We start from the raw sequence: 228,181 nt of genomic DNA on the forward strand, positions 1-228,181 counted from the left end.
GGCCGCGATGGTGGCGCTTTCCATGTCGAGCGCGACGGCGCGGCTCTGGCTGAAGCGGCGCTGGGGCATGTTGTCGGGCAGCAGCTCCCAGTTGCGGTTGTCGGTGCTGGCGACCGTGCCCGTGCGCATGATGCGCTTGAGCTGGTCTTCGGGCACCTTGGCCACATCGGCCACGGCCTGCTGGAGCGCGAGCTGGATTTCGGCCAGCGCAGGAATCGGCACCCACAGCGGCAATTCTTCGTCGAGCACATGGTCTTCGCGCACGTAGGCGTGGGCGAGCACGTAGTCGCCCAGCTGCTGGCTGTTGCGCAGTCCGGCGCAGTGGCCGAGCATCATCCAGGCATGCGGGCGCAGCACGGCGATATGGTCGGTGATGGTCTTGGCGTTGGCGGGACCGACGCCGATGTTGACCATGGTGATGCCGCTGCCGTCTGCGCGCACCAAGTGATACGCCGGCATCTGCGGCAGGCGCGGCGGGGCGACGCCGAGTTCGTCTCCGGGCTTGGTGGCCAGGCCTTTGCGGCGCTTGACGACGTTGCCGGGCTCGATGAAGGCGATGTATTCGCTGTCTTCTTTGGCCATCTCGGCCTGGCCCAGACGCACGAATTCGTCGATGTAGAACTGGTAGTTGGTGAACAGCACGAAGTTCTGGAACCACTCGGGCTGGGTGCCGGTGTAGTGGCGCAGGCGGTGCAGCGAGTAGTCCACGCGCGGTGCGGTGAACAGCGACAGCGGCTGCGCCTCGCCCGGCTTGGCCTCCCAGGTGCCGTTGGCGATGCCGTCATCCATCGAGGACAGGTCGGGCAGGTCGAACACGTCGCGCATCAGCGTGCGGCGCTCCTGCGTGAGCGAGCCTTCGATGTGGTCGTTTTCGGCGAACGAGAAATGGATGGGAATCGGCTGGGTGCTCAGACCCACTTCGAGCTCGACGCCATGGCTTTCGCGCAGCAGGCGGAACTGCTCCAGGTAGTAGTTGGCGAACAGGTCGGGGCGGGTCAACGTGGTTTCATATCGACCCGGACCTTCGACGAAACCGTAGGCGAACGGCGAGGGCTTGCGCGACACCGTCGTGGTCTGCATGCGCACGAAGGGGTAGTAAGCGCGTACGTGCTCCGCCGGAGTTTCCCCTGCCACAAAGCGCTGCATCGCATCGCGCAGGAGGTTGATCTGCTGTTGGTAAATGCGTTGTACCTGCGCCAGCGCGTCGGCCGGGTCGGTATGCAGCGTCGGTTCTGTGAACATGGGAATGGATGACATGGGCCTATTGTCCACGCCTTGGTGACATTTGCATGGATACGTGCATTTCTGCCTGCACTTCATCGGCAAAGGGTCGGGCGCGCATGGGGATAATGGCGGCCATGCCCAACGACCCTCTTGAACGCGCTTCGTCGCCAGCGCCGTCGCATGCGTCAGTTCCCGCGTGGATGACGCCTTCCACCCTGCTGCGTGCGTCCGTGGCCGTGGCCGTGCTCACCATCGTGCTGAAGACGCTGGCCTGGTGGGTGACGGGTTCGGTGGGCATGTTGTCCGACGCGCTGGAGTCCTTCGTCAATCTCGCGGGCGCGGTGTTTGCGCTCGCAATGGTGACGATCGCGCGCCGGCCCGCGGATGAAGACCATCCTTACGGGCATCACAAGGCGGAGTTCTTCTCCTCGGGCTTCGAGGGCATTCTCATCATCGGCGCGGCCATCGCGATTCTCTGGGCGGGCGTGTCGCGGCTGCTGCAGCCGCAGCCCATCGAGCAGGTGGGCTGGGGATCCGTGCTGCTGGTGGCCAGCAGCGTGTGCAACGGCGTGCTCGCGTGGTACATGCTGCGCGCGGCGCGGGTGCACCACTCCAAGGCGCTCGAGGGAGATGCGCGGCATTTGTTCACCGACGTGTGGACCTCGGCGGGCGTGCTGGTCGGTTTGATTGCGGCGGCCCTCACAGGCTGGCACTGGATCGATCCGGTGGTCGCGATTCTGGTGGCGCTCAACATTCTGCGCGAGGGCGGCTCCATGCTGTGGGAGTCTTCGCAGGGCCTGATGGACGAGGCTTTGCCGCCCGATCAGTTGCATGGCGTGGAGCAGGTACTCGCACGTTACGGAGAGCAAAGCGGCGGAGAGGCACGTTTCGACAGTCTGATATCCCGCCGAGCAGGAAGCCGTAACTTCGTGGACGTGCACATGCATGTGCCCGCCGAATGGACGCTTGGCCGCGCCGCGCAGCTGCGCACTGATGTGGAAGCGGCGCTGATGCAGGCCGTTCCGAACCTGCGCGCGACCATCGAAATCCTGCCGCTGGGGCAGGCCACCGTCTTTGAGACGGTGGCGTCGCGGGGCGAGTGAATTCCTGGGGATTCGTGTTGAATTGAAATGACAAGGACAGTGAAGTGATCACGGTATTGCAACGTGTGCGCGAGGCGCGTGTGGAAGTGGCTGGTGACGTCGTCGGCCAGATCGGACAGGGGCTGCTGGTGCTGTTGTGCGCCGAGCAGGGCGACACGGACAAGCTGGCGGACAAGCTGCTGGCAAAGATCCTGAAGCTGCGGATCTTCAGCGATGACGCCGGCAAGATGAACCGCAGCGTTCAGGACGTGGGGGGCGGTTTGCTGGTGGTGAGTCAGTTCACTCTGGCGGCCGATACCAAGGGAGGCAATCGTCCCAGTTTCACCGCCGCTGCCGCGCCGGACGAGGGGCGGCGTTTGTATGAGTATTTCGTCTCGCAGGCCCGGGCCGTGCACCCCATGGTTCAAACCGGGCAGTTTGCGGCGGACATGCAAGTGCATCTGGTCAACGATGGTCCCGTCACCATTCCCATGACCATGCGCGAGGTTTGATTTTTAGGATTTTTGCAGCGAACCTGATCCGTTGGCATGGATGAGCTGCTGCTTGAAGGCCATTCCTTGCGGTCAAAAAAATGGCCCGGCAAACCATGCCGGGCCCAATTCCCCTAGAGTCACCCTGTCAAATCAATTCGGGCTCTTCGTTCTTCTTTTCAAATCCTGATTCCCACTTTTATTGGCCTTGCCACACGTTGTACGACACGCCTTCGTACTGGAGTGCGGCGTAGGTGGCGATCACGAAGTCGCGTTCGCCGACGCTGGCGGAGTAGAAGTAGCGGCCAGTCTGCACGTTGCGGAAGCGGAAGACCTGCACGGTGTCGTTGGTGGATTCGGCCTTGGCGTACCAGGCCACGCCGTCGTAGCCGAAGGTGGCGCTGTCGGCTTGCATGGCGGCGCGTTCGCCATCGTTGATGGTGTAGACGTGCGAGTCGGTCTGGCGGTTGTAGAAGCGGTGCACTGCAACCATGCCTTCACCAGCCTGTGCGTAGGCCTGGAACACCACGTTTTCATATTGGTAGGCGCGGTAGTTGTTGATCACCAGATCGCGTTCGGCGACGTTGCTGGTGTAGAAGTGCGCGCCGGTCTGTGTGTTGTAGAAGCGGTAGACGGCGGTGCGGGCACCACCGGTCTGGGTGCCGGTCACTTCGGGGTAGAGCCATTGCTTGATGGCGGGGAAGATCTTGTCGAAGCGGGCGTAGTTGTTCACGCCGCCGGTGGCGGTGCAGGATGCGGTGCCGTTGGAGAGCACGCCGGTCAGCACGCCGTTCACGAACAGGCCGGAGCCACTGCTGCCGCCTTCGGTCATGCCCTTGGTCCATTGAACGCGGTAGAAGCTCTCGGTCATGGCGCTGGTGCCCATGCAGGTGTAGTAGCCCTTGCCGGGGGTGCAGGCCGAGGTGCCGATCACGTTGCCGAAGCTGATCTTCTGCATGTCGCCGCCGGGGTGGTGGATGCCGACGATGGCGGTGCCGTTGTTGAGCGCGGTGGTGTCCCAGCCGGCGAACACGGCGCCTGCGGGTGGGGTGTCGTTGAGCACCAGCAGAGTGGCGTCGGGGGTGCTCGATGTGTAGAGCAGCTTGGCGCCGTTCTTCAGCGTCTTGCTGGCCGAGGACAGCAGGCGGCTGTTGCAGCTGGGGGTGCGGTAGAACCAGAAGGTCTGCAGAGTCGAGGCTTCGGTCTGCGAGGCGATGCAGTGGTTGGCGGTCAGGAAGTAGGGCGTGCCGCTGCCGGTGCGGTCATTGAGCAGGGTGCCGGTGCAGAGGTAACCGCCTTCGGCTGTCACGTAGTGCATGCGGGCGACGGCGTCGCGCTGGCGGGAATATTCGTCAAAGCAGGTGGAGTCGAGCGTGCAGGCACCGGCGTTGTTGAGCTTGGTGCTGACGGCGGTTCCGTCGTCCACCAAGTTGAAGATGTTTTCATAGATGTGCAGCACGCTGGGCACCGACACCTGAACCTGGCTGGGAGCGAAGCCTGCGGGCAGTTCGATCTCGATCACGAGCTGGTCGCCGTCGACGGCGGGGGTCCACCAGGTGTTGGCTGCGGCCGAGGTGTCACCGGAGGCGGCGTTGTTCTGCAGCAGTTGCTGGATGCGCTGACCGGCGATTTCGAAGGCTTCGTCGCGGAACTCGGGCTCGTAGACGCGGACCAGTGCGTTGCCGGGCAGGGCGTCGATCTGCAGACCGGCACGCATGCCGAAGGCATCGTTGGAGACGAAGTTCATGGCGGCGATCAGGCCGCCGCGTGGCGAGGGCTTCCAGTTCAGCAGCGCGCTGACGGCCTGCACCGATGCCGAGGCTTCGCTGGTGCGGGTGGCGCCGATCTTGATGAGGTCGTCACGGCTCGAGGCGGGTGCCGCCTTGGGGGTCACCCATGCGCCCAGCTCCACCATCGTCGCGGCCACCGGTGCCACGGCCGAGCGCTTGAGGTTCACGAATTCCTCTGCCACCTCTGCGGGCTGCACACGGGCCGACATGCGGACTCCCTCGCCGTTCGCAGCGGCGGAACCGGCCATCACGAAGAGCATCGCTGCGACTGCGGCGGTCTTGGCGGCTTGGATCGATTGGTTGAGCAAGGGGGTCATTGGGGGTCTCCGGGGAAGCGGAAATATCTAATGACTTAAATGTACCAATAGCTACAAACAATTTAATAAATGAAACATCAATATTGACCTTGGTTTGCAAATGTATTGATTCAATAGTTTTTGTTAATATCGATGAGGGCGGCTCGACGCCAGCGCAATGGCAGCGCTTTTCTTTGCTGATGAGGTTGTGCTTACTAAATCAACAAGAAAGCGTGTGCTTGCAAACAATCGCTTTGAAGGCCGGTTCAGCCGCGATGGCAGGGCGACAATCTGTTGCGTGCAGGGTGCAATGTGTCGGCGCAGCGGGGTCGAGAGCGCCCGCGATCCGCGGTTTCACGCGCCGCAAAAGACAACAGCCCGGCGATGGCCGGGCTGTTGGTGGGGAGGGACGAGGCGGGGCGAGGACTCGCGCCTACTGCGAAGTCCACACGTGGTAGACGGGGCCTTCGTATTGGAAGTCCTTGTACTCCGAGATCACGAAGTCGCGCTCCGCCGCGTTGACCGTGTAGAAGTGCGCCCCGGTCCGCGTGTTGTAGAAGCGGAAGATCGGCGTGGAGCCGTTGCCCTCGGCCTTCTGTGCATACCAGACGGGGCCTTCGAGGCGGAAGGCGGGATAGGTCTGGACCACGAAATCACGCTCGTCGGCGTTGATGGTGTAGAAGTGCGCGCCGGTCTGCGAGTTGTAGAAGCGGTAGACCGCGTCCTTGCTGGGGCTTGCCTGACCATAGGCGTAGAAGGCCACGTTCTCGTACTGGTACTCGGGGTAGGTCTGGATCACGAAGTCCCGTTCGCCCGCGCTGATCGTGTAGAAATGCGCGCCCGACTTGATGTTGTAGAAGCGGTAGACGGCCGAGCGGGTGGACGCCGTGCTGCCCGTGCCTGCACCGGTGCCGGCGCCGCTCCCGGTTTCGGATCCTGTCTCGGGCGCTGCGGCCAGCCACTTCTTGAGCGCGGGGTAGACCACGTCGAAGCGCGCGTAGTTGGTATAGGCCTGATTAGCGAAGCACGAGCCCGTGCCGCTCGAGAGAATGCCCGTCAGCGCGCCGTTGAAGAACAGGCCGGAGCCGCTGCTGCCGCCCTCGGTCGTGCCGGTGCTCCATTTCACGCGGTAGTAGGTGCCGGACATCGAGGTCGCGCTGCTGCTCACGCAGCTCACATTGCCCGTGCCGGTGGGCGTGCAGGTCGTGGCGCCGTCGATTGCGCCCGAGCTGAGCTTGAGCAGATCGCCTCTCGGATGGTGCAGGCCGATGACGGCGGCGCTGCGGCTCATCGACGCGGCGTCCCAGCCCGCGAAGACGGCACCGGCGGGCGGCGTGTCGTTCAGGCGCAGCAGCGTGACGTCGGGCGACTCCGCGCTGTAGAGCAGCGTGGCGCCGTTCTTCAGAATCCGCGACGCGGGCGAGAGCGTGCTGGCGTTGCAGGTCGGCGAGCGGTAGAACCAGTAGGTCTGCAGGGTCGAGGCGACGGTCTGCGTCTCGATGCAGTGGTGGGCCGTCAGAAAGTAGGGCGTGGCGCTGCTGGTCGCGTCGTTGACCAGCGTGCCGGTGCAGGCGTAGGCGCCATCGGACTCGACGAAGACCATGCGGGCGACGGCGTTGCGCTGGCTGACGAGGTCGCTGGAACAGGTGGCGTCCTGCTCGCAGAACGAGGCCTCGCCGATCTTGGCGATGCCTTGCTCGGCGGCGGCGTCGTGGTCGTCATCGTTGGCCACCGGGCGCGACAGCGCTTCAAAGAAGTGCAGCACGGATGGCACGGACAGCTGCACCGACGAGGTCAGCGTGCCGGGCGGCAGCTCGATCTCCAGCGTCAGTTCGTCGGCGTCGGAGCCGGGCGTCCACCAGGTGCGGGCGGCGTCCGAGGTATCACCGGCGAGGCGGTTGTTCTCAAGAACCTGCAGCACGCGTTGACCGGCGATCTCGAAGGCGTCGTCGCGCGCGTTCTGCGAATACACGCGCAGCAGCGCGCTGCCGGGCAGCTTGTCGATCAGCACGCCAAGCCGCATGCCGAGCGCACCGGAAGACTCAAAGCTCAGCGCGGCGATCTGGCCGCCACGCGCGGAGGTCTGCCATTGCAGCACGGCGCGCGTCTGCTCGGCATGGGTCGTCGCGGCACTGGCGCGCGGCGCGCCGATCTGGGTGACGCCCTCGCGCTTGACGCTGGCGGACTTGAGACCCGCCCATTCACCGAGCTGAATGACGGACGGCGCGACAGGCTGCGCCGATGCGCGCTTCAAACGCACGAACTCTTCGGGCGTGGTGTCGGGCTGCACCAGCGCATCCACGCGCAACAGGTTCGGCGCGACCTTCTGGGCCTGGGCGAAACCTGTGCTCAGGGTCGCCACGACGGCTCCAAAAGCCACGGCCCGGCCCACGGCACGGACGCCGTGCAGGAATTCGGTACGCATTGTCGTCTCCTCGCTTGTATTTTTTCAGTGGCCGCCGCTCCTCATTCGTCCGGCGGCCACGCCCTCGCACAGATCTTCGATCAGTGGCTCACCGGATCAGGGGTTGAGCCACTGCTTGAGCTTGGCCTTGTAGGGCACGTCGAAGCGGCCGTAGTAGTCCGCTCCGTTGCGGACCTCGCACGACGCGGTGCCGCCGTAGAGCGAGCCCGTCACATAGCGCGACGATCCAATGGCGTAGAACAGGGCGGAGCCGCTGCTGCCGCCTTCGGTCGTGCCCTGCTGCCAGTTCACCGCGTAGAAGCCGTTGTTGCTGTCCGAGGAGTCGATGCAGGTGTCGTTGCTGCACTGGCCGAGGCCCTTGACCGTGCCGACGCTCATCTTCTGCAGATCACCGCTGGGATGGTGGACACCTGCAATTCCATTGCCGGTGGTGAGCGCGGAGCCGTAATACGAGCCCGCGTAGACGACGCCCGAGGGCGGAGCCTCGTTGAGCTGCAGGAACGAGGTGTCGGTGCTTGCGGTGGCGTAGAGCAGGGACGCGCCCTTGTTCAGGCGGCGCGTGTTGGTGGACACGGTGCCCGAGTTGCAGGCCGACGCGGTGTAGAACCAGTCCGTGATCAGCGAGGAGGCTTCCGCCTGGGTCGAAATGCAGTGGTTGGCCGTGAGGAAGTACGGCGTGCCGCTCGACTTGGCGTCATTGATGAGCGTGCCGGTGCAGTAGTACGAGCCGGCACCGCTCACATAGATCATGCGCGCGACCGAGCGACCCTGCTGGAGGTAGTCGGACTGGCACATCACGTCGATGTTGCAGCTCTCTGACGTGGCCTTTTCCAGAACGTTCTTCTCCATCTCTGCGGCGCTGAAGGCGAAGTGCGAGAGGGTGGGCACGGCGATCTGCACCTGCGAAGCGTCGGCTGCGGCGGCGATCTCGACTTCGAGAATCGTTCTCGCGCCGCCGAATTCGGGGCTCCAGTAGGTGCGCGCGACCTGGTCGTCGGCACCGCTGTTCCTGAGCTGTTCGGTCTGGGTCTGCAGTTCGGCGGCGGTGACTTCGACCGCCTCGCCACCCGCGGCGTCGTAGAAGCGCAGCACGGCCTTGGCGGGCAGCTGCTGCACCAGAACGCCCAGACGCACGCCTTGCGCGGTCGGGGAGTCGAACGCGATGGCGGCCACGCTCGCGCCGCTGTCGGTGGGCTTCCATGCGAGCAGCGCGCTGGTTGCGGCTACGCTCGCAGTCGCGGAGACCTCACGCTGCACGCCGATCTGGATGGGCGTGCCGGGCTTGGCGTCCACTGCGGCGGTCAGCGTGCTCGATTTGAGCGTGGATGAGGGTGCCGACAGAGCCACGTTCGCAATCGCCTGCGACGTCGCAGCGCCGCGCACGGTGGCGCTTGATTTGGCGGAGGCCTGCACGCTCTTGGTGGCGGTGTCGTAGGGCTCGATGCGTTCCGCAAGGTTGGGCTGCGCGGGTGTCGTTGTGCCGGTGCCCGACCCGGTATCGGTGCCCGTGCCGGACCCGCTGCCGCTGTCCGTGTTGCTGCTGCCACTGCCGCCGCCGCAACCGGCGATGACCAGCGCCACGCTGCCGGCCAGCCACCATGCTTTGGAATGTTTACTCATCACCTGCTCCTATTGAATCGCCCGATTATTCGCTGGGCACTCAATCGATTTATGCCAAGCCAAGCCCATTTGCGGATCAGGTGTGTAAAGTTGCCAGTCGCCTACATTTGCAAACAAAACCGCCGACTCCTACTCCCGGACATCGGACAAAGCAACAGGTCTCGCGAATGAACTTGTCAATCAAGTTGAACAGAACTCAGCATTTATCTCAAATGCAGTTCTGAATCAGGTACAGGCTCACCATCGATCACAGCAAATATGAGTGAATCATATGGCAGAAAATCGCAAATATATGCGGTACATCACGGTGCAATGGTCATCTGATGCCGCTGCGCGACGACACAAGTCAAGACACAAAGGTGTCTCGATTTGTGTCGTCGACGAGGGTCACTTGGCGAGTGACTTGAGCGCCATCTTGATGCCGTCGCTCACGCCCACGTCCGCAGGCAGGGCCTTGAGGGCCGCGGCCGCCTCCTTGTCGTTGTAGCCAAGGGCCAGCAAGGCCTGGAGGATGTCGGCCTGCGCGTCGTTCACCGCATGGGCCTTGAGGCCGATGTCCGCGCCGAGCTTGCCCTTGAGCTCGAGCAGCAGGCGCTCTGCGGTCTTCTTGCCGATGCCGGGCACCTTCACGAGGCGGCCGGCTTCCTGCAGCGTAACGGCCTGCGCCAGATCTCCCACGCCCAGGCCCGAGAGGATCGACAGCGCGGTGCGCGGGCCGACGCCCGAAATCTTGATGAGCTCGCGGAAAGTCTGGCGTTCCTCGACCGATCCGAAGCCGTAGAGCAGCTGCGCATCCTCGCGCACGATGAACTGTGTGAGCAGCGCCACGCGCTCGCCGACGGCGGGCAGGTTGTAGAAGGTACTCATGGGAACTTGCACCTCATAGCCCACTCCGTTGCAGTCCACCAGGACCTCGGGAGGGTTCTTTTCAAGCAGGGTGCCGGTCAATTTGCCTATCATTGCAATCCTCAGCCGCACTTTGCGGCGCAATCAACCAAATTATCCGCGTGATTCAACGCCACACTTTCACCCCACACAACAATACCCGCCTCACCAACCTCTGTGGACCGGCCGATGCGCACCTGCGCACCATCGAAGACGCATTGCAGGTCAAGATCGCTCATCGCCACGAGCAGTTCAAGGTGGACGGCACCAAGGCCAAGGCGACGCAGGCCATGGAGCTGCTGCAGGCGCTCTATGAACTGGCGGACCGCCCCATCAAGGAAGAACAGCTGCAGCTCATGCTCGCGGGCGACAGCGACATGCTGGCCGAGGGCGAGGCGCAGAGCCAGATCCAGCTCACCACGCGCCGCGCCGACCTGCGCGCGCGCACGCCGACGCAGATCACCTATCTCGAGAACATCGCCAGTCACGACATCACCTTCGGCATCGGCCCCGCCGGTACCGGCAAGACCTATCTGGCCGTGGCCTGCGCCGTGGACGCGCTTGAGCGCAGCAACGTGCAGCGCATCGTGCTCACGCGCCCGGCCGTCGAGGCGGGCGAGCGCCTCGGTTTCCTCCCGGGCGATCTCACGCAGAAGGTCGATCCCTATCTGCGGCCGCTGTACGACGCGCTCTACGAACTGATGGGCTTCGACAAGGTGCAGAAGGCCTTCGAGCGCAACCAGCTCGAGATCGCGCCGCTCGCCTTCATGCGCGGACGCACGCTGAACAACGCGTTCGTGATCCTCGACGAGGCGCAGAACACCACGCCCGAGCAGATGAAGATGTTCCTCACCCGCATCGGCTTCGGCGCCAAGGCCGTGGTGACCGGCGACGTGAGCCAGATCGACCTGCCCAAGGGCGCGCCGAGCGGCCTGATCGACGCCGAGCGCGTGCTCAAGCGCGTCAAGGGCATTGCGGTCTCGCGCTTCACTTCGGCCGACGTGGTGCGTCACCCGCTGGTGGCGCGCATCGTCGATGCCTACGACGCGCAGGGCAAGACCCGCAGCGGCTCGCGTGCCTGAGACGGCAGGAAAGACGGACATCACCATGGCACTCAACCAACTCTCCCTGTCCCTGCAGTTCGCCAAATTCGATGATGTGGCCGAGCACCGCGCCGTGCTCTCCCGCAGCAAGGTCACGCGCTGGATCCGTCACGCGCTGGCGGTCGACGCGGAAATCACCGTGCGCATCGTCGGCACCGAAGAAGGCCAGAGCCTCAACCGCGAATTCCGCAAGAAGGACTACGCGACCAACGTGCTCACGTTCGACTACCAGCAGGAGCCAAGCGTGATGGCCGACCTCGTGCTGTGCGCGCCCGTCGTCGAGCGCGAGGCGAAAGGGCAGAACAAGTCGCTCGAAGAGCACTACGCCCACCTGCTGGTGCACGGCACGCTGCACGCCCAGGGCTGGGACCACGAGACCAGCACCGAAGACGCCGAGGAAATGGAAGCCTACGAAACCGACATCATGGCGGAACTGGGCTTCGAGGATCCGTACGCGAAATGAGCGAGGGAGCGGCTGACGGCGTGATGGCCATACAGCCGTACAGCTTGGCCGCTGTTAAGCAGTATTGCGTTCAGGTGGCGTAACGGGCGGCCCGAGTCGGCCTAACATGCATCCCATGGACGATGCCGCGAGTCTCCTGTCCAAAGAGACCCGCGGCATGGCCATGTAGAGTCACGACAACGAGAGACACAACGCATGGATTTCTTCGCGCAATGGGGCCTGCTCCTCGCTGCGGCCTTCGTGGCCGGGGCGCTCAATTCCGTCGCCGGCGGCGGCAGCTTTCTGACCCTGCCCGCGCTGGTCTTCACCGGCGTGCCTCCGGTCATCGCCAACGCCACCGGCACCGTCGCGCTGTTCCCCGGCTATGTCGCGGGCGCCTGGGGCTTTCGCGAAGACATGCAGCCGCCGCCCGGCCTGTCGATGCGCACGGTGGTCATCACCTCGCTGATCGGCGGCATGGCAGGCGCCGCGCTGCTGCTGGTCACCCCGGACGCCGTGTTCCGCAAGGTCGTGCCCTGGCTGCTGCTCGCGGCCACCGCCATGTTCGCCTTCGGCCCCCAACTGCGCGCCTGGGCCGCCAAGGAGGCCCATCCCGGACAGACCGCATCGCCCATCAAGGGCATTCTCGGCATGCTGGCGGTCGCGGTCTACGGCGGCTATTTCAACGGCGGCCTCGGCATCCTGCTGCTCGCGCTGTTCGGCCTGCTCGGCCAGACGAATCTGCACGCGATGAACGGCATGAAGAATCTGGTCTCGGCACTGCTGACCGCCATCGCGGTCGCCATCTACGCCGTCGGCGGACTGGTGCAATGGAAGCAGGCGCTGATCATGATGATCGCAGCCACTTTGGGTGGCTACATTGGTGCCCGTCTGGCGCGCAAGGTGCCTGCGACCTGGTTGCGATGGGGCATCGTAGCCACAGGCCTGATCATGGCCATCCTGTTCTTCATGCGGGGCTGACCTGATTTCTTCGCGGTGGATTGGATCGTGACGCCGCCTTTGGCGGCGATGGGTCCATCATTTTGGGGCGACGATATGTGCCATCCCGCGTCGTTGCGCTTCCTTGTCGTGCGCTTGCACTGATCTGCGGAAGCGACGCCTAGCGCTATGGCCCATCTCGTCGTTGTGGTGCTTGCACGATCGCTCGCTGGGCTTCGTAGGCCCACTCCGGCTTGCCGGGCGGCCATGGAGAGGCTGCGATGAACTTGGAAAATTTCACGCGCGAAGCGCCGGCAGATGCGGCAGTGAGCGCATTCTTTGAATCACCCCCACAACGGCAAGATCGCCCTTGAGACGCGACGCGCTGCCGCAGACAGTATGCCCATACGGCAAGGCTGCGCAACAAAGTATCAAGGGCGATATTGCCGCCTTGAAACGATCAACGAACCAATCTCAAAGTGATTCAGCCTGAACGCAGGAGCGAACGGTTTCGACCAGGGCGGAGAGAAGCACCCGATCATCGGATTTGCGCCAGGCCATGATCGCGGGGGTGAGCATCTTCACGCCGCGCAGCGGAAGAAACCGCACCCCATGGATTCCCGCCTTCGCCATGCAGGCGGGCACCAGCGCCACTCCGCATCCTGTCGACACCAGCGCGACGACGGTGAGCCACTGCCTTGCGGCGTGGCTGGTGCGGGGGTGGATTCCGGCCTGATGCATGCAGGCCATCACGTTGTCGTAGTTGGCGGGCGAGACATCGCGGGAGAACATCACGAAATCCTCGCGTGCGATCTGGGTGAGTTCGATGTCGGCATTCGCCGCGAGCGGGTGGCTTGCGGGCAGGCAGGCCACCAGCACTTCGGATTCGAGCGGCAGCATGACCAGCTCGTCGGGCGGAAAGCCGATGTTGAGAAAACCCACGTCGATGTCGCCCGAGGCGAGCGCGCGCAGCTGCTCGCCGGTGGACATCTCGTGCATGCACAGCTCGACGTTGGGCCGCGCGGTCTCGAAGGCCTTGCAGTACTGGGGCACGTTGCGGTAGACCATCGATCCGGTGATGCCAACATCCAGACGACCTTCGGTGCCCTGGGCCACGCTGCGCACCACGTCGGCCGCGCGCTGCAGTTGCGCGAGCACCTTGCGGGCTTCCAGCAGAAACGCCTCGCCCGCAGGCGTGAGCCGCACGTGCTTGGCGTCGCGTTCGACCAGCAGCACGCCGAGGTCTTCCTCCAGCGTCTTGAGCGCCGTGGACAGCGGGGGCTGGGTGATGAACAGACGCTGCGCCGCGCGACCGAAATGGCGTTCTTCGGCGAGCACGACAAAGTAGCGGAGCAGATGGGTTTTCATGAACGCGATATCTTGCATCCATCCACCGGCTTTGGACACGGGCATCCAACTGGCGTTTTCCCGGACGTTCATGTGAGCGCGCTGGCCGGCGGAGTCAGTACGACTTGGGAAGACCCAGTACCTTTTCCGCGATGAAGTTCATGATCATCTGCGGGCTTACCGGCGCGAGGCGCGGAATCCATGATTCGCGCATGTAGCGCTCGACGTGGTATTCCTTGGCGTAACCCATGCCGCCGAGCGTGAAGATCGCCGTCTCGCAAGCCTTGCCGCAGGCCTCGGCGCCGAGGTATTTGGCGGCGTTGGCCTCGGCTCCGCAGGGCAGGTGGCGGTCGTAGAGAAAGGCGGCCTTCTGCACCATGAGATGCGCGGATTCGAGCTGCATCCACGACAGCGCGAGCGGATGCTGTATGCCCTGATTCTTGCCGATGGGGCGGTCGAAGACGATGCGCTCGTTGGCATAGCGCGTGGCGCGGGCGAGGGCGGCGCGGCCCAGTCCCACGGCCTCCGCCGCGATCAGTATGCGCTCGGGGTTGAGTCCGTGCAGGATGTACGAAAAGCCCTTGTGTTCCTCGCCCACGCGGTCTTCGACGGGAATGCGCAGGCCGTCGATGAAGACCTGGTTGGAGTCCACGCACTTGCGCCCGAGCTTGTCGATCTCGCGGATCTCCATGGTGCTGCGGTCGACGTCGGTGTAGAACAGGCTCAGGCCGTCCGTGCCCTGGCATTCTTCGATGGGCTTGGTGCGCGCGAGCAGCAGGATCTTGTTGGCGACCTGCGCGGTCGAGATCCACACCTTCTGGCCGTGCACGATGTAGTGGTCGCCTTGACGCTCGGCGCGGGTCTTGAGCTTGAGCGTGTTGAGCCCGGTGTTGGGCTCGGTCACGCCGAAGCAGGCCTTGTCCTTGCCTGCGATGAGCGGTGGCAGCCAGCGCTTTTTCTGCTCCTCGGTGCCGAACACCACGACTGGATGCAGGCCGAAGATGTTCATGTGCACCGCCGATGCGCCCGACAGGCCCGCGCCGGTTTCGGCAATGGTGTGCATCATCAGCGCGGCTTCGCTGATGCCGAGGCCCGCACCGCCGTATTCCTCGGGCATGGCGATGCCGAGCCAGCCGGCATCGGCCAGCGCCCTGTGAAAGTCGTCGGGAAAGCCGCCATCGCGGTCCTTCTTGAGCCAGTAGTCGTCGTCGAAGGGGTGGCACACGCGCGCGATCGCGTCGCGGATCTGCTCTTGCTGTTCGTTCAGGAGAAAGTCCATGGTCGGGGTTCGCTTTCGCTTTAGGGTTCAGGCGGGGCGGCGCACGCGCTCGGGGTTTTCGGCGTAGGGCGGGCTGTAGATCACGAGCAGCCGCACCGGCGTGTCGCTCGTCACGCGGAAGATGTGCATGCGGTCTTCGGGGAAGAAGCAGGTGTCGCCGGGCTGCATCTGAAAGCGCTCGCCCTCGATCTCGACCTCGGCCGTGCCCTCCAGCAGATAACAGGCCTGCTCCATGCCTGGGTGGGCATGCGGCAGCGCGCCGCCGCCTTTCTCGAGCGTGCCGAGCACGACCTCCATGTGTTTCGCGCCCACGTTGGCCGCGCTGACCAGCCGGCGGTTCACCGTGCCATGGTGGTTGGCGGGGCTGTAGCCCTCGACGTCCTGCTCGCGGATCAGGTATTTGCTTGTCGTGTTTGTCATGGTGCCGGTCATGCGCGTCACTCCTTCTCGATGCCGGCCTGCTTGATCAGCTTGCCCCAGTAGGCGAGCTGATCGTTCACGTAGCCGGCGAATTCCTCGGGCGTCTTCGTGGGCCAGACTTCGAAGCCCACGCCCGCGAGCTGCTCGCGCACGGCCTTGTCGGCCAGAATCACCTGCAGCTCGGCGTTGATGCGGTCCACGACCTCCTTGGGCGTGTGCGCTGGCGCGAAGATGCCGTTCCACGAGGTGAGGTCAAAGCCCGCGATCGTCTTGCCGATGGGCGGCAGATTCGGCAGCAGGCTCGAGCCTTTGGCGGCGGTCACGCCGAGCGCGCGCACGCGATCGCTTTTGATCATGCTCCAGCTCGATCCGAGATCCGCGACGTAGACTTGGATCTGGTCGCCCATCAGGTCGGTCAACGCCTGGGGGCTCGACTTGTACGGCACCTTGGTGATCTGCAGCCTGGAGATGAATTTGATGGTCTCCAAGGCCACTTCGGAGGTGCTGTTGGGCGTGCCGTAGGAGAGCTTGTCGGGATGGGCCTTGGCGTAGTCGAGCAGTTCCTGCACGCTCTTGACCGGCAGTTTGGGACTGACCACCAGCGCGAACGGCAGCTCGCCCACGCGGGCGATCGGCGTGAAGTCCTTGATGGGGTCGTACTTGAGGCTTTTGAACAGCCACGGGTTCGCCGAGTGCGAGGTGTTCGTGGTCATGAAGAGCGTGTAGCCATCGGGCTTGGCCTTGGCCGCGAACTGCGCGCCGATCTGCGCGCTGGCACCGGCACGGTTGTCCACGATGACCGATTGCTTGAGCCGCTCGCCGAGCTTCTGGGCGACGACGCGCGCGACCGCATCGGTGCCGCTGCCGGCCGCGAACGGCACGACCAGCGTGATCGTGCCGGCGCCGGGGTAGGGCACCTGTGCCGACGCGAGGCCCGTGACGGCCAGGGCGCCCGCGAGCGTGGACGCCTTGAGAAGCCTGAGGAAAGCGGAACGCTGCATGAACATGCTGGATGTCTCCTTGAATCCAACGCCGTGTCGTGTCTGCCATTCATTCGGCTTCCGGCGTTGGGCTCATGGTGCGCAGTTCAAGTATTCGCGTCCAATTCCTTTTGGCGAGTCAATGATTCGTTTTGGAGATGCTTGGCGAACCCAGCGCGCTCAGCGCAGCAGGCTCAGGCCGGGCGGAAGGCTGTCGCCGAAGCTGCGCTTGCGGTCCTCGGCATCCATCTCCTGCACCGACCGCACGAGCTCCATCCAGCGCTCGGGCGCGCCGGACGTTCTGAGCTTGTCGAGCACGGCGGCGCGCTGGGCATCGCTCATGTCGCGCGCCCGGTCGCCGGTCATGCGGGCGATCTGCACGGCCGCGAACATCGCGGTTTCGTTTCTTCGCCAGTCCTGCGCGAGCGTGGCGTCGAGAAATTCGGAGGCAGGTCCCGGCGGCATGGTCAGATGCGCGTTGGCCGCCACCGGCTGGCGCGCGGCGATGCGGCCGATCGCCCACCAGGTCTGCGGTGTCTCGTCCGCGCGCTTGAGGCGCGAGAGCATCCACTGGCCCATCTCCTGGCGGTACTGCCAGGGCACGGCCTCCATCGCGGCGAAAAGGCGCAGCATGTCCTCATAGCTGCCGTGCGTGGACTTGCCCGCGCTGCGCTGCGTGGTCTGCTGCACTGCCTTCTGCATCTGGCCCGCGACGTCCTCGAGCACCTGCATCTGCTGCGCTTCGTTCAGACCTGCGGCCACGCGCCGCCAGAACACCCACCACTCGGTCCAGTTGGCCGACTCCTTGCCGTAGGCGATGCCCTGATCGTAGAGCTGCCAGATCTGCGCGATGCGCCAGTCGTCGAGCTCCGCGCCCACGCCGGGGCGCAGGCACCAACCGGCGAGATTGAGCCATACGCGCTCGTGCTCGGCGGAGCGGCGACGGCGTCTGGTGCGCGCGAGCAGCGCGTCGAACAACGCGCGCAACGCGGCCACGCACCACGACTCGCGCGGGCCGAGCACCTTCTCGATGGCCTGCCGCAGTTGGCGCACTTCCTTGGCCGTGACCTCCTTGGCCTGCGTGCCGAAGATGCGGTCGATCTGTTCGATGGCGGCGCTGAGCAGCGAGCCTGATTTCGTCGCGGAGTTCTCGTCGTCCAGTGCATCGTCGCCCGTCTGCGCGCGCAGATCGAAGGGCAGCAGCCATGGCTCCGCGCCTTCGTCGGCATTGTCGGCCGAAATGCAGCGCACCTCGAGCGTGCCCACTTCGGTCATGCAGGCCTGCAGTTGCACCTCGACCGACGTGCGTTTGGCTGCGGTATCGGAAGCGTGCAGCACGGTGGCGAGAGGCGGCAGTCTCAACCAGCCTTCGCCGTGCAGCGTGATCAGTTGCCCGGCCTGAAAGGGTTGATCGCTGAGGCTGTTGGACACGAGTTCAAAACGCACCGCCTGCCCCAGCTTGAGCGCGAAGCGCCGCCCGGTCAGCGTGATGCGTGTGCCTTCCTGCGTGCCGCGCGGCAGCAGGCACAGGCCCTGTGCGGCGGCGCCGGGTTGGCCGCGCAGCACCAGCCAGTAGCTGCGCGCCGCGCCGCCGCCGATGCGAGGCAGAGCGGCGACAGGTTGTTGGTGGTGGGCGCGGGCCGCCTGCGCCTCGTCGAGCGTCAGTCCGTACGCCGCCGCACCGCGCGCCACGGCCCAGTCGGGATGCGGGTTGTGCAGCACGCGCACGGCGCTGCCGCGCCATTGCTGGAGCTGTGCGGTGAGCCGTTCGACCAGCGCATGGGCATGGAAAACGCCGCCGTTGAGCAGCACGGTGTCGGGCAGTTCGCCTGCCGCGTGCTGCGAGAGAAACTGCGCCAGATGCCGCGAGATGGCCGCATCGGCGGGATAGGGCAGGCCGAAGCCGCGCAGCGCTCCCTGGCGTTTGGCGGGCGCATCGCCGATGGCCGCCAGCGGCAGAAAGCCTTCGACGATCCACGAGCGTACGTCCTCGCGCGTCAGCACGGCCGAGCGCGTCTGCGCCATCAGGCGCGAGCCGCTGCCGAGCAGGGTGACAGTGACCGTCGCGGGCGCTTGCTCGGCCAGCAGCTGGATCTTCGCGATGCGGCAGCGCTGCACGAGCTGCGCAAAGCGCGTGGCGGGCAGGCGCTGTTCGCCGGGAGCGAAAAACTGCGGCTCGAGGCGGTGCGCGAGCGCCAGATCCATGTTGTCGCCGCCGAGCATGAGATGCTCGCCGACGGCGATGCGGTTGAGCGCGGGCTGCGCGTCGGCATCGGGGGATGGCTCCACGCGGATCAGCGTGAGGTCGGTGGTGCCGCCGCCCACGTCGACGACGAGCACCAGTCTGCTGTCCTTGAGCTGCGCCTTGAGCTGCTCGCCCTGCAGCACCAGCCAGTCGTGAAACGCGGCCTTGGGTTCTTCGAGCAGACGCACCTGCGGCAGACCGGCGAGCCTTGCGGCCTCCAGCGTCAGGGCGCGCGCGCCTTCGTCAAACGATGCGGGCACCGTGAGCACGACGATCTGCCGCGCGAGCGGCGCGTCGGGGTGCGCGGCATCCCACGCGGCCTTCACATGGGCGAGATAGCTGGCGGATGCGGTGACGGGCGAAATCTTGTGCACGTCCTCCGCAGCGCCCCAGGGCAGGATCGCCGCGCTGCGGTCCACGCCCGTGTGCGAGAGCCAGCTCTTGGCGCTGGCCACAAGGCGCGACGGCACGGCCGCGCCCAGATCGCGCGCCCAGCGGCCGACGACGGCGGGAGTGGCGGCACTCGCGTCCATGGTGGGCCAGGGCTTCTGCCATGCGGCCTCGCCGAGTTCACCGACGGCCCCGTGATAGCGCACCGAGGGCAGCAGCGGCTGCGCGGAAATCTCGTCCGGCGCGGTGCGCTGCGGGATCTGCAGCAGTTCGATGCCGACGCCGGCATCCGTCAACGAAACCGAGGCGGCCACCGTGTTGCTGGTGCCGAGGTCGATGCCGACGACATGGGTCGCTGCAGGTACGGTGGTCATTGCAAGATCAGAGCAAGGCTTGAATGTCTCTGAGAAGCGCGGGACGCGATTCGACGATCACGAGCGGCACGGCGATCCAGTTCTCCGCGTGGTCCTTCGCGGGCAGCAGGCGCATGTACATGCACACGGGCAGCGCGAACTTGGCCAGCAGCGTCATCTGCAGCGGCAGCAGCGCGTTGAAGCCCGAGGCGAAATAGTCCGGGGTGGTGATCAGGTCGATGTAGCGGCCATGTTCGAGACCGCGCAGCTGAAAGTGGCTCGACTGCGCGGTCACCACGTCCTGACCGTCGCGCTGCGATTTGCTGCGCACCTGAAACGTCGAGAGATGCCCCTGCACCCAGCCGAATTCCGACATCGAACGCTCGGCGTATTCGCTCACGTTCACCGCCGGTTGCTCGGTCAGATCGGGCCAGATCTCCATCAGCATCCGCGACGAGGACACGTCAAACGAGCGCATCTCTCGCGCGCTGACCTCGGCGGAAAACGGAAGCGTGTTCGCGCCGGATTTCTTGCCTTGCGGGCGGGTGATGGTGGTCGGCGCGGGCTCGCCCGTTGCGAGTTCGTAGCGGTCGGCGACAAAGTCCTTGTCCAGATAGACGAGGCTGTCGAGCAAAGATTGGTGCAGGGTGGACATGGTGCGTTCGTCTACAGGATCGGGTCCTGGGTCATTGCTGCTCGTCGGCGGTGCTTTCGGCGGTCGTTTCGGCGCGCACGTCGAACTCTACCTTCCAGCGCTCGCTGCCGCCCACGGGAACGGCGTTGAGCTCAAGCGTGCCGATGTCGGTCACGCGCGCATGCAGCGTCACGGGCACGACGTCGCCCGCGCTGCGGCCTTCGGCGGGCAGCAGGGCTTCGATTTCCTGCAGCTCGACCAGTTCATCGGGGCCCCAGAAATCGAGCATCGTGCCCACGGCATCGCTGCGGCGCACGGACGAGCCGAAGAAGCGCAGGCGCACCGGCTCGCCGACCACGAGGCCGAACTCTTCGCCGTCGAGCGCCACTTCCGAGCCTTCTTCCAGGCCGAACGGCGCGAGGCACAGCGCAGAAATGGGCGGCTCCATGCCGGGAATCGCGGGCATGTTGGACTCGATGCCGACGTAGTACGACTGCGCCGTGCCGCCGCGGATGCGCACGCCACGGCCCTGGCGCACATGGCCGTAGTAGGCCGCGCCGCGCGCGACCGCGAGATCGAGGTTCGCGCCGTCGAGCACGCGCAGCGCGGGTGCGCCCTCAGCCGTCAGCCAGCCGTTGATGACATCGATGATGCGCTGCTCGATCTGGGTGGACTTGAGTACGCCGCCGTTGAACAGGACCGCCGACGGATGCAGGAATGCGGCGCCCTGCGGCTGCGTGCCCTGCAGGCCGTCGATCTGCTCGGTGGCTCCTGCCTGGCGCGCGAGGAAGGCCGCGAGGTGGCGGGTGACGGCCGCGTCCTGCGCATAGGGCAGGCCGAGCTGCGTGAGCGCGGAGCGGGCGCGCGTCTGCGGCTTGTCGCTTGCGGCCACCTTGGGAAAGAAGCCTTCGACCAGCATGGCCAGCACTTCGGCGCGCGTGAGTTCGGTGCGGATGCTGCCGCCGATCAGCTTGCTGCCGCGGCTGGGCACGACGACCGCAACGCTCTGCAGATTCTCATCGGCGAGCAGCTGCTCCTTGGCCGCGCGGCAGCCGTGCGAGAGAGAGCGCGTCTGCCACGCGTCGAGCTGTTTGCCCTCGGCGGCGAGCTTGCGCGCAAGGCCGTAGGCCAGCGCCAGATCCATGTTGTCGCCGCCGAGCAGAATGTGCTCGCCCACGGCCACGCGCTGCAGTTCGAGATTGCCCTCGCGCTCCAGCACGGCGATCAGCGAGAGGTCGGTCGTGCCGCCACCCACGTCGACGACGAGGATGATGTCGCCGTTCTTCACCTGCTTGCGCCACTGGCCGCCGCTTTGCTGGATCCAGCTGTAGAGCGCGGCCTGCGGCTCTTCGAGCAGCGTGAGGTTCTGAAAACCCGCGTTGCGGCAGGCTTCGGCGGTCAGCTCGCGCGCGGCAGGATCGAACGACGCGGGAATGGTGACGGTGATGTCCTGCTCGTCAAACGGCGCTTCCGGATGCGCGTTGTTCCACGCCCAGCGCAGATGCTTGAGATAGCGCGTCGAGGCTTCGAGCGGCGACACACGCGCGACTTCCGGCGGCGCATCGGAGGGCAGGATCGCCGCGCGGCGATCCACGCCCGGATGGCACAGCCAGCTCTTGGCGCTGCTCACCAGACGGATGGGCGTGTTCGCACCGCGCGTGCGCGCCAGCTCGCCGACGATGAAGCTCTGCTCGCCCGCGCCCGGCAGCGCCATGTCGGCGGCGGTCAGCTCGGTCTCGTGCGGCAGATAGAGGAAGGACGGCAGCAGCGGCTTGCCCTCCACGCTCGCGGGCGCGGTGAGCTGCGGCACGCTCAGCACTTGCTGATCGACCTTGTCGCCATCACTGGCGGTCTTGTCCACATACGACAGCGCGCAGTGCGTGGTGCCCAGATCGATGCCGATGCAGAACAGGGCATTGGGATTGGAGTGGGAGGAAGAAGACGAGTCCATAAAAATTCTTTGCAATCAAACGAGGCGCAATCAGGCGCACATTCTTCGTTGTAGCGCGGCGTCGCCCATCAAAAGGCCGCGGAGCAGGCCATACCAGCAGACGCCGAGCAAGAGCCGCCTCGCGGCGAAGGCGTCGTCCCCCAGGGGGAAGGCGCGAAGCGACTCAGGGGGAGTCACAGCTCCACTTCGGCCTGGGCCACGATCTCGGCGGCCTTCTCATCGGTCAGCTGCGGCAGCTGCATCCGGGTCACCTTCCAGCCACGGTGCGTGAGCGTGCCGGTGAACGGCGCCTGACCCACGACGTTGCCGGTGAGCCGGATCGCCGTGGTGTCGAAGCCGGGCGCGACGGTGATGCGGCTGCCTTCGGCTTCATCGCGCACGGGGGCGAGCGTGAAGTGCTCCTTGAGCACCTTGCGGCAGCCCTCATGCACCACGCGCGCGGCCGCGCCGATCTCGGCGTCGGTGTAGTGCTTCACCTCTTCCTGGATGAAGTCCACGAAGCGCGCCTCGCGCTGCATCAGGCCCAGCACCTGCAGGGCCGCCGTGTCGGTCGGCACGCGGATCTGCACCGTGCGCTCGATGATCTTCTCGACGGGGACTTCCACGCGGGTCGCGACGATCTTCTCGACCGGCACTTCGATGCGCACTTCCCGAGGTTCGGGCGTGGGCACGTCGGCAGCGAGCGCTTCGCCGCCGCGCAGACGGGTGATGTCGCCCGCCAGGCGCGCATTGCCCAGAATGGCAAAGAAACTGCCGATGGCAATCGCGACGCGACTGAAAAACGAGGGGGGATTCTGTTGGGTCATATCGTGGGTCCCGAAGTGCGATTCGGGTGCAACCCCGGCCAACTCGTGTGCTGGCGCCGGAGAGGGGACAAAAGGGGCTCGCTCAGTCGCTCAGCGGAAATCGTCGGGATGAAATCAGTCCCCAGGACCCGCCGCTGGCACGTGCACGCGCATGCGCGAGGGGCTCCATGTTACCGAAAGCAGGCAACCCCAGCGTCACTGCGGGGCTTGGAGGCGTCGCGGTGCGTTTCAATCCCGCTTCGGCGCGCCCAGCGGAAAGAAATGCCGGAACGGCCGGGCTTCGTCCACCGCCCGTGCAAAGGACGGGCGTGCGAGCAGCCGGGCGTGGTAGGCCTTGAGGGTGGGGCAGTCGTCGGGAATCGCCACCGTCCAGTCCGCATAGAACAGCGACGGAGCGGCCGCGCAGTCGGCCATGCTGAAGTCGCAGCCTGCCGCCCAGACGCGTCCGGCCAGCCTTTCATCCAGCCAGCGGTAGGCGATGGCGAGCTTGTCCTCGGCCTGCGCCATGCCGTCGCGGCGCCTGGCCTCATCCCCCGAGAGCGCGCCGAACACGGCGGCCTGCATCGGGGCCATCACATGCAGGTCGAAGAAGCGATCCATGAAGCGCACCTCGAGCGCCGCGCCGGCGTCGGTGGGAATCAGGCGCACGGGGCCGGGGTGGCGCAGTTGCAGATGCTCGATGACGATGCTGCTCTCGGCCACGGTGAGGCCGTCGTCCACCAGCACCGGAAACTTGCGCAGCGGCCAGCGCGCGGACCAGTCTGCGACGTGATCGGGATGTTCGGGGCCGATGCAGCGGAACTCGAACGGCGTCCGGTTTTCGTAGAGCGCGATCAGCGCCTTCTGGGTGTAGGAGGAGAAGGGATGACCGTAGAGGGCGAGGGGCATGGCGTGACTCCCTGTGCAGATCATCGATCCGCAGGGTGCAGGTCGATGATGGAATGTACCCAGAATGCCGACGATGCAGCATTGAAAATATCTCAAACCCGAGCGGCCGGAATCGGGCCGGGCAAAAAGCAAAAATGGCCCGCTGCACAAGGCAACGGGCCATTTCTCATCGAGTGCCGGCGATCGGCTTCAAACGTGATCGCGCATCGCCCTCACTCCGCCGTGATCTTGGCGAATTTCACCAGCTCGGCGTACTTGCCCATGTCGCTGCGGATGATCTGGGCGAGGTCTTCATCGCCCTTGGCGGCGGGGGCACCGGCGGCGTCGAGGCGCGCGCGGATGGCGGGATCCGCAAGGCCCGCCTTGAGGGCCGCCTTCAGCTTGCTCACGACCTCGGGTGGCAGACCCTTGGGGCCCGCGAAGGCGAACCAGCCGTTGAGCGCATAGCCCTTGAGCGACGGGCTTTCGCTGAGCGCGGGGATGTCCTTCATGGATGCCACGCGGGTGGCCGTGGTCACGCCGAGAGCCGTCATGCGGCCTTCCTTGATGAACGGGGCCGCGAGCGATTGGGAGATGACGCCGAAGTCCAGCGTGCCGCCCGCCAGGTCGCTGACCATCGCGGCCGAGCCCTTGTAGGGGATGTGCGCGAGATCGACGCCCGCGATCTTCTTGATCAGCTCGCCGGAGAAGTGCGGCGTGGAGCCGACGCCGGGGCTGCCGTAGCTGTACTTGCCGGGATTGGCCTTGGCCAGAGCGACGAACTCCTCGGCGGTCTTGACCTTCATGCTCGAGCCGGCCACCCAGATGTTGGGGGCGATGGCGGCGAGGCCGATGGGCGTCAGGTCCACGGAAGGATCGTATTTCTGCGCCGCGTTGACGAACTTGGTGCCCGCCATTTCATTGCTCGAACCGGCCATCAGCGTGTAGCCATCGGGCTTGGAACTGACCACGCGCTGCGCGCCGACCACGCCCGCTGCGCCGGGAATGTTCTCGACGACCACCGTCGCGTTGAGGTGGGTGGTCAGCATCTCGGCGATGATGCGGCCGACCATGTCGACCGAGCCACCGGGCGCGAACGGAACGATCAGGCGGATCGGCTTGTTGGGGTAGTTGGCCTGCGCGATGGCGGGGCCTGCCAGCGTCAGAGCGGACATCGCGGCGGCCGTGGCCACCAGCGCGCGTCGTGAAATCAGTGGTTGAGTCATGTGGGTCCTGTGGTGATCGGGGTTGAAGGCGGGGAAGTGGGTCGGGCCAGCGCTGCGTCAGGCGATGCGCGCCAGCGCCGCGCCCAGCGTCTGCGCCGTGCCGGCTTGGGCCAGCAGCGCGATCTTTCCGCTCTTGTGCGCGGTCACCTGCATTTCCATCTTCATCGCCTCCATCACCGCGATCACGTCGCCTTCGTTCACGGTGTCGCCGTCCTGCACCTTCCAGGCGTGCAGATTGCCCGCGATGGGGGATTCGACGGTGTTCGGATCGGCCGCCGGGGCGGGGGCGGCCTGGCTGGCGGAGCCGGGCGCGGCGGCAAGACCTTGCAGCAGCGCGGCGGGCAGGCCGAGGGTGACGCGCCTGCCGTCGATCTCGATGGCGGTGCGGGTGAGCGTGGTGTCGGCCAGCGGCTCGGCGCGCACGGCGGCGGCCAAGGGCTCGGTGAACTCGGTCTCGATCCAGCGGGTGTGGACCTTGAAACCGTCTGCGCCCTCAAAATCGGCCTGATTCACCACGGCGCGGTGGAACGGCAATACCGAGGCCACGCCGTCGATCTGGAATTCCTTCAACGCGCGGCGGGCACGCACGAGGGCCTGTTCACGGGTGGCACCGGTGACGATGAGCTTGGCCATCATCGAATCGAACGAGCCCGAGATGACCGAGCCGGTCTGCACGCCAGAGTCGACGCGCACGCCGGGGCCGCCCGGGGCGTCGAAGCGGGTGATCTTGCCGGGCGTGGGGAGGAAGCCACGGCCGACGTCTTCCGCGTTGATGCGGAATTCGAACGAGTGGCCGGTGGGCCGGGGCGTTGCGGTGATCGACAGCGGCAGGCCGTCGGCCACGCGCAGCTGCTCGACGACGAGGTCGACGCCCGTGGTCTGCTCGGTCACCGGGTGCTCGACCTGCAGGCGGGTGTTGACTTCGAGGAAGGAGATCGCGCCGCTCTGGCTCAGCAGATATTCCACCGTGCCCGCGCTCACATAGCCGGCCTTGGCGCAGATGGCGCGTGCGGACTCGTGGATGCGCTCGCGCTGCTCGTCGCTGATGAAGGGCGCGGGAGCCTCTTCGACCAGCTTCTGGTTGCGGCGCTGCAGCGAGCAGTCGCGCGTGCCGAGCACGACCACGTTGCCGTGGGTGTCGGCGATCACCTGGGCCTCGATGTGGCGCGGCTTGTCGAGGAACTGCTCGACGAAGCACTCGCCACGACCAAAGGCGGTGATGGCCTCGCGGGTGGCCGACGCGAACAGCTCTTCGACCTCGTCCATGCGCCACGCGATCTTCATGCCGCGACCCCCGCCGCCGAATGCGGCCTTGATGATGATGGGCAGACCGTGCTGCTCGGCAAAGGCCAGCACCTCGCTGGCGTCCTTCACCGGATCCTTGGTGCCCGCGACGAGCGGCGCTCCCACATCGAGCGCCACCTTGCGCGCGCTGACCTTGTCGCCGAGCAGGGCGATGGTCTCGGGTCGGGGGCCGATCCAGATCAGGCCCGCATTGAGGACGGCGCTGGCAAAGGCTTCGCTTTCCGACAGAAAGCCGTAGCCGGGGTGCACCGCGTCGGCGCCGCTTTTCTTCGCGATGTCGATGATCTTGGCGATGTTGAGATAGCTGTCCGCAGGACGCTCGCCGCTCAGGCCATAGGCCTCGTCGGCCATGCGCACATGCTGCGCGTCGATGTCGGAGTCGGCATAGATGGCGACGGATTTCACACCGTAGTCTGCGCAGGCGCGAGCCACTCGGACGGCGATCTCACCACGGTTGGCAATCAGTACTTTTTTCATGGCGATGTTCTCTTCAGGCGTTGGGGACGGATGCAGCGGGCGTCAGCTCGCTGAACCGGCGAATGGGGTTGAAGCGCAGCCACGCACCCACGGGGATCTGGCCCGCGCGGTCGAGGTGGTGCGGGGCGACGCAGGCGATCACGGGGTAGCCGCCGGTCAGGGGATGGTCCGCAAGGAACAGCACGGGCTGGCCGTTGGCGGGCACCTGCAGCGCGCCGAGCGGCGTGCCCTCGCTGGGCAGCTCGGCCGTGATGGTGCGCGTGAGCGGCACCTCGCCCGCGATGCGCAGGCCCACGCGGTTGGACTGCGGCGTGACCTGCCAGCGCTGGGCGCACAGCAGCTCGACGGCCTCTGGCATGAACCAGTCGGTGCGCGGGCCGAACTCGATGTCGAGCACCACGTCGTTCTCGAGCGTGGGCAGATCATCGGGCGGCATTGCGGTGTCGCCGACGATCTGGCCTGCAGCGCGGTGAACGCCCAGCACATCGCCTGCCTTGAGCGGCGCGGGGCCCACGTTGGCGAGGGTGTCGGTGGCGCAGCTGTCGAGGATCGGCGTCACGTCGAAGCCGCCGCGCACCGCCACGTAGCAGCGCGCGCCCGCCGCAGGCTGGCCGATGGCCAGCGTGTCGCCATCGGCCATCGGGATGGGCGCGTAGCGCGCGGCATTCCAGCGTTGGCCGTCGGCGGTAGTGATCGTGATGGGAGCGTCGGCGCCCGTCACCGCGACCACGTTGTCGCCACGGCTCCTGAGCTGCAGGCCGCCGCCCACGGTCTCGAGCGCAGCGACATGGCTGGCGTTGCCGACGAGGCGGTTCGCCGTCTTGAGCGCAACCTGGTCCATCGCGCCAGAGGCCGACACGCCCTGGCCCGCCTGGCCATGGCGCCCCGTGTCCTGGAACACGGTGAGCAGGCCGGTCGCGCGCACCAGCAGTGCATGGGCGCTGGCGGACGATGCGGGCTTTTCAGCGGCCTTGGGCGCCGTGGTTTCCGCAGCGGCGGGCAGCTTGGCCGCGTCCACGAATCGCACGCGGTAGCCGGGCTGCAGCAAGGCGGGCAGGGGGCGCGAGAGGTCCCACATCGGCGTTTCGGTCACGCCGAGCAACTGCCAGCCGCCGGGGCTGGCCTGCGGGTAGACCGCGCTGAAGGTGCCCGCAAGCGCCACGGAACCCGCTGGCACCTTGGTGCGCGGCGAGCTGCGGCGGGGCACGTTGAAGATCGGGTCGCCGCCGCTCAGGTAGCCGAAGCCCGGCGCGAAGCCGGTGAAGGCGACGGTGTATTCGCTGCCGGTGTGGCGGGCAATGACTTCCTCTTGGCTGATGCCGAGGATCTGCGCCACATCGGCCAGGTCCTCGCCGTTGTAGTACACGGGGATTTCCACGAGCACGTCGCTGCGTTCGGCGCGCGCGTCGAGCTTGCGCGAGGCGATCTCGGTCACCACCTGCGCGGCCGTTGTGGCCGAGGCGCGAAAGTACACAAGAATCGTCCTGGCGGCCGGAACCAGCTCCTGCACGCCGTGCACCGGCGTGCGCTGCAGCGAGGCCAGCAGCGCCAGCGTGTCGTCCAGATCGGCGAGTTCCACCATCAACGCGTTGCGGTTGACAGGCAGAAATCGCATGGTGTTTTTTTCGACGGTCATCGTGCGCTTTCCTGAGTCTTCATTGCACGAACGAGGCGATCGCGATGCCGTCGCGCGTGAAGCGCTCGCGCAGATTGAGCGCGATGGAGACGGCGCCGGGGCTGTCGCCGTGCACGCAGATCGAGTCGGCTTCGATGCGCACGGTGCTGCCGTCGATGGCGGTCACCGCGCCGTCGCGAACGAGCTTGACCATGCGCTCGGTGATCTCGCTTTCATCGTGCAGCACGGCACCCGGCAGGGTGCGCGAGACCAGCTCGCCGCCCGGCGTGTAGGCGCGGTCGGCAAAGGCTTCGGCGACCACGGTGAGGCCCGCTTCGCGCGCCCACTGGATCAGCGGCGCGCCTGCGAGCGCAACCAGCACGAGCGACTTGTCGATCTCGAGCAGCGCCTTGATCACATCGCCCGCCTGACGCTTGTCCTGGGCGATCTTGTTGTAGAGCGCGCCGTGGGGCTTCACATATTTGACGCTCGTGCCCGCGGCCTGCGCGAGGCCCTGCAGCGCGCCGATCTGGTAGATCACGCTGGCGATGAGGTCGGCGCTGCCGATGTCCATGTTGCGGCGGCCGAAGCCCACCAGATCGGGGTATGCCACATGCGCGCCGACGGTGACGTTGCGCTCCTTGGCGGCCTTGAGCGTCTTGAGGATGCCCGCCGGATCGCCCGCGTGAAAACCGCAGGCCACGTTGGCGCTGCTCACGATGTCGAGCATTGCGGCGTCGTCGCCCATGCTCCATGCGCCAAAGCTCTCGCCGAGGTCGCTGTTGAGGTCCATTTTCATCATGATGCTTCTCTTGTTGGTGTGGCCGGTTCAGGAGATCTGGCCTGCGGTGACGCGCAGGTCCTGCTCCACCGTCATGGCGGCGTGCAGTGCTGCGCGGATGCCCTTGACCTGCGAGGCCAGATCCATGCCGGCATTGCTCGGGTTCTTGTCCTTCATGTCGGGCAGCGGCGGCACGTGAATGAAGCCACCGCGCGCGCCGGGGGCTGCTGCGCTATGCGCGAGGCTGTGCATCACCGCATAGAAGATGTGGTTGCAGACAAAGGTTCCGGCGGTGTTGGAGACCGACGCGGCTACGCCCGTGTCGAGCATGGCGCGCGTCATGGCCTTGATCGGCAAGGTGGAGAAGTAGGCCGAGGGGCCGCCTTGCACCACTTGCGTGTCCACGGGTTGATTGCCCGCGTTGTCCGCGATGCGCGCATCATCCAGATTGATGGCCACGCGCTCCGGTGTGATGTCGCTGCGGTTGCCCGCAAAACCCAGCGCCACGACCAGCACGGGCCGGTAGCGCGCGATGGCCTGATCCAGCGCCTCGATCGAATCGCCGAACACGCAGGGCAGCTCGACGCCGTGCACCGTGGCTCCGGCGATGACCTCGCCATCGAGCGCGCGGGCGATCTCCCATGCGGGGTTGATCGGATCGTTCTCGAAGGGCTCGAAGCCGGTCAGCAGGATCGTGGGGGCGGAGTTTCGAATGGACATGCGGGAATCCTTCTCGTGGGCTGTGGACGTTGGGCTGGCGGTGATCAACGGAACATCAGGAAATACAGGATGAACACATTGGCGACCAGAAGCAAGAGCGCCGTGGGAATCTGCGCCTTGATCACCGCGTTCTTGTCGATCTCCAGCAGCGCGGCGGGCACGAGGTTGAAGTTCGCGGCCATCGGCGTCATCAGCGTGCCGCAGTAGCCCGAAAGCATGCCCACGGCGGCCATCACGGCCGGGTCGCCACCGAAGTGGTGGACCAGCACCGGCACGCCCACGCCGCCGGTCATCACCGGGAAGGCAGCGAAGCCGTTGCCCATGATGACGGTGAACAGCGCCATGCCGATCACGTAGACCGCGACGGCGATGAACTTGATGTCCATGTTGATGTAGGTGGTCGTCACATAGGCCACGGCCTTGCCCACGCCCGCGTCCGAGAACACGAGGCCGAGCATGCCCAGCATCTGCGGCAGCACCAGTGCCCAGCCGAGCGCGTCGGTGAGGCGCCAGGATTCACGCATGCCCTGCACGGGCGACTCGCGCGTGAGCCAGCAGGCGAGGATCAGCGCGATCACGCAGCCCACGCCCAGGCTCACCAGCGTGGTGTTCTTGGGGTCGAGCAGCGGTGTGCCGCCGATGACCAGGTGCTTGGCCGACAGCGTGCCGATCATGGTGATCAGCGGAATCGCGAGGGCCGGCACGAAGAGCTTGTTGCCAAGGCGCTTGGCGCTTTCCAGATATTGCGCGTCGGTGCGGGGCTGGTGCTTGCCACCGGCCACGCCGCCAAAGCCCGCGATCACGGCCATGATCACGGCCATGAGACCGATCCACATGGGCGGGATCACGTCGCCCGCAAGGAACACGACCGCATAGATCGCCCAGAAAGCGGCACTGGAGAAGCGGCGTGGATTGGTCGCGTCGCGAACCGTGAGCAGCGCCGTGACGGCCAGGATGAAGCCGATCAGGTAGTAGAGGTGTTGAATCGTCAGCGTCATGTTCGTGCTCACTTGCTGTTGTTGTTATTGCCGTTGGACGATGCGGCGGACTCGGCGGCGATTTCCTTGGCCAGCGACGCGTCGAGACGGTGCAGGCGGATCGCGTGGATCACGAAGGCGGTGACGGCGGTCGGGATGCCCCAGAGCGCGACGTGGATCGGCTCGACCTCGATGCCGGCTTCCTTGAGGAAGGTGGTCATCAGCACGATGGCGCCGAACGCCACGAAGATGTCTTCACCGAAGAACAGGCCCACGTTGTCGGTGGCGGCCGAGAACGCGCGCAGCTTGTCGCGCACCTTCTGCGAGAGCTTGCCGTAGCGGTTCTCGGTGGCGCCTTCGGCCATCGGCGCGAGCAGCGGGCGCACCATCTGCGGATGCCCGCCGAGGCTGGTCAGGCCGACGGCTGCGGTCAGCTGGCGCGCGGCCAGATAGACGATGAAAAGACGCCCGGCGGTGGCCGACTTGATGTTGCTGATCCAGCGCTGCGCATGCTGGCGCAGGCCGTGGCGCTCGAGCAGGCCGATGATGGCCAGCGGCAGCAGGATGATCAGCGGCAGATTGCGCGTCTTCACGAAACCGGTGCCGATGGTGGTCAGCACTTTTTCGATGGGAAAGCCTGCGGCGAGCGCAGTTCCGATGGCGGTGACGATCACCACCAGCATCGGATTGAAGCGCAGCACGAAGCCCGCAATGATGATGGCCACGCCTATCAGCGGCCAGAGGTTGACGTCGGTTGGCATGTTGTGTTTCCTTCTAGTGACGGCGACGGGAGAGGTGGGCGGACGCGACCTGAAACCACGGAGGGGCAACCGGTTGCGGCTTCTTGTCGGGCGTTTTTTCTCTTGCGCTGCAAGAGATCGCACAGGATCAACAGGCACTGTTGGAGAGTCTGTTTTACAAATGCGAATTAATTGTCAGACAATGCTGTATTTTCATAAGACAATGCAGTGGTCGGCATAGGTGAAACCCCTAGTATTTGTAACTGCGGGCGGTTTCCCTCGGAGTTGTGCGGTGGCCGCCGCATTCGATCGCCATCGCGCCATGCGGGCAGCGGCGTGGATACACTGGAGCATCCGCTACAAAAACAGATGCACCAGACCATGTCCCGCACCTCCGACGCACAGAACCTCACCGACCGCATCGCGGAGCTGTTGCGGGAGAAGCTCATCCTGGGCGAATGGGCACCGGGGCAGCGCCTCTCGGAGGCGGCGATCTGTGAAAGCCTGGACATCTCGCGCAGCACCGTGCGCGAGGCGTTCCGCCTGCTGACCAAGGAAGGCCTGCTGTCGCACGAGCCGAACAAGGGCGTCTCGGTCGTGGTGCCGAGCATCGCGTCGATCATCGACATCTACCGCGTGCGCCGCATGATCGAATGCCAGGCGCTTGCCCAGGGCTACCCCATGCATCCCGCGCGCGAACGCATGCGCGAGGCGGTGCAGAAGGCGCAGACCTGCCGCGTCGAAGAAGACTGGCTTGGCGTGGGCACGGCCAACATGGCGTTTCACAAGGCGGTGGTCGAGCTGGCCGACAGCGAGCGCCTGAACGTGATGTTCTCCCACCTGCTTGCCGAACTGCGCGTGGCCTTCGGCCTGATGCAGGACCCGCACTTTCTGCACGCGCCGTATGTGGACATGAACCAGCAGATCCTCGCGCTGTTCGAATCCGGCAAACCCGCCGAGGCGGCGACGTCGCTCAACGACTACCTGGTGCACTCCGAGCGGCTGATCCTCGCGGCCTACGCACGCCGTTTGGCGGAAAAGGGCATCAAGGGATAATGTGAGCCACGGCCCCGCGAACTTTGCGGCGAGGCCGTTCTTCCCCACGCCCGCATGACCATCCACACCGACGATTTCGCTCCCGTACCCCCACATCAGCAGCGCGTGGTTTCCGCCGCGCCCGCATCTCCGCAGGAAGATGCTCTGGAGCGCGCACTGCGCCCCAAGCTGCTCGATGAATACGTCGGCCAGTCAAAGGCCCGCGAGCAGCTCGAAATTTTCATCGGCGCGGCACGCAAGCGCTCAGAAGCGCTGGACCACGTGCTGCTGTTTGGACCCCCGGGCCTCGGCAAGACCACGCTCAGCCACATCATCGCCGCCGAGTTGGGCGTGAACCTGCGCCAGACCTCGGGCCCGGTGCTCGAAAAGCCCAAGGATCTGGCCGCGCTGCTGACCAATCTGGAGCGCAACGACGTGCTCTTCATCGACGAAATCCACCGCCTGTCGCCGGTCGTCGAGGAAATTCTGTACCCCGCGCTGGAGGACTACCAGATCGACATCATGATCGGCGAAGGCCCGGCGGCCCGCTCGATCAAGCTCGATCTGCAGCCCTTCACGCTGGTCGGCGCGACCACCCGCGCCGGCATGCTGACCAACCCGCTGCGCGACCGCTTCGGCATCGTCGCGCGGCTCGAGTTCTACACCCCCGAAGAACTCGCCAAGATCGTCAAGCGCAGTGCCGGCCTGCTCGGCGCGCCCATCGATGACGAAGGCGGGTTTGAAATCGCCCGCCGCTCACGCGGCACCCCCCGCATCGCCAACCGTCTGTTGCGCCGCGTGCGCGACTACGCCGATGTGAAGGGCGACGGCCGCATCACCCTGGACATCGCGCAGCGCGCGCTGACCATGCTCGATGTCGATCCGCAGGGCTTCGACGTCATGGACCGCAAACTGCTTGAAGCAGTGATCCATCGCTTTGATGGCGGGCCGGTGGGGCTGGACAACATCGCGGCGAGCATCGGCGAGGAGAGCGGGACGATCGAGGATGTGATCGAGCCTTATTTGATTCAGCAGGGGTATCTGCAGAGGACGCCTCGCGGGCGGGTGGCGACGCTCGCGGCGTTTCGGCATCTGGGGGTTGCGCCGCCCAGCGGCGCCGGTGGATTGTTTTGAGGCTGGTTGCCTCGGGGGCTCGTTTTTCTTTTGCTGCTTTGCTGTGTTGCTGAGGGCAGAGGCCGGGAGTTCCGCCCGGCGGCGGAGTCACTTTTTGCTTGCGCGCAAAAAGTAACCCAAAACGCGCTTTTCAATACCCGCGGCAGAACTCGCTTTGCGCTTCGCGCGCCGCTCGGGCAACCGCCGCGAGTCAGAGTTTTCATAAGAGGTGTGTTCGGCACATCGCTTCGCTCGTGCCGTGCATCTCGCGACTTCGCGAGATGCTGGTGCGTCCGCGCTGCGCGATTTTTTGACTTGCTCGCTGGATCAACCGCGCTCAAAAGAGCAGTGGGCATTTGCGCCCAACCCAACTCTGCAAGCCCTCCGGCACGAGCGAAGCGAAGTGCCGCAACACCTCTTCCAAACTGATTTCCGGCGGTTGCCCGAGCGGAGTGACGAAGGAACGCAGCGAGTTCCGCCGGAGGTATTGAAAGCGCGTTTTTGATTACTTTTTGCGCGCAAGCAAAAAGTGATTGCCCCGCCGGGGGCAGTCCCGGCCTCCGCCCTCAACCCTCACCCAAACACAAAAAAAGAATCACCCCCACCCCAACGAACAAATCAAAGACGGCGATAATCCCAGACGTGAAGCACGCCAGACCGCCGCTGGTGCAATCTCCGAAAGGAGGCACTGGAGGAACGTCCGGACTGCACAGGACAGCGTAGCAGCTAACGGCTGCCCACCGTGAGGTAAGGATCAGAGCAACAGAGACGAGCCGATTGAGTTCGGGTGAAACGGGCAATCTCTACGCGCAGCAATACCAAGTAGGCCAGCGTTGATGTGGTTCCGCAGAGCTGGCGGGTAGGTAGCATCGAGCCGTGGTGGCGACACCCGGCCCAGATTAATGGCGGTCACTCCGTGGGAAACCACGGTGCACAGAATCCGGCTTATCGGCGGGCTTCACACTTTTCTGTTTTCTTTTTCTCTTTTCTTCTTCCAGACAAGGTTCGCCGCGTTCATTCAAGGCGTTGCCGCGCAATGTGGCGAGATGCCTGCCTTGAGCTCTCTGGCGCGCGCCACTGTTTCCGGGTGCGTGCTGAGCAGCGAGAACATGCCTTCTTCCTTGGCGATGTCGGCCTCGCTGCGGGCTTGGGGCTTGCTTGCCGGTTGCTCTGGGGCGGATGCGATGGAAGCGGACGAGGCTGGAGCTTCGGCTGATTTCGCCTCGTCCTTCTTGTCGTCCTTTTTCTTGCCGTCGTCCTCATCGTCTTCATCGCTATTGCCACGCCGCGCCGCCATCGCGAGCAGCAGGTCGCCCATGGGGGCGGTGGAGATGTTCGAGCTCTTGAGCACCGCGATGGCGAAGCAGTCGGCCTCGCGCTCATGACTGCGCTGGTAGGCGAGGCCGGTGAGCATGGTGCTGCCCATGGAGATCACGGACGACACGTCGCCGAGCGCAAGGCCGAGGCCGGTCTGCAGCACGCCCTGCTCAACCACCATGCGCGTGGTGTGGCGGTGCGCGACGTGGCCGATTTCGTGGGCGAGCACGCCGATGATGGCGTCGTCGCCGATCTTCTCGCGCTGGGCGGTCTCCACCAGCCCGTCGGTGACGACGATGGAGCCGCCGGGCAGCGCGAAGGCGTTGGCGCCCATGCCGCGGCGGAACTGCAGCGTGTACTTGGGCTCGTAGCCGTGGTAGCGCTTGAGCGATGCGGGCGTCCTGGCAATCAGCGATTCGAACTCGCTGCGCAGCTGCTCCTGCCGCTCCTTGGGCAGCTTGCTGGGCTTGAGCATGCGCTCATCCATCTGCGTCATGGCTTCGGTCGAGAGCATGGTTTCCCAGCTGAGCGGCACGAAGCGCGTGAGCTGGGTCGCGGCCCAGGGCGTGCCGTATTTGTAGAACAGCACCATGCCGGCTGCCGCCACGGCGAACACGCCAAGAAAGATCGGCCAGCGCGTCTGCATGCGCTGGGCGAGGCCGGGTTTGAAGTCGACGCTGGCGAGCGCTGCGTGCCAGCGTGCGGTGTCCTGAATCTCGAGGCTGCCACCGTCGTTGAGGTCGATGATCAGCGCTTCCTGATGGCGCTTGGCGCTCCAGGCCTCGGGCCAGTTCACGTCGCGGTGGGCATAGCGGCGCGGCGCGTCGCCGGGTGATTGCAGCAGGTGCAGCAGCAGATCAGGTCCCTTGGACGTGGCCTCAAGGCCGACGAGCACGGGGCGCGCCTGGCTGCTCTGGCCGTCGAACCAGCGCGCGCGGATCAGGGCAGGGCTGTTGGCGGACATCACCCGATCAGGTCCAGCCCGGCCGCGTCGGCCAGTGCGTCGCCGAAGCCTTCCTTCTGGCCTTTTTCGAGGCGTCCGGCGAGCTGCTCGACGCTGCCCTTCACGTAGAGCGTGACCGATTCGAATTTCATCTTGTATTCGGCCACGCGCGCGAACGGGCGGTAGAAGCCGATGGTGAGAATGGTCAGCAGCATGTTCTTCAGGCGCAGCAGCACGAACTTGCGGGTGGACAGCGTGCACTTGAAGCGCGCGATCTGGCTGATGCCGGTGTTGTTCCAGACGAGATGGAACATGCGCGATTCGCGATAGGCGCGCGCCGGGCCGCTGGCCAGAATCATCAGCAGAAGGCTCATGACGGCGCCCAGCGCGATGGCGATATAGATCCATGCGCCGGGGTGCATGTAGCCAACGCTTTTCAAGGACATCGCGAGTCCGCCCGCGACGGCTGCGCTCAGCATGGCGACGACCACGATGGACAGCACGAACACCAGCACCGTTCCTGCCCAGATCTTCACGAAGTCCATGTAGACCGGCTTCCAGCGGCTGATTTCGTTGCCGATGCGGGTGCGCAGCACCAGCAGGCTGCGGTAGTTGTATTCGATGCGGATGATGCACAGCACCGAGAGGAACATGCCGAGCAGGACGATGCCGAACGCGGACCAGCCGGCACCAGCTTCGAGCTTGGGGCGGGGCTTGGGGGCATCGCCTTCGAAGCCGGTGACATAGTCGCCGACCAGCGCGGCGATGCCGTAGAACACGCCGATCCACACCAGCGCGAGCGCGAAGATCGGCCAGCTCGCCTTGTAGATCTCTTTCCAGTTGGCTGTGAACACCAGGCGCAGGCCGCGCCAGCGGGTGTTGGAGAGGCGAAAGCGCATGGCGCTGGCCCAGATGACGGGCGCGAGCGCCGCGCCGCAGAGGATGAAGAGGCCGACGGCCGTGTCCTGTCCGGTGCGCACCGCGAGTTGGTAGGCCGCGCTCAGCAGAAAGACCAGCACGAAACCGAACACCATGCGCCGTTGCTGGGCGGTGAATTCGAGCGGGCTGCCCGCGACCTTGGAGTGGCTGTAGAAGTACTGGGCGGTGCGTTTGCGCGCGAACGGCGTGTAGAAGCCGAGGGTGACGATGGACAGCAGCACGTTGACGATCCAGACGCGGAAATATTCGCCGCCGCTGCCGGTGAAGCGCAGCCGGTGTGCCCTGATTTTCTCCAGAGCGTCGCTCGCGCTTGGTTCCGGCCGGAGGTCTCTCTGGCTACTGGCATCCATGCCCATCTCCCTGTTGTCGTTGTGGCCGGATGAGTATATTGGCTATGGCTGTAAATTTACCAATTGAACTTTACATTTAGAGGCGTTTTGCGACAGAGTCCCGTCTATGGCCTCAAAAACGCTCGCCGAGTCCCAGAAAACGCCACTCGCCTTCGGGCAGCTTGGACAGCGGCACCCGCCCGATGCGGATGCGGCGGATGCTCACCGCCTTGAGTCCGACCGAGGCGCACAGCGCGCCGATCGAGTTCATGGCCGTTCCGGCCAGTGCGAAGCGCAGATGGTTTTCGTTCTGGCGGCTCACCTTGGCGGAAGGCAGCACGGCGCCGGAGCGCAACGACGCCAGATCGGCGCTGGCCACGTCGCCGGTCACCTCGACGATGCATTCGTGCTCCATGGAGGCGGCGTCTTCGTACAGGCGGCGGGCAATGTTGCGGTCCTGCGTGAACACCGCCAGACCGCTGGCCGAGCGGTGCAGGGGAGCGCATTCATACAGCCCCTTGAAATGCCGCCGCAGCACGCGCATGCGCCCGGCCTGCGGATCGGTGGCGGAGTGGGCCGCCACGCTCAGCAGGGTGAACGGATCCTTGCATTTGGCGGGCTGGTTCAGCAGCAGGGTGACGGGGGAGAGGTCCAGCAGATTCGCGTCGGCAGAGATTTCGACCCGCTGCTCGTCGCGCACGCGCAGACTCGGCGCTTCCTGGATTTCACCGTCCACGCTGACCCAGCCACCTTCCACATACTGCTCGGCCACGCTGCGCGAGCAGCCCTTTTGCTGCATCACGCGCTTGGAAAGGCGCTGGCCTTCCAATACTGATTCCTGCGGCTTGGCGCCGCCTCTTGCTTGCTTGTCCGACATACCCGGGATTTCCAATTTCATCGATCCGGGCACGCCCGGCAGGGCGTGAATTATTCACCAGTACGGCTCAACGCAGTGGCGCATGGTGATTCGCGCCGCTCAGTTTCCGGGTTCCATGTTTCGAATGCGGTCCACATGGGCCTGAAGCGAGCGCAGCGCCACCGGCCACATGCGCTCGGGCACGTCGTCGTAGGCGATCTTCACCCAGTCTTCGAGGTCGCCCGATGGCATTTTCTGCATCGCCTTGAGCACCTTGGCCTCGCGGGCCAGACGGTGGGCCTTGAGCTTGGCGATGGCCTCGCGGGCTTTTTCGATCACGTAGCCATGGGCGGGCGCGATGAACTCCACCGCAAACTCGGTGCAGGCCGCGTCGAGCCTGTCCAGCGAGTGCAGATAGTCATCCATGTTGCCGTCGGGCGGACTCACCACCGTGGTGCTGCCGTTGAGGATGTGGTCGCCCGAGAACAGCAGGTTGTCTTCCTCGAGCAGCAGGCAGACATGGTTGGCCGCGTGGCCTGGCGTGTGGATGGCCTTGAGCGTGTGGGTGACCTCCCCGTCGGGCGAGGGGCCGCGCAGCTGCAGGCGCTCGCCGTCGGCCAGCTCGCGGTCGGGGGTGAACTGGCTGTCCGCGCGCGAGGTGGGCCTGGATGCGAGACCCAGCACGGGAGGCGTCGGCTTGCCGTATTGGGCGACCATCTCCTGCAGTGGCTTGGCGCCAGGCGAGTGGTCGGGGTGGGAGTGGGTGCAGACGATCTGGCGGATGTCGCCGCCCGCAGCGCGCCAGAGCCGCTCGAGGTGCGCTGCGTCGGCCGGTCCGGGGTCAATGGCGATGTAGCCGGTGGACGGGTCACCCACCAGATAGCTGTTGGTGCCGGGGCCGGTCATGACGCCGGGGTTGGGCGCGGTCAGGCGCTGCACGTTCTTGAGCAGCGGCACGGCGCGCTCGCTCTGCCAGTCGAGCGGATGCAGGATCTGGCCGTCGGGCGTGACCATGGCGAGTTCGCCGAAAGCGTGCTCGTGGTCCATGAAACGCGTCTCGCGGCCCTTGACGAGGCCGCTGCGCGGGCAGCAGTTCCAGAGCGGCTCTTCATCCTTGGTGATCAGGTCCATCAGCGCCTGCACCGACGTGAACGACTTGAGGAAGTCCAGCGTGCGGATGGTCGGGAAGATCATGAAGAACTTGCCCTCCTTGTGCTGCGCGAGCGCGTCGGCCGGGCGCACCCAGACCGGCTCGAACTGCTCGGACTCGTCGGCCACCGGTTCCTGTCCTTCGGGCATGCGGCGCACGAGGAAGGGCACGGAAAAGCGCTTGGGCGCGGTGCGGTCGGCCGTCCAGTGGGCGAGCACATGCATGTCGTCCACCGCAAGACGCAGACCGAGCGCCGCGCACTGGGCGACGAAGGGCTGCTTGCGGTCGATGGCAGCGATGTCCGCTGCATCGGCGAAGCGGCCATCGCCCTCGTGGCGGGCCAGCAGGATGCCGAGCTCCTCGAAGGTCTCGCGAATGCCGGCCACGGCCTCGGTCACGCGCTGGGCGGACTGCGTGGGGCGGTGGTCGGTCTGGGCGTGGGATTCGGGGCTGGCATCGAGGGCGTCGATTCCGCCTCCCGGAAACACATAGGCTCCGGGCAGAAAGCTCGCGTTGGGCGAGCGGCGGGTCATGAGGACCTCGAGGACGGGGGCGCCGTTGTGTTCACCGTTGTCTGTGGGCGCGTCGCGCACCAGCAGCACGGTGGCTGCGGGGCGTGTCTTGACGGGCTCGCGGTGGGTATGGAGTTGTTGGTTTGAGCGGGGCATGGTTTGCATTATGGGCAAGCGCGCAAGTTCCCGCTGGCGCGCAGGCGAAGCAGCTGGCGCGGCCGGGGCCGACATGCTGCTACAGCTTATTACGGCCCGATGGGCGCGGACTCTCCGTCAGAGCGGATAATTGCCGGATATGCCAACGCAGATCCGCTTCACCAAGATGCAGGGCGCAGGAAACGATTTCGTGGTGCTGGACGAAACCTCCAGCAGCTACGGCCTGTCCGCCGAACAATACCGGTTCATCGCCAACCGCCATTTCGGCATTGGTGCGGACCAGATCCTGACCGTGCGTGCGGCGCCGTCGTCCGAGGTCGATTTCGAGTACGTGATCCACAACGCCGATGGCGGCGAGGTCGAGCAGTGCGGCAATGGCGCGCGCTGCTTTGCGCGCTTCGTGCATGACAAGGGACTCACGCCCAAGGACTCGATCCGCGTGCAGACGAAGAAGGGCGTAATCGCGCCGCAGCTCATGTCCGATGGCCGCGTGGCCGTGGACATGGGGCGCCCGCGCTTTTCTCCGCCCGAGATTCCGTTCGACGCAGAGGGCGCGGTCGCGCGCATCGTTGGCGACGCCGAGCAGTGGCCGATCGAAGTGCGCGCTGCTGATTCGGGTGCCGACACGGTCGTCTGGTGCGCCGTGGCCTCGATGGGCAACCCCCATGCGGTGCAGCTGGTGGACGATGTGGACACCGCGCCGGTCGCCTTCGTCGGCAAGCAGATCGAAAGCCACCGCCGTTTCCCGGAGCGGGTGAATGCCGGGTTCATGCAGATCCTTTCCCGCAGCGAAGTGAAGCTGCGCGTCTTCGAGCGCGGCGTGGGCGAGACGCTTGCCTGCGGCACGGGCGCCTGCGCTGCGGTGTCCATCGGCATCCGTCTGGGCTTGCTGGATCGGCGCGTCGATGTCCACACGCTTGGCGGCCTGCTGACCATTGCCTGGTCGGGCGACCCGCAAGATTCCGTTTTCATGACCGGCCCCGCCACCACGGTGTTCGAAGGCCAGATCGAGATACCAGACAACCTATGACCACACCCACCAACGCGAGCTCCAACGTGCCACCGATCACCGAAGAAGACATCGCCGAATTTCTGGTGAACACGCCGGATTTCTTCGAACGCCATGCCGAAGTGCTGGCCAGCGTCACCATCGCGAGCCCGCACGGCCAGCGCGCCGTGAGCCTGCACGAGCGCCAGGCCGAGATGCTGCGCGAGAAGATCAAGGGTCTTGAGCAGCGCATCATGGACATGGTGCGCCACAGCGGCGAGAACACCGGCATCGGCGACAAGATGCACGAATGGGTGCGCCTGCTGCTGTCGGTGAAGGAGCCGATGAAGCTGCCCGCCGCCGTGGAAAACGGCATGCGCGATCTGTTCGACGTGCCGCAGGTGGCGCTGCGCGTGTGGGGCGTCGGCCCGGTATATTCGGCCGAGAGCTTTGCGCGCGGCGTGAGCGAGGACGCACGCGCCTTCGCCTCGTCGCTGACCAGCCCGTTTTGCGGTGCCAACATGGGCTTCGAGCCCACGCAGTGGCTGCCGCAGGCCACGCAGGTGCAGTCGCTCGCGCTGCTGCCGCTGCGCGACGGCGCCATCGACAGCACCGAGCCCGCCTTCGGTCTGCTGGTGCTCGGCTCGCACGACCCTGCGCGCTTTGATGCGTCCATGGGCACGGAATTCCTCACGCGCATGGCCGAGCTCGCGAGTGCCGCGCTGACGCGTCTGCGCTGAGGCGCTCTCGTTCAGACATGGCCCGCAAGACCACCGCCGTCAGCAAGGGCCAGGAAGCGCCTCCAACTGATGCGGAGCCTGTGGTTCTGCCGCCCGAGGCGCTTCGTTATCTCGACTTCGTGCGCGTGGAAAAACGCCTGGCCGCGCGCACGCACACGCTTTACACGCTCGATCTGGAAAAGCTGGTGCAGTTCGCCGCTGTGGTGAAGCAGCCGCTGCTGGAGCTGCAGAACGTCCACATCCGCCGCTTCGTGGCGCAGATGCACAGCGCGGGCCGCTCGGGGCGCGGCATCGCGTTGATTCTTTCGGGCTGGCGCGGCTTCTTCGCCTGGGCCGCGCGTCAGGGGCTGGTGCAGCACAACCCGGTGCAGGACGTGCGCGCGCCCAAGGCTCCTAAACCGCTGCCCAAGGCGCTGGGCGTGGATGATGCCGTGCGGCTGGCCGAGTTCGATCAGCCGGGCGCAGACCCGTGGCTCGAGGCGCGTGACGCCGCCATCGTCGAGCTGCTCTACGGCTGCGGATTGCGTGTGGGCGAGCTGGTGGGGCTGGACGTGATCGCGTCATCCACCGCACGCAACGAGGGCCGGGGCTGGCTGGACCTGCAGGCGGGAGAGGCCCATGTCTTCGGCAAAGGCTCCAAGCGGCGCAGCGTCCCGATGGGCGCGCCGGCCATCACCGCCGTGCAGGTATGGCTTGAGCAGCGCGCCCAGCCGTTCGGCGGCGCATCGTCCCCGCGCCTGGACGCGGCGCTTTTCATCGGCCGACGCGGCGTGCGCCTTTCCGCGCAATCCGTCTGGCTGCGCCTGCGCGAACGCAGCCAGCTCGCGGGGCTCACCACGCCCGTGCATCCGCACATGCTGCGCCACTCGTTCGCAAGCCATCTGCTGCAGTCGAGCAGCAATCTGCGCGCGGTGCAGGAGCTGCTGGGCCATGCCAACATCACCACCACGCAGGTCTACACGCGGCTCGACTTCCAGCATCTCGCGCAGGTCTACGATGCCGCGCATCCCAGAGCAAAGCGCAAGTCCGGCGATTGATCAGAGCCTGTTTGCGACCTCAGACGTAGCGCCTGAGCACCAGCGAAGCGTTCACCCCGCCGAAACCAAAGCCGTTGAGCATCGCCACGTCCATGGCGAGCGGTCTGGCTTTCGCGCGCACCAGATCGAGTCCTTCGGCGAGCGGGTCGGGCTGCTCGAGGTTGAGAATCGGCGGCACGATCTGATCGCGCAGCGCTAGCGCGGTGAAGATGGTGGCCACCGCTCCCGCAGCGCCCAGCATGTGGCCGACAGCGGACTTGGGCGCGCTGATGGCGGGACCATTGCCGGCCGTTCCGAACACCTGCCGGATCGCCGCGAGTTCGCCGCGGTCTCCGACGGGCGTCGAGGTGGCATGGGCGTTGAGAAACGACACTTCATGCGGCGCGAGCTGCGCCTGCGCGAGCGCCAGATGCATGGCCTGCGCCGCGCCCGATCCGTCCTCGGGGCCGGAGGTGATGTGATGGGCATCCGCCGACGTGCCGTAGCCGAGCACCTCGGCGAGCGGTGTCGCTGCGCGCGCGAGGGCGTGCTCGAGCGATTCCAGCACCAGCATGCCCGCGCCTTCTCCCATCACGAAGCCGTCGCGTGCGGCGTCGAACGGGCGCGAGCCTTGCGTGGGACGGTCGTTGAAGCCGCTCGAAAGCGCATTCGCCGCCGCGAAGCTGCCGATGCTCACGCGGTCGATGGTCGCTTCGCTGCCGCCGCAGACCGCCACATCCGCCTCGCCGCTGCGGATGAGTCGCGCCGCATCGCCGACGGCCTGCACGCTTGCCGCGCACGCGGTGACGGGTGCTCCGATGGGGCCCTTGAAACCGTGTTTGATCGACACATGACCGGCCGCGAGGTTGACCAGAAACGCCGGCACCGTGAACGGCGACAGACGCTGTGGCCCCTTGGAATCAGTCGTGCGCACCGCTTGCGAGATCGTGCCGAAGCCGCCCACGCCCGAGCCGATCACGGTGGCGGTGCGTTGCTGGTGATGCAGCGTTGCAGGAAGCCAGCGCGCCTCGGCAATCGCCTGCTCGGCCGCACCGAGCGCGAACGCGATGAAGCGGTCCATGCGGCGCTGTTCCTTGGCGGAGACCACGGCGTCCGCGTTCCAGCCGCCCTGCGGGTCTTCAGCGGTGTCGGGCACGCGCGCGGCGATCGCGATGCCCGTGCCTTCGCCGATCTCGGAGGGCAGATGCCGCACGCCGGATTCGCCCGCGAGCATGCGCCGCCATGCAAGCTCCACGTTGCAGCCCAACGGAGACACCAGTCCCATGCCGGTGATGACCACTCGTTTGCTCATTTTTCGCGCACCTGATATTGATGATGACCGTCATCATAAAAGAATTTAGATGACGGGTATCATCAAAACCATGAAAGTCAGCAAGGCCCAATCCGCAGAAAACCGCGCAGGCATCGTGGAGGCGGCCGCACGTCTTTATCGTGAAAGGGGCCTGGCCGGTGTCGGCGTGGCCGACATCACGCGCGACGCGGGGCTCACCCATGGCGGCCTGTACCGGCATTTCGAATCCAAGGACGCATTGGCGCGCGAGGCCTGTCTGCGCGCTTTCGACTGGACCATCACGCCGCTGGACCAGCTCAGGGATGGTGATCTCGATCCGGACGACGTGCTGCACGCGCTGGTTCACGGCTATCTCAGCAGCGGGCATCGCGACCACCCCGGAGAGGGCTGTCCGGCCGCCGCGCTGGCCGTCGATGCCGCCCGCGCGGGGCCCGAGATGTCCGAGGTGTTTGCCCAGGGCGTCGAGCGCAACATCCAGCGGTTTGCCCGTGCCACCACCCCCGCATCGCGCGAGCCCGATGCCGCCGTGCGGGCGGACACCATTCATGTGCTGGCCAGCATGGTCGGCGCGCTGGTGCTGGCGCGCGCGACGGCGGCGGGCAACCCGGCGTTGTCCGAGGAAATTCTCGCGACCCTGCGCGCTCGGCTGGCTCCAGAGATGAAGCCGGCACGCCAAGCTGTGCCGAAGCCGAAGCCAAAGCAGGCATCCAGATCGACGCTCAAGTCGCAATCCAGGCGTTGAATGCAATGCACGAATGACGTTGCTTTGAAGGAGACATTCCCATGGCCGCACTCGAACTCAAGATCCCTCCGCCGCTGGTCGGCATCGCGACGGCGGCGCTGATGTACGGCGTGGCCCAGTGGGTTCCGGCGGCTGCGTTCGCGCCGCCCGCGCGCGTCGGTCTCGCAGCGCTGATTGCCATCTGCGGGGTGGCCATCGACCTGTCGGCGCTCTACGCGTTTCACCGTCACCGCACCACGGTCAACCCGCTCGCGCCCGAGAGAACGAGCGTCATCGTGAGCAACGGCGTGTACCGCTTCACGCGCAATCCCATGTATCTGGGCATGCTGGTGCTGCTGCTGGCCTGGTGCGTCTGGCTCGCAAACGCGGCGGCGCTGGTCGGCCCGGCGCTGTTCGCGGGATACATCACGCGCTTCCAGATATTCCCCGAGGAGCGCATCCTGCTCGCAAATTTCGGCGAACCATATCTGCAGTACATGCGGCGTGTGCGGCGCTGGTGCTGAGCGCGCTGCCCCGCCACATCCCGAGCGGCCCTCGCTTGACGAGGCCTGTGGATAAAGCGCAATCCATCAGTGGACATGCGCGGCGGCGGCTGTGAACCGCCGGCGCTCTCGTTAAACTTGACGCGATAGCCAGTCGGCTCACAAGACCCTTCGCGGCACACCGCCATTTCCGGGTGGGGTGCCGCGAATCATCGCTGAAAGTGAATTTCAAATGTCTCTGATCCCCGCCACCATCCTCACCGGCTTTCTGGGCTCCGGCAAAACCACCCTGCTCAAGCGCGTGCTGAGCGAGGCGCACGGCCAGAAGATTGCGGTGATCGAGAACGAATTCGGTGAAGAGAACATCGACACCGACATTCTCCGGACCGAAACCAAGGAGCAGATCGTGCAGATGAGCAACGGCTGCATCTGCTGCACGATCCGCGAAGATCTGCGCGAAACGCTGCAACTGCTGGCCGCCAAGCGCCGCAAGGGCCTCGTGGAGTTCGACCGCATCATCATCGAGACGACCGGCCTGGCCGATCCCGGCCCGGTCGCGCAGACCTTCTTCATGGACGACGAGATCGCCGAGACCTATCTGCTCGACTCGATCATCACGCTGGTGGACGCCAAGCACGCCAACCAGCAACTCGACGACCGCCAGGAGGCGCGCCGCCAGGTGGGTTTCGCCGACCAGATCTTCCTGTCCAAGACTGATCTGGTGAGCGAGGCGGAGAAGGAGGCGCTGACCCACCGCCTCAAGCACATGAACCCGCGCGCGCCGATCCACGCCGTGCACTTCGGTGAAGTGCCGCTCGCGCAGGTGCTGGATCTGCGCGGCTTCAATCTGAACGCCAAGCTGGACATCGACCCGGACTTCCTCAAGGAAGACGACCACGGGCACGACCATGCGCATGATCACGATCACAGCCATTGCGACCATGACCACGGCAAGTGCGAGCACGAAGGCCACAAGCACGAGCACGACCATGGGCATGTGCACGATGAGCACTGCGGCCATGATCATCATGACCACGAACACGGCGAGCACTGCAACCACCCCCATCACCACCACTATGACGATGACGTGAAGAGCTTCGTCTTCCGTTCGGAACGGGCATTCGATCCCGTCAAGCTTGAAGACTTTCTGGGTGCGATTGTGAACATTTATGGACCACGCATGTTGCGCTACAAAGGCGTGCTGAACATGCGGGGAACCGAACGCAAGGTGATCTTCCAGGGCGTGCACCAGCTGATGGGCAGCGATCTGGGCCCGCAGTGGGCGGAAGGGGAGACGCGCGTCAGCAAGATGGTGTTCATCGGCATCGACCTGCCCAAGGACATTCTGGTGCAGGGGCTGGAGCAGTGCCTTGTGTGAGCTGATGTGAGCGATGCCGCTGGCACAGTATGGAAAGTAGGCGTGTGTTGTGTGCCACTTTCCCCCCAACTCCTGAATAGGCCGCTACAATCGCGCCCCGAAAAACCGGGATAGTTGTTTGATCAACATTCCGGCTCCGCCCGATTTGCGAGGAGACAGGAAGTGAGCGCCAGACCCGGCACATCCAAGGCGACGACCGGGATGCAGGGCACAGGCAAGGAGGAGGGAGAAACCCTGATCCACCTGCGCCGCAGCATTCCCCCCGTTGGCCTTCCGGCTCGAGAGAGTCCGGTAATCTGTGCCGGAATTGCATAACGCTTCCCGAAACGCGCAATCGACCGTACCATCAACGGTAGAGAGGGGCCATGGTGGCCCCACCCGCCAGCTTTATTGACATCATGCCCACGACACTGCAAAACACTGCGGCGCCCGCCAAGAAGGATCCCAAGCTGGCGAACAACTGGAAAACCAAGTCAGGGGACGATTTGACAGACGCAGAAGTGCTCTCCATGCCTGAGAGTGAATACATGAACGACAAGCAATTGGCGTTCTTTCGTCACAAATTGACGCAAATCAAGCAGGACATGCATAACAACGCCGGTGAGACCACCGAGCATCTGCGTGAAGATACAGTGGTGGTGCCCGATCCCGCCGATCGCGCAACCATTGAAGAGGAACACGCGCTGGAATTGCGCACTCGTGACCGCGAGCGCAAGCTGCTCAAGAAGATCGAGCAGTCCATCGCACGCATCGACGCGGGTGACTACGGTTACTGCGACGAGACGGGCGAGCCCATCGGTGTGGGCCGCCTGATCGCGCGCCCGACCGCCACGTTGTCGCTGGAAGCGCAGCAGCGTCGCGAACTCAAGCAGAAAATGTACGGAGATTGACGGATGCTGAACCTGCCGAGTCCGACTGAAGTCAGGGTGATGGAGGCAGGTTCACTGTCCCGATGATCATGAGCAAGGAAGACGCCGCCCGCGGTTTGCTGTCCAAGGTTGTGCGCTTTGTGCGCAACCCGACCGTTCAGTGGTCGGAGCTGGATACGCCTGAAGAAGACAAGGAAGGCCAGTACAGCAAACAGATGCTCAAGGAAATGATCGAGCGCAAGCGACGCAACGACTTCGTGCGTCGCAGGGAATTCGATCAGCTGCGCAAGCTCCGCCGCAAGGAGGTTGTGCAGGGGCAGAAACTGGAAGACGCGACCGGGCGGACTTCTTTCGCGCAGAGCACCATGCTCTCGCAGACGAGCAGCACCAACGTCTCGCCGGATGGCAGGGCGGTGACGCTCAAGAAGATCGACGAGATCGAGGCGCAGATGTCCCAGCAATGGTGGCGCGCCAAGCCAGGCGGCGCCGGCGGTGAACGCCCGGTGCCGCGCGTGGTTCCGCCGCCACTGCAGGATCCGCAGGTGACGGCCGAGGTGCCGCTGGAGTTTGCGGCCACTGCGCCGCTCACGGTGCCTCCCACAGGATTTGCGGCTACCCAGCCGGCGACGATGACAGGAGGCATGCAGCCTGCGGTGGCGGGAGCGATGTCCGAAGGGATTGCGCCGACGGTGCCGATGACGTTGAATGGCATGGGTATGGCCTTCGACATTCCCACGCTGGGACTGGACGCCGTTGTCGCTCATGAGGAATTGGAGAAATTTGTGCACGAACCCGACCTTGAAGAAGCTGCCATCCGTTTCGCCAATGGCGATTACGCAGGCGCTGAATCGGGCTTGCTGGAAGTGCTGGCGCGTCATGCGCAGGATGATCCCAAGGACCAGATCGACATCTGGATGACCTTGTTCGATCTGTATCGTGCGACGGGTCAGCAGGATCGTTTCGACAAGCTGGCCATCGACTACGCGGGCCGTTTCAGTCGTTCCGCGCCGCTGTGGTTTTCGCTGCCCGAGCAATTGGGACTCGCGGCGAGCGAGAGTTCGGGTGCGGCCGTGAATTCGCGTGAGTTCAACTGGAACGCCCCTCCCACCATTTCGCCGCAGTCGCTTGCCGCGCTGCAGGCATCGATCGCGCGCAAGCCCGCGCCGCCCTGGACGCTGAACTGGTCGCGCACCACCGACATCGACGCGGCTGCGCTGCCGGGCCTCGGCGACCTGTTTCTGCAATGGGCGGATGAGCCCGTCGAACTCAAGTTCGTGGGCGTGTCCGCGCTGAACGCCATGCTGCAGTCCAGAACGCAGTCCGGTGACCGCACGTCGGACGAGCAATGGTGGCGCCTGCGCATGGCGCTGTTGCGCCTGATGGGGCTGCCCGACGAGTTTGAACTGGTGGCGCTCGACTACTGCGTGACCTACGAAGTCTCGCCGCCCTCGTGGGCGCCGACCAAGTGCAAGTTCCAGGGCGACGACAGCGCGCTCAATGCGGTCGTCGAGCAGGCCCGCATGGACGCCGCCCGCGAGGACGACATGCTCAACCCGTCGCAGGGAGCGGCGCGTGCGGCCAAGCCCGAAGGCTCGTTGGTTCAGGGGCTGTCGGGCTGCATCGACGGCGATGCGGTTCCGCTGCTTGTGCCGTTCGAGGCGCTCGCCAAGCCGGATGCACCGCTGCAGATTCCTTGCGACCGCCTGATCCGCATGGATTTCCCCGCTGCTGGATCTGTGCTCAACTGGGCCGCGGAGCAGCAGGCCAAGGGCCGCGCCGTGCAGTTCATCAATCTGCACCGCCTGATCGCCGTGTTCTTCAACGTGATCGGCATCGGCGAGCACGCCTGGGTTGTTCCTCGAAGAAATTGAGGGCCCCCCTGAGGCGCTGCACGCCTTCCCCCCGCTCTACGCATTGCTGCGCAATGCGGGCTGGGGGACGCAGTCCTCGCTGCGGGGCGGCCCTTGCTCGACTGCTCTCGCTTGGGCCGTGTTGGATTTGCAGGCCGCGTACTTTTTTGAGTGACTAAGCGCGCTGCACGCGCGCTTTTTCGTTGGCGGCCCGTGCGAAACATCACAATGTCGTCTTGATAAATTCGGCTCTGCCCTCATCTGTCATCGCCATGGAACAGTATCACGGCACCACCATTCTCAGCGTCCGTCGCCAGCTGGCTGACGGCAGCATTCAGGTCGCCATTGGGGGCGATGGCCAGGTCACTCTGGGTAACATCGTCGTCAAGGGCACGGCGCGCAAGGTGCGCAAGCTCTACGGCGGCAAGGTGCTTGCCGGTTTCGCGGGCGCGACGGCCGATGCGTTCACGCTGTTCGAGCGATTCGAGGCCAAGCTGGAAAAGCACAACGGCCAACTGACCCGCGCGGCCATCGAGCTCACCAAGGACTGGCGCACCGACCGCGTGCTGCGCCGCTTGGAGGCCATGCTCGCCGTCGCCGACGAAAGCGCCTCGCTGATCATCACCGGCAACGGCGATGTGCTCGAACCCGAGCAGGGCATCGTGGCCATTGGTTCGGGCGGGGCGTATGCCCACTCGGCCGCCAAGGCGCTGCTGAACAACACCGATCTCTCGGCCGAGGACGTGGTCCGCAAGTCGCTCGCGATTGCGGGCGAGCTGTGCATCTACACGAACATGCACCACACCATCGAGACTCTTTGAATCGCACCCGGATTTCAAGTGGACGCCGCTTCGGCGCGCTGGCCGCTTGTGCCGAGTTCGGGACGCATGAAACAGAGCAACAGCCAGGGCTGCATTGGTGGCCCCCAAACGATTGACCCATCGAAGCCGATCCGGCTTCGTCAGACATAAAGACAAGCCATGTACTCAATGACGCCGCAGGAAATCGTTTCCGAATTGGACAACCACATCGTCGGCCAGAAAAGCGCCAAGCGTGCCGTCGCCATTGCGCTGCGCAACCGCTGGCGCCGCCAGCAGGTCGATGCCAGCCTGCGTCACGAGATCACCCCCAAGAACATCCTGATGATCGGCCCCACGGGCGTGGGAAAGACCGAGATCGCTCGCCGTCTGGCGCGGCTGGCGGACGCGCCCTTCATCAAGGTCGAGGCCACCAAGTTCACCGAAGTGGGCTACGTCGGCAAGGATGTCGACTCCATCGTGCGTGATCTGGTCGAGATCGCCGTCAAGCAGACGCGCGAGGCCGACATGAAGAAGATGCGCATGCGCGCCGAAGACGCCGCCGAGGAGCGCATTCTGGACGTGCTGATTCCGCCCGCGCGCGGCAGCGAGCCGGCACCCGATGGCGCGGCGCGTCAGTCGTTTCGCAAGAAGCTGCGCGAGGGTCAGCTCGACGACAAGGAGATCGAGATCGATCTGGCCGAAGCCCGCCAGCAGCTTGAGATCATGGGCCCGCAGGGCATGGAGGAGATGACCGAGCAACTGCGCGGCATGTTCAGCCAGATGGGCGGAGAAAAGCGCAAGACGCGCAAGCTGCGCATCGCCGAAGCGCTCAAGCTGCTGACCGACGAGGAGGCGGCCAAGCTGGTCAATGAGGACGAAGTGAAGACGCGCGCGCTGGCCAACGCCGAGCAGAATGGCATCGTTTTCATTGACGAGATCGACAAGGTGGCTTCGCGCCAGGAGTCGTCGGGCGCTGAGGTGTCGCGTCAGGGCGTGCAGCGCGACCTGTTGCCGCTGGTCGAAGGCACGACGGTCTCCACCAAGTACGGCATGGTCAAGACCGACCACATGCTGTTCATCGCGTCGGGGGCTTTCCATCTGTCCAAGCCCAGCGATCTGATTCCCGAGCTGCAGGGCCGCTTTCCGATCCGCGTGGAGCTGGAGTCCCTGTCCGTTCAGGACTTCGAGGCGATTCTCACGCAGACCCATGCTTCGCTGGTCAAGCAGTATCAGGCGCTGCTCGCGACCGAAGGCGTGACGCTGTCGTTCCAGCCCGATGGCATCACCCGTCTCGCGCACATCGCCTTCGACGTGAACGAGCGCACCGAAAACATCGGAGCACGGCGTCTATCAACGGTTATGGAGCGATTGCTTGACGAAGTCAGCTTCGACGCCGTCAAGCTCTCCGGGCAGACGGTCGTCATCGACGCGAACTACGTCAATGACCGCTTGCAGATGTTGAGTCAGAACGAGGATTTGTCTAGATACATTCTCTGACGGTTTAATCGACTTGCCGCCCGACCCTCAAGTGTCACTTTGTGAACAGACTCTAAGTGCTTAATAAATAAGGGTTTTATCTCCTGTCCGTCCTGCGAAATACGGTCTAAGTCGTTGATTTCATTGCAAATTTGTGTTGCATGACCTCTTGCACAGTGTTCTTTTCCTGCTACAGTGGAAAAAAGTGCAATTAAGTGGTGAAAAGTGCCCTGAAACTTCAATTTCGGGGATCCAACCAAACAGAGGTCCAACGCCGTGTTTCAAGGCGCGTCATCAATCAGTCTGGATGCCAAGGGGCGGCTCTCTGTGCCGACCCGGTATCGTGACGTCCTGATGGCGAACGCGTCGGGCCAGCTCACGATCACCAAGCACCCCCACGGCTGCCTGATGGTCTTCCCCCGCCCCGAGTGGGAGAAGTTCCGCGAGCGCATCACTGCGCTGCCCATGGAGGCCGTGCGCTTCAAGCGCATCTTCATGGGGCACGCGATGGATGTGGACATGGACGCCACCGGCCGCGTGCTCGTGGCCCCCGAATTGCGCGAAGGCGCGGGCATCAGCAAGGACACGATCCTGCTGGGCATGGGCAATCACTTCGAACTCTGGGACAAGGCGAAGTACGACGCCCAGGAAGCCGAAGCGATGCAGGGCGAATTGCCCGCCGTTCTCAACGATTTTTCTTTTTGATAGAGGCCGAGAGTGAATCAGCCATTGCTGCACACCACGGTCCTGCTGAACGAGGCGGTCGACGCCTTGTTGGATGCTGCTCACCCGGACGACGCCACCTATGTGGACGGCACGTTCGGGCGCGGCGGTCATTCGCGGCTGATTCTCTCGCGGCTCAAGCCCGGGGGGAGGTTGGTGGCGTTCGACAAGGACCCGCAAGCCATCGAAGCCGCAGCGCGCATCACTGATGCGCGTTTTTCAATCCGGCACGAAGGTTTCAAGCATCTTGACGAGCTGCCTGAGAGCAGTGTCGACGGCGTTCTGCTGGACCTGGGCGTGAGCTCCCCACAGATTGATGATCCGGAGCGTGGCTTCAGCTTTCGCTTCGACGGCCCGCTGGACATGCGCATGGACACCACCCGTGGTGAAAGTGTCGCCCAGTGGTTGGAAGAAGCTGAGGCGAAGCAGATAACGGAGGTGATACGTGACTACGGCGAAGAACGGTTTGCTGGCCCCATTGCAAAGGCGATTGTTGCTTGGCGCGAGACACGGGGTCCAATTACAAGCACCTCCGAACTGGCCGACATCGTGGCTGGCGCGGTCAAAACCCGCGAGCAGGGCCAGAACCCTGCAACGCGCACATTTCAAGCTCTTCGGATTTTCATCAACGCCGAGCTTGAAGAGCTGCAACAAGCGCTAGAGGCGAGCATCCGGGTTCTGAAGCCCGGAGGCCGTCTTGTGGTCATCAGCTTTCATTCGCTCGAAGACCGCATCGTCAAGCAATTCATCGCGCAGCACTCCAAGGAGGTCTACGACCGCCGTGCTCCGTTTGCCGCGCCCACGCCGATGCGCCTGAAGGCGCTCGACCGCATCAAGCCAAGCGACGCCGAAGTGTCAGGCAACCCCCGCTCGCGCAGCGCGGTGATGCGCGTGGCCGAAAGAACCGAGGTGCCCGCATGATGCTGCGCCTCAACCTGCTGCTGCTGCTCGCGGTCATGGCTTGCTCCATGTACCTCGTGAACACGCAGTACGAGTCGCGCCGGTTGTTCACCGAGCTCGACCGTGCGCAGGCGGAGGCGCGTCGTCTGGAAACGGAGCACCAGCGGCTGCAGGTTGAAAAGCGCGCGCAGGCCACGCCGCTGCGCGTGGAGACGCTCGCACGCGATAAGCTCCAGATGCGCTCGGCGACGCCGGCCATCACGCAATATGTCACCGACGACGGAACTCCCGTGGTCATGGCGATCACGCCCGCGGCCGTTCCAAGCGGCGGTGCGGTGACCGCCGGCGGGAGGCGTCAATGAGCTCGCGCAGCGTCAACTACACCTCCAGCCCGCTGCTGGCGAGCAAGACCCCGGTCTGGCGCAGCAAGTTCATCGTCGCGGTGGTGGCGCTGGGCTTTGTCGGCCTGGCGGCCCGCGCGGCCTATGTGCAGGTGATCGGCAACGATTTCTTCCAGCGTCAGGGTGAGGTGCGCTTCGCGCGCACGCTCGAGCTGCCCGCCAACCGCGGCCGCATTCTGGATCGCAACGGCCTGATCCTCGCCTCCAGCGTTCCTGCGGCCAGCATCTGGGCGATTCCCGAAGACGTGGATCAGGACAGTCCCGAGATTCAGGCCAAGCTCAAGAAGCTGGCCAAGCTCATGGACATGCCGCTCGCGTCGCTCAAGGCCAAGCTCGCGGATGAGGACAAGAGCTTTGTCTGGATCAAGCGCCAGCTCGACTGGGACGTCGGGCAGGAGATCGTCAAGCTCGACATCAAGGGCATCTACAACCGCAAGGAATACAAGCGCGAGTACCCTGAAGGCGAGGCCGCGGCGCACATCGTCGGCTTCACCAACGTGGAAGACCACGGTCAGGAAGGCATGGAACTCGCGTTCGACAAGGATCTGGGCGGCAAGCCCGGTTCGCGTCGCGTGATCAAGGACCGTCTGGGCCGCATCGTCGAAGGCGTGGGCGTGGAAGTGCCGCCACTCGACGGCAAGGACATCCAGCTGTCCATCGACAGCAAGGTGCAGTTCTTCGCCTACCAGAAGCTGCGCGACACCGTGATCGCCAAGAAGGCCAAGGCCGGCAGCGTGGTGGTGCTCGATGCGCACACGGGCGAGGTGCTGGCGCTCGCCAACTATCCGACCTACGACCCCGGCAACCGCAAGAATCTGACGGGCGAGCAGCTGCGCAATCGCGCGATGACCGACGTGTTCGAGCCCGGCTCCACGATGAAGCCGATCACCATTGGTCTGGCGCTGAACTCCGGGCGCGTGCGTCCCGAGACCATCGTCGATACGGCTCCTGGCCGCATCAACATCACTGGCTCCACCATTTCCGATACGCACAACTATGGCGCGTTGACCGTGGAAGGCGTGATCCAGAAGTCGAGCAACGTCGGAACGACCAAGCTCGCGATGAACATGCCGGCCAGGGAAATGTGGGAAACCTACTCGGCGGTCGGTTTCGGCCAGAAGCCGCAGATCACCTTCCCTGGCGCGGTCACGGGACGGCTGCGCCCCTACAAGAGCTGGCGTCCGGTCGAACAGGCGACGATGTCGTACGGCTACGGCCTGTCGGCCAGCCTGTTCCAGATGGCGCGTGCCTACACCGTGTTCTCGAACGACGGCAAGGTGATTCCGGCCACCATGCTCAAGAGCTCGGAGCCAGCGGTCGGCGTCCCGGTCTTCACGCCCAAGACCGCCCAGCAGGTTCGCAAGATGCTGCAGATGGCGGCTGGACCCGGCGGTACGGGCCAGCTCGCGCAGACCGTGGGCTACTCGGTCGGCGGCAAGTCCGGCACGGCGCGCAAGCAGGTCGGCAAGACCTATGCGATCGGCAAGTACCGCGGCTGGTTCACCGGAATGGCGCCGATCGACAACCCGCGCATCATCGTGGCCGTGATGATCGACGAGCCCACCGTGGGCTCGGCTTATGGCGGTATTTCCGCAGCGCCTGTGTTCAGTGAAGTCGTGCAGCAGACCCTGCGCATGATGGGCGTTCCGCCCGACATGGCCGTGCGTCCGCAGATCGTCAGCAACCCAACCGAGGAGGCTCCACTATGAGCGTCCTGCTCAATCATTCTTCGGCACAGGATGCGGTCCGTTGGCTGCGCGAACGCGTGACCGGCACGCTGCAGACCGACAGCCGTCTGGTCAAGCCCGGCGATGGCTTCATCGCATGGCCCGGCGCCGCGACCGATGGCCGTTTTCACGTGGGCAACGCGCTCACCAACGGCGCGGTGGCTTGTCTCGTCGAGCAGGAAGGCGTCGATGCCTTCGGCTTCGTCGGCGCGCACATGGCGTCGGTGCGTGGCCTCAAGGCCGCGACCGGCCCGATCGCGGCCGCATGGTTCGGCATGCCGACCACCCATCTCGACGTGCTCGCCGTGACCGGCACCAATGGCAAGACGAGCAGCGCCTGGTGGCTTTCCGAGGCGCTCAACGCGCTCGCGAGCCAGACCGATGTGCTCACCTACAAGGGCTGCGCGCTCGTGGGCACACTGGGCATGGGCATGCCGGGTGCTCTTGAAACCACCGGCCTCACGACGCCCGATCCGGTGCGTCTTCAGCGCGCGTTCTCGCAGTTCGTGACGGATGGCATCGGCGCCTGTGCGATCGAAGCTTCGTCGATTGGTCTCGCGGAACACCGCCTTGCCGGCACGCGCATCCGCGTGGCCATGTTCACCAATCTCACGCAGGATCACCTCGACTATCACCCGTCGATGGAGGCCTACTGGGCAGCCAAGCGCGAGCTGTTCGACTGGCCCGGCCTGCGTACCGCCATCGTCAACATCGACGACAGCCGGGGGCTGCAACTGGCCGATGAGCTCGAGCGTTCGCAGCTCGACGTGTGGACGCTCTCGATCCGCGGCAACGCCCGCCTCAAGGCCCGCGACATCACCTACAACGATCAGGGGCTGGTGTTCACCGTGGTCGAGGGGCTGCATTCGTTCACGCTGCAGACCCAGGTCATCGGTCTCTACAACGTGTCCAACCTGCTCGGCGTGATCGCCGCGCTGCGTTCGCTTGGCGTGGCGCTGGAGCATGCGCTCTGGGCCTGCGCCCAGCTCACGCCGGTGCCCGGCCGCATGGAGCGCATCACCTCGCCCGGCCAGCCGATGGTGGCGGTGGACTATTCACACACGACGGACGCGCTCGAGAAGGCGTTGCAGGCGCTGGCCCCGATGGCCAAGGAGCGTGGCGGCAAGCTCTGGTGCGTTTTCGGTTGCGGCGGCAATCGCGACTCCGGCAAGCGTCCGCACATGGGCGCTGCCGCGCAGCGCCTGGCCGACGAGGTCGTCGTCACCAGCGACAACCCGCGCAACGAAGAGCCGATGAGCATCATCGAGCAGATTTTGAAAGGCACGCAACCGGCGGCAACGCTGCGCGTGCAGGCGGATCGCGCATTGGCGATCGCCGAAACCCTGGCTGCCGTGGCACCCGAAGACGTGGTGCTGATTGCGGGCAAGGGACATGAGGACTATCAGGAAGTGCAAGGCGAGCGACACCATTTTTCCGATATCGAGCAGGCGCGCGAAGCGCTGTCGCGTCGCGGAGGCGCGGCATGAGTCTGTTGAAGCCCGCGATCATGACCCTCGCCGATGCGTTCGCGCTCGTCTCCGAACACGTGCCGAGTGCACGGCTGATCGGCGACGGCGGCGTGGCGTTCGCGCGCGTGCATTCCGACACGCGCACGCTGGCGGCGGGTGACCTGTTCGTGGCATTGAAGGGCGAGCGTTTCGACGCCAACGAGTTTCTGGCGAAGGCCCGCGAGGCCGGAGCCGTCGCGGCCATCGCGCACGGCGGTCTTCAGGAAGCGGGTCTTTCGGGCATTCAGGTGCCCGACAGCCTGCGCGCCATGGGCGCCCTGGCGGCAAGTTGGCGCAGGCAGTGGCATGGCCCGCTGATCGGAGTGACCGGCAGCAACGGCAAGACCACGGTCACGCAGATGATCGCCTCGGTCCTGCGCGCCTGGAAGGGCGATGCGGCGTTCGCCACGCAGGGCAACCTGAACAACGACATCGGCGTGCCGCTGACGTTGATGCGCCTGAACGCGTCGCACACGGTGGCGGTGATCGAGATGGGCATGAACCATCCCGGAGAGATCGCGTATCTGGCCGACATCGCACGCCCCACGGTCGCGCTGGTCAACAACGCGCAGCGCGAGCACCTCGAATTCATGCAGACGGTGGAAGCCGTGGCGCGTGAAAACGGCAGTGTGTTTGCTTCGCTGCCGCGCGACGGCGTGGCCGTTTTTCCCGCCGAAGATGAATACACGCCGCTGTGGCGTGAGTTGGCGGGTCCTCGCAAGGTGCTGACGTTCGCCGAGAACGCCGGTGACGTGCGCTGCACCCGCGCCGAGTGGCAGGGCGCGGGCTGGAAGGTGGAGATCGCGACGCCACTGGGCTCGTTTGAGACCGAGCTGCACATCGCCGGTCGCCACAACGTGACCAACGCACTCGCGGCCACGGCCAGCGCCGTGGCGGCGCGCGTTCCGCTGTTCGCCATCGCCAAGGGGCTGGCGCAGTTCGAGCCGGTCAAGGGCCGTTCGCGCGCCGTCGTGCTGACGCTGGCGGGCCGCACGGTCACGCTGGTGGACGACAGCTACAACGCCAACCCGGACTCCGTGCGCGCCGCCATCGACGTGCTCGCCGGTCTGCCCCGCCCGCAGCTGCTGGTGATGGGTGACATGGGCGAGGTCGGCGATCAGGGGCCGCAGTTTCACACCGAAGCCGGTGTCTATGCGCGTGAGCATGGCATCGATCGGTTGTTCGCTCTGGGCGACTTGTCCGCCCACGCTGCACAGGTCAGTGGACCCGGCGCGCAGCATTTTGAAGATATGGCATCGCTGCTCGCGGCGGTGCAGGCCAGCTTGCCGGAGGTCGGCAGCGTACTGGTCAAGGGATCGAGATTCATGAAGATGGAACAAGTGGTGCAGGCACTGCAGGCGCAGTCGGCCGAAGACGCCACCCGCCAAACGACGCAAACCAAGGGAGATCGCACATGTTGCTGACGCTCGCTCAATGGTTGCAAGCGCTGTCGCCGGAATTCGGTTTCCTGCGCGTGTTCCAGTACATCACCTTCCGCGCCGTGATGGCCGCGTTGACCGCGCTGGTCATCGGTCTGGCCGCCGGACCGCGCGTGATCCGCATGCTCACCTCGCTCAAGATCGGTCAGCCGATCCGCGAGTACGCGATGCAGACCCATCTGGCCAAGAGCGGCACGCCCACCATGGGCGGTGTGCTGATCCTGCTGGCGATCACCATCTCCACGCTGCTGTGGGCCGACCTGTCGAACCGCTTCGTGTGGATCGTGCTGGTGGTCACGCTGAGCTTCGGTGCCATCGGCTGGGTCGATGACTGGCGCAAGGTCGTCAACAAGGACCCCGAGGGCATGCGCTCGCGCGAGAAGTATTTCTGGCAGTCCGTCGTCGGCCTGCTGGCGGCGCTGTATCTGGTGTTCAGCATCTCCGAGAATTCCAACTGGCGCGTGTTCGAACTGTTCATCTCGTGGGTGCAGTCGGGCTTCTCGCTCGATCTGCCGCCCAAGGCTGGCCTGAACGTGCCGTTCTTCAAGGAAGTGACCTATCCGCTGGGCGTGCTGGGCTTCGTGATCCTGACCTATCTGGTGATCGTGGGTTCGAGCAACGCGGTGAATCTCACCGATGGTCTCGATGGTCTGGCGATCATGCCGGTGGTGATGGTGGGCGCGTCGCTGGGCATCTTTGCCTATGTGACCGGCAGCGTGAGCTACTCCAAATACCTGCTGTTTCCGCACATCGCGGGCGCGAGCGAGCTGATGATCTTCTCGTCCGCCATGGCGGGCGCGGGTCTGGCCTTCCTCTGGTTCAACACCCACCCCGCACAGGTGTTCATGGGCGACGTGGGCGCGCTTGCGCTCGGCGCGGCGCTCGGCACCATCGCGGTGATCGTGCGCCAGGAAATCGTGCTGGCCGTGATGGGCGGCATCTTCGTGGTGGAAGCACTGTCCGTGATGCTGCAGGTGGTCTGGTTCAAGTTCACCAAGAAGCGCTACGGCGAAGGCCGCCGTCTGCTGAAGATGGCTCCGCTGCACCACCACTTCGAGAAAAGCGGTTGGAAGGAAACGCAGGTCGTCGTGCGTTTCTGGATCATCACCATGTTGTTGTGCCTCATCGGCCTCACTACCTTGAAGCTCAGATGAGTCAGCATCCATTCGACCCTCTCAGCCAGCAGGCCGCCCCGGGAACCCCAGAGGTTCCAGAGGCGGCTTTGACCGTTGTGCCCGCCGCGTCCGACATCGAGACGAGCGAAGTCGCGCAACTGCCGGCCATCTCCGATGACGCTGCCGTTGCTGTCGTGAACGCTTCCACGGATTCCCTCTCTGTTTCTGAACTTGCCCAGGTGAGTGACGAGGTGGCGGAGGTAGTTCCATCGACGGATGGAAATCTGGAGCAATGCGAGGCGACTTCCGGCGGCGAGGATGTGACCGAGGCATCCACTGACGTGGCGCCCGAACAGGTCGACACGCTTGCCAAGCCCTCGTTCCTTGGAGATGCGGCCAACTTTGTGGCACCGACCAAGTCCGCTGCAGCGGAAGCCGCCGAATTCGTCGCTCGCATCTTTGCCGACGTGCAGGGCAAGGACAAGGAAGAAGCCGACGCGGAAGCCGCCGTACCCGCCGATGCAGCTCAGGAGACCGATGCCCAGTTGCAGCCGGGCGAAACCTCGGACGATGTCGAAGCCGCAACCGGGCAGGGCGCTGAAGTGCAGGAGCTGGACACCTTCGTGCCTGAACTGCAGGGCAAGCGTGTGCTGGTGCTGGGCCTGGGCGCATCCGGCATGGCGATGGTTCGCTGGTGCGCGAGGAGCGGAGCCGATGTGACGGTGGCCGACACGCGCGAGGCACCGCCGCAGCTCGCGAGTCTGCAGCAGGAGTTGCCGCAGGTGCGTTTCGTCGCGGGCGAGATGAGCGCCGATCTGGTCAACGGCCAGCAGCTGGATGCCGTCTACCGTTCGCCGGGCCTGTTCCCCGAGACCATCGCGGCCGTCGTCGATGCCGCGAATGCCGCGCACATCAAGGTCGGCGGCGAGCTCGATCTCTATGCGCTCGCGCTGCGCGAACTGGCGATCACGCGCGACTACAAGCCATCGGTGCTCGCGATCACCGGCACCAACGGCAAGACCACCGTCACCTCGCTCACCGCACTGCTCGTGCAATGCGCCGACAAGACTGTGGCGATGGCAGGCAACATCGGCCCGACGCTGCTCGGCACGTTGTCCAAGCACCTCGACGAGGACACGCTGCCCGAGGTCTGGGTGCTTGAACTCTCGAGCTTCCAACTGGACGGCGTGAAGGGCTTCGAGCCCACGGCCGCGGCCGTGCTCAACGTCACCCAGGATCACCTGGACTGGCATGGCAGCCTGTCCGCCTATGCGGCGGCCAAGGCGCGCATCTTCGGCGAGAAGGGTCTGATGATCCTGAACCGCGAAGACCAGATGGTCATGGACATGCTGCCGCCGCCCGTGCGCGTGAAGCTGCAGAAACCGCAGCTGCGCCCGCATGTGACGTTCGGCGGTGACATGCCGCAGCGCCCCGGCGACTTCGGCATCGAGAGCGTCAGCGGCATGAACTGGCTGGTGCGCGCGCACGAGGCCGACGAGACCAGCCGCAGGGGCCGCAACGTGCAGGAGATCGATCTGCACATCCAGCGCTTCATGCCCGCGGATGCGCTGCGCATCCGTGGCCGTCACAACGCGATGAACGCGCTGGCCGCGCTGGCGCTCGCCCAAGCGGCGGGCTGCTCGCTCGCGCCGATGCTGTTCGGCCTGCGTGAATACCGCGGCGAGCCGCATCGCGTGGAACCCATCGGCATCGTGAACGAGGTCGAGTACTTTGACGACAGCAAGGGCACGAACGTGGGTGCCACGGTGGCCGCGCTGAGTGGCCTTGGCCCGGACCGTCGTCTGGTCGTGATTCTGGGTGGCGACGGCAAGGGGCAGGACTTCTCGCCGCTGGCATTGCCGATCTCGCGCTACGCGCGCGCGGTGGTGCTGATCGGCCGCGATGCGCCGCAGATCGAAGCCGCGCTGCAGGACACCGGCGTGCCCATGCTGCACGCCGCCTCCATGCCCGAGGCCGTGGACATTTCCGCGCGCAATGCGCAGCCCGGTGACGGCGTGCTGATGTCGCCTGCCTGCGCGAGCTTCGACATGTTCGACAACTACGCGCACCGCGCCAAGGTCTTCTGCGACGCGGTGCAGGCGCTGGCGGACGATGTCGGCCAGGTTCTGGGAGGGCAGGCATGACCGCGGCCGCGACCACCGAAGAACGCCTGAGCGTGTGGCAGCGCATCTCTGGATGGTTCGGCGCCATTCCGGTGAAGGCCGCCGACGTGCTGCCGGTTCGCATCGGCGGCACGGAGTACCGCCAGACCACGGCCACACCGGCGCGCATGGTCGGCTTCGATCAGGCGCTGCTCTGGGTGGTGATCGCGCTGCTCGCGTGGGGCGTGGTGATGGTGTATTCCGCCTCCATCGCGATGCCAGACAACCCGCGTTTCGGCAACATCGAGAGCTACCACTTCGTCAAGCGCCACGTGATCTCGCTGTTCCTGGGCTTCATCTGCGCGGTCATCGCGTTCAAGATTCCGATGAACACCTGGGAGCGCTATGCGCCCTGGCTGTTCGTGCTCTCCATCCTGCTGCTCGTCGCGGTGCTGATTCCGCACGTGGGCACGGTGGTCAATGGCGCGCGCCGCTGGCTGTCGCTGGGCTTCATGAACTTCCAGCCGTCCGAGCTCGCCAAGCTCGCGGTGGTGATCTACGCGTCCGACTACATGGTGCGCAAGATGGAGGTGAAGGAGCGCTTCTTCCGCGCGGTGCTGCCGATGGCGATTGCCGTAGCGGTGGTCGGTGCGCTGCTGCTGGCCGAGCCCGACATGGGCGCGTTCATGGTGATCGCCGTGGTCGCCATGGGCATTCTGTTCCTCGGCGGCGTGAACGCCCGCATGTTCTTCCTGATCGCGGCCGTGCTGCTGCTCGCGTTCGCCTGCATGGTCTGGTTCTCGGAGTGGCGCCGCGAGCGCATCTTTGCCTACCTCGATCCATGGAGCGAAAAGCATGCGCTCGGCAAAGGCTACCAGCTCTCGCACGCGCTGATCGCGATCGGCCGTGGCGAGATCTTCGGCGTCGGTCTGGGCGGCAGCGTGGAAAAGCTGCACTGGCTGCCCGAGGCGCACACCGACTTTCTGCTGTCCGTCATCGGCGAAGAGTTCGGTCTCGTCGGCGTGATGATCCTGATCGTCTCCTTCCTCTGGCTGACCCGCCGCATCATGCACATCGGCCGCCAGGCCATCGCACTGGACCGCGTGTTCGCGGGGCTGGTGGCGCAGGGCATTGCGATGTGGATCGGCTTCCAGTCGTTCATCAACATGGGCGTGAACCTCGGCGCACTGCCGACGAAGGGGCTGACCCTGCCGCTGATGAGCTTCGGCGGTTCGGCGGCGTTGATGAATCTGGTGGCGCTGGCGGTCGTGCTGAGAGTCGATTACGAAAACAAGCTGCTGATGAGAGGGGGGCGCGTATGAGCAAGCAACGCACCGCGCTCATCATGGCGGGCGGCACCGGTGGCCACATCTTCCCGGGCATCGCCGTGGCGGAAGAGCTGCGCAACCGTGGCTGGAAGGTGCACTGGCTGGGCACGCCCGGCAGCATGGAGTCGCGCATCGTTCCGCCCAAGGGCTTCGCGCTCGAGACCATCGAATTTTCCGGCGTGCGCGGCAAGGGGCTGATGACGCTCGCGCTGCTGCCGCTGCGTCTGCTGCGCGCGTTCTGGCAGGCCCTGTCGGTGGTGCGCCGGATCAAGCCTGACGTGGTGGTCGGCATGGGCGGCTATGTCACCTTCCCCGGCGGCATGATGGCCGTGCTGGCGGGCAAGCCGCTGGTGCTGCACGAGCAGAACTCGGTCGCCGGCATGGCCAACAAGGTGCTTGCAGGCGTCGCGGATCGCATCTTCACCGCGTTCCCGAACGTGTTCAAGAAGGGGAAGTGGGTGGGCAATCCACTGCGCGCGGCGTTCACGCAGAAGGCCGACCCGGCCGCGCGGTGGGCGGGTCGCACCGGCCCGTTCAAGCTGCTCGTCGTCGGCGGCAGTCTCGGCGCGCGCGCGCTCAACGAAATCGTGCCGCAGGCATTGGCGCTGATTCCACAGGAGCAGCGTCCCGAAGTGATTCACCAGAGCGGCGCGACGCAGATCGATGCGCTGCGCGGCCACTACGAGGCGGCGGGCGTGCAGGCCACGCTCACGCCATTCATCGATGACACCGCAGCGGCATTTGCCGATGCGGATCTGATCGTCTGCCGCGCAGGCGCGAGCACCGTGACGGAAATCGCCGCGGTCGGCGCCGCTGCGCTCTATGTGCCGTTTCCATCGGCCGTCGACGACCACCAGACCACGAACGCGAAGTTCCTGGTCGACGCGGGCGGCGGCTGGCTGGTGCAGCAGCGTGATCTCACGCCGCGCGGACTGGCGGACATGATTCTGAACATGCAGCGCCCGGCTTTGCTGGACAAGGCGCTGAAGGCAAAGGCAATGGAAAAGACCAACGCCACCCTCGAGGTGGTGACCGCCTGTGAGGAGCTGGCAGCATGAAACACGCCATCCGTCACATTCATTTCGTCGGCATCGGCGGCTCGGGCATGAGCGGCATCGCCGAGGTGCTGCACAACCTGGGCTATGTGGTGTCGGGCTCGGACCTGTCCGACAGCGCGACGCTGCGCCGCCTGCAGTCGCTGGGCATCCGCACCTTCATCGGTCATGGGGCCGCGAACATCGACGGCGCGAACGCGGTCGTCACCTCCACGGCCGTGCAGGGTGACAACCCCGAGGTCATCGCGGCGCGCGAGAAAAAGATCCCCGTCGTGCCGCGCGCGCTGATGCTCGCCGAGCTGATGCGCCTGCGTCAGGGCATCGCCATTGCGGGCGCGCATGGCAAGACCACGACGACCAGCCTGGTCGCGAGCGTGCTGGCCGAGGCGGGTCTCGATCCGACCTACGTGATCGGTGGTCGCCTGAACAGCGCGGGCTCGAACGCCAGGCTCGGCAAGGGCGAGTACATCGTGGTCGAGGCCGACGAGTCGGATGCCTCGTTCCTGAACCTGCTGCCGGTGATGGCGGTGGTCACGAACATCGATGCCGACCACATGGAGACCTACGGTCACGACTTCGAGAAGCTCAAGACCGCGTTCGTCGATTTCCTGCACCGCATGCCGTTCTACGGCACGGCCATCCTCTGCGTGGAGAGCCCGGCGATCCGCGACATCATGCCGCGCCTCACGCGTCCGGTGATCACCTATGGCTTCGGCGAGGACGCGCAGGTGCGTGCCGTCGACGTGCGCGCCGTGGGCACGCAGATGCACTTCCGCGTGGTCCGCACAGGCGCGGTGGCCGGACCGGATCTGAACGTGGAACTCAACCTCGCCGGCATGCACAACGTGCTGAACGCACTCGCGGCCATCGTCGTCGCGGCCGAGGTCGACGTGCCTGATGAAGCGCTGCTGCGCGGACTCGCCAGCTTCACCGGCGTGGGTCGCCGCTTCCAGCGCATCGCCGATCTGCCGACGGCCGACGGCGGCACATTCGATCTGATCGAAGACTACGGACACCACCCCGTCGAGATGGCCGCGACCATGGCCGCCGCGCGTGGCGCGTTCCCCGGTCGCCGCCTGGTGATGGCCTTTCAGCCGCATCGCTACAGCCGCACACGCGACTGTTTCGAGGATTTCGTGAAGGTGCTCGGAGAGGCCGACGCCGTGCTGCTGACCGAGGTCTACGCCGCCGGCGAGCAGCCCATCGTCGCCGCCGATGGCCGCGCGCTGGCTCGCGCCGTGCGCGTGGCAGGCAAGGTCGAGCCGGTGTTCATCGACGACATCGCCGCGCTGCCCGAGCGCATCGCGAGCGGTGCGAAGAGTGGAGACGTGGTGATGTGCATGGGGGCGGGCTCGATCGGTTCGGTGCCGGCCAAGGTGGCGGAGTTGCTCGTGGGCAAGCAGCAATCGGCGCAGCAAGGAACAGCGCAATGAACGACAAGAACAAGACAATCCAAATCGACGCCCGCAGCATGGGCAAGGTCGCGGTGCTGATGGGCGGCTCGTCTGCCGAGCGCGAGGTCTCGCTGATGTCCGGCGGCGGCGTGCTGCAGGCGCTGCAGTCGCGCGGCGTGGACGCGCACGCGTTCGATCCGTCCATGAACAACATGACCGACCTGAAGTCGCACGGCTATGACCGCTGCTTCATCGCGCTGCATGGCCGCCACGGCGAGGATGGCACGGTGCAGGGCGCGCTCGAGCTGCTCGGCATTCCCTACACCGGTCCCGGCGTGATGGCGTCGAGCATCGCGATGGACAAGATCATGACCAAGCGCATCTGGCGCGCGGACGGCCTGTCCACCCCGGACTGGAAACTGGTCGCGAGCGCAGCCGAAACCGCGCAGGCCTTCAAGGACCTCGGCTCGCCGATGATCGTGAAGCCCGCACGCGAAGGCTCGACCATCGGTCTGACCAAGGTGACCTCGGTCGGCCAGTGCGAGCAGGCCTACCGCCTCGCGTCCAAGTTCGATCCCGAGGTGCTGTGCGAGCAGTTCATCGACGGTGACGAGACCACTTGCCCGATCCTCGGCCAGGGCCGTGACGCACGCGCGCTGCCGGTGATCCGCATCGTCGCGCCGGAAGGCAACTACGACTACCAGAACAAGTACTTCACCGACGTCACGCAATACCACTGCCCGAGCGGCCTGCCCGAAGCCGAAGAGCGCGAGATCCAGCGCCTTGTGGTCGACGCCTTCCGCTCGCTCGATTGCCGTGGCTGGGCGCGCGCCGACATCATGATCCGCAAGACGGACCGCAAGCCGTTTCTTCTGGAAATCAACACGTCGCCGGGCATGACCGGCCACTCGCTGGTGCCGATGTCGGCCAAGGCCAGCGGCATCGACTATCCCGAACTCTGTCTGCGGATTCTGGTGAGCGCATCGCTGGATTCGCGTCAGGGCGTCTCCGCCTCAAGCCAAGGAGCCAGCGCGCAATGAACGACGCACTGCCAGCACCGCTCGACGTCCGGCTCATGAACATGATCGCCACGATCCTGTTCGTGTGCTGCGCCGTGGGCGTGGTGGCGGCGGGCAGTTGGTGGTTCCTGCGCAATCCGGCGTTCGCGATCGGACGCATCGTGGTGCACGGCGATCTCATGCACACCAATCCGGTGAGCTTGCGCGCCAACGTCGCGCCGCGCCTGATGGGCAATTTCTTCACACTGAATCTGCGCCAGGCCAAGACCGAGTTCGAAAGCGTGCCATGGATCCGCAAGGCCCAGGTGCACCGCGAGTTTCCGAACGGTCTCGCCGTGGACATCGAGGAGCACAGGGTCCGTGCGTTCTGGGGCGCGGAGGGCAGCCCCACGCTGGTGAACGACTATGGTGAAGTCTTCGAGGCCGCAGCCGATGAGGATGACGACGACAAGCTGCCGCGCCTGCAGGGACCGGACGGACGCTCGCTCGAGATGCTGCAGATGTATGACCGCCTGCAGCCGCATGTGAAGCCGCTGGATTCGGCGATCGACAGCGTGACGCTCAACGGTCGCGGCAGCTGGCGCCTGCAGTTGGAGAACGGCGCGGTGATCGAGCTCGGAAGCGGCTCGACCACGGACGTGGTGCAGCGCCTCGATCGTTTCGTGCGCACGGTGCCCAAGGTGGCGGCGCAGCAGGGACGCAATGTGGCTTCGCTGGAGTCGGCGGACCTCAGGCAGATGGATGGATATGCGTTGCGCCTGCGTGGGGTGACCACGGTAAGCGCAGAAACGGCAGCCGCACGTGCCAAGGCACAGGCGACTGCGCGGCCGGCAGCGGCGCGGGCGACAGCGACGCCCGCGCGCACTACTACTACAACGACACGCTCCCCAGGGCGCAGCAACTGAGGGCAGGACGGATTTATGGCAAGAGAATACAAAGATGTGGTTGTCGGGCTGGACATTGGAACGGCCAAGGTCATGGCGGTCGTGGCCGAAGTGATGCCGGACGGCAACCTCAAGCTCGCGGGTCTCGGCATCGCGCCGAGCAACGGGCTCAAGCGCGGCGTGGTCGTGAACATCGACGCCACCGTGCAGAGCATCCAGCAGGCCCTGAAGGAGGCCGAGCTGATGGCCGACTGCAAGATCCAGCGCGTCTACACCGGCATCACCGGCAGCCATATCCGTGGACTCAATTCAAGCGGCATGGTCGCGGTCAAGGACAAGGAAGTCTCGGCCACCGACGTGGCGCGCGTGGTGGAGACGGCCAAGGCCATCAACATCTCGAGCGATCAGCGTCTGCTGCTGGTCGAGCCGCAGGAATTCGTGATCGATGGGCAGGATGTGAAGGAGCCCATCGGCATGAGCGGCATCCGCCTCGAGGCCAAGATCCACATCGTGACCGGCGCGCAGAGCGCCGCCGAAAACATCATCAAGTGCGTGCGCCGCTGCGGACTCGAGGTCGAGCAGTTGATGCTCAATCCGCTTGCCAGCAGTCAGGCCGTGCTGACCGACGACGAGCGCGAACTCGGCGTCGCGGTGGTCGACATCGGCGCGGGCACGACCGACGTGGCGATCTTCACCGGCGGCGCGATCCGCCACACCGCCGTGATTCCGATTGCCGGCGACCTGATCACCAGCGACATCGCGATGGCGCTGCGCACGCCGACCAAGGACGCCGAGGACATCAAGGTCGAGAGCGGCTACGCCAAGCAGCTGCTGGCCGATCCCGAAGCGCAGGTCGAAGTGCCCGGCCTTGGCGACCGCGGTCCGCGCATGCTCTCCAAGCAGGCGCTGGCCGGCGTGATCGAGCCGCGCGTCGAAGAAATATTTTCACTTGTGCAACAAGTGATACGCGAGTCGGGCTTTGAAGAAGTGCTTTCTTCGGGCATCGTGCTCACGGGTGGCAGTGCAGTGATGCCGGGCATGGTCGAGCTGGGCGAGGACATCTTCCTCAAGCCGGTGCGACGCGGCATTCCCAAATACTCAAGTGCCCTGTCCGACATGATCGCCCAGCCTCGTGCGGCGACCGTCATGGGATTGCTGGAAGAAGCGCGCCTCGCGAGGCTGCGCGGATTCAAGGTTGCGGCCAAGAGCGGATCCGTGAAAACGGCGTTCGGTCGTCTCAAGGACTTCATCGTGGGGAACTTTTGAGATGACTGCACATCTGCTTTGGCTTGCGCGCGCCGGACCACCTCCTCCCATCCGGAGCCGATGGCGAAGTACGGGACCTCCGCCACCGAGAAAAATCGCATACAAGAACCCCCATCAATTTTCGGCAATTGCAATTGAAGAACCAGCGTTAGGAGCACCAACATGACCATCGAAATGATCGAGTCCGAAGAGTTCAACCAGGGCACGCAGATCAAGGTGATCGGTGTCGGCGGCGGCGGAGGAAACGCAGTCGAGCACATGATTTTCCGCAGCGTCCAGGGAGTGGAGTTTGTTTGCGCCAATACGGACGCACAGGCTCTGACGCGCAGCAGCGCACACCGTACCATCCAGCTGGGTGGCAGTGGTCTGGGCGCGGGCAGCAAGCCTGACAAGGGCCGCGAAGCCGCTGAAATGGCCGTCGAGGACATCCGTCAGGCCATCACGGGCGCGCATATGCTGTTCATCACTGCAGGCATGGGCGGCGGCACCGGCACCGGTGCGGCCCCCGTGATCGCGCGCGTCGCCAAGGAAATGGGCATCCTCACCGTTGGTGTGGTGACCAAGCCCTTCGATTGGGAAGGCGGCCGTCGCATGAAGAATGCCGACGAAGGTCTGACCGAGCTCGAAGCCAACGTCGATTCGCTGATCGTGGTTCTCAACGAGAAGCTGCTCGACGTGCTGGGTGACGACATCACGCAGGACGAAGCCTTTGCGCACGCCAACGACGTGCTCAAGAACGCCGTGGGCGGCATTGCCGAAATCATCAACGAATACGGTCAGGTGAACGTCGACTTCGAAGACGTGCGCACCGTGATGGGCGAACCCGGCAAGGCGATGATGGGCACGGCAACGGCGTCCGGTCCCGACCGCGCACGCATCGCGGCCGAACAGGCGATCGCCTGCCCGCTGCTCGAAGGCATCGACCTGTCGGGCGCCAAGGGCGTGCTGGTGCTGGTCACCGCAAGCAAGGGCAGCCTCAAGCTGTCGGAGTCGCGTCTGGCGATGAACACCATCAACGCCTACGCTTCGCAGGATGCGCACGTGATCTTCGGCGCGGCCTACGACGAGACGCTCGGCGACGAGATCCGCGTGACCGTGGTCGCCACCGGCCTGTCGCGTGCCAACGCGCGTCGCCAGCCGATCTCGGTGGTGCAGGGCGGCCTGCGCACCGGCACCGACAACCTGCCATACAACATGGCGGTGGGCGGTTCGGTAGGCGTGGCAACGGGCGCGGCCCAACCAGGCTACGACAACATGTCGGTGCCAAGCGTGTGGCGCACCAACCGCACCCATGCGACAGCGCGCGTCGATGCGCTGTCGTCGGGCGGCATGGAAGAGCTGGAAATCCCGGCTTTCCTGCGCAAGCAGGCCGATTGAGAAAGCGCCCCCGAGGAGCTGCCGAGTACCGTTCCTCCCTCTCGCTTTGCGGGAGGGAGACACCGCTTTCGCCGTGAGGCGGCTCTTGCCTGGTGGTTGCTGATCCGGGCCGTCGTGGCGGCTGGCGTTTGCGCTCGTGAAGAGCGCGGCGTCTTGGCTGTCAGCGAGACCTGCCGCTGACGCGTTGAACAAGAGTCAAGCGAGAGTTAAACAGAGAGTGTGGAGGGAGTGGGTGACTGCTCCCTCTTTTTTTGAGCCCTCCGCTGCTACTGCTTTCGTAGCACAAGGATATTTTCTATTGCGGATATAGAGAGATTGGGGAGATCAATTTCTTCTCATTCACTTACAATTGACAGATGCTTCAGCAACGCACCATCAAGACTCTGACACGCGCCGTGGGCGTTGGTTTGCACAGCGGCCAGCGGGTCGAGTTGACGTTGCGTCCGGCCCAGCCTGACACCGGCATCGTGTTCCGTCGCGTGGATCTGCCGGAGCCGGTGGACATTCCGGTGAACGCGATGGCCATCGTGGACACGCGCATGGCGTCCACCATCGGCGTGGGCGGTGCCAAGGTCCATACCATCGAGCATCTGATGTCGGCCTGCGCGGGGCTCGGCATCGACAATCTTTACATCGACATCACGGCCGAGGAAGTGCCGATTCTTGACGGATCCTCCGCCTCGTTCGTGTTTCTGCTGCAGAGCGCTGGCGTGGAAAAGCAGAGCGCGCCAAAGCGTTTCATCCGCGTGACCAAGCCGGTGGAAATCCGTCAGGGCGAGGGCGCCAATCTGAAGTGGGCACGGCTCGATCCTTACCATGGCTTCAAGCTGCGCTTCGAGATCGACTTCGCGCATCCGGCCGTGGACTCCACGGGCCAGAGCGTCGAGTTCGACATGGGCCTGAACAACTACACGCGCGACATCGCACGTGCGCGCACCTTCGGTTTCACCAAGGATGTGGAGATGATGCGCGCCAACGGTCTCGCGCTCGGCGGCGGGCTCGACAACGCCATCGTGATGGACGACTACAAGGTCCTCAACTCCGACGGCCTGCGCTACGACGACGAGTTCGTGAAGCACAAGATCCTGGACGCGATCGGTGACCTCTACGTGGTCGGCAAGCCGCTGCTTGCGGCCTACAGCGCGTTCCGTTCGGGCCATGGTCTGAACAACCTGCTGCTGCGCGAACTGCTGGCCCATGAGGACTGCTGGGAGATCGCCACCTTCGACAGTGAACGGCATGCGCCGCAGGGCTTCGCGATGCCCGCGCACGCGTGGTGATCCAGACCGCCTCGCACTGACTGCGCATGCTGATCTTCCGCGCCATCGTCATGTTCCTGATCGTGGCCGCAGCCGTGTGCTTCGGCTTCTATGCCGCCACGGGACAGGCGCAGTACAAGCGCTACGCCTTCATCATCATCAAATGGACGCTGATCGCCGCGCTGATGTTCTTTGCGGTGCTTTTTCTCGAGCGGATCGTTTGAAAATCCAGATTTCGGAACATTGCGTTCGAAATTATTGATGTTTCGTTTGCATTCGCCGAAATTCCCCCTATACTCGCGCTTGCTCCGGGGTGCACGTAAGGCGTGCTGAGACAGTGGACTGGACCACTGGAACCGCGAACTTGATCTGGTTAGTACCAGCGTAAGAAGAGCTGCAGTTGGATGTGTAGAAGTGTCTGCGCACGTGCGCCCGAAATGGGTTTGCGTGCCATCGAGGCACACGACATTCGGCCGATTGCGGAGCATTCCATCAGACCTTTGAGGAGCTCCCGCCATGAACGCCATCGACAAGTTTTCCCAGCTGCTTTCGCTCACCCGCGAGCCATTTCCCGCATCCACCAAGAGTTTCATTGAAGGCAGCAAGCCGGACATCCGCGTGCCCGTGCGCGACATCGCGCTGACCAACGGCGAAACCGTGAGCGTGTACGACACGTCCGGCCCCTACACCGATCCCAAGGTCGAGATCGACGTGCGTCAGGGTCTGCCCAGCGTGCGTGGTGGCTGGATCGACGCGCGCGGTGATAGCGAGTACTACGCGGGCCGCCTGCGCGTGGCGCTCGATGATGGCCGCAAGGGCGATGCCGACGCGATCCGCCTTGAGCAGCTGCGCGCAGAAGCGGCTGCGCTGCAGCGTCAGCCGCGCCGCGCCAAGAGCGGTGCCAACGTGACCCAGATGCACTACGCCAAGCGCGGCATCATCACTCCCGAGATGGAGTACGTCGCACTGCGCGAGAACGGCCGCCGCGAGTGGATGGAGCAGTACATGCAGGACGAAGCGCGTGAGAAGCGCCTGGCCGGCAACCCGATGGGCGCGATCATTCCCAAGATCATCACGCCGGAATTTGTGCGTGACGAGGTCGCCCGTGGCCGCGCGATCATCCCCGCGAACATCAACCACCCTGAAGTCGAGCCGATGGCCATCGGCCGCAACTTCCTCGTGAAGATCAACGCCAACATCGGCAACTCCGCCGTCACTTCGAGCATCGAGGAAGAAGTGGAAAAGCTGGTGTGGGCGATCCGCTGGGGCGCGGACAACGTGATGGATCTCTCGACCGGCAAGAACATCCACACCACACGCGACTGGATCGTGCGCAACTCGCCCGTGCCCATCGGCACCGTGCCAATCTACCAGGCGCTCGAAAAGGTGGGCGGCATCGCCGAAGACCTCACCTGGGAAATCTTCCGCGACACGCTGATCGAGCAGGCGGAGCAGGGCGTGGACTACTTCACGATCCACGCGGGCGTGCGCCTCGCCTACATCCACCTCACGGCGCAGCGCCGCACCGGCATCGTTTCGCGCGGCGGCTCGATCATGGCCAAGTGGTGCATGGCGCACCACCGCGAGAGCTTCCTGTACGAGCACTTCGAGGACATCTGCGACATCATGAAGCAGTACGACGTGAGCTTCTCGCTCGGCGACGGCCTGCGTCCCGGCTGCGCATCGGATGCCAATGACGAAGCCCAGTTCGCAGAACTCCACACGCTCGGCGAACTCACCCAGATCGCGTGGAAGCACGACGTGCAGACCATGATCGAAGGCCCCGGCCACGTGCCGATGCACATGATCCAGTCGAACATGACCGAGCAGCTCAAGCACTGCAACGAGGCACCGTTCTACACGCTCGGCCCGCTGACCATCGACATCGCACCGGGCTACGACCACATCGCGTCCGCCATCGGCGCCGCGATGATCGGCTGGTTCGGCACCGCCATGCTGTGCTACGTCACGCCCAAGGAACACCTGGGCCTGCCCGACCGCGACGACGTGAAGCAGGGCATCATCGCCTACAAGATCGCGGCCCATGCGGCCGACGTCGCCAAGGGACACCCCGGTTCGCGCTCGCGTGACGATGCGCTGAGTCAGGCGCGTTTCGACTTCCGCTGGGAAGACCAGTTCAACCTCGGTCTCGACCCCGACACCGCCCGTGAATTCCACGACGAAACCCTGCCCAAGGACAGCTCCAAGGTGGCGCATTTCTGCTCGATGTGCGGCCCCAAGTTCTGCTCGATGAAGATCACGCAGGAAGTGCGTGAATTCGCGGCCAAGGGCATGCAGGAAAAGGCAGGCGAGTTCCGTGAAGGCGGCGGCGAGCTCTACATTCCGATTCAACCGGTCGCCTGATTCCGGCGAAACGTGAATCACTTGTTCACGAAAGCAAATCTCATGTAAACCTGCCGCCCGCCTACTTGGCGGGCGGCATTTCTGGTGCAACATGGCACCCATATCGCCATCGGGTCTGCGTGGAATGCAGGTCACCGCGATATCGGTTGGATGGACGAGCGGGAAAAGAATTCCAATCCTCGTCCACCGTGCTTTCCAATTCAAGGAGGTTCACATGACAGCCAAGTTTCGCACCGCCGCCAAAACACTGACATCCGCAGCCGTGGCAATTCTGCTGGGTGTTGCCGCCATCGGAGCCAGCGCACAGCCGCGCCCCGACATCGTCAGGAACAACGACCACCGCAACGACCATCGTTACGACCACCGAGGCGATGATCGCAGGGGCCATGGCAATGACCGCCGCGACGCGCGCCATGACAATCGCCGCGCCAACCCGCCCGGCCACGCCCGCCATGACTACCCACGCGGCGCAGGCCCCGACCACCGCTGGAACCGCGGTGACCGCCTGCCGCCCGCCTACCGCACCCGCAGCTACGTGGTGGAAGACTGGCGTGGCCACCGCCTTTCGGCTCCTCCACGCGGTTACCACTGGGTCCAGTACGGCGGCGACTACATGCTGGTCGCTATCGCCACCGGCGTGATCACTTCCCTGATCCTGGGAAATTAACGGCAGAAACACAGCCATCTCGCGAACGCGAGATGGCGCAAGGCGCGAGCGCAGCGAAGTGCCGAACACACCTCCCCCAACTGACTTCCGGCGGTTGCCCGAGCGGAGTGACGAAGGAACGCAGCGAGTTCCGCCGGAGGTATTCAAGCGCGTTTTTGATTACTTTTTGCGCGCCGAGCAAAAAGTGATTGCCCCGCCGGGGGCAGTCCCGGCCTCTGCCCTCAAAGACGCAACAGAGGCCAGCAGCAAGAGGGCAGGCCAATGTCCTCTTCTAGTAGCTCCGCCCCGACTTGTACATCGCATGTTGCCGCCGCTGCAACTCAGCCACCTCCCCAATCCGCGCCATGGCCGCCCCCGCATGCGCATGCGTGATCGCCAGTCCCAGCGCGTCCGCAGCGTCGGTTCCCGGCAATCCCGGCAATTGCAGCATGCGCCGCACCATCTCCTGCACCTGGTTCTTGGCCGCGCGGCCGTGCCCCACCATGGCCTTCTTCATCTGGAGCGCGGTGTATTCGGCGACCGGCAGATCCTGCGCGACGAGAGCCGCAAGCGCCGCGCCGCGCGCCTGGCCAAGCAGCAGGGTGGATTGCGGGTTCACGTTCACGAACACGATTTCCACCGTGGCCTGATCGGGCTGGTAGCGCTTGACCACCTCGGTCACGCCTTCGAAAAGCACCTTGAGGCGACCGGGCAGGTCGCCGCGCGCCAGTTGCGTGGTGCGGATGGTGCCGCTGGCCACATAGTTCAGACGATGACCGTCCGCATCGACCACGCCGAAGCCGGTGGTCTGCAGTCCCGGATCGATTCCCAAAATTCTCACGCGAAGTGTTTCCTTACCCAGACATTTCAGTTCCTCGAAATCGCACTGAATATGGTGAGATTCCGATAGACGGAACGTCAAAAATTGTCCAACAAAAGTTTTCTCAAGCTTCTAGACTGTAGCTGGAATGGAACTTGGTTGTCTGGAGACAAGAAAGCCGGTTCCTTGTTTGTTTGACACATAAGGTGCGCCACGTTAGTGCGCTCACCATAACAGGCGATCCGGACAGGTGCGAGGTGGTGGTCCGCCGGATTGACCGAAGAAGAAAGCTGAACAGTGCCCGTGTATTTGATGACTGTCTCGTCCCAGCGCTGCAACTGTGCTGGGAGTCGTGCGCCAGCAGACGCGATGATCGCAGCAGGCCGCCTTGCGCGATCGACGACGATGGGAGTGGCTGCGCCATGAGTACCGAAGTCCGTTCCGTGCAGCGCGCGCTGCAGATCCTCAGGGTGATGAACGAACGCGTGAGCTGGACGCTGCAGGAGCTTCACCAGCGCACAGGGCTCGCCAAGTCCACGCTGCACCGCCTGCTCAGCACGCTCGAGACCGAAAAATACGTGCGCACTGACCCGCATGTCTACGGCCACTACCAGCTCACGCAGGCCGTCGGCAATCTGAGCTGCGGCGTGACCACGCAGATGCAGCTTGCGGAACTTGCCGCGCCCATCATGGTGAGTACCACGCACGCCATCAAATGGCCGCTGTCGCTCGGCGTGATCGACCGCCACCAGATCCGCATCGTCTATTGCACGATGCCGTACAGCCCGTACGCGATCCGGCCTTCAAGCGTCGGCCGCAAGTACGAGCTCACGGAATCGGCCTCGGGCCGTGCCTACCTCGCTTTCTGCGACCCGTCCGAGCGCCGCATCCTCATCGAAGAGATGAACAGCCGCGAAGACGACGGCCCGCGCATCACCGATCTGCGCGCCATGCGTCACATGATCCGCGAGATCCGCAAGCAGGGCTTTGCGGTGCGCTACGGTCACCACCGTTCCGAGAGCGCGGCGCTTGCCGTGCCGGTGTTCAGCGCCGGCATGCTGCGCGGCGTGATGGTCTACACCACGTTCGCGCGCCAGATGGACGAGCGCATGCTCAAGCGCGCCGTGCCCACGGTGCTCGCCACCGCGCAGCGCGTGGGCGAGGCGCTGGCGCCCGCCTTGCGCGCGGGCGGCTCGGTGAGCGGTCATGGGCTTGCGGGCAGTCGCAGCGAGCCGGTGGCGCGCGTCGCCTGATCCTTCTTTTCAGGGGAGTTCGGTTCTGCTCATGCGCCCCAGAATCACGCGCGTGCGGCCGTTCAGATAGGCCGACTGGGGCTGCTTTTCAAAGCGTCTGGGGGCGGGCAGCATCACGGCCAGGCGCGCGGCCTCGGCGCTGCTCAACTGGGTGGCGTTCTTGCGGTAGTAGCGCTGGGCGGCGGCCTGCGCGCCGAAGACGCCTTCGCCCCATTCCACGTTGTTCAGATAGATCTCGAGAATGCGCTCTTTCGACAGGAACTGCTCAAGCAGCATCGCGAGCACCAGCTCCTGACCCTTGCGCAGCATGCTGCGTTCGCCCGAAAGCAGCAGGTTCTTGGCGAGCTGCTGGGTGATGGTCGAGCCGCCACGGATGCGCACCGGGCGCTGCTTGGCCTTGGGGTTGTTTTCGAGGCGCTGCTCGGCCTGTTCCTGCAGCTTGTTATTGCGATCCCAGTTCTTCTCGATGGCGTTCCAGTCCACTCCGTCATGGTTGACGAAACCGTCGTCCTCGGAGGCCACGACGGCGCGCTTGAGATGGTCTGAAATCTGCGGGTAGGCGACCCATTCCTGCCGCCAGTGCAGCGAGCCGTCCGTCGTCATCTGCTGCCAGATCTGCGAGCGCTGGAAGGTGGTCGATTCGGGATCGACCACGACCATGAGCGCGATGCGCAGCACAAAAAACAGCTGCAGCGCGATGAAGGCCAGCACCACGAGGGCGAGCCAGCGGGAGATTGCTTTGAGCGGCGACATCGCACGGATTCTCGCGCAAACGCGGGATCAGCGTCCTGCAGCGATTTCGGCGCGCAGCTCGCGCAGCACCTGCTCGGCCGGTGGCCGCACGCCGCGCCAGATGGCGAAGGATTCCGCCGCCTGCTCGACCAGCATGCCAAGGCCGTCGCGCGCGATCGCACCATGGCGCGTGGCCCAGTCGAGAAAGCCCTGGGCCTTTTCTCCGTACATCATGTCGTAGGCGAGCGCGCCCTGGCGCAGCACGCTTGCCGGCACGGGCGATTGGGCACCGGCGAGGCTGCTGGCCGTGCCGTTGATGATGATGTCGAAGTCTTCGGTGATCGCATCAAGCGCGCTTGCGGAGAGTTCGGTGCCGGTTTCCGCAGCGATGGCCGCATGGCTCTCCGCCAGGTGACTTGCCTTTTCTACGGTCCGGTTGGCGATGATGATGCGACGCGGCTTCTCTCGCAGCAGCGGGCCGAGCACACCCGCCGCCGCGCCGCCCGCGCCGACCAGCAGCACGTCGCGGCCGGTGATGCTCACGCCGGCATTGCGGGTGATGTCGGCGACAATGCCGAGACCGTCGGTGTTGTCTGCGCTGATGGTGCCGTCAGCATGGATCGTCAGCGTGTTGGCTGCGCCCGCGAGGGTGACGCGTTCACTTTTTTGCGTGGCGAGTTCCGCCGCTTCGAGCTTGAAGGGGACGGTGATGTTGCAGCCTTTGCCGCCTTGTGCCGCGAAGTCTTTGATTGCCTGTTGGAAGCTGTCCAGTTCCACGTGCTGGCGGGTGTAGGCCACGGGTTCGTTCGTCAGTTCGGCGAAGCGCGTGTGGATCCAGGGGGAGCGGCTGTGGGTGATGGGGTTGCCCATCACGCAGTATTTTTCTGTAGGCATGGCGTGGCTCTTTGTTGTTGGCTGGACGGGGGACTGTGGCTTGGTTGAGGACAGAGGCCGGGAGTTCCGCCCGGCGGCGGAGTCACTTTTTGCTTGCGCGCAAAAAGTAACCCAAAACGCGCTCTTCAATACCCGCGGCAGAACTCGCTTTGCGCTTCGCGCGCCGCTCGGACAACCGCCGCGAGTCAGATTCTAAATAAGAGGGTTTTCCGACACGTCGCTTCGCTCGTGCCGGGGATCCGCTGTCTCGCGAGATCCTCAGCGCACGTCGGTTTCGAGGGTGAGGTCGCGGGTGAACTTGAAGCGCGAGACCACGGCGATCTGGTCGGCCTTGGCGCGCATTGCCGGTCCGAAGTGGCCGTAGGGTCCGGCTGCGGTGGCGATGGCTTCGGCGCGGCGATCGAGGAGCTTGTTGCCGGAGGTCTGGGCGACTTCGGTGTCGAGCACGCGGCCGTCGTGGTTGACGGTGATGATCATGATGAGCTCGCCGTAGAGCTTCTTGCCACCGGCTTCGGGGAAGTTCTCCGTGCCCTTGTCCTCGACCTTGCGGCGCAGCGCGTCGTAGTAGACGGCGTACACCTCCTCGCGCGTGGCGGGGCTGATGTAGCGTTTCTTGGGACGCGCGTTTTCCTCGTTGATGCGCTTTTCGATCTCGGCCAGGACCTTGAGCAACTGCTTGCGCTTTTCTTCCTGCACTTCCTTTTCGGCATTCTTGCTGTCGGGGCGCGGGTCGGGTGGCGGCAGGTGGGCGAGTTCCCTGCGCAGCTGGGCGAGGAGCTGCGTCTGCTGCTCCATCATCGCGTCCATCTTGCGCTGGGCTTCTTCCAGATCGTCGCCCACGGCCGTGAGGGCCGAGTAGGGCAGCGGGCTGGTGGCGCGACCCGCTGCGGCCTCGCCGCCGCCAGCCAGAGACGACTGGGCGATGGCCTGGGCCTTGTCGGGTGCCTCGTTGGATTTGGCGTTGACCAGGATGACTTCCAGCGGCGTGTCCTCGAACACGCGGTTGAAGCTTTCAGGGTCGACGAAGCGCACCGTCAACAGTGCGGCGTGGACGATGATGGAGGCTCCGAGCGCCAGTTGAAGGACGCTCAGTTTTTGAAGAAAGGCGGGCAGTTTCACGGCGCCTGATTATCAACTGTTGTCGGAGCTTTGGGGCTTGGCTTGTGCAGCCTGTGGCGCATCTGCCGCATCGCTCTCGTTGACGTCGACCGCAATCGCGATCGGGCCGGCGACCGAATCGTCGTCCTCGTCTTCTTCGCTGACTTCGCCGTCATCGCTCGGGTCATTCGGATCATCGAGACGCTGCAGCACGGTGCCGTGGATGTCGAGCGTGATTTCGTCGATGTCGCCGAGCCTGATGAGCGCGCGTGCGCCGCGCGGCAGGTTCTGCGCGCCGAGCACCGAGATGACCAGCGGAAGCGCATCGGCACGCACAAGCATGCCGGCTCCGCCGTTGTCCTTGATGACGGTGGCTTCGAGTTCGGTGATGCCGTTCTGCTCCAGATACTTGAGCGTCCAGAAGCGTTCCATGCCGGCCTGGTAGCCGTTGTAGGCGCCGTAGGCAGCGTCGAAGCTGGAGATGATCGAGAACAGGTCCGCATCCTTGGGCTTGAACGGCGCGGCGAGCGCGGCGGTCTTGCCGTGGCGGGCGCAGGCGATGATCTGCCACTGGTTCACCAGATCGACATAGCGACGCAGCGGCGAGGTGGACCATGCATAGCACTTCACGCCGATGCCCGCGTGCGGCTGGGCCTTGGTGCCCATGCGCACTTTCACGCCGGGAGCGAGTGAGTACTGGCTGCGATAGATGCCGGGCACGCCGTGATCGGCGAGCAGTTGTCCCCAGGTGCTGTTGGCGACGATGGCGGCCTCGGCGACGATGAGGTCGAGCGGCGCACCGCGCTTGCGCGTGGTGATGCTGACGGTCTCGTTGCCGGTGGGCTCCGCGCCGTCGTTGCCGTCGAGGCGGAAGTTGTAGTCGGGACGGTTGAAGGTCTCGGGCTTGCCGCGCACGATCTCGCGGTCGGCCTTGAGCTTCTGGGCGAGCCGGAACAGGAAGGACATTTCGCTGCGGCGATCCAGCAGCTCCTGCGGCGTGCCGTCGACCGTGATCGACGCGTCGTTCAGCCATTCTTCGGTGACGATGTGATCGAGCTTGTCGTGGCGCAGGTTGACGGCGACGGGCACGCGCTCCAGCTTGGTCTCGGTGCCGGTGATCTCCAGCGTCTCTTCGTTGATCGTCGCGTACAGGGAGACGGCGGGGTTGGCGCGGCCTTCGTCGAGGGTGTAGATCTTCACCACTTCGTCGGGCAGCATGGTGATCTTGTAGCCCGGCATGTAGACGGTGGACAGGCGCGAGCGGCCGAGCTGGTCCAGCGGCGTGCCGGGCACGATCGCCAGACCCGGCGCGGCGATGTGCACGCCCAGCGTGATGGTACCAGTGCCGAGGCCCTGCACGGAGAGCGCATCGTCGATTTCGGTGGTCTGGGAATCGTCGATGGAATAGGCCTGCACGGGCGCGAGCGGCAGATCCTGCGGCGGCTGGGGCGCGCTGAGCTGCGCAAAGCCGGTGCCTTTGGGGAAGTTCTCGAACAGGAAGCGCTTCCAGTGGAACTCGTAGGCCGAGTCGATGGCGCCCGCCGCCTGCAGCAGGTCGAGCGGCGCCTTGTGCGTGGCGCGGCTGGCCTCGACCACGGCCTTGTATTCGGGGGCGTTCTTGTCGGGCTTGAACAGGATCTTGTAGAGCTGGTCGCGGATTGGCTGCGGGCATACGCCGGTGCCGAGCTCCTGCGCCCAGGCGGTGATCTGCTCCTGAATCAGCCGCTTCTTCTCGATGCCGGCCAGCGCCTGCTGCAGGATTTCTGCGGGCGCTTTCTTGAAACGGCCCTTGCCCGCGCGTCGGAAATAGTGCGGGGCCTCGTGCAGCGCGAGCAGCGCGGCGGCCTGTTCGGTGATCGAAGCGGACTCGGAAAAATAGTCGCGGGCCAGATCGGCAAAGCCGAACTCGCCCTCGGGCGCGAATTCCCAGGCCAGATCGAGATCGATGGTGGCAGCCAGTTCGCGGCCCTTGGCCAGCAATTCTGCGGGCGCGGGCTTGTCGAACTTCATCAGGATGTTGGCGGCCTTGACCTTGACGCGTTTTCCTGTGTCCAGCTCGATCTGGGCCGAGCTTTCCGCCTCAGAGAGGATGCGGCCAGCCTGAAACTTGCCGGCTTCTTCGAATAGTGCATGCATGACGGCTATTTTCCCATGGCGCGAGGACCCGCATGCGCAGGTGCCCAGTTGGACACAAGGATTTGCGGTTGGCGCAGGGCGGCGGAGGCCCGCAGGTCTATGATTCACGGCTTGTCCTACGCGCATGCAATGGCGCGCACCCATGAAAGCAGTCACTCACGTCTTTGCCCTGGCCCTGAAGAGTCTGGCCGTGGCCATTCCTTTTCTCTTCGCCCATACCCAGTCGCCCCTGACGAATTTCTGGCCGCTGGTGGCAAGCGCGCTGTGCGGCTGGCTGATCGTGATGCTCTGCATCCCGCTCGTGGGCCGGCCCGCTGGGCTGCGCGCGGAACTCGGTCAAAGCCTGGCCTGCGGATTGATGCTGGCGGGCGCGCTCGCGTCCGTCATCGGACTGATTCAGTTCTTTCGGGGCGACGTGGGACTGTCGCCGTGGATCTACCAGAGCACGCTGGGGCAGGCCATTGGCAACGTGCGCCAGCGCAACCAGCAGGCGACGCTGCTGCTGATGAGCGCGCTTGCGCTGCTGCTGTGCTCGTCGCGCTGGCTGCGCAGACGCACGCCCGTGGATTTCGACGCGCCGACTGGCGAGCACCATCATTGGCTCACGGTCTTTGCGGCGGCCGCACCGTGGCTGCTGGTGCTGCTCGCCATGGGCAGCGGGGTGACCGCGTCGCGCACCGGCGCGGTCGAGTGGCTGGCGCTGGTGGTGATGCTCTGGTTCTGGCGCAAGAGCGTGGGCAGGCTGGGGTTGGCGCTGGGCGTGGCCGGATTGCTGGCCTATCTGTTTTCGGCGTGGCTGCTGCCCGAGCTGCTGCTGCGCTGGAGCGGCGTGCAGATGGATGGCCTTTTCATGCGCGTGGCCGATACCTCGCACCGCTGCACGAGCCGTCTCACGCTGTGGTCGAACATGGTGTATCTGATCGAGCAGCGGCCGTGGTTCGGCTGGGGCTGGGGCGAGCTGGACTATGCCCACTACAGTACCGCGTTCCCGAACGAGCGTTTCTGTGTGCTGCTCGACAACGCGCACAACCTGCCGCTGCACCTGGCCGTGGAGCTCGGTCTGCCGGTGGCGCTGGCGGTCTGCGCCTTCGTGCTCTGGGCGGTCTGGCGTTTCAAGCCATGGCGCGAGACCGATGGTGCACGCCAGTTGGCCTGGGGGGCGCTCGCGCTGATCGGCATGCACAGCATGCTCGAGTTTCCGCTGTGGTACGGGCCGTTCCAGCTCGTCGCGGTCATCGCCATCGCGATTCTGGTGCTGCCGGTGAAGCCGGTGGAACTTTCCGCCCGCACCGCCACGCGGCGGCAGGTGGCGTTGCTCGTGTCCTGCGCGGCGTGGCTGGTGGGCGCCTACTGGATCAGCAGCGACTTCCGCCGCATGGCCGCGCTGTACCAGGCGCCGCAGCATCGCGAGGCGCAGTGGCGTCACCTCACGGCGCGGGAGGTCAGCGAAGACTCGGAATTCTTCACCGATCAGGCCGAGTTCGCATGGCTCACCACCACTACCGTGACGGCCGAGAACGCGGTGCAGATGCATGCGATGGCGCGGCGCATGCTGCACTACTCGCCCGAGCCGCGCGTGATCACCAAGCTGATCGAAAGCTCCCGGCTTCTCGGCGCGGACAGCGAGGCGAATGAGCACATGGCGTTGCTCCAGAAGGCCTATCCCGATGCGTACAAGGCCTTCGTGGACAAGCAGCCGCTGCCCGCGTCATCGCACTGACGCCACCTCCTTCGGGGCGCCTCGAGTCTTCACCCCGGATCGCGTTGCGCGGTCAGGCGAACGGGAGGCTCAGGCCAGTCGACAAAAGCGGATCACGTCTTCGAGGTGCTTCTCGAAGTCGCTGAGCGCATGGTCGCCGCCTTCGAGGATGTGCAGCTCGGCGCTCGCATAGCGCTCGGCCATCTCGTGCCAGTCGAGCAGCTCGTCACCCTTGGCGATGATGGCCATTTCGGGCCCGGCGGGCGGCAGGTGGCGCACGTCCAGCCCCTTGAGCTCGTCAACGAAGTGCGGCTGGAAATAGAAGTGCTCGTTCGGGTTGTGCCAGGCCGTCTGGTCGCCGATGTGGCGCTGCAGATCGCGCGCCGGATTGACGGCGGGGTTGAGCATCACGCTTGTGCAGCCCATGTGCTGCGCGAACCAGCTGGCGTAGAAGCCGCCCAGCGACGAGCCGATGACCGCAGTCGTGTCGCGCGGCCAGTGGCTCGTGCCTTCCGTCACCATGGCCATGGCTTCGGCGGGGGAGGGCGGCAGTTGAGGGCACCAGAAATGCACCTGTGGATGCGTGCGCGTCACGTGGGCGGCGGTCATCTGGGCCTTGGCGGAGCGGGGCGAGGAACGGAAACCGTGCAGATAGAGCAGATGCGTCGTGGACATGAATGGGACCGTGGGAGCGCGCGCGGCGCGACCCTGGACAGTTGTTTACGCGAATGGTGAGAGGAGATTCTGCACCCGCCATGAAGGGTTGTGCGCCGCACTGGGATAATCGCGCGCCATGTCCGCCGTTTTCGACAAACCTACGCTGCTCCAGCGTGTCATGCCCCTGCTGCGCGGGTTCGATTGGCCGTTGATCGCTCTTTTGCTGATCCTCACGTCCATCGGGCTCACGGCCATGTATTCGTCGGGGTACGACCACGGCACGCGGTTCATGGACCACGGCCGCAATATTCTTCTCGCGGCAGGCATTCTGTTTTGCGTGTCACAGGTGCCGCCCCAGAAACTCATGGCGCTGGCCGTGCCGCTCTACACGCTGGGCGTGGCGCTGCTGGTGGCGGTGGCGCTGTTCGGCATCACCAAGAAGGGGGCCCAGCGCTGGATCAACGTGGGCGTGGTGATCCAGCCGAGCGAGCTGCTCAAGATCGCCACGCCGCTGATGCTGGCCTGGTGGTTTCAGAAACGTGAAGGGCAGTTGCGCGCGGCGGACTTCGTGGTCGCCGTCGTGCTGCTGATGATCCCCGTGGGACTGATCATGAAGCAGCCCGACCTCGGCACCTCGCTGCTGGTGATGGCGGCCGGCCTGTCGGTGATCTTCTTCGCCGGGCTGCCGTGGAAGCTGGTGGTGCCGCCGGTGCTGATCGGTGCGGTCGGCATTTTCCTGATCGTCTGGTTCGAACCGCAACTGTGCGCGGAAGGCGTGCGCTGGCCGGTGCTGCATGACTACCAGCAGCAGCGCATCTGCACGCTGCTCGACCCCACCCGCGACCCGCTCGGCAAGGGCTTCCACATCATTCAGGGCATGATCGCCATCGGCTCGGGCGGCATCTGGGGCAAGGGCTTCATGGCGGGAACGCAGACCCATCTGGAGTTCATCCCCGAGCGCACGACCGACTTCATCTTCGCCGCGTTTTCCGAAGAGTTCGGCCTCGTCGGCAACATCGCGCTCATCATCAGCTTTCTGCTGCTGGTCTGGCGCGGCCTGGCGATCGCCGTGAGCGCCAATTCTCTGTTCGGTCGTCTCATGGCCGGCGCGGTCTCGATGATCTTCTTCACCTACGCCTTCGTGAACATGGGCATGGTCAGCGGCATCCTGCCGGTGGTCGGCGTGCCCCTGCCGTTCGTGAGCTACGGCGGCACCGCGATGGTGACACTGGGTCTGGCGCTTGGCGTTCTGATGTCGGTAGCCAGAGCCCAGAATCAGCCATCCCAAGCTCCCCAGGAAAACTAGTTTCCCAACTTCCGCCCCCGGTTTTCAAACAGCGGAGCCGAGCAGTGAGCAGAGTGCATGAACCTGCAACTCCAATGGCGAGATAGCCCCTCAGACGCGACGCAAAGCCGCAGACAGTACACGTGTACGGCAAGGCTTTGCAACAAAGTCTGAGGGGCTATCTCGCCACCTTCAAACGAATCGCGAGCCCCCTCTACAATGAGCAGGATGATCTCCCGCGAACCCACCATTGAACGTTTGGCCATCGCTCGTCAGCTGCTGCTGGAGCCCTTCGGCCTCGATGAGTCCCATCTGACCCGCGCGCTGACGGAAATCCGTGCGCATCAGGTAGACGACGCCGATCTCTACTTCCAGTACACGCGCAGCGAAGGCTGGAGTCTGGAAGAGGGCATCGTCAAGACCGGCTCGTTCAGCATCGACCAAGGGGTCGGCGTGCGTGCGGTGAGCGGCGAGAAAACGGCGTTCGCCTATTCAGACGACATCTCCGAAGCCTCCCTGCTCGACGCGGCGCGCACCGTGCGCTCGATCGCCTCGGCAGCCAAGTCGGCGCGCACCAAGGTGGGCGCGCGCAAGATCGCACAGAGCCGCTCGCTCTACCCCGAACTCGACCCCATCGCGACGATGGACAGCACGGCCAAGGTCCAACTGCTGGAGCGCGCCGAGAAGCTCGCGCGTTCCAAGGACCCGCGCGTGGTGCAGGTCATGGCGGGCCTGGCCGGTGAATATGACGTGGTGCTCGTGGCCCGCGCCGACGGCACGCTGGCGGCCGATGTGCGCCCGCTGGTGCGCATGTCGATCACCGTGATCGCCGAGCAGAACGGCCGCCGCGAAGTCGGCTCCGCCGGTGGTGGCGGTCGCTTTGGCCTCGACCATTTTGATGACGAACTCGTTCACCAATATGTGAGCGAGGCGGTGAACGCGGCGCTGGTGAACCTCGAATCGCGTCCCGCACCCGCAGGCGAGATGACCGTGGTGCTGGGCCCCGGCTGGCCCGGCGTGCTGCTGCACGAGGCGGTGGGTCACGGCCTGGAGGGCGATTTCAACCGCAAGGGCTCGAGCGCCTTCAGCGGCCGCATCGGCGAGCGCGTGGCGGCCAAGGGCGTCACGGTGCTCGACGACGGCACCATCGCCGACCGCCGCGGCTCGCTCAACGTCGACGACGAGGGCCACGCCACGCAGAAGAACGTGCTCATCGAGGACGGCATTCTCAAAGGCTACATCCAGGACTCGATGAATGCGCGCCTGATGAAGACCAAGCCCACGGGCAACGGTCGTCGCGAGAGCTACGCGCACATTCCCATGCCGCGCATGACCAATACCTACATGCTCGGCGGCGACAAGGACCCCAAGGAAATCGTTGCCTCGATCAAGAAGGGCCTCTACGCCACCAATTTCGGCGGCGGCCAGGTCGACATCACCAGCGGCAAGTTCGTGTTCTCCGCGAGCGAGGCCTACTGGGTCGAAAACGGCAAGATCCTCTACCCCGTGAAGGGCGCGACGATTGTCGGCAGCGGCCCCGAGTCGCTGAAAAAAGTGAGCATGATCGGCAACGACATGAAGCTCGACAGCGGCGTCGGCACCTGCGGCAAGGAAGGCCAGAGCGTGCCGGTGGGCGTCGGACAGCCGACCATGCGCATCGACGGCCTGACCGTCGGCGGAACGGCATGATTGCCACATTGGCGAAATTACCGATAAAAATGCTTGTTGCGCCGCACCAAAAAGTGCTACATTGAATGCTTATGCAAGTTCGTAGCTCGTTTTACTTTTACTTTTGGTTCTCGTCCAAGGCGGATGAGAGGCAACTGCGCGCACGATAAACAAGCAAGCAAGTTCCCCCAAAAGACCGCCGAAGCTGAAAAGCCCGGCGGTTTTTGTTTTTCCGGCATCTTCTTTTTTCGCAACGTTTTCCTTTCAGACACTTCAACACACTCCACGAGGACGCAATTCATGACTGCCAATGTCTCTCCTTCCGCTGATGCCTGGTATCGCAACGTCGAGAAAACCAGCAATACCGACGACAACCGCATCAAGGACATCACCATGTTGCCTCCTCCGGAACATTTGATTCGCTTCTTCCCGATCAGCGGGACCGAAGTGGAGACGTTGATCACCAACACGCGCCAGAACATCCAGAAGATCATGTCCGGCGAAGACGACCGCCTGCTGGTCATCATCGGCCCCTGCTCGATCCACGATCCGGCCGCCGCCATCGAGTACGCGAAGAAGCTCAAGGCCGTGCGCGAGCAGTACAAGGACACGCTGGAAATCGTGATGCGCGTGTACTTCGAGAAGCCACGCACGACGGTCGGCTGGAAGGGCCTGATCAACGACCCTTACCTGGACGGCAGCTACCGCATCGACGAGGGTCTGCGCATCGCGCGCCAGCTGCTCATCGACATCAACCGCCTCGGCATCCCCGCCGGCAGCGAATTCCTCGACGTGATCTCGCCCCAGTACATCGGTGACCTGATCAGCTGGGGCGCCATCGGCGCGCGCACCACCGAAAGCCAGGTGCACCGCGAGCTGGCCTCGGGCATCTCGGCGCCCATCGGCTTCAAGAACGGCACGGACGGCAACATCCGCATCGCCACCGACGCGATCCAGTCGGCCAGCCGTGGTCACCACTTCCTGTCGGTGCACAAGAACGGTCAGGTCGCCATCGTACACACCAGCGGCAACCAGGATTGCCACGTCATCCTGCGCGGCGGCAAGACGCCGAACTACGACGCGGAACATGTCGCCGCCGCCTGCAAGGACCTCGAAGCCTCGGGCCTCAAGCCCACGCTGATGGTCGACTGCAGCCACGCCAATTCGAGCAAGCAGCATGAAAAGCAGCGCGACGTCGCGCTCGACATCGGTGGGCAGATCGCTGGCGGCTCCAAGTCGGTGTTCGGCGTGATGATCGAGAGCCACCTGAACGCCGGTGCGCAGAAGTTCACGCCGGGCAAGGACGAGCCGAGCGCGCTCGAATACGGCAAGAGCATCACCGACGCCTGCCTCGGCTGGGAGGATTCGCTGGCGACGATGGCCGAATTGTCGTCCGCCGTACAGACTCGCCGCGGCGCTTGAGTGGACAATCGGGATTCGGGGAAAAGTTTGCGACTGCCCCGGATTCCGACAATTCCCATCGCCCAAAGGTGAAAAGCTATGCGCAGTGAAGTCACAGTGACTCTGAGTCCGGAGCAGGAGTTCCGCTTCGATCTGGAGGGCGCTGAGCCCTTGTCCAACGAAGAAGCCCGTCGCTGGCTGGACGCGGAATTCGTGCGTCTGGACTGCGAGCCGCTGCGCCCCAGCGGCAAGGTGCTGCTGGCCGACAAGGTGCTGGTGGTGGCCGCGAACGCGGGTCGGGCCCTGCTGTCCGATGCCACCTGGTCGCAGCAGTTCGCACGCGCCACGCGCGCCGCGCTCGAGCGAGAAACGGTGCGCATCGACATTCCTGCGATGGCCGTGACCTTCTGATCCGGCGCTTGGCCAGAAACAAAAACGGTGCTCATGGGCACCGTTTTCTGTTTCTGGGCGGCGACAGGATTATTTCGGAGCCAGCGCCGCGAGCAGCTTGGCGTGGATGCCGCCGAAGCTGCCGTTGCTCATGCAGACGATGTGGTCCCCGGGACGGGCCACGGCGGTGAGCTGGGTGATCAGCGTGTCGATGTCTGCCGCCACGTGCGCACGGTCGCCGAGCGGGGCCAGCGCCTCGGCGGCATCCCAGTCGAGCCCCGCCGTGTGGCAGAACGACTGATCGGCCGACGCGAGCGCCCATGGCAGCTGCGACTTCATCGTGCCGAGCTTCATGGTGTTGCTGCGCGGCTCGAAGGCGGCGAGGATGCGCGCCTCCTTGCCGACGACGCGGCGCAGGCCGTCCAGCGTGGTGCGCAGGGCGGTGGGGTGGTGGGCGAAATCGTCGTAGACGTCGATGCCGTTGACCGTGCCGCGCAGTTCCATGCGACGCTTGACGTTCTGGAAGCTGCCCAGCGCCTGGGCGGCCTGTTCGGGCGTCACGCCCACATGCTCTGCCGCCGCGATCGCCGCCAGCGCGTTGAGCTGGTTGTGCACGCCGCTGAGCTCCCATTTCACATGGGCGACGGGCTTGCCACGGTGCAGCACGTCAAAATCGCCGGGCTCGCCGACCGCGCTGAAATCGCTGACCGCGTCGCCGAAGGATGCGATCTCGCTCCAGCAGCCGGTGTGCAGCACGCGGGTGAGGCTTTCCTCGAGGGCGTTGACCACCACGCGGCCGGTCGATGGCACGGTGCGCACGAGGTGGTGGAACTGGCGCTCGATGGCGGCGAGATCGTCAAAGATGTCGGCGTGATCGAACTCCAGATTGTTCAGCACGGCGGTGCGCGGGCGGTAGTGCACGAACTTGCTGCGCTTGTCGAAGAACGCGGTGTCGTATTCATCGGCCTCGATCACGAAGAGCGGCGCCTGATTTTTCTGGGCGGCTCCCCATTCGTGCGTGGGCGAGCGGCCCAGCCGCGCGGAGACACCGAAGTTCAGCGGCACGCCGCCGACGAGAAAGCCCGGCTCGCGACCCGCGTGCTCGAGAATCCAGGCGAGCATCGAGGTCGTCGTGGTCTTGCCGTGAGTGCCCGCGATGGCGAGCACATGGCGACCCTGCAGCACGTTTTCGGCGAGCCACTGCGGACCGCTGATGTAGGGCGCACCAGCATCAAGAATGGCTTCCATCAACGGAAACTTGGGGCTGCCGTCGGCCAGCCGCGCACGGCTCACGACGTTGCCGATCACGAAGACATCGGGTTTGAGCGCAAGCTGGTCGGCGCCGTAGCCTTCGATCAGGTCGATGCCCAAGGCGCGCAGCTGGTCGCTCATCGGCGGGTAGACGCCCGCGTCGCAACCGGTCACGCGATGACCGGCTTCCCGGGCCAGTGCCGCCACGCCACCCATGAAGGTGCCGCAAATCCCCAGAATATGTATGTGCATGCAGCGATTCTACGAGTTGCGGATGGGCCCTCACCGAGGACTGCCATTGGGCTTCTCGCGCTAGAAAATATGTAGCTGAATGTGAGTTGGCCGCTCATATGCGCTTTCAGTATGTCACGCAATATTTCGGGTATTGGCATTGGGGCGACAATGCCTTCGAGCACCGATCTTCTTTTCCGTTTCCAACCATTGCGTGGACGATGCGCTCAGAACAGGATGGCCGCCATGAATGACTCTCTTGCTGCAGAAATCGCCAACGTCGCGGCACGGCTCGTGGTGGAAGAGGGCCAGGAATGGGGCGCCGCCAAGCGCCGCGCCGTCAAGCAGCTCGGGCTGCCCGCACGCACCGCGCTGCCGGACAACGATCTGGTCGAAGACGCCGTGCGTGAATACATCGGTCTTTTCTGTGCCGACACCCAGCCAGCCGAATTGCGTGCGCTGCGCCAGCTCGCGCTGGTTTGGATGGAGCGCATGAAGGACTTCCGGCCGTATCTGGCCGGGGCGGTCTGGCATGGCACCGCGACCCGGCTGTCGGATATTTATGTGCAGATGTTTTGCGATGACTCCAAATCTGCAGAGATCTGTTTGATAGACCATCATGTAGATTACGAACCTCGTTCCGTGACGGGTTTTCGCGGCGAACTGGTCGATGCCCTGAGCGTGAGCAGTCTGTCGCAGGAACTCGGTGAGCACATCGGCGTGCATCTGATGGTGTATGACCTCGACGATCTGCGCGGTGCCCTGAAGCCCGATTCGCGCGGGCGACTGCCGCGCGGAGACATCGCCGCCGTGCGCGCCTTGCTCGCGCAGCCGGACGAAGTGCTCTGAGATTGCGTCGCGGCCCGCTGCAGTCGTTTTTGTTGCTTCGTCCCCCTTCAATTTTTCAGGTAAGCGTTCCCCAACATGTCCTCGCCCATCGATTCCGATCCGCAACAGCCCGCAGACGCCAAGTCGTCGGCACAGTCCGCCCATCCCGCGACGCGGCGCGGCTGGATGATGGCGGGCGTCGGCGCGGCGGCGGCGGTGGCAGGGGCCGGTTTCGCTTGGTGGCGCTTGCGGCCGCACGATGTGCCGGACGGCGTGGAGGCCTCGTTCTGGAACGCGTCGATGGAAACCTTGGACGGCGCAACCTTGACCATGCGCAAGTTTCATGGTCGTCCACTGCTGCTGAACTTCTGGGCGACCTGGTGTCCGCCGTGCGTGGAAGAACTCCCGCTGCTCAACAGCTTTTACGGAGCGCATGCTGGCAAGGGCTTCCAAGTGCTCGGATTGGCCATTGATCAGCCTGCAGCCGTGCGCAAGTTTCTGGACCGGATGCCGCTCGATTTTCCGATTGCACTCGCGGGTTTGACCGGCACCGACCTCGGCCGAGCGCTTGGCAACGAAGTGGGTGGTCTGCCGTTTTCAGTCCTGTTTGGAAAAGATGGGAACATCTTGAGGCGTAAAATGGGGCAGTTGACCGAAAAAGACTTGGCGCAATGGTCTTCGGAGGTCTGAAAAGCAAGGCATCCCCTGTTGGAGATGCAGATATTTGCGTCAATTTCGATGCAATAGGCTGAAATTAGGGTAAATTTGCGCCCCATTCTGTTTCTAGCCGTTGGAGCTCCCATGGATTTGCGAAAACTTAAGACCCTCATCGACCTGGTGTCCGAGTCGAACGTTTCTGAACTCGAGATCACCGAAGCCGAGGGCAAAGTGCGCATCGTCAAGGGCGGTGGCGCCGTCGTTCAGCAACTGGTTGCCGCTCCGATGATGGCCGCTCAGCCCGTGGCTGCAGCCGCCCCGGCCGCCGCCGCAGGCGCACCTGCAGCCGAAGCCGCACCCGCCGCACCTGCAGGCCATTCCGTCAAGTCGCCGATGGTCGGCACGTTCTACCGCGCGGCCAGCCCTGGTGCGAAGGCCTTCGTGGAAATCGGTGCCCAGGTCAAGGAAGGCGACACGCTGTGCATCATCGAAGCGATGAAGATTCTCAACGAGATCGAAGCCGACAAGTCCGGCACGGTCACCCGTGTTCTGGCCGAAAACGGTCAGGCGGTCGAATACGGTCAGCCACTGTTCGTGATCGAGTAAAGCGGCCACTTCATGTTCAAGAAAATCCTGGTTGCAAACCGCGGTGAGATCGCTCTGCGAATTCAGCGCGCGTGCCGCGAGCTGGGCGTCAAGGCGGTGATGGTCTATTCCGAGGCCGATCGCGATGCCAAGTATGTCAAGCTTGCCGAGGAAGCGGTCTGCATCGGCCCTGCGCCGTCCGGACTGTCCTACCTGAATATGCCGGCGATCATTTCCGCAGCGGAAGTGACCGACGCGGAAGCCATTCACCCCGGCTACGGCTTTCTCTCCGAGAACGCCGATTTCGCCGAGCGCGTGGAAAAGAGCGGTTTCCAGTTCATCGGCCCCACGCCGGAATCGATCCGCATCATGGGCGACAAGGTGTCGGCCAAGCAGGCGATGATCCGCGCGGGCGTGCCCTGCGTTCCCGGCTCCGACGGCGAGCTGCCCGATGATCCGGTCGCGATCCGCCGCATTGCGCGCTCGGTCGGCTATCCCGTGATCATCAAGGCGGCAGGCGGCGGCGGCGGTCGCGGCATGCGCGTGGTGCACACCGAGGCGGCGCTCGTCAACGCCGTGCAGATGACCAAGGCCGAAGCGGGCACCGCATTCGGCAATCCGGCCGTGTACATGGAGAAGTTTCTCCAGAACCCGCGCCACATCGAAATCCAGATCATCGCCGACAAGTTCAAGAATGCCGTCTATCTGGGCGAACGCGACTGCTCCATGCAGCGCCGCCACCAGAAGGTCATCGAAGAAGCTCCGGCTCCGGGCATTCCACGCAAGCTGATCGAGAAGATCGGCGAGCGTTGCGTGACCGCCTGCAAGAAGATCGGCTACCGCGGTGCGGGCACGTTCGAGTTCCTCTATGAAAACGGCGAGTTCTACTTCATCGAGATGAACACCCGCGTGCAGGTGGAGCATCCGGTGACGGAATGGATCACCGGCGTGGACATCGTGAAGACGCAGATCCTGGTCGCCGCCGGCGAAAAGCTGCCGTTCACGCAGCGCCAGATCGAGATCCGCGGTCACGCGATCGAATGCCGCATCAACGCGGAAGACCCCTACAAGTTCATCCCGTCGCCGGGCAAGATCACCATGTGGCATGCGCCGGGTGGTCCGGGCGTGCGCGTGGACTCGCATGTCTACACGAACTATTTCGTGCCACCGAACTACGATTCGATGATCGGCAAGCTCATCGTTCACGGAGATACCCGTGAAGAGGCGATTGCGCGCATGCGCACGGCACTCTCCGAGACCGTGATCGAGGGCATCAACTCCAACGTGCCGCTGCATCGCGACATCATGGTGGACGCCAAGTTCAATGCGGGCGGAACGAACATCCATTATCTGGAGCAGTGGCTGGAGCAGCGCAAGCGCTGAGCTTTTTGCCCTGCAACGCGCGGTCATGGTGGCCGCGCGGTTTTGACACCATGCTGGCAGTTTGAAGAAGACTGCCGGCATGTTTTATTTGAGGAAGAAGGTGCCTCCATGTTTGAACTTTCCTTGCTGTGTACCGAGGACCGGGTCGAAGACCTGAGCGATGCGCTGGAGGCGCTGGATGCCCTGAGCGTGACCGTTGACGACGCCGACGCGCAGACCGATGCCGAGCAGGCGCTGTTCGGCGAGCCCGGCATGCCCGCGCCCAAGGGCGGCTGGAATCGCAGCCGCATCGTCGCGCTGTTCCAGACGCGCGAGCAGGCCGAGGAGGCGCAGGCGCTGCTGCAGGTGCAGGACTTCTTTGAAGGCAGCAAGATTCTGGGCCTCGCCGAAGTCGAGGACCAGGACTGGGTGCGCATCACGCAGTCGCAGTTCGCGCCGGTCGACATCACCGAAGATTTCTGGATCGTGCCTTCGTGGCATGAGCCTCCCGCCGCCGCCAGGCACTGCATCCGCCTGGATCCGGGATTGGCGTTCGGCACCGGCACGCACCCGACCACCCGCATGTGCCTGCGCTGGATCGCGAAGAACGTCGAGCCGTCCAACCCGCCCGCCCGTGTGCTCGACTACGGCTGTGGCTCCGGCATTCTGGCGATCGGCGCGGCCAAGTTCGGCGCCAAGGACATCGTCGCGGTCGACATCGATCAGGCGGCAGTGGACTCCACCGTGGCCAATGCGCTGGCCAACGAGGTTTCGCTGCACGCGGGTCTGCCGGACAAGGCGGTCGGCACCTACAACGTGGTGCTGGCCAACATTCTGGCCACGCCGCTCAAGATGCTCGCTCCGTTGCTGTGCTCGCACGTCGAGGCGGGCGGATCGCTGGTGATGGCGGGCATTCTCGAGCGCCAGGAAGACGAGCTCAAGGCCGCCTACGCGCCGTGGGTGCAGCTTGAGGTGAGCGACCGCGAAGACGGCTGGATTCTCATGACGGCCCGCCGTTGATGGCCCCTCCGTGACCCGCTGAAAGGCTGTTGCTTCTGCTTGCACGATGCAGCGGTAGTGTCGCCCGGAGGCTGCCCCTACAATGCAAAGCCGATGAGCCAGATTACCCGCTGCCCCGCCTGCCGAACCAGTTTCAGAGTTGTCCCCGACCAACTGAGGATCTCAGGGGGATGGGTGCGCTGCGGTCGCTGCAAGGAGGTGTTCGACGCATCGGCCAATCTGCTGGCGGATGTGCGCTATGCGCCGGTGCCGCAGGCCAAGGATGAATCCACGGCGGAGTCGATGGCTCCGGCTGCAGCGCCCTCGCAGCAAACGGATTTGATTGCTTCGGCTCCACCGGTTCCGACCGCAACACCGGCCGTGCCTGTCGAGGCGCAGCCGCAGCAGGACATTCCGCCGCCCGCGCCTGCAGCGAGCGCCGCGCCGACGGTGCTGGTTCCGCCCACTCCGGTCGCGAGCTTTGCGCAGAATGTTCCGGCGCAGGAAGAGCGCCCGAGCGTCTGGAGCAACGCGCGTGCAAGCGTCACGGGCTTCTCCAACGCCTCCATTCAACACCTCGCGCAGGAAAGCGTTGAAGGCACGGTGTCGCCATCGCCATCGCCATCGCCATCGCCATCACCATCACCATCGCCTTTGCCTTCGTCATCGCCAGCCGCTGCGCGGGTTTCTGCGGCTCATCAGCCATGGGCGGGAAATTATCCCCCGGCACCGATGCCGCCACAGGTCCAGTACGGCTCGCGGCTCGAAGCGAATGTGGTGCCACCCGGCTGGAGGCCCGAGCCGCAGGCCATCAAGCCTGCAGCCGCGACTGCGCTGAGTGCGTTGGCAGCGCAGCGCGCCGAGCCCGAGTTCGTGTCGTCGCGTCTGCTCGAGGCAGAGCAGGGGCGGGAGCATGAGCTCGAGCCCAAGTCCGAGTCCGACTCCGACTCGGTCGCAGAGACCGAAGCCAAGAGCGAAGCCATCGAGGCGGAAACGCACATCGAGCCTACGCTGGACACGGACACTACCAAGGCGGTCGCCGCGCCACATCACGCCATCATCTCGCAGGACCCTGAGCTGCATTCGCAGGACCTTCGGGATGAAGGAGATGAAGAGGGTGAAGAGATGCCGGAACTCACGTTCGAGGCATCGCGGCAGCATGAACTGGTGAATGAGCCGGTGATCATCGCCGAGCGGGAGGCCCGTGAAGTCGCCGCTGACGAGCACGACGAGGCACCCGCCGCAGAACCCGAGCGGGTGGAGCCGACATTGGAGTCGGCGTTGGATGATGCGTCCGGCAAGCCGCACGCCGAAGCCGAGGCCGAGGCTGAACAGTCCGGCGAGCAGGCGGCTCCCGAGGGCTCCGACAAGACAGACGGCGAGCCGGTTGCGGCGCAGACTGATCCAGTGGATCCGGAGCCTGCCACGCAGGAGCAAGCGACGCAAGAGTCGGATCCTGAACAAGCGGTCGCCAAGCCGTCGGAAGACGAAGTGGGCTTCATGCGCGACGCGCGGCGCAAGGCTTTCTGGAGCAAGCCGACGGTGCGCGGGCTGCTGCTGTTGGCGTCGGTGGGATTGGTCGCGGGGTTCGCAGGCCAATACGCGGTGGCAGAGCGCAATCGCCTTGCCGCGATGTACCCGGCGTTGCGCCCGGTGCTCGAGCAGCTGTGCCAGCCGCTCAAGTGCGAGGTGGGTCTGCCGCGCCTGATCTCGTCGGTGGCCATCGACAGCTCGACCTTCACGCGCGTGCGCGACGATGCGAGCTCGTTCAATCTGCAGGTCGCGCTCAAGAGCACGGCCGACATGGTGCTGGAGATGCCCGCGCTGGAGTTGACGCTCACCGATTCGAGCGACCAGCCGGTGCTGCGCCGCGTGCTCAAGCGCGAGGACACGGGCGCGCCCGCCGAGCTGGTGGCTCGTGGGGAGTGGAGCGGCGTCGTCAAGCTGCAGGTGCCCGAGGTCGCGGACCGCGTCACGGGGTATCGCCTGCTGGCCTTCTATCCCTGACCTTCTGCTTCCGTCTTTTCTTCTTTGACTTTCTACCTTTTGAATATTGGCTGAACTATGGCTGTACTGATCTGTGGCTCTCTCGCCTACGACACCATCATGACCTTCGAGGGTCGCTTTGCCGAGCAGATCCTGCCCGATCAACTGCATATCCTGAACGTCTCGTTCTTCGTGCCCACGCTGCGCCGCGACTTTGGCGGCTGCGCCGGCAACATCGCCTACGCGGTCAAGCTGCTGGGCGCCGAGCCGCTGCCGATGGCGGTGATCGGCCATGACGGCGTGGACTATCTCGCGCGCATGAAGAGCCAGAACATCGACACGCGCTTCGTGACCAAGCTCGACGAGCTGCACACCGCGCAGTGCATGATCATCACCGACCGGGACAACAACCAGATCAACGGCTTCCACCCCGGTGCGATGTCGATGGCGCACCAGAACAAGATCACGGCCGACATCGCCGCGTCGGTCGGCATCATCTCGCCGGACGGACGCGACGCGATGCTGCAGCACGCCGAGCAGTTCAAGGCGGCAGGCATTCCTTTCGTGTTCGATCCGGGCCAGGCGATGCCGATGTTCAATGGCGAGGAACTGCGCCAATTCATCGAGCTGGCCACATGGGTCACCGTGAACGACTACGAAGGCAAGATGCTCTGCGAGCGCACCGGCTGGAGCGAAGCGGAGATTTCGCGCAAGGTGCGCGGACTGGTCGTGACGCTGGGCGGCGAGGGCTGCGACGTCTGGGAGAACGGCGAGCAGCAACGCGTCGCCCCGATCAAGGCCAAGGAAGTGGTGGACCCCACCGGCTGCGGCGATGCATGGCGCGGCGCGCTGCTCTTCGGTCTGGAGCGCGGCTGGGCGCTGGCCAAGTGCGCGGAACTGGGCAACCGCATCGGCGCGCTCAAGATCGCCCAGCGCGGCCCACAGAACTACACGCTGGATTTCACGCCCGAAGCCTGATCGACATTGGGCAGCGCATCCTCAGCGTTGCGCGACGCCACACCAAGCCGCCCTGCCATTCAAAGGCAGGGCGGCTTTTTTTTTGGAACAGCGGCAGTGGATTGTTTGCAGCAATTGAAACTGACGTATCGATATACTGTTTGCACGTGTTCACATGGAGACGGGATGTGCGGCACGGGCTGGGCTCGCGGGCTGGCTCCAGCATTCCATTCGTTGAAAGACTCAAACCCATGCAATGGATCTTGATGTTGGTCGGAGGGCTGATCGGAGCGCTGGAGGGGGAGGCGCTGATCGGCGCGCTGTCGGGCCTCGGCGTGGGTCTGGTGTGGATCGTGCGAAGCCTGAGGCGGGAGAACGACGATCTGAGCAAGAAGCTCGACGTGATGCACAAGCGTCTGGGGCGGGTCGAGCGGTTCATGCTGGGGTCGGGAGCCGAGCGCCAGCGTGAAGCACAGACGGGGAGCGAAGAAACTGCGACCCAGACCAGTGCCGTCCCGCCAGAGGGGGGGCGGGCTTCATCATTCGAGTTCGCTCCGGGGCCTGATTCCGAGCCGATCCCGCAGGCGACGCCGACGACGCAGGAGCCTGCACGGGGCGTGCCGGTGACGGCCGCCGCGCCGCCGACCTCCGCAACGGTTCAAGCGACCGATCTCTGGCAGACCACCACGGCTGCCGCCGCCATGCCTGCCGAGAAGAGCGCTTCCGCTGCGCCGTCAGCGACCTTCCAAGAAATATCGAAAGAAACTCCCAAAGAGATTCCAAAGGAGATTCCCGCCTCCGCACGTTCATCCAGGCCCATCCGCAAAGCACCCGTGCCTTCGGGCCCCACGATTTTCGAGCGCGCGTTTCTGGCCGCCAAGGGTTGGCTGTTCGGTGGCAACACGGTTTTGCGCATCGGCGTGGTGCTGCTGTTCTTCGGCCTTGCGTTTCTGCTGCGCTATGCGTCGGAGCGGGTGTCGCTGCCGGTCGAGTATCGCTACGCGGGGGTGGCGTTCGCGGCCTTCGTGCTGCTGGCCATCGGCTGGCGGCTGCGCGACAAGCGCACCGCGTACGGGCTGATTCTGCAGGGCACGGGCATCGCGGTGCTGTATCTCACGATCTTCGCGGCGATGCGTCTGCATCCGCTGATCTCGCCCGGCGTGGCGCTGGTGCTGCTGATCGTGGTGACCGCCTGCCTCGCCATGCTCGCGGTGCTGCAAAGCGCGATGGGGTTGGCGGTGGTCGCGGTGCTCGGTGGATTCGCCGCGCCGATTCTCACGTCGACCGGCAGCGGCAACCATGTGGCGCTGTTCAGCTACTTCGCGCTGCTGAACGCCGGCATCTTCGCGATCGCTTGGTTCCGCGCATGGCGTCTGCTCAATCTGATTGGCTTCGTCGGCACCTTCGGCATCGGATTCGCATGGGGCATGCGCTCCTACAGGCCCGAACTGTTCGCGAGCACCGAGCCGTTTTTGATTCTTTTCTTCCTGATGTATGTGGGCATCGGCCTGCTGTTCGCGCGGCGCAGGCTGATCGATGCGGCCACGGCGCCGCAGGATCGCCACGCGCTGCTGCGCTGGTCGGTGCGGCAGGCGGACTACATCGATGCGACCGTGCTGTTCGGCCCGCCCATCGTCGGCTTCGGCCTGCAGTGCGCGATCATCGGCCATATCGAGTTCGGCATGGCGTTCAGCGCGTTGGCGCTGGGCCTGTTCTACATGGTGCTGGCGCGCGTGATGCATGGCGGCGTGGCGGCCAGGCGGACCTCGCTGCTGATGGAGGTGTATCTCGCGCTCGGCGTGATCTTCGGCACGCTGGCGATTCCGCTTGCGCTTGATGCGCGCTGGACGGCAGCTGCCTGGGCGGTCGAGGGCGCGGGCATCTTCTGGCTGGGACTGCGCCAGCGACGCCTCGTGGCGCGCATGTTCGCGCTGTTTCTGCAGGTCGCGGCGGCCTGTGCGTTTCTCAGCGAAATCCGGTTGGGTGGTCAGACGCTGCTCAATGGTGCGCCGCTGGGCGCGCTGATGGTGGGCGCGGCCTTTCTGTTCAGCTTTCTGCAGTTGCGTCGCGCGCCGCGTGAGGTGCTCGCGGGCTTCGAGCCCAGAGTCACGCCTGCGCTTGCGGTGCTCGGGCTGTCGTCTCTCTACCTGATCGCACCGCTGAGCTTCGGCGCGAACCACACCGCGATGGCGTGGGCGGTGGCCGGGCTCGCCACGCTGTACGCGGGGCTGCGGCTTGTGTCGCGCACCTTCCTGTTCTGCGCATTCGGCGTGCAGATTCTCGGCGGGATTCTGTTCTTCCTGAACATGGATGCGAGCGACGGGCAGGGCGGTGTGCTCGCCTCGGGTTGGCAGGGGCTGCTCAGCGCCATGCTCATCGGCCTTGCGATGATCGCGGGCATGGTGCTGGCGGTGCGCGATCCGCACGTCAAGCAGGACACGGCACTGGTGCGTGGTGTGAATCTGGTGCTGCTGCTCGGGCTGGTGTTCGTCAATCTGGCGGTGCTGTTCGTGCTGCCGTGGCGCACCGCGAGCGCCGTCTGGGCGGCGAGCGGGCTGGTCATTCTCTGGCTGGGCCTGCAGCTGGGGCAGCGCTTGGGCTTCTACTTCGGCGTCGCGCTGCAGGTGTTTGGCGGTGCGGCTTTCCTGAGCGCTGCGGCTCCGGCGATGTTGCAGGGCGTGGCGGCCGAGGGCCTTCGGCCGCTTGCGCACAGCGGCTTCTGGACGCCCGCGTTGATCGGCATCGCGGCGCTCATCGGCGCATGGCGGCTGCGCAAGTCCAGCGCACAGGAGCAGGATCTTGCCCTTGGCGGACTCGGTCTGCTCAATCTGTCGACGGGGTTGATGCTCTGGGGCGCGGCGTGGTGGGCGTTTGCCGTGCTTTGCGAAAACGTCCGCTTCGTGCCGCTCGCTTTGCGCGACTCGGTCTCGCTCGCGCTGGCCTCCGCCACGGTGGCGGTCTGGGGGCTGGTCGCGCGGCGCGTGCGCTGGCGCGAGCTCGCAAGCCTCTGTCTCATGCTTGCGCCCTGTGGATTGATGGTGCTCGTCAGCCTCTGGCTGTCCGATCTGGAGCCTTTCGCCGACTGGCGCTGGGCGGCATGGCCGCTGCTGTTCGCGGTGCACCTGCTTTCGCTGCGCATGCTCCCGCCGCTTCTGCCCGCGCGACTGCAGAGCGCCGCGCATGTGCTGGGCTGCTGGTTGCTGATGGGCGTGCTTGCGCTCGAGATGCGCCATCTCTTCGCGCTGCTGGCCGAGCCGTACAACGCCTGGCGCTGGCTGGGCTGGGCGCTGGTGCCGAGCGCCTATCTGCTGCTGATGGCGAGCCGTCTGCGTTTGCCCTGGCCGGTGCGTGACTTTGCGCGCGAGTACCGGCTGTATGCCGCCGCGCCCGTCGCGCTGGTCATGCTGTGCTGGTTCTGGCTCGCGAATCTGCTCAGCGACGGGGCGGCGCGGCCGCTGCCGTTCTTGCCGCTGGTGAATCCGCTGGAGATCGGCCTGTTGATCGTGCTGTTCGCGCTGTATCGCTGGAGCGCCCACTGCCTTGATGACGTCGTCCCCAACAAGAGCCTGCTCAACTTGCTGCGGCAGGTGATCGCGGGCGCGTCGATCTTCGCGCTGCTCACGATGATGGTCTGCCGCGCCGCGCACCATCTGTTCGGCGTGGCGTTCGACGCGCAGGCCCTTGGCAACTCGATGCTGGTGCAGGCGGGGCTGTCGCTGGTCTGGACCCTGTCCGCGCTCGCGCTGACCATCGCGGGAACGCGCCTCGTGCGTCGCGATCTGTGGATGACGGGCGCGACACTGGTCGGCCTCGTCGTGGTAAAGATGTTCTTCATCGAGCTGGGCAACAGCGGCAGCCTCGAGCGCATCATTTCTTTCATCGGAGTGGGGGTGCTGCTGCTGGTGGTCGGATACTTCTCACCATTGCCGCCGCGCCGGGAGCAGTCGGCAAACCTCGACCAGCCTGAGAAAGTGATTGCATGATGCGTGCCCTGTTCGTCCGTTTGGCCTGTTCGCTGGTGGTCGGTGCCGGGCTCTCCACGAGCGTCGTCGGCAAGGAGCAGTCTGCGGATTTCGGTCAGCGCCTGCCGCTCACTCTGCAGGGCGATGGCCCGTGGTGGGGCGTGGAGATCCCCATGGGGGTTCGGATGTCGGCGTCGCACGCCGATCTGCGAGACCTGCGTGTGTTCGATGCGGCTGGCGAGAGCGTACCTTTCGCACTGGTGACCGACGCGGCCGCGCCCGCCACAAGCACGCTGCGTGACGGTGGACCGGTGCGGTTGTTCCCACTGCGCATGCCCGTGTCGGCGGGCGCGGCGCAGCCCGACATCCGTATCCAGCAGAACGGAACCATCGTCGAGCTGCGCACTGCGCGTCCCGCCACCGTTGCAAGCGGGGATCAGCAGGGCAAGGTGCATGGCTGGCTGATCGACGCGAGCAGGATCGATCTTCCACTCGAGCGGCTGCAGCTGGACTGGAGCGGCGGCGGCGAGGGCTTTCAGAGCTTCAGCATCGAGGCCAGTGATGATCTGCAGCGCTGGAATCACTGGGGCAGCGGCCAGATCGCGCACATGAGCTTCGAGGGGGAGCGTCTGGATGTCAGCGAAGTCAAATTGCCCGGTCAGAAGGCCCGCTATCTGCGGCTGCTCTGGCCGCGCGATGCGGCAGCGGTGGACGTGAAGAGCGTTCGCCTGCTCGGCAGCACACGGACCCGTTCTCCCACGCCGCTTTCCTGGTCCGAGCCCATTGCGGGCCGGCTGGAGAAAGAGGGTGAGTACCGCTGGCAGCTTCCGCAGTCACTGCCGCTGCAACGGGTGCGCTTCGCGCTCTCCGAGGACGTGGCGTACACCGTTGCGCCGGTCGAGCTGTCAGGGCGGGATGTGACGAAGACCACGCCCACGCAGGCATCCCGGCGCCGCGAGCGTCAGGACAGCTACTGGCGGCCGCTGGCGCGTGGCGTGCTGTATCGCTTGCCCGTCGATGGACGCACGGTGCAGGTCGACGAGCTGGAGATCCCGAGCTTCGAGCCGGTCAACGAGTTGCGTCTGCGTGCCGACAGCCGCGGTGCGGGTCTTGGCGACCAGGCGCCACGCCTGAGCGTGGCCATGCCGTCGAGCCGACTGGTGTTTCTCGCGCGCGGCAAGGCTCCGTACGAACTGGCGTTTGGCAACGAGAAGGCACGCGCGGCCGATCTGCCGCTGAATGTGCTGATTCCCGGCTACAACGAAGACAAGCCACCCGTGTGGGGCCGCGCGTCGCTTGCGCCGTTCAACATGGCAAAGGCGACAGCGGATGCGCAGTCCGCAGCGATCAAGGATGCGTCGGCGCGCGACTGGAAGAAGTACAGCCTCTGGGCGATGCTGCTCCTCGGCGTAGGCATGCTGGTGCTGATGGCGGGCAGTCTGATCCGCAAGAAATGAAATCTTCTTGGAAAACAGGAGCGTGCCAGACGGTGTGCACTTTTTTTTCCGCGTGCAGTCTTTGATCGTGACACCGCCCTCGGCAGCGATGGGTCAATCGTTTTGAGGCGGCGAAATGGGCCATCTCGCTTCGTTGCGCCTCCTTGCCGTACTGAAGTTGAAGTACTGATCTGCGTCGGCGACGCCTCACGCTACGGTCCATTGCGCCGTTGTGGTGCTTGTTCGAGCGCCTTGTGCACTTCGTTGGCCCGCTCCTGCATGCCGAGCTTCATGCGCAAATCCATGATGTACCAACAATGAACCGCTGAAGCATGAGAGGAAATGCATCTGACCGGGACGAAAAAAGCCCGGTGCTTTCACACCGGGCTTAGCTGTTTCCTGAAAGGAAGCTTGCCTGATTAGGGCTTGCCGCCTGTCGGGAAAGGCCACGCAGCTTGAGGATTCAGCGTGGTCTGTGCAGCTGGAGCGGCAGCAGCGGCTGCAGGGGCAGCAGCGGCAGGCTTGGCGGCAGCCTTCTTCGAAGCCTTCTTGGCAGCAGGCTTCTTTGCAGCAACCGGCTTCTTCGCAGCTACGGCCTTCTTGGCGGCAGCGGGCTTCTTCGCGGCAGCAGCCTTCTTGGCTGGAGCTGCGGCCTTCTTGGCTGGGGCTGCCTTCTTGGCGGCCACGGCCTTCTTGGCTGGAGCTGCCTTCTTCGCGGCCACGGCCTTCTTGGCTGGAGCTGCCTTCTTTGCGGCTACGGCCTTCTTGGCTGGAGCTGCCTTCTTGGCGGCTACGGCCTTCTTGGCTGGAGCTGCCTTCTTCGCGGCTACGGCCTTCTTGGCTGGAGCTGCCTTCTTCGCGGCTACGGCCTTCTTGGCTGGAGCTGCCTTCTTCGCGGCTACGGCCTTCTTGGCTGGAGCTGCCTTCTTGGCGGCTACGGCCTTCTTGGCTGGAGCTGCCTTCTTCGCAGCTACGGCCTTCTTGGCTGGAGCTGCCTTCTTTGCAGGAGCAGCCTTCTTGGCCACGGTTGCTTTCTTTGCAGGAGCTGCCTTCTTAGCAGCGGTCTTCTTCGCAGTTGCCATCATTTTCTCCTTGGGTCGATTAGCAAAGAGCACCCCGTGTCTACTTTGGACACAGAGCGATTCATGGCACCGGGATGTTGGATGTCCATCTCACTGCCACAAATACGGTAACACCCCCACACCGCGCCTCGTGCGGGCGCTGGGTTGGTGAGGGTGTGGTTGAAAGACATGTCCTGCTGCAATCGGATGATCCATCAGTCCCAGGACAAGGCTCCACCGGATTGGTACTCGATGACCCGGGTCTCGAAGAAGTTGCGTTCTTTCTTCAAGTCGATCATCTCGCTCATCCAGGGGAACGGATTTTCTTCATTGGGGAACAACGCTTCGAGGCCAATCTGCGTCGCACGACGGTTGGCGATGTAGCGCAGGTAGCTCTTGAACATCGATGCGTTCAGACCCAGCACGCCGCGCGGCATGGTGTCTTCGGCATACGCGTATTCGAGTTCCACGGCCTTCTGGAACAGGCCCTTGATCTCTTCCTTGAACTCGGGCGTCCACAGGTGCGGGTTCTCGAGCTTGAGCTGGTTGATCAGGTCGATGCCGAAATTGCAGTGCATCGACTCGTCGCGCAGGATGTATTGATATTGCTCGGCGGCGCCGGTCATCTTGTTCTGGCGGCCCAGCGCGAGGATCTGCGTGAAGCCGACGTAGAAGAACAGGCCTTCCATCAGGCAGGCGAAGACGATCAGCGACTTCAGCAGCGTCTGGTCGGTCTCGGGCGTGCCGGTGTGGAATTCCGGATCCATGATCGCTTCGATGAACGGGATCAGGAACTCGTCCTTGTCGCGGATCGACTTGACTTCGTTGTACGCGTTGAAGATCTCGGACTCGTCGAGGCCGAGCGATTCGACGATGTACTGATAGGCGTGCGTGTGGATCGCTTCTTCGAACGCCTGGCGCAGCAGGAACTGGCGGCACTCGGGCGCGGTGATGTGGCGGTAGGTGCCCAGCACGATGTTGTTGGCGGCCAGCGAATCGGCGGTCACGAAGAAGCCGAGGTTGCGCTTGACGATGCGGCGTTCGTCTTCGGTCAGGCCATTCGGATCTTTCCACAACGCGATGTCGCGCGTCATGTTCACTTCCTGCGGCATCCAGTGATTGGCGCAGGTGGCGAGGTATTTTTCCCAGGCCCACTTGTACTTGAAGGGGACCAGCTGGTTGACGTCGGTCTTGGCGTTGATGATGCGCTTGTCCGCGGCATTCACGCGCTTGTGAGCGGCGGGTGCTGGTGTCGTCGCGGCTGGTGCGACGCCCGTCGAAGATGTGGAGGCAACGGTTTGAAGAGCGGGCGTTGACCCGAGGCGGTTGTCTTGTGAACCGCCTTCCGTTTGATTTTGCGATGAGGGCTTGACTTCTTCGTCCCAGGTCAGCATACGTTTTCCAGTGCTCGAATTATGAAAGCAGCGACTCAAAAAGAAAAGCGCTGCGGCGTTGCTTCGCCAAATATTTTGCGCAGAGGCGCGCGCGTGAAGATGCGAAGCACTTCAAACACGCGCGCAAAACGCCTTATTGGCAGGCCTCGCAGCCCGGATCATCGATCGCGCAGAACTTGATGTCGGTGGCCGGAACGCTTTCGCTTTGTGCGCGCGCGGCAGCGGCTGCTGCCTCCAAAGCGTTGACTGGCGCGGCTTTCGAGGCTGCAGCAGAATTTTGCTCACTGCCGTTGGACACCGCGTTGAGCTGACGACCACTCACCGTGCTCATCTCCACGTGCGTCGCGGATTGCGTGCGCAGGTAGTACGTGGTTTTAAGACCACGAACCCATGCGAGCTTGTAGGTCTCGTCGAGCTTTTTGCCCGATGCGCCGGCCATGTAGATGTTCAGACTCTGCGCTTGATCGATCCATTTCTGGCGACGCGATGCGGCTTCGACCAACCATGTCGGCGAAACTTCAAACGCGGTGGCGTACAGGTCCTTCACTTCCTGCGGCACGCGATCGATCGGTTGCAGCGAGCCCTTGAAGTGCTTCAGGTCCATCACCATCACGTCGTCCCACAGACCGAGGCGCTGCAGATCGCGCACCAGGTATTGGTTGACGACGGTGAACTCGCCCGAGAGATTCGACTTCACCGACAGGTTGCCGAACGATGGCTCGATCGATGCGTCCACGCCGACGATGTTGGAGATGGTCGCGGTAGGAGCGATGGCCACGCAGTTGGAGTTGCGCATGCCGTCCTTGGCGATCTTCTTGCGCAGGGCTTCCCAGTCGAGCGTCGACGAACGGTCCACTTCGACGTAGCCGCCGCGCTCCTTGGCCAGCAGTTCCACCGAGTCGATGGGCAGAATGCCGCGCGACCACAGCGAGCCGTCGTAGGTCGAATAGGTGCCGCGCTCCTTGGCCAGTTCGCTCGATGCGAAGTAGGCGTAGTAGCAGATGGCTTCCATCGACTCGTCTGCGAACTGCACGGCGGCGTCGCTGGCGTAGGGGATGCGCATTTCGTAGAGCGCGTCCTGGAACGCCATCAGGCCCATGCCCACCGGACGGTGGCGCATGTTGGAGTCCTTGGCCTTCTGCACTGCGTAGTAGTTGATGTCGATGACGTTGTCGAGCATGCGCATCGCGGTGCTGATCGTCTTCTTCAGCTTGTCGTGGTCGATCTTGCCGTTCGTGATGTGGCGTGACAGGTTCACCGAGCCGAGGTTGCAGACGGCGGTTTCGGTGTCGCTGGTGTTCAGCGTGATTTCCGTGCACAGGTTGGACGAGTGCACCACGCCCACGTGTTGCTGTGGCGAGCGGATGTTGCAAGGATCCTTGAACGTGATCCATGGGTGGCCGGTCTCGAACAGCATCGAGAGCATCTTGCGCCACAGATCGACGGCAGGCACTTGCTTGGACAGACGGATTTCGCCCGATGCCGCCTTGGCTTCATAGGCGGAGTAGGCCTTCTCGAACGCGCCGCCATACAGGTCGTGCAGATCGGGCACATCGGCGGGGCTGAACAAGGTCCACGCACCCTTTTCCATTACGCGCTTCATGAACAGATCGGGAATCCAGTTCGCCGTGTTCATGTCGTGCGTGCGGCGGCGGTCGTCGCCGGTGTTCTTGCGCAGCTCGAGGAATTCCTCGATGTCCAGATGCCAGGTTTCCAGATAGGTGCAGACCGCGCCCTTGCGCTTGCCGCCCTGGTTCACGGCGACGGCCGTGTCGTTCACCACCTTGAGGAACGGAACCACGCCCTGCGATTCGCCGTTCGTGCCCTTGATGTGCGAGCCGAGCGCGCGCACGCGTGTCCAGTCGTTGCCGAGGCCGCCCGCGAATTTGGAGAGCAGGGCGTTTTCCTTGATCGACTCATAGATGCCGTCCAGATGGTCCGGCACGGTCGTCAGATAGCACGACGAGAGTTGCGAGCGCAGCGTGCCGCTGTTGAACAGCGTGGGTGTCGAGGACATGAAGTCGAACGACGACAGCACTTCGTAGAACTCGATGGCGCGGGCGTTCTTGTCGGCCTCGTTGAGCGACAGGCCCATGGCGACGCGCATGAAAAACGCCTGAGGCAGTTCGATGCGGGTCTTGCGCACGTGCAGGAAGTAGCGGTCGTACAGCGTCTGCAGACCGAGGTAGTCGAACTGCTGGTCGCGTTCGGCCTTGAGTGCCGCGGCGAGGCGCGGCAGATCGAATTCCTTGGCGAGGCGCTCGTCCAGCAGCTCGTTGTCCACGCCCTTCTGGATGAATTGCGGGAAGTACGCGGCATAGGCGGCAGGCATTTCTGCAGGCGTCACGTCGCGGCCCAGAATCTCGCGCACGATCGTGTGCAGCAGCAGGCGGGCGGTGGCGTAGGTGTAGCCGGGGTCCTTTTCGATCTTGGTGCGCGCGGCCAGAATCGCGGCCTTGAACACTTCGTCCATCGGCACGCCGTCGTACAGGTTGCGCATCGTTTCGGTCACGATGGGCGCGGCCGTCACATGTTCACCGATGTTGGCGCAGGCGGCCTCGATCAGCGCGTGCAGGCGCAGCACGTCGAGTTCCACGCGCTGGCCGTTTTCCAGCACGTGCATGGTCGGCACTTGCGGCAGCAGTTGTTCGCGGCGCTCGGCACGCTCCTGCTTGCGGGCTTCGCGGTACAGCACGTAAGCGCGAGCGACTTCGTGATGGCCACCGCGCATCAGGCCGAGTTCGACCTGGTCCTGCACGTCTTCGATGTGGAAGGTGCCGCCGCCCGGACGCGAGCGGGTCAGGGCATGTACGACCGCCTGCGTGAGGTTGTCCACGACTTCGCGGATGCTGGCCGACGCGGCGCCCTGCGCGCCATGGGTGGCCAGAAACGCCTTCATCATCGCCACGGCGATCTTCTGTGGTTCGAACGGAACCACGGCGCCATTGCGGCGGATGATCTGGAACTGGGCGTAGTTGCCGGCGATCGCCGGAGCCTTCGCGGCAGCGGAAGAAGTGGATTTCGCGAGCGCAGGGCTCACCTCATTGGCTGGGGTCTGTACAGCTTGCATGTAGTCCTCTTGTATTGCGGTCGAAGGCGGGTGTGCAGGCGTGGTACCAAGCTGCAGGGGCCTTCGGGTGTGATGTATCACTGGTTGCCGTGACACACTATATCTGGGGTGTCCGAAGTCATCAAGACACTACCTGTAGTGTATCCGCTGCAGGGTGGCCTTCGGACGAAGTTGACAATTCGAGGTCTTCAAAGGCCCCTCGTGCCGGTGCGCGACGTGTGTGCTGACGGTGTTTGCGAACGGGAATCACCAGTTGATGCGATCTATCCGGCAATACGCTCCGCTAGCCCGCATGCATCGGGAAAAAACGGAGTGGGAAATAAACCGGAGAGGGCTGTCCGTGAAAACCACAGAGGGGTGACGGTTGCTAGGGGGGTAGTGGAAACCACCAACCCAGATCACACAAATTGTTTCGCATTTCTCGCCACTCGAATCCGGCTCCGGGATCGCCCTTGCGCGTGGGCGCAATGTGCTCATGCCCGGCGATGTAGCGGATCGAATAGCGCCGTGCAAGATCCCTGCACAGCATGGTCAGCGCGGTGTATTGCGCCTTCGTGAAACTCTCGCCTTCCAATCCTTCCAGTTCAATGCCGATCGAGTCGTCATTGCAGTTGTCACGTGCTCGCCAGTGCGAACGACCGGCATGCCACGCGCGCCGATCACAGTCGACGAACTGCGTGATTGTCCCACTTCTGTCGATCACGAAGTGACTGGAAACCTCTATGCCGCGTATGGTGTTGAAGTAGGGATCCGCATCCCAGTCGAGTTTGTTGGTAAAGAGGCGCTCGATGTCGCCCGTTCCATACTGGCCCGGCGGCAGGCTGATGGAGTGCACGACGACGAGGTCGATCTCGGCGCCCGCAGGTCGCGGGCCGTGGTTGGGCGATTCGACGCGGCGGGCCCTGACGTACCAGCCGCCCCGCCACTCACGTTGCGTCACGCTTGCTGGCCTACTCGCTGTCGACATGGTCCGTGCCGCCTTCGGCTTCGGAGATGTTGAGGCGCTCGATGCGGTAGCGGATCTGGCGCAGGCTGATGCCCAGACGCGCTGCCGTCGCCGTGCGGTTGAAGCCGGACTCGCGCAGCGCGCGCACGAGGATGTCCCGCTCCTGCTTGTCGAGCCAGGCCTGAAGATCGTTCGGCAGCTCCGTGTTGGCCGGATAGGGGGGCGGGGAGCCCGCGGGCAGCATCTCCGTGCTTGTGCCCGTGCTTGTGCCCGCATCGCTCTTCATGATGGCGGCGGGTGATGACGGCATGGGCACCGCAGGCGCTGGGGCGGGCTCGGGCATCTGCATGGCGCCGGCAGCGGGCGGATCGACGAACAGCTCGTCGCCATCGCTGAGCGCGACCGCGCGGTGCAGCAGGTTCTCCAGCTCACGCACGTTGCCGGGCAGCGGATGCTGGGCGATGCGTCGCAGCGCGTTGTCGGTGAGACGCGGCACGGGCACGCCCGAATCCTGCTCAATGCGCTGCAGCAGCGCGCGGCACAGGTCGGGCAGATCCTCGCGGCGCTCGCGCAGCGGCGGGATCAGCAGCTCGATGACATTGAGGCGATAGTACAGATCCTGACGGAAGTTGCCGGCCTGCACCTCGGCGGCCAGATCCTTGTGGGTGGCGCTCACGATGCGCACGTCGACGGTCTCTTCCTGCGTCGCGCCGAGAGGCCGGATGCTGCGCTCCTGGATGGCGCGCAGCAGCTTGGACTGCATGGCGAGCGGCAGATCGCCGATCTCGTCGAGGAACAGCGTGCCGCCCTGCGCGGCCTGAAAGAAGCCTTCGCGATCCGCCGTCGCGCCGGTGTACGAGCCCTTGCGCGCACCGAAGAATTCCGCCTCGAGCAGATTCTCGGGAATCGCGCTGCAGTTCACCGCGATCATCGGACCGTCCGAGCGCTGGCTGCTGCCGTGCAGCGCGCGCGCCACCAGTTCCTTGCCGGTGCCGGACTCGCCGCGCACCAGCACGGGCGCCATGCTGCGCGCGACCTTGGCGATGCGCTGCTTGACGTTGCGCATCGCCTCGGACTCACCGATCAACTGGCGCAGCACCGGGGACGCGGAGGACGAGTCGCCCTCGGTGGCGGACCTGTTTTCGGCGTCTTGAGATCGCTGGTTGGCCGCCGGTTGACCGGGGGCAGGAACGCCGCTCGTGCCCTGCACGGCGGATGCCACCACCGAGCGGAACTGCTTGAGATCCACCGGTTTGGTCAGATAGTCGAATGCGCCCGCGCGCAGCGCCTCCACCGCGTTCTCCGCCGAGCCGTACGCGGTCATCACCACGCAGCGCTCGCGCCGCTGGGACTCGCGCAGATGCAGCAGCACCTCCATACCGTATCCGTCGGGCAGGCGCATGTCGGAGATCACCACGTCGAACTGCTGCACGCGCAGCTGCTGGCGCGCCTCTTCCACTGAGCCGGCCGTTTCGACGCGATAGCCCTCGCGCAGGAGCGTGAGCTCGTAGAGCGTTCTCAGATCGGGTTCGTCATCAATGACCAGTATGGAGGCGGCGTATGCAGGCATGTGTTCGTTGGAGTCTCAAACCATGATTGTGTCAAAAAGAGAAGGCGTTCCCGGAAGCTGCAGCGATTTGCGGAAGGTGACGATGAAGGCGTTGCCCTCGATCTCGCCGCGATGCAGGGTCTGGGGGCGGCGTTCGTAGCGGATGGATGCGCCGTGGCGGCTGCACAGTTCTCTGCTGATGTAGAGGCCGAGTCCGCTCGAGCGGTTTTCCGAGGAGAAGAACGGCTCGAACAGATGCTGCTCCACCGATTGCTCGAGCGGCGCGCCGTCGCTCCAGACTTCGACATAGGCGAGCCCGTCGGGCGTGGTGCCGGTGTGGATGGTCATCGAGTCCGGGTGCGGACCCATGTAGCGCAGCGCGTTGTCCATGAGATTGACGAGCACGCGGCGCAGATGGTCGATGTCGAAATTCACCTGCATGCCCGACGTGCTCAGCGAGAGCAGCGCATGGCGGCGCTGCACGTCGTGCGCCTGCCAGTCGCCGACGATCAGGCTGACGGTGGCATCAAGCTCGATGGCCGAGGCGGGCACGTTGTCGATCTGGTGGCGCACGCGGGCGATGTCCAGCACCTCCTCGGTGATGCGGGTGAGCCGCTCTGCGTTCTGCTTGACCATCTGGCTGAGGCGCCGCTGCATGGGGTCGCTCAGATCCTCGTCGAGCAATGCGTTGGCCTGGATGATGGCGGCCAGCGGATTGCGGATCTCGTGCGCCACGGCGGCCGACATGCGCCCCATCGCGGCGAGCTTCTCGGTGCGCAGCCGCGCCTCCATCTCGCGCAGGTCCTGCAGAAAAACCACGCACAGCGGCTCCGCGGCGGCATCGGCTGCGACGCTTGTCGAGCGGAAGTGCTGGTGCGTGGTCAGCCAGGTGCGGGCGCGCAGACCCATGGGGCTGTGGCCGGGATGGACGATGTCGATGTCGGCCGATTGCTGCGTGCCGCTCACGAAGGTCAGGCGCACCAGATCCAGCAGCGGCGACCAGTTGACCAGCGGGCGCAGATCAAAAGGCATGGTGCCCGCAATCGCGTCGCCCATCAGCAGCCGTGCCGACGGGTTGACCAGCCGCACCTGGCTCTGGTGGTCCATCACCAGCACACCCTCGGCCAGATGCTGCATCACGAGTGCGCTCACGTCTTCCTGCGTCTGTGCGGCCATGCGGCTGCGCTGCGCGATCGCGTGTTCGGAGCGCAGCTTGACCGAGAGCTGGTGCGCCAGATAGGTGACGATGAAGAAACCGACGCCGGTGAGCGCCGCCTGTATATAGCGCTGGACCGGATCGCCTTGGTTCTTCTGGTCGGCGAACAGGGCTGCCGCGAGCATCACGATGGTGATCAGCGAGGTGGTGCCCAGCGCCGTCATCAGCGAGCCCAGCATCCCGGCCATCAGCACCGGCAGCGCAAAGAGCGGGGTGAAGCTCAGGGTGTCGCTGCCCATGAACTGCAGAAAGCTGAAGATGACGATGTCCACGCCGATGGTGGGCAGCCACTGCACGCCCGGCTGGGGCGATGGCACGGTGCGCGAGACGATGCGCACGGCCAGCGTCAGCGCCAGGTAGCCAAGGGCGGCTGCCAGCGTGTCGGGATGGGTGGGCACATGCCAGATCAGCCCAGCGCCCTGCTGCATGGCCAGCAGGAGCGCGACCATCACCCGGCCGTTCAGGAATGCGAGCCAGATGCGCAGAAACGTGTTGTTGTTGGTGCGGGGACTGTGGAGCACGAATTTGTCTAGATCCGATGGCGGCGACTCAGGCCGGACCCTGGCGCTGGTGGTCGGCGCTGCAGTAATGCCTGCCGCCTTGCTCGAGCGCTTCGGTCTTGGGCATCATCAGGCCGCAGCGCGCGCAGGGCACCATCTCCTGTGGAATGCGCGGGGGGGCGTTCGTCGGGTTGCGATGGGGAGGTTTGGCGGTGCCGCTGTCGATGCGGTTCTTGCGCCAGATGTTGTAGGCGACGATCAGTACGATCAGGACGAGAAGGTATTTCATGTTCGTTCAGGCCCCGGCGCGCACCAGCAGCACTTCCATCACGAAGCGTGATCCGGCATAGGCGAGCAGCAGCAACGCCGCGCCCGCGTACAGCATGCGCACGGCGCTGTGGCCGCGCCAGCCGAAGCGCGAGCGGCCGATCAGCAGCACGGCGAAGGTGATCCACGAGAGCACCGAGAACACCGATTTGTGGTCCCAGACCCAGGCGCGGCCATACAGCACCTCGCCGAAGAACCAGCCCGCGATCAGCGTGGCTGTCAGCACCACGAAGCCCGCCGTCACGAAGCGGAAGGTCAGGCGCTCCAGCGTGAGCAGCGGCATGCCGCTTGGGGAATCAGCGGCGAGGCGGATCTGCTTTTCGGCGCGCGTCATCAGCCAGGCATGCACGACGGCGGCGGCGAACAGACCATAGGAGGCGATGCCCAGCGTGAGGTGCAGTGGCAACCAGGGCGACGACAGCGCATGCAGCGGCTTGCCCGGAAACAGCGCGGCGAGCAGCACAATGGCCGCACCGAGCAGGGACAGCACCCAGAGCGCGCGCAGCTGCGGAAAGAACTGGCGCTCCACCAGATAGGCGACCAGCATCAGCCAGGCGGTCATCGAGAGCGCGGAGGCGAATCCGAAATGGGGAGCCGCGCCCATCAGGCCCCAGGCGATGGAGGCGCCGTGCAACACCCAGGCCGCGATCAGCGCCATGCGGGCCTGAGACGGGGAAAATTTCGAGCCCGCAACGGCTGAGATCACATAGGCCACAGCCGTCGCCAAGGCCAATAGCCATCCGAGTGGTGAAGCACTGGGTAAAATCATAGACTTACAGTTTAGCCTTTCGCCCGCGTTCGTCGGGCCAAACATTGCAGCATCCTGCGCCTGATGGCAGGAATGCTGCCCTTGGAGCATTCGCATGGCTTCCGCGCTCACCGATAAATTATCACGACTCGTCAAGGAGATGCGTGGCCAGGCCCGCATCACCGAATCCAACGTGCAGGACATGCTGCGCGAAGTGCGCATGGCGCTGCTTGAGGCCGACGTGGCGCTGCCCGTGGTGCGGGACTTCGTCGCCCGCGTCAAGGAAAAGGCGCTCGGTCAGGAAGTTCTCGGCAGCCTCAAACCCGGTCAGGCGCTGGTGGGCATCGTCAATGCCGAACTCGCCGCCACCATGGGTGAGGGCATCTCCGACATCAATCTGAACGCCCAGCCTCCCGCCGTCATCCTCATGGCCGGTCTGCAGGGCGCCGGTAAAACCACGACCACCGCCAAGCTCGCCAAGCACCTGATCGACAAGCGCAAGAAGAAGGTGCTGACGGTGTCGGGCGACGTGTACCGCCCGGCCGCCATCGAGCAGCTCAAGACCGTGACCGCGCAGGCGGGGGCCGAATGGTTCCCTTCCTCGCCCGACCAGAAGCCGCGCGACATCGCGCTGGCGGCGCTCGACTACGCCAAAAAGCACTATTTCGACGTGCTGCTGGTCGACACGGCCGGCCGCCTGGCCATCGATGAACTGCTGATGCAGGAAATCAAGGACCTGCACGGCATCCTGAAGCCCGTCGAAACCCTGTTCGTGGTCGACGCCATGCAGGGCCAGGACGCGATCAACACCGCCAAGGCCTTCAAGGAGGCGCTGCCGCTCACTGGCATCGTGCTCACCAAGCTCGACGGCGACTCGCGCGGCGGTGCGGCGCTGTCGGTGCGCCAGATCACGGGCGCGCCGATCAAGTTTGCGGGTGTCTCGGAAAAGATCGACGGCCTCGAAGTATTCGACGCCACCCGCCACGCCCAGCGCGTGCTCGGCATGGGCGACATCGTCGCCTTGGTCGAGCAGGTCACCAAGGGCGTGGACATGGAAGCCGCGCAGAAGCTGGCCGAAAAGGTCAAGTCTGGCGACGGTTTTGATCTGAACGACTTTTTGGCGCAGCTGCAGCAGATGAAGCAGATGGGCGGTCTTTCCACGCTGATGGACAAGCTGCCCTCAGAGCTCGCGGGCAAGGCCGGTCAGGTCGATATGGACAAGGCCGAGCGCGAAGTGCGTCGCAAGGAAGGCATTATCTGTTCGATGACGATGAAGGAGCGCAAGCATCCTGCGCTCATCAAGGCTACGCGCAAGAAGCGTATTGCTGATGGCGCGGGTGTGCAGGTTCAGGAAGTGAATCGCCTGCTCAAGGAATTCGAGCAGATGCAGACCATGATGAAGAAGATGAAGGGCGGCGGTCTCATGAAGATGATGAAGCGCATGGGGGGGATGAAGGGCATGAAGAACATGATGGGTGGCGGTGGCATGCCCAAAATGCCGTTCTGATCTTTTCGACGTTTCTTGCCGAACGTCGTTGCTGAGGTGTTTTTTCGGCTACTGCTGGGTGGTTGGGGTCAGGGGCCGGGACTGCCCCCGGCGGGGCAATCACTTTTTGCTTGCGCGCAAAAAGTAATCAAAAACGCGCTTTCAATACCTCCGGCGGAACTCGCTTTGCGCTGCGCGCGCCGCTCGGACAACCGCCGGAAATCAGTTTGGAAGAGGTGGTTGCGGCACGTTGCTTCGCTCGTGCCGGGGTGTTTGCGGAGTTGGGTGGGGGGGGCAGACGCCCACTGTTCTTTTGAGTGACGTTGATCCAGCGAGCAAATCAAAAATCGCGCAGCGCTGGCACCCCAGCATCTCGCGAAGTCGCGAGATGCCCGGCACGAGCGCAGCGACGTGCCGAACACACCTCCGAGTGAACATCTAGCTCGCGGCGGTTGCCCGAGCGGCGCGCGAAGCGCAAAGCGAGTTCTGCCGCGGGTATTGAAGAGCGCATTTTTGGTGCCTTTTTGGGCAAGACCAAAAAGGTACTCCGCCGCCGGGCGGAACTCCCGGCCTCTGCCGCCAGCACCGCAGCAAAGGCAACCCCCTCCACTGCAATTGAAGCCGCCGCACGCGGCCGCGACAAGATCATCCCCCGCCGCAACTCGGGCGAGCAGATTGCCGCAGAAACAATCACCCGCCCCGGTGGCATCCACAGCCTGCGCCTTGAATGCCGGAACTGCCGTGCGGCGCGGCTGATCATCCAGCCGCGCGTGGCTCAGGCTGCGACGGTCTCGCTGGTCACTACTTCACCGCGCAGCGTATAGGTCTTGGCCTCGGTGATGCGCACGTCGATCAGTTGACCGATCAGTCGCGCATTGCCGGGGAAGTTCACCACGCGGTTGCATTCCGTGCGGCCCATGAGTTCGCTGCCGTCGCGCTTGGAGATGCCTTCCACCAGCAGGCGCTGCACGGTGCCCACGCGCTCTTCGCTGATGTCCTTGATGTTCTGGTTGATGACGGCTTGCAGCTCTTGCAGACGGCGCAGCTTCACGTCGTGTGGCGTGTCGTCGTGCAGATTGGCTGCGGGCGTGCCGGGGCGTGGGCTGAAGATGAAGCTGAAGGAGTTGTCGAAGCGGACATCGTGAATCAGCTTCATCATCTTCTGGAAGTCTTCTTCCGTCTCGCCGGGAAAGCCCACGATGAAGTCGCTGCTCATCGCCAGATCGGGCCGGATGGCGCGCAGCTTGCGCACCGTGCTCTTGTATTCCATGGCGGTGTAGCCGCGCTTCATCGCCATGAGAATCTTGTCGCTGCCGTGCTGCACGGGCAGATGCAGGTGGTTCACCAGCTTGGGCAGCTTGGCGTATGCCTCGATCAGGCGCGGCGTGAATTCGTTGGGATGGCTGGTGGTGTAGCGAATGCGCTCGATGCCGGGAATGTCGGACACGTATTCGAGCAGCATCGCGAAGTCGGCGATCTCGCTGGTGTCGCCCATTTTGCCGAGATAGGCATTCACGTTCTGGCCAAGCAGGTTGATTTCCTTCACGCCCTGATCGGCGAGGCCCGCCACTTCCACCAGCACGTCTTCAAATGGGCGGCTCACTTCTTCGCCGCGCGTGTAGGGCACGACGCAGTAGCTGCAGTACTTGGAGCAGCCTTCCATGATCGAGACGAACGCGGTCGCGCCCTCGACGCGTGCGGGCGGCAGGTGGTCGAACTTCTCGATCTCTGGAAAGGAGATGTCCACCTGCGGCTTGGCCTTGGTCGAACGTGCGTTCAGCAGCTCGGGCAGGCGGTGCAGCGTCTGCGGGCCGAACACCACGTCCACATAGGGCGCGCGCTTGATGATCTCCTCGCCTTCCTGGCTCGCGACGCAGCCGCCCACGCCGATCAGCACGCCTTTTTCCTTGAGGTGCTTGACGCGACCGAGATCGCTGAACACTTTTTCCTGCGCTTTTTCACGCACCGAGCAGGTGTTGAAAAGGATGAGGTCGGCCTCGTCCATGTTGGTGGTGGGCTCGTAGCCCTGGGCGGCGCCGAGCACGTCGGCCATCTTGTCCGAGTCGTACTCGTTCATCTGGCAGCCGAAGGTCTTGATGAAAACTTTTTTGGACATGGCGGTCTCTCGAATTCTGTGTGTGCGTGGGGGTGGGTGGATGCCGCGGCTGCAATGCCTTCACCTGCGGATATCGCAGCGCTGTTTCAGCGTTGTCGCTGCGATGGGAGCGGCAGGCAGGACGGCCAGCGCCATGAATCAACCGATGATCTCTTCAAATGGGTACGGGTCCGAAGCGCCACGAGCGGCGACCTCGGTCAGTCCGGTATGGAGGCGAGGCAGGCTTGCTTACTTGAACCAGCCGCGCTTGGGTTCCTTGGCCAGCTCGGTGCTGGTGAGGATCCATGCGGTCTGCAGCATGCCGGTGCTGGGCTCGATGAGATAGCGCACGTCGAGCTTCTGGCCGATCACCGAGTGCGCGAACACCAGCTGGTTCTGCTGATTGAAGATGCGCAGGCCGGGAGCCAGCCGGTACACGTCGCTGTCCACCTTGGCCTCGACCGTGCTGGCGACGACGAGGTCGCCGCGCTTTGACGCGGGTGGGAAGTTGCGGGCGACGGAGTGTTCCATCACCTGCGCGACGGCGGCGGGCACGGTGCCCATGGCGAGCGCCGCGCACAGCGTGGCGGCGGCGAGCCGGCGGACGCTGGCCGAGGAGCAGGAAGGACAGTGGGGCTTGTTGCAGCGGTTCATGGTGTACATCCAGAGGCTGAAGAGTGGGGCGATTTTAGCCGCGAGGGAACATGCGGCCGAAGGCGGCGCGGCTTGCCAGCGCAAATCCGTCCAGTTTGTCGCCAAATAGCCGCAGCTGAAACCACATGCCTCTCTTGAGGAAACAGTTATTGCCAATATTGACGAAGTTGGTTTGCGCGAAACAATGGCGCACTGAGTGTTACTCAATGTACATTTCTTGCATGTCCGATTTCGCGTTTTCCGCCTTGCCCGCCTCCTCCTGTCAGCTGGTGCGCTTTTCCCTGAATCGGATTGGGCGGGACATAGCGGTCGGCGACATCCACGGGAGCTTCACTGCGCTGCAGAACGCGCTGCGAGCCATCGACTTCAATCCGATCCGTGATCGTCTGTTCTCGGTCGGTGATCTGGTGGACCGCGGCCCCGAGTCGCACCGGGTGCTCGAATGGCTCGACAAACCGTGGTTCCACGCGATCTGCGGCAACCACGAGCAACTGGTCTGCCGCACCGCCAGCGGCGACCCCATGCCCGATGTCGACCACATGCGCCACGGCGGCGACTGGATGCTCTCCCTGAGCGAGCCCGAACTCAACGCCATCGCCGATCGGCTTGGCGCGTTGCCGCTCGCGATGGAAGTGGAAACCCGCGATGGCCCGGTGGGACTGGTGCACGCGGGATATCCGTTCGAGGACTGGGACGACATCCGCAGCTTTCATCTGCCCGCCTCGGCCGTCGACGCCTGTCTCTGGTCGCGCGACCGCTTTGCGCGCCGCTGCGAGCAGCCCGTGGCCAACGTGCGGGCGCTGATCCACGGACACACCACGCTGGACGAGGTGCAGACATTGGGCAACGTGATGTTCATCGACACCGGCGGCTGGCGCGGCGGACGCGGCCACTTCACGCTGCTGGACCTGCATACGCTCAAGCCGATCGAGCCCATGTCGACGAGTGCGCCCGCTGCACCGGCCAAAGGAGTTTCGCCTCTGAAACTCAAGCGCGCCAAGGCTGAGGTCGAGCGCGTGTGACCGCCACGCGGCGCGGCTGTTGCGACCTGATGAGTATCTAGCAGAGCGCAAAGAAAAAAGCCGTTGGGCTTGCGCTCAACGGCTTTTGACTGGTGGTCGTAGAGGGACTTGAACCTTCGACATCAGCATTATGAATGCTGCGCTCTAACCAACTGAGCTATACGACCTTGACCCACGAAGCCCGCACTGCCGTGAGGCACTGCGGGCTTTGCTTGACTGGTGGTCGTAGAGGGACTTGAACCTTCGACATCAGCATTATGAATGCTGCGCTCTAACCAACTGAGCTATACGACCAGAGACAAATATTATAGCCTATGAATTCGAGGTCGTAGGAATTCTTCGCTCGGCTGCTTGCTTGTTGCTTCGGTGAAGGATTCTTTTTGCATGTATGTGTGTCAATTGTTTTCTGTCTTGGTTGCTCTGTGTGAGTGATGAATTGGGCGCGTTGATCGTCTTCTTATTTGAGCGATTCATTCGGTGGGGTCTTTTTGAGGGCGGAGGCCGGGACTGCCCCCGGCGGGGCAATCACTTTTTGCTTGCGCGCAAAAAGTAATCAAAAACGCGCTTTCAATACCTCCGGCGGAACTCGCTGCGTTCCTTCGTCACTCCGCTCGGGCAACCGCCGGAAATCAGTTTGGAAGAGGTGTTGCGGCACGTTGCTTCGCTCGTGCCGGGGTGCTTGCAGAGCTGGGTTGGGCACTACATGCCCGCTGCTCTTTTGAACGACGTTGATCCCTCGAGAAATCAAAAGCCGCACAACACTGGCGCAACCGCATCTCGCGAAGTCGCGAGATGATCGACACGAGCGAAGCGAAGTGCCGAACACACCTCTTATGAAAATTCTGACTCGCGGCGGTTGCCCGAGCGGCGCGCGAAGCGCAAAGCGAGTTCTGCCGCGTGACCCCGTATTCAAAAGCGCGCTTTTGGTGACTTTTCGCGCGCAAGCGAAAAGTTACTCCGCCGCCGGGCGGAACTCCCGGCCTCCACCCTCAACCAAAGCAACACACAAAAAAACGCCACCGCATCACTGCAGGTGGCGCTCACCTTGGAGAGGTGTACAGGGCAAGTCGATCAGAGATGCTTGAACGCAGCCTGACGCTTGTTCACGAAGGCATCCATGCCTTCCTTCTGATCTTCAGTCGCAAACAGCGCGTGGAACAGACGGCGCTCGAACATCAGGCCATCGGAGAGCGTGCCTTCGAACGCGCGGTTGACGGTTTCCTTGGCGGCCATGACGGCGATCTGCGAGAAGCCGCTGATGATGATGGCGGCGCCGAGGGCTTCTTCCATCAGCTTGTCGAGTGCCACGACGCGGCTCACGAGGCCCGAGCGTTCGGCTTCGGTGGCGTCCATCATGCGGCCGGTCAGAGCCATGTCCATGGCCTTGGACTTGCCCACCGCGCGGGGCAGGCGCTGGGTGCCGCCTGCGCCGGGGATCACGCCGAGCTTGATTTCAGGCTGGCCGAACTTGGCGTTGTCGGCGGCGATGATGAAGTCGCACATCATCGCAAGTTCGCAGCCGCCGCCGAGGGCGTAGCCGGCCACTGCGGCGATCACGGGCTTGCGGATGTTGCGGATCTGTTCCCAGTTGCGGGTGATGTAGTCGCCCTTGTAGGCATCGGCAAAACTGTACTTGGCCATGGCGCCGATGTCCGCGCCTGCGGCGAACGCCTTTTCGCTGCCGGTCAGGATGATGCAGCCGATCTTTTCGTCCGCTTCGAAAGCGCGCAGCGCGTCGCCCAGCTCGTTCATGAGTTGGTCGTTGAGCGCGTTCAAGGCCTTGGGGCGGTTCAGCGTGATGACGCCGACCTTTTCAGCTTCGACGCGGACTTCAATCGTTTCGTAGGCCACGGTAATCTCCAGATAACTGTTTGTGTTGCGAAAGGGGAAACCAACGCTGCACTATACCCAAGCGGTGGCCGGACAGTTTTTGGTGCCCGGCCAGAACGGCGGAAAGTGTGAACTATCTGTCAGAGTTTGGTGCTTTCGGCGACCTTGTCTTCGCGCAGCCAATGCCGGGCGAGGTCGGCGTTGTCGACGGCCAGACGCACGGTGTCGGGCGCTGCGCCTTCCATCTGAGAGGGCTGAAGGCGCATCGGCAGCTTGAGCAATCTGCGGTCGCGAGAGACCAGCGCCGTGACGCGTGCGGACGCGCCCGCGTAGAGCGCCAGATCGTCGAGCTTCTGCAGGCGCCAGCCTTCGCCGCTCGCCAGCTCGATGCCGAGCCATTCGTCACCGGCCATGAACCCAGCCTGTTCCGCAAGGCCGCCTTGCAGCACGACCTTGGCGGTGATGCCTGAGGCGTTTTCCTGCACGCGCAGGCCAAGGCGCTGTGCGGTCGCGGTGGTCTCGGTCTGCAGCTCGATGCCTTGGGAGGCGAGCAGTTCCTTGAGCGGCAGGTCGTCGGTGCCGTGCACCCAGCGCTGGAGTTCGGGGGACCAGTCCCTGCCTGAGAGTTTGTGCAGCACGGCGAGCACGTCGGCCTCGCTCATCGGGCCGCCTCGCGTGCGTTGCCACAGCGCGCGCATCACGTCGTCGAGCGTGGTGCGGCCGTGCTGGCGCAGCGCGAGGTCCAGGCACAGCGCGACCAGCGAGCCCTTGGTGTAGTAGCTCACGGTGGAGTTGGGCGTGTTTTCGTCCTGGCGGTAGTACTTCACCCAGGCGTCAAAGCTGGCCTCGGCCACGGACTGCACCTTGCGGCCCGGGGTCTGCTGCACCTGGTTGATGGTCTTGGTGATGAGGCGCAGATAGGTCGCGTGGTCGATGAGCCCTGCGCGGCGCAGCAGCAGGTCGTCGTAGTAGCTGGTGAAGCCTTCGAAGAACCACAGCAGCTCGGTGTAGTTCTCCTGGTTGTAGTCGTAGCGCGCGAACTCGGCGGGGCGCATGCGCTTGACGTTCCAGGTGTGGAAATACTCGTGGCTGATCAGGCCGAGCAGCGTGTTGTAGCCTTCGGGCGCCGTCTTCTCGCCGATGCGGGGCAGGTCGCGGCGGCCGCAGATCAGCGCGGTGCTGGTCTGGTGCTCGAGCCCGCCGTAGCCGTCGTCCACCACGTTGAGCATGAAGAGATAGTGCGAATGCACGGCCTTGCCCTCGCCATGCCAGAAGCGGATTTCGGTCTCGCAGATGCGCTTGGTGTCGGCGACGAGGCGTTCGCCGTCGAACGACGCGGCCGCGCCCGCGACGACGATGCGGTGGGGCACGCCGCAGGCGGTGAATTTTGCGCTCCAGAACTTGCCGAGCTCCACGGGGCAGTCGACGAGTTCGTCGTAGTTCGCGGCGATGTAGGTGCCGAAGCCTGCGCGGTTCACGTGCACCGGAGTGAGCGCGGTGGCAGCCTGCCAGCCCTTGATGCGGGCGGGCGGGGCGATGTCGATGCCGTGCGGCTTGTCCTCGAGGCCCACCGCGCGAAGGCACACGCTGGTGCCGTTGAAAAAGCCGCGCGAGACGTCGAGCCATGCGGTGCGCACCGAATGGTCGTAGGCCGCGACCTCGTAGGTCAGCGTGAGCGGCTTGTTCTTTGCGCACTTGGCGACGAAGCGGTGCTTGTCGAGCTGCTGCACTTCGATGGCCTTGCCGTTCTGCTGCGCCGCAAGCCGCTGCAGGTTCTTGGAGAACTCGCGCACCAGATAGCTGCCCGGAATCCAGACCGGCAGCGCCAGCTCCTGGTCTTCGGCGGGGCGGGCGACGACCATGGTCACCTGGAACAGGTGGTTGTGCGGATCGGTGGGCTCCACGCGAAAGAAGACGGCGGGCGTAGCGGTGGTGGCTTTGGTGGTCATCGGATCGGTGTTCTGTACGGGTGAGTGCCGTCCACTATATGCGGACGCTCGTCCCAAAGGAAAAGGCCGGGGCTGCGAGCGCCCGGCCTTTGGAGGGTTCGTCAGGCGGCACGCCTTGTGGCGTGGCCCGTCACTTGCCCATTGACTTATTTGGACGAGATCACGGTGGCGAGGCGCTTTTCGACTTCCTGCGCGCTGATCGCGCCCGGCACGCGGGTGCCGTCCTGGAAGATGATCGTCGGCGTGCCGGTGATCTTGTGCTTGCGGCCAAGCGCCAGATTGCGCTGAATGGCGGCGGTGTCGCAGCTCGCGGCGGGCGTGACCTTCTCGCGCAGCATGTGGTCTTCCCACTCTTTCACACGGTCCTTGGCGCACCAGATGTTACGGCTCTTCTCGGCCGAATCGGGGCTCAGGATCGGGTAGAGGAACATGTAGACCGTGATGTTGTCGACGTTCTGCAGGTCTTTTTCGAAGCGCTTGCAGTAGCCGCAGTTCGGATCTTCGAACACGGCGATCTTGCGCTTGCCGTTGCCGCGCACGATGGTGAACGCGTCGGCCAGCGGCAGCGCGTCGAAGCTGATCGCGGTGAGCTTGTTGATGCGGTCTTCGGTCAGGTTGCGGCGCGCCTTGGTGTCGATGAGCTCGCCCTGGATCAGGTAGTTGCCGCCGGCGTCCGTGTAGAACACGTCGGTGCCCATGCGCACTTCGTACAGTCCCTTCATCGGCGTGGCGGAGATTTCCTCGATGTTCTGCAGCTGCGGAATGCGCTCGGTCAGGGCCTTGCGGATCGCCGCTTCCTGTGCGGACACGCCCGTGCTCATTGCGAGTGCGGCGCCTGCCAGCAAGGTAGTGACTAGTTTCATGGTGCTTTTTTCATCCACTCAAAGGTTCATCAAATTCGGTTCAACGCGTGTCCAGCCCGCTCTGTCTTCGCGACCACTGGCTCAGCGCCGGTTCGGCTGCTGTAGTCCCATGGCCTGACGGGCGACCCATTCCTTGAGCGGGCCGCTCATCTCAAATCCTCTCATGCCCCAGTTGCGCAGCGCCTGCAGCGGCGATTCCTGCCGGGCAAACAGTTGCTGCAGCGCGTCCATGGTCGCTCCCATCGGCAGCAGCGCGGACTTGCGTTCGCGCTCGTATTGCCGCAGCAGCTTCGCATCGCCCACGCTGCGCCAGCCCTGGCGCTCGCTCAGAATGCGCGCCAGCGCCGACACATCGCCAATGCCGATGTTCAGCCCCTGACCCGCAAGCGGGTGCACCGAGTGCGCGGCATCTCCGGCCAAGGCCCATGATTCGCCCGCCGCGCCCGGCATCGCGCCGCACCAGCGACGCGCCTGCGCCTGCTGCAGGGGCCACGACGCGCGCGGCGCAATCAGCTCCAGCGCGCCGAGGCTGCTTTCGCTGACGTCTTGCAGCTTCTGCACGAAAGCGGCATCGTCGCAGGTCAGCCATTGCTGCACCTGCTCGTGGGGGATAGACCAGACAACCGCGACGGAGTTCCCTTGTTCGCCCTCGAGCGGCAGAAACGCCAGAATGCTGCCGTCCGCCGTGAACCACTGGCGCGCGATCTGGCTGTGCGTGCGCTCGCAGCGCAGCCGGGTGGCGATCGCCGTCTGGCCGTAGGGCGTCACGTCGAACTCGACGCCGAACTCCGCCCGGCTCTTGCTCGCGCGGCCCTCGCAGACCACCGTGAGCGGTGCCTTGACCGGCTCGCGCACCACGTCCACCAGCGGCTGAAAGCGCGTCGCGTCCGCGAGGCGGCGCTCCAGCGCGGGCACGTCCACGATCCAGGCCATCGCCTCGGCCTGCTGGCGATTCGCATCGAAAGTGACCGAGCCGCCCTGATCGCCATGCACCTGCATCTGCAGCACGGCGGTCGCGTGTTCGGGGTCGGGCCAACTGCGCACCGACTCCAGAATCGCCCGCGAGGCCACGTTCATCGCATAGGCCCGCACATCGGAATGCGAGGGCGCGCGCGAGCCCGCCGAATCGACCAGAGCGACCGACAGCCGCTCGCGAGCCAACAGCAACGCCAAGGTGCGGCCCACAATGCCGGCACCGCGGATACATACGTCAAAAGTTTGCGCCATACGGGGAATTGTAGGAGGCGCGGCGACCTGCCGGCCCGAGCGTGCAGAATCCCCGTTTCGCGGGTGCGCCGCCCGGCACACGCCCGCCCCCGTCAGCGGAGTTGTCCCCCATGAGTTTCGAGTCTGATCAATACGATCTGGCAGGCCGCATCCACAGCCTGTATATCCATCCCGTCAAGTCCTGCGCCGGCATCGCCGTGCAGCAGGCACTGCTCACGCCAAGCGGCCTGCAATGGGACCGCGCATGGATGGTGACCGATATGGACGGCGCCCTGCGCACCCAGCGCGAACTGCCGCGCATGGTGCTCGTCCAACCCGCGTTCGACGGCGAATCGCTGGTTTTGAACGCCCCCGGCATGCCCGAGCTGCGCCTGCCCACGGCCGCGCCGAGCGCGCAAGGCAACGAAACCCGCGCCCGCGTCTGGAGCGACACCGTCTCGGCCCTCGACATGGGCGACGAGCCCGCGCGCTGGTTCTCCCAATACCTTGAGGTGCCGTGCCGCATGGTGCGCTTCAACCCCGACCATCGCCGCATCGTCGATCCCGACTGGACCGGCGACGTGGAGGCCGTCACCCAGTTCGCCGATGGTTTCCCGATGCTGGTGACCAGCACCGCCTCCATCGCCGAACTCAACCAGCGCCTCGAAGCCGCGGGCGAGCAGGCGGTCGACGTACGCCGCTTCCGCCCCAACATCGTCATCGACGGCGTCGAATCCCACGACGAGGACCGCATCGACTCGCTGTTCATCGACGCGGGTCAGGGACAAGTCGAGCTCAAGATGGCCAAGCCCTGCAGCCGCTGCCCCATGCCCGACGTGAACCCCGACAACGCCGCCGTCGGAACCCAGGTCAACGGCATGCTGCGCCGCTACCGCCAGGACCCGCGCATGGACGGCGCGCTCACCTTCGGCATGAACGCGATCACGCTGGAAGGCGAGGGGCGGGTGCTGCGTGTGGGGCAGCGGGTGGGCGGCAATCTGAGTTTTGATTGAGTGAAGTCGTGTCCGCTTGCGGCGATATCCCGGAATTGAATGTTCGAGGTGACATGAAATGCTGATCACACTGGATGAATATGAGCGCGCCTTTCATTGGGAGTACCGATTCCATTTCAGAGACGCTGTCGTCCGGGACAGGAACATCTTTTCCTTCATTGTCGAACCCTCGTTGACCGAAGCGCAGGAGCGTGACGAACGGAAGAAAGGCGGTGATCACAATTTGCGCCCGAAAGGCGTCCGCATTTTCAACCGGTCCGCTGAGCCGGGAAAGATGTGGTCAGGCAGGTGGCTTCAGAACTGGGAAGCGATGGTCTGCGGATCTGCGAAGAATCCGCTGAACCAGGTGATCCAAGTGGAGGCATCGCCTGTCTATCCGTCGATGGAGCGTCGGGTGCTCGTGTCCGGAAGCGGCCCGGCCTATCAGGATCTGTCTCTCGGCTCAAGTGAACTGGAGGTTGGGGACGCGCGCTTCATTCGCGGAAGGATCGGAAAGATCAAGGAGATCGACGGATACGCCTATGTGGCCGCGGGTGGCCGTTCATTTGGACGTCGCCTCGGCAAGGGCCAGTGGGAGTCGTTCAGCCATCTGTTCGCACATTCGCTCTCCACTGACGCCATCAGCGAGGAAGGCTTCCGCGACTTCGATGGTTGGAGCGCGGAGGACATTTATCTTGTGGGCGGGCTGGGCGATTTATGGCATTTTGATGGCGCCAGTGCCCGCAGGATTTCGCTTTCCTACGACTATCCATTGCACAGCGTCTGCTGTGGCGGGGACGGGCGAGTGTATGTGTCCGGCATGTCGGGCGACACCTGGGTGGGGCGGGGCGATCAATGGACGAGGATACGTTCGCTCGGTCTCTCGCTGCCCTTGAGGGACATGGTCTGGTACGAGGACAGAGCCTGGGGTACCAATGATCATGGCGTTTACTGGATTCAGAACGACACTCTCCAGATCGCCGAACTGCCGCCGGAAGCGTCCGTCTGCGCGGGAAACCTGTCCGCAGCGGATGGCGTGCTGCTGATTGCGGGTCTGGGTGGAGCCGTCTTCAGGGAAAACGGTCGGTGGACTCCATTGGTGTTGTTTGACGATATGGAAAGAATCCGGGCATCGAAAGCTTGAATGCGGCGATTCGCGTTTTCGGGACACTGGATCCGAGCCCGGTTTGAATCGCAGGTGACGCGCAATGGGAAATCATCCGGACCTTGTGCGGCAACGAACGGATCCGCAAGGCCGCAGCGCGGCAGCAGGGATTCGGTGATCAGTACAATTGGCGCCAGTTTCCCCAGACAAGACGAGGACGACGTCCTCTTGAAGTCCGACACATTTCCCTGCTTCGACGCGATGCGGTCCGGGGAAATAGGCATGGACCGGGCACTTCCACGACGCCGATTTTCGGATCGACGGTGCATAAGGGGTTGATTTAAAAAGGAATATCCATGAGCCTCAAATGCGGCATCGTGGGCCTGCCCAATGTGGGCAAGTCCACTCTTTTCAACGCGCTGACGAAGGCCGGCATTGCCGCCGAGAACTATCCGTTCTGCACCATCGAGCCGAATACCGGCGTCGTGGAAGTGCCCGATCCGCGTTTGAATGACCTGTCGGCCATCGTCGAGCCGGAGCGTGTCGTGCCCGCCATCGTCGAATTTGTGGACATCGCCGGTCTGGTGGCTGGTGCGTCCAAGGGTGAAGGTCTGGGCAACCAGTTCCTCGCGCACATCCGCGAGACCGACGCCATCGTCAACGTGGTGCGTTGCTTCGAAGATCCGAACGTGATCCACGTGGCCAACAAGGTCGATCCGATCGCCGACATCGAAGTCATCCAGACCGAACTGTGCCTGGCCGATCTGGCCACGGTGGAGAAGGCGATCAACCGCTACAGCAAGGCCGCCAAGTCGGGCAACGACAAGGAAGCCGCCAAGCTGGTGTCGCTCCTCACGCCCATTCAGGCCGCGCTCGACCAGGGCAAGCCCGCACGCACCGTGCCGGTGAGCAAGGAAGACGCGCCGCTGCTCAAGTCGTTCTGCCTGATCACGGCCAAGCCTGCGATGTTCGTGGGCAACGTGTCGGAAGATGGTTTCGAGAACAACCCGTTGCTCGACCAGCTCAAGGCATACGCCGACGCTCAAGGCGCGCCGGTGGTGGCCATCTGCGCCAAGATCGAAGCCGAGATGTCGGAGATGGGCGACGAAGACCGCGACATGTTCCTGAGCGAAATGGGCCTCGAGGAACCTGGCCTGAACCGCCTGATCCGCGCGGGCTTCAAGCTGCTGGGTCTGCAGACCTACTTCACCGCCGGTGTGAAGGAAGTGCGCGCCTGGACCATCCACGTGGGCGACACCGCACCTCAGGCCGCTGGCGTGATCCACGGCGATTTCGAGCGCGGCTTCATCCGCGCGCAGACCATCGCGTTTGATGACTTCATCCAGTACAAGGGCGAGCAGGGCGCCAAGGACGCGGGCAAGATGCGCGCCGAAGGCAAGGAATACATCGTCAAGGACGGCGATGTGATGAACTTCCTGTTCAACGTCTAAGTACGCGGCGCTCGCCGCTGCGATAGGGCGCCAGTACCGGCCGCTTATGGCTGGTGCTGGCGTTTTTTTCGCATGCAAGGTTGCGCTGGCGATATCAACGATGGGAGTTGCCGTGCTGCCTATCGCATGCCTTCCGTGCGTCAGCATGGGCAGCGAAGAAACTGCCGTGGCCTTTGGGTTCGCCAGGCGTGATTGAGCCGCCGGCGCTGGCTGTTGGCACAGGCTGATTTCCTCGGATCCGCTATCCTTTCGGCTTCAAAAAATGGAGGCATCCAAACATGAAGCCGCAAATTCGACACTGTGCCCTGGCCCTGAGCATCACTCTGGGGCTGGCTGTGATGGCACCCTCGGTCACCCATGCCGACACGCTCAAGAAACCCGCGCTCGATGCGATGGCGTCGCAGCCTGCGGCAAGCAGTTTTGAAGGGTTCCTGAAGAGCGCCGCCGCGCAGAATCCCGGCGTGGCATCGGCGGTGCAGAACTACTCGAGCGGCAAGCCCTTGCAGGGTGACGAGTTGACCAACATCGCGCGCCTTTTGGGGTTGCACACCCGCATGACGCAGGAGAGCAAGGTGCTTTCCAGCATCGAGCAGATGGTGGCGCTGCCCACCGTGCGCGATCCCAAGATTGCGCCGCATGAGAACAAGGCGATCATCGAATTTGGGCAGCTTGTCGAGAGGATGAGCAAGGACTTCGGCCTGCAGTTCCGCAATGTCGACAACCGCATTTTTGAAGTGACGCTGCCCGGCACGGGCGGCGAGGAGTTCGGCATTCTCACGCACTCCGACGTGGTGCCGGTGGTGCCTGCGGAATGGGTGATCGATGGCAGGCAGATCGATCCGTTCAAGGTCACGCGCATCGGTGACAGGCTCTACGGGCGCGGCACGATTGATGACAAAGGATCCATCGCCACGGTGCTGTACGCGATGAAGGCCGTGAAGGATGCGAAGCTGCCGCTTGCGCGCAGCATTCGCCTGATGATCGAGACCACCGAGGAGACCGGTGGCGACGCGATGAAGTACTACCGCGAGAAGACGAAACTGCCCGAGTACAACATCGTGCTCGACAGCAAGTATCCCGCCGTGGTGGCCGAAAAAGGTACGGGCGCGATCAAGGCGTTCTTTGCCGATGTGAAGACCGATGCGCAGCAACCGGCGATCACGGCGATGGCGGGTGCGGCGTCCTCCAACGCGATTGCGCAGACCGCGACGGCGAGCATCGAGGCGGGCGACGCGGCGGCGTTGGCAGCGGTCGCACAGACACTGCAGAGCGCGAAGGACGGCTTTGTGGATGCCCACCAGAAGCTCGGCAAGTTCAGCATCGACATCACGCCTGGCACCCACAAGATCGACATCAAAGTGACTGGCGCTTCGGCGCATGGCTCGCGCCCGGAAGAAGGCGTGAATCCCGTTCCGCGCCTTGCGCTGTTCCTCCAGCAAGCCCTGCTGGCGGAGGGTGCAAAGGCGCTGGTGCAGCACAATCAGTACACCGAAGCGGTTCGCTACATCAACGGCGTATACGGGCTCGACTATTTCGGCAATGCGCTCAAACTCGCGTATGCGGACGATTTCATGGGGCCGCTGACCATCTCGCCCAATTTCATCAAGCCCGGCAACGGCCAGCTGGAAGTGACGGCCAACGCGCGCATGCCGCGCGGCAAGTCGCCAGAGCAGCTCAAGGCCGAGGTCGAAAAGGGCATTGCCGACTGGAGCACTGCCGCCAAGGTACCGGTGAAGATCGACTACACTCAGGGCAACTGGATGGCGCGCGACCCCAAGGGCGCATGGCTGTCCACGCTGCTGAACATCTTCGGCGATACCACGGGGCTCGACGCCAAACCAGTTCCCACAGCGGGCAGCACGACCGCCAAGCTGATGCCCAACGCCATCAACTTCGGCCCCGCAATGCCGGGCAAGAAATACACGGCGCACAACGCCCTCGAGTATCAGGAACTGCCGGACCTGCGGACCGACATCCAGATGTTCACAGAGATGCTGGTGCGCATCGGCAATCTGCAGCAGATGCAGTGAACGACAGACAACGGGACGCCTTGGATACGGAGTAACAGGTCTCGATGGATTGTTTAAATCTATTGATTTGTAAAAATTGATCCGGTATTGTGATGGGCCTGGCGCGCAGTGCAGCCACTGGCGCCCATCCCTCACTCATCCAACCAAAGTGTTCTTCGATGTCTGATGCGTCCAATCCGGCGACCACGCCCGATCCTGTATCCAACGCCCCCGTCGCCGATTGGCACAACGACCCGACGCTCAGCGAGAAGTGGAAGTACCGCTTCAACTTCTTCGAGAAGAATGGCGTGCCCGGCATGGGCAGCCCCAGCCCGCAGCTGCGCGCGGCATTCAAGGAGCTGAGCTTTGCCGAGCGCGTGAAGGTCAACATGAACTTCTTCGCGCTGTTCTTTTCGTTCATCTACTTCGGCTTCTTCCTCAAGATGTGGCGTCAGGCGGCGATCGCGTTCGGCCTGATCGTGGCGGCGAGCATCATCCTCTCGATCTTCAACCTGTCCAACGGCGCGGCACGCGGCGCGAGCATGGGTCTCGGGGTGCTGTTCGGGCTGCGTGCCAACGCGCTCTATTACCTCAAGCGCACGCAGGGCGACATCGGCTGGAAATTCTTCTGAACGCGGGGCGCGCATCGCCGGACGCAGCGCATTCCGGTGACTGATGCGCGGTGGAAATTCGGCTCGGAATGAGGTGCGGGCATGTGATAATTTTCAGATCGCATTCACTTCATCCAACCCACTCCGGCCCATTCCATCCTTGAGCAACCAGACCGAAACGCCCGAATCGCCCGACACGCGCGACACGCATTCCGTACAAGCCGATCTGGTGGCGGTGCTGCTCGCCGTGACCAATGGCGAGCCACGCGTGCTCACTACAAGGGAAGGGCGCACGCTGCCCGCAGGTCCGTTCACGGCGGGGCACCGCTCGCTGCAGGCGAGCCTGCGTGAATGGGTGGAGAGCCAGACGCACCATCCGCTCGGCTACGTCGAGCAGCTCTACACCTTTCCGGACCACGAGCGCTCCGACGCGCTCGGCATGCGCGCCATCTCCATCAGCTATCTCGGACTCACGCGCGAGCTTGACGACAGCGGCGTCTCGCAACCCGGCTGGCAGGACTGGTATCGCTACTTTCCGTGGGAAGACTGGCGAACGGGTGAACCTGAGCTCGTGACCCAAACGATTCTCCCGCGCCTGCGCGAATGGAGTCGCGGCGCGGCCGACGCGGCGCTCAAGAAGCGGCGCACCCAGCGCGTGGCGGTGATGTTCGGGCTGAGCGACAACGAGTGGAACGAGGAGCTGGTGCTGCAGCGCTACGAACTGCTGTTCGAGGCTGGCCTGGTGGAGGAGTCGCGCCGCTACGGCATTGCTTCCGCACGCGACGTGCTGCTGCCCGGCGCGGACATGGGCCATGATCACCGCCGCATCCTTGCCACGGGCATGGCGCGGCTGCGCGCCAAGATCAAGTACCGCCCGGTGGTGTTCGAGCTCATGCCGCCCGAGTTTTCGCTGCTGCAGTTGCAGCAGACCGTCGAAGCGCTCGCGGGGCGCGGCCTGCACAAGCAGAACTTCCGCCGCCAGATCGAGCAGCAGGCGCTGGTCGAGGAAACCGGCCAGATCGCAGCGGGCACGGCAGGCCGCCCGGCCAAGCTCTATCGCTTTCGCCGCAACGTGATTCTGGAGCGTGCGATGTCGGGCAACAAGCTGCCGCTCGCGCGCGGCTGAAAGAGCTTACTTTCTGGCGAACGCCCATCGGGCCGCGGCCACGACGAGGCCCATCACGCCCGCGGCGACGCAGGCATATTCCAGTGCTTCCACCGAGACCTTGCCCGCGAACGGATTGCCCGGCGCAAAGGGCGAGAACGGTTGCATGTCGAAGTGCATGAAGCTGTCGATCGCGATGTGCGACCATGCCCCGAGCGCCGCGCCGATCAGCACCTGCTTCATCGACAGCGCCTGCCAGTCGAACAGATTCGGAAGCCGCACCCGCGCGGCCAGCGCGCGCAGCCCCACAAACGCCAGCGCGATGAAGGCCACGACGATACTCGCGCCGACATAGGTGTGAAAGAACGCGTGCACCGGCTCGAAGCCGTAGGTGAAGTTGATGAACGACTCCAGGTCAATCAGCACATTGGCCGAGAAGAACGCGAGAAAGCTCACGTGGCGCGGCGCGCCGGCCTGCAGTGCGGCACCTGGGCCGAAGTGGAAGGGGGTGATGGGCATGGCAATGTTGAAAGCGGTGGATGTTCGAAGGAGGCCGTCGTGGAGCTGGCCTCATTTGCGGTTCAGCTTGGCGTATTCATCGCATCCCGGTTGATGGCCGTTGTCGCAGGACTTGCCGTACCACTCCTTGGCGGTGGATGCGTTCTGGCGCACGCTTTGTCCTTGTGAATACATGTAGCCCAGTGCGTATTGGGCTTCGCCATTGTTCTGCTTTGCGGCAGCCTCGAACCACTGCCGTGCCTTGACATAGTCCTGGGGCATGCCATTGCCGTTGTAGTGGAGGACTCCCATATTCCTCTGTGCATCGGAATTGCCTTGAGCAATGGACTTCTCGTACCATCGGGCTGCCTGGGCAAAGTCGCGCGGCTTGCCCCTGCCTTTCGCGTACATCTGTCCCAAATTGTTCTGTGCGACGGAATCGCCTTGAGCTGCTGACTTTTCATACCATTGTGCCGCCTTGGAGAGGTCGTGCACGGCACTGTTTGCGTCGGCGTAGATTGCGCCAAGATTGTTTTGTGCGGCTGCGTCCCCTTCAGCGGCGGCTTGCAAATACAGGGACAGTGCCCGATTCTCATCGCGAGGTCCCCCGACGCCGCCGTAATACATCACGCCCAGGTTGTATCGAGCCCGCGTCGACCCCCTCGCTGCTGCCTTGTCAAAGTAAGCCCGTGCCTTGACGTCATCCTGCGGAATGCCGTGCGCGAAATAGTGCATCACGCCGAGTGCGTAGAGTGCACTGGCATTGTCTTGCTTTGCGGCTTTGTCGAACCAGTAGAGAGCCTTGGCATTGCTCTTGGCGATGCCCGTTCCTTCGTGGTAGCAGTATCCAAGTTCGAATTGAGCTTCGGCGTTGCCTTGGGCTGCCGCCTCCTGCGCCCACTCGAAATATTTGGCGTCATCCTGCGCAACGCCGTCGCCCTTCCGGTATTTCAAGGCAAGTTGAAGCTGCGCGTCGGCCATCCCTTGAGTGGAACGGCGCTGCAGCTCCGCGACGGAGTCGTTTGAATGGGCAAGGGTGCACAGCAGCAAAGTGGCGCTGGCGAGCAAGGCGGGAAGCGGGTGATGCATGGGGTAGGAACTCAGAAAATGCGCCTGAAATACTTTGTTTCAATTATCCGGGCCAGATTTTCCACACCAATCCTGGAGATTCCGATGTGTGGAATGCGGAAAGACTTGCGAGCGAGCGAGCAGGTTGGCGAGTTCCGCTCTCTAGAATTTTTGCCTTTTGGTCATGAGGGCAAGGGAATGATGTTCAAGAAATGGATTGCAGGCTGCGCGCTGGCCATGTCGATCAGCGTGCCGGCGATGGCGGCACCGGCGCCGTTCGGTCTTGAGATTGGCAAGGCCACGGTGGGCGAAATGAAAAACAAGCATTCCGCGCGCAGCTCGGGCACCAATGCCTATTCCGGAGGTGCCATGTACCAGCTCGATGTCTCGCGCATCGAGTTTGATGGACTGAAGTCGGTGTTGGTGATTTTCAACCCCGCAGGCAAGGTCGAGGGCGTCGTCGCCACGCTGGAGAAGGATCGCTTTGACGAGATCTCGCGCAGCCTTTCCGGCAAATACAAGACGGTGTCGAAGAAGCTGCCATTCGTGGGGGACAAACGCATCGTTTGGGTCGACGGCGGTACGGAGATCGAGTTGAACGCTCCGCACATGAGCTTCGTAATGACGATGCAGTACGTCACCAAGGACCTGTTGAAAAAGTTCAACAACACGGAGAACGAGAACGCCAAGTCGAAGGCCAGAAACGAGGCATCGCAGCTGTAGGGCCTCGCGACTTGGGGGAAGAGGGTGCGGGGTGCGGGAGATCGGATTTCCCATCCTCTTGACGGGTTTTATGCTCAGGATTAGCATAAGTCGTCAGCGCAGTTGCGCTCCCTTTTTTTGATCAAATATACTCAAAATGAGCATTAAACAGAACGCCGCCCTGCCGATTCCTCCGCTGCCCGATGTGATGCTCGAGCCGCTGGTGCGCATGGCCCTGCTGGAAGACCTGGGCCGTGCCGGTGATCTGACCACCGACACCATCGTGCCTGCAGACGCCAAGGCCGAGCTGCGGCTGGTGGCGCGGCAGGACGGTGTGCTTGCGGGGCTCGATCTCGCACGTCTTGCATTCACGCTGATGGATGGCCGCACGCGGTTCGAGGCGAGCTGCGCGGATGGCACGCTGCTCTCGCCCGGCACCGAAATCGCGCGCATCAGTGGCCACAGCCGCGCGCTGCTGAGTGCCGAGCGGGTGGCGCTCAATTACCTGTGCCACCTGAGCGGTGTAGCCACCGCCACGCATTCGATCGCCGAGGCGATTGCGGCCCATGGCGCGCGCGTGACCTGCACCCGCAAGACCATGCCGGGTCTGCGCTCGCTGCAGAAATATGCGGTGCGCGTGGGGGGCGGCAGCAACCACCGCTTCGGGCTCGATGATGCGGTGCTCATCAAGGACAACCACATCGCGCTTGCGGGCGGTGTGGAAACGGCCGTGCAGCGCGCGCGCGCCGGGGTGGGCCACATGGTGAAGATCGAGCTGGAGGTGGACACGCTCGCGCAGCTCGAGGTGGCGCTCGCGCTCGGCGTGGACGTGGTGCTGCTCGACAACATGAGCCTCGACGATCTGCGCACCGCCGTGGGCATGTGCAAGGGCCGCGCGATCACCGAGGCGTCGGGGCGCATCACGCCCGAGACCGCGCCCGCCGTGGCCGCCACGGGGGTGGACCAGATCGCGGTCGGCTGGATCACGCACAGCACGCGGGTGCTCGACATCGGGCTCGATGCCTGAAACGGAGTGAATGCACGATGCTGAAACGACGCATGGCATGGATGACGGCGGCGGTGTTCGCGCTGATCGCGATTGCGGGTGTCTGGCAGGTCAGCAGCGGCCGCGCGGCGGTGCGCTTTGACCGGCCGATCACCATCGTCGTGACCTTCCCTCCGGGCGGTGGAACCGACCTGCTCGCACGGCGACTCGGCACGGCGCTGCAGGACCGGCTGGGACAGAACGTGGTCGTGGAAAACCGGCCCGGCGCGAGCGGCAACATCGGCGCCCGCCACGTGGCCGAGTCGCCCGCCGACGGCTCTACGCTGCTGATGGTGAACAGCTCGTTCGCGATCAATCCGGGCGTGTATCAGCATCTGGATTTCGATCCGCGCCGCGACTTCCGCGCCGTGGTCAACGCGGGCACCATCGCATCGGTGCTGGTGGTGCCGCAGGGCAGTGACGTCACGTCTCTTGCCGGACTGGTCGGCGGACAGCAGGCGCCTGCCGCTGCTCCGGTGGCCTTTGCATCGTGCGGCAATGGCACGCCACAGCACCTGGCCGGTGAGATGCTGGCACGCGCGCTGCACATCGACCTGCAGCACGTGCCCTACAAGGGCTGCGGCCCGGCCATCACCGACGTGGCGGCCGGGCAGGTGCCACTCGGCATGGTGACCGCGAGCAGCGCGGCGCCGATGATCGAGGCAGGCCGCGTGCGCGCGATTGCCGTGACATCGGCGACGCGCCTGCCCCAGCTGGCCGATGTGCCGACGGTGGCCGAGCAGGGCGCTCCGGGGTTCGAGGCACAGCAATGGCACGGGCTGCTCGCGCCCTCGGGCACCCCAGATGCGGTGGTTGAGCAGCTGCACAACGTGCTGATGGCGATTCTGGATGAGCCCGCAACCGCGCAGGCGCTCAGGGCGCAGGGCTATGCGCCGCAGCGCCAGACCCCGCAGCAGTTCGGCAAGCTGATCACCGCCGACATGGATCGCTACGCCGAACTCAGCCGCGAACTGGGGTTGCGGGTGGATTGAGCGGGCGGGATTTCGGACACCTACACGGTGTCTGGATGATGGCTGACTGTGCGGCGCGTCCGGAGTGTGGAACAAAGGACGTCCATCACCACTACCGGGCCCGGCCCCTTGCCATCATGCTGCATGCCAATCGCTTTCGCACCCAGGCGGGCCTTGTTCTGATCGCGGCGGCGCTCACGTTGTCCGCCTGCGGCTCCAAACGCGCGGAGTCGCGCCGCGCGGCCGTCGCCACGCAGACTGCGCAGGTCGGGGAAAACAGGAACAAGGCCAGTGCCATGGCCTTCTACAACGAGTTCTTCAACCAGCACGACCTGAGCGCGGCCGACCGCTACATCGGCGATACCTACATCCAGCACAACCCGCGCGTGGCCAACGGGCGCGAGGCGTTCAAAAGCACCTTCGCTCAGATATTCAAGCAGAACCCGGGCCGCCGCAGCACGATCGCGCGCGCGGTGGCCGAGGGCGATCTGGTGATGCTGCATGTGCACACGGTGACCGGGCCAGGTGATCGCGGCAGCGCCATCGTGGACATCTTCCGCTTCGATGCGAACGGCAAGATCGTCGAGCATTGGGATGTGATCCAGCCCGTGCCGGACAAAACGGCCAGCGGCAACGGCATGTTCTGACGGCTGCAGCCCTCGGGTACAGTGACGCCCGTCATCCGGTTGTCACATGGCATTGCAACCATGCCGGGCCTGTTCCTGAGAGGTCTTCATGTCCGTGGTTTTCCAACGCGATGCGTGCCGTGGCGCGCTGTTTCTTCTGCTGGCGACGTGCGCGGGTGGCCATGCCATGGCCGCGCGGCCGATGATCACCGACGATGCGCGCGTCGTCGACGCCAAGGCCTGTCAGGTCGAGAGCTGGGCGCGTCGCAATCAGGGCGGCGGCAGCGAGTTCTGGGCGCAGCCCGCCTGCAATTTCACCGGCAATCTGGAGGTGACCGTTGGCGGAGCGTGGACGCGCGAGGACGGTGTCACGCGGAACTCTGCGCGCGTCCTTCAGGGCAAGACGCTGTTCAGGCCGCTGGAGTCCAACGGCTGGGGTTGGGGCTTGGCGCTCGGCGCCCTGCGCGATCCACATGGCGGCAGCGGCCGCAACTGGTATGGCTATGTGCCCGCGAGTTTTTCGTTTTTTGATGATCGCTTCGTGCTGCACGCCAACGTGGGCTGGCAGCGCGATCAGGGCACCAGACGCAGCCACGCGACCTGGGGGCTGGGCAGTGAGACGCGGCTCACCGAGCGCTCGTGGCTGGTCGCCGAGACCTTCGGTGCGGCTGACGGCAAGCCGCATTACCAGATGGGTGTGCGCTACTGGCTGGTGCCGGATCGGGTGCAGGTCGACACGACCTATGGGAACCGTCTCGGCGGCGGCGAGCGCTGGATTTCCGTGGGGCTGCGGCTGCTCTCGCCCGCCTTCCTGCCGTGAATCGCGGTGGCGTCTATCAACCGATGTCGGCGGGCACCATGTGCAGCAGCAGGGTCGTCATCACCAGGTAGCGCATGAACTTGCCGATGGCCATGTAGCCCACGCAGGGCCAGAACGGCAGACGCATCCAGCCCGCCACCGCGCACAGCGGATCACCGACCACCGGCAGCCAGCTCAGGAGACAGGTCTTTGCTCCGAACTTGCGCAGCCATACGCGCACGCGCCGTTCGGTGCGCGTGAGCTCACGCGGCTTCTTGTGATGCGCGAGTTCCGGCTGACCGGCCAGACGCCGCTTGCGGGCCGCGTTCCAGGCCTTGTGCGCGCCAAGGCCCATCCACCAGCTGACCATGCCGCCGAGGGTGTTGCCGGCGGTCGCCACCAGCACGGCGGGCCAGAACAGTTCCGGGTTGAGCTTGATGAGGCCGAACACCGCAGGCTCCGAGCCGAGCGGCAGCAGCGTGGCCGAAATGAATGAAACGATGAACACCGTGCTCAGCCCGAATTGGGGCAGAGCCAGCCATTCCAGCAGTTGATGCAGCCATGCTTCCATAGGGCCGCAAGTGTAGAGCCATCGGGTGTCCCCACATGTCGGAGGAGAAGAACAGTTTGCGGGTTTCGTCAAGCGGGTGCCGCACCGCCCGCGCTGGCCTTGTCGGTATTCTCTTTTGCCTAAAATTTGGGCAGGTATAATCGCGCCTCTTTTCCAGCGCTTTGCCGCATTTTTAAGCACCTCTCCCTATGCCTGCCCTGCACATTGGTCCTATTCCATTGGCGAACAACCTGTTTGTCGCGCCGATGGCGGGTGTGACCGACCGGCCTTTCCGCCAGCTGTGCAAGGCGCTCGGCGCAGGGTATGCGGTCAGCGAAATGGTGACATCGCGCAAGGATCTTTGGAACAGTCTCAAGACTTCGCGCCGTGCCAATCACGAGGGCGAGCCCGGTCCGATCTCGGTGCAGATCGCCGGAACCGATGCCGAGATGATGGCGGAAGCTGCGGTCTACAACATCGACCGAGGCGCCCAGATCATCGACATCAACATGGGCTGCCCGGCCAAGAAGGTCTGCAACAAATGGGCCGGCTCGGCCCTGATGCAGAACGAGAAGCTGGCGGTGGAAATCGCCCAGGCGGTCGTCGAGGCCGCCGCGCCGCGCAACGTGCCCGTCACGCTGAAGATGCGCACCGGCTGGTGCAACGAGCACAAGAATGCGGTGACGCTGGCGCGCGCGTTCGAGGACGTCGGCATCCAGATGCTGACCGTGCATGGACGCACGCGCGAGCAGGGCTACAAGGGTTTTGCGGAGTACGACACGATCGCCGCAGTGAAGAACGCGGTGCGCGTGCCGGTCGTCGCCAATGGCGACGTGGACAGCCCGGAGAAGGCGCGCGAGGTGCTTGCCGCCACCGGCGCCGACGCCATCATGGTGGGGCGCGCGGCCCAGGGCCGTCCGTGGATCTTCCGCGAGATCGGCCACTTCCTCGCGACCGGCGAGCATCTCGCTCCACCGCTGGTGGCCGAGGTGCGGCGTCTGCTGCTCGATCACCTGCAGGACCACTACCAGCTCTACGGCGAGCTCACCGGCGTGCGCAGCGCACGCAAGCACATCGCATGGTATGTGCGCACGCTGCCCGGCGGCGAAGACTTGAGAAGACACATCAACACTTTGGATGACTGCACGGCGCAATGGCGTGCGGTGGCCGACTATTTCGATGCGCTGGGCACCGAGATGGACCGTCTGCCGCGCGTTGAAATTGCGCAATCAAATGACGCAGCATTGGATTTGAGGGAATCGACCCATGAGCAAGAACAACATTGAAGACAGCGTGCGCGAGAGCCTGCAGAGCTATTTCCGCGACCTCGACGGCGAGTCTCCCGACGGGGTGTACGACATGGTCATCCGACTGGTCGAGAAGCCGCTTCTCGAAGTCGTGATGACGCAAGCCAACGAGAACCAGTCGCGCGCGGCTGAATGGCTGGGCCTGAACCGCAACACGCTGCGCAAGAAACTGGTGGAGCACAAGCTGCTCTGAGCCGAATGACAGGACCCCGGCCACCGCCGGGGTCGGTCGTTGCGGCGAACGCATGTGGATGCGCGCCGCACGACAACCGATGATTTATTGAACTCTCTTTCTGAAGACCAAATGAAAGCACTGATTTCCGTCTCTGACAAAACCGGCATCGTCGAATTTGCGCAAGCGCTGCACCAGCTCGGCGTGCAGCTGCTGTCCACCGGCGGCACCGCCAAGCTGCTGGCCGAAAAGGGCCTGCCCGTGACCGAAGTGGCGCAAGTCACCGAGTTCCCCGAGATGCTCGACGGCCGCGTGAAGACGCTGCACCCCAAGGTCCACGGCGGTCTGCTCGCGCGCCGCGACTTCCCCGAGCACATGGCGGCTCTGAAGGAACACAACATCGACACCATCGACCTGCTGGTGGTGAACCTCTACCCGTTCGAGGCGACCGTCGCCAAGCCCGGCTGCACGCTGGCTGACGCCATAGAGAACATCGACATCGGTGGCCCTGCCATGGTGCGCTCGGCCGCCAAGAACTGGAAGGACGTGGGCGTGATCACCGCCGCCGACCAGTACGAGGCCGTGATCGCCGAACTCAAGGCGTCCGGCAAGCTCTCCGACAAGCTGCGCTTCGCGCTGTCGGTGGCCGCGTTCAACCGCATCTCGCAATATGACGGCGCGATCAGCGACTACCTGTCGTCGGTGACGTTCGAAGACGAGAAGATGTCCGAGGAATACGTGCCCGAGCGCGCGGCGTTCCCAGGCCAGAGCAACGCCCAGTTCATCAAGATCCAGGACCTGCGCTACGGCGAGAACAGTCACCAGCAAGCCGCCTGGTACCGCGACCTGTATCCCGCTCCCGGCTCGCTCGCGACCGGCGTGCAGCTGCAGGGCAAGGAACTCTCGTATAACAACATCGCCGACGCCGATGCCGCATGGGAATGCGTCAAGAGCTTCGTTGAACCGGCCTGCGTGATCATCAAGCACGCCAACCCCTGCGGCGTGGCCGTGGGCAAGGACGCGCACGAGGCCTATGCCAAGGCGTTCCAGACCGACCCAACCAGCGCGTTCGGCGGCATCATCGCCTTCAACCGTCCAGTGGACAAGGCCGCTGCGGAAGCGGTGTCCAAGCAGTTCGTCGAAGTGCTGATGGCGCCTGAATTCAGCGCCGAAGCGCTTGAGATCTTCAAGAGCAAGGTGAACGTGCGCCTGATGAAGATCGCGCTGCCCAAGGGCGGCAAGACCGACTGGGACAACGGCCGCAACGCCGTCGAATCCAAGCGCGTGGGCTCGGGCATCCTGCTGCAGACGGCCGACAACCATGAACTGGCATTGGCCGACCTGAAGGTCGTGACCGTCAAGCAACCCACTCCAGAAGAGCTGAACGATCTGCTGTTCGCATGGAAGGTCGCCAAGTTCGTCAAGTCCAACGCCATTGTGTTCTGCAAGAACGGCATGACCATGGGCGTGGGCGCAGGCCAGATGTCGCGCCTCGACTCTGCACGCATCGCCTCGATCAAGGCCGAAGCCGCCAAGCTGTCCCTCCAGAACACGGTCGTCGCGAGCGATGCCTTCTTCCCGTTCCGTGACGGTCTGGACGTGGTGGTGGATGCCGGCGCGACCTGCGTGGCGCAGCCCGGCGGCTCGATGCGCGATCAGGAAGTGATCGACGCGGCCAACGAGCGCGGCGTGGCCATGGTGTTCACCGGCGTGCGTCACTTCCGTCATTGATCCGGGCATCGTCCAGACAGTGACTGAACCCTACGACGAAGACGACGCGCCCAACCGCCCGAAATGGATCGGCTGGGCGCTGGTGATTTTCATGGTGCTGGTGGTGATCGGCGTGCTCAACGTGGGCTGGCTGATCATGCGCCCCACGCCGGCCTCCGAAGCCATGGCCGCCGTGATCGCCGCCCAGCCGGAACTCGCGGTCGGCCAATCGGCCGTGGAGGCATCGGACTGCATGCGCTGCCATGGCGTGCAGCGCAAGGCGGTCGGTCCTTCGTTCGCGGACATCGCGAGCAAGTACGCGCAGCAGGCGGATGCCAAGGAATACTTGGCTCGCAAGATCCGCGAAGGCAGCGTCGGCACCTGGGGCAACATCATCATGCCGCGCCATCCGCAGATTTCGGAAGAGCAATCTTTGCAGATGGCGGGGTGGGTGTTGGCTGTGCCGCAGGTTGCTGCTTCTGGCTCTGATCGGTGATTGGGGCTTGCAGCTTGTAGCTTGTAGCTGGGTGGTATTTGATTTCTTTTTGGCTTTTGTTCTTTGGTTGAGGGCGGAGGCCGGGACTGCCCCCGGCGGGGCAATCACTTTTTGCTTGCGCGCAAAAAGTAATCAAAAACGCGCTTTGAATACCTCCGGCGGAACTCGCTTTGCGCTGCGCGCTCCGCTCGGACAACCGCCGGAAATCAGTCTGGAAGAGGTGTTTGCGGCACTTCGCTGCGCTCGTGCCGGGGTGTTTGTGGAGTTGGGTTGGGCGACCTATGCCCGCTGCTCTTTTGAACGACGTTGATCCCACGAGCAAATCAAAAGCCGCACAACACTGCCGCAACCGCAACCGCAACCGCAACCGCAACCGCATCTCGCGAAGTCGCGAGATGCCCGGCACGAGCGCAGCGATGTGCCGAATACACCTCCGAGTGAATATCTAGCTCGCGGCGGTTGCCCGAGCGGCGCGCGCAGCGCAAAGCGAGTTCTGCCGCGTGACCCCGTATTCAAAGGCGCGCTTTTGGTGACTTTTCGCGCGCAAGCGAAAAGTTACTCCGCCGCCGGGCGGAACTCCCGGCCTCCGCCCTCAATGTGAGCAACAAAAGTAGAAACGAAAACCAATCATCGCCGCAAAAAACGGAACCAGGCACGCGCCACGCATGAGTAGCCTCATTGCGCCTCAGGCTTTGACCAGCCCTCCCAGCTGCGAGGGCACCACCCTCCAGCTCGCATCAACTCGCGCAGAGTAGCTCGTGCTGCTCACCGTGCTCACCTGCACCCATTCCGAGGTACAGGCCTGACGCGTCGCGGTGACGAGAAGATAGCCGCGTCGCGCGGTGTCGCAGTAGCGCAGATCGGGGAGCAGCGACTCGAGTGCGCTCTTGAGTTCGGCCGGGACGATGCCGGTGTTGGCGTCGAATCCGGGCGAGGACACCGATGCAGTGGCGAACTCCACGCCGGCTGCTGTGCCACCGTCGGTTTTGAGCACGTTGGCCCATGCGTTGTGCGTGTCGCCCGACAGCACGACGAGGTTTTTCTTGAGCTCGAGGCTGGCCTGCAGCACTTTTTCGCGCGCGGCCGCGTAGCCGTCCCAGGCGTCGAGGTTGTAGGGGATGCGGGGCTGGGCGAGCAGGGCCTTGTCAGCGGCGCTGAGCTGCGATGGTTTGGTCTGCGCGAGCGCGGCGATGCGTTGGTAATCGCTTGCGGACACGCCGCCGGGCTTGCCGAGCCAGCCGAGAACGATGGGCTTGGGCAGATGCATGCGGCCCATCACGACCTGCTGGCCGAGCACTTGCCAGAGCGCCTTGGAGTCAGCAAGGCTTTTCTGCAGCCATGCGAATTGCGTGGCGCCGAGCAGCTCGCGCTTTCCGTCGTTGATGGCGTTCTGCAGCGCGGGGAGGAACTGCGCTTCGGGCAGTGCAAGCAGGGGGGCGTAGGCGATTTGCCTGTCACGGCCGACGGCGCGGGTGTCGAGCATGTGCAGCGCGAGCAGGTCGCCGAACGCGAAGCTGCGGTAGATGATCCCGGGGTTGGTGGATACCCGCGTGGGCATCCACTCGTGGTAGGCCTGCATTGCGGCGGCCTTGCGCGCGGCGAAGCTGCCTTCGGTCGCATCGTCGTGATTGGCGGCGCCGTTCATCCAGGTGTCGTCGCTGAACTCGTGATCGTCCCAGACGGCGATCATCGGCATGCGCGCATGCAGCTTCTGCAACTGCGCGTCGGTCTTGTACTGTGCGTGGCGCAGGCGGTAGTCCTTGAGCGAGACGATTTCGTGGGGCGGATCGACCTGGCGCCCCATCTCGGCGGCCGTCGCGGCCTCGTAGAAGCCCTTCTCGAATTCGTAGATGTAGTCGCCGAGATGGATGGCCGCATCGACATCGTCGCGCTGGCTCGCGTCGTCGTAGACGTTGAAGAAACCCTGCGGAAAATTCGCACAGGAGAACACCGCCAGCCTGACGCTGTCGATGGTGCCGGTGGGCAGTGTCTTCGTTCGACCGGCGGGCGATGTCTGCGACGCGGATCTGAAGCGGTAGAAGTAGGTGGTGGCGGCCGACAGGCCGGTGACGTCGACCTTGACGGTGTAGTCCTGATCGGGTCTGGTGCGTGTCTTGCCGAGCGCGACGAGGACCTTGAAGTCGGCGTCGCTCGCGACCTCCCAGTCGACCTCGATCTCTCCGCCGAAGACGCTGAGCGGCGAGAGCCGCGTCCACAGAATCACACGGTCGGCGAGCGGGTCGCCGCTTGCGACGCCGTGCTTGAACTGCGCCAGAGGCTGGCTGCCGGTGGTGGCGGGGGTGGCGCCCGAACCGCCTCCGCCGCCGCAGGCTCCGAGCGAGCCCCCCAGCGTGGCGGTGGCGGCGGCCCAGGCCAGTTGCCGTATCACATGGCGGCGGCTCGGCGTGTCCGCCCGGGATGGTGTGTGCTCGACGGAGTCGGTGGGGCGGCGTTCGCTCATGGTGGAGTGGACAGCGAAAGGTTGAGGGCTTGCGGGTGGCGCCAGTCTAGCCGTGACGCTCGATGCCCGGTCAGCGAAATGGTCAGCGTCGGTGCGTGATACCATCCGCGCCAGCGTTTGCAGGTGCCCACGTTCGTGGGTGAAACGGGAACAAGGTCAATCGACGAAAGGTCGGTTGGATGCCTTGGCTGCCCCCGCAACGGTAAGTAGATCAAAGCATGTCGCGCGGTTCGAGAGGACTGCGGCCACTGACGATTGGGGTTCCGGATGTCTGTCCGGGGCTTCGTCATCGGGAAGGTGAGATGCGGATGCGCACACGCGCATCGTCTATGAGCCCGGAGACCGGCCTGCAGACTTTCTGGTGCGATGCACTGAACCCATGACTGTCTGCGGGGTGTGGACGGCCTTCATTCTTTGTGAGGCATGGAGCGGCACGTCTGTGGCCGGACCGGAATCTCGCGCAGGGTGAGGCTGCACTTCAGACGGTCATCTCTCTGTTTGAAGACATGTTTTTCAGCTCTCTGCCCGCGCGGACCTTGGCTCGCGCTTCGGTTTCTTTCCCTCGCCTTCAAGCGCGCTTTCAACCTCGTTTTCGTCCGGTGCTGCTGCGCACCAGCGTGGCCGCCGCTTGCGCGCTGATGGGCGCGGCCCATGCGCAATCGAGCCTGCCCGAAGTGCAGGTGCAATCCACGCGCACGGTCGATTCGGCGCTGGGCCTCGCCAACACGGCGACGTCCGGCTCCAACGTCGATGTGCCGGTGCAGGACCTACCCGCCAGCGTGTCCACGGTGTCGTCGCGGCAGTTCGATGAGCGTGCCGACTACGCGGTGATGGACGCGGTCACGCGCACCGTGGGCCTCTCGACCAACAGCTCGCCGGGCAATGGCGGGCTCGCGTTCTCCAGCCGCGGCTTCAGCGGCGTGAATTCCGTGGGCGTGGCCGAGGACGGAATGATGCTTGGCGTGGCATCGGGCACGGTGAACTATCCCAACGACGCATGGGGCTACGAGCGCATCGACGTGCTGCGCGGCCCCGCATCCATCGTCTACGGCAGCGGCACCATGGGCGGCACGGTGAACGCCGTGCGCAAGCAGCCGAGCCGCGAGCGCTCCACCGATCTGCTGGTGGGCGCGGGCAGCCATGGCGAGGCGCGCCTGGGCTTCGGCACGACGGGCGCGATCAACGAGACGCTGAGCTACCGCGTTGACGCATACGGTCAGCGCACCGACGGCGAGCGCGAACTCGGTCGCGCGAACAGCCAGAAGCTGATGACTGGCCTGCGCTGGCAGCCGCGCGCGGATCTCAAGGTTGATGTCACGGCCGACATTGCCGAGCAGAAACCCGAGCGCTATTTCGGCACGCCCGCGGTGGATGGCCAACTGGTGCGCTCGCTGCGCAACGTCAACTACAACGTGCAGGACAGCGACATCCGCTACAAGGACAAGCGCGTGCGTGCCAAGGCCGAGTGGAACGCGAGTGACCGGCTCACGCTGCGTGAGGAGCTCTACTGGTTCAAGGCCGACCGCCACTGGAAAAATGCCGAGGCATACAGCTTCGATCCCGCAGCCGGGCAGGTGACGCGCGGCGACTACCTCGAGATCGGCCACGATCTCGAACAGAAGGGCAACCGCATCGGCGCGGAAATGAAGCTCGCCGATCACCGCATCGCCATGGGCTGGGACGTGGCCGACATGCGCTACACCAACCTGAGCAATTCGCCCTACGGCACGCCGTCGAACGTGCTGGATGCGTGGCATCCAGTGCACGGCGAGTGGACCAGCCCCGATCCGTATCTTGCGCGCAGCAAGACGAAGCTGCGCCAGAACGCGCTTTATCTAGAGGACGCATGGCAGCTGTCCGGGCAGTGGCTGCTGATGGCGGGCCTGCGCCGCGACTGGTATGACTTCGACCAGCGCAGCCTCATCACCGGCGCGACGGCGGACACGGAGCTGCGCGGCACGTCGTGGCGCGTGGGCGCGACCTACAGGCTCAGCGAGCGCGGCAGTCTTTATGCGCAACTGAGCCGTGGGCATGATCCCGTGGGCAGCCTGGTGTCGCTGTCCGCATCGCAGACGGCCTTCAAGCTCACGCGCGGCAGGCAGGCGGAAATCGGCTGGAAGCAGCAGTTGCCTGACGAGCGGGGTGAGGTGACGCTGGCGGTCTTCGACATCCGCAAGACCAACATCCTCACGCGCGATCCGCTGCGTCCCGCGCTCTCGGTGCAGGGCGGAAAGCAGACCTCGCGCGGCGTGGAGTTGAGCGCGGCCTACAAGGTGAACGCGGCGTTCCGCGTGGATGGCAATCTGGCCTACGTGAAGGCGCGGTTCGACGAACTCCGCGAGGGCAGTGCAGGCATCGACCGCGCCGGCAATCGACCGGAGAACGTGCCGTCGACGACCGCCAATCTCTGGGGCCACTACCGCGTCGGCGCATGGCAGACCTCGCTCGGCCTGCGCCATGTCGGCAGCAGCTACACGAGCAACGCCAACACGTCCAAGCTGCCGCGCTACACCGTGGCGGATGCGGTGCTGCGCTGGGACGTGAGCAGGTCTACCGCGCTGAATCTGGTGGTGCGCAATCTCACGAACCGCGTCTACGCGGCCTCGTCGTACTACGACGATCAGTGGCTGGTCGCGCCGGGCCGCAGCGTGGCGCTGACGGGCCAGTTCCGCTTCTGACATCGGCATGGAGAGAATCGCGATGATGGCCCGTTCGACATCCTTATCGAATCTGTGCCTGCGCACGGCGCCCATCTTCGCGATGGTGCTTGCCGCTGCAGGCACCGCGCACGCGCAACCCACGCAGCGTGCGCAGCCGCTGGTGATCGACGTGTGCGGCAAGCCGGTGACCTATGCGCGCGTGCCGCAGCGCGCGGTCACGCACGACGTCAACATCACCGAGATGTTTCTGTATCTCGGGCTGGGCCCGCGCCTCGTCGGCTACTCCGGCATTGCCGCCAGCAAGGAAGTGTCGCCGCGCTATCGCGCCGCGCTCGCCAAGGTACCCGATCTTTCTCGCAAGGACATGAATCTGGAGAGCATGCTCGGCGCGCGCGCGGATTTCGTCTTCGGCGGCTGGAGCTACGGCTTTCGCGCCGGCGGGGTGACGCCCGCGCTGCTCGCGCGCTACGGGATCGATTCGTATGTGCTGCGCGAGTCCTGCATCCACGTTGAAAAGCGTGAACGCATTGCACTGGTCGATTCGCTGATCGACTTGCGCAACGTCGCGCGCATCTTCGATGTCGAAAAAGAAAACGCGCAGAAACTGCAGGCGCTGGAGTCCCGCATCAAGGCGCTCGAGAGCGACATGCGCAGCGTCTCCAGGCGCCCGCGTGTCTTCGTCTACGACAGCGGCCAGCGACTGCCGGTGACCGCAGGTCGCTTCGGCACGCCGCACGCGATGATCGAGGCGGCGGGCGGGCAGAACATCTTCTCCGACATCGCCAGCAACTGGCCCACGGGCAACTGGGAGGACGTGATCGCGCGCGACCCCGAATGGATCGTGATCGTCGACTACGACCAGCCGGACGCGCAGGGCAAGATCGATTTTCTGCTCGCGAGAAAGGAGCTCGCGCAGGTCGAGGCGATTCGCAAAAAGCGCTTCTTCGTGATGACCTATGCCGATGCGACGCCCAGTCCCGCCAATGTGGACATGGCCGAGGCTCTGGCGCGCAGACTGCATCCCGAGCGCTTTGCTGCGGCTGTGCCGGCGGGGGCGGGCAGGTGAGGGCATGAAGGCCTTGCGCGCGCGATCACTGGGCGCATCGCTGGGCGTGCTTGCGTTGCTGCTGCTGGCTGCGATGACGGCGGGCGTGGCGCTGGGTTCGGTCAATGTGCCGCCGCTGGTGGTCTGGCGCGTGGTGCTGGGCGAGCTGTTCGGCGCTTCTTCGTCGCTGACGGACATGGGCATGCAGCAGCACCAGATCGTCTGGCTGGTGCGCGCGCCGCGTGTGCTGATGGCCGCGCTGGTCGGCGCGGGGCTGGCAACGGTGGGCGTGGTCATGCAGGCCATGGTGCGCAATCCGCTCGCGGACCCGTACATGCTTGGCGTCTCGTCGGGCGCATCGGTGGGGGCCGTGTCGGTGCTGGCCTGGGGCAGCTTTGCGTTTGTGGGCGTCCATGCGATTTCAGCGGGCGCGTTCGTCGGCGCGCTGGCCGCGACGATGGCGGTCTACTGGCTCGCACGCGGACGCGCCCGCGTGCAGCAGTCCACGCGCTTGATTCTGAGCGGCGTGGCGGTGGGCTACTTTCTCATGGGGCTCACCAGCCTGATCACGCTGACTTCCGGGCAGCGCGATCTCGCCGGTGCGCTGATGACCTGGACGCTCGGCAGTCTGGCTGGCACGCAGTGGAGTCATCTCGCGCCGCCCGCGCTGGTGCTGCTCGCGGGCATGCTCTGGCTGGCGCTGCAGACGCAGGCGCTCAACGCGTTGATGATGGGCGACGAAACCGCCGCCACGCTCGGCGTGAACACGCACGCGCTGCGGCGCGCGCTGTTCGTCGTGGTGTCGCTCCTGACCGGTGTGATGGTCGCCGCCAGCGGCGCCATCGGATTTGTGGGGCTGGTGGTTCCGCATGTGGCGCGCATGCTGGTGGGCTCGGATCACCGACGCGTGCTGCCCGCAGCGGCGGTGATGGGGGCGCTGTTTCTCGTCGTCGTCGATCTGCTCGCGCGCGTGCTGTTCTCGCCGATGGACGTGCCGGTGGGCGTGATCACCGCGCTGATCGGCGGGCCGTTCTTCGTATGGCTGCTCATGCGCCAGACGCAGGCGCGCGGGGAGTCGCAATGACGCTGCTGATTGACGCCGAACATCTGCACCTGCGCATCGCGGGAAGGACCGTCGTGAAGGACGTGTCGATCCAGTTGCGCGATGGTGAATGTGTTGGCGTGATCGGACCCAATGGCTGCGGCAAGTCGAGTCTGCTGCGCATGCTGTACCGCGTGGTCCGGCCGCAGTCTGGCGCGGCGCGGTGGATGGGCAGGAACATCTGGGAGATGTCCGCACGCGGGTTCGCGCAGCAGGTCGCTGTGCTCACGCAGGAGTTCGCGCCGGTGTTCGACATCTCGGTTCAAGAGACGGTGATGATGGGCCGCACGCCGCACCGCTCTTCATGGGCCTGGGATGGAGCGCGTGACCGGCAGGTTGTCGTCGAGTGCCTGGAGCGCGTGGGCTGCCTGCAGTTGCAGGAGCGCGATTTTGCGTTGCTCTCGGGCGGTGAAAAGCAGCGCGTGCTGCTTGCGCGCGCATTGGCGCAGCAGCCACGCTGTCTGATGCTCGACGAGCCGACCAACCATCTTGACGTGCGCTACCAGCACGAGCTGATGGCGCTGGTGCGCGGGGCGGGGCGCAGCACGCTGGTGGTGCTGCACGACCTCAACATCGCGGCGCAGTATTGCGACCGGTTGTGCCTGATGCATGAGGGCGCGCTGGTGGCCGACGGCACGCCCGCTGAAGTACTCACGCCCGCGAACATCGCGGCGGTCTACGGGGTGGACGCCGTGGTCGACGCCCATCCGCAGACCGGCAGACCGCGCGTGACTTTCTGCGGCGTTCTGGGCTGAAGGCTTACAACGTCTTGAACACTTCGCGCGCGGCTTCGATGGTCTTGTCGATGTCGGCGTCGGTGTGCGCACCGCTCACGAAGCCGGCCTCGTAAAGCGCGGGCGCGAAGTAGTGGCCGCGCTCGAGCATGCCGTGGAAGAACTGGTTGAACACCTTGTCGTCGGTCTTCATGACTTCGGTGTAGGTGGTCGGCAGCTCGGGCAGGAAATAGAAGCCGAACAGGCCGCCCTGATGGTCGACGCTGAAGGGAATGCCGGCGGCGTCGGCTTCCTTCTTGAGGCCGGCCATCAGGCGGCCGGTGGTCTTGTGCAGCGCCTCATGGAAGCCGGGCCTGCTGATCAGCTCGAGCGTCTTCAGGCCGCAGGCCGTGGCGATGGGGTTGCCCGAGAGCGTGCCCGCCTGGTAGACCGGGCCGAGCGGCGAGAGCTTTTCCATGATCTCGCGACGCGCGCCGAAGGCGGCCATCGGCATGCCGCCGCCGATCACCTTGCCCATCACCGTGATGTCGGGCTTGAAGCCTTCGATCTGCTGGGCATAGAGACTTTGCGCGCTGCCGAGCGCCACGCGGAAGCCGGTCATGACCTCGTCGTAGATCATCAGCGCGCCGTGCTCCTGCGTCAGCTCGCGGATGCGGCGGGTGAAATCGACGCTGGCGCGCACGAAATTCATGTTGCCCGCGATCGGCTCCATGATCACGCAGGCGATCTCGTGGCCGATGACGGCAAAGGTTTCCTCCAGTTGGCCGATGTCGTTGTATTCGAGGACGATGGTGTCCCTGACCACGTCGGCGGGCACGCCCGCGGAGGACGAGGCGCCGAAGGTGGCGAGGCCCGAGCCCGCCTTCACCAGCAGCGAGTCGGCATGGCCGTGGTAGCAGCCGTTGAACTTGATGATCCGGTTGCGGCCGGTGAAGCCGCGCGCCAGGCGCAGCGCGCTCATTCCGGCTTCGGTGCCAGAGCTCACCATGCGCACCATGTCCATGGACGGCATGAGCTTGAGGATGGCTTCGGCCAGATGCACTTCGCGTTCGGTCGGCGCGCCGTAGGAGAAGCCTTCAAGCACGGCCTTCTGGACTTCGGCGATGACTTCGGGGTGGCCGTGACCGAGGATCATCGGGCCCCAGGAGCCGATGTAGTCGGTGAACTGCTGGCCATTGGTGTCCCAGAAATAGGCGCCGAGCGCGTGCTCGACGAAACGCGGCGTGCCGCCGACGGCATTGAAGGCGCGCACGGGCGAGTTCACGCCGCCGGGGATCACCTGCTTGGCGCGTTCGAACAGGGAAACATTCAGATCAGTGGGATGTGTCATTGGGAGGAAGTCTCAGTGCATCGACGCCGGTGGCGTCATCGGACTCGGAAGCGTCTTCGTCTTCGTCGTCCTCATCGGGTTGGGCCCAGAACATGCGGTCGGGCAGCAACTGCCCCATGCCGGGTCGGTAGCCTGCGGCGAGGCAGCCGTCCAGATAGGTCAGCGCCTCGCGCGTCGCATCGCCGAGATCATTGTCGCAAGCGATGAGCGCCGCAAGCGCGGCGGACAAGGTATCGCCGGCGCCCGCGAAACTCACTTCGAAGCGCTCGAACTGGCCGTTGCCGAGCACGGCCTGCGGCGTGCACAGCACGTTGTCGAAATGCTCCTTGTCGACCGGCACTCCTGTTACAAGTGTGTAGGGAACGCCCTTGGTGGCGGCTGCCTTCGCGATCTCGCGGGCGGTTGGCAAGCGGTCACTTTCCCAGTCCGGCAGCAGCCAGCGGCGCAGCGTACTGTGGTTTCCTACCAACACTGAGGTTTGCGGAAGCAACAACTCCACGAAGGCGTCGTGGTACTGATCGATGAGATCGTCACTCCACCAGGAGAGGCTCGGCATGTAGGCGATGACGGGGACGTCGGCGTAATCGGCGGTCAGTTCGGCGACGATGGCGAGATTTTCGGGACTGCCGACGAAGCCGACTTTGATGGCCTGTACGGGCATATCCTGAAAAACAGTTCGTGCTTGATCTGCGACAGTATCGTCATCGAAAGCGACAAAATCGACGATTTCCGTTGTGTCTCTGACATACGTGCCGGTCACAATAGCCAGCGCATGCGCGCCCACCGATGCTATAGCGGCTGTATCACCGGTCAATCCTCCCGCTCCACTGGGGTCGTTGGCGTTGAAAGTCATTACGCAGACGGCGCCTTCGACCTCGTCGGCGATTTTGTTTTCGGACTGATGGGAGATGGGGGAGTGTGGGTCTTGTTTCATGTACGGACGCCAGCGTAGCCGGTGGCGCGAAAGCCGCATCTCTTGGTGATGTCTAGATACAATCGTTGCATTCTATGTGAAGGCTCTTTAAGCTGTGACAAACTCAAAAACTTGGATGTGTCTGATTTGCGGTTGGATATATGACGAGGCCGAAGGGGCACCCGATCATGGTATTGCACCGAACACCCCATGGGAACAAGTACCCATGAACTGGACATGTCCCGAGTGCGGCGCACGCAAAGAAGACTTCGAGATGGTTGAAATCTGATGAAGAACGCTCGCAGTGGCGATTTTTCGAATCCTCGGGAGCGGTAGAAATTGACTACAGGTGGAAATCAAACGTTCAAGGTGCTGGTTGTCGACGACAGCAACACCATTCGCCGGAGTGCGGAAATTTTTCTCAAGCAGGGCGGGCACGAGGTGCTGCTGGCTGACGACGGTTTCGACGCGCTGTCCAAGATCAACGACTTCAACCCCCAACTGATCTTCTGCGACATCCTGATGCCCAAGCTCGACGGGTATCAGACCTGCGCCATCATCAAGCGCAACGCCAAGTATGCAGACACGCCGGTCGTGATGCTGTCCTCCAAGGACGGGGTCTTCGACAAGGCGCGCGGCCGCATGGTCGGCTGCCAGGAATATCTCACCAAACCGTTTACGAAAGACCAGTTGCTGCAAGCAGTGCAGCAATTCGGCAATGTGGATCAAGGAGCTCAGTAAATGCCCATTCAGAAAGTTTTGGTCGTCGACGATTCGAAGACCGAATTGATGTATTTGACCGACTTGCTGCAGAAAAAAGGCATGCAGGTGCGCACGGCCGAGAACGCGGAAGAAGCGATCAAGCGCCTGGCTGAAGAAAAGCCCGACCTGATTCTGATGGACGTGGTGATGCCCGGCCAGAACGGTTTCCAGCTCACGCGCTCGATCTCGCGCGATCCGCAGTTCGCCGATGTGCCGATCATCATGTGCACCAGCAAGAATCAGGAAACCGACCGCGTCTGGGGCATGCGCCAGGGCGCTCGCGCATACATCACCAAGCCAGTCGATCCGGCCGAGTTGCAGGCCAAGATCGATTCGCTGAGCTGATTTTTCCCCACTGATTACTGGAAGGTTCAAGCGGATTCATGGCCAATCGCGAAGCCCTCAGAGAGCTGCAGACCCGCCTTGCCAGTCGCCTACAGGCGGCCAAGGCGGAAGGCTCGAACGTGTCGTCCTGGCTGGCCGTGGAGACCGCCGGTCAGCGGTATCTTTTGCCGCTCGGCCATTCGGGCGAGATTTTCCCGTGGACCGGGGTGCAGGCCGTGCCGTACACGCAGGCCTGGTTTCTGGGCGTCGCCAATCTGCGCGGTGCCCTCATGGGTGTGGTGGATCTGGGCGGCCTCATGGGCACGCAGATCCAGCGCACCGAACAGGCGCTGGCGGACTCGAGTCTGCTGGCGATGAATCCGGCGCTGGGCGTGAACGCGGCGCTGATGGTGGACAAATTGCTTGGACTGCGCGGCACGGATGCCTTCGTGTCGTCCGAGTCGCCCGGTGAAGGGGCGCCCGAGTATTTCGGGTCCCGTTATGCGGATGCGCAAGGTGCGCAATGGCAGGAATTGAATCTGCAGGCGATGTCGCAGAGTCCGGTCTTTCTAGGTATTGGCGTTTGAGATTTTCTTAGGGTTGCACTATGTCTTTTTCTCTTGACAAACTGTTCAAACGCAAGGGCGCGACGGCCGACGCCGGCGTCGAACTGGCGGTTGAACAATCTGAGCAGGATGCGCTGGCCGCGGGTTCGCTGGCGGACTCTTTCCAGAATGAAGGCATGTACAGCGTGCAGGGCGACCCCGGCCAAGCCACCCAATATGCGGATGAAGACGAATTCGCCAACCATGAATTGATCACTCTGCCGCTGCTGGGCCGCGCGAGCGCCGCAGCGCATCAGCGCAAGCTGCTGCTGTTGCTGGGTATCGGCCTCGTCGTGCTGGCGCTGGTCGCCGGCTGGGTGCTGCAGCAGTCCAACCGCGTGGCGCAGCAGCTCACGGCCACCGGTCAGGGCCTGATGCAGTCGCAGCGTCTGGCGAAGTCGGTGTCTCAGGCGCTGGTGGGTGCTCCCCAGGCCTTCCCCGACGTGAAGGACAGCGCCGACGTTCTGACGCGCAACGTGAACGCGCTGAACAGCGGCGACAGCGACCTCGGCGTGCAGGCGCTGGGTGACGCGTTCAAGCCCGAGCTGGACACCGTCTCGCCTCTGGTGGAACGCGCCGACCGCAACGCCAAGGTCGTGATGGGTCAGCAGAAGATCCTGACGCAGGTGGGTGACGCGCTGCGTACCATCAACCGCCAGTCGGCCGACCTGCTGGAAATCGCCGAAACGGTTTCCTCGCTCAAGCTGCAGCAGAACGCATCGTCCGCGGAAATCTCCGCCGCCGGTCAGCTCGTGATGCTGACGCAGCGCATCGGCAAGTCCGCCAACGAATTCCAGACCACCGAAGGCGTGAGCCCCGAGGCCGTGTTTCTGCTGGGCAAGGACTTGAATTCGTTCAAGGAAATCGCACAGGGCCTGCTGGACGGCAGCTCCGAACTGCGTCTGCCCGCCACCCGCGATGCGCAGACCCGCGAGCAGCTCGAAAGCCTGGTCAAGCTCTACGACGAAACCCGCACACAGGCTGGCGCGATTCTGGGCAACCTGCAGGGTCTGGTGTCCGCGCGTGAAGCGCAGTCCGCCATCGTGGCCGATTCCGAGCCACTGCGTCGCGGCATGGAAGCGCTGCAGACCAAGCTGAACGATCAAAGCGGCATCGGCATCGGCCAACTGGTCGCGCTGGTGCTGACCGGCCTGTTCGTGGTGCTTTGCGGCGTGGGCATTTCCCGCGTCCAACTGGGCGACTCGCGCAACCGTCAGGCGGCTGCCGAATCGCTGCAACGTGACGCCAAGCGTCAGGAGCAGGAAGCCAAGCGCGTGAACGACGCGAACCAGGCCGCCATTTTGCGTTTGATGAACGAACTGCAGTCGGTCGCTGAAGGTGACCTGACGCAGGAAGCGACCGTGACCGAAGACATCACCGGCGCCATCGCCGACTCGGTGAACTACACGGTGGAAGAGTTGCGACAGCTGGTGGGCTCGGTGCAGAACACCGCGACCCGCGTGGCGCAGACCACGGCACAGGTGGACGCGACGTCGACCGAACTGCTGGCCGCTTCGACCGAACAGCTGCGCGAGATCCGCGAAACCGGCCGCTCGGTTCTGGAAATGGCGAATCGTATTAACGACGTGTCGGTGCAGGCGCAGGAATCGGCCGCGGTTGCGCGCCAGTCGCTGCAAGCTGCCGACTCGGGCCTGACCGCCGTGCAGAACGCCATCGGCGGTATGAATTCGATCCGTGACCAGATCCAGGACACCTCCAAGCGCATCAAGCGTCTGGGTGAATCGTCGCAGGAGATTGGTGAAATCACCGAACTGATTTCCGACATTACCGAACAGACCAACGTGCTGGCTCTGAACGCCGCCATTCAGGCCGCGTCCGCCGGTGAAGCCGGTCGCGGCTTCTCGGTGGTGGCGGAAGAAGTGCAGCGTCTGGCGGAACGTTCGGCCGATGCGACGCGCCAGATTTCGGCGCTCGTGAAGGCTATTCAGACCGACACCCAGGACGCGGTGGCCGCCATGGAGCGTTCAACGCAGGGTGTGGTGGAAGGGGCCCGTCTGTCCGACTCGGCCGGTACCGCACTCTCCGAGATTGACCGCGTGTCGCGCCGCCTGTCCGAACTGATTGAACAGTTCTCGTCCTCCACCTCGCGCGAGGCGGAACTCGCCAACGAAGTGGCCGAGAACATCCAGCACATTTTCGCGGTGACAGAGCAGACCGGTGAGGGTACGCGCACGACGGCCCAGCAGGTTCGCGAACTGTCCCAAGTGGCGGAGGAACTTCGTCAGTCTGTGTCGCGTTTCAAGATTGCCTGAGACAGCAGTTTCCTCTTTAACGAACTGGCTCCACGGGGGCCGGGGACGAATCCATGTCATCTCTTGAGGCTGTCAACGCTTCGGTCACTGATTGGACACACGGCGAGCAGGACCTGGGTCCTCTCGCTTGGGTGTTGGACGAACTGCGCAAATCACTGGACGGTACGGTCAAGTCCATGCGCCGTTTCGTGCGCGACGCGGAAGTCGCGCGCGACTCCGATCTTGCTTCTCTGGACGTCAGTCCGCTGCGCATGGCGCGTCAGCAGATCCACCAGGCCAGCGGTGCGCTGGAAATGGTGGGCATGGCGTCGCCCGCGCTGATCCTGCGCGCGCTCGAATCGGCGGTGCAGAAATATGTGCAGCGCCCCGAGCTCTGCACGGACGATGCGGCGAACACCATCGAGCGCGCGAGTTTCGCGCTCATCGCCTACCTGGAGAGCGTGCTCTCGGGCAAGCCGGTGTCCGCCGTGACGCTGTTCCCGCAGTACCGCGAGGCGCAGGCGCTCAATGGTGTGGAGCGTGTGCATCCGGCCGATCTGTGGCCGGTGGAGCGCCGCTTCCGCGAGCCAGAATTCACCATCGACGTGCCGCCGCAGGGCTACGACGCCGAGGCGCGGGCCAAGCTCGACAGCGCGGTGCTGCGCATCATCAAGAGCGGTGACCAGGCCGCGGACGCCGAGCTGCTCAAGCTCTGCCAGGGCTTTGCCGCTGGCGAGTCGGATCGCCAGATCCGCGCGTTCTGGAAGATCTGCAGCGGTTTCTTCGAAGCGCTGGTGGCCAGCCTGCTCAAGCCCGACGTCTATGTGAAGCGCGTGGCCTCGCGCGTGCTGCTGCAGTACGCGACGCTCGCCAAGGGCGACCGCACGGTGGCCGACCGTCTGGTGCATGAACTGCTGTTCTTCTGCGCCCAGGCCAAGTCGCCACAGACGCCACAAGGCCCCGCCCATCTGCCGCTCACGCCGGTGCTGGACGCCGTGCGCCAGGCCTTCGGTCTGCAGCAGTACACGCCCGTTGACTACAACGTCGCGCGCTTCGGTCTCTACGACCCGACCGTGCTGGTGCAGGCGCGCAAGCGCATCGGCACCGCGACCGAAACCTGGTCGGCGCTGGCAGGCGGTGACCGCAACAAGCTCAAGCCGTCGGTGGACCAGTTCAGCCTGGTCTGCGATTCGCTGCGCAAGCTCCATCCGGGCAGCGAGCCTCTGGCCGCCGCGCTGATGAACGCGGTCGAGAAGACCGCGCAATCGGGCGAACCTCCGGCACCTGCGCTCGCCATGGAAGTGGCCACCGCGGTGCTGTATCTGCAGGCCTCGTTCGAAGAACTCGACGTGGCGCAGGAGCACATGGGCGAGCGCGCCAAGCGCCTTGCCGAGCGTCTGGACGGCGTGGTGGCGGGCGGAGACTCCGAACCCCTCGAGCCCTGGATGGAGGAGCTGTACCGCCGCGTCAGTGACCACCAGACCATGGGCAGCGTGGTCGACGAACTGCGCGCGACCCTCGGCGACGCCGAAAAGTCTCTGGACCAGTTCTTCCGCACGCCGGAGGACGTCTCCGTTCTGAACAATGTGCCCGGACGTCTGGGCCAGATGCGCGGCGTGATGTCGGTGCTCGGTCTCGACCAGGCATCGCATGCGGTCGTGCACATGCGCGATACGGTCGAGCGCCTGATCGTCGGTGGCGTCACCGAAGAAGAGCGCCCCGCGGTGTTCGAGAAGCTCGGCAACAGCATGGGCGCGCTGGGCTTCCTGATCGACATGCTGAGCTACCAGCGCGCGATGGCACGCAAGCTCTTCGTGTACGACGAAGCACAGGGCGAGCTCAAGCTCGTGATGGGGCGCGCCAAGCGTCAACGCGCGAGCGATCAGCCCGAAACGGCGGGCGCCGTGGTCGACGCGCGCGGTGGCGCTCCAGTGCCGCAAGCCGAGGCAGCCACGCCAGTGGGCGCGCTGCCCGTCGCTGAACCTGTCGCGGAGGTTGAACCCGCCACGTCGCAGGAACTGCAGACGCTGGGCTTTGATACCGAACTCGACAACGGCGCTCTGGCGCCCATCGATTCGCCGGTCACGATCGCCGTCGAACCGATCCAGCCTCCCGCTTCCGCTCCGTTGCCCGCACCGGAAGATGAAGACGACGAGCTGCTGCAGATCTTCCTGGAAGAGGCGCGCGAAGTCATCGGCAACGGCACGGCCGCCGTCGATGCGCTGCACCGCGCTCCAGCCGATCTGAGCGAGCAGACCACGCTGCGCCGCGCGTTCCACACGCTCAAGGGCAGCTCGCGCATGGTCGGCCTCAACGCCTTCGGCGAAGCCGCCTGGTCGATGGAGCAGATGCTCAACGCCTGGCTGGCCGAGCAGAAGCCCATGCAGCCCGATCTGCTCACGCTGGCGCAGGAATCACTGTCGGCATTCGGCCGCTGGGTGGACGACATCGCAGCCGGTACCGCCGCATCGTGGAGCCCGCAGCCCTTCGTCACTTCGGCCGACGCGATGCGCACCGAAGGCCGTCTGGTGCCTCTGGTGCTGGACGTCGAACCTGCGGTCGCGCCAGTCGAGCCAGCCGCTGCGCCGCCCGAAGCACCCGTCTCCATCGAGCCCGCGCTCGAAGAGGGGCTGTCTCTGTCCGTGGACGAGATGCTGCCCGTGTCGGTGCCCGCGCCGCTTGAGCCCGCGTCGGACCTCACGTTTGACCTGCCCGAGCTGAGCGATGAGCCTGCTCCAGTCGTTGCACAGGCCGAGCAGGATGCCCACGCGCCGCTCGACTTCAGCCCGACGATTCCGTTCGAGCTGGAACCGGCCGATCACGCCGCACTGGCTCCGACGGCTGCGGTGACTCCGCTGCTCGACGGCGATGCAGCGCAGGAAATCGACTTCGCTGAATTCGAGCAGGCGCTCAAAGCCGACAAGGCACTGCAGGCACCAGTGCATGTGGCGAATCTCGAGCCGCACGAGCTGCCGACCATCGCCTCCGTCGTGGGTTCGGACGAGCCCAGCATTCTCGACCAGAAGCTTGAGGCGCGCGCCCACGGCACGCAGCCCGAAGCGAAGGAAGAACCCGCTCCGGTGGCGCTCGAGCTGCCCGATCTGGAGCTGCCGCCGGTCGCCGAAGTGCCCGAGGCCCAGGAGCTCTCCGTTGCCGAACTCGAGGACTTCGGCTTCGAGAACGCGCCAGCCCTCGTGCCCGAGCCGCCTGCTGCGGAGCAGCCCGCCGTCGCGACGGATCTGACCGGCAAGCATGCCGAATTCTTCCCGATCGGCGAGGTCGAGGCAGAGTTCGTCAACGACATCGAAGAGCCCACGCCTGAGCCCGTCGAGCCCGAACCATTGGCCGACGTGGAATCCGTTCCGCAGTCGTTCTCGGACTTCGTGTTCGAGGCGACGCCGCCCGTGGCCGAAGAAGTGCCCGAGCTGCAGGAAGTGGCCGAAGAAGTTGAAGAAGCTGAAAAGGTCGAAGTGCCCGAGGCGGAGCAGGTGGTCGCTGTCGAGGATTCGACCAAGGTCATCGGATCGCTGCGCATCTCGCTGCCGCTCTTCAACGTCTATCTGAGCGAAGCCGAAGAGTGGTCGCAGCGCCTGATCAACGATCTGCAGTTCTGGAAGCAGGAACAGGCCGACAAGCCGGTTCCCGAGTCCGCGATTGCACGCGCGCATTCGCTGGCGGGCAGTTCCGCCACCGTGGGCTTCACGGCCCTGAGCGAAATGTCGCGCCTGCTGGAGCACACGCTGCAGCATGTGCAGCCACAGCAGTTCGGCGTGCCCGCGCAGATGGACGTGTTCCTGGCCGTGGCCGAAGACATCCGCCGTCTGCTGCACCAGTTCGCTGCCGGTTTCCTCAAGGAGCCGAATGCGCAACTGCTGACCCAGCTGCATGAGATTCTCGACACCGACGTCATCAGCGGCATGGCGCCGCTGGGTGACGAAGAGGGTGAGGACGATGCCGCGACTGCGGTGCCGGAGGCCCCGCACCAAGAAGACGCCGAGCCGGTGTCCTTCGCTGCGGAAACCGCGGTCGCGCCGCTGCTGCCGGTCGAGGAAGCGCCAGTCGTCACGCCCGAGCCCGTGCGTGGCTATGTGGCTCCGGCGCTGTCGATTCCCGTGCCGCAGATGGCCGTGGACACGAGCCCAGTCGCCAAGGCGTCGGGCACCCACCACGATGACGACATCGATGCGGTGGACGTGATCGACCCCGATCTGTTCCCGATCTTCGAAGAAGAAGCCATCGAGCTGCTGCCCGTGCTGGGCGGTGCGCTGCGCCAGTGGTCCATGCAGCCCGACAACCTCACGGCCCGCAGCGAACTGCTGCGCGCGCTGCACACCCTCAAGGGCAGTGCGCGTCTGGCCGGTGCGATGCGTCTGGGCGAAATGGCCCACCGCATGGAAACCGACGTCGAGCACATCGACAAGGACTCCGCGCACACCGACGACATCGAGCCGTTGCTCGGCAAGCTCGACGCGCTGCAGGAGTCGCTCGATACGCTGCGCGACGTGGGTGCACAGCCGCTGTCCGAAGCCGTCGCGGTGACGACGGCCGACGATGTGGTGGCCGTCGTTCCCGTGGCCGAAGTGGCGCAGGCCGCCGAGCCCGAACCCGCTGCCGCACTGCAGCCGCTGGAAACCGCAGCCACGCAGATCACCATGCCGCCAGCGGTGCCCGCAGGCCCCGTGGCGCGTCCGCTCACGCTGCAACTGGCGAGCACGCGCGCCCATGCCGGTCAGTCCGTGCGTGTACGCTCGACGCTGCTGGACCGCCTGGTCAATCAGGCCGGTGAGGTGATGATCGCGCGTTCGCGTCTGGACGTGCGTCTGGGCCAGATGCGCAGCTCGCTCAACGACCTGACGGGCAATCTGGAGCGTCTGCGCCAGCAACTGCGCGACATCGAAGTGCAGGCCGAGTCGCAGATGCAGTCGCGCATGGCGCTGTCCAAGGAAACGGCAGCCGGCTTCGATCCGCTCGAGTTCGACCGCTTCACCCGCGTGCAGGAACTCACGCGCATGATGGCCGAGTCGGTGAACGACGTGGCGACCGTGCAGCGCAACCTGCAGCGCGCGATGGAAGGCGCGGAAGACGATCTGATCAGCCAGGGCCGCCAGGCGCGTGAGCTGCAGCGCGATCTGCTGCGCACCCGCATGGTCGAGTTCGACAGCATCTCCGAGCGCCTGTATGCGCTGGTGCGTCAGTCGTCCAAGGAAACCGGAAAGCAGATCAAGCTGGACATCGCCGGTGGCTCCATCGAAATGGACCGGGGCGTGCTTGACCGGATGACGCCCGCGTTCGAGCATTTGCTGCGCAACTGCGTGAGCCACGGCATCGAAGCTCCGGAAACCCGCGTCGCTGCGGGCAAGTCGGCCAGCGGCACAATCCTCGTGACCGTGCGCCAGGACGGCAACGACGTCGCGGTCGAGTTCCGCGACGACGGCGCGGGCCTGAACGTGGGCCGCATCCGCGAGAAGGCCATCGAGCGCAATCTGATCACCTCCGACATGCCGGTGAGCGACGTCGAAGCCGCGAACCTGATCTTCATGCCCGGCTTCTCCACCGCCGCCGAAGTGACCGGCCTGTCCGGCCGCGGCATCGGCATGGACGTGGTGCGCACCGAGGTGAACGCCCTGGGCGGTCGCATCGAGACCACCACCACGGTGGGGCAGGGTACGGCGTTCCGTCTGGTGCTGCCGCTGACCACGGCGGTGACGCAGGTGGTGATGCTGCGCGCAGGCAACCTCTCGATCGGCGTGCCCGCGAGCCTGGTGGAAGTCGTTCGCCGCACCACGGCGCAGGAACTGGCCACCGCCTACAGCACCCAGCAGTTCGAGGAAGGCCACGAGAACCTGCCGTTCTTCTGGTCCGGCGCGCTCCTGCAATCGTCGATCCGCAGTACCGAAGCCAACGCCAAGATCCGTCCTGTCGTGATCCTGCGAAGCGCCGCACAGCGCATCGCGATGCACGTGGACGAAGTGCTGGGCAACCAGGAAGTCGTGGTGAAGAACCTCGGCCCGCAGCTGTCCCGTCTGCCCGGCATGGCCGGCATGTCGGTGCTCGCCTCCGGTGCCGTGGTGCTGATCTACAACCCGGTGGCGCTGGCCAACGTGTTCGGTGCCCGAGTCCAGGAGGCGACCAAGGCCGCCCAGCTCGAAGCCGAAAAGGCCGCCGCCGCCAAGGCGGAAGCGGGCGAACAAGCTGCAGCGGCAGCCGCAGCGTCCGGCACGCCGCTGGTCACATCGCACATTCCGAGCGCACCGCAAGTGCCGCTGGTGCTGGTGGTCGACGACTCCATCACCGTGCGCCGCGTGACCCAGCGCCTGCTGCAGCGCGAAGGCTACCGCGTGAGCATGGCAGCCGACGGCCTGCAGGCTCTGGAGCGACTCCAGGAAGAGCGCCCCACGGTCGTGCTCTCCGACATCGAAATGCCGCGCATGGATGGTTTCGACCTGGCGCGCAACATTCGTGCGGACGAGCGGCTCAAGGGGTTGCCGATCATCATGATCACCTCGCGCATCGCCGAGAAGCATCGCGAGCATGCGATGGAGCTGGGGGTGAATCACTATCTGGGCAAGCCATACTCGGACGAGGAGCTGATGGGCTTGGTGCATCACTATGCTCGTCTTGAAGCGGAAGCTTTTGTGGGCTGATTCTTCTTGGCCTCATCTGGAAACCGCGAGTTTTGCCGCTCGCGGTTTTTTTGTTTGTGTGCTGGGGTTGAGGGCGGAGGCCGGGAGTTCCGCCCGGCGGCGGAGTAACTTTTTGGTCTTGCCCAAAAAGTCACCAAAAATGCGTTTTTGAATACCCGCGGCAGAACTCACTTCGCGCTTCGCGCTCCGTTCGGGCAACCGCCGCGAGTCAGTGTTTTCACAAGAGGAATGTTCGGCACTTCGCTTCGCTCGTGCCGCGCATCTCGCGACTTCGCGAGATGCTGGGGTGCCAGCGCTGCGCGATTTTTGATTTGCTCGCTGAATCAACGTCACTCAAAAGAGCAGCGGGCATGGGTCGTCCAACCCAACTTTGCAAGCACCCCGGCACGAGCGAAGCAAAGTGCCGCAGCACCTCTTATTGAACATCTAGCTCGCGGCGGTTGTCCGAGCGGAGCGACGCAGTCGCGCAGCGAGTTCTGCCGCGTGACCCCGAATTAGAAAGCGCGTTTTGGATTACTTTTTGCGCGCAAGCAAAAAGTGATTGCCCCGCCGGGGGCAGTCCCGGCCTCCGCCCTCAAAAAGACCCCCACAACAAAACAACCCACCCCAAGCGAGGGGACAAAAGAGGGGAGAGCAAGAACCCCCCATCACCCCCGTTCCCGAGTCAACTCCCGGAGCACCGGTAAAATACCGGCCATGCCTCTAGACCCCGTGCCCATGAACCTGACGAACCACTTCCTGATCGCCATGCCGGGCATGGAGGACTCGTCATTCACCAAGAGCGTCATCTACCTGTGCGAGCACACGGAGAAAGGCGCTCTGGGCCTGATCATCAACAAGCCCTCCGACATCAATCTGCAGGGCCTGCTGGCCAAGGTGGATCTGTCGCTCGGGCGCGATGACCTGACGGACGAGCCCGTGTTCCAGGGCGGTCCGGTGCAGACCGAGCGCGGCTTCGTGCTGCACGATCCGATGGTCGCTTCGAACGAGGAAAAGAGCGAATCGGCCTATGCGTCCACCATGCAGATCGATGGCGGGCTCGAGATGACCACTTCCAAGGACGTGCTCGAAGCGCTTTCCACGGGCGCCGGTCCGCGCCGGGTGCTGGTCACGCTGGGGTATTCGGCCTGGGGTGAAGGGCAGCTCGAATCCGAGCTGGCCGAGAACGCCTGGATCACGGTGAGCGCCGACGAGCGCATCATCTTCGATACGCCCGTCGAGCAGCGCTACGACCGTGCGCTGTCGCTGCTGGGGCTGCAATCGTGGATGCTCACGCATCAGGCCGGGCACGCCTGATCGAGCGGCGGCATGTCAGTGACCGATCAGCAACCCACCGTTCCGGCGCAGTTCCAATCCTTTCTTGCTTTTGATTTCGGGCTCAAGCGCACCGGAGTCGCCGTTGGCACGCGCATGCTGCGCAGCGCCTCGCCGCAGGGCACGATCAAGGCCGAGGGCGAGGCCGCGCGCTTTGTCCAGGTGGCTGAGCGCATCCGCGAATGGCAGCCCGACGCGCTGGTGATCGGCGTGCCGTATCACCCCGATGGCGCGCCGCATGAGAACACCGCGCGTGCGCTCAAGTTCGGGCGTCAGCTGCGTGGCCGCTTCGGCCTGCAGGTCTTTGAAGTGGATGAGCGCTACAGCACGACCGAAGCCATCGCCTCCGGGGCGAAGGACGCGGACGCCGCGTCGGCCTGCATCATCCTTGAACAGTTTCTGAGGAATCTTCCATGAGCAGCAACGCTACTTCGACACCGTCCGCAACACCGGGCTCCACCTCGACGACGACCGCCGCTGGCGGTCATCTCACATTGGATGCCGAGGCGCTGTACCGCGAACTGCTGCGCGGCGTGCGCAGCATGCGCGGCGCCAACACCCATCTCGCCGGCGTCGCCTCCGGCGGCATGTGGCTGGCGCAGCGTCTGCAGAAGGATCTGGGGCTGGATGGAGAGGCGGGCGTGCTGTCTTCCGCGCTGCACCGTGATGATTTCGCAAGCCGCGGTCTCGCATCGAGCACCAGCTCGGTGCTGCCGTTCGACGTGAACGGTGCCGACATCATCCTGCTCGATGACGTGCTCTACACCGGCCGCACCGTGCGCGCCGTGATCAACGAACTCTACGACTACGGTCGTCCCGCCTGCGTGCGTCTGGCGGTGCTGGTCGATCGTGGTGGCCGCGAGCTGCCCATCGAAGCCGCATTTGCGGCGGCGCGTGTGGCGCTGCCTGCCAACCAATCGCTGTCGCTTGCGCGTGTGCAGGACAGCGGTGCATTTTCTTTCGAAGTCAAAGTCAAAGACAAAGAGGTCTGACGGTGCTTTACAAGCGCAATCCCCAACTCAACAAGAACGGTGAGCTGATTCACCTGCTCTCCACCGAAGGTCTGCCCAAGGACATCATCACGCATATCCTGGACACGGCTTCCAACTTCGTGAGTGTCAACGACCGCGAAGTGAAAAAGGTCCCGCTGCTGCGCGGCAAGAGCGTGTTCAATCTGTTCTTCGAGAACTCCACGCGCACGCGCACCACGTTCGAGATCGCGGCCAAGCGGCTCTCGGCCGACGTGTTCAATCTCGACATCGCGCGCAGCTCGGCGAGCAAGGGCGAGTCGCTGCTCGACACCATCGCCAACCTGTCCGCAATGGCGGCCGACATCTTCGTCGTGCGCCACAGCGAGTCGGGCGCGCCGTACCTGATCGCGCAGCACGTTGCGCCGCACGTGCATGTGGTGAACGCCGGTGACGGCCGTCACGCGCACCCCACGCAGGGGCTGCTCGACATGTACACGATCCGCCACTACAAGAAGGATTTCTCCAACCTCACCGTGGCCATCGTCGGCGACGTGCTGCACTCGCGCGTGGCGCGCTCGGACATCCACGCGCTCACCACGCTTGGCGCGGCCGAGGTGCGCGTGGTGGGTCCGCGCACGCTGGTGCCATCCGATCTTTCGCAGATGGGCGTGAAGGTCTTCCACAGCCTCGAGGAAGGCATCAGGAACTGCGACGTGGTGATCATGCTGCGCCTGCAGAACGAGCGCATGAGCGGCGCGCTGCTGCCATCGAGCCAGGAGTATTTCAAGAGCTTCGGCCTCACGCCGGAGAAGCTGCGTCTGGCCAAGCCCGACGCCATCGTCATGCATCCGGGGCCGATCAACCGTGGCGTGGAGATCGACTCAGCCGTGGTCGACGGGCCGCAGGCCGTGATCCTGCCGCAGGTGACCTTCGGCATCGCGGTGCGCATGGCGGTGATGTCCATCGTCGCGGGCAACGAAGCGTGACGGCGGGCGAGAAGGGCAAGAGAACATCATGAAGCTACTCATTCAAAACGGCCGCGTCATCGACCCGGCAAGTGGTCTCGACAAGGTCTGCAACATCGCGATCGCTGCGGGCCGCATCATCGCGATTGACCGCGAACCCAAGGACTTCACGCCAAGCCGCGTGATCGACGCCAAGGGCTGCTATGTGCTGCCGGGCCTGGTCGACCTGGCGGTGCGCCTGCGCGAGCCGGGCCACGAGCATGAAGGCATGCTCGAATCCGAAATGGGCGCGGCCGTCGCGGGCGGTGTGACCAGCCTGGTCTGCCCACCCGACACCGACCCAGTGCTCGATGAGCCGGGCCTGGTCGAGATGCTCAAGTTCCGTGCGGAGAAGCTGCATCAGGCACGCCTGTTCCCGCTCGGTGCGCTGACGCGTGGCCTCAAGGGCGAGGAACTCACCGAGATGGCCGAGCTCACGGAGTCGGGCTGCGTCGGTTTCAGCCAGGCCGATGTGGCGCTCAAGAGCACGCAGGTGCTTCAGCGTGCGCTGCAATACGCTGCGACCTTTGGCCACACCGTGTGGCTGCGTCCGCAGGAGCTGTACCTTGGTGGCGGTGTGGCGGCCAGTGGCCCGCTCGCGACGCGTCTGGGGCTCTCGGGCATTCCGGTGGCGGCCGAGACGATCGCGCTGCACACCATCTTCGAGCTGCTCAAGTCCACGGGCGCACGCGTGCACCTGTGCCGCATCTCGAGCGCCGCGGGCATTGAGCTCGTGCGCCAGGCCAAGGCCGACGGCCTGCATGTGACCTGCGACGTGAGCATCAATTCGCTCAGCTTCACCGACACCGACATCGGCTACTTCGACAGCAGCGCGCGTCTCACGCCGCCGCTGCGCCAGCAGCGCGACCGCGATGCACTGCGCGCCGCGCTGGCCGATGGCACGGTCGATGCGCTGGTCTCCGACCACACCCCGGTGGATGAGGACGCCAAGGTGCTGCCGTTCGCCGAGGCCGAGCCCGGTGCGACCGGCGTCGAGCTGCTGCTGTCCGCCGCGATCAAGTGGTCGCAGGACGCGGGCGTGCCGCTTGCGCGCGCGCTCGGCGTCATCACCAGCGAACCTGCGCGCGTGCTCGGCGGATCGCTCGGCACGCTGCAGGCGAGCGTGGGCCGCATCATCGAGGGCGGCGTGGCCGACCTCTGCGTGGTCGATCCGGCCGCGTCGTGGGTGGTGGAGCCGCAGGCGCTGCGCAGTCAGGGCAAGCACACGCCGTTTTCGGGCTATGAGCTTCCGGGCCGCGTGAAAAGCACGCTGGTCGGCGGCCAGCTCGCATTCGAGCGCGCCTGAGTCGCCCGCGACGCAAACGCGCGAGCAGCACGGCAACAAATATTCTGCGAGGCAATCCATCGATGTGGAGATGGGCGTTGGCCATCTGGCGATGTCTGCGAATGGCGTTCCATGCGCTGCATGGACTGCTGGTCGTGCTGCTGCGCTTTCCGCGTCTCACGCAGGAGCAGCAGCAGGCGCGGGTGCAGGCCTGGGCGCTGCAGATGCTCGCCTGCGCCGGCATCACGCTCGAAGTGCGCGGCACGCCGGTGCTGCGCGGCCCGGTGCTGATGGTGGCCAACCATCTCTCGTGGCTCGACATTCCGGTGCTGCATGCGGCGCGTTACTGCCGCTTCATCTCCAAGTCCGACGTGCGCGACTGGCCCATCGTCGGCACGCTCGCGACGGCGGGCGGCACGCTCTACATCGAGCGCGCATCGCGCCGCGACGCGCTGCGCATGGTGCAGAGCATGCACGACGCGCTCGAGCAGCGCGAGGTGCTGGCCGTGTTCCCCGAGGGCACGACGGGCGATGGGCGCGAACTGCTCCCATTTCACGCCAACCTGCTGCAGGCCGCCATCAGCGCGCAGGCGCCGGTGCAGCCCGTGGGCTTGCGCTTTGTGGACAAGAGGAGCGGCGAGATCAGTTACGCGCCGAGCTACATCGGTGACGAGACTCTGCTGGGCTCGATCTGGCGCACGCTGGCCGCGCCGCCGCTGGTGGCCGTGGTGCATTACGGTGCGCTCGAAAGTCCCGAAGGTCAGGATCGCCGCACCTGGAGCCAGCACCTGCACGCCCGTGTCGACGAACTCCGCAGGAATTGACGCTTCAGATTGCAGGCGCGTTTCAAGATTCGGGCGGCTCATTCCGCGAGCGCGGCAAAAGCGCGGGGCATGCATACACTTGCGCGCATGAACAACACGCTTTCATCCTCCACTTCCGCAGATTCCTTCACGATTTACCACAATGCCCGCTGCAGCAATTCGCGCGGCGCGCTCGCCATCCTGCGTGAACGCGGCGTCGAGCCTGAGATCATCGACTACATCGCGCATCCGCTGTCGGTGCAGCAACTCGAAGCGCTGATCGGGAAGCTGGGCGTGCCGGTGCGCGAGGTGATGCGCACCAAGGAAGACCTCTACAAGCAGCTGAAGCTCGATGCGGACACGGCAACGGACGCACAGCTGCTGGAGGCCATCGCCGCGCATCCCGTGCTGCTCAATCGCCCCATCGTGGTCCATGGAGAGCGTGCGCTGCTGTGCAGGCCGCCAGAGCAGGTTTTGCATTTTTTCGAAAACTGATACTGTTTGATTTATTTGTAAACAATAGTGATAACCCTATGTTTTAGTGTGGCGTCGTAAGGGGCGGGACAGACTGTTTTGAAAAAATCAATACAATTTGATTGAAATAGTTACCAAACTAACAATATTGAGACAAAGGTCTCGTGATGAAAGGCTGCATCACGCGGCATTGCCGGATCGCGCTGTCACAAACTGAACGCGACCAGACCTTGAGCTGAACAACACACTGGAACAAGAATGCAAAGCAACGACTGCTTGGTGGTCACGGAATTCGGCGCCGCCTTTGGCTCCAAGGTAGTGCTGGCGGATGTGGAATTCACACTCGCGAGAAACACCATCACCGTGCTGATGGGGCCATCCGGTTCGGGCAAGTCCACCATCCTGCATTCGCTCGCCGGCACCTATGCCGGTCATCCCCGCTACCGCTCGTGGGGCCAGATGCAGTATCTGGATCGCCCACTTGCCGAAGACAACCGTCCGCAGCTCGTGCAGCAGCACGTGCGCGTGGTTGCGGGCACCGTGCAGGATGCGCTCGTCGAGCATGTGCGCGAGAAGCTCAGCCTCTCGCCCGTGGCGTTGCGCGAATGGTGCGTGGAGTACCTGCGCGAAGGGGGATTCCCCGATCTCGAATCGCTGCTCGACCAGCCGTTCACCGAACTGAGCGACGTGCAGATGCGTGCGGTTGCCATCCTGCGCGAAGCCGCGCCGCAACCGGCGCTGCTGCTGATCGACGAGCCCACCGCCGAGCTCGACGACTACGACGCGTTTCTGCTCGTGGACCTGATGCGCCAGCTTGGGCGCAAGATGTCGCTGCTCGTGGTCACCCACAACCAGAAGCAGGCGCGCCGTCTCGCGCACCGCGTGATTCTGGTGGCCGGCGGTCGCATTCAGGAGGCGCGCAGCGCCGAGGACTTCTTCAACGCGCCGATCACCGAAGCGGCCGCGCAGTTCATCCGCACCGGCAACTGCGCCGTGGCGTCGCTCGATGCCGATCCATCGACGCTGGCCGACGGCGTGCCCGCACCGGCGCCGTTGCCCATAGAGGCGCTTGCGAATCAGGCGGCTGAACCCGAGCACGTAGCTGGCCACGAAGCCGCCCATGAGGCGGTGTACGAAGCTGCACCCGTGGTCTCCATCTCGCTGCCGGGAGCATTGCCGACATTGAACGAGGCAGCGCAGATCGCACCCGCTTCGATGGCTTCGTCGAGCGGCCCGACCGGCTTTCTCTGGGTCGTGCCCGGAACGCTCGCGGGTGCCGCGATGCCCGGCATCGTGGACGACATGGACCACGATCTCGCGTTGCTCAAACGCGTGGGCATCACCACGCTCATCACGCTGACGGAGCGCGACATCGATCAGGATGCGCTTGCGCGTCACGAGCTCAAGAACGTGCACTTGCCGGTGTACGACCGCGAGGCCCCAAGCCTCGGCCAGATCCAGATGCTGCTCAAGCGCATGGAGATTCTGGTGGGCCGCGGTGAAGTGCTGGCCGTGCATTGCCTTGGTGGCCTTGGCCGCACGGGCACCGTGCTCACCGCATGGCTGATCCGCGAAGGCTTGACGGCTCAGGAGGCGCTGCGTCGCGTGCGCCTGCTCGATCCACGATATGTGCAAAGCGCCGAGCAGGAGGCGTTCTTGCAGCAGTACGAAGAGTTGATCCTGCAAAAAATCATTTGAATTCAATTTTCTGACATCGGAGTTTTGGTATGAGTTTTGACGACGCTTTGAACAAGGCGGCCGCGGGCGTGCCCGAGTGTGTGGCAGCGGGTTATGTGGACGTGGCATCCGGCATGCTGCTGTCGCTGAAGACCGTGGATTCCCACCCGCGTCAGGTCATCGACCTGCTGGCCGCAGCCACCGCCGACATGTTCAACGGACCCAACGTAAGCACCATCGAGCGCATGTTCAAGAAGGCCCGTGGCCTGCAGGACGATGGTTATCACTACTTCCAGGAAATCATCGTGAACAGTGAAAACCTGATCCACGTGTTCCTGCGCGGCAAGATCAATCCCGAATACGTCGCCGTCTTCGTCTGCCGCAAGACCGCCAACCTCGGCATGGCCCTGACCAAGGCGCGTCTGGCGATGCCCGCGCTGGAGGCCGCGTTCTGAACGTCAGATTCTTCAGATGAATGGCATCACCGTTGAAAACAGGAAAGAGACTTCCGCAAGGAGGTCTTTTTTTTGACTGGGCAGTTGCAGCCTCAAGTGGCAAGAAAGCCCTAAGTCCGGCTTAAGTATCCGTCGTCAAACTTGCTTTCCATGGAACTCCGGTAGAGGTCCGAGCAGAGGAAAGGTTGGTTGAGATGAATACGATTCTGAAGACGCCGCGTGGCCTGGTTGCGGCGCTGTTGGCGGCGGGGGTGATCGGCGGCGCTGGTGCGGGCCTTGCGACCGCGCACTTCGCGAGCGCGCAACAGGCGACTGTGGCGACGACGGCTGCGACGGCGGCGATCCCCGCAGGAATGCCCAGCACCGCTGCATTGCCGAGCTTCGCGCAAATCACCGCGCAGTACGGTCCGGCGGTGGTCAACATCAGCGTGAGCGGCACGCGCCATGCGGGGGCGGATGACGACGGGGATGATGACGCGACGCCCGCTGCGGCGCAGCGCCAGCAGGGCATGGATCCCAACGATCCATTCTATCAGTTCTTCCGCCAGTTCGGTCTGCCGGCGCCAGGCATGCAGCAGCGCCAGGCACCGCGCGACGTGCCCGTGCGCGGAGAGGGATCGGGTTTCATCGTGAGTGCGGACGGTCTGGTGCTGACCAACGCGCATGTGGTCAAGGATGCGGATACGGTGACGGTGAAGCTCACGGATCGCCGCGAGTTCAAGGCCAAGGTGTTGGGCGCCGATCCCAAGACCGATGTGGCGGTGCTCAAGATCGACGCCAAGGATCTGCCGACGGTGAAGCTCGGCGACACACGGGCGATGAACGTGGGCGACTGGGTGCTGGCGATCGGCTCACCGTTCGGTTTTGAAAACAGCGTGACGGCGGGTGTCGTCAGCGCCAAGGGCCGCTCGCTGCCGGACGACAGCGCGGTGCCGTTCATCCAGACCGATGTGGCGGTGAATCCAGGCAATTCGGGTGGCCCGCTGTTCAATGCGCGCGGCGAGGTCGTGGGCATCAATTCGCAGATCTACAGCCGCTCGGGCGGGTATCAGGGACTGTCGTTCGCGATTCCGATCGAGGTGGCGTCCAAGGTGCAGCAGCAGATCGTCGCCACCGGCAAGGTCGAGCACGCCAAGCTGGGTGTGGCGGTGCAGGAGGTGAACCAGACGCTGGCCGATTCGTTCGGCCTCGACCGGCCCGAGGGCGCGCTGGTCTCCAACGTCGAGAAGGGTGGTCCAGCCGACAAGGCGGGGCTTCAGTCCGGCGACGTGATCCGCAGCGTCAACGGTCAGAAGATCGTGGCCTCTGGTGATCTGCCGGCGGTCGTCGGCATGGCCATGCCCGGCGCGAAGCTCGACATGGAGGTGTGGCGTCAGGGCAAGCGCGAACAGCTCTCGGCCACGTTGGGCAACGCCAACGACAAGGCCGCCAAGGTGGCCAGCAACGACGGTGACAAGGCAACTCGCGGCAAGCTTGGTGTGTCGCTGCGTCCGTTGCAGCCCGGCGAGCTCAGCCAAGCGGGTGTGGATGCGGGACTGCTGATCGAGCGCGCGCAAGGCCCTGCGGCCAAGGCCGGCATTCAACCCGGTGACGTGCTGCTGGCCGTCAACGGCACGCCTGCCAAGGATGTGGAGCAGGTCCGCGAGGCCATCGCCAAGGCGGGCAAGTCGGTGGCGCTGCTGGTGCAGCGGGACGGCTCGCGCATCTTTGTGCCGGTGCAGTTAGGATAAGCGGCACTGCTGCGCTTTGAAGATCAGGCCCCGCAGTCATTGAACTCGGGGCCTTTGTTTTGTTTCTCTCATTCGGTATTTGAAAGGCAATCCTCACACCATGCGCCTGCTGCTCGTAGAAGACGACACCATGATCGGCGAGGCCGTGCAGGATCTTCTGCGCGCGGAGCACTACGCTGTCGACTGGGTGCGTGATGCGGAGACGGCCGACACGGCGCTGCGCACCCAGAGCTACGATCTGGTGCTGCTCGATCTGGGGCTGCCGGGGCGGGACGGCCTGTCCGTGCTGCGCGACATGCGCACGCGCCGGGACCGCACGCCGGTGCTGATCGCGACCGCGCGCGATGCGGTGGCGCAGCGTGTGCAAGGGCTCGATGCCGGGGCGGACGACTATCTGCTCAAACCCTATGACATGGACGAACTGCTCGCACGCATGCGGGCGCTCATGCGCCGCGCTGCGGGCCGGGCAGAGCCCAGCTATGAGCACGAGGGCGTGCGGATCACGCCCGCCACGCGCGAGGCGACGGTGGGCGGGCAGCCCGTGACGCTGTCCGCACGCGAATGGGCGGTGCTGGAGTCGCTCCTGGCACGCCCCGGCGCCGTGCTCTCGCGCCAGCAACTCGAGGACAAGCTCTACGGATGGGGTGACGAGGTGAGCAGCAACGCGGTGGAGGTCTACATCCATGGCCTGCGCAAGAAGCTCGGGGCGGGGCTGATCATCAACGTACGCGGCGTCGGCTACATGGTGCCGAAATCATGAAATCCGTGCAGCACTGGCTTCCCACGTCCTTAGGCAAGCGGCTGCTGCTGTTCATCTGCGCCGCAATTGTCCTCACGGCCTTGCTGCAAGGCGCTTTCGCGTACCGCAATGCGTTGGCGCAGACCGACACGCTGTTTGACTACCAGATGCAGCAGACGGCGTTCGCGCTGCGCGCAGGGTTGCCGGTCGATGCCAAGGGCAGGGCGCAGGGCACTCCGGCGGAGGACGAGAATCACGAGTTCATCGTGCAGGTCTGGACCAATGAAGGCTTGCGCATTTTCGAGTCGGCGCTCGGTGCCGCGTTGCCACAGAACGCGGTGCTGGGATTTGCCGACGTGCCCGCGCGCGGCAAGCTCTATCGCGTGTTCTCGCTGCAGACGCGATCGCAGGTGATCCAAGTGGCGCAGGACATGCGCGTGCGCCGCGTGCTGGCGCGCGATGCGGCGTGGCGCAGTCTTTTGCCGATTGCACTGCTGGCGCCGCTGCTCGCGCTGGCCGTGTGGTGGGTGGTGCGCACCTCGCTCGCCCCGGTGCAGCGCGTGCGCACCGAGATCGCGTCGCGGCGTCCTCACGATCTGTCGCCGGTCGCCATGGAGGGGCTGCCCGATGAAGTGCGCCCGCTGGTCAACGAACTCAACGAACTGCTCGCGCGCATGCAGGGTGCGTTCGAATCGCAACAGCATTTCGTCGCCGATGCAGCGCACGAGCTGCGCTCTCCGCTTGCCGCGTTGCGCCTGCAGGTGCAAGGCCTGCAGCGCGCGCCGGACGAGGCATCGCGCGCGCAGGCTGCGACGCGCCTGATGTCCGGCATTGACCGTGCGACGCGTTTGGTGGAACAGCTCATGGTGCTCGCCCGGCAGGAGGAGCGCGCCGCATCCGGTAGCGACCTGGTGCCTGTGCGACTCGACGAACTGGCCGTGCAGGCCGTGGCCGATGCGGCGCCGCAGGCAGCGCTGGGGCACATCGATCTGGGGCTGCCTCATGCCGAGCCGCTCACCGTGCCCGCGCAGGTGGATGCGCTGCGCGTCCTGCTGCGCAACCTGATTGACAACGCGATCAAGTACACGCCCGAGGGGGGAACCGTCGACGTGCGCGTGCAGGCGGATGGCCAGCACGCCCTGCTCATCGTGGACGACAGTGGTGCGGGCATTCCCGCGGAGCAGCGGGCTGACGTGATGCGGCGCTTTCATCGCGCGGCGCAGGAGGGTGCGGCTCAGGTGCAGGGCAGTGGTCTGGGGCTTGCCATCGTCGAGGCGATTGCGCGCGCGCATGGCGCACAGGTGTCGCTTGAAAAAGCTCCCGAGCTGGGCGGTTTGCGTGTCGCAGTGCGCATGCCCGGCGGTCATAATGAACTCGGCGCAACTACTGGCTGATATCTGAACCCATGATTCGCGTTGCTGCTTTTTCCGTCATGAGCCACACGATCTTTGTGGTCGCTGGCTTGCTTGTCTATGTCATGACGACCCGCATCGGGCATCAGCGCAGACCGCCGTCATCGGCCATCGGCTGGGTGGTCAGCATCGTGGCGTTTCCGTACCTGGCCGTGCCGCTGTTTCTCGTGCTCGGTTCGCGCAAGTTGACGCGGCCCCAGCGGCGATTGCACAGCGTAGTGGAGCAGCCTCCTGCGGGCGGCCCGGTGTGGGCCACCCAGTTGCTGGCAAGCATGGAGCTGCCCGCTCCGGCGCACAACGAATCACTCGTCTGGCATGGCGATGGGCCGGCTGCGCTGCAGAGCCTGCTCGCGCTCATCGATGGTGCCCAGCAGCGGCTCGATCTCTGTACCTTCATCTTCGGCAATGACGAGGTCGGCGAGGCCGTGGCCGATGCGCTTGCGAGATGCGCGCAGCGCGGCGTGCGCGTGCGTTTGCTGGTCGATGCCATCGGCAGCATGAAGACCCATCCGCGCGTGTTGAAACGCCTGCGCAAGGAAGGCGTTCGGGTGCGCCGTTTCATGCCGCTCCTGCACAACCCGCGCAAGGGGCGACTCAATCTGCGCAACCACCGCAAGGTTGCCGTGGCCGATGGCGTGCATGTCTGGAGCGGCGGGCGCAATCTCGCGGTCGAGTATTTCTTCAATCAGCCCGATGCACCCGCGTGGATCGACCTGAGCCACGAAGCGCGTGGGGCGCTTGCGGCGCAGGCAGCGGCCCAGTTTGAACAGGATTGGCGCACGGCGAGCGGGCGTGTGAAGCACATCGACGCACCCGTGGCACTTGCACCGGTTGCAACCGAAGGGCCATGCGCGCAATGGGTCGCCACCGGCCCGGATCATGCGGATGACACCGTGCATGCGCTGCTGCTGGCGGCCGCCTATCATGCGCGCAAGCGCATTCTTGCGGTCACGCCGTATTTCGTGCCAGACGACGCGCTGCTCTACGCTTGGTGTATGGCGTGCCGGCGGGGCGTGGATGTGAATGTGGTGGTGCCCGCGCAGTCCAATCACATGCTCGCGGACTGGGCGCGTGGCCGTGCGTTGCGCGAGCTCTGCGCGTCGGGCGGCAAGGTGTGGCTGCTGCCGCAGATGGCGCATGCCAAGGCCGTCGTGATCGACGACGATCTGGCGCTGTCCGGATCGCTCAACCTCGACGCGCGCAGCCTGTTTCTCAACTACGAGGTGATGACCGCGTTCTACTCGCCTGAGCAGGTGCAGTGGCTGGTGCGCTGGTTCGAGCAGCAGATGGCGACGGCCCAGCCGTTCGACGCGAAACAGCCAGGCCTGCTGCGCGACATGGGCGAGGGGCTGGTCCGTTCCGTCGGTTTTCAGCTCTGAACGTGGTTTTCAGCGGCGCATCATTTCGATGCGCGCAGCAACATGCCATCGAGCGACGGCGCGTGCGTGGGCGCTAGCGGCGAGGCGACCGGATTGCCGAAGCGCGATGGCTGCACCGCGTCGCCGCGCAGATGGGCCTCCCATTGCTCGCGGGCTTCATGCACTTCCTGCGAGGTGCGCGCGACGAAGTTCCACCAGATCAGGATCGCCTCGTCCATCGGCTCGCCGCCGATCACGATGAGGCGGCTGTCCGGTGCGCAGGTGATCGCGATACTCTCGGCACCCTGCGGAACGTAGAGCAGCTGCTCGGTCGGCAGGTCTTCGCCGTTCACACGCACGCTGCCGGAAAGCGCCAGCACCGCGTGCTCGAAATCCTTGCGCAGCGGCATCACGGCAGTGGCTTGCGCGGTGGCGTCAGCTGCATGCGCATGCAGATCCACGCCCATGAGCGGCGAATGCACTTCGGCCGGCGAGGTGAGGCCCAGCGCTTCGCCCGCGAGCACCGTCGCGTTGAAATCGCCCACGCGCGTCTGCGGAAGGTCGGGGTAGTGCTGAAAACGTGGCTCGCAAAAGCGATGCGAATCGGGCAGCGCGATCCACAGTTGCGTCGCATGGATATGCCAGGGCTCCTGACTTTCTTCGGAGTGCGCGATGCCGCGCCCCGCCGTCATCAGATTGACTTGGCCGGGACGGATGATCTGTTCGCTGCCAAGGCTGTCACGATGCAGCACCTCGCCGCGAATCATCCAGGTGAACGTTTGAAGACCGATATGCGGATGCGGCCCCACCTGCATGCCGGGCGGCGCGGGGTCGGCGGGACCGGCATGGTCGAGAAAGCACCATGCGCCCACTTTGCGCAGTGCGCGCTGCGGGATGGCCCGATGGATCGGAATGCCGCCCACATCGGCAATGCGCGTGGGCAGATGCTGTGGAAGCTGCGGAGATGTGGCCATTGGTTCGCTCATCGTGACGTCTTCGCTGGTGATGTGAAGGGATTGGAGCCTTGATTCTGATTCCCGGGAGTACCCCGCGCGCAATGCGGGCATTGCCGGGCGTTGGTGCTTGGAAAGTTGGATTTTCAGTCGGTTACAACTGCGCGGGAAGTCTGGAAATCGGCTGACATGTAAGACGGCAGCCGTTGTGTAAGCTGAGCAGTCATGACGCATGAACCGCACGTGCATGGCACCCGCCGCACTGTGGGTGAGTTCAGCGTCGACATTACAGGAGGATTTCAATGAGCGATCAGAACAACCAGCAAGCCAGTGGACAAGTTGAAACGGCGATTGAAGTGCAGCGCTTTCCTGACCACTTCAAGGCCTTGGTGCAGGGCAAGGTCCAGCATCGCGCGGGCGATGGTCCGCTTGAGGAGATCCCCGTGGGCACGGAGGTGCAGGTCGATACGGCGATCGCAAGCTATGTGCTGTCCTGGATCGATCCCGAGGATGATCAACCGGAAACCGTCACGCTGGCCAAGCGCGAGTTCGAGCATTATGTGGACAACGGTGATCTCAAGATCGGCGAATAACGGATTTCTGAAACTATCCAAAGACCACCGACTCGGGTGGTCTTTTTTTTGCGTCAGCGTGCAGGCGGGTTCTGCGGATGTGACTGAGCGTCCTGATGGATGATCACGCGCGTCGGCTCCTGCATCAGTGGCGTGCTGGTTCCGCAGGCCGCATTCACGGTAGTGATGGCCGCGTTGGTGCGCACGCGTTGTTCGGCTTCTCCCAGCGTGCGGATGCTGCTGACGAATTCCAATTCTTTTTTTGCCTGCGCGCATTGCGCCGTGCTGGCCAGATCACGCGGGCCCGGCGCCGGGGCAGCACTGTGCGTCTGCTGCATGTCCAGACGCTGCTGCTCGCGACTCGATTGCGCATCGCGCTGCCTGCGCTCCAACGCTTCATTGGCCTGCGCCCGCTCGCGCTGAATGTCGGCCGCCGAGCGCGCCTCTTCCACCGTCCGGCTGGTCTGGTGTTGCGCACAGGGCGCGTCGGAGTAACTCACCTTGCCGTTTGACCCCGTGCATTGATAGACCTGAGCGTGGGCTGGCAATGAATGGAGCAGCAAGAGAAAGGCCGCTGATGCTATGCGTGTCGCTGAAGCTCGCCACATGAACTGATCTCCCGCATGCCGCCGATGGCGCTGATGAGGACGATGGAAAACCCTGTCTGATGATTCTTCTTCAACGCGCGGGAAGGCAATGTGGTTGTCACTTCAGCGTGATGAATGCCCCATGAAAACCCGCATGTCGGCCAATCCGATGGTGAATCGGTGCGGAAAATGGGGGGACTGCAACGCGAGTTTGTTCCGTGCTGTGCCGCGAACGTGACCGAATTCACGGCGCGCCCAAAGAGGGAAGCGCGTAGCGCGGGCGTTTGGAAAAGGTGGCTGCCGGGCGTTTGCGGCAAGGAATGGAGGGAGGGCCGACATCCGACCTTGTGCCCGGAATCTCGCAGCGATCAGAAACCCGTTGGTTCGATGGCGAAATTCTGGTCCCTCCGACAGGAATCGAACCTGTATCTGACGCTTAGGAGGGAACATCAACAAGTTTGAAAAATCGTTGCACAGCATATACTTACAGTGAATTGGTACGCTATCCTAGCCAAAATGTTCCAAATTTGTTCCAAGTTCCAACTTGGAGGCTAGAAAGGAGTGGCAAGGATGGCAGGTAAGTTGATCACCGAACGGGTGGGCGTCGCTGGCGATGTCTCCTACCTCGTTCGCATACGTGAAAGTGGTGTTGCTGTCAACAAGACCTTCAAGGCCAAGAAGGAAGCGGAGAAGTTCATTCGTGAGGTCAAGAGCAAGATTGATAAAGGTGAGTCTGTGGACATCACCAAAATCAAGAAGCTGACTTTGGCTCAGATTTTTACTGAATACCTCAAGCACAACACCGTGGCTGATGGCAAACGGTATGACCTTGAACGGCTCAAGACTGAGATTGGTAAGGTTGTTCTTGGCAATTTCAAAACAGGCAATTTCTCTCTTTACTTGAAAACCAAGTTGGAACAGCAAGTTCCAGATCAAGCAAAGAAGAAAAAGGCTCATCCTCTTTATGCTGGTCATAAAGTCGTGGATTCAAAAACTGGTCAGTTGGTAAAGAAGACTTATAGCGAAAGCACCATTCGCAAGCTCTACTATGCAATCAAGACTTCTTTGCAGTGGCATGCCAAGCACCACGATTACACATTTGACCGAAAACCTTTTGACGACAATCCACCTCCAAAGGCTTGGATTCCTCGTGATCGGATTCTTGAAGCTGGTGAGCTTGATAGGTTGCTTGAAGCTACCGATAAAATGTATGTAAAACGGGAAGAATGGAAGTGCCTTATCTTGTGGCAATACTATTCTTGCATGCGTGCTGGTGAGAGTCTGCTTATCAAGTGGGATGAAATTCACTTGAATGAAAAAGACCCAAGTCATTCATACATTTTCGTGCCAAAGGAAAACACCAAGATTGCAGATAAGAAAAATGCTGAGGATCGCAAGATTCCACTAAGGCCAGAGTTTTACCACTTCATTGAAGATAGGCTTATGAAGTTGAAGAAGGATGGTCAATCCTTGGTCTTTGGTGACTACTGGCAAAACAGTTCTGTTCTTGCAGCAAGGTTCAAGGTAATTTGCAAGAATGCCAAGGTTGAGAATTTCAAGATTCACGATTTGAGGCATTGTGCTGTTAGCTGGTATTTTGTGAATACCAATTTGACAGACATTGAGATCAGCAAGATTTCAGGTCATATTGAACTGAGCACTTTGAAGCGATATGCCACATTGAGGCACAGCGACATTGGAACAAAACTTTGGGCGAATGTCGCTTGACTTAAATTTTGTACTTCGTATGTTGTTCTCAATAGGAGAATAACTGATGAAGACGAAAAGAAATGGGAAATATAAAATAAGCGATAGAACTATTTGGTACAAAGATGGCCTGCCGCATAGAGAAGGCGGCCCTGCCATTGAATCAAGTTATAGTAAAGAATGGTATTTTGATGGCAAGCTACACCGTGAGGATGGGCCTGCCATTGAATTTTCTTCCGACCAATATAAACGTTGGTTTATAAATGGCATTGAAATGACGGAGGAAGAATTTATCAAATGGCTTGATAAAAAGCAGCTTAATGAGAAACTTCATACCATTCTAGAGCCAAGACCAAAAGAAGAAACTAAGAAAATATAAGCACCTTAGGGTGCTTTTTCTATGCCTGCTTTATTTCTGTGAATGATCCATTCATAGAAATGAAGTAGGAGGGATCAGAGCTTTAACTTCTTACCACTGATGCCATTGAATCGCTCAGACTCCTTGAGCTTCCTAATTCTTTCGGCTGTTTCTTCTGCGCCAATTTCTCTTTCAAGCTGATCTGCTTGAATTTTCATGGCATTAGCTTTGGCTGGGTTTTTCTCATTGGCAATCTTGCTTCTTAAGTCGGCCAGTTGAGCTCTTTTCCCACTGGAGGCACTTGAACTACCTCCCATAGCCATAGACGGCCCAGAAGGAGACTCTCTGGCCTGTGGCTGGTTCGTAGATGGTTGCTGCTGTCTGCTGCTGGAAGGCTCTACAACAGGTTTAGAAGCCTGCTGAGGCTGTGCCATAGGTTGGACCTGTGCAGGCGCTTCCTTGACCTTCTGAGGCTGTTTGAGGGCATTGGTAGAGGTGAGCTTCTTGACATTGGCCTTTGGCCCATATAAGCGATTTTTATTGCTTCTACCGACCATAGGCTTACTGATCAGTTCTTTATTGAACTGCCTTCTTGAATCGGTCAATCTTTTGAGGGTATCGCTGACTTTCTTGAAGTCGGCATCATTAAGCTGCTTTCTGTAGTCAGCACCTTTGGTAAGAAATTCATTTTTTAGCTGCTTGAAATCTGCACCATATTCATAGACTGTGCCTTTCAAACGAAAAGCCTTCTGTGATCCATTCGGCTTCAATGAAATGAACTTGTCATTGACTCTGGTGATTTCTCCAAAATTTTCCAAGTAATCACAAAGTTGCTGTCTGTTGGTGATTTTTCCTTGCAAGACCTGATAGCTGACCTTGTCACTAATGCTGTCTTTATCTGGCTTAGTGGCTCTAATCTGATCAGCAAGTTTGGAATCTGAATAGGGAAGAACCTTCTTCTCAAATTTTGATTCTGATGCCTTCAATGGATTTCTCACAACTTGGTCATAACCAAGCTGATGATTAATATACGCATCAAAGGCATCCTTGAAATCTTCTTTTGCTTGACCGGGTGGAAAAGGGTTGATTCTTTTTCCTGTGGTTAGCTCAGTCAATGGGATGATGTAATTTAATTCAACACGATTTTTATCGGTGTGAATATTCCAAAAATCTGTGAAATTTACACCGTGCTCAAGGCCAGCCATAAAGGTGGCACGGAATGCCTTAACAACTTCAAGGAGTTGTTTATCAGTGGGATGTTCACCTGGTTCAAAGGCTAAGGTACCCGAAACATACTTGTGTTTTCTGTCTATGCTTTCGCAAGCCACAAGACAATCAGTCTCACTTCCAGCAAGAAATCTAGGCTTAGATTTTCTCTCGACCCCTTTGTGATCGTGATCGCCTTTTAGATAGTTAATCGCTTCTTGAACCGAATTCGTGCGATGACCTTGAACAACATTGATCACAAAATCGCACCTTAAATTTTCTTTTTTGGAGAAAATTTTTCTTTGATCTCTTGAATCGCAAGCAATGTATTTTTTAATTCATCTACAAGAAGTTTTGTTTCTTGTTTGGTGAAGTCAGTCTTCAAACTCAATTGCTTTGCAATCTGATTGAGATTTTTTCCTTGCTTGTTTAGTTCGGAAAAATATTTGGCTGCAAGGATTCTATCGTCTCTTTTATTTTCAAAATATAGATCAATTTGATGCTCAGTGCCGCCAAATAATTTATATCTAGCAAACTTTGCCATTGAATTAAAGTCTGTTTTTCTCCATTCATTTTTGAACTTATCAAACTCAAGTGGAGATAAATTAATTTCAAAAGTTTTAGTTCTTTTCAGTCTTGAATCATCATCAGAGCCCGCTTGACCTGGGTGAAGTTTTATTTCTGGCGATGTGTTTTTAATGTCATTCATTGGGATCTTCTCCTTCTTGTTTTTGTAATTTTTTACTAGGGGTCTGGGGGAACCCCAGCAAGAGATACACCATAAAAAGGAGAACCGAGAGGGTTCTCCTGGTATGGTGTGTTTGTCTTGCTTTCTATATTCTTAATTTTAGCAAAGCAAAATTAGATGTCCACCATCAAGGCTGTAACTCGATAGCTGATATTTTCGGAATGGCTCTTGTTTTATCGGTTGGATTTCATATGGTTGATAAAACAGGAGGATCTTTATGAAGGGATGTGTGAAGAAAACTGCTTTCTTACGACAAGAAGATGTTCAATGGATTGACGATTTTTTGATCAGTGCAGGGCTGTCTGATAATTTCGGAATGGTGGTTAGAAATGCAGTAAGTGAGTATGTTCAGAAGAAAAAACAGGCTCGTGCTGCTGTGTACTTCAAGTTCATTGGTGAAGAAAACTGCAAGGCTCTTGAAGAATATGCCATTAAAAATGGAACTGATTTAGAACAAGTGATCAAGGAGGCATTGATCCAAAAATCTAAATATGTTTCCAAATTCAGCAATGGGGATTGAAATGAAAGTGGTCTTCAAGATCAGCTTGGCAGTGCTGTTGGGCCTCTTCCCTTTGCTAGCAAGATGTGAGATTTCCGACAATGACTTAAGAAAGCTCTTTATCATTACAGGGGCTAGCGGGGATGAAAAATACGGTGGAGTTGTTCTTTTCAAAAGTCACTTTGACAAGAATAAGACCGCATGTGCCTACAAGAAATCTCATCCTGAAACTACTATTTTTATAGATCAAGAAGGTGGTAGTGTTGTTCGTATCGCTGATGCCGCTCCACCTTCACCAGCGCAGGCCAGAACGATGAGAGACGCTGATTTCTATGAAGCGGTAAAGAAGTCAGCCAAGAAGCTCAAGAGTGCTTGCATTGATGTGAACCTGGCGCCAGTGGTAGAAGTCAATGCTGATCCTTCCCGCGCCTATGGTGCGGTACCAGAAGAGGCAATCCCCAAAGCCAGAGCCTTCAGCCAGGCCATGCAATCAGAGGGGATTAAAACGGTGCTCAAACATTTCCCAGGTTGGAACGAGCACTGCACCGAGGTAAAGGAACTCAACTCCATCAAGCTGAAGGTTCGTCCTCAAAGTGAAGCTCACAGGTGCAGCGTGCGAGAGGATGAGCGATACCTGTTCACGGAGAAGGTCAAGGTATTCAGTAAAGTGCCGTCTAATGCATGGATGGTTAGCAATACCGTCATTCCTGAACTGGGACCATATCCCAGTAGCATGAACCCAGTGATTCATGATTTCGCTAGAGGCGATATTGGCTATAAAGGCTTGCTGATCTCAGATGCCTTATGGGAGATAGAAGCTAGCCCCAAGGCTGTAGTTATGGCTCTAAAGGTGGTGGATTGGGTTATGGTGGGCTATGCTGCTGATGTAGAAGCTGCTATTCCTTACATAAGAGAAGCACTAAAAAGGGGATTAATCACTGAATCCGAGCTTCAGGCAAAGCTAAGAAGGATTGCTGCATTCAAGGAAAATTGAAATTAACCCGTCTTCATTAATGTCTAGGAAGGACCCGACGAAGCGGTCCTCTTTCCACTCGCGTGATCCACTTGCTTGATTAGAAGTTTTAACTTGCTATTATTAATATATGGCTGGTTGCAAATTACAGCGAACAACGAAACAGCATTTTTTAGTGATATGGGCACAAGACAATGCAACCAAGCCGCCCACAAGTAAAAAAGACTCCCAATAGGAGCCTGTTTCTGTGCTTGCCGAATAGGTCAAGATTTTTGTGCTGCTGGTAAGTTCTTGAGCAACATTGCCAATGCGAAGAATGCACTTGAATTTGGTGAGGCATTGAAAAACCATTCTGACAATGGTGAAAGAATGTCTTCACACATAGCTAGTGAATACAACAAGGTTAAGCAAGAGAAAAAGGATGCCGAACCGCCACAAGTGCCAGTAAACGATCAAGCGTGAAAAAGCACCCGATTGGGTGCTTTTTTTTATGGCGTAAACTTTCCAGTTTTTCTTACTAGAGCGTTTAATAGGTTTATCACTGGTGAGTTCTCGTAGAAGAATTTTATAGCTTCATGAATATCAATATCGTGTGTATTCAGGTCCCCGAGGATACCCTTTAATGCATTTTCAAGCTCTAGTGTGTATGGATAAACATCTGTTCCTAATTCTGTGACGACGACTATATGGGTTTCTTTTGAGTTTTTTGTTAAAATGTATGCGCATATTATTTTAATCTTGCTTGCATCTATTTTTGTTCCCGGAAGAAAATTCCCCATTCTAATTAATCTCCTTGCAAATAATATTAAACAATTCATATGTCAATCTCCTTTTGAGATCAACATATGAGATTCTAAGGCAAAGTCAACAAAAAAGCACCTAAAGGTGCTTTTTATTGGGCAGCCTATTAGGGCTAGGCTTTGCCGTTCTTTTTGCGAATAGCAAGAATATTTGCTGCATACTCGGAAAGTAGTGGGATAGAAGATGCATTGTTGCCATGTTCTGAGCGATCCTCAAGGATAGCATTGGCATTCTGAGTCGCTGCCTTTTGCAATTCTTCAGGTGTCTTGCCCACTTGAATTCCAAGTTGGGTCGCAGTCTCTTTCCACGCACGTTGAGCCATAATCCATTCGGCAATCATTTTTTGTTGCTCAAAGTATGCTTTTCTAAAATCTCCACTGACTTCTGCAATTTCTCTCATTGGGCGTGAAAGCAACTCACGAAACATTTTATTCTCTTCTTGAAGCTTTTTCTTTTCGGCCTCAAGGAGAGCATTTTGATAACTTAAATCGCTTGCAGCATATTCGGATTTTTTTGCACGAAGTTCGGCCTCACTGGCTCTTGAATCAGCAGAACGAACTAGATCATTCTTGCCAATGTTTTCGGCTATGAGGCCATTGATAATTGCAGATTGACGGGTAGACATTTTATTTTCCTTATTGGTCTAAATAAAATAGCAAATTTTTGACAAAAAGCAAATTTGGAGATATGGCCTGCAAGTTGCAGCTTTGAGAGGTGGTTGTCAACCTGTTGGGTTGCTTTCTACCACATGTGTTCTTCCTGTCAAGAGGGGTTGCAAGCAACCTACTGGGTTGACTGGGAGGTGCCATGAAAGACGACTACGAGAGACAGATAGCCAGAGAGGTCGGGGCCTCTATCAAGGCCAGACGTGTGGAGCTGGGTCTATCGCAAGATGCGTTGGCTGAACTGCTGGAGGTGGGGCCAGAGGCCGTATCGCGCATGGAGAGGGGTGCGGTGTCCCTTACGATCCCAAAGCTGGTGGAGTTGGCCAATGCTTTGAAGAGCCCCGTAGAAGCATTCCTACCTGGTGCAAGTGGCTCGGTGCAGTCAGGAGCCCAGCAAGTGGGCCTCATGCTTCAGAACTTGGATAAACGGGACGCCAAGTTCGTGGTTGAGATGGTGGAAAGGATGACCCAGCACCTCAAAGTTTAAATTGGAAAAATTTTCGCCGTCTTCAATTTTGTTCTATTTCATAGAACCTCTACGAGATTCCTCTTTCTTGAACTGAGTCATCATCATCTTTGCTTGGATGATGATTAATTTATATTCTTATTAAGATGGCCTAGTCTTTGCGTTTTTCTAAAGAAAAACGGCAAAGCCTTATCCCTTGCTGACTAGAAAAATCTCAACGAATTTGAGTTCTAGTGCAATTCTGCCTTTGCCGTGTCTTCATTCAATTGAAAACGGCCCATGAGGTCGTTAGTAACCTTTCCGAATCCTGGTTTCTTTCTACCAATCTAACGGTAGGGTGCAGGGTATCCAGGACGTTCCTTTCAGAACTAAGCCTAAACCTATATTTGCTCGCACCTCCCAACATCTGGCTTATGGCAGATTGGTATGAATAACCTGCCGTCAGTAGCTTGAAAGAAGCTCCACTATCTGCATAGTGGCATTTGTGCTATTGGGCTCGTTCATTTGGCTGGGTTGGTAGCTTCTCACCTGCTACCGTTCGGACTTACCTTATGCCGTATCGCTGTAAATTTGTCGCCAAACAAATCATTTAATGAGCCATGCTCTTTTCGTCACACAAATGACTGACTGAATACTTCCATAGCTTCTGGATTGCTTGTTGTGTGGGTCACAGGGTTCTTCCTGGTTGCTAATTAATACCCGATCACTAAGTTTGTTGTTTCATTCGTCGCTATGCAACCAAGAACAAGCATTCCAAAAATTCTGTCTTCTTCCTAGATTGACCGATGCTGAGTAAAGGGTCTTTTAAATCACAAGATTACTCTTGCTGCCCAGTGACATATAACACTTCAATCTATCTTTCATGGGCATAAAAAATGCCCTTGATTCGCACCAAGAGCAATTAAATAGATTTGGGTTGTTGACAATATCAAAAAATCTAATATGATTAAATTGCAAGTTGGTAGTACACTTCTATGAAAAATTTTCGAATTGTCAAGAGTGTGCTGTTAGAAACCGGGTGGTGCCGAATCTAACGACAAGAAAAAAGGCTAGTCGCAAGACTAGCCTTTCTTTTTATTTATTATTAACGATGTCCACGTTTTAATTTCTCATGGATTTTTTCGTCCCCATCATTGTGTTTGGCAAGACAGAGGTAGGTGTTAATTCCATCGTCTTTTCTAAAGATGATCCACTCGCCAGTCACGGCGCCTTCAGTAATTCTTGCCATCATTTGCATGATGGGAGGCGCATTTTTTAGAAACGGGTGTTTTCTTGCTACATTCTTGGTATTCTCGTTAAGAAAATCAGTTTGATGAATGTAGTAATGCTTGTGCCATAAGCCTTTAAGTGGTGAGTTTTTCTTGTTGAACTCAGTCGCATCCTTTGTGGCTGAAGGTCCCGTTTTGAGAAACATGTCGGGACCTGTAGAGTCGCTTCCGCCAAACCAAACAGGAATTGGTTCGTCGTTATCCATTATTAGAAGCGACTCTTCTGTGCCTTCTATTGCTCGTAGTTCCCTTAGAACGACTTCTGGTGATATGCCATCTACCTTCCATAGATGAAACAAGTCCTCGAAAAATAGTTCTTCGTACTTCCCATTTTTCAAGGATTCCTTAATTCCATTTTTGAGTTTTTCTTTGTCAGTCATGTATTGGATAAATTAAGGATGAAGAACTGGAATTCTTCATAGAAGAACTTTCTGCTTCAAGTCAGTGGAGTGTGGCTGATTAAATGAGTCAGTAGAAATCATTGCTATGAAATCCGACTGTGAGCGAAGTGCGTCGCTTAATGCATTGATCTTCAGTAGCGAGACAAGCAAAGCACAGGTTCGTGCTTGGCAGTTGATTGACCTCTCAGGGTTAAATTCAATGTCAGTGAACCCTTCAAATATGAAGAGACGCTTCAAGTATTCTTGGTGAGGCTCCAACGCAGAAAGGTAGAGCCAGTCATAGAAAGCAGTCTTTGGGATAATGGGCCATCTTTGACCAAAGTAATTGAACTCAATGATTGCTCCCGACTCTTTCAGGCGTTGATCCTTCTTCGCTGTCCAGCTATCAACTTTATAAATATCGTGATAGGGGCCGCCGTTTTCAAAAACTTTGCTACCTTGATAAGCTGACTCAACACTTATCTCACCAAGCTCAGTTTTGATCTTGAGATTGAAAGCACTCAGGTGCTGACCAATCTTCTGCTCGGATTTAGTGGAGACTTCCAGAAGTGGAGTCAAACCTCTCTTGGCGGCAGCTTCATGCAGTGCAACCACATTCTTCTTTTTTTGGACAGGCGCAAAACCTGGATTCCAAGGGAAGTCAAATGAAAGCTCACTTACAAGGTGGGCTGGGTCGCCTTTTGCGACAAACACAGGTCTGCTAGCCATTTTTGCTCTCTAAAATCATTTCTATCGGCACATGATTGGGAATCAGAATTTCTGACTTTAAAGCCGATCTGCGCCGCGCTTGAATTTCTGGGTCGCGCCAGTCAGTGCGAGTGAAGAGAACTTGAAAATCAAGTTCATCAATAGCCTCTCGAGCCGTGAGTATTGGTACCCCATTTTTATTTGACACATCCATCGTGTAGCGAACGTCTGGATTTGCAAGAATGGCCGTGCTGATTTTTAACCAAACAGGATCTGTTATTCTTTTGTCTTCTTTTGCCCTGAAAAGCATAGGATGATCATCTAGGAATGCCAAATGTACATATTGGTCAACTCCCCTGATTCCGTCAGCATCATGGCTCCATTGATTTCCGCCAGGCGTTGGAATTGCTAAACGCCGTCGTCTTGATTCGGTGAGTGATAGAAGTCCGCCGTTGTTGATAATGGATTGAACGTTTGTTCTATCTGTGAAGTGCCAGATTCCATTAACCCCGTATCTCTGAAGCGTAGCCTGCATGAACCCTCCGAATTAAGATTAGTTTGCGAAAATTACCGACTCACTCTTTCTGATTCTTTTGTTGAAGCTTCCTTCAATCCTTGGTTGGAAACTTCTTCTGGAAGCTTTCCATCATTTCTTTCTTGTTGGCATAGTCCTTCAAGTTCTCTGCCAAAGCTAGCATAGCTGTAGCCCGTTCTTCCAAGCTCTGTGCAAAGGCTCTGAGCATGAAGATATGGGATAGGTCTTGAACCTGTGAAGAAGCCTTCCTAGCAGGTTTCTTCTTGACTGGTAGGGGTTCGGCTGCTGGTGGTTCTGGAACTTCCTTGGAAGGTGCTGTTTCACCATTCAAGAGGAAGTTAGCCACGTCATAGATAGAGTAGTAGACCAGCCGTCCAATGTTCTTGAAGGGGATGGGAAAACGGCCTTCCTTCCTGAGCTTTGATTGCTGTTTTGCAGGAATGCCGATTTCTTCAGACAGTTGTTCAGGAGACATCAACAACTTGCCTTTGGTCTTTAACCTCAAATAATCAATAAGTTGCTGGTCTATCATCTCTATATCACTTCTTGTCTAAGGGCCTCCAACCATGCTACAGTGTTAGGCTGATCGTGTGTCCCTGTAGTTCAATGGATAGAACAGGTTCCTCCTAAGAATCAGATCCAGGTTCGATTCCTGGTGGGGACACCACCGATTGACACTACATACAAAAACAGGTAGCCATGTGCTACCTGTTGTCGTTTCTGGCCTACTGTTTTGCCTCGTTCCAGTGCCAAATTTGTTCCAAGACTGCCTTGGATCAAGGGGGATTTCGAGGGATCAGTAGGGTCTTATCTTCATAAAAATCAACAACTTAGCATCCATATGCCACCCTCCAGAATCGCTTAGGAGGCGTCCGTTCTATCCATTGAACTACGGAGAGATGGGCAGAACCCGCGATTGTACGGTGTTCGGGTGGGCTTGCCGGAATCGGTGCGATTTCATGCAGCCGCTGGACGGTGATGGATTACGCGTGGCTTGTCTTTGGCCGAAGCTTGGGGCCATAATCCGCGCCTTTTTGCCGAAAATGCCCTGATGCCTCAAATCGTCGTAGATCAGTTGCGCAAGTCTTATCGGATCCATGAACGCGACCCCGGTGTGACGGGAGCGCTCAAGGCGATGCTGCGTCCGCGTTATCGCACGGTGCAGGCGCTCGACGGGGTGTCGTTTGCGCTGGAGCGGGGGGAGGTGCTGGGTTTCATTGGGCCCAACGGGGCGGGCAAGTCCACCACGATCAAGATTCTTTCGGGCATTCTGCGGCCCGATGGTGGGAGCGTGCGCATCGATGGCTGCGATCCGTTTGAAGATCGCGAGCGGCATGTGGCGCGCATCGGGGTGGTGTTTGGGCAGCGCACGCAGCTGTGGTGGGATCTGCCGGTGGGCGATGGCTTCAATTTGCTGCGCGACATCTATCGTGTGGACCCGCAGCGATTTGCGCGCACGCGCGATGAACTGGTGGCATTGCTGAAGCTGGACAGGCTGCTGGATCAGCCGGTGCGCCAGTTGTCGCTGGGGCAGCGCATGCGCGCGGAGATCGCGGCGGCCCTGCTGCACGAGCCCGAGATTCTGTTTCTTGACGAGCCGACGATCGGGCTCGACGCGCCGTCCAAACTGGCCGTGCGCGAGTTCGTGCTGCGCGCCAATCGCGAGCATGGCACGACGGTGTTGCTGACCACGCACGACATGCACGACATCGAGGCGCTGGCCGAGCGCGTGATCGTGATCGGCCACGGAGTGGTGCTGGCGGATTGCGCCGTGGATGCGCTGCGTGCGCAGGTGGAGGATGCACGTCGCCTGGATGATGGCTTGCCGGACGATGCCGATGACCGGGGCCTGACCATCGAAGCCGTGATCGCGCGCTTTTACGCCATGCATGGCGCGGCGGAGGCCTGATCGCCATGAGTCACGCGGCGCACATGACCTGGAAGCATCTTGCCCGTCCCTACGTGGCCGCGTTCGCGTCTCGCTTTCTGCAGATGCTGCAGTACCGCACGGCGGCGTGGGCGGGCTTTGCCACGCAATGCTGGTGGGGCGGCATCAAGATCATGGTGCTTGCCGCCTTCTATGGCGGCGCCGGCGCAATGGCGGCAGCGCCCATGTCGCTGCAGCATGCCATCACCTATACATGGCTGGCGCAGGGCTTGCTGGCGCTGCTTCCGTGGATGGGCGATCCCGAGGTCGCGCAGGCGGTGCGCACGGGCTCGATCGCGTACGACCGGCTGCGTCCGGTCGATGCCTATGTGCTGTGGTTCGTGCGTACGACCGGCTGGATCGCGGCGCGCGTGCTGCCGCGCCTGGCGCTGATGCTCGCGTTTGCGGCCGTGGCGCTGCCGCTGGCGGGCCTCGGGCAATGGGGCTGGCAGCCGCCGGCCAGCGTGCTTGCGCTGGCGGGATTCGCGTTCTCAATGTTGCTTGCGCTGCTGCTGTCCGCGGCGCTGGTCATGCTGCTCAACATCGCGGTGGTGTCCGCGCTCAACGAACGCGGCATCAACACCCTGGCCGTGCCCGTGGTGATCGTGCTGTCGGGCAATCTGCTGCCGCTGACCTTGCTGCCCGACGCATGGCAGACGTTTCTGCTGATCCAGCCACTGGCGGGAGTGATCGACATTCCTGCGCGCATCTACTTCGGCCAGATGGCTGGCGTGGATGTGCTTGCGGGGCTTGCCCTGCAGGCGCTGTGGATCGCGCTGCTGGTGCTGCTGGGCCGGGTGGTGCTTGCGCGCACGATGCGGCGCCTTGAAGTGCAGGGCGGGTAACGCGATGAAGCACGGATCGACGCACCGCAGAGCCCGCACCGACGGCAGCACCGACGGCACCACCAGCCGGTCCATGGGATCGCTGCGGTTGTTCATGCGTCTGGCGGGTGCGTCGATCAGCGGGCAGGCGCGCTATCCTGCATCCGCCATCATGCTGACGTTCGGTCAGTTCCTCGTCACCGGAATCGAGGTGGTGGCGGTCTGGGCGCTGTTCCATCGCTTTGGTGACGTGCAGGGCTGGCGCATCGGCGAAGTGGCGCTGTTCTATGGGATGGTCAACTGCATGTTTGCGCTGGCCGACATGCTGGGACGCGGCTTCGATGTGCTGGGCACCGAGTTTCTGCGCACGGGCGCGCTCGACCGATTGTTGCTGCGGCCGCGCTCCGTGGCGGTGCAGCTCATGGGACACGACGTGCGCATCAGTCGGCTCGGGCGTTTTTTGCAGGGACTGGCGGTGATTGGATTTGCGACGGCCCAGATGGGCATCGCCTGGACACCGGCCCACATCGCGGTCGCGCTGTTCGCTTTGGCGGGCGGCATTGCGCTGTTCCTCGGAATTCTGGTGCTCCAAGGCACGCTGTCGTTCTGGACCGTGCAAAGTCTCGAGGTGGCCAATGTGCTCACCTACGGCGGTGTCGAAGCCGCGCAGTACCCGCTCGCGATCTACGCGCGCTGGTTCCGCAGCGTGCTGACCTTCGCCGTGCCGCTCGCCGCCGTGGCGTACTACCCGATGCTGACGATTCTTGGCAAGGCCGATCCGCTGGGCGCGCCGGACTGGGTCGGCATCGTCTCGCCGCTGGCAGGCTTCGCGTTTCTCGCGGTCTCGCTGTGGGTGTGGCGATTCGGCCTGCGGCACTACGCGTCGACGGGGAGTTGACGCGCAGGGCCAGTGGCGCTCATCCGCGTTCGCAGCCCTGCTGCTTGAAAACCCGCTTCGTCGAAGCCGGAAATTTCGCGAGTTTTTCCGCCGGGCGGCGTGGTCTGGCGACCAGCTCACCGCCGCAGTTCGGGCATTTGCCTTGGAGCACGCCGTCCGCGCAGCCACTGCAGAAGGTGCATTCGAACGAACAGATGCGGGCGTCGGGCGAGTCGGGTGGCAGGTCCTTGTCGCAGCATTCGCAGCCGGGGCGCAGTTCAAGCATGGTGGACTCCTTGTATGCGCCCATTCTTGCTCAAATCTCCGCATCCCGGTTGTCCGTGGCGCTACGCACGGGTCGCGTCCTCCCGCCCGCATTGCAGCGCAATGCGAGAGCGGGGGGCGGGCGCTCAGTCTTTTTTGATCGTGTAGATCAGGTCGACGGCGCTGGTCATGCCGGTCTGGCCGCGCACGGTCAGGTTGCGGGCGAGGTCGTAGAAGATGTAGATGGTGCCCATCGCGCCGGAGAGGCTTTGCTCGTAGGTGACGTAGAGCTTTTCGGAGAGCCGCTTGCCCATGGTGAGTGCCGCTTCGGACGCGTCCGTGCCCTCGGTCGGTCCCTTGAAGCCGACTTCGTCGAGGCCAAGGTTGCTGGCGATCCTGCCGCTGCCGGTGTTGCCGCCTGCAAGCAGAGCGAGCGCCGCCTGCTGGAGGACCGCGCTGCTGGCTCCGCCCTGCGCGGGGTCGCGGCCCATGACGACCCAGGAGAGCTTTTCCGCATCGGGCAGATCGGGGTCGGCGTACAGGCTCACGCGCGGTGCCATGGCCGAGCCGAGCACCTGCACGCCTGCGCGCTGCGTGATGTTGGGCCGGATCGCGAGGATGTCGAGCGAGGGGTTGTTGTAGGGACCGTTGAAGCGGATCAGGCCGGTCTCCACGTCGAGCGACTGACCCCATGCGCGGTAGCGGCCCTGCTCGGTGTGGATCTCGCCGGTGATGCGCGGCGGGCCTCCGGCGACGGTTGCGCCCTTGACCTCGAGCTCGCCCTGCAGCCGCGTGGTGATGCCGAAACCCTGCAGCGCGAAGTCCTCACCAAGGTTGAGCTTGACGAGGATGTCGGGCACCTTGCGGGTCTCTGCCTTGGCGTTGGCCTTGTCGGTGGCGATCTTCTGTTTGCGCGCCTCTTCCTCTGCGGCCTTGCGCAATGCGGCGGTGTGCACCACCACGTCGTTGTCGAGCGAGGGGGCCGACTCTTCCGGAAGAATGATCGTGGCGCGGTCGGTCTTGAGGTCGCCGCGCAGCGTGAACTGGCCGTTGTCGAGCTTGGCCGCGAGCGTGCCCGAGATGCTGACCTGACGGTCCGCGCGCACCAGCACCTGCAGGCGGGTGGCCTTGGCCTGCAGGTCCATCACGAGGTTGCCGCTCTGGCCTGCGCTGGCCGGCGCGATCCAGTGCGCGAAGCCGCTGCCGGTGAGCTCGCCTCCGTCGGCGGGCGCGTTGGTGAGGTTGCCGCTGTAGCCGAGGATGCGCGCGCTGCTGCCCTTGCCGCCCTTGATGCGCAGCTCGGTGATGTCGAGGCGCGTGCCCTGCAGCTTGGCGCGCAGCACGCCCTGCTGCAGGTCGATGCCGTCGAGCACTGACAGCACGCTCAAATCATCCGCGTTGATGGTGCCCTGCCATTGTGGATCGGAGCGGTCTCCGCTGATGGTGGCGTCGGCCTGCAGCGTGCCGCGCACGCGCCAGCCGGGCGGTGCGAAGAGTGCCCAGATGCCGATGTCGGGCAGAGCCGCGTGGACCTTGCCGGACAGCGGCGCCTTTTCGGCGAGCGTCCATTGGCCGTCGGCGTGCGTGAGCTGGGTGTTGAGGTCGGCGGTCATCTGGCCTGCGCGCTCGCTGTCCCACAGCAGCTTGGCGTTGACCTGGCTGCCTTGGGCGCGCACGTCAAGCCGCGCGTCCTTGATGCGCGCGCGCATGCCCGCGCCGGTGACCTTGCGGGTGGTGGTCTTGCTGCCCGCGCTCGGGCCACTGGTGCGGATCACGGTCGTGCCGTTGCCGCCGTCGTCCACGGCCAGGCGCAGGTCGCCCGCAGCGCGTTCGACGGTCACCAGCGCCTTGAGCTCGGGGCCCGTGGTGTCGACGTCCCATCGACCGTTGAAGCTCAGATCGCCGCTCAGGCCAGCGGCCTCGAGCGGCGGCTCGCCTTCTCCCATGTTGAGTGCATCGACCCACGCGATTGGAATGCCTTGAAGGCGCCCCGCGCTGCGCAACGACCAGTTGCCGTCGCCTCCCTTGGTGGCGCTGGTGTCGTCCCATGCGAGCGTGACGGGCGCGAGCGGCTCGGCATTGGCGCGGCGCTGCTTGAGCGTGGGCGGCGTGATCAGCAGGCCGCCCGCCGTTGCCGTGTAGCCGGTGGAGAGCACGACCTTGTTGCCGCGCGTGCTGCCGGTCTGCTGGGCGATGCGCACGGGCGTGTTCGATTGCAGCTTCACGTTCCACGGGCCGGGCTTGTCCTTGCCGGGGTCGAGTTCGGCCTGCAGACGCTGGAGGCTGGCGTTCCAGTCCAGCGCCGCCGCGCCGCGCTCGGTGGCGAGACCGGCCTGCAGTGCGGTGTCGAGCTGCACGCCCTGCGCGGCACGCTGGGCGGAGGTCTGCAGCGTGATGTCGGCCTTTTCGGGGCTGCCCTGCAAGGTGAGCGCGAGTTTGGGCACCACGATGGCCTGATCGGCCGCCGTGGCCGCTGGCAGGAAGCGCCATTGTTCGCCGTGCAGATCGGCCTTGAGCTGCAGGCCGCTGTCGGGCAGGGGCTGGCCGGTGGCGGTCTGCAGGCGTTTGAGCAGGTTGCCCCAGCCGCCATTCCAGTCGAGCTGCAGCTGCGCCTTGCCATCGAGCCTGGCGCCGCCAAGCGGGTCCTTCACGCCGGGCAGCGTGTTGGCCCAGGCGACGAGCGTCTGCGCGGAGCCGAGTTGCAGATGTGCCTTGCCCTTGCCGCTCTTGGGGCTCATCTGGCCGTCAACCTGCAGCGTGGCGCCGGGCACGTCGGCCTTGAGCTGAGCCTGTCCGTCCTGCTGCTCGACGTCGTATTTCACGGCGCTGGCGTTGACGCTTGCCTGCAGCGCTTCGATCTTCACGCTGGACAGCGTGAGCACCGGCTGCAGCCATTCACCCTGGGCCGCCAGCGTCTGGATGCGCAGGGCCTTGCTGCCCGCGCGCGGTGCGGGGCCGGCGGCCTTGAGGTCGGCGGCGAAGGCCACCTTCTGCGCGGCATCGGCCTTGGCGCTCAAGGTGCCCTGCAGCGGTGCGGCTTCGAGCGTGCTGTAGAGATCGGCAGGGTTGAGCTGTTCGACCTTGGCGTTGCCTTCGAAGACCTTGGTCTCGGGCTCGAAGTAGCCATCGGCCGCGATCCGGCCCTTGGCGACATCGATGTGCGCCTGTTTGATCTGCCACTGCGTGCCGGTGTAGAGCACGTCGGCATCGATGGCATCGAGCGGCAGACGCTTCTTGTCCCACGGACCGCGCATGGTGTTGTCGAAGCGGGCCTGCAGTTGCCACTGCTCGCCGGTGGCGGGCGGGGTGGTCGTGGTGGCCGTAGAAGTGGACGTTGATGTGGACGTGGATGTGGACGTGGATGTGGACGTGCCGTCGCTTGCGACCGGGCCTGCCTTGAGGTCGCCGCTCAGCAGCGTGCGCGGGCCCTCCGCCCAGAAGGCGGCGACGTCGACGTTCTTGAGCGAGGCGAGCGCGGAATGCAGCGGCATGGACTGCCATGGCCGGATGCTGGCCTGCACGTCGGCGTGCATGGGCTCGGTGGAGTTCTTCTTCGCGTCGCGATCGGCGCTGGACTGCGGCGCTGCGCTGGCGAGCGCCTTCACTTCGATCTGCGCGGCCTCGGTGGCGAGCGTGCCGTTGGCGTCGACGCTTGCGGTCACGGCGATGGTCGAGTCGTCCTTGGCCATCGGGTTGGGCACCTGCAGGTCGCCCTTGAGCTGCGCTTCGAGCTGCATCGGACTTGCGCCTTGCAGCGTGAGCTTGGCTTCGTAGCTGCCGTCGGCATAGTTCACCTTGTTCACCGCGAGCTGATGGGCCGTGCCGTCATAGGCGTAGTGGCCGTTCAGGTTCTGGATGGTGGTCTCGGGCGGGCCTTCCCAGATGATGTGGTCGATCTGAAAGGGCAGGTCGATCTTGATCGGCAGCGTGAGCTGTTCAAGCGGCTGCGAGGGCTCTTTCGGCGCATCGAGGTCGGGCGTGCTTTTCAGGCGCAGTTCCTCGATGTGCATCTCGCCAAGCTTGAGCGTGCGCGAGAGCAGGGGCTGCAGGCTCCAGCCAATCTGCGCGTTCTTCAGCTGCACCGACATGGTGGGGCTGCGCCACTGCAGCGCGCCGATCTTGCCGCCGCCGCGCACCGAGCCGGTGACCTCGCGGGCTTCGAGCGTCTGGCCTTCGGGGAGAAAACGGGCGACGCGCTGCAGCGTGTTGGCGAGCGAGTCGTCGCGGCCGCTCCACCACCAGACGGTGCTCAGTGCGGTGACGATCACCAGCAGCACGGCGAGCAGCAACCAGCCGATGCCGCGCAGCAACCAGCCGATGCCGCGCAGCCAGCTGCGGCCGGGTCGAGGCGAGCGCGGCCCGCGCGGCGACGTTTGCGCGGAAGAAGAGGGATTGGATCCGGGCGATGTCGCCGAATCGTTCAAAGCAGATTCCACCATGATCAGAACGTGAAGCCGAGACGCAGGTGCAGGCGCAGCTGTTGCTCCTGCAGACCGTAGGCGATGTCCGCCTGCAGGGGGCCGACGGGGCTGCGCCAGCGGATGCCGGTGCCGACACCGACGCGTGCATAGAGTTTGTTGGCGTCATCGCCCACCGCGCCGGCGTCGACGAAGACGGCCTGCTCGAAGTCCTGCGTGTTGCCGCGGATCGAGATGGGGCGCTGCCATTCGACGCTGCCCGCCGCGAGGTAGCGTCCGCCGATGACCTTGCCGTTGTTGGTCTTGGCGCCGATGGACTGGTAGCCGTAGCCGCGGATCGAGTTGTCGCCACCGGCGAGGAACATCAGCGTCATGGGCAGATCGGCGTCCTTCTTCGCGGTGATCGCTCCACCCCAGGCGCGCAGCTGCAGGCGGCTGCGGCGCTGGGTTTCCTCGTCGAGCTTGCCGATCGCCATGAGCGTGAGCCAGCGGCCGGTGAGGCGCGTGAACGGTGTGCGCTGCGGCGTGAGCGTGGTGCCGAGACCCGCCTCCCACGCGAAGCCGTAGCCCGAGCGCGGGGAGAGCACGTTGTCGAAATAGCGGCCGGTCCAGCCGTAGTTGGCCAGCAGCGAGGAGCTGGCCGGAGGCGCGCCCGCGCCCTGGGTCTTGGCCCAGTCGTACTGCAGGTAGTAGGTGCGGTCGATGTGCTCTTCGGACTTGGTGCGGCCGGCGCGCAGCTGGGCGCTGTTGACGTCGAAGTCGCCCACCGGCTCGCGCTCGAACTTGGCGCCGACGAAGTTGCGCCAGTAGTCCTCGCCGGGCAGGGCGGTGAGCTGGGTGGAGATCAGCGGGTTCTTGCGATCGAGCTGGATCTTGCTGACCGCGCGCCAGCCGAGGCCGGGCACCCGGTTGTGGATGTGGTCGACGGACAGTCGCGGGCCGGTGTCGGTGCTGATGCCGACGCCGAACACCCATTTCTGCAGCTTGGCCTCGCGTACCTTGGCGGTGACCGGCGAGGTGACTTCGGAGCCCTGGGCGGCGCGGGCGTCATCGACCTTCTGCTCGGAATCGCCGGGTGCGGCCTGCGGCGTGTCGGCGAGCGTGAGGAACACCGAGTCGAAGTAGCCGCTGGAAACGAGGCGCTGCTGCGTGTCCAGCATCACGCTTTGGTCGTAGACCTGTCCCTCGGGCAGGCGCGCGATGCGCGCGAGACCGACCGCGTCGTAGCGCTCGGTGCCGTCGATGACCAGCGGGCCGAAGGTGTAGGCCGCGCCGGGGTCGTAGGTGACGCTGACCTTGGCTTCATTGGTGTCGGCGTCCACGTCGGCAAGGCTGGTGTCGATGCGTGCGGTGGGGTAGCGTCTGGCCTGCAGTTCCTTGAGGCCACCGCTCTTGGCACCGCTCCATGCCGATTGCGTGAAGCGCTCGCCGGTCTTGAGCGGCCAGCCGCGCTGGATGGCTTCGCGCTGGGCAAGGCCGTCGGGCGCGTCCGCGCTCACGCCGCTGAAGCGGACTTCGCTCTGCTTGATGAGGGTCTCGGGGCCGGGCTCGACATTCACCGTGACCTGACGCGGCGCTTCCTTGGCGTCCGGCGTTTCCTTGACCTCGACGGTCACCGTGGGGCTGAAGTAGCCGAGCGTGCCGAGCAGGTCGCGCACGTTGGCGTCGGTGGCACCGAGCAGCCGCGTGAGCTCGCGGCGCTGCAGGTCGGGCTGGTACTGGAAGCGCTTGAGCTCGAGGTGCTTTTCAAGCAGCTCGTGCACTTCCTCGGGCGCCTGCACCTCAAGGGTGAAGGCGGGCTTGCCGGTCTGGACAGCCACGGCGGGATCGCCGCTGCCGTCGTCTTTCTTGGAAAACATGCTGCAGCCGCTCAGGATGAGAGCCGTGGAGATCAGGAGTGCGGCGCTTGTGGCGCGCGGGGCTGGCTGCTGTGCTGAAACCATCGATGAATTATTTGGAGAGCAACCGCATGGCCTCCTCCAGTCCCTTCAAGGACAGCGGATACATGCGATGGCCCATCAGTTGCTGAATGATGCTGATGCTTTGGCGATATTCCCACACGCCTTGGGGCTCGGGATTGATCCACGCGAATTTGGGAAACGCATGTGTAAGCCGCTGCAACCACTCGGCGCCGGGTTCCTCGTTGTTGTATTCCACGCTGCCGCCGGGTTGCAGAATCTCGTAGGGGCTCATGGTCGCATCGCCGACGAAGATCAGTTTGTAGTCCTTGTTGTACTTGCGGATGATGTCCCAGGTGGGATATTTCTCGGCGAAGCGGCGGCGGTTGTTCTTCCACATGAAGTCGTAGACGCAATTGTGGAAGTAATAGAACTCCAGATGCTTGAATTCGGTCTTCACGGCCGAAAAAAGTTCTTCCACGCGCTTGATGTGCTCGTCCATCGTGCCGCCCACGTCCATGAGCAGCAGCACCTTCACGTTGTTGTGGCGCTCGGGGATCATCTTGATGTCGAGGAAGCCCGCGTTCGCCGCCGTGCTGTGGATGGTGTCAGGCAGGTCGAGCTCGAGCTCGTTGCCCTCGCGCGCGAACTTGCGCAAGCGTCGCAGCGCCACCTTGATGTTGCGCGTGCCCAGCTCCTGCGTGTCGTCGTAGTCCTTGTAGGCGCGCTGCTCCCAGACCTTCACCGCGCTCTTGTTCTTGCCAGGGCCGCCGATGCGTATGCCCTGCGGGTTGTAGCCGCCGTGGCCGAAGGGGCTGGTGCCGTTGGTGCCGATCCACTTGTTGCCGCCCTCGTGGCGTTCCTTCTGCTCTTCGAGGCGCTTCTTGAGCGTCTCCATGAGCTCGTCCCAGCCCATCTTCTCGATGGCCGCCATCTGCTCGGGCGAGAGCTCGCGCTCCAGCGTCTTGCGCAGCCATTCGAGCGGCAGCTCCTTGGTCAGATCGGCGATCATCTCCACGCCCTTGAAGTAGGCGGAGAACGCGCGGTCGAACTTGTCGAAGTGCTTTTCGTCCTTGACGAGGATGGTGCGCGAGAGGTGGTAGAAATCGTCCAGCGCCCAGCCGTCCTCGGACTTGGGTCCGACGACGCCGGCCTCCAGCGCTTCGAGCAGCGTGAGGTATTCCTTGACCGAGACGGGCAGCTTGCCCGCGCGCAGGGTGTAGAAGAAGTCGATCAACATACTGGCTTCTCTTGGTTGGGGCGTGGTGAGGAGGGCGCTGCCTTCGTCACGAGAAGGCCCGCCGCCGTCACACCGGCCCAGTAGGACGTTAAATCGAAAAACGCCGTTCCGGCGTAGGGCATTGCCGCAGATTGCACGGCAGGCTTGCCTGCGGTCACTTGCCTCTGGAGCCGCGCCAGCGGCGCGCCAGATTCAGGCCGACACCGCCGCCCAAGCCCACCAGCGCGATCGCGAGAATGCTGCGCGTGTCGTAGCCCTGGGAGAAGATGTCCAGCCCCATCACGTAGCCGATGCCGAAGCCGAGCAGCGCGCCGCCCAGAAAGCCCACGGCGTCCGTCGCCCCTTCGGCGAGCAGGCGTTTGGCGTCGCTCATGCCTGGCCCGCCATCAGCGGTTGCGCTGGTTCATGAACACCAGCTTCTCGAACAGGCTCACGTCCTGCTCGTTCTTGAGCAGCGCGCCCACCAGCGGGGGCACGCTGACCTTGTTGTCGGCGCTCTGCAGCGCTTCCATCGGAATCTCCTCGGCGACCAGCAGCTTGAGCCAGTCGATGAGCTCGCTGGTCGAGGGCTTCTTCTTGAGACCGGGCAGGTTGCGGATGTCGTAGAAGGTCTTCATCGCCACCGTGAGCAGCTCGGCCTTGAGCGTGGGGAAGTGCACATGCACGATCTGGCGCATGGTGTCCGCGTCGGGGAACTTGATGTAGTGGAAGAAGCAGCGGCGCAGGAAGGCGTCGGGCAGTTCCTTCTCGTTGTTCGAGGTGATGAACACCAGCGGACGGTGCTTGGCCTTGATCAGCTCGCGCGTCTCGTAGCAGTAGAACTCCATGCGGTCGAGTTCGCGCAGCAGGTCGTTTGGAAACTCGATATCCGCCTTGTCGATTTCATCGATCAGCAAGGCCACTGGCTGATCGGCAGTGAATGCCTGCCAGAGAACGCCCTGGACAATGTAATTGCGAATATCTTTGACGCGTTCGCTGCTTTCCGCGTCGCCCAATTGGCTGTCACGCAAACGGCTTACCGCGTCATATTCGTATAAACCCTGCTGGGCCTTGGTCGTGGATTTGATGTGCCATTGCAACAATGGGAGATTCAATTCGCTGGCGACTTCCTCGGCGAGCATGGTTTTGCCGGTGCCGGGTTCGCCCTTGACGAGCAATGGCCTTTGCAGCGCCATTGCTGCATTCACAGCGAGTTTCAAATCCTGGGTGGCGACGTAATTCTGTGAACCTTGGAATTTCATGGGCCGTAATTGAGGGAAATCGTTGATGAATATGCTTGACAGGGGCTGGCTATAATCGCAAAACCCTTAGGTAGAGCGCCTGCAAGAGGCTGGGACAACTCACTTAATATAGATTGTGCGCGGAAAATGAAAAGAACGCTTACCACGATATTCGGCTTGGTTGTCGCGTGCGCGACGGGCCTTGTTCAAGCCCAGGAGATCAAGGGAGATGCGAAGGCCGGTGAAGGCAAGATCGCCATGTGCATCGGCTGCCACGGCATCGTCGGCTATCAGGCCACGTTCCCCGAGGTGTACCGCGTGCCGATGATTTCGGGCCAGAGCGCCAAGTACATCGTCAACGCGCTGACTGACTACAAGAAGGGCGAGCGCAAGCATCCGACCATGCGCGGCATCGCCGATTCGCTCTCCGAGCAGGACATGGCCGACGTGGCAGCGTTCTACTCGACCCACACCAAGAACCCCCAGCCCGTGCCGGACAAGGCCCGCGAGCCGAGCGCCCAAGTCGCGCAGCTGCTGCAGAAGGGCGCCTGCGTGTCCTGCCACGGCGACAACTTCTCCAAGGCCATCGACCCGTCCTACCCCAAGCTGGCCGGTCAGCACAAGGACTACCTGTACTCCGCGCTGCGCTCATACAAGACGGAGACCAACCCCATCGGTGGTCGCACCAACGCGATCATGGCGGGCATGGCCAAGCAGTTCACGAATGCCGAGCTCAAGGAGCTGGCTGGCTACATCAGCTCGCTGCCGGGCGAACTCCAGACGATTCCGGAATCGCGCTTCCGCTGATCGACTCCGACTGCCATTCGACAAAGGCCTGCAGATCCTGAAGATCGCGGGCCTTTTCTCTTTGTCTTTCTCTTTCCGCCAAATGTTTGCATGCGCCATTCTGGCAAGCTTTGGTGCGGTATCGGGATGCAACCCTGCCCACAGGCGCGCGACTGCCTAGAATCGCCCGCATGATTCGTCGCCTCCCTCCATCCACGATCTGTGCGCCGCAGCCAATGTCTGCGAGCCGCCGCAGGCGCGTGCGCGAATCGCAAAGGATGGGTGTTCTGAAACCAGCGGCACGGGCCTCAGATTTCTGAGCCCGACGGTTTCCGGCGCTTTCTTTTCGCTCGACCGCCGGGCTTCTTCATTTCCCTGTTCATCTGCACGGGTTGCCGCCGAGTGATCGGCCGGGGTGCGTCTTTATGTGTGTCAAGAAACACACATTCAGGGTTGCCCCTCATTCAACTCCTGTCGCCAGAGGTGAACAGTCATATTCAATGAAGACGCGGAACCTGTGGGTGAGATGACTATCGCCCCTGCGGTACGGACAGTCTTCATGGGTTTGCCGGAAAAAGGCCTGCACAGGCTCGACAGGGCAGGCCGATTTCCTGAAGGAGGGACGAGTATGCGTATCCAGACCATTGCTGCATTGACCGATTTTTCGACCCAGGCCGAACAGGCGCTGGACCGGGCCGCGCTGTTGGCGGCAGAGCACCAGGCGGTGCTGTGGCTCGTCTACGCAGCGGACGAGCAGGACCCGCGCTTCGTGAGCCCGCAGGCGCGACTGGAGCAGCGTGCCCGCCAGCTGGCGCGTCGTCACGGTATCGACGTGGTTGCGCGCGAGTTCGACGGCTATCAAGGCCTTGCCGAGCGCGCGATGGCCGTGGCGAGTGGAGCCGACCTGCTGGTGCTCGACCGGCGCGATGATCGCCAATGGAGCAAGCCCTGGCGTGGCGCGGCGCTCGCGCACTGCCTGCGGCACAGCCCGTGCCCGGTGCTCATCGTTCAGCAGGCTCCCGGTCCGTTGGAGGATGCCGCAGGTGCCACCAGCTCGGCCAGTTCCGCGTATGCGCGCATGCTGGTGGCCGTTGACGGCACGCAGCGCGCGCGTGACGTGCTGCACTTCGCGGCAGGTCTGCAGCGCAGCACGGCGGTCGATCTGTTCCAGGCGCGCGATGCGGGCATATCCGGCGTCAAGGAAGAGCAGGAGTTCGAAGTGCTCGAGCGGATGCGCGACGAGCTCAAGCGCGAGACGGCGGAGCAGCGCCGTCTGCGCATCAAGGATGCCGACGACGCCCGCCGCAACCGCGTGGACAGCCAGAACGGCACGCGCGACGTGACCCGTCAGATCATGGTGCAGCAGCAGCGTTCGGGGGCCGACCTGATCGTGGTGGGTGCCACCCGCAACCACTGGATCGACAACTGGGCGCTCGGCACGCGCGCCACGCGCCTGTCGACGATGGTGTCCTGCGACGTGCTGGTCTGCGGACAGTTGCCGCAGGAGCGCGAACGCCCGCGCCCCATCGAGCTGAGCGGCCGCAAGGGCTGGCTGCAGTTCCGGTTCTGAGCGGCCTTCAGTCCTTCGTGGCGCGGCGCTGGACCGCCGCCACGTAGGCCTCGCCGTCTGGGGGGCGGCCCGAGCGCTGGCTCTCCCACAGCATGGTGCCGAGGCACTCCATCGCGGCGTGGTGCGCGTCGTGCAGTGAGTCGAGGCGCTTGGACAGCAGCTCCACCGCCTGGCGGATCCCGCGTGGCTGGTCGATGCTGCATTGCTCGCTGATCGACAGGTGCATCGACAGGTGCAGAAACGGATTCGTGCGATCCGGCGTCTCGTCGTAGTCGCGCTTCACGGCCGCTTCGACATCGAGCAGTTCTTCACGGTATTCGGGATGCTCGGCTATCCACAGAGCGGCCAGCGTTTCGATGGCTTCCATGGGCTGATTGGCTTGTTGCTTGGCATAGGCGCCGCAGAAGAAGCGACGCACATCGGCTTGGGACGGGTTGAACATGATGGCGGGCAGGTTAGCACGACAGCAAGGGCCTTGCCGATGACATGGCTCGGCACCGGTCACCGCCTTTGCCGCGACGGCGCGGCTCCAGCGGCATGCACTGGAACAGGTGCATGCGATGGTCGGTCCGCGCACTGGATGGCGTGTGGGAGGGAAGGGCCGCAGAAGTGGCCCACAGTTATCCCTCTGCTGGCTGGACAGGCGTGTGGATAAGCCGGTACAACTGCTGTATGATCCACTCAAGTGGTTGATTTTCAATGTTTTTCGGTGTATTGCTTAATTTTTGATCAACACAGCCGGACTTGTGCCCGCCCACGTTGGACAGGCTTGTGGATAACTGTGGACAAGACTTGTATGGGGCATGCAAGTCATTGATTTCAAAGCAACTTGCATGCGCTGCTTAAAAAATGAGCGATGCGGAGGCCGGGGTTGCTCAATTTTTGGGCAATCTTCGAATTCCTGCAAAACCTCGCATGCATCCTCGATTTATCCCTTGTTTTGCTGGACAAGCATGTGGATAAGCCTGAACTACTGCTGTACGGCGAATGCAAGTGCTTGATTGGCAAGGATTTCATATGTGCTGCTCAATTATTGAGCAACACAGCATCACTTATCCCATGCGGCTGCGGACAGACTTGTGGATAAGCTTGGGCAAGTCTTGTACGGCGCTGCCAAGTGATTGATTTGCAAAGGAAAGTGATCTACTGCTTAATTCGTGAGCAGTCTTGAGGGGGCGAGCGCCTCTGAGTGGACTCCAAACGGGAGCCTGTGGCCACGACGATTGGATGCGTTGAGTTGGCCACGCTCTGATAGGTTCTCAGAGCATGTCAGCGCGAATTCGCTCACCTGCGCCGAGTCACCATCAACCGCGATATCGCCTGCGATGTCTGCAGCAGCTGCGGCAGCAGTTCGTCCTTCATCAGCTCCACACTGGTCCGGTTCGACTGCCCGCTGATGTTGAGCGCGGCGATGACGTTGCCTGCGCGGTCCTTGATGGGGGCGGCGATGGAAGTGAGACCTTCTTCGAGTTCCTGATTGAGCAGGCACCAGCCCTGTTCGCGGGCTTCGCGGATGCGCTCGAGGAGCGTGGCGTCGTCCATCGTGGTGTATGGCGTGTATTGCTTGCGCGGCAGGCGGGCGAGGCGCTCTTTCAGTTCGTCTTCGGGCAGGGCGCCGAGCAGCACTCGGCCCAGCGATGTCCAGAACGCGGGCAGGCGCGAGCCGACCGAGAGGTTGGTGCTCATGATCTTGTGGGTGTGCACGCGCAGCACGTAGACGATTTCCAGATCGTCGAGCACGGCGGTGGAGCAGGACTCATGCACCTTTTCCACGAGCTGGTCCATGAGCGGCTCGGCCAGGTCCCACATCGGCATCGAGGTGAGGTAGGCGAACCCGAGGTCGAGGATCTTGGGCGTGAGGCGGAAATGCCGCTCGTCGCTCGTCACATAACCCAGCGTCTGCAGCGTGAGCAGGATGCGCCGCGCTCCGGCGCGGGTGAGGCCGGTCTGGGCGGCCACTTCACTCAGAGTCTGTTCGGGCGCATTGGCGTTGAAGGAACGGATCACTTCCAGCCCTCGGGCGAAGGATTGGACGTAGGTATCGCCGGGTGTGGGTGCTGTCATGGATGAATTTTCCCGTCATTTGCCTGTAGGACAGGCTGATTCCAAGGGTTATCCCTAGGCGTTTGCCATTGTCGGGCAACAGCTTCGCGTCCTAAAATTCATTATACGAACATTTGTTCTTACTGCGAACATTTTTCAAAATTCCAGATTCAGATTCCACGGTCGGGCGCTGGTCCGGCACTTTCTTCAACTTCTCCATCCCCTTCAAGGCATGATCAACAAGATTGCGGACTCAGTGGCCCAGGCCCTGCAAGGCATCCAGGACGGTGCCACGGTATTGATCGGCGGGTTCGGCACGGCCGGCATCCCCGGTGAACTCATTGATGGTCTGATCGAGCAGGGCGCGCGCGATCTCACCGTGGTCAACAACAACGCGGGCAATGGCGATGCCGGTCTGGCCGCGCTGCTCAAGGCGGGCCGGGTGCGCAAGATCCTGTGCAGCTTCCCGCGTCAGGCGGACAGCTATGTGTTCGACGAGCTGTACCGCAGCGGCAAGCTGGAGCTGGAGCTGGTGCCCCAGGGCAATCTCGCCGAGCGTCTGCGCGCGGCCGGTGCCGGTGTGGGCGCGTTCTTCTGCCCCACATCCTTCGGCACCGAACTCGCCAATGGCAAGGAAACCCGCGAGATCAATGGCCGTCAGTACGTGCTGGAGTACCCGATCCATGGCGACGTGGCGCTGATCAAGGCCGAGGCGGGCGACCGCTGGGGCAACCTGACCTACCGCAAGGCAGCGCGCAACTTCGGTCCCGTGATGGCGACGGCCGCCAAGCGCACGATCGCCTCGGTGCACGAGATCGCCGAGCTCGGCGCGCTCGATCCCGAGAACATCGTCACCCCGGGCATCTTCGTGAGCAAGATCGTCAAGATCGAGCGTGTGGCCACACAGGCCGGCGGCTTCAAGAAGTAAGGAAACCATCGTGAGCAACTACACAAAACGTTCCAAGGACGAACTGGCGAAGCGCGTGGCACAGGACATCCATGACGGTGCCTATGTGAATCTGGGCATCGGTCAGCCGACGCTGGTGGCCAACCACATTCCCGAAGGCCGCGAGGTCATTCTGCAAAGCGAGAACGGCATCCTCGGCATGGGCCCGGCACCGGCGGCGGGCGAGGAAGACTACGACCTGATCAATGCCGGCAAGCAGCCGGTGACGCTGCTCGCGGGGGGCGCGTTCTTTCATCACGCCGACAGCTTTTCGATGATGCGCGGCGGCCATCTCGACATCTGCGTGCTCGGCGCCTTTCAGGTGTCGGAGACCGGTGACCTCGCCAACTGGAGCACGGGCGAGCCCGGCGCGATTCCCGCCGTGGGCGGTGCGATGGATCTGGCCATCGGCGCCAAGCAGACCTGGGTGATGATGGACTTGCTCACCAAGAAGGGCGAGAGCAAGATCGTCAAGCAATGCAGCTATCCACTGACCGGCATCGGCTGCGTCAAGCGCATCTACACCGATCTGGCCACGCTGGCTTGCACGGACAAGGGCCTCACGCTGATCGACAAGGTCGAGGGCCTGGAGCTCGCCGAACTCGAGAAGCTGGTGGGCCTGCCGATCAAGGCGGCCTGAGCCGGACGACCCATCATTCCATCATTCAACGGAGACACTGAACAATGACCACCCAAGCTTTCATCTGCGACGCCATCCGCACACCTTTCGGCCGCTACGGCGGCGCGCTTGCGGGCGTGCGCACGGACGACCTCGGCGCTCTGCCGATCAAGGCGCTCATGGAGCGCAATCCCAACGTCGACTGGAAGGCCGTCACCGACGTGATCTATGGCTGCGCCAACCAGGCCGGTGAAGACAACCGCAACGTGGCGCACATGTCCTCGCTGCTCGCCGGTCTGCCGGTCGAAGTGCCGGGCGCGACCGTGAACCGTCTGTGCGGTTCGGGCCTCGACGCGGTGGGAACGGCGGCTCGCGCCATCAAGTCGGGCGAGGCGGGTCTGATGATCGCCGGCGGTGTGGAAAGCATGAGCCGTGCACCCTTCGTCATGCCCAAGGCCGAGTCCGCCTTCAGCCGCAACAACGCGGTCTACGACACGACCATCGGCTGGCGCTTCGTGAACAAGCTCATGAAGCAGCAGTACGGCGTGGACTCCATGCCCGAGACCGCAGAGAACGTGGCCGAAGATTTCAAGATCGAGCGCGAGGCGCAGGACCGCATGGCGCTCGCTTCGCAGCAGAAGGCGGCCGCAGCCATCGCCGCGGGCTACCTCGCCAAGGAAATCGTGCCGGTGTCGCTCGCCCAGAAGAAGGGTGATCCGATCATCGTGAGCCAGGACGAGCACCCGCGCGCGACGACGCTCGAAGCGCTCGCCAAGCTGAAGGGCGTGGTGCGTCCCGATGGCACGGTGACCGCTGGCAATGCCTCCGGCGTGAACGACGGTGCCTGCGCGCTGCTGCTGGCCAACGAAGAAGCCGCCAAGAAATACGGCCTGGTGCCCAAGGCGCGCGTGGTCGGCATGGCCACCGCCGGCGTGGCCCCGCGCATCATGGGCTTCGGTCCCGCGCCTGCGGTGCGCAAGGTGCTGGCGCTGACCGGCCTCACGCTCGACCAGATGGACGTCATCGAGCTGAATGAAGCCTTCGCCGCACAGGGCCTGGCCGTGCTGCGCGATCTGGGCATCGCCGACGACGACAAGCGCGTGAATCAGTGGGGCGGCGCCATCGCTCTGGGCCACCCGCTCGGCGCGTCGGGCGCGCGTCTGGCCACGACGGCGGTGAACCAGCTGCACACGCTCGGCGGTCGCTTTGCGCTGTGCACCATGTGCATCGGCGTGGGTCAGGGCATCGCCGTGATTCTGGAAAAAGTGTGATGACGACTTCTCCCTTGTCCGTTCGTGGGTGAGGGAGAGATGACGCAGCGCGTGTGCATGAAGGCATGCTTCCGCGCCGCGATGGAAGGAAAGAGACAGTGAGCAACGAACAATTCATTGCTGCCGAAGGCTGCAATCTCCGCGTTCGCGTGGAAGGCCCGCAGGACGCTCCTGCGCTGGTGTTCTCCAACTCGCTTGGCACCACGCTCGAGATGTGGGACGCCCAGGCAGCGAAGTTTTCCAAGGACTTCCGCGTGGTGCGCTACGACACGCGCGGCCATGGTGGCAGCGTGGTGTCGCCCGGTGCCTACAGCTTCGATCTGCTGGGGGCGGACGTGATCGCGATTCTCGATGCGCTGAAGATCGAGCGCGCGCATTTCTGCGGCATCTCCATGGGCGGCTTCATCGGCCTGTGGCTGGGCGTGAACGCAGCGTCCCGCGTGCGCAGCATCGCCGTGTGCAACAGCGCCGCCAAGATCGGCACGGCCGACGGCTGGAATACCCGCTCCGCCATGGTGCGCGAAAAGGGCGTGGCCGCGATGCGCGAGCTCGCGGACTCGTCGCCCTCGCGCTGGTTCACCGAGGCCTTCATCGCCGCGCAGCCAGCCGTGGTGCAGCGCTCGCAGTCGTGGATCGCCAACGTCGATCCGCAGGGCTACGCCGGTTGCTGCGATGCGCTCGCGGGTGCGGATCTGCGTGACCGCATCGCCAGCATCACCACGCCCACGCTGATCGTCGCGGGCAGCGCCGACCCGGTCACCACCGTGGCCGACGGCCAGTTCATGCAGCAGCACATTCCCGGCGCGCAGCTCGCCGAGGTGCCTGCGTCCCACCTGTCCAATCTCGAAGCGCCACAGGCGTTCGACAACGCGCTGTCGCAGTTTCTGCGTGCGTGAGTGAGGTGCCGCATCGCGCGCTTGCCGCCACGCTTGAGTGGCGCTGCGGCGACAGCCCGAACTGACAGCGGACATCGGACATGACCCGCTTGGGCATCCCTCCAGGGATGCGAAGCGGGGACAAGAGCCGCCGGGCGCTCCATGGATCCGGCAACGATGCATGTCCCCCGTGGATATGCCAAAGGAGACAAAGCTGTGCCCTACATCATCGAGACCTTCGACAAGCCAGACCACCAGGAAGTGCGCCGTGTCGCGCGCGCAGCGCACCTGGAGTATCTGGAGCGCAACAAGCACCTGCTGCATGCATGCGGCGCCAAGCTGGCCGACGACGGCACGGATCTTGGCGGCGGGCTGTATGTGGTGGCGCTGGACACGCGCGAGGAGGCTCAGCGCTTCATCGAAGCGGACCCGTTTTTCGTGGCGGGTCTGTTCGAGCGCGTGACGCTCACGCGTTGGCGCAAGGCGTATGTGGATGGTCGCAGCTATCTGTGACGCGCGCGGCCGCCTGCGGGTGGCCCGCGATATTTCCTTTGGAGACCTTTTTCATGACAACCCAAGACAGGCGCGAGCGCGTTCTCATCACCGGTGGAGGTGCCGGCATCGGTGCGGCCACGGCCGAGCGCTGCCGTGCTGACGGCTACGAGCCCATCGTGATCGACCGCGTGGTCGACCATGTGCCGGGCGGCATCCAGGCCGATCTGTCGAACCCCGCCGAAACCGCGCGCGCTCTCGAGCAGGCGCTGGCCGGTGGGCCCATCACGCGCCTTGTGAACAACGTCGGCGTGGTCGTTCCTGCAGAGGCCGAGGCGCAGACGCTCGAGCAATTCGATCTGGCCTACGCGCTCAATCTGCGCTGCTCGCTGCAATGCATGCAGGCGCTGCTGCCGGGCATGAAGGCGGCGGGCTTTGGCCGCATCGTCAACATGTCCTCGCGTGCCGCGTTGGGCAAGGATCTGCGCACCGCGTATTCCGCGACCAAGGCCGGTCTCATCGGCATGACGCGCGTGTGGGCGCTGGAGCTCGGAGAGTTCGGCATCACGGCCAACGCCATCGGCCCCGGCCCGATCCGCACGGAACTGTTCGATCGCGCCAACCCGCCCGATGCACCGCGCACGCAGGCCATCATCAACGCGGTGCCCGTCAAACGAGTGGGCACGCCCGAAGACGTGGCGCACGCGACCGCATACCTGCTGGATGCGCGCAGCGGCTTCGTGACCGGCCAGATCCTGTATGTCTGCGGCGGCATGACGGTCGGCGTGGCCGGCGTCTGATCCGCGCATCGGATCAGTCTTTCACCAGCAAAACAAAACACAACAACGGGGACGGGGCGGCGGCCTTCACGTGATGCGTCGGACAAGTGCCGCACGCGTTGCGCGGGAAGGCGGGGCGCAGCCTTGCTCTTCACAAATGACAAGCGTTTTTTCATGTCCAAGATCACTGCATTTTTCACCGAGCTGATGCGGCGCTACCTGCCCGATCCGTTCGTCTTCGCGATTCTTCTCACGTTGCTCACCATGGTGCTGGCCGTCGTGGTGGAGGGCCGTCTGCCGACGGCCACCACCATGGACTGGGGCAAGGGCTTCTGGAGCCTGCTGGCCTTCACCACCCAGATGGCGGTGATTCTGGCGATGGGCTACGTGCTCGCCTCCGCACCGCTCGTCGACCGCCTGCTCAACAGCGTGGTCGACCGCGTGCACAGCCCGCGCAAGGCCATCATCGTGGCCACGCTGGTGGGCTGCATCGGCAGCTATCTGAACTGGGGCTTCGGCCTGATGATCGGCGGCATCGTCGCCAAGAAGCTCGCGCGGCGCGTCAAGGGCGTGCACTACCCGCTGATCATCGCGTCGGCCTATAGCGGCTTCACGATGTACGGCCTCGGCTTCTCGGCCACGATTCCCGTGCTGATCTCCACCAAGGGACACGCCTTCGAATCGAAGATGGGCCTGATCCCGCTGACCGAAACCATTTTCTCGGCACCGATCCTGCTGACCTCGCTGGCCGTGCTGATCGTGCTGCCGCTGCTCAACGCGGCCATGCACCCCAAGGCGGGCGAGAAGGTCGTCGAGATCGATCCCTCGCTCGACAACGACGCGCCCCAAAAGACCATCGGCGAGAGCCTGCTGGGCGACGAGAACACCATCGCGCACAAGCTCAATCACAGCCGCATCCTGAGCCTGCTGATCGGGCTTGTCGGCATGGCCTACGTGGTCATGCACTTCATGAACAATGGCACGATGGATCTGAACCTGATCAACTTCTTCATCCTGTTCCTCGGCGTGCTGCTGCTCGGCACGCCGCTGAACTACGTCGAGAAGCTCAATGAAGGCGTGAAGACCATCGGCGGCATCATCCTGCAGTTCCCGTTCTACGCGGGCATCATGGCCATCATGGCGGGCTCGGGTCTGGTCGAGAGCATCGCGCACGTGTTCGTGAACATCTCCACGCCCAACACCCTGCCGTTCTGGGGGCTCATCAGCTCGTTCCTCATCAACTTCTTTGCGCCCTCGGGCGGCGGCCACTGGGTGGTGCAGGGCCCGTTCATGATCGACGCGGCCAACGCGATGAACGCGTCGCTCGCGCAGACGTCGATGTCGGTCATGCTGGGCAACGCCTGGAACGATCTCGTGCAGCCTTTCTGGATTCTGCCCGCGCTCGCGTTGTCACGACTGAAGCTCAAGGACATCATGGGCTACACCGTGGTGTCGATGTTCGTCATCGGCGCGATCTACATCGGGGTCATCCTCGTCTGGCCGCACCTGTGACGCTCCGATTCCCGGATTTTCCGTTTTCGCATCCCTCGCATTTTTCGCAAGTCATCAACCCTCAACCGTTTTTCCAAGGAGCAATCTCATGCTGTACATGGTCGAAATGATCGTCAAGATCCCTCACTCGATGGACCCTCAAGTGGTCAATGAAATCAAGGCCAAGGAGAAGGCCTACTCGCAGCAGCTGCAGCGCGACGGCAAGTGGCGCCATCTGTGGCGCGTGGTGGGCGAGTACTCCAACGTCAGCATCTTCGACGTGGCGAGCAACGACGAGCTGCACACGCTGCTGAACAACCTGCCGCTGTTCCCGTTCATGGAGATCAAGGTGAAGCCGCTGGCCAACCATCCGTCCTCCATCGTGCAGGAGTGATGACCGCGCGCTGAGCGCGGACGTCCAAACCCACAAGGCCCGCGTCCACGAGACGCGGGCCCGTGCATCGCGCGCACGTCATCTTTCCAGTCCATTCTTTTGAAGCATCGAGGAAACAAACACATGGCACTTCGCAACACCCCGCGTCGCACCGTTCTGAGCACCATGGCAACCCTGACCATGGCATCCTGCGCACTGGCTCTTCCGTTCGCCGCGACGGCCAACGACAACTTTCCGAACAAGCCGATCACCATCGTCGTGCCGTTCTCCGCGGGCGGCACGACCGACATCTTGGCGCGCGTGATCGCGCAGGATCTGGGCAAGCAGCTCGGCCAGTCCGTGGTGGTGGACAACCGCGCCGGTGCGGGCGGCAACATCGGCGGTGCGCTGGCGGCACGCGCGCCTGCGGATGGCTACACGCTGTTCATGGGCACTGTGGGCACGCATGCCATCAACGAGGCGCTCTACAAGAAGATGCCGTTCAATCCGGGCAAGGATTTCCAGCCGCTGTCGCGCGTGGCGAACGTGCCCAATCTGCTGGTCGCCAATCCCAATCAACCCTTTCGCACGGTGCCCGAGCTGATCGCCTATGCCAAGGCGCATCCTGGTCAGGTGAACTTCGGTTCGTCGGGCAGCGGCAGCTCGATCCATCTGTCGGGCGAGCTGTTCAAGATGATGGCCAAGGTCGACATGGTGCACGTGCCCTACAAGGGCAGCGCACCGGCCGTGACCGACCTGCTGGGCAACCAGATCGCGATCATGTTCGACAACATGCCATCCGCCATTTCGCACGTGCGCGCGGGCAAGCTGCGCCCCATTGCGGTGACCACGCCCAAGCGTTCTCCCGAGCTGCCGGATGTTCCGACGATTGCCGAGGCCGGAGTGCCGGGGTATGAGGCGACATCGTGGTTCGGTCTGTTCACGACAGCGGGCACGCCCAAGCCCGTGGTGGACAAGCTGAGCGCGGCGCTGGCGAAGTCGCTGGCGGCACCTGCGGTGCGCAGCAAGATCAAGGAGCAGGGTGGAGAAGTGGTCAGCGAGACGCCTGAGCAGTTCGCCGCCTTCATCAAGACCGAAGCCGACAAGTGGGCCAAGGTGGTCAAGGCCTCCGGCGCCACGGCGGATTGATTTTTCCCGTTTGGCTTTCGGGGTCGCCGCCGCGCCCGATGGTGGCTCAATCCTTGTGATCGGGCGCTTTTTCCGGGTGCAGGTTCTTTCCGTAGATCGCCATCGTTTCCTGCTCGGTCAGCGGGCGTTTGGACGTTGATTCGCGCTCGTGTTCCTGGCGTTCCTTGGCCATCTGTTCGACGAGCTGGGCGCGGCCCTGTTTGGCGACGGCCAGCATGGCGGCGTTGTCGTTGTGGTGCTGGTACATGAGGTTGGCCAGCTCGATGTTGTGCTTGCGAAAGCGCTCGGTCACGTAGGCGGCTTCTTCGGGGGGCAGACCCACGAGTTCGAGCACGGTGCGGCCGGTGACGAGGCTGGATTCGAAGAGCTCGCGCTCGACGCACGTGACGCCGAGATCGCGCAGCTGGTTCCAGTGCGTCACGTCGCGTGCGCGGGCGACGATCTTGAGGTGCGGAAAGTGCTTCTTCACGTTCTGCACGATCTTGAGGGATTGCTCGGGCGTGTCCACGGCGACGACGATCACCTTGGCTTGTTCCGCGCCCGCGATGCGCAGCAGGTTCACGCGGGTGGCGTCGCCGTAGAACACGCGGTAGCCGAAGGTATGGGCAACCTCGAGCATCTCCACGCTGTGGTCGAGCACGGTGGCGGGCGTGCCCTGGGCGAGCAGCATGCGGGCGACGATCTGGCCGTAGCGGCCAAAGCCGGTGATGATGACCGGCGCGGATTGCGGCTCGGAAATCTCCTTCACGCTGTCGGGCGTCTTCTTGAGCGTGGCGAAGCGCTTGAGCAGCACGCGGTCCATCACCACCAGCAGCAGCGGCGTGAGCAGCATCGACAGCGCCACGGCGCCGATCAGGAGCGACGCGGCTTCGGTGGGAATCGCGCGGAAAGTGGCGCCCGTCTGGAACACGACGAAGGCGAATTCACCGCCCTGCGCGAGCAGCAGCGTGAACACCGGTCGCTCCTGATACGGCATCTTCGTGATGGTGGCGAGCGCGTAGATGACGATGGCCTTGAGCACCAGAAACCCGACCAGCAGCGCGAGCATCGCCCAGGGGGACGCGAGGATCACGCCGAAGTCGATGCTCATGCCGACCGCGATGAAGAACAGGCCGAGCAACAGGCCCTTGAAGGGCTCGATGTCGGTCTCGAGCTCGCGGCGGAATTCGCTGTCGGCCAGCAGCACGCCCGCGAGAAACGCGCCGAGCGCCATCGACAGGCCGACGGTGAGCATCAGCATGGCGATGCTCACCACGAGGAACAGCGCGGTGGCGGTGAAGATCTCGGGCGTCTTGCTCTTGGCGATCCAGCGCAGCAGCGGACGCAGCAGCAGACGGCCGCCGATGATGATCGCGCCGACCATGCCGATGATCTTGGCGGCCTCCCACATCATCTGCGTCGGATCGTGGTGCGGGGTGGTGTGGCCCTGCGTCACCTCGGCACCCACGCCGAGCAGCGGCAGCAGCGCCAGAATCGGGATCGCCGCGACGTCCTGGAACAGCAGGATCGAGAACGCCTTCTGGCCGCTGTCGGTGCGCATGAGGTTGCGCTCTTCGATGGACTGCAGGGCGATCGCAGTGGACGACAGGGCGAGGCCGAGCGCGCCGACGAGCGCCACGCGCCATGGCATGCCGAGCGCCCAGGCCACGCCCCAGAGCAGCACCGCGCATCCGGCCATCTGCGCGATGCCGAGGCCGAAGATCGGCCGCCTGAGGCTCCACAGGCGGCTGGGCTGCAATTCGAGGCCGATGAGAAACAGCATCAGCACCACGCCGAATTCGGCGAAGTGAAGAATGTCCTGCACATTGCTGACCAGCCCCAGCCCCCAGGGCCCGATGGCGATGCCTGCGGCGAGGTAGCCGATGATGGCGCCCAACCCGAGGGCGCGGGCGATGGGCACGGCGATCACGGCCGCCGCCAGATAGGTGAAGCCGTAAGTGAGCCAGGTGGGCGCGTTGGACATGGGCCGGTGCTGATGCTGCTGTTGTAGTCGGAATGGTGCGTCGCGAACGGAATGGGAGGACGCCCATTCCGCAGGTCGGATTCTGATTCTGATTCTGATTCACCGGAGCCACCCCGTGCAGAAGTGGGACTTTCGGCGGTCGCCGCAGTTGTAAATATTCGTTATTGTCTTGGTGCGCGCTCTGATATGCGGCCCCGCTCAGCGCGCACGCCTGCCGCTGCATAGAATTCCTGCTTCTTTGATTTGCCGATTGGCAAGCAGTTGTCAATTGATTCGCGCGGGCGGAAGTGGAGTGATCTGATGGAATGGCATACGTGGGTGGCGTTTTTTGTGGCTTCCTGGGTGATCGCCATCTCGCCCGGTTCCGGCGCGGTGCTGAGCATGAGCCATGGCCTGTCGTACGGCGTGCGCAAGACCGAGGGCACGATCATCGGGCTGGAGATCGGTCTGCTGTTCATTCTGCTGGTGGCGGGGGCGGGCGTGGGTTCGCTGCTGGTGGCGTCGGAGATGGCATTCAACGTGGTCAAGGTGCTCGGCGCCTGCTACCTGATCTATCTGGGCTTCATGCAGTGGCGCTCGGGCGCGGGCAGCCCCGTGGAGGCGGGCGCGGAGGTCGCGCCGATGAGCCTGCGCCGCCGCATCCTCACCGGCATGCTCACCAACGCCACCAATCCCAAGGGCATCGTCTTCATGGTTGCGGTGCTGCCGCAGTTCATGACCGATACCAAGCCGCTGTGGATGCAGCTGGCCGTCATGGCGGTCACGCTGATCGGCGTCGACATGATCGTGATGACCGGTTATGCCGCGAGCGCCAGCGCGCTGCGCCGCTGGATGCGCAGCGAGCGCGCCATGCGCAACCAGAACCGGGTGTTCGGCGGTCTGCTGATGCTGGTCGGCACGGGGCTGTTCTTCGTCAAGCGCGGCGGCCAGAGCGCAGCCTGAACGTCTGAGGGCGACCCGCCGAACGCAGGTGGATACACGCGGCTTGGCGTGAGAAACACCAAGCGACTACCATTGCGTCCACATTCTGCAAAGGAGTCGGGCATGGCGGTGGTTGCAGTGACAAATCCCAAGGGCGGCGTTGGCAAGTCCACGCTGTCCACCAACGTGGCGGGCTATTTCGCGCGGCAGGGCGGCACGGTGGTGCTCGGCGACGTGGATCGCCAGCAGTCCTCGCGTCTGTGGCTGCAGCAGCGCCCGGAGGCGGCACGGCCCATCGTGCGCTGGAACATCGCCGCCGATGCCATGGAGCGCCCGCCCAAGGACGTGAGCCATGCGGTGCTCGACACCCCCGCAGGCCTGCACGGCAAGCTGCTCAAGGAAGTGCTCAAGCTCGCGGACAAGATCGTCGTGCCGCTGCAGGCCAGCGTGTTGGACATCTTCGCCACGCAGGCGTTTCTCAGTGAACTGGCCGAACACCGCCACGCACAGGGCGTGCAGGTGGGCATCGTCGGCATGCGGGTCGACGGGCGCACGCTCGCGTCCGAGCAGCTGCACCAGTTCATCGAAGGGCTCGGCCTGCCGGTGCTCGGCTATCTGCGCGACACCCAGAACTACGTGCATCTCGCGGCGCACGGCCTCAGCGTGTTCGACGTGGCGCCGGGCCGGGTCGCGCGCGATCTGGAGCAGTGGCAGAGCATCTGCGACTGGCTGGACGCCTAGATCACCCATTGTCTGCCCCCAAAAGCCGCAAGGCCGCCCGGATCGAAATCCGGGCGGCCTTGTGTTTTCTTGCTTGAGGAGCGCCTATGACAGGCCCGCAGCCCTCGTGCCTTGATGCACGGCTGCGGTCAGTGGGTGATTACTGAACCGAGCCTTCGCCGCGTGGAGCGGTACCGGCCTGGGCTGCCGCACCGGCTTGGCGCTGCACGTCACCGCGTGTCAGCGAAGCGCCTTGTGTGTTCTTCACGGGGTCGGAGTAGCTGTCGCCACCGGCCAGAGCCAAGCTGCCGTCCTTGCGGGCGGCCAGGAAGGCGTTGCTCACCTGTTGACGGGACAGAGTGCTTTGGGCGTTCACGACATCCGTGGCGTAACCGGCTTCGGCGCTGTTGACCTGGGCCTGTGCGCTCGCGGCGCTCAGAGCGATGACGGCAACGGCGGCAGCGGTGTTCAGAATGTTCTTCATGATTTTTCCTTTCAACGACTCAACGGTTGGATTTGTTCGGTTTTCGGCGGGCAATGTGTTTTGTTCGTCGATGGGGAGACTTTATTCTTATCTTCTATCGATAAAAACTACCTGTTTGGCAATTCATTGTTTTGAAAAATGAAATAATAAAGACTGAACTTTCAGAAGAAGGCGCAGTTGATGGACAAGCTTCAAGCCATGCAGATCTTTCGTTCCGTGGTGGATGAAGGCGGGTTTGCCGCTGCGGCTCGGGCGTTGAACATGTCACCAGCGGGCGTGACGCGCTACATGTCGGATCTCGAGAGCGACGTCGGCGCGCGGCTGCTGCAGCGCACGACGCGCAAGATGTCGCTGACGGAGGCGGGCGAGGCCTATCTGGACCGCGTGCGCCACATCCTCGATGACGTGGAGGACGCGCGCGCCGTCGTGCAGGCCCATACGCAGGAGGTGGCGGGCGTGCTGCGCATCGTCACTTCGCCGCTGCTGGCCGCGCATCTGCTCGCGCCGGTGGTGGCGGGGTTCCGGCAGTTGCATCCACGGGTGAGCTTTGACGTGTCGGTCGAGGTCATGGGGCCTCGCTCGACGGCGGTCAACGACTGCGACATCAAACTGCTGACCGCACCCACCGATTTCAATGCCAACCTGATCGCGCGGCCCATCATCACCACGGTGGGAGTGCTGTGCGCGTCGCCGCAGTATCTGCAGGGCCGGCCGCCGCTGCTCAAGCCCGAGGACCTGCGGGACCACGACTGCCTGACCTTTCGCCACCCCGAGCGCCGCGCCGGGAATATCCAGCTGACCAATCCCGATCAGGACGGGGTGACGGTGGAGGTCAATGTGCAGCCGTCGTTCCAGGTCAATCATCTGGACACCATCCTGCGCGCCACGCTGGACGGGGCGGGCATCTCGTCGCAGCCGCTCAATCTGGTGGCGCCGTATCTCAACGACGGAAGGCTGGTGCGCGTGCTCTCGCCATGGTCGAGCGGACAGCTCACGCTCTATGCGGCGCTGCCCAGCCGCAAGTTCCTGCCCACGCGCACGCAGGCCTTCATCGAGTACCTCACCGAGCGCACCCGCAACTCGGTGCACTCGGCAATGGTGCGGGCAACGGAGCAGCGAGAAGCCGCACAGCGCAAGGGGCGCTGATCCGGGCGGGCGAACGTTTTAGAGCGTGTTGACGATCTCCACACGGTCCTGCAGGCGCGGCCTCGGGCGGTCTGCCGCGTTGCAAATCCTCGCAATAGCCCGAGCTATTGCTGCGGTTTGCGCCTTGCAGCCCATCCCGATCCGCATCCCGCAAGCCTCGCGATGAGATCGAAAACACGCTCTCAGAGCGCCCTGCCGCCCGCAGCCTGCGCAAACCCGATCTGACGCCACGCCTCGAACACCGTCACCGCCACCGCGTTGGAGAGATTGAGGCTGCGCTGATCCGGCAGCATCGGCAGGCGCAGGCGCTGCTCCGGCGGGAAAGAGTCGCGCAGCTCGGGCGCGAGGCCCTTGGATTCGGAGCCGAACACGAACCAGTCACCGGAGCTGAACGTCATGTCGAAGACCGGCTGGCTGCCGCGCGTGGTCATTGCGAACATGCGCGCAGGGTCGGGTTTTTCGTCCTGCATCAGCGCGGCCCAGCTCGCGTGCTTTCGCACGTCGGCGTATTCGTGATAGTCCAGCCCGGCGCGCCGCATGTAGCGGTCTTCCATGGAGAAGCCCAGCGGCTCGACCAGATGCAGCATGCAGCCGGTGTTGGCGGCCAGCCGGATCACGTTGCCGGTGTTGGGCGGGATTTCGGGTTCGACGAGAACAATGTGAAACATGGGCGTATTGTCGTTGTCCTCGAATGGCACAGCACGCAGCGGCGCTATGCGGCGGCAGAAACGGAAACAGAAACAGAAACAGAAACAGAAACGCTAGGCCGTTCTCGCGAGCACGAGCGCCCGCACCTCGGCCGCTCCCGCGCGTCGGAGCGCCAGCGCTGCGGTGTGCAGCGTCGCGCCGGTGGTCATCACATCGTCGACGAGCAGCACGCGGCGGCTGTGCAGCAGGTGCGCCCTCAGCGGATCGACCGCGAATGAGGCCCGCAGATTGCGCAGGCGCTGGGCGCGCGAGAGCTGGCTCTGGGCGGGAGTGTGAACGACGCGCAGCAGCAGGTCGCTGCGGACCTTGTCTTTGGCGTCGAGCTGGCGGGCCAGCAGCAGCGACTGGTTGAAGCCGCGCTCGGCCAGCCGCTCGCGCGACAGCGGAACCGGAACCACCAGTTCGGCGTCGTGGATGAACCGGGCGGCCTGAGCGGCGCGTCTCAGCAAGCGCCCCAGATCGGCGGCCCAGCCGGGATCACCGGGGGCGAACTTGAATTGCGCGATCAGATCGGCCCAAGGGTAGGCATAGTCCAGTGCGGCGCAGCAGGCATCGAGGGCAGGCGGGTGCAGCAGGCATTCGCCACAGTGGACGACCTCCGCCGCCACAGGCAGCGCGCACGTTCGGCAGCGGTGGTGCAGTGGGACATATCGCCCCACGCAGGCCATGCAGATGCGCGCTGCGGGCCAACTGCGGCAGACCGCACACTGGCTGGGCAGCAGGCTCCAGAGGCGCGACAGACGCGTCGGGGCGGAATTCCCATTCTCACTCGTGATGTGCATGATCTCCCTACAATCCGGCCTTCCCGATGTCTGAACAACAACTCCCCCCCACCATTGACCCGACCGCAGCGCAGCGCTGGCACGCGCGCACCGTGGATGCTTCGCCGTGGCTGCACGAGGAAATCGCGCGCCGCATGCAGGATCGCCTCCAGTGGATGGCGAGCAAACCCGCGAACTGGTGCGACTGGGACCCGCTCAATGGCGGCATTGAAGGGCATGCGCTCGTGCAGCAGCAATTCCCCGAGGCGGCCAGCCGCATCCACGAGACCTCATCGGCCGGTGGCCAGCGGCGCGCTCAGGAGCTGTTCGGCAAGCCGTGGTGGAGCCTCGGGCGTTGGTCGGGGCCATCGCAGCAGTTCGGCAAGCCCGAGGATGCCAGCGTGCAGATGCTCTGGGCCAACATGGCATTGCATGCGGCTGCGAATCCTCAAGCCTTGATCGGGCAGTGGCACAAGGCGCTCGCGGTGGGCGGCTATGTGATGTTTTCCTGCCTCGGCCCGGACACGGTGCGCGAGATCCACAGGCTGTACGCCGACATGGGCTGGCCCGTGCCCGGCCACTCGATGACCGACATGCACGATTGGGGCGACATGTTGGTGCACGCCGGGTTTGCCGAGCCGGTGATGGACATGGAGCGGATCACGCTGACCTTCGCGACGCCCGAGCGATTGCTCAAGGAACTGCGCGAATTGGGGCGCAACCTGCATCCCCAGCGCTTTGGCGCATTGCGCGGACGCGGGTTCAGGCAGCGGCTTGAAAAAGAGCTGGCGGAACGCTTAACGGATTCTGCACAGGGAGGTCAATTGGCGATTACCTTCGAGATTATTTACGGCCACGCCTTCAAACCCGAACCCCGAGTGCCCGTCGAGTCCCATAGCGCAGTGTCTCTTCAGGATATGCGCGCAATGTTGCGTAAAGGTCGCCAATAAAGACGCAATCCTGAGGGCGACCTTGGGTGTGTCAATGATTTTCATCAAGCCGCGCTACAATTCTTGCGGATTGTAGATTCGGAACTTTTTGCCGACAGGTCGATCGTCGATAGCCCGCTGCGCAGTTCTTGATTGCAGTCAAGAACTGAATTGCCGTATGTCAGCTCGTCTCAGGACTAACGCGGATTGCAGGAGTTTTGTGCGCTAGGCATGCTGTTGATATTCGAAAAGTTCCAGTGGGATTAATTCAATTAATCCCAGATTTGCGGAGACAACAGGCTGATGGATAACAGTCTGGATTTGATGAAAACCGGGTTCATGTGGACTCCGGTTTGTTGGGTTGGCTCGGAACCGCTGAAGGGGAGGCTTGCCGGATGGTCTGGTCAGTGGAATTCGCATGGCTTTGCTGAGGTGTCTGACCCACGAGGACGCGGCAAGGGCTTGGTCAAATTGAGGCTTAGAAGTAAGTGAGAACTATGAAGAGCATTTCCAATAAGCTGGCCTCTATGTTGCTGGTAGCCGGGGCAACGTTGGGCACAGCAGCCCATGCGGTTCAGGACCTTCCCGGTGGGCCGGCAGTCAAACAGCTCAATCTTGCGCCGCCCGTCACGCGCATTGCCGAAGAGCAGCATTTCCTGCATTGGATGATGTTGATCATCTGCACGGTGATCTTCATCGCCGTGTTCGCCGTGATGTTCTATTCCATCTGGAAACATCGCAAATCCAAGGGCGCCAAGGCCGCAAATTTTCATGAGTCCGTCACTGTCGAGGTGATCTGGACCATTGTTCCGTTCATCATCGTGATCCTGATGGCGCTGCCCGCCACCAAGGTGCTGGTCGCGCAGAAGGACACCACCAACGCCGACCTCACGGTCAAGGCCACCGGCTATCAGTGGAAGTGGGGCTACGACTACCTCTCCGGAGAGGGCGAGGGCCTGTCGTACATCTCCACGCTGGACACGGCGCAGCGCCAGATGTCCAACAGCGGCGACGTGAGCCAGGCGCCGAACGACTACCTGTTCAAGGTCGACAACCCGCTCGTGGTGCCGGTCAACAAGAAGGTGCGCGTGATCACCACTGCCAACGACGTGATCCACGCCTTCATGGTGCCGGCGTTCGGCATCAAGCAGGACGCGATCCCCGGCTTCGTGCGCGACACCTGGTTCCGCGCAGAAAAAGTGGGCGACTACTACGGCCAGTGCGCCGAGCTCTGCGGCAAGGAGCACGCCTACATGCCGATCCACGTGAAGGTACTGTCCGCCGAGGACTACTCCAAGTGGGTCGCGGAAGAGAAGAAAAAGGCTGAAGCCAAGAAGGATGATCCCAGCAAGGTCTGGACGCTGACCGATCTGGTCGCCCGCGGCGAGAAGGTCTATGGCGCCAACTGCGCGGCCTGCCACCAGGCCAACGGCAAGGGTGCCGGCCCGATCAAGGCGCTGGACGGCAGCCCGGTGGTGCTCGGCCCGACCGCCGACATGATGCACGCCGTGCTTGAAGGCCGTGCCAACGGCGCGATGCCCGCATGGAAGCAACTGAGCGACACCGATCTGGCGGCCGTGGTCACGTTCACCAAGAACCACTGGAACAACAAGACCGGCACGATGGTGCAGCCCGCCGACTTCGTCGCGGCCCGCACCGGCAAGTTCCCCGAAGGCGGTGGCGCGGCAGCCCCTGCTGCGGCAGCTCCCGCACCTGCGGCGGCTCCGGCCAGCGCCGACACGGCTGCGGCGCAGACCACGGCATCCTCTGCCAACGGGCCGTTCCAGATCTTCTTCGAGACCGGCAAGAGCGAACTCGGCCCCGAGGCGCTGGCCGAAGCCAAGCGCGCCGCGGACTACTGGAATGCGCACAAGGACGGCAAGATCGCCCTGTCCGGCTTTGTGGACTCGACAGGCAGCGCGGACGTGAACGCCGAACTCGCCAAGAAGCGCGCCCAGGCCGTGGCCAAGGCGCTGACGGACAACGGCGTGGCCGCTGACCGCATCGAACTGCGCAAGCCTGAAGGCGTGACGGCAGGCTCCGGCGACGACCGTCAGGCACGCCGTGTTGATGTCATTGCTGCGCAATGATGAGTCCAGACAGAAGATCGATTGGAGATAACAAATGAGCGCAGTACTGGACAACCACGGTCACGCAGGCGATCACGGTCACGATGATCACCACGGCGCGCCCCACGGCTGGCGTCGCTGGGTGTTCGCCACCAACCACAAAGACATCGGTACGCTGTACCTGCTGTTCTCCTTCACCATGCTGATGGTGGGCGGCGTTCTGGCGCTGCTGATTCGCGCCGAATTGTTCGAGCCCGGCCTGCAACTGGTGAACCCCGAGCTGTTCAACCAGCTCACCACCATGCACGGCCTGATCATGGTGTTCGGCGCGATCATGCCGGCCTTCGTGGGCTTTGCGAACTGGATGATTCCGCTGCAGATCGGCGCATCTGACATGGCTTTCGCCCGCATGAACAACTTCAGCTTCTGGCTGCTGATTCCTGCGGCGATCATGCTGGTCGGCTCGTTCTTCATGCCCGGCGGCGCACCTGCTGCGGGCTGGACGCTGTACGCACCGCTCACGCTGCAGATGGGTCCGTCGATGGATGCCGGCATCTTCGCGATGCACATCATGGGCGCTTCGTCCATCATGGGCGCGATCAACATCATCGTGACCATCCTGAACATGCGCGCTCCCGGCATGACGCTGATGAAGATGCCCATGTTCTGCTGGACCTGGCTCATCACCGCTTACCTGCTGATCGCCGTGATGCCCGTGCTGGCTGGCGCGATCACCATGACGCTGACGGATCGCCACTTCGGTACCAGTTTCTTCAACCCCGCAGGCGGCGGTGACCCGGTGATGTACCAGCACATCTTCTGGTTCTTCGGTCACCCCGAGGTGTACATCATGATCTTGCCGGCCTTCGGCATCGTCAGCCAGATCGTGCCCGCGTTCAGCCGCAAGAAGCTGTTCGGCTACGCATCGATGGTGTATGCGACGGCTTCCATCGCGATCCTGTCGTTCATCGTGTGGGCGCACCACATGTTCACCACCGGCATGCCTGTGACCGGCCAGCTGTTCTTCATGTACGCCACGATGCTGATCTCGGTGCCCACGGCGGTGAAGATCTTCAACTGGGTTGCCACGATGTGGCGCGGCTCCATGACGTTTGAGACGCCGATGCTGTTCAGCGTGGGCTTCATCTTCGTGTTCACGATGGGTGGCTTCACCGGTCTGATTTTGTCGATGGCGCCCATCGACATCCAGCTGCAGGACACCTATTACGTGGTGGCCCACTTTCACTACGTGCTGGTGGCCGGTTCGCTGTTCTCGATGTTCGCGGGCTACTACTACTGGGCTCCCAAGTGGAACGGCGTGATGTATTCCGAAACCCGTGGCCGCATCCACTTCTGGGGCTCGCTGATCACGTTCAACATCACCTTCTTCCCGATGCACTTCCTGGGTCTGGCCGGTATGCCACGTCGCTACGCCGACTACCCCATGCAGTTCGCAGACTTCAACATGCTGGCTTCGATTGGTGCCTTTGGCTTCGGTCTGATGCAGGTGTATTTCTTCCTGTTCGTGGTGGTGCCCGGCATGCGCCACAAGGGCGAGAAGGCTCCCGCCAAGCCATGGGAAGCGGCTGAAGGTCTGGAATGGGAAGTGCCATCGCCCGCACCGTTCCACACATTCGAGAACCCGCCCAAGCTGGACGCCACCGCGACCCGCGTGATCGGCTGATCACGGCAGGCATCGACAAGCACGACAGACAACCACAGGAGACATCGACACCATGGCAACGCCGGAACAGAAGAAAGCCAACGCACGACTCGGATGGATTCTGGTGTCGGTGGCCGTCGCGTTCTTCATCGGCTTCATGGTGAAGATGACCTGGTTGCACTGAGGTGACACGATGAGCATGCGACGCGAAAACATCAAGATGGTCGGCAAGCTCGCCGTGATCACGGCTGGCATGTTCGCGTTCGGCTATGTGCTCATCCCCATCTACAAGCACATCTGCGAAGTCACCGGCATCAACATTCTCTCGCTGTCCGAGCGCCAGGTTCCCGGCAACGGCACGGCGGGCAAGGACGTGAAGGTGCCCAAGAATTCGCAGGTGGACTACAGCCGCACGATCACCGTCGAATTCGACGCGAACGCGCGCGGCCCGTGGCAGTTCAAGCCCGCCAAGAGCTCGCTCAAGGTGCATCCCGGCGAGCTCGCCACCGTGATGTACGAGTTCGAAAACGTGCAGGACCGCCGCATGGCCGCACAGGCGATTCCGAGCTACGCGCCGCGTCAGGCGACCGCCTTCTTCAACAAGCTCGAGTGCTTCTGCTTCAACCAGTACACGCTCGAGCCCGGCGAGAAGCGCGACTGGCCGGTCACCTTCGTGATCGACCCGCGCCTGTCCAAGGACGTGACCACGATCACGCTGTCCTACACCTTCTTCGAGGTGGGTGGAAAGACGCCTGCGGCGCCCGAGTCGACCGCCGCCGTGACGACACCGGCCCCGGCGACGGGAGGCCGTTCATGAGCGAAGGGACGGGTGGCGCGATGACGCAGGATCAGAATCGGAGCCAGGAGCCAGACAGACCGCCCGCGCACCAGCGCAAGGGTTCGCTGCTGCGCACGGTGCGCGCCGTCGCATGGTCGATGATCGGCCTGCGCAAGGGGGCCGAGTACCAGAAGGACATCGACAAGCTCAACCCCATCCACATCATCGTGGTGGGACTGCTGGGGCTTTTCCTGCTGGTGATCGGACTGATCGCGCTGGTGAACTGGATCGTCTGAGAGCAGAACGCATAGAACAACGCATAACCGACAACAGAGAATTTGAGAGATACAGGAGCTGACATGAGTGCAACCACCCCAGGCACCACGCCTTACTACTACGTACCGGCTCATTCACAGCACCCGGTGATGGCATCCATCGGCCTGTTTCTGGTCATCCTCGGCGCGAGCCAGTGGATCAACGGTCACGAATGGGGCAAGTATTCGCTGTTCGTCGGCCTCATCTGGTGGCTGAGCGTGCTCTGGAAGTGGTTCGGCGACGCGCGTCGCGAGAGCGAGGGCGGTCTCTACAGCACCAGGATCGACCTCTCCTACCGCTGGAGCATGAGCTGGTTCATCTTCTCCGAAGTGATGTTCTTCGGTGCGTTCTTCACCGCGCTCTGGTGGGCCCGCGCGCATTCGGTGCCCGCACTCGGCAGCCTCGACAACGCGATTCTCTGGCCCGACTTCAAGGCCGTCTGGCCCAGCGTTGCGGTTGGCGTGACCGCCGCACCAGCGGGGCTTGTCGAGCCTTTCCAGACGGTCGGTCCGTTCTGGCTGCCGACGATCAATACCGCGCTGCTGCTGACTTCGGGCGTGACGCTGACCATCGCCCACCACGCACTGCGTGAGAACCACCGCAGCAAGTGCATCCAGTTCATGTGGCTCACGGTGATTCTGGGCGTCATTTTCCTGTTCGTGCAGGGCTATGAGTACTATCACCTCTACACCGATCTGAACCTCAAGCTCAACTCCGGCATCTACGGATCGACCTTCTACATGCTGACCGGGTTCCACGGCTTCCACGTGTTCATCGGCATGCTGATGCTGTTCTTCATCACGCTGCGCCTGATGAAGGGCGACTTCACGGCCGAGCGCCACTTCGGTTTTGAAGGGGCCGCCTGGTACTGGCACTTTGTGGACGTGGTGTGGTTGGGGCTCTACATCCTCGTCTACTGGATGTGACCTTCTGGCTGGGGCTATATGTCCCACCTGCAAGCCTCAGGGAAAGCGCCTTCGGGCGCTTTTTTCGTGGTTTGATTGGATGTGCGTGTTCTTTTCTACGAAGCCTGGCGGCTCCGAGGGCTGGTCGTTTTGAGGCGGCAATACAGCCCCTCATGCGTTGTTGCGAAGCCTTGCCGTACAGGCGTACTGTCTGCGGCTTCGACGCCTAGCCTGAGGGGCTGTCTTGCCGTTGTGGTGGAGTTTTTAGGTGAACGCGCGCTGCGTTGGCCGCCGTGTGGGTGCGGGATCCGGGTTTTATTGCGTTTTTACTGGCAGACCTGTGGGCTGGATGTATCCGAGCTTCCAGGCGATCAGCACGCAGAGAAACAGCACAATGGAGAGCGCTATGCGCGCGGTGAGTGCCCAGGCCATGCGCTTGCTGCGGGCGCGGTCGTCGCCTTTTCCGCGCATCATGAAGAAGAGCGCGGAGCCCAGGCTGGCGAGGATGGCCAGGAACGCGAGGGCGACGAAAATGGATTTCATGGAGAGCATTATTACGTGAATACGGTGAGCGGCGGGCAGGGGCCCGGATGGCGGTTCTGGATCATCACGCTGGCGGCATTGACCACCATGGTGGTGACGGCCTCGCTCGGGCGTTGGCAGCTGTCGCGTGCTGCGCAGAAAGAGGCGCTGCAGCAGGCGATGGATCGGCGCATGGCCGAGCCACCGCTGGCCGTGGCGGAGTTTCTCGCGCAGGTGCGTGCGCTGGCGCCTGCCGATGCGCAGAACGCGGAGCCCCGGAGCGATCCGCTGCTGCACAGGCAGGTGAAGCTCACGGGCCGCTGGATCGCCGACAAGACCGTGTATCTCGACAACCGGCAGATGCACGGGCGGCAAGGTTTCTTCGTGATGACGCCGCTGCGCTTGAGTGATGCGCCTGCGACGCCGCAGCAGCCGTCCGTGGTGATGGTGCAGCGTGGCTGGGTGCCGCGCAATTTCGAGGATCGCACGCGGCTGCCGGAGATCCGCACGCCCGAGGGCGAGGTGCAGGTTCTGGGCCGCGTGGCGGCGCGTCCGGCGCGGCTCTATGAATTCGACACATCCGGAAACAACGCAAGGGCTTCCGCGATCCGGCAAAATCTCGACTTGGTCACCTTTGGGGCCGAGACGGGCCTCCCACTGTTGCCGTTGTCTGTCGTGCAGACGGCGGGCGATGCGGACGACGGCCTGCTGCGTGATTGGCCGGCCGTTGATTCCGGCGTCGACAAGCATTACGGTTACGCATTCCAATGGTTCGGGCTATGTGCCCTGGTGGCAATCCTCTATGTCTGGTTCCAACTCATCCGACGCTTCCTTCGCCCACGCAGCCAGCCGTCCGCCTGAGGCGACGACGGCGGCCGAGAGCCCGCTCGCGTTCACCGTGCACAGCATGCCGAGCGCGGGCGCAGCCATGGCCGATGCCGAGGCCAAACAGTTGCGCTCCGGGCGCTGGAAGATGCTCTCGGTGCTGCTCGTCTGCGCGGCGCCGGTGATCGCTTCGTACTTCACCTATTACGTGGTGCGCCCGGACGGCCGCCGCAACTATGGTGAGCTGATCCAGCCGCAGCACGCGATGCCCGCGAACGCCATGGTGACCGCATTGGATGGCAAGAGCGGCCCGCTGGACGAACTGAAGGGCCAGTGGCTGCTGGTGAGCGTCGCGCCTGCGGCGTGTGACGAGACCTGCCGCAACCATCTCTATCTGCAGCGCCAGTTGCGCGAGAGCCTTGGCAAGGAAAAGGAGCGCATGGACTGGGTCTGGCTGGTGAGCGATCAGGCGCCTCTCCCCGCCGAGATTGCACCGGGTCTGGCGCAGGCGACCGTGGTGCGCGCTGAGCCCTCGATGATCGCGCAGTGGCTGCAGCCGGCTGCCGGGCAGACGCAGTCCGACCATCTGT

The 228,181-nt window shown here is 63.4% G+C and carries 201 protein-coding genes, 3 tRNA genes, 1 other RNA gene, 1 pseudogene and 2 riboswitches (2 of these 208 running past the window's edge); of the genes and pseudogenes, 127 read left to right on the forward strand and 79 right to left on the reverse strand.

Annotation, left to right across the window (positions count from 1 at the left end):
* Window positions 1-1,257: the 5' portion of an AMP nucleosidase gene (locus ISG32_RS01045; RefSeq protein ID WP_194769171.1), read on the reverse strand. 225 nt of this gene lie to the left of the window's left edge; only the first 1,257 of its 1,482 coding nucleotides appear in the window; its start codon is at window positions 1,255-1,257; its stop codon lies off the left edge, out of view.
* A gap of 101 nt (window positions 1,258-1,358) precedes the next feature.
* Between ISG32_RS01045 and ISG32_RS01050 the strand changes: the two genes are divergently transcribed.
* Together ISG32_RS01050 and dtd are read left to right on the forward strand one after the other, a co-directional pair.
* Window positions 1,359-2,327 (forward strand): cation diffusion facilitator family transporter, encoded by a 969-nt coding sequence (locus ISG32_RS01050; protein ID WP_228529516.1) that lies wholly within the window; start codon window positions 1,359-1,361, stop codon window positions 2,325-2,327.
* Between the two features lie 44 nt (window positions 2,328-2,371).
* Entirely contained in the window at window positions 2,372-2,818 is a 447-nt protein-coding gene (dtd, locus tag ISG32_RS01055) for a D-aminoacyl-tRNA deacylase (RefSeq protein WP_194769172.1), read from the forward strand.
* Window positions 2,819-2,996: 178 nt separating this feature from the next.
* Here dtd and ISG32_RS01060 read toward each other — a convergent pair whose 3' ends face one another.
* From ISG32_RS01060 to ruvA, 4 genes are all read right to left on the reverse strand, one after another.
* Entirely contained in the window at window positions 2,997-4,904 is a 1,908-nt protein-coding gene (locus ISG32_RS01060) for a trypsin-like peptidase domain-containing protein (RefSeq protein ID WP_194769173.1), read from the reverse strand.
* A 412-nt stretch (window positions 4,905-5,316) separates the two neighbouring features.
* Entirely contained in the window at window positions 5,317-7,308 is a 1,992-nt protein-coding gene (locus ISG32_RS01065) for a trypsin-like peptidase domain-containing protein (protein ID WP_194769174.1), read from the reverse strand.
* Window positions 7,309-7,404: 96 nt separating this feature from the next.
* Complete coding sequence (locus ISG32_RS01070) at window positions 7,405-8,928, reverse strand: trypsin-like serine peptidase (RefSeq protein ID WP_194769175.1); 1,524 nt, start codon at window positions 8,926-8,928, stop codon at window positions 7,405-7,407.
* Window positions 8,929-9,315: 387 nt separating this feature from the next.
* Window positions 9,316-9,888, reverse strand: coding sequence for a Holliday junction branch migration protein RuvA (gene ruvA, locus ISG32_RS01075; protein ID WP_194769176.1), 573 nt, complete (start codon window positions 9,886-9,888; stop codon window positions 9,316-9,318).
* 47 nt (window positions 9,889-9,935) lie between these two features.
* On the opposite strand from ruvA, the gene ISG32_RS01080 reads away from it, so the two are divergent.
* The 3 genes from ISG32_RS01080 (at window position 9,936) to ISG32_RS01090 (ending at window position 12,339) form a co-directional block, all read left to right on the forward strand.
* Window positions 9,936-10,895, forward strand: a complete 960-nt coding sequence (locus ISG32_RS01080) for a PhoH family protein (RefSeq protein WP_194769177.1) — start codon at window positions 9,936-9,938, stop codon at window positions 10,893-10,895.
* 25 nt (window positions 10,896-10,920) lie between these two features.
* Window positions 10,921-11,379, forward strand: coding sequence for an rRNA maturation RNase YbeY (ybeY, locus tag ISG32_RS01085; protein WP_194769178.1), 459 nt, complete (start codon window positions 10,921-10,923; stop codon window positions 11,377-11,379).
* 195 nt (window positions 11,380-11,574) lie between these two features.
* A complete protein-coding gene (locus ISG32_RS01090) occupies window positions 11,575-12,339 on the forward strand; it encodes a sulfite exporter TauE/SafE family protein (RefSeq protein WP_194769179.1) in 765 nt (254 codons plus the stop codon).
* Between the two features lie 432 nt (window positions 12,340-12,771).
* Here the strand turns inward: ISG32_RS01090 and ISG32_RS01095 are convergent, their stop codons facing one another.
* From ISG32_RS01095 to ISG32_RS01170, 16 genes are all read right to left on the reverse strand, one after another.
* Window positions 12,772-13,665, reverse strand: coding sequence for a LysR family transcriptional regulator (locus tag ISG32_RS01095; protein ID WP_194769180.1), 894 nt, complete (start codon window positions 13,663-13,665; stop codon window positions 12,772-12,774).
* Between the two features lie 94 nt (window positions 13,666-13,759).
* A complete protein-coding gene (locus ISG32_RS01100) occupies window positions 13,760-14,923 on the reverse strand; it encodes an acyl-CoA dehydrogenase family protein (protein ID WP_194769181.1) in 1,164 nt (387 codons plus the stop codon).
* Window positions 14,924-14,950: 27 nt separating this feature from the next.
* Entirely contained in the window at window positions 14,951-15,343 is a 393-nt protein-coding gene (locus ISG32_RS01105; protein WP_194769182.1) for a cupin domain-containing protein, read from the reverse strand.
* A 17-nt stretch (window positions 15,344-15,360) separates the two neighbouring features.
* Entirely contained in the window at window positions 15,361-16,344 is a 984-nt protein-coding gene (locus tag ISG32_RS01110; RefSeq protein WP_194769183.1) for a Bug family tripartite tricarboxylate transporter substrate binding protein, read from the reverse strand.
* Window positions 16,345-16,503: 159 nt separating this feature from the next.
* Complete coding sequence (locus tag ISG32_RS01115; RefSeq protein WP_194769184.1) at window positions 16,504-19,332, reverse strand: Hsp70 family protein; 2,829 nt, start codon at window positions 19,330-19,332, stop codon at window positions 16,504-16,506.
* 7 nt (window positions 19,333-19,339) lie between these two features.
* A complete protein-coding gene (locus tag ISG32_RS01120) occupies window positions 19,340-19,966 on the reverse strand; it encodes a hypothetical protein (RefSeq protein WP_194769185.1) in 627 nt (208 codons plus the stop codon).
* Between the two features lie 31 nt (window positions 19,967-19,997).
* Window positions 19,998-21,896 (reverse strand): Hsp70 family protein, encoded by a 1,899-nt coding sequence (locus ISG32_RS01125; protein WP_194769186.1) that lies wholly within the window; start codon window positions 21,894-21,896, stop codon window positions 19,998-20,000.
* A 173-nt stretch (window positions 21,897-22,069) separates the two neighbouring features.
* The gene (locus ISG32_RS01130; RefSeq protein WP_194769187.1) at window positions 22,070-22,702 is read right to left on the reverse strand and encodes a DUF2760 domain-containing protein; all 633 of its coding nucleotides are present in this window, start codon (window positions 22,700-22,702) and stop codon (window positions 22,070-22,072) included.
* 228 nt (window positions 22,703-22,930) lie between these two features.
* The gene (locus tag ISG32_RS01135; protein WP_194769188.1) at window positions 22,931-23,590 is read right to left on the reverse strand and encodes a glutathione S-transferase family protein; all 660 of its coding nucleotides are present in this window, start codon (window positions 23,588-23,590) and stop codon (window positions 22,931-22,933) included.
* Between the two features lie 212 nt (window positions 23,591-23,802).
* Window positions 23,803-24,795, reverse strand: a complete 993-nt coding sequence (locus ISG32_RS01140) for a Bug family tripartite tricarboxylate transporter substrate binding protein (protein WP_194769189.1) — start codon at window positions 24,793-24,795, stop codon at window positions 23,803-23,805.
* A gap of 57 nt (window positions 24,796-24,852) precedes the next feature.
* The gene (locus tag ISG32_RS01145; RefSeq protein ID WP_194769190.1) at window positions 24,853-26,577 is read right to left on the reverse strand and encodes an acetyl/propionyl/methylcrotonyl-CoA carboxylase subunit alpha; all 1,725 of its coding nucleotides are present in this window, start codon (window positions 26,575-26,577) and stop codon (window positions 24,853-24,855) included.
* A gap of 13 nt (window positions 26,578-26,590) precedes the next feature.
* The gene (locus ISG32_RS01150) at window positions 26,591-28,192 is read right to left on the reverse strand and encodes a 5-oxoprolinase subunit B/C family protein (protein WP_194769691.1); all 1,602 of its coding nucleotides are present in this window, start codon (window positions 28,190-28,192) and stop codon (window positions 26,591-26,593) included.
* A gap of 40 nt (window positions 28,193-28,232) precedes the next feature.
* Complete coding sequence (locus tag ISG32_RS01155) at window positions 28,233-28,991, reverse strand: LamB/YcsF family protein (RefSeq protein ID WP_194769692.1); 759 nt, start codon at window positions 28,989-28,991, stop codon at window positions 28,233-28,235.
* Between the two features lie 30 nt (window positions 28,992-29,021).
* Complete coding sequence (gene pcp / locus ISG32_RS01160; protein WP_194769191.1) at window positions 29,022-29,693, reverse strand: pyroglutamyl-peptidase I; 672 nt, start codon at window positions 29,691-29,693, stop codon at window positions 29,022-29,024.
* Between the two features lie 44 nt (window positions 29,694-29,737).
* Window positions 29,738-30,691: a DUF979 domain-containing protein gene (locus ISG32_RS01165; RefSeq protein ID WP_194769192.1), complete on the reverse strand. Its 954-nt coding sequence runs from the start codon at window positions 30,689-30,691 to the stop codon at window positions 29,738-29,740.
* Window positions 30,692-30,699: 8 nt separating this feature from the next.
* Window positions 30,700-31,431, reverse strand: coding sequence for a DUF969 domain-containing protein (locus ISG32_RS01170; protein ID WP_194769193.1), 732 nt, complete (start codon window positions 31,429-31,431; stop codon window positions 30,700-30,702).
* 360 nt (window positions 31,432-31,791) lie between these two features.
* Between ISG32_RS01170 and ISG32_RS01175 the strand changes: the two genes are divergently transcribed.
* The 3 genes from ISG32_RS01175 (at window position 31,792) to rnpB (ending at window position 34,522) form a co-directional block, all read left to right on the forward strand.
* A complete protein-coding gene (locus ISG32_RS01175; protein ID WP_194769194.1) occupies window positions 31,792-32,466 on the forward strand; it encodes a GntR family transcriptional regulator in 675 nt (224 codons plus the stop codon).
* A gap of 54 nt (window positions 32,467-32,520) precedes the next feature.
* A complete protein-coding gene (ruvB, locus tag ISG32_RS01180; RefSeq protein WP_194769195.1) occupies window positions 32,521-33,579 on the forward strand; it encodes a Holliday junction branch migration DNA helicase RuvB in 1,059 nt (352 codons plus the stop codon).
* A 623-nt stretch (window positions 33,580-34,202) separates the two neighbouring features.
* Window positions 34,203-34,522: RNase P RNA component class A (gene rnpB, locus ISG32_RS01185), an RNA gene on the forward strand.
* A 54-nt stretch (window positions 34,523-34,576) separates the two neighbouring features.
* On the opposite strand, the gene ISG32_RS01190 is transcribed toward rnpB, so the two are convergent.
* From ISG32_RS01190 to ISG32_RS01205, 4 genes are all read right to left on the reverse strand, one after another.
* On the reverse strand, window positions 34,577-35,839 hold the full coding sequence (locus ISG32_RS01190) for a M48 family metallopeptidase (protein ID WP_194769196.1): 1,263 nt from the start codon (window positions 35,837-35,839) through the stop codon (window positions 34,577-34,579).
* A complete protein-coding gene (locus ISG32_RS01195; protein WP_194769197.1) occupies window positions 35,839-37,107 on the reverse strand; it encodes a YjgN family protein in 1,269 nt (422 codons plus the stop codon). The genes ISG32_RS01190 and ISG32_RS01195 overlap by 1 nt, the downstream gene beginning before the upstream one ends.
* Window positions 37,108-37,219: 112 nt before the next feature.
* Window positions 37,220-37,963, reverse strand: coding sequence for an RNA pseudouridine synthase (locus ISG32_RS01200; RefSeq protein ID WP_194769198.1), 744 nt, complete (start codon window positions 37,961-37,963; stop codon window positions 37,220-37,222).
* 99 nt (window positions 37,964-38,062) lie between these two features.
* Window positions 38,063-39,760, reverse strand: a complete 1,698-nt coding sequence (locus tag ISG32_RS01205; RefSeq protein ID WP_194769199.1) for an MBL fold metallo-hydrolase — start codon at window positions 39,758-39,760, stop codon at window positions 38,063-38,065.
* Between the two features lie 139 nt (window positions 39,761-39,899).
* Between ISG32_RS01205 and dapF the strand changes: the two genes are divergently transcribed.
* The 3 genes from dapF to ISG32_RS01220 are packed head-to-tail and all read left to right on the forward strand — an operon-like array spanning window position 39,900 to window position 42,525.
* Entirely contained in the window at window positions 39,900-40,790 is an 891-nt protein-coding gene (gene dapF, locus ISG32_RS01210; RefSeq protein ID WP_194769200.1) for a diaminopimelate epimerase, read from the forward strand.
* On the forward strand, window positions 40,787-41,488 hold the full coding sequence (locus ISG32_RS01215; protein WP_194769201.1) for a DUF484 family protein: 702 nt from the start codon (window positions 40,787-40,789) through the stop codon (window positions 41,486-41,488). The genes dapF and ISG32_RS01215 overlap by 4 nt, the downstream gene beginning before the upstream one ends.
* A gap of 17 nt (window positions 41,489-41,505) precedes the next feature.
* The gene (locus ISG32_RS01220) at window positions 41,506-42,525 is read left to right on the forward strand and encodes a tyrosine recombinase XerC (protein ID WP_194769202.1); all 1,020 of its coding nucleotides are present in this window, start codon (window positions 41,506-41,508) and stop codon (window positions 42,523-42,525) included.
* Between the two features lie 19 nt (window positions 42,526-42,544).
* On the opposite strand, the gene fabF is transcribed toward ISG32_RS01220, so the two are convergent.
* Window positions 42,545-43,816 carry a beta-ketoacyl-ACP synthase II gene (gene fabF, locus ISG32_RS01225; RefSeq protein WP_194769203.1) on the reverse strand — a complete coding sequence of 424 codons (1,272 nt, stop codon included), beginning with the start codon at window positions 43,814-43,816 and terminating at the stop codon, window positions 42,545-42,547.
* A gap of 70 nt (window positions 43,817-43,886) precedes the next feature.
* Here fabF and ISG32_RS01230 point away from each other — a divergent pair, with 70 nt between their 5' ends.
* The 26 genes from ISG32_RS01230 (at window position 43,887) to ISG32_RS01355 (ending at window position 73,941) form a co-directional block, all read left to right on the forward strand.
* The gene (locus tag ISG32_RS01230) at window positions 43,887-44,558 is read left to right on the forward strand and encodes a TetR/AcrR family transcriptional regulator (RefSeq protein ID WP_194769204.1); all 672 of its coding nucleotides are present in this window, start codon (window positions 43,887-43,889) and stop codon (window positions 44,556-44,558) included.
* A 41-nt stretch (window positions 44,559-44,599) separates the two neighbouring features.
* Window positions 44,600-45,061 (forward strand): methyltransferase family protein, encoded by a 462-nt coding sequence (locus tag ISG32_RS01235; protein ID WP_194769205.1) that lies wholly within the window; start codon window positions 44,600-44,602, stop codon window positions 45,059-45,061.
* A gap of 211 nt (window positions 45,062-45,272) precedes the next feature.
* On the forward strand, window positions 45,273-46,418 hold the full coding sequence (locus tag ISG32_RS01240) for a CobW family GTP-binding protein (RefSeq protein WP_194769206.1): 1,146 nt from the start codon (window positions 45,273-45,275) through the stop codon (window positions 46,416-46,418).
* Window positions 46,419-46,816: 398 nt separating this feature from the next.
* Window positions 46,817-47,308, forward strand: coding sequence for an RNA polymerase-binding protein DksA (gene dksA, locus ISG32_RS01245; RefSeq protein WP_194769693.1), 492 nt, complete (start codon window positions 46,817-46,819; stop codon window positions 47,306-47,308).
* A 68-nt stretch (window positions 47,309-47,376) separates the two neighbouring features.
* Window positions 47,377-49,158 (forward strand): STAS domain-containing protein, encoded by a 1,782-nt coding sequence (locus ISG32_RS01250; protein WP_194769207.1) that lies wholly within the window; start codon window positions 47,377-47,379, stop codon window positions 49,156-49,158.
* A 251-nt stretch (window positions 49,159-49,409) separates the two neighbouring features.
* Window positions 49,410-49,958: an ATP-dependent protease subunit HslV gene (gene hslV, locus ISG32_RS01255; protein WP_194769208.1), complete on the forward strand. Its 549-nt coding sequence runs from the start codon at window positions 49,410-49,412 to the stop codon at window positions 49,956-49,958.
* Between the two features lie 159 nt (window positions 49,959-50,117).
* Window positions 50,118-51,434, forward strand: a complete 1,317-nt coding sequence (hslU, locus tag ISG32_RS01260) for an ATP-dependent protease ATPase subunit HslU (RefSeq protein ID WP_194769209.1) — start codon at window positions 50,118-50,120, stop codon at window positions 51,432-51,434.
* A gap of 255 nt (window positions 51,435-51,689) precedes the next feature.
* A complete protein-coding gene (mraZ, locus tag ISG32_RS01265) occupies window positions 51,690-52,118 on the forward strand; it encodes a division/cell wall cluster transcriptional repressor MraZ (protein ID WP_166311541.1) in 429 nt (142 codons plus the stop codon).
* A gap of 12 nt (window positions 52,119-52,130) precedes the next feature.
* Window positions 52,131-53,057, forward strand: a complete 927-nt coding sequence (rsmH, locus tag ISG32_RS01270; protein WP_194769210.1) for a 16S rRNA (cytosine(1402)-N(4))-methyltransferase RsmH — start codon at window positions 52,131-52,133, stop codon at window positions 53,055-53,057.
* Window positions 53,057-53,398 (forward strand): cell division protein FtsL, encoded by a 342-nt coding sequence (gene ftsL / locus ISG32_RS01275; RefSeq protein WP_194769694.1) that lies wholly within the window; start codon window positions 53,057-53,059, stop codon window positions 53,396-53,398. The genes rsmH and ftsL overlap by 1 nt, the downstream gene beginning before the upstream one ends.
* Window positions 53,395-55,146 (forward strand): peptidoglycan D,D-transpeptidase FtsI family protein, encoded by a 1,752-nt coding sequence (locus ISG32_RS01280; protein WP_194769211.1) that lies wholly within the window; start codon window positions 53,395-53,397, stop codon window positions 55,144-55,146. Before ftsL ends, ISG32_RS01280 begins: the two co-directional genes overlap by 4 nt.
* Window positions 55,143-56,651, forward strand: coding sequence for a UDP-N-acetylmuramoyl-L-alanyl-D-glutamate--2,6-diaminopimelate ligase (locus ISG32_RS01285; protein WP_194769212.1), 1,509 nt, complete (start codon window positions 55,143-55,145; stop codon window positions 56,649-56,651). Before ISG32_RS01280 ends, ISG32_RS01285 begins: the two co-directional genes overlap by 4 nt.
* Window positions 56,648-58,096, forward strand: a complete 1,449-nt coding sequence (locus ISG32_RS01290) for a UDP-N-acetylmuramoyl-tripeptide--D-alanyl-D-alanine ligase (protein WP_194769213.1) — start codon at window positions 56,648-56,650, stop codon at window positions 58,094-58,096. The genes ISG32_RS01285 and ISG32_RS01290 overlap by 4 nt, the downstream gene beginning before the upstream one ends.
* Window positions 58,087-59,265: a phospho-N-acetylmuramoyl-pentapeptide-transferase gene (mraY, locus tag ISG32_RS01295; protein WP_194769214.1), complete on the forward strand. Its 1,179-nt coding sequence runs from the start codon at window positions 58,087-58,089 to the stop codon at window positions 59,263-59,265. The genes ISG32_RS01290 and mraY overlap by 10 nt, the downstream gene beginning before the upstream one ends.
* The gene (gene murD / locus ISG32_RS01300) at window positions 59,262-61,370 is read left to right on the forward strand and encodes a UDP-N-acetylmuramoyl-L-alanine--D-glutamate ligase (RefSeq protein ID WP_194769215.1); all 2,109 of its coding nucleotides are present in this window, start codon (window positions 59,262-59,264) and stop codon (window positions 61,368-61,370) included. Before mraY ends, murD begins: the two co-directional genes overlap by 4 nt.
* Complete coding sequence (ftsW, locus tag ISG32_RS01305) at window positions 61,367-62,650, forward strand: putative lipid II flippase FtsW (RefSeq protein ID WP_194769216.1); 1,284 nt, start codon at window positions 61,367-61,369, stop codon at window positions 62,648-62,650. Before murD ends, ftsW begins: the two co-directional genes overlap by 4 nt.
* Window positions 62,647-63,714, forward strand: a complete 1,068-nt coding sequence (gene murG / locus ISG32_RS01310) for an undecaprenyldiphospho-muramoylpentapeptide beta-N-acetylglucosaminyltransferase (protein WP_194769217.1) — start codon at window positions 62,647-62,649, stop codon at window positions 63,712-63,714. Before ftsW ends, murG begins: the two co-directional genes overlap by 4 nt.
* On the forward strand, window positions 63,711-65,144 hold the full coding sequence (gene murC, locus ISG32_RS01315; RefSeq protein WP_194769218.1) for a UDP-N-acetylmuramate--L-alanine ligase: 1,434 nt from the start codon (window positions 63,711-63,713) through the stop codon (window positions 65,142-65,144). Before murG ends, murC begins: the two co-directional genes overlap by 4 nt.
* On the forward strand, window positions 65,141-66,145 hold the full coding sequence (locus ISG32_RS01320) for a D-alanine--D-alanine ligase (RefSeq protein WP_194769219.1): 1,005 nt from the start codon (window positions 65,141-65,143) through the stop codon (window positions 66,143-66,145). Before murC ends, ISG32_RS01320 begins: the two co-directional genes overlap by 4 nt.
* The gene (locus ISG32_RS01325; protein ID WP_194769220.1) at window positions 66,142-67,029 is read left to right on the forward strand and encodes a cell division protein FtsQ/DivIB; all 888 of its coding nucleotides are present in this window, start codon (window positions 66,142-66,144) and stop codon (window positions 67,027-67,029) included. The genes ISG32_RS01320 and ISG32_RS01325 overlap by 4 nt, the downstream gene beginning before the upstream one ends.
* Window positions 67,030-67,044: 15 nt before the next feature.
* Window positions 67,045-68,274, forward strand: coding sequence for a cell division protein FtsA (ftsA, locus tag ISG32_RS01330; RefSeq protein WP_194769221.1), 1,230 nt, complete (start codon window positions 67,045-67,047; stop codon window positions 68,272-68,274).
* Window positions 68,275-68,436: 162 nt separating this feature from the next.
* Window positions 68,437-69,651, forward strand: a complete 1,215-nt coding sequence (ftsZ, locus tag ISG32_RS01335) for a cell division protein FtsZ (protein WP_194769222.1) — start codon at window positions 68,437-68,439, stop codon at window positions 69,649-69,651.
* Window positions 69,652-70,007: 356 nt separating this feature from the next.
* Complete coding sequence (gene lpxC, locus ISG32_RS01340) at window positions 70,008-70,931, forward strand: UDP-3-O-acyl-N-acetylglucosamine deacetylase (protein WP_166311554.1); 924 nt, start codon at window positions 70,008-70,010, stop codon at window positions 70,929-70,931.
* A gap of 26 nt (window positions 70,932-70,957) precedes the next feature.
* Window positions 70,958-71,134, forward strand: a complete 177-nt coding sequence (locus tag ISG32_RS01345) for a hypothetical protein (RefSeq protein WP_194769223.1) — start codon at window positions 70,958-70,960, stop codon at window positions 71,132-71,134.
* A 75-nt stretch (window positions 71,135-71,209) separates the two neighbouring features.
* Window positions 71,210-71,318, forward strand: a riboswitch (TPP riboswitch).
* Between the two features lie 108 nt (window positions 71,319-71,426).
* Window positions 71,427-73,274, forward strand: coding sequence for a phosphomethylpyrimidine synthase ThiC (thiC, locus tag ISG32_RS01350; protein ID WP_194769224.1), 1,848 nt, complete (start codon window positions 71,427-71,429; stop codon window positions 73,272-73,274).
* 214 nt (window positions 73,275-73,488) lie between these two features.
* Window positions 73,489-73,941, forward strand: a complete 453-nt coding sequence (locus tag ISG32_RS01355; protein ID WP_194769225.1) for an RcnB family protein — start codon at window positions 73,489-73,491, stop codon at window positions 73,939-73,941.
* Between the two features lie 271 nt (window positions 73,942-74,212).
* Here the strand turns inward: ISG32_RS01355 and ruvC are convergent, their stop codons facing one another.
* Complete coding sequence (gene ruvC, locus ISG32_RS01360; protein ID WP_194769226.1) at window positions 74,213-74,761, reverse strand: crossover junction endodeoxyribonuclease RuvC; 549 nt, start codon at window positions 74,759-74,761, stop codon at window positions 74,213-74,215.
* Window positions 74,762-75,162: 401 nt separating this feature from the next.
* On the opposite strand from ruvC, the gene ISG32_RS01365 reads away from it, so the two are divergent.
* A complete protein-coding gene (locus tag ISG32_RS01365) occupies window positions 75,163-75,993 on the forward strand; it encodes an IclR family transcriptional regulator domain-containing protein (RefSeq protein ID WP_194769227.1) in 831 nt (276 codons plus the stop codon).
* A 9-nt stretch (window positions 75,994-76,002) separates the two neighbouring features.
* On the opposite strand, the gene mtgA is transcribed toward ISG32_RS01365, so the two are convergent.
* The 4 genes from mtgA to ISG32_RS01385 all read right to left on the reverse strand — a co-directional run bounded on the left by mtgA (window position 76,003) and on the right by ISG32_RS01385 (window position 80,853).
* On the reverse strand, window positions 76,003-76,746 hold the full coding sequence (mtgA, locus tag ISG32_RS01370; RefSeq protein ID WP_194769228.1) for a monofunctional biosynthetic peptidoglycan transglycosylase: 744 nt from the start codon (window positions 76,744-76,746) through the stop codon (window positions 76,003-76,005).
* 27 nt (window positions 76,747-76,773) lie between these two features.
* Complete coding sequence (gene aroE, locus ISG32_RS01375) at window positions 76,774-77,619, reverse strand: shikimate dehydrogenase (RefSeq protein ID WP_194769229.1); 846 nt, start codon at window positions 77,617-77,619, stop codon at window positions 76,774-76,776.
* A 258-nt stretch (window positions 77,620-77,877) separates the two neighbouring features.
* Entirely contained in the window at window positions 77,878-78,738 is an 861-nt protein-coding gene (locus ISG32_RS01380) for an energy transducer TonB (protein WP_194769230.1), read from the reverse strand.
* Between the two features lie 12 nt (window positions 78,739-78,750).
* On the reverse strand, window positions 78,751-80,853 hold the full coding sequence (locus ISG32_RS01385; RefSeq protein WP_194769231.1) for a ribonuclease catalytic domain-containing protein: 2,103 nt from the start codon (window positions 80,851-80,853) through the stop codon (window positions 78,751-78,753).
* Between the two features lie 142 nt (window positions 80,854-80,995).
* Between ISG32_RS01385 and ISG32_RS01390 the strand changes: the two genes are divergently transcribed.
* On the forward strand, window positions 80,996-82,573 hold the full coding sequence (locus ISG32_RS01390) for a PglL family O-oligosaccharyltransferase (protein ID WP_194769232.1): 1,578 nt from the start codon (window positions 80,996-80,998) through the stop codon (window positions 82,571-82,573).
* A 69-nt stretch (window positions 82,574-82,642) separates the two neighbouring features.
* Here the strand turns inward: ISG32_RS01390 and ISG32_RS01395 are convergent, their stop codons facing one another.
* Window positions 82,643-83,227, reverse strand: coding sequence for a YqiA/YcfP family alpha/beta fold hydrolase (locus ISG32_RS01395; RefSeq protein WP_194769233.1), 585 nt, complete (start codon window positions 83,225-83,227; stop codon window positions 82,643-82,645).
* 118 nt (window positions 83,228-83,345) lie between these two features.
* On the opposite strand from ISG32_RS01395, the gene rodA reads away from it, so the two are divergent.
* The 4 genes from rodA (at window position 83,346) to ISG32_RS01415 (ending at window position 87,974) form a co-directional block, all read left to right on the forward strand.
* Entirely contained in the window at window positions 83,346-84,515 is a 1,170-nt protein-coding gene (rodA, locus tag ISG32_RS01400; protein ID WP_194769234.1) for a rod shape-determining protein RodA, read from the forward strand.
* A gap of 207 nt (window positions 84,516-84,722) precedes the next feature.
* The gene (gene tldD, locus ISG32_RS01405; RefSeq protein WP_194769235.1) at window positions 84,723-86,183 is read left to right on the forward strand and encodes a metalloprotease TldD; all 1,461 of its coding nucleotides are present in this window, start codon (window positions 84,723-84,725) and stop codon (window positions 86,181-86,183) included.
* Window positions 86,184-86,462: 279 nt separating this feature from the next.
* Window positions 86,463-87,584 (forward strand): 3-deoxy-7-phosphoheptulonate synthase, encoded by a 1,122-nt coding sequence (locus ISG32_RS01410; RefSeq protein ID WP_194769236.1) that lies wholly within the window; start codon window positions 86,463-86,465, stop codon window positions 87,582-87,584.
* Window positions 87,585-87,662: 78 nt separating this feature from the next.
* Window positions 87,663-87,974, forward strand: coding sequence for a hypothetical protein (locus ISG32_RS01415; protein ID WP_194769237.1), 312 nt, complete (start codon window positions 87,663-87,665; stop codon window positions 87,972-87,974).
* Between the two features lie 69 nt (window positions 87,975-88,043).
* Here ISG32_RS01415 and mpl read toward each other — a convergent pair whose 3' ends face one another.
* A complete protein-coding gene (mpl, locus tag ISG32_RS01420; RefSeq protein WP_194769238.1) occupies window positions 88,044-89,456 on the reverse strand; it encodes a UDP-N-acetylmuramate:L-alanyl-gamma-D-glutamyl-meso-diaminopimelate ligase in 1,413 nt (470 codons plus the stop codon).
* A gap of 225 nt (window positions 89,457-89,681) precedes the next feature.
* Between mpl and ISG32_RS01425 the strand changes: the two genes are divergently transcribed.
* From ISG32_RS01425 to ISG32_RS01465, 9 genes are all read left to right on the forward strand, one after another.
* A complete protein-coding gene (locus ISG32_RS01425) occupies window positions 89,682-90,284 on the forward strand; it encodes a hypothetical protein (RefSeq protein ID WP_194769239.1) in 603 nt (200 codons plus the stop codon).
* 165 nt (window positions 90,285-90,449) lie between these two features.
* The gene (locus ISG32_RS01430; RefSeq protein WP_228529519.1) at window positions 90,450-90,953 is read left to right on the forward strand and encodes a TlpA disulfide reductase family protein; all 504 of its coding nucleotides are present in this window, start codon (window positions 90,450-90,452) and stop codon (window positions 90,951-90,953) included.
* A 111-nt stretch (window positions 90,954-91,064) separates the two neighbouring features.
* Complete coding sequence (accB, locus tag ISG32_RS01435; RefSeq protein ID WP_194769241.1) at window positions 91,065-91,526, forward strand: acetyl-CoA carboxylase biotin carboxyl carrier protein; 462 nt, start codon at window positions 91,065-91,067, stop codon at window positions 91,524-91,526.
* Window positions 91,527-91,538: 12 nt separating this feature from the next.
* A complete protein-coding gene (gene accC / locus ISG32_RS01440) occupies window positions 91,539-92,888 on the forward strand; it encodes an acetyl-CoA carboxylase biotin carboxylase subunit (protein WP_194769242.1) in 1,350 nt (449 codons plus the stop codon).
* A 108-nt stretch (window positions 92,889-92,996) separates the two neighbouring features.
* Complete coding sequence (prmA, locus tag ISG32_RS01445) at window positions 92,997-93,887, forward strand: 50S ribosomal protein L11 methyltransferase (RefSeq protein ID WP_194769243.1); 891 nt, start codon at window positions 92,997-92,999, stop codon at window positions 93,885-93,887.
* Window positions 93,888-93,980: 93 nt separating this feature from the next.
* Entirely contained in the window at window positions 93,981-95,873 is a 1,893-nt protein-coding gene (locus ISG32_RS01450; RefSeq protein WP_194769244.1) for a DUF3426 domain-containing protein, read from the forward strand.
* Window positions 95,874-95,930: 57 nt separating this feature from the next.
* A complete protein-coding gene (locus ISG32_RS01455; RefSeq protein ID WP_194769245.1) occupies window positions 95,931-96,830 on the forward strand; it encodes a carbohydrate kinase family protein in 900 nt (299 codons plus the stop codon).
* A gap of 230 nt (window positions 96,831-97,060) precedes the next feature.
* Window positions 97,061-100,792 carry a DUF2339 domain-containing protein gene (locus ISG32_RS01460; RefSeq protein WP_194769246.1) on the forward strand — a complete coding sequence of 1,244 codons (3,732 nt, stop codon included), beginning with the start codon at window positions 97,061-97,063 and terminating at the stop codon, window positions 100,790-100,792.
* The gene (locus ISG32_RS01465; protein ID WP_194769247.1) at window positions 100,789-102,228 is read left to right on the forward strand and encodes a DUF3999 domain-containing protein; all 1,440 of its coding nucleotides are present in this window, start codon (window positions 100,789-100,791) and stop codon (window positions 102,226-102,228) included. The genes ISG32_RS01460 and ISG32_RS01465 overlap by 4 nt, the downstream gene beginning before the upstream one ends.
* Window positions 102,229-102,626: 398 nt before the next feature.
* Here the strand turns inward: ISG32_RS01465 and ISG32_RS01470 are convergent, their stop codons facing one another.
* The 8 genes from ISG32_RS01470 to ISG32_RS01505 form a co-directional block, all read right to left on the reverse strand.
* The gene (locus ISG32_RS01470; RefSeq protein ID WP_194769248.1) at window positions 102,627-103,289 is read right to left on the reverse strand and encodes a histone; all 663 of its coding nucleotides are present in this window, start codon (window positions 103,287-103,289) and stop codon (window positions 102,627-102,629) included.
* Window positions 103,290-103,483: 194 nt separating this feature from the next.
* On the reverse strand, window positions 103,484-104,662 hold the full coding sequence (locus ISG32_RS01475; protein ID WP_194769249.1) for a ribonucleotide-diphosphate reductase subunit beta: 1,179 nt from the start codon (window positions 104,660-104,662) through the stop codon (window positions 103,484-103,486).
* 133 nt (window positions 104,663-104,795) lie between these two features.
* Window positions 104,796-107,732: a ribonucleoside-diphosphate reductase subunit alpha gene (locus ISG32_RS01480; RefSeq protein WP_194769250.1), complete on the reverse strand. Its 2,937-nt coding sequence runs from the start codon at window positions 107,730-107,732 to the stop codon at window positions 104,796-104,798.
* 367 nt (window positions 107,733-108,099) lie between these two features.
* Window positions 108,100-108,699 carry a 1,6-anhydro-N-acetylmuramyl-L-alanine amidase AmpD gene (ampD, locus tag ISG32_RS01485; RefSeq protein ID WP_194769251.1) on the reverse strand — a complete coding sequence of 200 codons (600 nt, stop codon included), beginning with the start codon at window positions 108,697-108,699 and terminating at the stop codon, window positions 108,100-108,102.
* Complete coding sequence (locus ISG32_RS01490) at window positions 108,683-110,248, reverse strand: sigma-54-dependent transcriptional regulator (RefSeq protein WP_194769252.1); 1,566 nt, start codon at window positions 110,246-110,248, stop codon at window positions 108,683-108,685. Before ISG32_RS01490 ends, ampD begins: the two co-directional genes overlap by 17 nt.
* Window positions 110,249-110,263: 15 nt before the next feature.
* Entirely contained in the window at window positions 110,264-111,964 is a 1,701-nt protein-coding gene (locus tag ISG32_RS01495) for a sensor histidine kinase (RefSeq protein WP_323745879.1), read from the reverse strand.
* 28 nt (window positions 111,965-111,992) lie between these two features.
* Window positions 111,993-112,232, reverse strand: coding sequence for a PP0621 family protein (locus ISG32_RS01500; RefSeq protein ID WP_194769253.1), 240 nt, complete (start codon window positions 112,230-112,232; stop codon window positions 111,993-111,995).
* A gap of 6 nt (window positions 112,233-112,238) precedes the next feature.
* The gene (locus ISG32_RS01505) at window positions 112,239-113,039 is read right to left on the reverse strand and encodes a cytochrome C assembly family protein (protein WP_194769254.1); all 801 of its coding nucleotides are present in this window, start codon (window positions 113,037-113,039) and stop codon (window positions 112,239-112,241) included.
* A gap of 94 nt (window positions 113,040-113,133) precedes the next feature.
* On the opposite strand from ISG32_RS01505, the gene ffh reads away from it, so the two are divergent.
* On the forward strand, window positions 113,134-114,525 hold the full coding sequence (gene ffh, locus ISG32_RS01510) for a signal recognition particle protein (RefSeq protein ID WP_194769255.1): 1,392 nt from the start codon (window positions 113,134-113,136) through the stop codon (window positions 114,523-114,525).
* A 608-nt stretch (window positions 114,526-115,133) separates the two neighbouring features.
* Here the strand turns inward: ffh and ISG32_RS27480 are convergent.
* From ISG32_RS27480 to ISG32_RS01525, 3 genes and pseudogenes are all read right to left on the reverse strand, one after another.
* Window positions 115,134-115,250: pseudogene (locus ISG32_RS27480) on the reverse strand (PfkB family carbohydrate kinase); the annotation flags it as partial.
* Between the two features lie 29 nt (window positions 115,251-115,279).
* Complete coding sequence (gene miaB / locus ISG32_RS01520; protein ID WP_194769256.1) at window positions 115,280-116,620, reverse strand: tRNA (N6-isopentenyl adenosine(37)-C2)-methylthiotransferase MiaB; 1,341 nt, start codon at window positions 116,618-116,620, stop codon at window positions 115,280-115,282.
* Between the two features lie 228 nt (window positions 116,621-116,848).
* The gene (locus ISG32_RS01525; RefSeq protein WP_194769257.1) at window positions 116,849-117,253 is read right to left on the reverse strand and encodes a hypothetical protein; all 405 of its coding nucleotides are present in this window, start codon (window positions 117,251-117,253) and stop codon (window positions 116,849-116,851) included.
* Window positions 117,254-117,459: 206 nt separating this feature from the next.
* Here ISG32_RS01525 and ISG32_RS01530 point away from each other — a divergent pair, with 206 nt between their 5' ends.
* Window positions 117,460-118,275, forward strand: a complete 816-nt coding sequence (locus ISG32_RS01530) for a metallophosphoesterase (RefSeq protein ID WP_228529520.1) — start codon at window positions 117,460-117,462, stop codon at window positions 118,273-118,275.
* Window positions 118,276-118,365: 90 nt separating this feature from the next.
* On the opposite strand, the gene ISG32_RS01535 is transcribed toward ISG32_RS01530, so the two are convergent.
* From ISG32_RS01535 to ISG32_RS01560, 6 genes are all read right to left on the reverse strand, one after another.
* Window positions 118,366-118,442 (reverse strand) — tRNA-Met (locus tag ISG32_RS01535).
* Between the two features lie 50 nt (window positions 118,443-118,492).
* Window positions 118,493-118,569: transfer RNA gene (locus tag ISG32_RS01540), tRNA-Met, on the reverse strand.
* Window positions 118,570-119,346: 777 nt separating this feature from the next.
* Window positions 119,347-120,126 carry an enoyl-CoA hydratase gene (locus tag ISG32_RS01545; RefSeq protein ID WP_194769258.1) on the reverse strand — a complete coding sequence of 260 codons (780 nt, stop codon included), beginning with the start codon at window positions 120,124-120,126 and terminating at the stop codon, window positions 119,347-119,349.
* Between the two features lie 119 nt (window positions 120,127-120,245).
* Window positions 120,246-122,054 carry a M61 family metallopeptidase gene (locus tag ISG32_RS01550; protein ID WP_194769259.1) on the reverse strand — a complete coding sequence of 603 codons (1,809 nt, stop codon included), beginning with the start codon at window positions 122,052-122,054 and terminating at the stop codon, window positions 120,246-120,248.
* A gap of 146 nt (window positions 122,055-122,200) precedes the next feature.
* The gene (locus tag ISG32_RS01555; protein WP_194769260.1) at window positions 122,201-122,917 is read right to left on the reverse strand and encodes a DsbC family protein; all 717 of its coding nucleotides are present in this window, start codon (window positions 122,915-122,917) and stop codon (window positions 122,201-122,203) included.
* 81 nt (window positions 122,918-122,998) lie between these two features.
* On the reverse strand, window positions 122,999-124,144 hold the full coding sequence (locus tag ISG32_RS01560; protein WP_194769261.1) for an FAD-dependent monooxygenase: 1,146 nt from the start codon (window positions 124,142-124,144) through the stop codon (window positions 122,999-123,001).
* A 110-nt stretch (window positions 124,145-124,254) separates the two neighbouring features.
* Between ISG32_RS01560 and ISG32_RS01565 the strand changes: the two genes are divergently transcribed.
* The 6 genes from ISG32_RS01565 (at window position 124,255) to ISG32_RS01590 (ending at window position 131,417) form a co-directional block, all read left to right on the forward strand.
* Window positions 124,255-125,136: an MOSC domain-containing protein gene (locus tag ISG32_RS01565; RefSeq protein ID WP_194769262.1), complete on the forward strand. Its 882-nt coding sequence runs from the start codon at window positions 124,255-124,257 to the stop codon at window positions 125,134-125,136.
* Between the two features lie 58 nt (window positions 125,137-125,194).
* Window positions 125,195-126,259, forward strand: coding sequence for a hypothetical protein (locus ISG32_RS01570; protein WP_194769263.1), 1,065 nt, complete (start codon window positions 125,195-125,197; stop codon window positions 126,257-126,259).
* A gap of 317 nt (window positions 126,260-126,576) precedes the next feature.
* Complete coding sequence (ychF, locus tag ISG32_RS01575) at window positions 126,577-127,671, forward strand: redox-regulated ATPase YchF (RefSeq protein ID WP_194769264.1); 1,095 nt, start codon at window positions 126,577-126,579, stop codon at window positions 127,669-127,671.
* A gap of 278 nt (window positions 127,672-127,949) precedes the next feature.
* Window positions 127,950-129,701, forward strand: a complete 1,752-nt coding sequence (locus ISG32_RS01580) for a dipeptidase (protein ID WP_194769265.1) — start codon at window positions 127,950-127,952, stop codon at window positions 129,699-129,701.
* Between the two features lie 158 nt (window positions 129,702-129,859).
* Entirely contained in the window at window positions 129,860-130,312 is a 453-nt protein-coding gene (locus ISG32_RS01585) for a DUF2628 domain-containing protein (protein ID WP_194769266.1), read from the forward strand.
* Window positions 130,313-130,451: 139 nt separating this feature from the next.
* Window positions 130,452-131,417 (forward strand): NUDIX hydrolase, encoded by a 966-nt coding sequence (locus ISG32_RS01590; protein ID WP_228529521.1) that lies wholly within the window; start codon window positions 130,452-130,454, stop codon window positions 131,415-131,417.
* 6 nt (window positions 131,418-131,423) lie between these two features.
* Here the strand turns inward: ISG32_RS01590 and ISG32_RS01595 are convergent, their stop codons facing one another.
* Both ISG32_RS01595 and ISG32_RS01600 read right to left on the reverse strand, forming a co-directional pair.
* Entirely contained in the window at window positions 131,424-131,915 is a 492-nt protein-coding gene (locus tag ISG32_RS01595; RefSeq protein ID WP_194769267.1) for a hypothetical protein, read from the reverse strand.
* Window positions 131,916-131,966: 51 nt separating this feature from the next.
* The gene (locus tag ISG32_RS01600; protein WP_194769268.1) at window positions 131,967-132,983 is read right to left on the reverse strand and encodes an SEL1-like repeat protein; all 1,017 of its coding nucleotides are present in this window, start codon (window positions 132,981-132,983) and stop codon (window positions 131,967-131,969) included.
* An 18-nt stretch (window positions 132,984-133,001) separates the two neighbouring features.
* Between ISG32_RS01600 and ISG32_RS01605 the strand changes: the two genes are divergently transcribed.
* The 5 genes from ISG32_RS01605 (at window position 133,002) to ISG32_RS01625 (ending at window position 137,126) form a co-directional block, all read left to right on the forward strand.
* A complete protein-coding gene (locus ISG32_RS01605; protein ID WP_194769269.1) occupies window positions 133,002-133,685 on the forward strand; it encodes a hypothetical protein in 684 nt (227 codons plus the stop codon).
* A 136-nt stretch (window positions 133,686-133,821) separates the two neighbouring features.
* The gene (gene nadC / locus ISG32_RS01610; protein WP_194769270.1) at window positions 133,822-134,691 is read left to right on the forward strand and encodes a carboxylating nicotinate-nucleotide diphosphorylase; all 870 of its coding nucleotides are present in this window, start codon (window positions 133,822-133,824) and stop codon (window positions 134,689-134,691) included.
* Window positions 134,692-134,708: 17 nt separating this feature from the next.
* On the forward strand, window positions 134,709-135,701 hold the full coding sequence (locus tag ISG32_RS01615; RefSeq protein ID WP_228529522.1) for a tripartite tricarboxylate transporter substrate binding protein: 993 nt from the start codon (window positions 134,709-134,711) through the stop codon (window positions 135,699-135,701).
* Window positions 135,702-135,817: 116 nt separating this feature from the next.
* Entirely contained in the window at window positions 135,818-136,327 is a 510-nt protein-coding gene (locus ISG32_RS01620) for a nuclear transport factor 2 family protein (RefSeq protein ID WP_194769271.1), read from the forward strand.
* A gap of 88 nt (window positions 136,328-136,415) precedes the next feature.
* Window positions 136,416-137,126: a hypothetical protein gene (locus ISG32_RS01625; protein ID WP_407645014.1), complete on the forward strand. Its 711-nt coding sequence runs from the start codon at window positions 136,416-136,418 to the stop codon at window positions 137,124-137,126.
* Window positions 137,127-137,142: 16 nt separating this feature from the next.
* On the opposite strand, the gene ISG32_RS01630 is transcribed toward ISG32_RS01625, so the two are convergent.
* Complete coding sequence (locus ISG32_RS01630; RefSeq protein ID WP_228529572.1) at window positions 137,143-137,664, reverse strand: YqaA family protein; 522 nt, start codon at window positions 137,662-137,664, stop codon at window positions 137,143-137,145.
* A 200-nt stretch (window positions 137,665-137,864) separates the two neighbouring features.
* On the opposite strand from ISG32_RS01630, the gene dusB reads away from it, so the two are divergent.
* The 5 genes from dusB to ISG32_RS01655 all read left to right on the forward strand — a co-directional run bounded on the left by dusB (window position 137,865) and on the right by ISG32_RS01655 (window position 141,650).
* Window positions 137,865-138,941 (forward strand): tRNA dihydrouridine synthase DusB, encoded by a 1,077-nt coding sequence (gene dusB, locus ISG32_RS01635; protein ID WP_194769273.1) that lies wholly within the window; start codon window positions 137,865-137,867, stop codon window positions 138,939-138,941.
* The gene (locus ISG32_RS01640) at window positions 138,922-139,155 is read left to right on the forward strand and encodes a Fis family transcriptional regulator (protein WP_187723467.1); all 234 of its coding nucleotides are present in this window, start codon (window positions 138,922-138,924) and stop codon (window positions 139,153-139,155) included. Before dusB ends, ISG32_RS01640 begins: the two co-directional genes overlap by 20 nt.
* A gap of 111 nt (window positions 139,156-139,266) precedes the next feature.
* Complete coding sequence (purH, locus tag ISG32_RS01645; protein WP_194769274.1) at window positions 139,267-140,865, forward strand: bifunctional phosphoribosylaminoimidazolecarboxamide formyltransferase/IMP cyclohydrolase; 1,599 nt, start codon at window positions 139,267-139,269, stop codon at window positions 140,863-140,865.
* A gap of 19 nt (window positions 140,866-140,884) precedes the next feature.
* Window positions 140,885-141,340 carry a c-type cytochrome gene (locus ISG32_RS01650; protein ID WP_323745880.1) on the forward strand — a complete coding sequence of 152 codons (456 nt, stop codon included), beginning with the start codon at window positions 140,885-140,887 and terminating at the stop codon, window positions 141,338-141,340.
* A gap of 7 nt (window positions 141,341-141,347) precedes the next feature.
* Window positions 141,348-141,650: a hypothetical protein gene (locus ISG32_RS01655; protein WP_194769275.1), complete on the forward strand. Its 303-nt coding sequence runs from the start codon at window positions 141,348-141,350 to the stop codon at window positions 141,648-141,650.
* Window positions 141,651-142,025: 375 nt separating this feature from the next.
* Here the strand turns inward: ISG32_RS01655 and ISG32_RS01660 are convergent, their stop codons facing one another.
* Window positions 142,026-143,801 carry an alkaline phosphatase D family protein gene (locus tag ISG32_RS01660; RefSeq protein ID WP_194769276.1) on the reverse strand — a complete coding sequence of 592 codons (1,776 nt, stop codon included), beginning with the start codon at window positions 143,799-143,801 and terminating at the stop codon, window positions 142,026-142,028.
* Between the two features lie 104 nt (window positions 143,802-143,905).
* A riboswitch (cobalamin riboswitch) is annotated at window positions 143,906-144,166 on the forward strand.
* Window positions 144,167-144,307: 141 nt separating this feature from the next.
* On the opposite strand from ISG32_RS01660, the gene ISG32_RS01665 reads away from it, so the two are divergent.
* The 4 genes from ISG32_RS01665 to ISG32_RS01680 are packed head-to-tail and all read left to right on the forward strand — an operon-like array spanning window position 144,308 to window position 149,363.
* Entirely contained in the window at window positions 144,308-146,479 is a 2,172-nt protein-coding gene (locus ISG32_RS01665; protein WP_228529523.1) for a TonB-dependent receptor, read from the forward strand.
* Between the two features lie 22 nt (window positions 146,480-146,501).
* Entirely contained in the window at window positions 146,502-147,527 is a 1,026-nt protein-coding gene (locus ISG32_RS01670) for an ABC transporter substrate-binding protein (protein WP_228529524.1), read from the forward strand.
* A 4-nt stretch (window positions 147,528-147,531) separates the two neighbouring features.
* A complete protein-coding gene (locus ISG32_RS01675; protein WP_194769278.1) occupies window positions 147,532-148,590 on the forward strand; it encodes a FecCD family ABC transporter permease in 1,059 nt (352 codons plus the stop codon).
* A complete protein-coding gene (locus ISG32_RS01680; protein ID WP_194769279.1) occupies window positions 148,587-149,363 on the forward strand; it encodes an ABC transporter ATP-binding protein in 777 nt (258 codons plus the stop codon). Before ISG32_RS01675 ends, ISG32_RS01680 begins: the two co-directional genes overlap by 4 nt.
* Before the next feature lie 4 nt (window positions 149,364-149,367).
* Here the strand turns inward: ISG32_RS01680 and hemL are convergent, their stop codons facing one another.
* Both hemL and thiD read right to left on the reverse strand, forming a co-directional pair.
* Window positions 149,368-150,672, reverse strand: coding sequence for a glutamate-1-semialdehyde 2,1-aminomutase (hemL, locus tag ISG32_RS01685; RefSeq protein ID WP_194769280.1), 1,305 nt, complete (start codon window positions 150,670-150,672; stop codon window positions 149,368-149,370).
* The gene (thiD, locus tag ISG32_RS01690; RefSeq protein WP_194769281.1) at window positions 150,656-151,606 is read right to left on the reverse strand and encodes a bifunctional hydroxymethylpyrimidine kinase/phosphomethylpyrimidine kinase; all 951 of its coding nucleotides are present in this window, start codon (window positions 151,604-151,606) and stop codon (window positions 150,656-150,658) included. Before thiD ends, hemL begins: the two co-directional genes overlap by 17 nt.
* A 94-nt stretch (window positions 151,607-151,700) precedes the next feature.
* On the opposite strand from thiD, the gene ISG32_RS01695 reads away from it, so the two are divergent.
* The 19 genes from ISG32_RS01695 (at window position 151,701) to ISG32_RS01785 (ending at window position 175,415) form a co-directional block, all read left to right on the forward strand.
* Window positions 151,701-151,874 (forward strand): rubredoxin, encoded by a 174-nt coding sequence (locus ISG32_RS01695; RefSeq protein WP_194769282.1) that lies wholly within the window; start codon window positions 151,701-151,703, stop codon window positions 151,872-151,874.
* Window positions 151,875-151,924: 50 nt separating this feature from the next.
* Window positions 151,925-152,326: a response regulator gene (locus ISG32_RS01700; RefSeq protein ID WP_194769283.1), complete on the forward strand. Its 402-nt coding sequence runs from the start codon at window positions 151,925-151,927 to the stop codon at window positions 152,324-152,326.
* Complete coding sequence (locus ISG32_RS01705) at window positions 152,327-152,692, forward strand: response regulator (RefSeq protein WP_194769284.1); 366 nt, start codon at window positions 152,327-152,329, stop codon at window positions 152,690-152,692.
* A 38-nt stretch (window positions 152,693-152,730) separates the two neighbouring features.
* On the forward strand, window positions 152,731-153,258 hold the full coding sequence (locus ISG32_RS01710) for a chemotaxis protein CheW (RefSeq protein WP_194769285.1): 528 nt from the start codon (window positions 152,731-152,733) through the stop codon (window positions 153,256-153,258).
* Between the two features lie 20 nt (window positions 153,259-153,278).
* Complete coding sequence (locus tag ISG32_RS01715; RefSeq protein ID WP_194769286.1) at window positions 153,279-155,549, forward strand: methyl-accepting chemotaxis protein; 2,271 nt, start codon at window positions 153,279-153,281, stop codon at window positions 155,547-155,549.
* Between the two features lie 53 nt (window positions 155,550-155,602).
* Window positions 155,603-162,172, forward strand: coding sequence for a hybrid sensor histidine kinase/response regulator (locus ISG32_RS01720; protein ID WP_194769287.1), 6,570 nt, complete (start codon window positions 155,603-155,605; stop codon window positions 162,170-162,172).
* 696 nt (window positions 162,173-162,868) lie between these two features.
* Window positions 162,869-163,468 carry a YqgE/AlgH family protein gene (locus ISG32_RS01725; protein WP_194769288.1) on the forward strand — a complete coding sequence of 200 codons (600 nt, stop codon included), beginning with the start codon at window positions 162,869-162,871 and terminating at the stop codon, window positions 163,466-163,468.
* Between the two features lie 12 nt (window positions 163,469-163,480).
* The gene (ruvX, locus tag ISG32_RS01730; RefSeq protein ID WP_194769289.1) at window positions 163,481-163,903 is read left to right on the forward strand and encodes a Holliday junction resolvase RuvX; all 423 of its coding nucleotides are present in this window, start codon (window positions 163,481-163,483) and stop codon (window positions 163,901-163,903) included.
* Window positions 163,900-164,478, forward strand: a complete 579-nt coding sequence (pyrR, locus tag ISG32_RS01735) for a bifunctional pyr operon transcriptional regulator/uracil phosphoribosyltransferase PyrR (protein WP_194769290.1) — start codon at window positions 163,900-163,902, stop codon at window positions 164,476-164,478. The genes ruvX and pyrR overlap by 4 nt, the downstream gene beginning before the upstream one ends.
* 2 nt (window positions 164,479-164,480) lie before the next feature.
* Complete coding sequence (locus ISG32_RS01740) at window positions 164,481-165,443, forward strand: aspartate carbamoyltransferase catalytic subunit (protein ID WP_194769291.1); 963 nt, start codon at window positions 164,481-164,483, stop codon at window positions 165,441-165,443.
* Between the two features lie 28 nt (window positions 165,444-165,471).
* Window positions 165,472-166,767 (forward strand): dihydroorotase, encoded by a 1,296-nt coding sequence (locus ISG32_RS01745; protein WP_194769292.1) that lies wholly within the window; start codon window positions 165,472-165,474, stop codon window positions 166,765-166,767.
* 101 nt (window positions 166,768-166,868) lie between these two features.
* On the forward strand, window positions 166,869-167,570 hold the full coding sequence (locus ISG32_RS01750) for a lysophospholipid acyltransferase family protein (RefSeq protein ID WP_228529525.1): 702 nt from the start codon (window positions 166,869-166,871) through the stop codon (window positions 167,568-167,570).
* 69 nt (window positions 167,571-167,639) lie between these two features.
* Window positions 167,640-168,044 carry an arsenate reductase (glutaredoxin) gene (arsC, locus tag ISG32_RS01755; protein WP_228529526.1) on the forward strand — a complete coding sequence of 135 codons (405 nt, stop codon included), beginning with the start codon at window positions 167,640-167,642 and terminating at the stop codon, window positions 168,042-168,044.
* Between the two features lie 237 nt (window positions 168,045-168,281).
* Window positions 168,282-169,721, forward strand: coding sequence for a phosphatase domain-containing protein (locus ISG32_RS01760; RefSeq protein ID WP_194769294.1), 1,440 nt, complete (start codon window positions 168,282-168,284; stop codon window positions 169,719-169,721).
* A gap of 29 nt (window positions 169,722-169,750) precedes the next feature.
* Window positions 169,751-170,155, forward strand: coding sequence for a roadblock/LC7 domain-containing protein (locus tag ISG32_RS01765; RefSeq protein ID WP_194769295.1), 405 nt, complete (start codon window positions 169,751-169,753; stop codon window positions 170,153-170,155).
* Window positions 170,156-170,349: 194 nt separating this feature from the next.
* The gene (locus ISG32_RS01770) at window positions 170,350-171,885 is read left to right on the forward strand and encodes a DegQ family serine endoprotease (RefSeq protein WP_194769296.1); all 1,536 of its coding nucleotides are present in this window, start codon (window positions 170,350-170,352) and stop codon (window positions 171,883-171,885) included.
* Window positions 171,886-171,985: 100 nt separating this feature from the next.
* Complete coding sequence (locus ISG32_RS01775) at window positions 171,986-172,645, forward strand: response regulator (protein ID WP_194769297.1); 660 nt, start codon at window positions 171,986-171,988, stop codon at window positions 172,643-172,645.
* A complete protein-coding gene (locus ISG32_RS01780; RefSeq protein WP_194769298.1) occupies window positions 172,642-174,018 on the forward strand; it encodes an ATP-binding protein in 1,377 nt (458 codons plus the stop codon). The genes ISG32_RS01775 and ISG32_RS01780 overlap by 4 nt, the downstream gene beginning before the upstream one ends.
* An 11-nt stretch (window positions 174,019-174,029) precedes the next feature.
* Window positions 174,030-175,415 carry a phospholipase D-like domain-containing protein gene (locus ISG32_RS01785; RefSeq protein ID WP_194769299.1) on the forward strand — a complete coding sequence of 462 codons (1,386 nt, stop codon included), beginning with the start codon at window positions 174,030-174,032 and terminating at the stop codon, window positions 175,413-175,415.
* Window positions 175,416-175,435: 20 nt separating this feature from the next.
* On the opposite strand, the gene ISG32_RS01790 is transcribed toward ISG32_RS01785, so the two are convergent.
* A complete protein-coding gene (locus tag ISG32_RS01790) occupies window positions 175,436-176,380 on the reverse strand; it encodes a pirin family protein (RefSeq protein WP_228529527.1) in 945 nt (314 codons plus the stop codon).
* 269 nt (window positions 176,381-176,649) lie between these two features.
* Here ISG32_RS01790 and ISG32_RS01795 point away from each other — a divergent pair, with 269 nt between their 5' ends.
* Complete coding sequence (locus ISG32_RS01795) at window positions 176,650-176,940, forward strand: hypothetical protein (protein ID WP_194769300.1); 291 nt, start codon at window positions 176,650-176,652, stop codon at window positions 176,938-176,940.
* A gap of 53 nt (window positions 176,941-176,993) precedes the next feature.
* On the opposite strand, the gene ISG32_RS01800 is transcribed toward ISG32_RS01795, so the two are convergent.
* Window positions 176,994-177,527, reverse strand: coding sequence for a DUF4124 domain-containing protein (locus tag ISG32_RS01800; protein ID WP_194769301.1), 534 nt, complete (start codon window positions 177,525-177,527; stop codon window positions 176,994-176,996).
* A 549-nt stretch (window positions 177,528-178,076) separates the two neighbouring features.
* Between ISG32_RS01800 and ISG32_RS01805 the strand changes: the two genes are divergently transcribed.
* Both ISG32_RS01805 and ISG32_RS01810 read left to right on the forward strand, forming a co-directional pair.
* A complete protein-coding gene (locus tag ISG32_RS01805) occupies window positions 178,077-179,234 on the forward strand; it encodes a site-specific integrase (RefSeq protein ID WP_194769302.1) in 1,158 nt (385 codons plus the stop codon).
* Between the two features lie 46 nt (window positions 179,235-179,280).
* Window positions 179,281-179,592, forward strand: a complete 312-nt coding sequence (locus ISG32_RS01810; RefSeq protein WP_194769303.1) for a hypothetical protein — start codon at window positions 179,281-179,283, stop codon at window positions 179,590-179,592.
* Between the two features lie 74 nt (window positions 179,593-179,666).
* Here ISG32_RS01810 and ISG32_RS01815 read toward each other — a convergent pair whose 3' ends face one another.
* The gene (locus ISG32_RS01815) at window positions 179,667-181,037 is read right to left on the reverse strand and encodes a relaxase family protein (RefSeq protein ID WP_194769304.1); all 1,371 of its coding nucleotides are present in this window, start codon (window positions 181,035-181,037) and stop codon (window positions 179,667-179,669) included.
* A gap of 11 nt (window positions 181,038-181,048) precedes the next feature.
* Window positions 181,049-181,486, reverse strand: a complete 438-nt coding sequence (locus ISG32_RS01820; protein WP_194769305.1) for a hypothetical protein — start codon at window positions 181,484-181,486, stop codon at window positions 181,049-181,051.
* 268 nt (window positions 181,487-181,754) lie between these two features.
* Here ISG32_RS01820 and ISG32_RS01825 point away from each other — a divergent pair, with 268 nt between their 5' ends.
* The 3 genes from ISG32_RS01825 to ISG32_RS01835 all read left to right on the forward strand — a co-directional run bounded on the left by ISG32_RS01825 (window position 181,755) and on the right by ISG32_RS01835 (window position 183,459).
* A complete protein-coding gene (locus tag ISG32_RS01825; protein ID WP_150728782.1) occupies window positions 181,755-182,045 on the forward strand; it encodes a hypothetical protein in 291 nt (96 codons plus the stop codon).
* Between the two features lies 1 nt (window position 182,046).
* Window positions 182,047-183,018 (forward strand): glycoside hydrolase family 3 N-terminal domain-containing protein, encoded by a 972-nt coding sequence (locus ISG32_RS01830; protein WP_191624848.1) that lies wholly within the window; start codon window positions 182,047-182,049, stop codon window positions 183,016-183,018.
* 270 nt (window positions 183,019-183,288) lie between these two features.
* Complete coding sequence (locus ISG32_RS01835; protein WP_194769306.1) at window positions 183,289-183,459, forward strand: hypothetical protein; 171 nt, start codon at window positions 183,289-183,291, stop codon at window positions 183,457-183,459.
* A 26-nt stretch (window positions 183,460-183,485) separates the two neighbouring features.
* Here the strand turns inward: ISG32_RS01835 and ISG32_RS01840 are convergent, their stop codons facing one another.
* Window positions 183,486-183,776 (reverse strand): hypothetical protein, encoded by a 291-nt coding sequence (locus ISG32_RS01840; protein WP_194769307.1) that lies wholly within the window; start codon window positions 183,774-183,776, stop codon window positions 183,486-183,488.
* Window positions 183,777-183,910: 134 nt separating this feature from the next.
* Window positions 183,911-184,423 carry a hypothetical protein gene (locus ISG32_RS01845; protein WP_194769308.1) on the reverse strand — a complete coding sequence of 171 codons (513 nt, stop codon included), beginning with the start codon at window positions 184,421-184,423 and terminating at the stop codon, window positions 183,911-183,913.
* A gap of 182 nt (window positions 184,424-184,605) precedes the next feature.
* Between ISG32_RS01845 and ISG32_RS01850 the strand changes: the two genes are divergently transcribed.
* The gene (locus ISG32_RS01850) at window positions 184,606-184,950 is read left to right on the forward strand and encodes a helix-turn-helix domain-containing protein (RefSeq protein WP_194769309.1); all 345 of its coding nucleotides are present in this window, start codon (window positions 184,606-184,608) and stop codon (window positions 184,948-184,950) included.
* Window positions 184,951-186,013: 1,063 nt separating this feature from the next.
* Here the strand turns inward: ISG32_RS01850 and ISG32_RS01855 are convergent.
* The 4 genes from ISG32_RS01855 to ISG32_RS01870 all read right to left on the reverse strand — a co-directional run bounded on the left by ISG32_RS01855 (window position 186,014) and on the right by ISG32_RS01870 (window position 188,352).
* A complete protein-coding gene (locus ISG32_RS01855; protein WP_194769310.1) occupies window positions 186,014-186,577 on the reverse strand; it encodes a hypothetical protein in 564 nt (187 codons plus the stop codon).
* A gap of 36 nt (window positions 186,578-186,613) precedes the next feature.
* On the reverse strand, window positions 186,614-187,306 hold the full coding sequence (locus tag ISG32_RS01860) for a DarT1-associated NADAR antitoxin family protein (protein ID WP_194769311.1): 693 nt from the start codon (window positions 187,304-187,306) through the stop codon (window positions 186,614-186,616).
* Entirely contained in the window at window positions 187,299-187,820 is a 522-nt protein-coding gene (locus ISG32_RS01865) for a DarT ssDNA thymidine ADP-ribosyltransferase family protein (protein WP_194769312.1), read from the reverse strand. The genes ISG32_RS01860 and ISG32_RS01865 overlap by 8 nt, the downstream gene beginning before the upstream one ends.
* A gap of 73 nt (window positions 187,821-187,893) precedes the next feature.
* Window positions 187,894-188,352: a hypothetical protein gene (locus tag ISG32_RS01870; RefSeq protein ID WP_194769313.1), complete on the reverse strand. Its 459-nt coding sequence runs from the start codon at window positions 188,350-188,352 to the stop codon at window positions 187,894-187,896.
* A gap of 60 nt (window positions 188,353-188,412) precedes the next feature.
* Between ISG32_RS01870 and ISG32_RS01875 the strand changes: the two genes are divergently transcribed.
* The 4 genes from ISG32_RS01875 (at window position 188,413) to ISG32_RS01890 (ending at window position 191,469) form a co-directional block, all read left to right on the forward strand.
* Window positions 188,413-188,487: transfer RNA gene (locus tag ISG32_RS01875), tRNA-Arg, on the forward strand.
* Between the two features lie 384 nt (window positions 188,488-188,871).
* On the forward strand, window positions 188,872-189,729 hold the full coding sequence (locus ISG32_RS01880; RefSeq protein ID WP_194769314.1) for an ABC transporter ATP-binding protein: 858 nt from the start codon (window positions 188,872-188,874) through the stop codon (window positions 189,727-189,729).
* 23 nt (window positions 189,730-189,752) lie between these two features.
* The gene (locus ISG32_RS01885; protein WP_194769315.1) at window positions 189,753-190,592 is read left to right on the forward strand and encodes an ABC transporter permease; all 840 of its coding nucleotides are present in this window, start codon (window positions 189,753-189,755) and stop codon (window positions 190,590-190,592) included.
* Window positions 190,593-190,665: 73 nt separating this feature from the next.
* Window positions 190,666-191,469 carry an ABC transporter permease gene (locus ISG32_RS01890; RefSeq protein WP_194769705.1) on the forward strand — a complete coding sequence of 268 codons (804 nt, stop codon included), beginning with the start codon at window positions 190,666-190,668 and terminating at the stop codon, window positions 191,467-191,469.
* Window positions 191,470-191,488: 19 nt separating this feature from the next.
* Here the strand turns inward: ISG32_RS01890 and ISG32_RS01895 are convergent, their stop codons facing one another.
* From ISG32_RS01895 to ISG32_RS01920, 6 genes are all read right to left on the reverse strand, one after another.
* Window positions 191,489-191,734 carry a DUF1272 domain-containing protein gene (locus ISG32_RS01895; protein WP_194769316.1) on the reverse strand — a complete coding sequence of 82 codons (246 nt, stop codon included), beginning with the start codon at window positions 191,732-191,734 and terminating at the stop codon, window positions 191,489-191,491.
* Window positions 191,735-191,858: 124 nt separating this feature from the next.
* Complete coding sequence (locus ISG32_RS01900) at window positions 191,859-196,151, reverse strand: translocation/assembly module TamB domain-containing protein (RefSeq protein ID WP_194769317.1); 4,293 nt, start codon at window positions 196,149-196,151, stop codon at window positions 191,859-191,861.
* A gap of 2 nt (window positions 196,152-196,153) precedes the next feature.
* Window positions 196,154-198,073, reverse strand: a complete 1,920-nt coding sequence (locus ISG32_RS01905; protein ID WP_194769318.1) for a BamA/TamA family outer membrane protein — start codon at window positions 198,071-198,073, stop codon at window positions 196,154-196,156.
* A 7-nt stretch (window positions 198,074-198,080) separates the two neighbouring features.
* Complete coding sequence (locus ISG32_RS01910) at window positions 198,081-199,268, reverse strand: vWA domain-containing protein (protein WP_194769319.1); 1,188 nt, start codon at window positions 199,266-199,268, stop codon at window positions 198,081-198,083.
* A 154-nt stretch (window positions 199,269-199,422) separates the two neighbouring features.
* Complete coding sequence (locus ISG32_RS01915) at window positions 199,423-199,641, reverse strand: hypothetical protein (RefSeq protein WP_194769320.1); 219 nt, start codon at window positions 199,639-199,641, stop codon at window positions 199,423-199,425.
* A 13-nt stretch (window positions 199,642-199,654) separates the two neighbouring features.
* Window positions 199,655-200,509 (reverse strand): AAA family ATPase, encoded by an 855-nt coding sequence (locus ISG32_RS01920; protein ID WP_194769321.1) that lies wholly within the window; start codon window positions 200,507-200,509, stop codon window positions 199,655-199,657.
* 126 nt (window positions 200,510-200,635) lie between these two features.
* Between ISG32_RS01920 and ISG32_RS01925 the strand changes: the two genes are divergently transcribed.
* Both ISG32_RS01925 and ISG32_RS01930 read left to right on the forward strand, forming a co-directional pair.
* A complete protein-coding gene (locus tag ISG32_RS01925) occupies window positions 200,636-201,295 on the forward strand; it encodes a c-type cytochrome (RefSeq protein WP_194769322.1) in 660 nt (219 codons plus the stop codon).
* A 607-nt stretch (window positions 201,296-201,902) separates the two neighbouring features.
* Window positions 201,903-202,844, forward strand: a complete 942-nt coding sequence (locus ISG32_RS01930) for a universal stress protein (RefSeq protein ID WP_194769323.1) — start codon at window positions 201,903-201,905, stop codon at window positions 202,842-202,844.
* A gap of 7 nt (window positions 202,845-202,851) precedes the next feature.
* Here the strand turns inward: ISG32_RS01930 and ISG32_RS01935 are convergent, their stop codons facing one another.
* Both ISG32_RS01935 and ISG32_RS01940 read right to left on the reverse strand, forming a co-directional pair.
* Complete coding sequence (locus ISG32_RS01935) at window positions 202,852-203,286, reverse strand: DUF1841 family protein (RefSeq protein WP_194769324.1); 435 nt, start codon at window positions 203,284-203,286, stop codon at window positions 202,852-202,854.
* A gap of 842 nt (window positions 203,287-204,128) precedes the next feature.
* On the reverse strand, window positions 204,129-204,908 hold the full coding sequence (locus ISG32_RS01940) for an IclR family transcriptional regulator domain-containing protein (RefSeq protein ID WP_194769325.1): 780 nt from the start codon (window positions 204,906-204,908) through the stop codon (window positions 204,129-204,131).
* A gap of 211 nt (window positions 204,909-205,119) precedes the next feature.
* Between ISG32_RS01940 and ISG32_RS01945 the strand changes: the two genes are divergently transcribed.
* The 9 genes from ISG32_RS01945 (at window position 205,120) to ISG32_RS01985 (ending at window position 212,882) form a co-directional block, all read left to right on the forward strand.
* Complete coding sequence (locus tag ISG32_RS01945; RefSeq protein ID WP_194769326.1) at window positions 205,120-205,815, forward strand: 3-oxoacid CoA-transferase subunit A; 696 nt, start codon at window positions 205,120-205,122, stop codon at window positions 205,813-205,815.
* A gap of 10 nt (window positions 205,816-205,825) precedes the next feature.
* Window positions 205,826-206,473 (forward strand): 3-oxoacid CoA-transferase subunit B, encoded by a 648-nt coding sequence (locus ISG32_RS01950; protein ID WP_194769327.1) that lies wholly within the window; start codon window positions 205,826-205,828, stop codon window positions 206,471-206,473.
* Window positions 206,474-206,517: 44 nt separating this feature from the next.
* The gene (gene pcaF, locus ISG32_RS01955) at window positions 206,518-207,723 is read left to right on the forward strand and encodes a 3-oxoadipyl-CoA thiolase (protein WP_194769328.1); all 1,206 of its coding nucleotides are present in this window, start codon (window positions 206,518-206,520) and stop codon (window positions 207,721-207,723) included.
* A gap of 98 nt (window positions 207,724-207,821) precedes the next feature.
* Window positions 207,822-208,619, forward strand: coding sequence for a 3-oxoadipate enol-lactonase (gene pcaD, locus ISG32_RS01960; protein ID WP_323745881.1), 798 nt, complete (start codon window positions 207,822-207,824; stop codon window positions 208,617-208,619).
* 195 nt (window positions 208,620-208,814) lie between these two features.
* Window positions 208,815-209,111: a YciI family protein gene (locus ISG32_RS01965; RefSeq protein ID WP_194769330.1), complete on the forward strand. Its 297-nt coding sequence runs from the start codon at window positions 208,815-208,817 to the stop codon at window positions 209,109-209,111.
* Window positions 209,112-209,164: 53 nt separating this feature from the next.
* Complete coding sequence (locus tag ISG32_RS01970) at window positions 209,165-209,890, forward strand: SDR family oxidoreductase (protein WP_194769331.1); 726 nt, start codon at window positions 209,165-209,167, stop codon at window positions 209,888-209,890.
* A gap of 153 nt (window positions 209,891-210,043) precedes the next feature.
* A complete protein-coding gene (locus ISG32_RS01975) occupies window positions 210,044-211,381 on the forward strand; it encodes a short-chain fatty acid transporter (RefSeq protein WP_194769332.1) in 1,338 nt (445 codons plus the stop codon).
* Window positions 211,382-211,469: 88 nt separating this feature from the next.
* Window positions 211,470-211,754: a muconolactone Delta-isomerase gene (gene catC, locus ISG32_RS01980; protein ID WP_166311673.1), complete on the forward strand. Its 285-nt coding sequence runs from the start codon at window positions 211,470-211,472 to the stop codon at window positions 211,752-211,754.
* Window positions 211,755-211,934: 180 nt separating this feature from the next.
* Window positions 211,935-212,882: a Bug family tripartite tricarboxylate transporter substrate binding protein gene (locus tag ISG32_RS01985; protein WP_407645021.1), complete on the forward strand. Its 948-nt coding sequence runs from the start codon at window positions 211,935-211,937 to the stop codon at window positions 212,880-212,882.
* A gap of 46 nt (window positions 212,883-212,928) precedes the next feature.
* On the opposite strand, the gene kefC is transcribed toward ISG32_RS01985, so the two are convergent.
* Window positions 212,929-214,845 (reverse strand): glutathione-regulated potassium-efflux system protein KefC, encoded by a 1,917-nt coding sequence (gene kefC, locus ISG32_RS01990; RefSeq protein WP_194769334.1) that lies wholly within the window; start codon window positions 214,843-214,845, stop codon window positions 212,929-212,931.
* Window positions 214,846-215,145: 300 nt separating this feature from the next.
* Here kefC and ISG32_RS01995 point away from each other — a divergent pair, with 300 nt between their 5' ends.
* Complete coding sequence (locus tag ISG32_RS01995; RefSeq protein ID WP_194769335.1) at window positions 215,146-215,787, forward strand: LysE family transporter; 642 nt, start codon at window positions 215,146-215,148, stop codon at window positions 215,785-215,787.
* A gap of 102 nt (window positions 215,788-215,889) precedes the next feature.
* Window positions 215,890-216,507, forward strand: coding sequence for a ParA family protein (locus ISG32_RS02000; protein ID WP_194769336.1), 618 nt, complete (start codon window positions 215,890-215,892; stop codon window positions 216,505-216,507).
* Between the two features lie 139 nt (window positions 216,508-216,646).
* On the opposite strand, the gene ISG32_RS02005 is transcribed toward ISG32_RS02000, so the two are convergent.
* Window positions 216,647-216,970, reverse strand: a complete 324-nt coding sequence (locus ISG32_RS02005; RefSeq protein ID WP_194769337.1) for a hypothetical protein — start codon at window positions 216,968-216,970, stop codon at window positions 216,647-216,649.
* Between the two features lie 180 nt (window positions 216,971-217,150).
* Here ISG32_RS02005 and ISG32_RS02010 point away from each other — a divergent pair, with 180 nt between their 5' ends.
* On the forward strand, window positions 217,151-218,116 hold the full coding sequence (locus ISG32_RS02010; RefSeq protein ID WP_194769338.1) for a LysR family transcriptional regulator: 966 nt from the start codon (window positions 217,151-217,153) through the stop codon (window positions 218,114-218,116).
* Between the two features lie 182 nt (window positions 218,117-218,298).
* On the opposite strand, the gene trmL is transcribed toward ISG32_RS02010, so the two are convergent.
* A complete protein-coding gene (gene trmL, locus ISG32_RS02015) occupies window positions 218,299-218,784 on the reverse strand; it encodes a tRNA (uridine(34)/cytosine(34)/5-carboxymethylaminomethyluridine(34)-2'-O)-methyltransferase TrmL (RefSeq protein WP_194769339.1) in 486 nt (161 codons plus the stop codon).
* A gap of 93 nt (window positions 218,785-218,877) precedes the next feature.
* Window positions 218,878-219,606, reverse strand: a complete 729-nt coding sequence (locus tag ISG32_RS02020; protein WP_194769340.1) for a ComF family protein — start codon at window positions 219,604-219,606, stop codon at window positions 218,878-218,880.
* A 26-nt stretch (window positions 219,607-219,632) separates the two neighbouring features.
* On the opposite strand from ISG32_RS02020, the gene ISG32_RS02025 reads away from it, so the two are divergent.
* The 7 genes from ISG32_RS02025 to ISG32_RS02050 all read left to right on the forward strand — a co-directional run bounded on the left by ISG32_RS02025 (window position 219,633) and on the right by ISG32_RS02050 (window position 226,265).
* Window positions 219,633-220,535 carry a class I SAM-dependent methyltransferase gene (locus ISG32_RS02025; protein ID WP_194769341.1) on the forward strand — a complete coding sequence of 301 codons (903 nt, stop codon included), beginning with the start codon at window positions 219,633-219,635 and terminating at the stop codon, window positions 220,533-220,535.
* Window positions 220,536-221,011: 476 nt separating this feature from the next.
* The gene (gene coxB / locus ISG32_RS02030) at window positions 221,012-222,604 is read left to right on the forward strand and encodes a cytochrome c oxidase subunit II (RefSeq protein ID WP_194769342.1); all 1,593 of its coding nucleotides are present in this window, start codon (window positions 221,012-221,014) and stop codon (window positions 222,602-222,604) included.
* 34 nt (window positions 222,605-222,638) lie between these two features.
* Window positions 222,639-224,267, forward strand: coding sequence for a cytochrome c oxidase subunit I (gene ctaD / locus ISG32_RS02035; protein WP_194769343.1), 1,629 nt, complete (start codon window positions 222,639-222,641; stop codon window positions 224,265-224,267).
* Between the two features lie 52 nt (window positions 224,268-224,319).
* Entirely contained in the window at window positions 224,320-224,430 is a 111-nt protein-coding gene (locus ISG32_RS27485) for a cytochrome oxidase small assembly protein (protein ID WP_228529531.1), read from the forward strand.
* Between the two features lie 9 nt (window positions 224,431-224,439).
* On the forward strand, window positions 224,440-225,063 hold the full coding sequence (locus ISG32_RS02040) for a cytochrome c oxidase assembly protein (RefSeq protein ID WP_194769344.1): 624 nt from the start codon (window positions 224,440-224,442) through the stop codon (window positions 225,061-225,063).
* Between the two features lie 20 nt (window positions 225,064-225,083).
* A complete protein-coding gene (locus tag ISG32_RS02045; protein WP_194769706.1) occupies window positions 225,084-225,320 on the forward strand; it encodes a DUF2970 domain-containing protein in 237 nt (78 codons plus the stop codon).
* Between the two features lie 63 nt (window positions 225,321-225,383).
* Window positions 225,384-226,265, forward strand: a complete 882-nt coding sequence (locus tag ISG32_RS02050; RefSeq protein WP_194769345.1) for a cytochrome c oxidase subunit 3 — start codon at window positions 225,384-225,386, stop codon at window positions 226,263-226,265.
* A 294-nt stretch (window positions 226,266-226,559) separates the two neighbouring features.
* On the opposite strand, the gene ISG32_RS02055 is transcribed toward ISG32_RS02050, so the two are convergent.
* A complete protein-coding gene (locus tag ISG32_RS02055) occupies window positions 226,560-226,787 on the reverse strand; it encodes a twin transmembrane helix small protein (protein ID WP_194769346.1) in 228 nt (75 codons plus the stop codon).
* An 87-nt stretch (window positions 226,788-226,874) separates the two neighbouring features.
* On the opposite strand from ISG32_RS02055, the gene ISG32_RS02060 reads away from it, so the two are divergent.
* Both ISG32_RS02060 and ISG32_RS02065 read left to right on the forward strand, forming a co-directional pair.
* The gene (locus tag ISG32_RS02060; protein WP_194769707.1) at window positions 226,875-227,627 is read left to right on the forward strand and encodes an SURF1 family protein; all 753 of its coding nucleotides are present in this window, start codon (window positions 226,875-226,877) and stop codon (window positions 227,625-227,627) included.
* Window positions 227,569-228,181, forward strand: partial view of a hypothetical protein gene (locus ISG32_RS02065; protein ID WP_194769347.1) — the 5' portion only. Its footprint extends 155 nt past the window's final position; the window shows 613 of its 768 coding nt (coding positions 1-613); its start codon is at window positions 227,569-227,571; its stop codon lies off the right edge, out of view. Before ISG32_RS02060 ends, ISG32_RS02065 begins: the two co-directional genes overlap by 59 nt.

Source organism: Diaphorobacter caeni (assembly GCF_015354245.1).
Lineage (GTDB): Bacteria > Pseudomonadota > Gammaproteobacteria > Burkholderiales > Burkholderiaceae_C > Diaphorobacter_A > Diaphorobacter_A caeni.

Coding starts and splice junctions, on each gene's coding strand:
- ISG32_RS01050 (WP_228529516.1), top strand. CDS start 1,359: ATGCCCAACGACCCTCTTGAACGCGCTTCGTCGCCAGCGCCGTCGCAT.
- ISG32_RS01060 (WP_194769173.1), bottom strand. CDS start 4,904: ATGACCCCCTTGCTCAACCAATCGATCCAAGCCGCCAAGACCGCCGCA.
- ISG32_RS01065 (WP_194769174.1), bottom strand. CDS start 7,308: ATGCGTACCGAATTCCTGCACGGCGTCCGTGCCGTGGGCCGGGCCGTG.
- ISG32_RS01070 (WP_194769175.1), bottom strand. CDS start 8,928: ATGAGTAAACATTCCAAAGCATGGTGGCTGGCCGGCAGCGTGGCGCTG.
- ruvA (WP_194769176.1), bottom strand. CDS start 9,888: ATGATAGGCAAATTGACCGGCACCCTGCTTGAAAAGAACCCTCCCGAG.
- ybeY (WP_194769178.1), top strand. CDS start 10,921: ATGGCACTCAACCAACTCTCCCTGTCCCTGCAGTTCGCCAAATTCGAT.
- ISG32_RS01090 (WP_194769179.1), top strand. CDS start 11,575: ATGGATTTCTTCGCGCAATGGGGCCTGCTCCTCGCTGCGGCCTTCGTG.
- ISG32_RS01095 (WP_194769180.1), bottom strand. CDS start 13,665: ATGAAAACCCATCTGCTCCGCTACTTTGTCGTGCTCGCCGAAGAACGC.
- ISG32_RS01100 (WP_194769181.1), bottom strand. CDS start 14,923: ATGGACTTTCTCCTGAACGAACAGCAAGAGCAGATCCGCGACGCGATC.
- ISG32_RS01105 (WP_194769182.1), bottom strand. CDS start 15,343: ATGACAAACACGACAAGCAAATACCTGATCCGCGAGCAGGACGTCGAG.
- ISG32_RS01110 (WP_194769183.1), bottom strand. CDS start 16,344: ATGCAGCGTTCCGCTTTCCTCAGGCTTCTCAAGGCGTCCACGCTCGCG.
- ISG32_RS01115 (WP_194769184.1), bottom strand. CDS start 19,332: ATGACCACCGTACCTGCAGCGACCCATGTCGTCGGCATCGACCTCGGC.
- ISG32_RS01120 (WP_194769185.1), bottom strand. CDS start 19,966: ATGTCCACCCTGCACCAATCTTTGCTCGACAGCCTCGTCTATCTGGAC.
- ISG32_RS01125 (WP_194769186.1), bottom strand. CDS start 21,896: ATGGACTCGTCTTCTTCCTCCCACTCCAATCCCAATGCCCTGTTCTGC.
- ISG32_RS01130 (WP_194769187.1), bottom strand. CDS start 22,702: ATGACCCAACAGAATCCCCCCTCGTTTTTCAGTCGCGTCGCGATTGCC.
- ISG32_RS01135 (WP_194769188.1), bottom strand. CDS start 23,590: ATGCCCCTCGCCCTCTACGGTCATCCCTTCTCCTCCTACACCCAGAAG.
- ISG32_RS01140 (WP_194769189.1), bottom strand. CDS start 24,795: ATGACTCAACCACTGATTTCACGACGCGCGCTGGTGGCCACGGCCGCC.
- ISG32_RS01145 (WP_194769190.1), bottom strand. CDS start 26,577: ATGAAAAAAGTACTGATTGCCAACCGTGGTGAGATCGCCGTCCGAGTG.
- ISG32_RS01150 (WP_194769691.1), bottom strand. CDS start 28,192: ATGCGATTTCTGCCTGTCAACCGCAACGCGTTGATGGTGGAACTCGCC.
- ISG32_RS01155 (WP_194769692.1), bottom strand. CDS start 28,991: ATGAAAATGGACCTCAACAGCGACCTCGGCGAGAGCTTTGGCGCATGG.
- pcp (WP_194769191.1), bottom strand. CDS start 29,693: ATGTCCATTCGAAACTCCGCCCCCACGATCCTGCTGACCGGCTTCGAG.
- ISG32_RS01165 (WP_194769192.1), bottom strand. CDS start 30,691: ATGACGCTGACGATTCAACACCTCTACTACCTGATCGGCTTCATCCTG.
- ISG32_RS01170 (WP_194769193.1), bottom strand. CDS start 31,431: ATGCCAACCGACGTCAACCTCTGGCCGCTGATAGGCGTGGCCATCATC.
- ISG32_RS01175 (WP_194769194.1), top strand. CDS start 31,792: ATGTCCCGCACCTCCGACGCACAGAACCTCACCGACCGCATCGCGGAG.
- ruvB (WP_194769195.1), top strand. CDS start 32,521: ATGACCATCCACACCGACGATTTCGCTCCCGTACCCCCACATCAGCAG.
- ISG32_RS01190 (WP_194769196.1), bottom strand. CDS start 35,839: ATGTCCGCCAACAGCCCTGCCCTGATCCGCGCGCGCTGGTTCGACGGC.
- ISG32_RS01195 (WP_194769197.1), bottom strand. CDS start 37,107: ATGGATGCCAGTAGCCAGAGAGACCTCCGGCCGGAACCAAGCGCGAGC.
- ISG32_RS01200 (WP_194769198.1), bottom strand. CDS start 37,963: ATGTCGGACAAGCAAGCAAGAGGCGGCGCCAAGCCGCAGGAATCAGTA.
- ISG32_RS01205 (WP_194769199.1), bottom strand. CDS start 39,760: ATGCCCCGCTCAAACCAACAACTCCATACCCACCGCGAGCCCGTCAAG.
- dapF (WP_194769200.1), top strand. CDS start 39,900: ATGCCAACGCAGATCCGCTTCACCAAGATGCAGGGCGCAGGAAACGAT.
- ISG32_RS01215 (WP_194769201.1), top strand. CDS start 40,787: ATGACCACACCCACCAACGCGAGCTCCAACGTGCCACCGATCACCGAA.
- ISG32_RS01220 (WP_194769202.1), top strand. CDS start 41,506: ATGGCCCGCAAGACCACCGCCGTCAGCAAGGGCCAGGAAGCGCCTCCA.
- fabF (WP_194769203.1), bottom strand. CDS start 43,816: ATGAGCAAACGAGTGGTCATCACCGGCATGGGACTGGTGTCTCCGTTG.
- ISG32_RS01230 (WP_194769204.1), top strand. CDS start 43,887: ATGAAAGTCAGCAAGGCCCAATCCGCAGAAAACCGCGCAGGCATCGTG.
- ISG32_RS01235 (WP_194769205.1), top strand. CDS start 44,600: ATGGCCGCACTCGAACTCAAGATCCCTCCGCCGCTGGTCGGCATCGCG.
- ISG32_RS01240 (WP_194769206.1), top strand. CDS start 45,273: ATGTCTCTGATCCCCGCCACCATCCTCACCGGCTTTCTGGGCTCCGGC.
- dksA (WP_194769693.1), top strand. CDS start 46,817: ATGCCCACGACACTGCAAAACACTGCGGCGCCCGCCAAGAAGGATCCC.
- ISG32_RS01250 (WP_194769207.1), top strand. CDS start 47,377: ATGAGCAAGGAAGACGCCGCCCGCGGTTTGCTGTCCAAGGTTGTGCGC.
- hslV (WP_194769208.1), top strand. CDS start 49,410: ATGGAACAGTATCACGGCACCACCATTCTCAGCGTCCGTCGCCAGCTG.
- hslU (WP_194769209.1), top strand. CDS start 50,118: ATGTACTCAATGACGCCGCAGGAAATCGTTTCCGAATTGGACAACCAC.
- ftsL (WP_194769694.1), top strand. CDS start 53,057: ATGCTGCGCCTCAACCTGCTGCTGCTGCTCGCGGTCATGGCTTGCTCC.
- ISG32_RS01280 (WP_194769211.1), top strand. CDS start 53,395: ATGAGCTCGCGCAGCGTCAACTACACCTCCAGCCCGCTGCTGGCGAGC.
- ISG32_RS01285 (WP_194769212.1), top strand. CDS start 55,143: ATGAGCGTCCTGCTCAATCATTCTTCGGCACAGGATGCGGTCCGTTGG.
- ISG32_RS01290 (WP_194769213.1), top strand. CDS start 56,648: ATGAGTCTGTTGAAGCCCGCGATCATGACCCTCGCCGATGCGTTCGCG.
- mraY (WP_194769214.1), top strand. CDS start 58,087: ATGTTGCTGACGCTCGCTCAATGGTTGCAAGCGCTGTCGCCGGAATTC.
- murD (WP_194769215.1), top strand. CDS start 59,262: ATGAGTCAGCATCCATTCGACCCTCTCAGCCAGCAGGCCGCCCCGGGA.
- ftsW (WP_194769216.1), top strand. CDS start 61,367: ATGACCGCGGCCGCGACCACCGAAGAACGCCTGAGCGTGTGGCAGCGC.
- murG (WP_194769217.1), top strand. CDS start 62,647: ATGAGCAAGCAACGCACCGCGCTCATCATGGCGGGCGGCACCGGTGGC.
- murC (WP_194769218.1), top strand. CDS start 63,711: ATGAAACACGCCATCCGTCACATTCATTTCGTCGGCATCGGCGGCTCG.
- ISG32_RS01320 (WP_194769219.1), top strand. CDS start 65,141: ATGAACGACAAGAACAAGACAATCCAAATCGACGCCCGCAGCATGGGC.
- ISG32_RS01325 (WP_194769220.1), top strand. CDS start 66,142: ATGAACGACGCACTGCCAGCACCGCTCGACGTCCGGCTCATGAACATG.
- ftsA (WP_194769221.1), top strand. CDS start 67,045: ATGGCAAGAGAATACAAAGATGTGGTTGTCGGGCTGGACATTGGAACG.
- ftsZ (WP_194769222.1), top strand. CDS start 68,437: ATGACCATCGAAATGATCGAGTCCGAAGAGTTCAACCAGGGCACGCAG.
- lpxC (WP_166311554.1), top strand. CDS start 70,008: ATGCTTCAGCAACGCACCATCAAGACTCTGACACGCGCCGTGGGCGTT.
- ISG32_RS01345 (WP_194769223.1), top strand. CDS start 70,958: ATGCTGATCTTCCGCGCCATCGTCATGTTCCTGATCGTGGCCGCAGCC.
- thiC (WP_194769224.1), top strand. CDS start 71,427: ATGAACGCCATCGACAAGTTTTCCCAGCTGCTTTCGCTCACCCGCGAG.
- ISG32_RS01355 (WP_194769225.1), top strand. CDS start 73,489: ATGACAGCCAAGTTTCGCACCGCCGCCAAAACACTGACATCCGCAGCC.
- ISG32_RS01365 (WP_194769227.1), top strand. CDS start 75,163: ATGAGTACCGAAGTCCGTTCCGTGCAGCGCGCGCTGCAGATCCTCAGG.
- mtgA (WP_194769228.1), bottom strand. CDS start 76,746: ATGTCGCCGCTCAAAGCAATCTCCCGCTGGCTCGCCCTCGTGGTGCTG.
- aroE (WP_194769229.1), bottom strand. CDS start 77,619: ATGCCTACAGAAAAATACTGCGTGATGGGCAACCCCATCACCCACAGC.
- ISG32_RS01385 (WP_194769231.1), bottom strand. CDS start 80,853: ATGCATGCACTATTCGAAGAAGCCGGCAAGTTTCAGGCTGGCCGCATC.
- ISG32_RS01390 (WP_194769232.1), top strand. CDS start 80,996: ATGAAAGCAGTCACTCACGTCTTTGCCCTGGCCCTGAAGAGTCTGGCC.
- ISG32_RS01395 (WP_194769233.1), bottom strand. CDS start 83,227: ATGTCCACGACGCATCTGCTCTATCTGCACGGTTTCCGTTCCTCGCCC.
- rodA (WP_194769234.1), top strand. CDS start 83,346: ATGTCCGCCGTTTTCGACAAACCTACGCTGCTCCAGCGTGTCATGCCC.
- tldD (WP_194769235.1), top strand. CDS start 84,723: ATGATCTCCCGCGAACCCACCATTGAACGTTTGGCCATCGCTCGTCAG.
- ISG32_RS01410 (WP_194769236.1), top strand. CDS start 86,463: ATGACTGCCAATGTCTCTCCTTCCGCTGATGCCTGGTATCGCAACGTC.
- ISG32_RS01415 (WP_194769237.1), top strand. CDS start 87,663: ATGCGCAGTGAAGTCACAGTGACTCTGAGTCCGGAGCAGGAGTTCCGC.
- mpl (WP_194769238.1), bottom strand. CDS start 89,456: ATGCACATACATATTCTGGGGATTTGCGGCACCTTCATGGGTGGCGTG.
- ISG32_RS01425 (WP_194769239.1), top strand. CDS start 89,682: ATGAATGACTCTCTTGCTGCAGAAATCGCCAACGTCGCGGCACGGCTC.
- ISG32_RS01430 (WP_228529519.1), top strand. CDS start 90,450: ATGATGGCGGGCGTCGGCGCGGCGGCGGCGGTGGCAGGGGCCGGTTTC.
- accB (WP_194769241.1), top strand. CDS start 91,065: ATGGATTTGCGAAAACTTAAGACCCTCATCGACCTGGTGTCCGAGTCG.
- accC (WP_194769242.1), top strand. CDS start 91,539: ATGTTCAAGAAAATCCTGGTTGCAAACCGCGGTGAGATCGCTCTGCGA.
- prmA (WP_194769243.1), top strand. CDS start 92,997: ATGTTTGAACTTTCCTTGCTGTGTACCGAGGACCGGGTCGAAGACCTG.
- ISG32_RS01450 (WP_194769244.1), top strand. CDS start 93,981: ATGAGCCAGATTACCCGCTGCCCCGCCTGCCGAACCAGTTTCAGAGTT.
- ISG32_RS01455 (WP_194769245.1), top strand. CDS start 95,931: ATGGCTGTACTGATCTGTGGCTCTCTCGCCTACGACACCATCATGACC.
- ISG32_RS01460 (WP_194769246.1), top strand. CDS start 97,061: ATGCAATGGATCTTGATGTTGGTCGGAGGGCTGATCGGAGCGCTGGAG.
- ISG32_RS01465 (WP_194769247.1), top strand. CDS start 100,789: ATGATGCGTGCCCTGTTCGTCCGTTTGGCCTGTTCGCTGGTGGTCGGT.
- ISG32_RS01470 (WP_194769248.1), bottom strand. CDS start 103,289: ATGGCAACTGCGAAGAAGACCGCTGCTAAGAAGGCAGCTCCTGCAAAG.
- ISG32_RS01475 (WP_194769249.1), bottom strand. CDS start 104,662: ATGCTGACCTGGGACGAAGAAGTCAAGCCCTCATCGCAAAATCAAACG.
- ISG32_RS01480 (WP_194769250.1), bottom strand. CDS start 107,732: ATGCAAGCTGTACAGACCCCAGCCAATGAGGTGAGCCCTGCGCTCGCG.
- ampD (WP_194769251.1), bottom strand. CDS start 108,699: ATGTCGACAGCGAGTAGGCCAGCAAGCGTGACGCAACGTGAGTGGCGG.
- ISG32_RS01490 (WP_194769252.1), bottom strand. CDS start 110,248: ATGCCTGCATACGCCGCCTCCATACTGGTCATTGATGACGAACCCGAT.
- ISG32_RS01500 (WP_194769253.1), bottom strand. CDS start 112,232: ATGAAATACCTTCTCGTCCTGATCGTACTGATCGTCGCCTACAACATC.
- ISG32_RS01505 (WP_194769254.1), bottom strand. CDS start 113,039: ATGATTTTACCCAGTGCTTCACCACTCGGATGGCTATTGGCCTTGGCG.
- ffh (WP_194769255.1), top strand. CDS start 113,134: ATGGCTTCCGCGCTCACCGATAAATTATCACGACTCGTCAAGGAGATG.
- miaB (WP_194769256.1), bottom strand. CDS start 116,620: ATGTCCAAAAAAGTTTTCATCAAGACCTTCGGCTGCCAGATGAACGAG.
- ISG32_RS01525 (WP_194769257.1), bottom strand. CDS start 117,253: ATGAACCGCTGCAACAAGCCCCACTGTCCTTCCTGCTCCTCGGCCAGC.
- ISG32_RS01530 (WP_228529520.1), top strand. CDS start 117,460: ATGTACATTTCTTGCATGTCCGATTTCGCGTTTTCCGCCTTGCCCGCC.
- ISG32_RS01550 (WP_194769259.1), bottom strand. CDS start 122,054: ATGACCACCAAAGCCACCACCGCTACGCCCGCCGTCTTCTTTCGCGTG.
- ISG32_RS01555 (WP_194769260.1), bottom strand. CDS start 122,917: ATGAAACTAGTCACTACCTTGCTGGCAGGCGCCGCACTCGCAATGAGC.
- ISG32_RS01560 (WP_194769261.1), bottom strand. CDS start 124,144: ATGGCGCAAACTTTTGACGTATGTATCCGCGGTGCCGGCATTGTGGGC.
- ISG32_RS01565 (WP_194769262.1), top strand. CDS start 124,255: ATGAGTTTCGAGTCTGATCAATACGATCTGGCAGGCCGCATCCACAGC.
- ISG32_RS01570 (WP_194769263.1), top strand. CDS start 125,195: ATGCTGATCACACTGGATGAATATGAGCGCGCCTTTCATTGGGAGTAC.
- ychF (WP_194769264.1), top strand. CDS start 126,577: ATGAGCCTCAAATGCGGCATCGTGGGCCTGCCCAATGTGGGCAAGTCC.
- ISG32_RS01580 (WP_194769265.1), top strand. CDS start 127,950: ATGAAGCCGCAAATTCGACACTGTGCCCTGGCCCTGAGCATCACTCTG.
- ISG32_RS01585 (WP_194769266.1), top strand. CDS start 129,860: ATGTCTGATGCGTCCAATCCGGCGACCACGCCCGATCCTGTATCCAAC.
- ISG32_RS01595 (WP_194769267.1), bottom strand. CDS start 131,915: ATGCCCATCACCCCCTTCCACTTCGGCCCAGGTGCCGCACTGCAGGCC.
- ISG32_RS01600 (WP_194769268.1), bottom strand. CDS start 132,983: ATGCATCACCCGCTTCCCGCCTTGCTCGCCAGCGCCACTTTGCTGCTG.
- ISG32_RS01605 (WP_194769269.1), top strand. CDS start 133,002: ATGCGCCTGAAATACTTTGTTTCAATTATCCGGGCCAGATTTTCCACA.
- nadC (WP_194769270.1), top strand. CDS start 133,822: ATGAGCATTAAACAGAACGCCGCCCTGCCGATTCCTCCGCTGCCCGAT.
- ISG32_RS01615 (WP_228529522.1), top strand. CDS start 134,709: ATGCTGAAACGACGCATGGCATGGATGACGGCGGCGGTGTTCGCGCTG.
- ISG32_RS01620 (WP_194769271.1), top strand. CDS start 135,818: ATGCTGCATGCCAATCGCTTTCGCACCCAGGCGGGCCTTGTTCTGATC.
- ISG32_RS01625 (WP_407645014.1), top strand. CDS start 136,416: ATGTCCGTGGTTTTCCAACGCGATGCGTGCCGTGGCGCGCTGTTTCTT.
- dusB (WP_194769273.1), top strand. CDS start 137,865: ATGCCTGCCCTGCACATTGGTCCTATTCCATTGGCGAACAACCTGTTT.
- ISG32_RS01640 (WP_187723467.1), top strand. CDS start 138,922: ATGAGCAAGAACAACATTGAAGACAGCGTGCGCGAGAGCCTGCAGAGC.
- purH (WP_194769274.1), top strand. CDS start 139,267: ATGAAAGCACTGATTTCCGTCTCTGACAAAACCGGCATCGTCGAATTT.
- ISG32_RS01660 (WP_194769276.1), bottom strand. CDS start 143,801: ATGAGCGAACGCCGCCCCACCGACTCCGTCGAGCACACACCATCCCGG.
- ISG32_RS01665 (WP_228529523.1), top strand. CDS start 144,308: ATGTTTTTCAGCTCTCTGCCCGCGCGGACCTTGGCTCGCGCTTCGGTT.
- ISG32_RS01670 (WP_228529524.1), top strand. CDS start 146,502: ATGATGGCCCGTTCGACATCCTTATCGAATCTGTGCCTGCGCACGGCG.
- ISG32_RS01675 (WP_194769278.1), top strand. CDS start 147,532: ATGAAGGCCTTGCGCGCGCGATCACTGGGCGCATCGCTGGGCGTGCTT.
- ISG32_RS01680 (WP_194769279.1), top strand. CDS start 148,587: ATGACGCTGCTGATTGACGCCGAACATCTGCACCTGCGCATCGCGGGA.
- hemL (WP_194769280.1), bottom strand. CDS start 150,672: ATGACACATCCCACTGATCTGAATGTTTCCCTGTTCGAACGCGCCAAG.
- thiD (WP_194769281.1), bottom strand. CDS start 151,606: ATGAAACAAGACCCACACTCCCCCATCTCCCATCAGTCCGAAAACAAA.
- ISG32_RS01705 (WP_194769284.1), top strand. CDS start 152,327: ATGCCCATTCAGAAAGTTTTGGTCGTCGACGATTCGAAGACCGAATTG.
- ISG32_RS01710 (WP_194769285.1), top strand. CDS start 152,731: ATGGCCAATCGCGAAGCCCTCAGAGAGCTGCAGACCCGCCTTGCCAGT.
- ISG32_RS01715 (WP_194769286.1), top strand. CDS start 153,279: ATGTCTTTTTCTCTTGACAAACTGTTCAAACGCAAGGGCGCGACGGCC.
- ISG32_RS01720 (WP_194769287.1), top strand. CDS start 155,603: ATGTCATCTCTTGAGGCTGTCAACGCTTCGGTCACTGATTGGACACAC.
- ISG32_RS01725 (WP_194769288.1), top strand. CDS start 162,869: ATGCCTCTAGACCCCGTGCCCATGAACCTGACGAACCACTTCCTGATC.
- ruvX (WP_194769289.1), top strand. CDS start 163,481: ATGTCAGTGACCGATCAGCAACCCACCGTTCCGGCGCAGTTCCAATCC.
- pyrR (WP_194769290.1), top strand. CDS start 163,900: ATGAGCAGCAACGCTACTTCGACACCGTCCGCAACACCGGGCTCCACC.
- ISG32_RS01745 (WP_194769292.1), top strand. CDS start 165,472: ATGAAGCTACTCATTCAAAACGGCCGCGTCATCGACCCGGCAAGTGGT.
- ISG32_RS01750 (WP_228529525.1), top strand. CDS start 166,869: ATGGCGTTCCATGCGCTGCATGGACTGCTGGTCGTGCTGCTGCGCTTT.
- arsC (WP_228529526.1), top strand. CDS start 167,640: ATGCATACACTTGCGCGCATGAACAACACGCTTTCATCCTCCACTTCC.
- ISG32_RS01760 (WP_194769294.1), top strand. CDS start 168,282: ATGCAAAGCAACGACTGCTTGGTGGTCACGGAATTCGGCGCCGCCTTT.
- ISG32_RS01765 (WP_194769295.1), top strand. CDS start 169,751: ATGAGTTTTGACGACGCTTTGAACAAGGCGGCCGCGGGCGTGCCCGAG.
- ISG32_RS01770 (WP_194769296.1), top strand. CDS start 170,350: ATGAATACGATTCTGAAGACGCCGCGTGGCCTGGTTGCGGCGCTGTTG.
- ISG32_RS01775 (WP_194769297.1), top strand. CDS start 171,986: ATGCGCCTGCTGCTCGTAGAAGACGACACCATGATCGGCGAGGCCGTG.
- ISG32_RS01780 (WP_194769298.1), top strand. CDS start 172,642: ATGAAATCCGTGCAGCACTGGCTTCCCACGTCCTTAGGCAAGCGGCTG.
- ISG32_RS01785 (WP_194769299.1), top strand. CDS start 174,030: ATGATTCGCGTTGCTGCTTTTTCCGTCATGAGCCACACGATCTTTGTG.
- ISG32_RS01790 (WP_228529527.1), bottom strand. CDS start 176,380: ATGAGCGAACCAATGGCCACATCTCCGCAGCTTCCACAGCATCTGCCC.
- ISG32_RS01795 (WP_194769300.1), top strand. CDS start 176,650: ATGAGCGATCAGAACAACCAGCAAGCCAGTGGACAAGTTGAAACGGCG.
- ISG32_RS01800 (WP_194769301.1), bottom strand. CDS start 177,527: ATGTGGCGAGCTTCAGCGACACGCATAGCATCAGCGGCCTTTCTCTTG.
- ISG32_RS01805 (WP_194769302.1), top strand. CDS start 178,077: ATGGCAGGTAAGTTGATCACCGAACGGGTGGGCGTCGCTGGCGATGTC.
- ISG32_RS01810 (WP_194769303.1), top strand. CDS start 179,281: ATGAAGACGAAAAGAAATGGGAAATATAAAATAAGCGATAGAACTATT.
- ISG32_RS01820 (WP_194769305.1), bottom strand. CDS start 181,486: ATGAATGACATTAAAAACACATCGCCAGAAATAAAACTTCACCCAGGT.
- ISG32_RS01830 (WP_191624848.1), top strand. CDS start 182,047: ATGAAAGTGGTCTTCAAGATCAGCTTGGCAGTGCTGTTGGGCCTCTTC.
- ISG32_RS01840 (WP_194769307.1), bottom strand. CDS start 183,776: ATGGGGAATTTTCTTCCGGGAACAAAAATAGATGCAAGCAAGATTAAA.
- ISG32_RS01845 (WP_194769308.1), bottom strand. CDS start 184,423: ATGTCTACCCGTCAATCTGCAATTATCAATGGCCTCATAGCCGAAAAC.
- ISG32_RS01850 (WP_194769309.1), top strand. CDS start 184,606: ATGAAAGACGACTACGAGAGACAGATAGCCAGAGAGGTCGGGGCCTCT.
- ISG32_RS01855 (WP_194769310.1), bottom strand. CDS start 186,577: ATGACTGACAAAGAAAAACTCAAAAATGGAATTAAGGAATCCTTGAAA.
- ISG32_RS01860 (WP_194769311.1), bottom strand. CDS start 187,306: ATGGCTAGCAGACCTGTGTTTGTCGCAAAAGGCGACCCAGCCCACCTT.
- ISG32_RS01865 (WP_194769312.1), bottom strand. CDS start 187,820: ATGCAGGCTACGCTTCAGAGATACGGGGTTAATGGAATCTGGCACTTC.
- ISG32_RS01870 (WP_194769313.1), bottom strand. CDS start 188,352: ATGATAGACCAGCAACTTATTGATTATTTGAGGTTAAAGACCAAAGGC.
- ISG32_RS01880 (WP_194769314.1), top strand. CDS start 188,872: ATGCCTCAAATCGTCGTAGATCAGTTGCGCAAGTCTTATCGGATCCAT.
- ISG32_RS01885 (WP_194769315.1), top strand. CDS start 189,753: ATGACCTGGAAGCATCTTGCCCGTCCCTACGTGGCCGCGTTCGCGTCT.
- ISG32_RS01890 (WP_194769705.1), top strand. CDS start 190,666: ATGGGATCGCTGCGGTTGTTCATGCGTCTGGCGGGTGCGTCGATCAGC.
- ISG32_RS01895 (WP_194769316.1), bottom strand. CDS start 191,734: ATGCTTGAACTGCGCCCCGGCTGCGAATGCTGCGACAAGGACCTGCCA.
- ISG32_RS01900 (WP_194769317.1), bottom strand. CDS start 196,151: ATGGTGGAATCTGCTTTGAACGATTCGGCGACATCGCCCGGATCCAAT.
- ISG32_RS01905 (WP_194769318.1), bottom strand. CDS start 198,073: ATGGTTTCAGCACAGCAGCCAGCCCCGCGCGCCACAAGCGCCGCACTC.
- ISG32_RS01910 (WP_194769319.1), bottom strand. CDS start 199,268: ATGTTGATCGACTTCTTCTACACCCTGCGCGCGGGCAAGCTGCCCGTC.
- ISG32_RS01915 (WP_194769320.1), bottom strand. CDS start 199,641: ATGAGCGACGCCAAACGCCTGCTCGCCGAAGGGGCGACGGACGCCGTG.
- ISG32_RS01920 (WP_194769321.1), bottom strand. CDS start 200,509: ATGAAATTCCAAGGTTCACAGAATTACGTCGCCACCCAGGATTTGAAA.
- ISG32_RS01925 (WP_194769322.1), top strand. CDS start 200,636: ATGAAAAGAACGCTTACCACGATATTCGGCTTGGTTGTCGCGTGCGCG.
- ISG32_RS01930 (WP_194769323.1), top strand. CDS start 201,903: ATGCGTATCCAGACCATTGCTGCATTGACCGATTTTTCGACCCAGGCC.
- ISG32_RS01935 (WP_194769324.1), bottom strand. CDS start 203,286: ATGTTCAACCCGTCCCAAGCCGATGTGCGTCGCTTCTTCTGCGGCGCC.
- ISG32_RS01940 (WP_194769325.1), bottom strand. CDS start 204,908: ATGACAGCACCCACACCCGGCGATACCTACGTCCAATCCTTCGCCCGA.
- ISG32_RS01945 (WP_194769326.1), top strand. CDS start 205,120: ATGATCAACAAGATTGCGGACTCAGTGGCCCAGGCCCTGCAAGGCATC.
- pcaF (WP_194769328.1), top strand. CDS start 206,518: ATGACCACCCAAGCTTTCATCTGCGACGCCATCCGCACACCTTTCGGC.
- ISG32_RS01970 (WP_194769331.1), top strand. CDS start 209,165: ATGACAACCCAAGACAGGCGCGAGCGCGTTCTCATCACCGGTGGAGGT.
- ISG32_RS01975 (WP_194769332.1), top strand. CDS start 210,044: ATGTCCAAGATCACTGCATTTTTCACCGAGCTGATGCGGCGCTACCTG.
- catC (WP_166311673.1), top strand. CDS start 211,470: ATGCTGTACATGGTCGAAATGATCGTCAAGATCCCTCACTCGATGGAC.
- ISG32_RS01985 (WP_407645021.1), top strand. CDS start 211,935: ATGGCATCCTGCGCACTGGCTCTTCCGTTCGCCGCGACGGCCAACGAC.
- kefC (WP_194769334.1), bottom strand. CDS start 214,845: ATGTCCAACGCGCCCACCTGGCTCACTTACGGCTTCACCTATCTGGCG.
- ISG32_RS01995 (WP_194769335.1), top strand. CDS start 215,146: ATGGAATGGCATACGTGGGTGGCGTTTTTTGTGGCTTCCTGGGTGATC.
- ISG32_RS02000 (WP_194769336.1), top strand. CDS start 215,890: ATGGCGGTGGTTGCAGTGACAAATCCCAAGGGCGGCGTTGGCAAGTCC.
- ISG32_RS02005 (WP_194769337.1), bottom strand. CDS start 216,970: ATGAAGAACATTCTGAACACCGCTGCCGCCGTTGCCGTCATCGCTCTG.
- ISG32_RS02010 (WP_194769338.1), top strand. CDS start 217,151: ATGGACAAGCTTCAAGCCATGCAGATCTTTCGTTCCGTGGTGGATGAA.
- trmL (WP_194769339.1), bottom strand. CDS start 218,784: ATGTTTCACATTGTTCTCGTCGAACCCGAAATCCCGCCCAACACCGGC.
- ISG32_RS02020 (WP_194769340.1), bottom strand. CDS start 219,606: ATGCACATCACGAGTGAGAATGGGAATTCCGCCCCGACGCGTCTGTCG.
- ISG32_RS02025 (WP_194769341.1), top strand. CDS start 219,633: ATGTCTGAACAACAACTCCCCCCCACCATTGACCCGACCGCAGCGCAG.
- coxB (WP_194769342.1), top strand. CDS start 221,012: ATGAAGAGCATTTCCAATAAGCTGGCCTCTATGTTGCTGGTAGCCGGG.
- ctaD (WP_194769343.1), top strand. CDS start 222,639: ATGAGCGCAGTACTGGACAACCACGGTCACGCAGGCGATCACGGTCAC.
- ISG32_RS27485 (WP_228529531.1), top strand. CDS start 224,320: ATGGCAACGCCGGAACAGAAGAAAGCCAACGCACGACTCGGATGGATT.
- ISG32_RS02040 (WP_194769344.1), top strand. CDS start 224,440: ATGAGCATGCGACGCGAAAACATCAAGATGGTCGGCAAGCTCGCCGTG.
- ISG32_RS02045 (WP_194769706.1), top strand. CDS start 225,084: ATGACGCAGGATCAGAATCGGAGCCAGGAGCCAGACAGACCGCCCGCG.
- ISG32_RS02050 (WP_194769345.1), top strand. CDS start 225,384: ATGAGTGCAACCACCCCAGGCACCACGCCTTACTACTACGTACCGGCT.
- ISG32_RS02055 (WP_194769346.1), bottom strand. CDS start 226,787: ATGAAATCCATTTTCGTCGCCCTCGCGTTCCTGGCCATCCTCGCCAGC.
- ISG32_RS02060 (WP_194769707.1), top strand. CDS start 226,875: ATGGTGGTGACGGCCTCGCTCGGGCGTTGGCAGCTGTCGCGTGCTGCG.